At 59.1% G+C, this 230,686-nt stretch carries 187 protein-coding genes, 2 tRNA genes, 3 rRNA genes and 4 pseudogenes (2 of these 196 cut by a window edge); 109 read left to right on the top strand and 87 right to left on the bottom strand.

What is annotated here, in order from left to right; genetic code table 11:
• The 25 genes from hisC to ACA068_RS20725 all read left to right on the top strand — a co-directional run.
• Nucleotides 1-32, top strand: partial view of a histidinol-phosphate transaminase gene (gene hisC / locus ACA068_RS20845; protein ID WP_497304445.1) — the 3' end only. 1,081 nt of this gene lie to the left of the window's left edge; 32 of the gene's 1,113 nt are visible here — the last part of the coding sequence; its start codon lies beyond the left edge, outside the window; its stop codon occupies nucleotides 30-32.
• A 28-nt stretch (nucleotides 33-60) separates the two neighbouring features.
• A complete protein-coding gene (locus ACA068_RS20840) occupies nucleotides 61-2,268 on the top strand; it encodes a bifunctional prephenate dehydrogenase/3-phosphoshikimate 1-carboxyvinyltransferase (protein ID WP_497310640.1) in 2,208 nt (735 codons plus the stop codon).
• Nucleotides 2,265-2,954 carry a (d)CMP kinase gene (cmk, locus tag ACA068_RS20835; protein WP_059406801.1) on the top strand — a complete coding sequence of 230 codons (690 nt, stop codon included), beginning with the start codon at nucleotides 2,265-2,267 and terminating at the stop codon, nucleotides 2,952-2,954. Before ACA068_RS20840 ends, cmk begins: the two co-directional genes overlap by 4 nt.
• Nucleotides 2,955-3,074: 120 nt before the next feature.
• Entirely contained in the window at nucleotides 3,075-4,769 is a 1,695-nt protein-coding gene (gene rpsA / locus ACA068_RS20830) for a 30S ribosomal protein S1 (RefSeq protein WP_497304443.1), read from the top strand.
• 215 nt (nucleotides 4,770-4,984) lie between these two features.
• The gene (locus tag ACA068_RS20825) at nucleotides 4,985-5,263 is read left to right on the top strand and encodes a hypothetical protein (protein ID WP_497304442.1); all 279 of its coding nucleotides are present in this window, start codon (nucleotides 4,985-4,987) and stop codon (nucleotides 5,261-5,263) included.
• Between the two features lie 141 nt (nucleotides 5,264-5,404).
• Complete coding sequence (ihfB, locus tag ACA068_RS20820; protein WP_054051920.1) at nucleotides 5,405-5,713, top strand: integration host factor subunit beta; 309 nt, start codon at nucleotides 5,405-5,407, stop codon at nucleotides 5,711-5,713.
• An 11-nt stretch (nucleotides 5,714-5,724) separates the two neighbouring features.
• Nucleotides 5,725-5,964 carry a LapA family protein gene (locus ACA068_RS20815; protein ID WP_497304441.1) on the top strand — a complete coding sequence of 80 codons (240 nt, stop codon included), beginning with the start codon at nucleotides 5,725-5,727 and terminating at the stop codon, nucleotides 5,962-5,964.
• A 229-nt stretch (nucleotides 5,965-6,193) separates the two neighbouring features.
• Nucleotides 6,194-7,273 (top strand): dTDP-glucose 4,6-dehydratase, encoded by a 1,080-nt coding sequence (gene rfbB / locus ACA068_RS20810; protein WP_497304439.1) that lies wholly within the window; start codon nucleotides 6,194-6,196, stop codon nucleotides 7,271-7,273.
• Nucleotides 7,270-8,163 (top strand): dTDP-4-dehydrorhamnose reductase, encoded by an 894-nt coding sequence (rfbD, locus tag ACA068_RS20805; RefSeq protein WP_497304437.1) that lies wholly within the window; start codon nucleotides 7,270-7,272, stop codon nucleotides 8,161-8,163. Before rfbB ends, rfbD begins: the two co-directional genes overlap by 4 nt.
• Complete coding sequence (gene rfbA / locus ACA068_RS20800; protein WP_497304436.1) at nucleotides 8,160-9,050, top strand: glucose-1-phosphate thymidylyltransferase RfbA; 891 nt, start codon at nucleotides 8,160-8,162, stop codon at nucleotides 9,048-9,050. Before rfbD ends, rfbA begins: the two co-directional genes overlap by 4 nt.
• Nucleotides 9,051-9,143: 93 nt before the next feature.
• Nucleotides 9,144-10,199 (top strand): LPS O-antigen chain length determinant protein WzzB, encoded by a 1,056-nt coding sequence (locus tag ACA068_RS20795; RefSeq protein ID WP_497304434.1) that lies wholly within the window; start codon nucleotides 9,144-9,146, stop codon nucleotides 10,197-10,199.
• Nucleotides 10,200-10,318: 119 nt separating this feature from the next.
• A complete protein-coding gene (gene rfbC / locus ACA068_RS20790) occupies nucleotides 10,319-11,314 on the top strand; it encodes a dTDP-4-dehydrorhamnose 3,5-epimerase (RefSeq protein WP_497304432.1) in 996 nt (331 codons plus the stop codon).
• A 62-nt stretch (nucleotides 11,315-11,376) separates the two neighbouring features.
• Nucleotides 11,377-12,498 carry a DegT/DnrJ/EryC1/StrS family aminotransferase gene (locus ACA068_RS20785; RefSeq protein ID WP_497304430.1) on the top strand — a complete coding sequence of 374 codons (1,122 nt, stop codon included), beginning with the start codon at nucleotides 11,377-11,379 and terminating at the stop codon, nucleotides 12,496-12,498.
• Nucleotides 12,499-12,504: 6 nt separating this feature from the next.
• On the top strand, nucleotides 12,505-13,782 hold the full coding sequence (locus tag ACA068_RS20780) for an O-antigen translocase (RefSeq protein WP_497304428.1): 1,278 nt from the start codon (nucleotides 12,505-12,507) through the stop codon (nucleotides 13,780-13,782).
• Between the two features lie 64 nt (nucleotides 13,783-13,846).
• The gene (locus ACA068_RS20775; RefSeq protein WP_497310639.1) at nucleotides 13,847-14,785 is read left to right on the top strand and encodes a glycosyltransferase family 2 protein; all 939 of its coding nucleotides are present in this window, start codon (nucleotides 13,847-13,849) and stop codon (nucleotides 14,783-14,785) included.
• A 2-nt stretch (nucleotides 14,786-14,787) separates the two neighbouring features.
• Nucleotides 14,788-15,960, top strand: a complete 1,173-nt coding sequence (locus ACA068_RS20770) for an O-antigen polymerase (RefSeq protein WP_497304427.1) — start codon at nucleotides 14,788-14,790, stop codon at nucleotides 15,958-15,960.
• Nucleotides 15,961-16,025: 65 nt separating this feature from the next.
• Nucleotides 16,026-17,159, top strand: a complete 1,134-nt coding sequence (locus tag ACA068_RS20765) for an NAD-dependent epimerase/dehydratase family protein (RefSeq protein WP_497304425.1) — start codon at nucleotides 16,026-16,028, stop codon at nucleotides 17,157-17,159.
• Between the two features lie 11 nt (nucleotides 17,160-17,170).
• Nucleotides 17,171-17,731: a serine O-acetyltransferase gene (locus tag ACA068_RS20760; RefSeq protein WP_497304423.1), complete on the top strand. Its 561-nt coding sequence runs from the start codon at nucleotides 17,171-17,173 to the stop codon at nucleotides 17,729-17,731.
• A 2-nt stretch (nucleotides 17,732-17,733) separates the two neighbouring features.
• Nucleotides 17,734-18,732, top strand: coding sequence for a WaaS/CpsH family glycosyltransferase (locus ACA068_RS20755; RefSeq protein ID WP_497304421.1), 999 nt, complete (start codon nucleotides 17,734-17,736; stop codon nucleotides 18,730-18,732).
• On the top strand, nucleotides 18,729-19,709 hold the full coding sequence (locus ACA068_RS20750) for an NAD-dependent epimerase/dehydratase family protein (RefSeq protein WP_497304419.1): 981 nt from the start codon (nucleotides 18,729-18,731) through the stop codon (nucleotides 19,707-19,709). Before ACA068_RS20755 ends, ACA068_RS20750 begins: the two co-directional genes overlap by 4 nt.
• A gap of 12 nt (nucleotides 19,710-19,721) precedes the next feature.
• Entirely contained in the window at nucleotides 19,722-20,732 is a 1,011-nt protein-coding gene (locus ACA068_RS20745; protein ID WP_497304417.1) for an MraY family glycosyltransferase, read from the top strand.
• Nucleotides 20,733-20,917: 185 nt separating this feature from the next.
• The gene (locus tag ACA068_RS20740) at nucleotides 20,918-21,856 is read left to right on the top strand and encodes a glycosyltransferase family 2 protein (protein ID WP_497304416.1); all 939 of its coding nucleotides are present in this window, start codon (nucleotides 20,918-20,920) and stop codon (nucleotides 21,854-21,856) included.
• The gene (locus tag ACA068_RS20735) at nucleotides 21,849-22,301 is read left to right on the top strand and encodes a sugar 3,4-ketoisomerase (protein ID WP_497304414.1); all 453 of its coding nucleotides are present in this window, start codon (nucleotides 21,849-21,851) and stop codon (nucleotides 22,299-22,301) included. The genes ACA068_RS20740 and ACA068_RS20735 overlap by 8 nt, the downstream gene beginning before the upstream one ends.
• On the top strand, nucleotides 22,291-22,677 hold the full coding sequence (locus tag ACA068_RS20730; RefSeq protein WP_497304412.1) for a GtrA family protein: 387 nt from the start codon (nucleotides 22,291-22,293) through the stop codon (nucleotides 22,675-22,677). The genes ACA068_RS20735 and ACA068_RS20730 overlap by 11 nt, the downstream gene beginning before the upstream one ends.
• 18 nt (nucleotides 22,678-22,695) lie before the next feature.
• Complete coding sequence (locus tag ACA068_RS20725) at nucleotides 22,696-24,162, top strand: hypothetical protein (protein ID WP_497304411.1); 1,467 nt, start codon at nucleotides 22,696-22,698, stop codon at nucleotides 24,160-24,162.
• Nucleotides 24,163-24,212: 50 nt separating this feature from the next.
• Here the strand turns inward: ACA068_RS20725 and ACA068_RS20720 are convergent, their stop codons facing one another.
• Nucleotides 24,213-24,689 carry an acyltransferase gene (locus tag ACA068_RS20720; protein WP_497304410.1) on the bottom strand — a complete coding sequence of 159 codons (477 nt, stop codon included), beginning with the start codon at nucleotides 24,687-24,689 and terminating at the stop codon, nucleotides 24,213-24,215.
• A 339-nt stretch (nucleotides 24,690-25,028) separates the two neighbouring features.
• On the opposite strand from ACA068_RS20720, the gene ACA068_RS20715 reads away from it, so the two are divergent.
• The 4 genes from ACA068_RS20715 (at nucleotide 25,029) to fabF (ending at nucleotide 29,772) form a co-directional block, all read left to right on the top strand.
• A complete protein-coding gene (locus ACA068_RS20715; protein ID WP_497310638.1) occupies nucleotides 25,029-27,023 on the top strand; it encodes a polysaccharide biosynthesis protein in 1,995 nt (664 codons plus the stop codon).
• 112 nt (nucleotides 27,024-27,135) lie between these two features.
• Nucleotides 27,136-27,471: a ComEA family DNA-binding protein gene (locus ACA068_RS20710; RefSeq protein WP_497304408.1), complete on the top strand. Its 336-nt coding sequence runs from the start codon at nucleotides 27,136-27,138 to the stop codon at nucleotides 27,469-27,471.
• A 199-nt stretch (nucleotides 27,472-27,670) separates the two neighbouring features.
• Nucleotides 27,671-28,465, top strand: coding sequence for an SDR family NAD(P)-dependent oxidoreductase (locus ACA068_RS20705; RefSeq protein ID WP_497304406.1), 795 nt, complete (start codon nucleotides 27,671-27,673; stop codon nucleotides 28,463-28,465).
• 32 nt (nucleotides 28,466-28,497) lie between these two features.
• On the top strand, nucleotides 28,498-29,772 hold the full coding sequence (gene fabF, locus ACA068_RS20700) for a beta-ketoacyl-ACP synthase II (RefSeq protein WP_497304405.1): 1,275 nt from the start codon (nucleotides 28,498-28,500) through the stop codon (nucleotides 29,770-29,772).
• On the opposite strand, the gene ACA068_RS20695 is transcribed toward fabF, so the two are convergent.
• Nucleotides 29,769-30,326, bottom strand: coding sequence for a TetR/AcrR family transcriptional regulator (locus ACA068_RS20695; protein ID WP_497304403.1), 558 nt, complete (start codon nucleotides 30,324-30,326; stop codon nucleotides 29,769-29,771). The genes fabF and ACA068_RS20695 overlap by 4 nt on opposite strands.
• A 176-nt stretch (nucleotides 30,327-30,502) precedes the next feature.
• Between ACA068_RS20695 and ACA068_RS20690 the strand changes: the two genes are divergently transcribed.
• Together ACA068_RS20690 and ACA068_RS20685 are read left to right on the top strand one after the other, a co-directional pair.
• Nucleotides 30,503-31,156 (top strand): GntR family transcriptional regulator, encoded by a 654-nt coding sequence (locus ACA068_RS20690; protein WP_497304401.1) that lies wholly within the window; start codon nucleotides 30,503-30,505, stop codon nucleotides 31,154-31,156.
• Between the two features lie 15 nt (nucleotides 31,157-31,171).
• Nucleotides 31,172-32,023, top strand: coding sequence for an urea carboxylase-associated family protein (locus ACA068_RS20685; RefSeq protein WP_497304400.1), 852 nt, complete (start codon nucleotides 31,172-31,174; stop codon nucleotides 32,021-32,023).
• 45 nt (nucleotides 32,024-32,068) lie between these two features.
• Here the strand turns inward: ACA068_RS20685 and ACA068_RS20680 are convergent, their stop codons facing one another.
• Together ACA068_RS20680 and eat are read right to left on the bottom strand one after the other, a co-directional pair.
• Nucleotides 32,069-32,236 (bottom strand): DUF2897 family protein, encoded by a 168-nt coding sequence (locus ACA068_RS20680; RefSeq protein ID WP_010461642.1) that lies wholly within the window; start codon nucleotides 32,234-32,236, stop codon nucleotides 32,069-32,071.
• 125 nt (nucleotides 32,237-32,361) lie between these two features.
• Entirely contained in the window at nucleotides 32,362-33,726 is a 1,365-nt protein-coding gene (gene eat / locus ACA068_RS20675) for an ethanolamine permease (RefSeq protein WP_311098899.1), read from the bottom strand.
• Between the two features lie 396 nt (nucleotides 33,727-34,122).
• Here eat and kdpF point away from each other — a divergent pair, with 396 nt between their 5' ends.
• The 6 genes from kdpF to ACA068_RS20645 all read left to right on the top strand — a co-directional run bounded on the left by kdpF (nucleotide 34,123) and on the right by ACA068_RS20645 (nucleotide 42,275).
• Nucleotides 34,123-34,212: a K(+)-transporting ATPase subunit F gene (gene kdpF / locus ACA068_RS20670; protein ID WP_007899818.1), complete on the top strand. Its 90-nt coding sequence runs from the start codon at nucleotides 34,123-34,125 to the stop codon at nucleotides 34,210-34,212.
• Between the two features lie 8 nt (nucleotides 34,213-34,220).
• On the top strand, nucleotides 34,221-35,915 hold the full coding sequence (kdpA, locus tag ACA068_RS20665) for a potassium-transporting ATPase subunit KdpA (RefSeq protein WP_497304398.1): 1,695 nt from the start codon (nucleotides 34,221-34,223) through the stop codon (nucleotides 35,913-35,915).
• Between the two features lie 10 nt (nucleotides 35,916-35,925).
• Nucleotides 35,926-37,983, top strand: coding sequence for a potassium-transporting ATPase subunit KdpB (gene kdpB / locus ACA068_RS20660; protein WP_497304396.1), 2,058 nt, complete (start codon nucleotides 35,926-35,928; stop codon nucleotides 37,981-37,983).
• A gap of 209 nt (nucleotides 37,984-38,192) precedes the next feature.
• Complete coding sequence (gene kdpC, locus ACA068_RS20655) at nucleotides 38,193-38,738, top strand: potassium-transporting ATPase subunit KdpC (protein WP_497304394.1); 546 nt, start codon at nucleotides 38,193-38,195, stop codon at nucleotides 38,736-38,738.
• 138 nt (nucleotides 38,739-38,876) lie between these two features.
• A complete protein-coding gene (locus tag ACA068_RS20650; RefSeq protein WP_497304392.1) occupies nucleotides 38,877-41,528 on the top strand; it encodes a DUF4118 domain-containing protein in 2,652 nt (883 codons plus the stop codon).
• A gap of 48 nt (nucleotides 41,529-41,576) precedes the next feature.
• Nucleotides 41,577-42,275: a response regulator gene (locus ACA068_RS20645; protein WP_219095332.1), complete on the top strand. Its 699-nt coding sequence runs from the start codon at nucleotides 41,577-41,579 to the stop codon at nucleotides 42,273-42,275.
• Between the two features lie 141 nt (nucleotides 42,276-42,416).
• Here the strand turns inward: ACA068_RS20645 and ACA068_RS20640 are convergent, their stop codons facing one another.
• Nucleotides 42,417-43,457 carry a patatin-like phospholipase family protein gene (locus ACA068_RS20640; RefSeq protein ID WP_497304390.1) on the bottom strand — a complete coding sequence of 347 codons (1,041 nt, stop codon included), beginning with the start codon at nucleotides 43,455-43,457 and terminating at the stop codon, nucleotides 42,417-42,419.
• 223 nt (nucleotides 43,458-43,680) lie between these two features.
• Between ACA068_RS20640 and ACA068_RS20635 the strand changes: the two genes are divergently transcribed.
• The 3 genes from ACA068_RS20635 (at nucleotide 43,681) to ACA068_RS20625 (ending at nucleotide 45,800) form a co-directional block, all read left to right on the top strand.
• Nucleotides 43,681-43,959, top strand: coding sequence for a hypothetical protein (locus tag ACA068_RS20635; RefSeq protein ID WP_010461623.1), 279 nt, complete (start codon nucleotides 43,681-43,683; stop codon nucleotides 43,957-43,959).
• Nucleotides 43,960-44,002: 43 nt separating this feature from the next.
• Entirely contained in the window at nucleotides 44,003-44,770 is a 768-nt protein-coding gene (locus tag ACA068_RS20630; RefSeq protein ID WP_497304388.1) for a CHAD domain-containing protein, read from the top strand.
• Nucleotides 44,771-45,002: 232 nt separating this feature from the next.
• The gene (locus ACA068_RS20625; protein ID WP_497304386.1) at nucleotides 45,003-45,800 is read left to right on the top strand and encodes an acyl-CoA thioesterase; all 798 of its coding nucleotides are present in this window, start codon (nucleotides 45,003-45,005) and stop codon (nucleotides 45,798-45,800) included.
• Here ACA068_RS20625 and ACA068_RS20620 read toward each other — a convergent pair whose 3' ends face one another.
• From ACA068_RS20620 to ACA068_RS20610, 3 genes are all read right to left on the bottom strand, one after another.
• On the bottom strand, nucleotides 45,801-46,166 hold the full coding sequence (locus ACA068_RS20620; RefSeq protein ID WP_497295204.1) for a terminase: 366 nt from the start codon (nucleotides 46,164-46,166) through the stop codon (nucleotides 45,801-45,803). It abuts the gene before it with no gap.
• Between the two features lie 209 nt (nucleotides 46,167-46,375).
• On the bottom strand, nucleotides 46,376-47,857 hold the full coding sequence (locus tag ACA068_RS20615) for a methyl-accepting chemotaxis protein (RefSeq protein WP_497304384.1): 1,482 nt from the start codon (nucleotides 47,855-47,857) through the stop codon (nucleotides 46,376-46,378).
• Nucleotides 47,858-48,047: 190 nt separating this feature from the next.
• Entirely contained in the window at nucleotides 48,048-48,857 is an 810-nt protein-coding gene (locus ACA068_RS20610) for a TatD family hydrolase (protein WP_497304382.1), read from the bottom strand.
• 235 nt (nucleotides 48,858-49,092) lie between these two features.
• Between ACA068_RS20610 and ACA068_RS20605 the strand changes: the two genes are divergently transcribed.
• From ACA068_RS20605 to ACA068_RS20595, 3 genes are all read left to right on the top strand, one after another.
• Nucleotides 49,093-50,514 (top strand): MltF family protein, encoded by a 1,422-nt coding sequence (locus tag ACA068_RS20605; RefSeq protein WP_497304380.1) that lies wholly within the window; start codon nucleotides 49,093-49,095, stop codon nucleotides 50,512-50,514.
• A 103-nt stretch (nucleotides 50,515-50,617) separates the two neighbouring features.
• Nucleotides 50,618-51,052: a DoxX family protein gene (locus tag ACA068_RS20600; protein WP_094468404.1), complete on the top strand. Its 435-nt coding sequence runs from the start codon at nucleotides 50,618-50,620 to the stop codon at nucleotides 51,050-51,052.
• A gap of 247 nt (nucleotides 51,053-51,299) precedes the next feature.
• Nucleotides 51,300-51,608, top strand: coding sequence for a hypothetical protein (locus tag ACA068_RS20595; protein ID WP_010461613.1), 309 nt, complete (start codon nucleotides 51,300-51,302; stop codon nucleotides 51,606-51,608).
• A 4-nt stretch (nucleotides 51,609-51,612) separates the two neighbouring features.
• On the opposite strand, the gene greB is transcribed toward ACA068_RS20595, so the two are convergent.
• From greB to ACA068_RS20580, 3 genes are read right to left on the bottom strand one after another with little or no spacing between them, the layout of a single operon-like run.
• Complete coding sequence (greB, locus tag ACA068_RS20590) at nucleotides 51,613-52,110, bottom strand: transcription elongation factor GreB (RefSeq protein ID WP_497304377.1); 498 nt, start codon at nucleotides 52,108-52,110, stop codon at nucleotides 51,613-51,615.
• A 34-nt stretch (nucleotides 52,111-52,144) separates the two neighbouring features.
• On the bottom strand, nucleotides 52,145-54,649 hold the full coding sequence (locus ACA068_RS20585; RefSeq protein ID WP_497304375.1) for an ABC transporter permease: 2,505 nt from the start codon (nucleotides 54,647-54,649) through the stop codon (nucleotides 52,145-52,147).
• Nucleotides 54,649-55,332, bottom strand: a complete 684-nt coding sequence (locus tag ACA068_RS20580) for an ABC transporter ATP-binding protein (protein ID WP_497304373.1) — start codon at nucleotides 55,330-55,332, stop codon at nucleotides 54,649-54,651. The genes ACA068_RS20585 and ACA068_RS20580 overlap by 1 nt, the downstream gene beginning before the upstream one ends.
• A 10-nt stretch (nucleotides 55,333-55,342) precedes the next feature.
• On the opposite strand from ACA068_RS20580, the gene ACA068_RS20575 reads away from it, so the two are divergent.
• From ACA068_RS20575 to ACA068_RS20565, 3 genes are all read left to right on the top strand, one after another.
• On the top strand, nucleotides 55,343-55,948 hold the full coding sequence (locus ACA068_RS20575; protein ID WP_010461351.1) for an arylesterase: 606 nt from the start codon (nucleotides 55,343-55,345) through the stop codon (nucleotides 55,946-55,948).
• Nucleotides 55,949-56,003: 55 nt separating this feature from the next.
• Entirely contained in the window at nucleotides 56,004-56,297 is a 294-nt protein-coding gene (locus tag ACA068_RS20570) for a hypothetical protein (RefSeq protein ID WP_003226812.1), read from the top strand.
• A 103-nt stretch (nucleotides 56,298-56,400) separates the two neighbouring features.
• Nucleotides 56,401-57,372, top strand: a complete 972-nt coding sequence (locus tag ACA068_RS20565) for a L,D-transpeptidase family protein (protein ID WP_497304371.1) — start codon at nucleotides 56,401-56,403, stop codon at nucleotides 57,370-57,372.
• 123 nt (nucleotides 57,373-57,495) lie between these two features.
• On the opposite strand, the gene oprI is transcribed toward ACA068_RS20565, so the two are convergent.
• Nucleotides 57,496-57,747 carry an outer membrane lipoprotei OprI gene (oprI, locus tag ACA068_RS20560; RefSeq protein WP_002553018.1) on the bottom strand — a complete coding sequence of 84 codons (252 nt, stop codon included), beginning with the start codon at nucleotides 57,745-57,747 and terminating at the stop codon, nucleotides 57,496-57,498.
• A 641-nt stretch (nucleotides 57,748-58,388) separates the two neighbouring features.
• Here oprI and ACA068_RS20555 point away from each other — a divergent pair.
• On the top strand, nucleotides 58,389-58,676 hold the full coding sequence (locus ACA068_RS20555; protein WP_020800382.1) for a GNAT family N-acetyltransferase: 288 nt from the start codon (nucleotides 58,389-58,391) through the stop codon (nucleotides 58,674-58,676).
• A 66-nt stretch (nucleotides 58,677-58,742) separates the two neighbouring features.
• On the opposite strand, the gene ACA068_RS20550 is transcribed toward ACA068_RS20555, so the two are convergent.
• Together ACA068_RS20550 and ACA068_RS20545 are read right to left on the bottom strand one after the other, a co-directional pair.
• Nucleotides 58,743-59,819: a 3-deoxy-7-phosphoheptulonate synthase gene (locus tag ACA068_RS20550; protein WP_497304369.1), complete on the bottom strand. Its 1,077-nt coding sequence runs from the start codon at nucleotides 59,817-59,819 to the stop codon at nucleotides 58,743-58,745.
• A gap of 161 nt (nucleotides 59,820-59,980) precedes the next feature.
• A complete protein-coding gene (locus ACA068_RS20545) occupies nucleotides 59,981-60,424 on the bottom strand; it encodes a PilZ domain-containing protein (RefSeq protein WP_497304367.1) in 444 nt (147 codons plus the stop codon).
• On the opposite strand from ACA068_RS20545, the gene ACA068_RS20540 reads away from it, so the two are divergent.
• The 5 genes from ACA068_RS20540 (at nucleotide 60,423) to cysB (ending at nucleotide 64,381) form a co-directional block, all read left to right on the top strand.
• Nucleotides 60,423-60,809, top strand: coding sequence for a thioredoxin family protein (locus tag ACA068_RS20540; RefSeq protein ID WP_497304365.1), 387 nt, complete (start codon nucleotides 60,423-60,425; stop codon nucleotides 60,807-60,809). The two genes, ACA068_RS20545 and ACA068_RS20540, sit on opposite strands and share 2 nt — an antisense overlap.
• Nucleotides 60,806-61,762: a putative 2-dehydropantoate 2-reductase gene (locus tag ACA068_RS20535; protein ID WP_497304363.1), complete on the top strand. Its 957-nt coding sequence runs from the start codon at nucleotides 60,806-60,808 to the stop codon at nucleotides 61,760-61,762. Before ACA068_RS20540 ends, ACA068_RS20535 begins: the two co-directional genes overlap by 4 nt.
• Before the next feature lie 25 nt (nucleotides 61,763-61,787).
• Nucleotides 61,788-62,693: a 5'-nucleotidase gene (locus ACA068_RS20530; protein WP_461975464.1), complete on the top strand. Its 906-nt coding sequence runs from the start codon at nucleotides 61,788-61,790 to the stop codon at nucleotides 62,691-62,693.
• A 95-nt stretch (nucleotides 62,694-62,788) separates the two neighbouring features.
• Nucleotides 62,789-63,292, top strand: a complete 504-nt coding sequence (locus ACA068_RS20525) for a universal stress protein (protein ID WP_403103834.1) — start codon at nucleotides 62,789-62,791, stop codon at nucleotides 63,290-63,292.
• Between the two features lie 114 nt (nucleotides 63,293-63,406).
• On the top strand, nucleotides 63,407-64,381 hold the full coding sequence (gene cysB / locus ACA068_RS20520; RefSeq protein ID WP_008148549.1) for an HTH-type transcriptional regulator CysB: 975 nt from the start codon (nucleotides 63,407-63,409) through the stop codon (nucleotides 64,379-64,381).
• A 6-nt stretch (nucleotides 64,382-64,387) separates the two neighbouring features.
• On the opposite strand, the gene ACA068_RS20515 is transcribed toward cysB, so the two are convergent.
• Together ACA068_RS20515 and ACA068_RS20510 are read right to left on the bottom strand one after the other, a co-directional pair.
• Nucleotides 64,388-64,870 carry a GreA/GreB family elongation factor gene (locus ACA068_RS20515; RefSeq protein WP_497304361.1) on the bottom strand — a complete coding sequence of 161 codons (483 nt, stop codon included), beginning with the start codon at nucleotides 64,868-64,870 and terminating at the stop codon, nucleotides 64,388-64,390.
• A 14-nt stretch (nucleotides 64,871-64,884) separates the two neighbouring features.
• On the bottom strand, nucleotides 64,885-65,295 hold the full coding sequence (locus ACA068_RS20510; RefSeq protein ID WP_497304359.1) for a hypothetical protein: 411 nt from the start codon (nucleotides 65,293-65,295) through the stop codon (nucleotides 64,885-64,887).
• A gap of 124 nt (nucleotides 65,296-65,419) precedes the next feature.
• On the opposite strand from ACA068_RS20510, the gene earP reads away from it, so the two are divergent.
• Together earP and ACA068_RS20500 are read left to right on the top strand one after the other, a co-directional pair.
• Nucleotides 65,420-66,577 (top strand): elongation factor P maturation arginine rhamnosyltransferase EarP, encoded by a 1,158-nt coding sequence (earP, locus tag ACA068_RS20505; protein WP_497304357.1) that lies wholly within the window; start codon nucleotides 65,420-65,422, stop codon nucleotides 66,575-66,577.
• 48 nt (nucleotides 66,578-66,625) lie between these two features.
• On the top strand, nucleotides 66,626-67,195 hold the full coding sequence (locus ACA068_RS20500) for an elongation factor P (protein ID WP_032626910.1): 570 nt from the start codon (nucleotides 66,626-66,628) through the stop codon (nucleotides 67,193-67,195).
• A gap of 183 nt (nucleotides 67,196-67,378) precedes the next feature.
• On the opposite strand, the gene ACA068_RS20495 is transcribed toward ACA068_RS20500, so the two are convergent.
• The 4 genes from ACA068_RS20495 to ACA068_RS20480 form a co-directional block, all read right to left on the bottom strand.
• On the bottom strand, nucleotides 67,379-68,395 hold the full coding sequence (locus ACA068_RS20495; RefSeq protein ID WP_497304355.1) for an alpha/beta hydrolase: 1,017 nt from the start codon (nucleotides 68,393-68,395) through the stop codon (nucleotides 67,379-67,381).
• A gap of 33 nt (nucleotides 68,396-68,428) precedes the next feature.
• Nucleotides 68,429-68,848, bottom strand: coding sequence for an organic hydroperoxide resistance protein (locus ACA068_RS20490; protein ID WP_010461312.1), 420 nt, complete (start codon nucleotides 68,846-68,848; stop codon nucleotides 68,429-68,431).
• Nucleotides 68,849-69,223: 375 nt separating this feature from the next.
• Nucleotides 69,224-69,685 (bottom strand): MarR family winged helix-turn-helix transcriptional regulator, encoded by a 462-nt coding sequence (locus ACA068_RS20485; RefSeq protein ID WP_497310637.1) that lies wholly within the window; start codon nucleotides 69,683-69,685, stop codon nucleotides 69,224-69,226.
• Nucleotides 69,686-69,754: 69 nt separating this feature from the next.
• Nucleotides 69,755-70,711, bottom strand: coding sequence for a LysR family transcriptional regulator (locus tag ACA068_RS20480; protein WP_497304353.1), 957 nt, complete (start codon nucleotides 70,709-70,711; stop codon nucleotides 69,755-69,757).
• 124 nt (nucleotides 70,712-70,835) lie between these two features.
• Between ACA068_RS20480 and ACA068_RS20475 the strand changes: the two genes are divergently transcribed.
• Entirely contained in the window at nucleotides 70,836-71,570 is a 735-nt protein-coding gene (locus ACA068_RS20475; RefSeq protein ID WP_497310636.1) for a sulfite exporter TauE/SafE family protein, read from the top strand.
• Here the strand turns inward: ACA068_RS20475 and ACA068_RS20470 are convergent.
• On the bottom strand, nucleotides 71,560-72,414 hold the full coding sequence (locus ACA068_RS20470; RefSeq protein ID WP_497304351.1) for a LysR family transcriptional regulator: 855 nt from the start codon (nucleotides 72,412-72,414) through the stop codon (nucleotides 71,560-71,562). The genes ACA068_RS20475 and ACA068_RS20470 overlap by 11 nt on opposite strands.
• A 96-nt stretch (nucleotides 72,415-72,510) precedes the next feature.
• Here ACA068_RS20470 and ACA068_RS20465 point away from each other — a divergent pair, with 96 nt between their 5' ends.
• Nucleotides 72,511-72,726, top strand: a complete 216-nt coding sequence (locus ACA068_RS20465; RefSeq protein WP_497304349.1) for a DUF1127 domain-containing protein — start codon at nucleotides 72,511-72,513, stop codon at nucleotides 72,724-72,726.
• A gap of 64 nt (nucleotides 72,727-72,790) precedes the next feature.
• Nucleotides 72,791-74,020 carry a winged helix-turn-helix domain-containing protein gene (locus ACA068_RS20460; protein ID WP_497304347.1) on the top strand — a complete coding sequence of 410 codons (1,230 nt, stop codon included), beginning with the start codon at nucleotides 72,791-72,793 and terminating at the stop codon, nucleotides 74,018-74,020.
• An 88-nt stretch (nucleotides 74,021-74,108) separates the two neighbouring features.
• Here the strand turns inward: ACA068_RS20460 and ACA068_RS20455 are convergent, their stop codons facing one another.
• Nucleotides 74,109-75,455, bottom strand: coding sequence for a class II 3-deoxy-7-phosphoheptulonate synthase (locus ACA068_RS20455; RefSeq protein ID WP_010461297.1), 1,347 nt, complete (start codon nucleotides 75,453-75,455; stop codon nucleotides 74,109-74,111).
• A 149-nt stretch (nucleotides 75,456-75,604) separates the two neighbouring features.
• On the opposite strand from ACA068_RS20455, the gene ACA068_RS20450 reads away from it, so the two are divergent.
• Nucleotides 75,605-76,360: a spermidine synthase gene (locus tag ACA068_RS20450; protein WP_497304345.1), complete on the top strand. Its 756-nt coding sequence runs from the start codon at nucleotides 75,605-75,607 to the stop codon at nucleotides 76,358-76,360.
• Nucleotides 76,361-76,471: 111 nt separating this feature from the next.
• Here the strand turns inward: ACA068_RS20450 and ACA068_RS20445 are convergent, their stop codons facing one another.
• Nucleotides 76,472-77,263 carry a crotonase/enoyl-CoA hydratase family protein gene (locus ACA068_RS20445; RefSeq protein WP_497304343.1) on the bottom strand — a complete coding sequence of 264 codons (792 nt, stop codon included), beginning with the start codon at nucleotides 77,261-77,263 and terminating at the stop codon, nucleotides 76,472-76,474.
• A gap of 434 nt (nucleotides 77,264-77,697) precedes the next feature.
• On the opposite strand from ACA068_RS20445, the gene ACA068_RS20440 reads away from it, so the two are divergent.
• Nucleotides 77,698-79,371 (top strand): DEAD/DEAH box helicase, encoded by a 1,674-nt coding sequence (locus tag ACA068_RS20440; protein ID WP_497304341.1) that lies wholly within the window; start codon nucleotides 77,698-77,700, stop codon nucleotides 79,369-79,371.
• An 89-nt stretch (nucleotides 79,372-79,460) separates the two neighbouring features.
• Here the strand turns inward: ACA068_RS20440 and ACA068_RS20435 are convergent, their stop codons facing one another.
• Nucleotides 79,461-80,228, bottom strand: a complete 768-nt coding sequence (locus ACA068_RS20435) for a DODA-type extradiol aromatic ring-opening family dioxygenase (protein WP_497304340.1) — start codon at nucleotides 80,226-80,228, stop codon at nucleotides 79,461-79,463.
• 103 nt (nucleotides 80,229-80,331) lie between these two features.
• Here ACA068_RS20435 and ACA068_RS20430 point away from each other — a divergent pair, with 103 nt between their 5' ends.
• Nucleotides 80,332-80,988, top strand: a complete 657-nt coding sequence (locus ACA068_RS20430; protein WP_497304338.1) for a thiopurine S-methyltransferase — start codon at nucleotides 80,332-80,334, stop codon at nucleotides 80,986-80,988.
• Nucleotides 80,989-81,072: 84 nt separating this feature from the next.
• Here ACA068_RS20430 and htpX read toward each other — a convergent pair whose 3' ends face one another.
• Together htpX and ACA068_RS20420 are read right to left on the bottom strand one after the other, a co-directional pair.
• Nucleotides 81,073-81,960 (bottom strand): protease HtpX, encoded by an 888-nt coding sequence (htpX, locus tag ACA068_RS20425; protein WP_059403635.1) that lies wholly within the window; start codon nucleotides 81,958-81,960, stop codon nucleotides 81,073-81,075.
• Between the two features lie 316 nt (nucleotides 81,961-82,276).
• A complete protein-coding gene (locus ACA068_RS20420) occupies nucleotides 82,277-83,488 on the bottom strand; it encodes a pyridoxal phosphate-dependent aminotransferase (RefSeq protein WP_219095308.1) in 1,212 nt (403 codons plus the stop codon).
• A gap of 226 nt (nucleotides 83,489-83,714) precedes the next feature.
• Between ACA068_RS20420 and msrB the strand changes: the two genes are divergently transcribed.
• From msrB to ACA068_RS20405, 3 genes are all read left to right on the top strand, one after another.
• Nucleotides 83,715-84,110 (top strand): peptide-methionine (R)-S-oxide reductase MsrB, encoded by a 396-nt coding sequence (gene msrB, locus ACA068_RS20415; RefSeq protein WP_497304336.1) that lies wholly within the window; start codon nucleotides 83,715-83,717, stop codon nucleotides 84,108-84,110.
• A gap of 187 nt (nucleotides 84,111-84,297) precedes the next feature.
• Entirely contained in the window at nucleotides 84,298-84,783 is a 486-nt protein-coding gene (locus tag ACA068_RS20410) for a glutathione peroxidase (protein ID WP_438659299.1), read from the top strand.
• Nucleotides 84,780-85,241: a MarR family winged helix-turn-helix transcriptional regulator gene (locus ACA068_RS20405; RefSeq protein ID WP_497304334.1), complete on the top strand. Its 462-nt coding sequence runs from the start codon at nucleotides 84,780-84,782 to the stop codon at nucleotides 85,239-85,241. The genes ACA068_RS20410 and ACA068_RS20405 overlap by 4 nt, the downstream gene beginning before the upstream one ends.
• Here ACA068_RS20405 and ACA068_RS20400 read toward each other — a convergent pair.
• Entirely contained in the window at nucleotides 85,225-87,546 is a 2,322-nt protein-coding gene (locus ACA068_RS20400) for a hybrid sensor histidine kinase/response regulator (RefSeq protein WP_497304332.1), read from the bottom strand. The two genes, ACA068_RS20405 and ACA068_RS20400, sit on opposite strands and share 17 nt — an antisense overlap.
• 168 nt (nucleotides 87,547-87,714) lie before the next feature.
• Between ACA068_RS20400 and ACA068_RS20395 the strand changes: the two genes are divergently transcribed.
• Nucleotides 87,715-88,605 (top strand): ATP-binding protein, encoded by an 891-nt coding sequence (locus ACA068_RS20395; RefSeq protein ID WP_497304330.1) that lies wholly within the window; start codon nucleotides 87,715-87,717, stop codon nucleotides 88,603-88,605.
• Nucleotides 88,602-89,084: a GAF domain-containing protein gene (locus ACA068_RS20390; RefSeq protein WP_497304328.1), complete on the top strand. Its 483-nt coding sequence runs from the start codon at nucleotides 88,602-88,604 to the stop codon at nucleotides 89,082-89,084. Before ACA068_RS20395 ends, ACA068_RS20390 begins: the two co-directional genes overlap by 4 nt.
• Here the strand turns inward: ACA068_RS20390 and ACA068_RS20385 are convergent, their stop codons facing one another.
• The 9 genes from ACA068_RS20385 to ACA068_RS20345 form a co-directional block, all read right to left on the bottom strand.
• A complete protein-coding gene (locus tag ACA068_RS20385) occupies nucleotides 89,085-92,030 on the bottom strand; it encodes an HD domain-containing phosphohydrolase (protein WP_497304326.1) in 2,946 nt (981 codons plus the stop codon).
• Between the two features lie 49 nt (nucleotides 92,031-92,079).
• Nucleotides 92,080-95,724: a transporter substrate-binding domain-containing protein gene (locus ACA068_RS20380; protein ID WP_497304324.1), complete on the bottom strand. Its 3,645-nt coding sequence runs from the start codon at nucleotides 95,722-95,724 to the stop codon at nucleotides 92,080-92,082.
• 8 nt (nucleotides 95,725-95,732) lie between these two features.
• Nucleotides 95,733-96,359 (bottom strand): response regulator transcription factor, encoded by a 627-nt coding sequence (locus tag ACA068_RS20375; RefSeq protein ID WP_094468347.1) that lies wholly within the window; start codon nucleotides 96,357-96,359, stop codon nucleotides 95,733-95,735.
• Nucleotides 96,360-96,614: 255 nt separating this feature from the next.
• Nucleotides 96,615-97,007 (bottom strand): response regulator, encoded by a 393-nt coding sequence (locus ACA068_RS20370; protein ID WP_497304322.1) that lies wholly within the window; start codon nucleotides 97,005-97,007, stop codon nucleotides 96,615-96,617.
• A 186-nt stretch (nucleotides 97,008-97,193) separates the two neighbouring features.
• Nucleotides 97,194-98,525, bottom strand: coding sequence for a deoxyguanosinetriphosphate triphosphohydrolase (locus ACA068_RS20365; RefSeq protein ID WP_497304320.1), 1,332 nt, complete (start codon nucleotides 98,523-98,525; stop codon nucleotides 97,194-97,196).
• A gap of 67 nt (nucleotides 98,526-98,592) precedes the next feature.
• Entirely contained in the window at nucleotides 98,593-99,756 is a 1,164-nt protein-coding gene (locus tag ACA068_RS20360) for an EAL domain-containing protein (protein ID WP_497304319.1), read from the bottom strand.
• Between the two features lie 126 nt (nucleotides 99,757-99,882).
• Nucleotides 99,883-100,224 carry a hypothetical protein gene (locus ACA068_RS20355; RefSeq protein WP_497295149.1) on the bottom strand — a complete coding sequence of 114 codons (342 nt, stop codon included), beginning with the start codon at nucleotides 100,222-100,224 and terminating at the stop codon, nucleotides 99,883-99,885.
• A complete protein-coding gene (locus tag ACA068_RS20350) occupies nucleotides 100,221-100,610 on the bottom strand; it encodes a phage holin family protein (protein ID WP_094468343.1) in 390 nt (129 codons plus the stop codon). The genes ACA068_RS20355 and ACA068_RS20350 overlap by 4 nt, the downstream gene beginning before the upstream one ends.
• A 1-nt stretch (nucleotide 100,611) precedes the next feature.
• The gene (locus tag ACA068_RS20345) at nucleotides 100,612-100,926 is read right to left on the bottom strand and encodes an ElaB/YgaM/YqjD family protein (RefSeq protein WP_109633587.1); all 315 of its coding nucleotides are present in this window, start codon (nucleotides 100,924-100,926) and stop codon (nucleotides 100,612-100,614) included.
• Nucleotides 100,927-101,230: 304 nt separating this feature from the next.
• Here ACA068_RS20345 and ACA068_RS20340 point away from each other — a divergent pair, with 304 nt between their 5' ends.
• Nucleotides 101,231-102,439 (top strand): ammonium transporter, encoded by a 1,209-nt coding sequence (locus ACA068_RS20340; RefSeq protein WP_497304316.1) that lies wholly within the window; start codon nucleotides 101,231-101,233, stop codon nucleotides 102,437-102,439.
• Nucleotide 102,440: 1 nt separating this feature from the next.
• On the opposite strand, the gene ACA068_RS20335 is transcribed toward ACA068_RS20340, so the two are convergent.
• Nucleotides 102,441-104,153 (bottom strand): cation:proton antiporter, encoded by a 1,713-nt coding sequence (locus tag ACA068_RS20335; protein WP_497304314.1) that lies wholly within the window; start codon nucleotides 104,151-104,153, stop codon nucleotides 102,441-102,443.
• A 206-nt stretch (nucleotides 104,154-104,359) separates the two neighbouring features.
• Between ACA068_RS20335 and ACA068_RS20330 the strand changes: the two genes are divergently transcribed.
• The 3 genes from ACA068_RS20330 (at nucleotide 104,360) to ACA068_RS20320 (ending at nucleotide 106,042) form a co-directional block, all read left to right on the top strand.
• Nucleotides 104,360-104,596 carry a glutaredoxin family protein gene (locus ACA068_RS20330; protein ID WP_497295143.1) on the top strand — a complete coding sequence of 79 codons (237 nt, stop codon included), beginning with the start codon at nucleotides 104,360-104,362 and terminating at the stop codon, nucleotides 104,594-104,596.
• A gap of 166 nt (nucleotides 104,597-104,762) precedes the next feature.
• Nucleotides 104,763-105,080 carry a hypothetical protein gene (locus tag ACA068_RS20325; protein ID WP_046049178.1) on the top strand — a complete coding sequence of 106 codons (318 nt, stop codon included), beginning with the start codon at nucleotides 104,763-104,765 and terminating at the stop codon, nucleotides 105,078-105,080.
• Between the two features lie 71 nt (nucleotides 105,081-105,151).
• Nucleotides 105,152-106,042 carry a pseudouridine synthase gene (locus ACA068_RS20320; protein WP_497304312.1) on the top strand — a complete coding sequence of 297 codons (891 nt, stop codon included), beginning with the start codon at nucleotides 105,152-105,154 and terminating at the stop codon, nucleotides 106,040-106,042.
• A 70-nt stretch (nucleotides 106,043-106,112) separates the two neighbouring features.
• Here ACA068_RS20320 and ACA068_RS20315 read toward each other — a convergent pair whose 3' ends face one another.
• Both ACA068_RS20315 and mobA read right to left on the bottom strand, forming a co-directional pair.
• Nucleotides 106,113-106,334 carry a YgdI/YgdR family lipoprotein gene (locus ACA068_RS20315; protein ID WP_497304310.1) on the bottom strand — a complete coding sequence of 74 codons (222 nt, stop codon included), beginning with the start codon at nucleotides 106,332-106,334 and terminating at the stop codon, nucleotides 106,113-106,115.
• A gap of 76 nt (nucleotides 106,335-106,410) precedes the next feature.
• Nucleotides 106,411-107,013: a molybdenum cofactor guanylyltransferase MobA gene (gene mobA / locus ACA068_RS20310; RefSeq protein ID WP_497304308.1), complete on the bottom strand. Its 603-nt coding sequence runs from the start codon at nucleotides 107,011-107,013 to the stop codon at nucleotides 106,411-106,413.
• An 81-nt stretch (nucleotides 107,014-107,094) separates the two neighbouring features.
• Between mobA and moaB the strand changes: the two genes are divergently transcribed.
• A complete protein-coding gene (gene moaB / locus ACA068_RS20305; RefSeq protein ID WP_497304306.1) occupies nucleotides 107,095-107,634 on the top strand; it encodes a molybdenum cofactor biosynthesis protein B in 540 nt (179 codons plus the stop codon).
• Nucleotides 107,618-108,844: a molybdopterin molybdotransferase MoeA gene (locus ACA068_RS20300; protein ID WP_497304304.1), complete on the top strand. Its 1,227-nt coding sequence runs from the start codon at nucleotides 107,618-107,620 to the stop codon at nucleotides 108,842-108,844. The genes moaB and ACA068_RS20300 overlap by 17 nt, the downstream gene beginning before the upstream one ends.
• A 67-nt stretch (nucleotides 108,845-108,911) precedes the next feature.
• Here the strand turns inward: ACA068_RS20300 and ACA068_RS20295 are convergent, their stop codons facing one another.
• Nucleotides 108,912-109,220, bottom strand: coding sequence for a hypothetical protein (locus ACA068_RS20295; protein WP_497304302.1), 309 nt, complete (start codon nucleotides 109,218-109,220; stop codon nucleotides 108,912-108,914).
• Between the two features lie 322 nt (nucleotides 109,221-109,542).
• Between ACA068_RS20295 and yegS the strand changes: the two genes are divergently transcribed.
• Complete coding sequence (yegS, locus tag ACA068_RS20290; protein ID WP_497304300.1) at nucleotides 109,543-110,460, top strand: lipid kinase YegS; 918 nt, start codon at nucleotides 109,543-109,545, stop codon at nucleotides 110,458-110,460.
• Here yegS and ACA068_RS20285 read toward each other — a convergent pair.
• The 5 genes and pseudogenes from ACA068_RS20285 to ACA068_RS20265 all read right to left on the bottom strand — a co-directional run.
• Nucleotides 110,444-111,004 (bottom strand): annotated as a pseudogene (locus tag ACA068_RS20285) (response regulator); the annotation flags it as partial. The gene yegS and the pseudogene ACA068_RS20285 sit on opposite strands and share 17 nt — an antisense overlap.
• A gap of 55 nt (nucleotides 111,005-111,059) precedes the next feature.
• Nucleotides 111,060-112,256: an IS256 family transposase gene (locus ACA068_RS20280; protein ID WP_497303600.1), complete on the bottom strand. Its 1,197-nt coding sequence runs from the start codon at nucleotides 112,254-112,256 to the stop codon at nucleotides 111,060-111,062.
• A 122-nt stretch (nucleotides 112,257-112,378) separates the two neighbouring features.
• A pseudogene (locus tag ACA068_RS20275) lies at nucleotides 112,379-112,492 on the bottom strand (DNA-binding response regulator); the annotation flags it as partial.
• Nucleotides 112,489-113,382, bottom strand: coding sequence for a sensor histidine kinase (locus ACA068_RS20270; protein WP_497310635.1), 894 nt, complete (start codon nucleotides 113,380-113,382; stop codon nucleotides 112,489-112,491). The gene ACA068_RS20270 and the pseudogene ACA068_RS20275, both read right to left, overlap by 4 nt.
• A gap of 421 nt (nucleotides 113,383-113,803) precedes the next feature.
• On the bottom strand, nucleotides 113,804-114,274 hold the full coding sequence (locus ACA068_RS20265; protein WP_497304298.1) for a hypothetical protein: 471 nt from the start codon (nucleotides 114,272-114,274) through the stop codon (nucleotides 113,804-113,806).
• A 462-nt stretch (nucleotides 114,275-114,736) separates the two neighbouring features.
• On the opposite strand from ACA068_RS20265, the gene ACA068_RS20260 reads away from it, so the two are divergent.
• On the top strand, nucleotides 114,737-115,672 hold the full coding sequence (locus ACA068_RS20260; protein ID WP_090186330.1) for a chemotaxis protein CheV: 936 nt from the start codon (nucleotides 114,737-114,739) through the stop codon (nucleotides 115,670-115,672).
• A gap of 151 nt (nucleotides 115,673-115,823) precedes the next feature.
• Nucleotides 115,824-116,630 carry an MOSC domain-containing protein gene (locus ACA068_RS20255; RefSeq protein ID WP_497304296.1) on the top strand — a complete coding sequence of 269 codons (807 nt, stop codon included), beginning with the start codon at nucleotides 115,824-115,826 and terminating at the stop codon, nucleotides 116,628-116,630.
• Nucleotides 116,631-116,702: 72 nt separating this feature from the next.
• Here the strand turns inward: ACA068_RS20255 and ppnP are convergent, their stop codons facing one another.
• The 8 genes from ppnP to ACA068_RS20215 all read right to left on the bottom strand — a co-directional run bounded on the left by ppnP (nucleotide 116,703) and on the right by ACA068_RS20215 (nucleotide 126,035).
• Nucleotides 116,703-116,987: a pyrimidine/purine nucleoside phosphorylase gene (gene ppnP, locus ACA068_RS20250; protein ID WP_010461229.1), complete on the bottom strand. Its 285-nt coding sequence runs from the start codon at nucleotides 116,985-116,987 to the stop codon at nucleotides 116,703-116,705.
• Between the two features lie 61 nt (nucleotides 116,988-117,048).
• The gene (locus ACA068_RS20245) at nucleotides 117,049-117,597 is read right to left on the bottom strand and encodes a 3'-5' exonuclease (protein WP_497304294.1); all 549 of its coding nucleotides are present in this window, start codon (nucleotides 117,595-117,597) and stop codon (nucleotides 117,049-117,051) included.
• A 71-nt stretch (nucleotides 117,598-117,668) separates the two neighbouring features.
• The gene (locus ACA068_RS20240; protein WP_497304292.1) at nucleotides 117,669-119,630 is read right to left on the bottom strand and encodes an acetyl/propionyl/methylcrotonyl-CoA carboxylase subunit alpha; all 1,962 of its coding nucleotides are present in this window, start codon (nucleotides 119,628-119,630) and stop codon (nucleotides 117,669-117,671) included.
• A gap of 122 nt (nucleotides 119,631-119,752) precedes the next feature.
• Nucleotides 119,753-120,550 (bottom strand): enoyl-CoA hydratase/isomerase family protein, encoded by a 798-nt coding sequence (locus ACA068_RS20235; RefSeq protein WP_497304290.1) that lies wholly within the window; start codon nucleotides 120,548-120,550, stop codon nucleotides 119,753-119,755.
• Nucleotides 120,547-121,704, bottom strand: a complete 1,158-nt coding sequence (atuD, locus tag ACA068_RS20230; protein WP_497304288.1) for a citronellyl-CoA dehydrogenase — start codon at nucleotides 121,702-121,704, stop codon at nucleotides 120,547-120,549. The genes ACA068_RS20235 and atuD overlap by 4 nt, the downstream gene beginning before the upstream one ends.
• Before the next feature lie 26 nt (nucleotides 121,705-121,730).
• Nucleotides 121,731-123,347, bottom strand: a complete 1,617-nt coding sequence (atuC, locus tag ACA068_RS20225) for a geranyl-CoA carboxylase subunit beta (protein ID WP_497304286.1) — start codon at nucleotides 123,345-123,347, stop codon at nucleotides 121,731-121,733.
• Nucleotides 123,348-123,350: 3 nt separating this feature from the next.
• Nucleotides 123,351-124,220 carry an SDR family oxidoreductase gene (locus ACA068_RS20220; protein WP_497304284.1) on the bottom strand — a complete coding sequence of 290 codons (870 nt, stop codon included), beginning with the start codon at nucleotides 124,218-124,220 and terminating at the stop codon, nucleotides 123,351-123,353.
• A 12-nt stretch (nucleotides 124,221-124,232) separates the two neighbouring features.
• A complete protein-coding gene (locus tag ACA068_RS20215) occupies nucleotides 124,233-126,035 on the bottom strand; it encodes an acyclic terpene utilization AtuA family protein (protein ID WP_497304283.1) in 1,803 nt (600 codons plus the stop codon).
• Between the two features lie 178 nt (nucleotides 126,036-126,213).
• On the opposite strand from ACA068_RS20215, the gene ACA068_RS20210 reads away from it, so the two are divergent.
• The 3 genes from ACA068_RS20210 (at nucleotide 126,214) to ACA068_RS20200 (ending at nucleotide 128,840) form a co-directional block, all read left to right on the top strand.
• Nucleotides 126,214-126,837: a TetR/AcrR family transcriptional regulator gene (locus ACA068_RS20210; protein ID WP_497304282.1), complete on the top strand. Its 624-nt coding sequence runs from the start codon at nucleotides 126,214-126,216 to the stop codon at nucleotides 126,835-126,837.
• 95 nt (nucleotides 126,838-126,932) lie between these two features.
• Nucleotides 126,933-127,727 (top strand): substrate-binding periplasmic protein, encoded by a 795-nt coding sequence (locus ACA068_RS20205; protein ID WP_497304280.1) that lies wholly within the window; start codon nucleotides 126,933-126,935, stop codon nucleotides 127,725-127,727.
• Between the two features lie 99 nt (nucleotides 127,728-127,826).
• Entirely contained in the window at nucleotides 127,827-128,840 is a 1,014-nt protein-coding gene (locus ACA068_RS20200; protein ID WP_497304278.1) for a GNAT family N-acetyltransferase, read from the top strand.
• A gap of 154 nt (nucleotides 128,841-128,994) precedes the next feature.
• Here the strand turns inward: ACA068_RS20200 and ACA068_RS20195 are convergent, their stop codons facing one another.
• Nucleotides 128,995-129,543 (bottom strand): RNA polymerase factor sigma-70, encoded by a 549-nt coding sequence (locus tag ACA068_RS20195; RefSeq protein WP_010461205.1) that lies wholly within the window; start codon nucleotides 129,541-129,543, stop codon nucleotides 128,995-128,997.
• Nucleotides 129,544-129,921: 378 nt separating this feature from the next.
• Between ACA068_RS20195 and ACA068_RS20190 the strand changes: the two genes are divergently transcribed.
• Together ACA068_RS20190 and ACA068_RS20185 are read left to right on the top strand one after the other, a co-directional pair.
• A complete protein-coding gene (locus ACA068_RS20190; RefSeq protein ID WP_497304276.1) occupies nucleotides 129,922-142,914 on the top strand; it encodes a non-ribosomal peptide synthetase in 12,993 nt (4,330 codons plus the stop codon).
• Between the two features lie 195 nt (nucleotides 142,915-143,109).
• The gene (locus ACA068_RS20185) at nucleotides 143,110-143,922 is read left to right on the top strand and encodes an alpha/beta fold hydrolase (RefSeq protein WP_497304274.1); all 813 of its coding nucleotides are present in this window, start codon (nucleotides 143,110-143,112) and stop codon (nucleotides 143,920-143,922) included.
• 94 nt (nucleotides 143,923-144,016) lie between these two features.
• Here ACA068_RS20185 and dsbG read toward each other — a convergent pair whose 3' ends face one another.
• The 4 genes from dsbG to ACA068_RS20165 all read right to left on the bottom strand — a co-directional run bounded on the left by dsbG (nucleotide 144,017) and on the right by ACA068_RS20165 (nucleotide 148,140).
• On the bottom strand, nucleotides 144,017-144,787 hold the full coding sequence (gene dsbG, locus ACA068_RS20180; RefSeq protein ID WP_497304272.1) for a thiol:disulfide interchange protein DsbG: 771 nt from the start codon (nucleotides 144,785-144,787) through the stop codon (nucleotides 144,017-144,019).
• Nucleotides 144,763-145,629, bottom strand: a complete 867-nt coding sequence (locus tag ACA068_RS20175; protein WP_497304270.1) for a TlpA family protein disulfide reductase — start codon at nucleotides 145,627-145,629, stop codon at nucleotides 144,763-144,765. The genes dsbG and ACA068_RS20175 overlap by 25 nt, the downstream gene beginning before the upstream one ends.
• Complete coding sequence (dsbD, locus tag ACA068_RS20170; protein WP_497304268.1) at nucleotides 145,629-147,365, bottom strand: protein-disulfide reductase DsbD; 1,737 nt, start codon at nucleotides 147,363-147,365, stop codon at nucleotides 145,629-145,631. Before dsbD ends, ACA068_RS20175 begins: the two co-directional genes overlap by 1 nt.
• An 82-nt stretch (nucleotides 147,366-147,447) precedes the next feature.
• The gene (locus tag ACA068_RS20165; RefSeq protein WP_497304266.1) at nucleotides 147,448-148,140 is read right to left on the bottom strand and encodes a hypothetical protein; all 693 of its coding nucleotides are present in this window, start codon (nucleotides 148,138-148,140) and stop codon (nucleotides 147,448-147,450) included.
• Between the two features lie 293 nt (nucleotides 148,141-148,433).
• Between ACA068_RS20165 and ACA068_RS20160 the strand changes: the two genes are divergently transcribed.
• The 5 genes from ACA068_RS20160 to ACA068_RS20140 all read left to right on the top strand — a co-directional run bounded on the left by ACA068_RS20160 (nucleotide 148,434) and on the right by ACA068_RS20140 (nucleotide 152,941).
• Nucleotides 148,434-149,117 (top strand): response regulator, encoded by a 684-nt coding sequence (locus ACA068_RS20160; RefSeq protein WP_497304264.1) that lies wholly within the window; start codon nucleotides 148,434-148,436, stop codon nucleotides 149,115-149,117.
• The gene (locus ACA068_RS20155; RefSeq protein ID WP_497304262.1) at nucleotides 149,114-150,439 is read left to right on the top strand and encodes an ATP-binding protein; all 1,326 of its coding nucleotides are present in this window, start codon (nucleotides 149,114-149,116) and stop codon (nucleotides 150,437-150,439) included. Before ACA068_RS20160 ends, ACA068_RS20155 begins: the two co-directional genes overlap by 4 nt.
• A gap of 218 nt (nucleotides 150,440-150,657) precedes the next feature.
• Nucleotides 150,658-151,143 carry a GNAT family N-acetyltransferase gene (locus ACA068_RS20150; protein ID WP_497304260.1) on the top strand — a complete coding sequence of 162 codons (486 nt, stop codon included), beginning with the start codon at nucleotides 150,658-150,660 and terminating at the stop codon, nucleotides 151,141-151,143.
• A 76-nt stretch (nucleotides 151,144-151,219) separates the two neighbouring features.
• Nucleotides 151,220-152,632 (top strand): aspartate aminotransferase family protein, encoded by a 1,413-nt coding sequence (locus ACA068_RS20145; RefSeq protein WP_497304258.1) that lies wholly within the window; start codon nucleotides 151,220-151,222, stop codon nucleotides 152,630-152,632.
• Between the two features lie 81 nt (nucleotides 152,633-152,713).
• Nucleotides 152,714-152,941: an MbtH family protein gene (locus ACA068_RS20140; RefSeq protein WP_497304256.1), complete on the top strand. Its 228-nt coding sequence runs from the start codon at nucleotides 152,714-152,716 to the stop codon at nucleotides 152,939-152,941.
• A 206-nt stretch (nucleotides 152,942-153,147) separates the two neighbouring features.
• Here ACA068_RS20140 and ACA068_RS20135 read toward each other — a convergent pair whose 3' ends face one another.
• The 8 genes from ACA068_RS20135 to ACA068_RS20100 form a co-directional block, all read right to left on the bottom strand.
• Nucleotides 153,148-154,047 (bottom strand): metal ABC transporter substrate-binding protein, encoded by a 900-nt coding sequence (locus ACA068_RS20135; RefSeq protein ID WP_497304255.1) that lies wholly within the window; start codon nucleotides 154,045-154,047, stop codon nucleotides 153,148-153,150.
• Nucleotides 154,048-154,947 (bottom strand): metal ABC transporter permease, encoded by a 900-nt coding sequence (locus ACA068_RS20130; protein WP_010461179.1) that lies wholly within the window; start codon nucleotides 154,945-154,947, stop codon nucleotides 154,048-154,050.
• Nucleotides 154,947-155,705 (bottom strand): metal ABC transporter ATP-binding protein, encoded by a 759-nt coding sequence (locus ACA068_RS20125; RefSeq protein ID WP_497310634.1) that lies wholly within the window; start codon nucleotides 155,703-155,705, stop codon nucleotides 154,947-154,949. The genes ACA068_RS20130 and ACA068_RS20125 overlap by 1 nt, the downstream gene beginning before the upstream one ends.
• Nucleotides 155,706-155,821: 116 nt before the next feature.
• Nucleotides 155,822-156,748, bottom strand: coding sequence for a metal ABC transporter solute-binding protein, Zn/Mn family (locus ACA068_RS20120; protein WP_497304253.1), 927 nt, complete (start codon nucleotides 156,746-156,748; stop codon nucleotides 155,822-155,824).
• A gap of 35 nt (nucleotides 156,749-156,783) precedes the next feature.
• Nucleotides 156,784-157,356: a DUF6162 family protein gene (locus tag ACA068_RS20115; protein WP_497304251.1), complete on the bottom strand. Its 573-nt coding sequence runs from the start codon at nucleotides 157,354-157,356 to the stop codon at nucleotides 156,784-156,786.
• The gene (locus ACA068_RS20110; protein ID WP_497304249.1) at nucleotides 157,353-157,676 is read right to left on the bottom strand and encodes a hypothetical protein; all 324 of its coding nucleotides are present in this window, start codon (nucleotides 157,674-157,676) and stop codon (nucleotides 157,353-157,355) included. Before ACA068_RS20110 ends, ACA068_RS20115 begins: the two co-directional genes overlap by 4 nt.
• The gene (locus tag ACA068_RS20105; RefSeq protein ID WP_403108476.1) at nucleotides 157,673-158,215 is read right to left on the bottom strand and encodes a PA2404 family protein; all 543 of its coding nucleotides are present in this window, start codon (nucleotides 158,213-158,215) and stop codon (nucleotides 157,673-157,675) included. The genes ACA068_RS20110 and ACA068_RS20105 overlap by 4 nt, the downstream gene beginning before the upstream one ends.
• The gene (locus ACA068_RS20100; RefSeq protein ID WP_497304247.1) at nucleotides 158,212-159,405 is read right to left on the bottom strand and encodes a PepSY-associated TM helix domain-containing protein; all 1,194 of its coding nucleotides are present in this window, start codon (nucleotides 159,403-159,405) and stop codon (nucleotides 158,212-158,214) included. Before ACA068_RS20100 ends, ACA068_RS20105 begins: the two co-directional genes overlap by 4 nt.
• A 428-nt stretch (nucleotides 159,406-159,833) precedes the next feature.
• On the opposite strand from ACA068_RS20100, the pseudogene ACA068_RS20095 reads away from it, so the two are divergent.
• Nucleotides 159,834-160,085, top strand: a pseudogene (locus ACA068_RS20095) (aconitase family protein); the annotation flags it as partial.
• 6 nt (nucleotides 160,086-160,091) lie between these two features.
• On the opposite strand, the gene ACA068_RS20090 reads toward ACA068_RS20095, so the two are convergent.
• Nucleotides 160,092-160,967 (bottom strand): alpha/beta fold hydrolase, encoded by an 876-nt coding sequence (locus ACA068_RS20090; protein ID WP_497304245.1) that lies wholly within the window; start codon nucleotides 160,965-160,967, stop codon nucleotides 160,092-160,094.
• Between the two features lie 243 nt (nucleotides 160,968-161,210).
• Nucleotides 161,211-161,669 carry a VOC family protein gene (locus ACA068_RS20085; RefSeq protein WP_497304244.1) on the bottom strand — a complete coding sequence of 153 codons (459 nt, stop codon included), beginning with the start codon at nucleotides 161,667-161,669 and terminating at the stop codon, nucleotides 161,211-161,213.
• Nucleotides 161,670-161,786: 117 nt separating this feature from the next.
• On the opposite strand from ACA068_RS20085, the pseudogene ACA068_RS20080 reads away from it, so the two are divergent.
• Nucleotides 161,787-161,876 (top strand): annotated as a pseudogene (locus ACA068_RS20080) (MetQ/NlpA family ABC transporter substrate-binding protein); the annotation flags it as partial.
• A gap of 114 nt (nucleotides 161,877-161,990) precedes the next feature.
• Here ACA068_RS20080 and soxR read toward each other — a convergent pair.
• Entirely contained in the window at nucleotides 161,991-162,458 is a 468-nt protein-coding gene (gene soxR, locus ACA068_RS20075) for a redox-sensitive transcriptional activator SoxR (protein WP_497304242.1), read from the bottom strand.
• Nucleotides 162,459-162,553: 95 nt separating this feature from the next.
• On the opposite strand from soxR, the gene ACA068_RS20070 reads away from it, so the two are divergent.
• Complete coding sequence (locus ACA068_RS20070; protein ID WP_497304240.1) at nucleotides 162,554-162,925, top strand: antibiotic biosynthesis monooxygenase; 372 nt, start codon at nucleotides 162,554-162,556, stop codon at nucleotides 162,923-162,925.
• A 4-nt stretch (nucleotides 162,926-162,929) separates the two neighbouring features.
• Here the strand turns inward: ACA068_RS20070 and ACA068_RS20065 are convergent, their stop codons facing one another.
• Together ACA068_RS20065 and ACA068_RS20060 are read right to left on the bottom strand one after the other, a co-directional pair.
• Nucleotides 162,930-164,033, bottom strand: a complete 1,104-nt coding sequence (locus tag ACA068_RS20065) for a sigma-54 interaction domain-containing protein (RefSeq protein ID WP_497304238.1) — start codon at nucleotides 164,031-164,033, stop codon at nucleotides 162,930-162,932.
• Between the two features lie 24 nt (nucleotides 164,034-164,057).
• Nucleotides 164,058-165,209, bottom strand: a complete 1,152-nt coding sequence (locus tag ACA068_RS20060; RefSeq protein WP_497310633.1) for an acyl-CoA dehydrogenase family protein — start codon at nucleotides 165,207-165,209, stop codon at nucleotides 164,058-164,060.
• A 422-nt stretch (nucleotides 165,210-165,631) separates the two neighbouring features.
• On the opposite strand from ACA068_RS20060, the gene ACA068_RS20055 reads away from it, so the two are divergent.
• Nucleotides 165,632-166,627, top strand: a complete 996-nt coding sequence (locus tag ACA068_RS20055; RefSeq protein ID WP_497303007.1) for an IS110 family RNA-guided transposase — start codon at nucleotides 165,632-165,634, stop codon at nucleotides 166,625-166,627.
• Nucleotides 166,628-166,657: 30 nt separating this feature from the next.
• Here the strand turns inward: ACA068_RS20055 and ssuD are convergent, their stop codons facing one another.
• Both ssuD and msuE read right to left on the bottom strand, forming a co-directional pair.
• Entirely contained in the window at nucleotides 166,658-167,803 is a 1,146-nt protein-coding gene (gene ssuD, locus ACA068_RS20050) for an FMNH2-dependent alkanesulfonate monooxygenase (RefSeq protein ID WP_046054455.1), read from the bottom strand.
• Nucleotides 167,804-167,813: 10 nt separating this feature from the next.
• Nucleotides 167,814-168,377: an FMN reductase gene (gene msuE / locus ACA068_RS20045; RefSeq protein WP_497304235.1), complete on the bottom strand. Its 564-nt coding sequence runs from the start codon at nucleotides 168,375-168,377 to the stop codon at nucleotides 167,814-167,816.
• A gap of 399 nt (nucleotides 168,378-168,776) precedes the next feature.
• On the opposite strand from msuE, the gene ACA068_RS20040 reads away from it, so the two are divergent.
• From ACA068_RS20040 to ACA068_RS20025, 4 genes are all read left to right on the top strand, one after another.
• Nucleotides 168,777-169,046: a hypothetical protein gene (locus tag ACA068_RS20040; RefSeq protein ID WP_497304234.1), complete on the top strand. Its 270-nt coding sequence runs from the start codon at nucleotides 168,777-168,779 to the stop codon at nucleotides 169,044-169,046.
• Between the two features lie 102 nt (nucleotides 169,047-169,148).
• Complete coding sequence (locus ACA068_RS20035) at nucleotides 169,149-169,763, top strand: LysE family translocator (RefSeq protein ID WP_497304232.1); 615 nt, start codon at nucleotides 169,149-169,151, stop codon at nucleotides 169,761-169,763.
• A 204-nt stretch (nucleotides 169,764-169,967) separates the two neighbouring features.
• Nucleotides 169,968-171,125, top strand: coding sequence for a cysteine desulfurase family protein (locus tag ACA068_RS20030; protein WP_497304231.1), 1,158 nt, complete (start codon nucleotides 169,968-169,970; stop codon nucleotides 171,123-171,125).
• A gap of 65 nt (nucleotides 171,126-171,190) precedes the next feature.
• Nucleotides 171,191-172,999 (top strand): aminopeptidase P family protein, encoded by a 1,809-nt coding sequence (locus ACA068_RS20025; protein ID WP_497304229.1) that lies wholly within the window; start codon nucleotides 171,191-171,193, stop codon nucleotides 172,997-172,999.
• Here the strand turns inward: ACA068_RS20025 and ACA068_RS20020 are convergent.
• Nucleotides 172,992-173,900 (bottom strand): LysR family transcriptional regulator, encoded by a 909-nt coding sequence (locus ACA068_RS20020; RefSeq protein WP_497304227.1) that lies wholly within the window; start codon nucleotides 173,898-173,900, stop codon nucleotides 172,992-172,994. The two genes, ACA068_RS20025 and ACA068_RS20020, sit on opposite strands and share 8 nt — an antisense overlap.
• Nucleotides 173,901-174,016: 116 nt before the next feature.
• Here ACA068_RS20020 and ACA068_RS20015 point away from each other — a divergent pair, with 116 nt between their 5' ends.
• Nucleotides 174,017-175,015, top strand: a complete 999-nt coding sequence (locus ACA068_RS20015) for a zinc-dependent alcohol dehydrogenase family protein (RefSeq protein ID WP_497304226.1) — start codon at nucleotides 174,017-174,019, stop codon at nucleotides 175,013-175,015.
• On the opposite strand, the gene ACA068_RS20010 is transcribed toward ACA068_RS20015, so the two are convergent.
• Nucleotides 175,012-175,602: a 2-hydroxychromene-2-carboxylate isomerase gene (locus ACA068_RS20010; protein WP_497304224.1), complete on the bottom strand. Its 591-nt coding sequence runs from the start codon at nucleotides 175,600-175,602 to the stop codon at nucleotides 175,012-175,014. The two genes, ACA068_RS20015 and ACA068_RS20010, sit on opposite strands and share 4 nt — an antisense overlap.
• A 39-nt stretch (nucleotides 175,603-175,641) precedes the next feature.
• Complete coding sequence (locus ACA068_RS20005) at nucleotides 175,642-176,370, bottom strand: SDR family oxidoreductase (RefSeq protein WP_497304223.1); 729 nt, start codon at nucleotides 176,368-176,370, stop codon at nucleotides 175,642-175,644.
• A 92-nt stretch (nucleotides 176,371-176,462) separates the two neighbouring features.
• On the opposite strand from ACA068_RS20005, the gene ACA068_RS20000 reads away from it, so the two are divergent.
• Nucleotides 176,463-177,035, top strand: coding sequence for a TetR/AcrR family transcriptional regulator (locus tag ACA068_RS20000; protein WP_497295070.1), 573 nt, complete (start codon nucleotides 176,463-176,465; stop codon nucleotides 177,033-177,035).
• Here the strand turns inward: ACA068_RS20000 and ACA068_RS19995 are convergent.
• Nucleotides 177,022-177,303, bottom strand: a complete 282-nt coding sequence (locus ACA068_RS19995; RefSeq protein ID WP_094468281.1) for a hypothetical protein — start codon at nucleotides 177,301-177,303, stop codon at nucleotides 177,022-177,024. The two genes, ACA068_RS20000 and ACA068_RS19995, sit on opposite strands and share 14 nt — an antisense overlap.
• Nucleotides 177,304-177,471: 168 nt before the next feature.
• A complete protein-coding gene (gene rhtA, locus ACA068_RS19990) occupies nucleotides 177,472-178,359 on the bottom strand; it encodes a threonine/homoserine exporter RhtA (protein ID WP_497304222.1) in 888 nt (295 codons plus the stop codon).
• A gap of 198 nt (nucleotides 178,360-178,557) precedes the next feature.
• Between rhtA and ACA068_RS19985 the strand changes: the two genes are divergently transcribed.
• From ACA068_RS19985 to rrf, 6 genes are all read left to right on the top strand, one after another.
• Complete coding sequence (locus tag ACA068_RS19985) at nucleotides 178,558-178,737, top strand: hypothetical protein (protein ID WP_497304220.1); 180 nt, start codon at nucleotides 178,558-178,560, stop codon at nucleotides 178,735-178,737.
• 292 nt (nucleotides 178,738-179,029) lie between these two features.
• A 16S ribosomal RNA gene (locus tag ACA068_RS19980) occupies nucleotides 179,030-180,568 on the top strand.
• Nucleotides 180,569-180,650: 82 nt separating this feature from the next.
• Nucleotides 180,651-180,727 (top strand) — tRNA-Ile (locus ACA068_RS19975).
• Nucleotides 180,728-180,754: 27 nt separating this feature from the next.
• Nucleotides 180,755-180,830 (top strand) — tRNA-Ala (locus ACA068_RS19970).
• 249 nt (nucleotides 180,831-181,079) lie between these two features.
• Nucleotides 181,080-183,971, top strand: a 23S ribosomal RNA gene (locus tag ACA068_RS19965).
• Nucleotides 183,972-184,144: 173 nt separating this feature from the next.
• Nucleotides 184,145-184,260: ribosomal RNA gene (rrf, locus tag ACA068_RS19960) — 5S ribosomal RNA — on the top strand.
• Together the 16S, 23S and 5S rRNA genes with 2 tRNA genes alongside form the textbook arrangement of a ribosomal RNA operon.
• Before the next feature lie 119 nt (nucleotides 184,261-184,379).
• On the opposite strand, the gene ACA068_RS19955 is transcribed toward rrf, so the two are convergent.
• Nucleotides 184,380-185,303 carry a TIGR03571 family LLM class oxidoreductase gene (locus ACA068_RS19955; protein WP_497310632.1) on the bottom strand — a complete coding sequence of 308 codons (924 nt, stop codon included), beginning with the start codon at nucleotides 185,301-185,303 and terminating at the stop codon, nucleotides 184,380-184,382.
• Nucleotides 185,304-185,580: 277 nt separating this feature from the next.
• Here ACA068_RS19955 and mrdA point away from each other — a divergent pair, with 277 nt between their 5' ends.
• On the top strand, nucleotides 185,581-187,473 hold the full coding sequence (gene mrdA, locus ACA068_RS19950; RefSeq protein WP_497304218.1) for a penicillin-binding protein 2: 1,893 nt from the start codon (nucleotides 185,581-185,583) through the stop codon (nucleotides 187,471-187,473).
• A gap of 150 nt (nucleotides 187,474-187,623) precedes the next feature.
• On the opposite strand, the gene ACA068_RS19945 is transcribed toward mrdA, so the two are convergent.
• A complete protein-coding gene (locus tag ACA068_RS19945) occupies nucleotides 187,624-188,025 on the bottom strand; it encodes a lysozyme inhibitor LprI family protein (RefSeq protein ID WP_497304216.1) in 402 nt (133 codons plus the stop codon).
• Between the two features lie 272 nt (nucleotides 188,026-188,297).
• Here ACA068_RS19945 and ACA068_RS19940 point away from each other — a divergent pair, with 272 nt between their 5' ends.
• Both ACA068_RS19940 and ACA068_RS19935 read left to right on the top strand, forming a co-directional pair.
• Nucleotides 188,298-188,786 carry an SRPBCC family protein gene (locus tag ACA068_RS19940; RefSeq protein ID WP_497304214.1) on the top strand — a complete coding sequence of 163 codons (489 nt, stop codon included), beginning with the start codon at nucleotides 188,298-188,300 and terminating at the stop codon, nucleotides 188,784-188,786.
• A gap of 7 nt (nucleotides 188,787-188,793) precedes the next feature.
• Nucleotides 188,794-189,594 carry an aminoglycoside phosphotransferase family protein gene (locus ACA068_RS19935; protein WP_497304212.1) on the top strand — a complete coding sequence of 267 codons (801 nt, stop codon included), beginning with the start codon at nucleotides 188,794-188,796 and terminating at the stop codon, nucleotides 189,592-189,594.
• 494 nt (nucleotides 189,595-190,088) lie between these two features.
• Here ACA068_RS19935 and inhA read toward each other — a convergent pair whose 3' ends face one another.
• Nucleotides 190,089-190,766, bottom strand: coding sequence for an isonitrile hydratase (inhA, locus tag ACA068_RS19930; protein ID WP_497304210.1), 678 nt, complete (start codon nucleotides 190,764-190,766; stop codon nucleotides 190,089-190,091).
• 90 nt (nucleotides 190,767-190,856) lie between these two features.
• Between inhA and ACA068_RS19925 the strand changes: the two genes are divergently transcribed.
• Nucleotides 190,857-191,840 carry a GlxA family transcriptional regulator gene (locus tag ACA068_RS19925; protein WP_497304208.1) on the top strand — a complete coding sequence of 328 codons (984 nt, stop codon included), beginning with the start codon at nucleotides 190,857-190,859 and terminating at the stop codon, nucleotides 191,838-191,840.
• Here the strand turns inward: ACA068_RS19925 and ACA068_RS19920 are convergent.
• The 5 genes from ACA068_RS19920 to idi form a co-directional block, all read right to left on the bottom strand.
• Complete coding sequence (locus tag ACA068_RS19920; RefSeq protein WP_497304206.1) at nucleotides 191,809-192,711, bottom strand: alpha/beta fold hydrolase; 903 nt, start codon at nucleotides 192,709-192,711, stop codon at nucleotides 191,809-191,811. The two genes, ACA068_RS19925 and ACA068_RS19920, sit on opposite strands and share 32 nt — an antisense overlap.
• 59 nt (nucleotides 192,712-192,770) lie before the next feature.
• Nucleotides 192,771-193,160, bottom strand: a complete 390-nt coding sequence (locus ACA068_RS19915; protein WP_497304204.1) for a hypothetical protein — start codon at nucleotides 193,158-193,160, stop codon at nucleotides 192,771-192,773.
• Between the two features lie 444 nt (nucleotides 193,161-193,604).
• Nucleotides 193,605-195,431, bottom strand: a complete 1,827-nt coding sequence (locus tag ACA068_RS19910; protein ID WP_497304202.1) for a glycoside hydrolase family 15 protein — start codon at nucleotides 195,429-195,431, stop codon at nucleotides 193,605-193,607.
• Nucleotides 195,424-196,212, bottom strand: a complete 789-nt coding sequence (locus ACA068_RS19905) for a glucose 1-dehydrogenase (RefSeq protein WP_497304200.1) — start codon at nucleotides 196,210-196,212, stop codon at nucleotides 195,424-195,426. The genes ACA068_RS19910 and ACA068_RS19905 overlap by 8 nt, the downstream gene beginning before the upstream one ends.
• Before the next feature lie 285 nt (nucleotides 196,213-196,497).
• Nucleotides 196,498-197,052, bottom strand: coding sequence for an isopentenyl-diphosphate Delta-isomerase (gene idi / locus ACA068_RS19900; protein WP_497304198.1), 555 nt, complete (start codon nucleotides 197,050-197,052; stop codon nucleotides 196,498-196,500).
• A gap of 282 nt (nucleotides 197,053-197,334) precedes the next feature.
• Here idi and ACA068_RS19895 point away from each other — a divergent pair, with 282 nt between their 5' ends.
• The 5 genes from ACA068_RS19895 to ACA068_RS19875 all read left to right on the top strand — a co-directional run bounded on the left by ACA068_RS19895 (nucleotide 197,335) and on the right by ACA068_RS19875 (nucleotide 229,866).
• Nucleotides 197,335-198,507, top strand: a complete 1,173-nt coding sequence (locus ACA068_RS19895) for an MFS transporter (RefSeq protein WP_497304196.1) — start codon at nucleotides 197,335-197,337, stop codon at nucleotides 198,505-198,507.
• A gap of 172 nt (nucleotides 198,508-198,679) precedes the next feature.
• The gene (locus ACA068_RS19890; RefSeq protein WP_497304194.1) at nucleotides 198,680-199,414 is read left to right on the top strand and encodes a thioesterase II family protein; all 735 of its coding nucleotides are present in this window, start codon (nucleotides 198,680-198,682) and stop codon (nucleotides 199,412-199,414) included.
• A 208-nt stretch (nucleotides 199,415-199,622) separates the two neighbouring features.
• Nucleotides 199,623-215,198, top strand: a complete 15,576-nt coding sequence (locus tag ACA068_RS19885) for a non-ribosomal peptide synthetase (RefSeq protein WP_497304192.1) — start codon at nucleotides 199,623-199,625, stop codon at nucleotides 215,196-215,198.
• 13 nt (nucleotides 215,199-215,211) lie between these two features.
• The gene (locus ACA068_RS19880; RefSeq protein WP_497304190.1) at nucleotides 215,212-228,846 is read left to right on the top strand and encodes a non-ribosomal peptide synthase/polyketide synthase; all 13,635 of its coding nucleotides are present in this window, start codon (nucleotides 215,212-215,214) and stop codon (nucleotides 228,844-228,846) included.
• A gap of 66 nt (nucleotides 228,847-228,912) precedes the next feature.
• Nucleotides 228,913-229,866 carry an alpha/beta hydrolase gene (locus ACA068_RS19875; RefSeq protein ID WP_497304188.1) on the top strand — a complete coding sequence of 318 codons (954 nt, stop codon included), beginning with the start codon at nucleotides 228,913-228,915 and terminating at the stop codon, nucleotides 229,864-229,866.
• Nucleotides 229,867-230,004: 138 nt separating this feature from the next.
• Here ACA068_RS19875 and ACA068_RS19870 read toward each other — a convergent pair whose 3' ends face one another.
• A protein-coding gene (locus ACA068_RS19870; protein WP_497304186.1) for a TonB-dependent siderophore receptor crosses the window boundary here: on the bottom strand, nucleotides 230,005-230,686 show its final stretch. 1,739 nt of this gene lie beyond the right edge of the window; 682 of the gene's 2,421 nt are visible here — the last part of the coding sequence; the start codon falls outside the window, past its right edge; its stop codon occupies nucleotides 230,005-230,007.

The raw sequence follows: 230,686 nt of genomic DNA, 5'->3' as shown, positions 1-230,686 counted from the left end.
AGGCGCTGACCAAGGTTCTGGCTCGTGGTTGATGTCACTGCACTGCAATCTGCTGCCCCTATGATCGGTCGCCTGGTTGTGGTCGGCCTTGGGTTGATCGGCGGTTCGTTTGCCAAGGGGTTGCGTGAAAGTGGCCTGTGCCGCGAAGTGGTCGGGGTCGATCTCGACCCGCAGTCGCGCAAGCTCGCGGTTGAATTGGGCGTGGTGGATCGCTGCGAAGAAGACCTGGCAGTTGCTTGTCAGGGCGCGGATGTGATCCAGCTCGCCGTGCCGATCCTCGCCATGGAAAAAATGCTTGGCCGATTGGCCGGCATGGACCTGGGGCAGGCGATTCTGACCGACGTTGGCAGCGCCAAAGGCAATGTGGTGCGTGCCGCGACCGAAGCGTTTGGCGGCATGCCGTCGCGTTTTGTGCCGGGCCATCCGATTGCCGGTTCCGAGCAGAGCGGGGTGGAAGCCTCCAATGCCGAGCTGTTCCGTCGCCATAAAGTGATTTTGACGCCACTGGATCAAACCGATCCGGCTGCGCTGGCAGTGGTCGACCGTTTGTGGCGCGAATTGGGCGCCGATGTCGAGTACATGCAGGTCGAACGTCATGACGAGGTGTTGGCGGCGACCAGTCATCTACCGCACTTGTTGGCGTTCGGCCTGGTCGATTCGTTGGCCAAGCGCAATGAAAACCTTGAGATCTTCCGTTACGCTGCGGGCGGTTTCCGCGATTTCACAAGAATCGCGGGTAGCGACCCGGTTATGTGGCACGACATCTTCCTCGCCAACCGCGAAGCTGTCCTGCGCACACTTGATACATTTCGCAGCGACCTCGACGCCTTGCGCGACGCGGTCGATGCAGGGGATGGGCACCAATTGTTGGGCGTATTCACTCGCGCCCGGGTTGCCCGCGAACATTTCAGTAAAATCCTGGCCCGCCGGGCTTATGTGGACGCTATGAACTCCAACGACCTGATTTTCCTGGCACAACCTGGTGGCCGCCTGACTGGGCGGATTCGAGTACCAGGCGATAAATCGATTTCCCACCGTTCGATCATGCTCGGCTCCCTGGCCGAAGGCGTCACCGAAGTCGAAGGCTTCCTTGAGGGCGAAGACGCCCTGGCGACCTTGCAAGCCTTCCGCGACATGGGCGTGGTGATCGAAGGTCCGCACCACGGTCGCGTGACCATTCACGGCGTCGGCCTGCATGGCCTGAAACCTGCGCCGGGCCCGATCTACCTGGGTAACTCCGGCACTTCGATGCGTCTGCTGTCCGGCCTGCTGGCTGCGCAGAACTTCGATAGCACGCTGACGGGCGATGCTTCGCTGTCCAAGCGTCCGATGAATCGCGTGGCCAATCCGCTGCGTGAAATGGGCGCCGTGATCGAGACCGCCGCTGAAGGTCGTCCACCGATGACTATTCGTGGCGGCAACAAGCTCAAGGGCCTGACTTACACCATGCCGATGGCCAGTGCTCAGGTTAAATCCTGTCTGCTGCTGGCCGGCCTGTATGCCGAAGGCAAGACCACCGTTACCGAGCCGGCTCCGACTCGCGATCACACCGAGCGCATGCTGCGGGGCTTCGGCTACCCGGTTACCGTCAATGGGGCTACCGCGTCGGTCGAATCCGGCCACAAGCTGACCGCTACCCATATCGAAGTACCAGGCGATATCTCTTCGTCGGCGTTCTTCCTGGTGGCGGCATCGATCGCGGAAGGTTCGGAGCTGGTGCTTGAGCACGTTGGCATCAACCCGACCCGTACCGGCGTGATCGACATCCTGCGTCTGATGGGCGCTGACATCACCCTGGAAAACCAGCGTGAAGTCGGCGGCGAACCGGTGGCTGACCTGCGCGTAAAGGCAGCTAAACTCAAGGGTATCGAGATTCCCGAAGCGCTGGTTCCGCTGGCCATCGACGAATTCCCGGTGCTGTTCGTGGCCGCGGCCTGTGCCGAAGGGCGCACCATCCTGCGTGGCGCCGAAGAGCTGCGAGTCAAGGAGTCGGACCGTATCCAGGTCATGGCTGATGGCTTGCTGGCGCTGGGCGTCAAATGCGAACCGACCCCGGACGGCATTATCATCGACGGCGGCCAAATCGGCGGCGGCGAAGTGCACGGTCACGGCGATCACCGGATTGCCATGGCCTTCAGCGTGGCTTCGCTGCGCGCCACCGCACCGATCCGCATCCATGACTGTGCCAACGTCGCAACCTCGTTCCCGAACTTCCTGGCGCTGTGCGCGCAGGTCGGCATCCGTGTTGCACAAGAGGCTCAGTCGTGATTATCAAGCCACCGGTCATCACCATCGACGGGCCTAGCGGCTCGGGTAAGGGCACTATTGCCGGGATCCTGGCCAAGCGCCTGGGCTGGTGCCTGCTGGATTCCGGTGCGCTGTACCGTTTGCTGGCATTCGCTGCGCGCAATCATGGCGTCGACCTGACCAATGAAGAGTCGCTGAAGCTGCTGGCCGCTCATCTGGACGTGCAGTTCGTCGGCGCGACCGAAGGTCATCCGCAGCGAATCATCCTTGAAGGTGACGATGTCACTGATGATTTGCGCAACGAACAGGTGGGTGCCTGGGCTTCCCAAGTGGCGGCCTTGCCGGCCGTCCGCGACGCTCTGCTTCAGCGTCAACGGGCGTTTCAGGAGCCTCCAGGGTTGGTCGCCGATGGCCGCGACATGGGCACGGTGGTTTTCCCTGACGCGCCGCTGAAGATATTCCTCACTGCCAGTGCCGAGGAGCGTGCTCGCCGTCGATACTTGCAGTTGAAGGGCAAAGTCGATGGTGTTAGTCTGTCGAGTCTGCTAGATGAGATACGTGCACGCGATGAGCGTGACACCCAGCGAGCGGTAGCCCCGCTCAAACCGGCGGCTGACGCCATACAGCTGGATTCCACGGAATTATCCATCGATCAGGTGCTGGAACGCATCATGAGCGAGATCGCCATTCGCGATATCGCCGGGTGACCAAGAAGCTGCGCAGGGGACCAGTCATAGTCTTGCGGTGCTTCTTCTAATGAACATAACCCACGTCGTCTGGGACGTGGAGATGGGCGTATCCTTCGCCCTTATTCAACAGGAATTAAAATGAGCGAAAGCTTTGCGGAACTCTTTGAAGAAAGCCTAAAAACCCTGAACCTTCAGGCAGGCTCCATCATCACCGCTGTTATCGTTGATATCGATTACCAAGCTCGCTGGGTAACCGTTCACGCTGGCCTGAAGTCTGAAGCACTCATCCCGCTTGAGCAGTTCTACAACGATGCTGGCGAACTGACTATCAACGTCGGTGACGAAGTTCACGTTGCTCTGGACTCGGTTGAAGACGGCTTTGGTGAAACCAAGCTGTCCCGTGAAAAAGCCAAGCGCGCTGAATGCTGGATTGTTCTGGAAGCAGCCTTCGCAGCCGAAGAAGTGGTCAAGGGCGTTATCAACGGTAAGGTTAAAGGCGGCTTCACTGTCGACGTTAACGGCATCCGTGCGTTCCTGCCAGGTTCTCTGGTTGACGTTCGTCCAGTGCGCGACACCACGCACCTGGAAGGCAAAGAGCTGGAATTCAAGGTCATCAAACTCGACCAGAAACGCAACAACGTTGTCGTTTCCCGTCGTAGCGTGCTTGAAGCCGAGAACTCCGCTGAGCGTGAAGCTCTGCTGGAATCCCTGCAGGAAGGCCAACAAGTCAAAGGTATCGTCAAGAACCTCACCGATTACGGCGCATTCGTCGATCTGGGTGGCGTCGATGGCCTGCTGCACATTACCGACATGGCTTGGAAGCGTATTAAGCATCCTTCCGAAATCGTCAACGTTGGCGACGAGATCGATGTCAAGGTTCTGAAGTACGATCGCGAACGCAATCGTGTTTCCCTGGGCCTCAAGCAACTGGGCGAAGATCCATGGGTTGCTATCAAAGCCCGTTACCCAGAAAGCACTCGCGTTACCGCTCGTGTAACCAACCTGACCGACTACGGCTGCTTCGCTGAGCTGGAAGAAGGCGTTGAAGGCCTGGTACACGTTTCCGAAATGGACTGGACCAACAAAAACATCCACCCTTCGAAAGTCGTACAAGTCGGCGACGAAGTGGAAGTTATGGTTCTGGACATCGACGAAGAGCGTCGTCGTATCTCCCTCGGCATCAAGCAGTGCAAATCTAACCCATGGGAAGATTTCTCTGGCCAGTTCAACAAGGGCGATAAAATCTCCGGCACCATCAAGTCGATCACCGATTTCGGTATCTTCATTGGTCTGGACGGCGGCATCGACGGTCTGGTTCACCTGTCCGACATCTCCTGGAACGAAGTGGGCGAAGAAGCCGTTCGCCGCTTCAAGAAGGGCGACGAGCTGGACACCGTTATCCTGTCGGTTGACCCAGAGCGCGAGCGCATCTCCCTGGGTATCAAGCAACTGGAAAGCGATCCGTTCTCCGAGTACGTCCAAGAGAACGACAAAGGCGCAATCGTTAAAGGCATCGTGAAAGAAGTTGACGCTAAAGGCGCCATCATCACTCTGGCCGACGATATCGAAGCGACTCTGAAAGCCTCCGAAATCAGCCGTGACCGCGTTGAAGACGCGCGTAACGTTCTGAAAGAAGGCCAGGAAGTAGAAGCCAAGATCATCAGCGTTGACCGCAAGAGCCGCGTAATCCAGCTCTCCATCAAGTCGAAAGACGATGCTGAAGAGAAAGAAGCAATCCAAAGCCTGCGCGACAAGCCAGCTTCGGATGAAAAAGCTCCTGGTCCTACCACTCTGGGCGACCTGTTGCGTGCACAAATGGAAAAACAGAACTGAGTTCTGTCAGACCATAGAAAAAGGGCGACTTCGGTCGCCCTTTTTTGTGCCTGCGATTTGGTGAGCCTGGTGATGATTCGTGCTGATCCGGCAGCCCTTGCAACCAATGGCCCTGCTGCGTTGTCTCTTTCTTTAATCGGATCAATCGCTTATTTGCAGCTAGTCTTAACTCAAGCGAACGAAGGCTGGGCAGGGCTCCTGCCATAAGGAAGTGAATGAACAAGCTCATTGTCGCAGTGGCGGTGTTGACGCTGGCGGGTTGTGGTACGAATGCCAGGACCCATGCCGTGCGTGGTGTCAGTGGCGTAGAGATAGATTGTTCAGGATTGGGTTCAGGATGGGAGAAGTGTCGCAAGCGCGCGGACAAAGAGTGCAAGGCGGCCGGCTACAAGGTTGTAGCAAGGTCCGACGATGCAAAGGATGAGGATGAATTCCCTTTTGGCTTTAATCCTGCGGGGTATCTGACGCGCACCATGCTGGTGATTTGCCGCTGAGGCAGATCGGGTCTTAGCTCGTCGTAATTGGGCGATCATTGCTGCTAGAGATATGTGAAAACTCGGGCTGTTCAAATTCCTCCGGGCATGCTAAAACCTTTGAAGCGCTTTTCCTAGCTGCTTGAAAAAGAAGGGAAAAATATGACGAAGTCGGAGTTGATCGAACGAATTGTCACCCATCAAGGGCTGCTCTCATCCAAGGATGTGGAGCTGGCCATCAAGACCATGCTTGAGCAGATGTCACAGTGTCTGGCTACCGGAGATCGCATCGAGATCCGTGGTTTTGGCAGCTTCTCTCTGCACTATCGTGCGCCCCGCGTTGGTCGCAATCCGAAGACGGGTCAGTCGGTTAGTCTTGATGGCAAGTTTGTGCCGCATTTCAAGCCGGGCAAGGAGTTGCGAGATCGGGTCAACGAGGAAGAGGAGGAAGGCTTTGACCTCCATAACTAAAGGGACGACGCATGCGTAACCTTAGACGTGTGCTCCTCGGTATACTTGTCCTGTTGCTTATTCTGGCCGTACTGGTTTTTGTGCTTGAAAATCAACAATCGGTTTCACTGCTGTTCCTGGGCTGGTCAGGTCCACAATTACCAGTGTCGCTGGTGATGGTTCTTGCGCTGCTGTTCGGCATGCTGATTGGGCCGATTATAGGGTGGGTTTTAGGGCGGGCATCCAGATCTTCCCGCAAGCGTCTTCTCTGATCACGAAAAGAGTAAACATCACGAATTTTGCTTCACAGCTTGTCTATATCCATTAGTAAAAGCGTCATTAAGCTGTAAAATGCTGCGCTTGTCCGATAATGGCACGTTCCTGCGTCGGTTCAGACTGGTTTTGTCAGAAGCCTCAGCTTAGATGTGGCTTTTTGCATTCATGGATTAGACAGCGCTCGGTTTGGCAGCCCTGTCAGTAACTCAAAGGGTGTGGTTTCGCGTGAAAATTCTAGTAACCGGCGGCGCCGGGTTCATCGGCTCGGCAGTCATCCGTCATATCATCTCCAACACTGCCGACTCCGTCGTTAACGTCGATAAGCTGACTTACGCCGGTAACCTTGAGTCATTGGCCGAAGTTAGCCAGAGCTCACGCTATGTATTTGAGCGCGTTGATATTTGCGACCGTGATCAGATCGACCGCGTCCTGCGTGAACACCAACCGGATGCCATCATGCACCTGGCCGCAGAGTCCCACGTAGACCGCTCGATTTCCGGCCCATCTGAATTTATCCAGACGAACATCATCGGCACTTACACCCTGTTGGAAGCAGCACGCCACTATTGGGCTGCTCTGGAGGATGGGCGCAAAGCCAATTTCCGCTTCCACCATATTTCGACTGATGAAGTCTATGGGGATCTCGAAGGTCCGGAAGACCTCTTCACCGAAACCACCCCCTATCAGCCAAGCTCACCGTACTCGGCGAGCAAGGCCAGCTCCGATCATCTGGTTCGCGCCTGGAGCCGTACCTACGGCTTGCCGACCTTGGTGACCAACTGCTCAAACAACTACGGACCGTGCCACTTCCCCGAGAAGCTGATCCCGCTGATAATCCTCAATGCCCTGGAAGGCAAGCCGCTGCCCGTTTACGGTAAAGGTAACCAGGTTCGCGATTGGCTTTATGTTGAAGACCACGCCCGTGCTTTGTACAAAGTTGTGACCGAGGGGGTTATCGGCGAGACATACAACATCGGTGGCCATAACGAAAAGCAAAACATTGAAGTTGTGCACACACTTTGTGCACTGCTCGACGAATTGCGCCCGGACTCTGCCCATCGTCCGCACGCCAGCCTGATCACCTATGTCCAGGATCGCCCGGGCCACGACCAGCGTTACGCAATCGATGCCAGCAAAATTCAACGCGATCTGGGCTGGACGCCTGAAGAAACATTTGAAACCGGTATTCGCAAGACTGTCGAGTGGTATCTCCACAACACTGAATGGGTAGCCCATGTGAAAAGCGGTAGTTACCAGCAGTGGATCGACCAGAATTACGCGGATCGTTCTTCGAGCAAGGCATGAAGATCCTGCTTCTGGGAAAAAATGGCCAGGTAGGCTGGGAGTTGCAACGCTCTTTGGCACCGCTGGGCGATTTGATTGCGCTGGATCGTCATAGCGTTGGTGGTTTGTGCGGGGATTTATCTGACCCCGATGCACTTCGCGCAACGATTCACCAGGTCAAACCTGACATTATCGTCAATGCTGCGGCTTATACGGCTGTCGATAAGGCAGAGTCCGAGACCGAGCTGGCGGACCGTGTGAACAGTCTGGCCAGTCAAGTCTTGGCCGAAGAAGCCACTGTCCTGGACGCGTGGTTGATCCATTATTCGACCGACTACGTGTTCAACGGCCAGGGTTCGCTGCCTTGGCAAGAGTCAGATTCGGTCGCGCCAGTGAATCACTATGGCGCCAGCAAGCTGTCCGGTGAGCAGGCGATCATTGCGTCCAGATGTAAGCATTTGATATTTCGTACCAGTTGGGTCTATGGCGCTCGTGGCAACAACTTTGCCAAGACAATGCTGCGATTGGCTGCGGATCGCGAAACACTGAACGTCATTGATGATCAGGTTGGAGCACCGACGGGTGCGGATCTGATTGCCGACGTGACAGCTTTGGCGATCCAGCAAATCATGCAGCGTCATGAACTGGGCGGCTTGTATCATCTGGCGGCTGGTGGCGAAGTTTCGTGGCATGGCTATGCCAGTCATGTCATTGACTTTGCCAGGGCCAATGGCGAAACGTTGGCCGTTACCGCGATCAATCCCATTGCTACGACCGCTTATCCAACACCTGCACGTCGACCTCTGAATTCACGCTTGAATACTCAGAAGTTGCGTGACAATTTTTCTCTACACTTGCCGGATTGGCAAAGTGGTGTAACTCGAATGCTTATGGAAGTCCTGAATAAATGACCACGACAAATCGTAAAGGTATCATCCTCGCCGGCGGCTCGGGCACTCGTTTGCACCCGTTGACTCTCGGCGTGTCCAAACAGATGCTGCCCATCTACGATAAGCCGATGATCTTCTATCCGCTGTCAGTACTGATGCTGGCAGGGATGCGCGAAATCCTGATCATTTCCACACCTGAAGACTTGCCTTGTTTTCGCAAGCTGTTGGGTGATGGCAGCGTCTACGGGATCAAGTTGACCTACGCCGAGCAGCCAAGCCCTGACGGTCTGGCGCAAGCATTTATTATTGGTGAAGAGTTCATTGGCAAGGATCCGTGCTGCTTGATCCTGGGCGACAATATTTTCTACGGTCAGCACTTCTCGGATAACTTACGATCCGCTAGCTCTCAGCAAGTGGGGGCTACTGTTTTCGGCTATCACGTTTCTGATCCTGAGCGGTTCGGTGTGGTCGAGTTCGATGCAAGCGGTCGCGCGTTGAGTATTGAAGAGAAACCGTTGCAGCCAAAATCCAACTACGCGGTAACCGGCCTGTACTTTTACGACAATGATGTTGTCGAAATTGCCAAGGCTATCAAGCCGTCCGAGCGCGGTGAGCTGGAAATAACTGACGTAAACCGTGCTTACCTTGCGCGTAAAAGCCTGAATGTCGAAATGCTTGGTCGCGGTTTCGCCTGGCTGGACACCGGTACCCACGATTCGCTACTGGAAGCCAGTCACTTCGTTCATACCATTGAGCAACGTCAGGGGCTTAAAGTGGCTTGTCTTGAAGAGATTGCCTTTACCAGTGGCTGGATCGACAGGGCACAACTGGCAGATCAAGCCGATCGCCTTAAGAAGACGGGGTATGGCCAGTATTTAGCTAAATTGCTGAGTAATGGCATCGAGTGATTTCGAAGTGTCTGTGCTACAGAATTGGGAAAAAGACCGTCATGCTACGATCTCCTGATAGATCGAGACAGATTAAAACAAGGCTCAAAGACCATGCGAAGTGATGCAACAAATAGTCAATACTCTGATGATATTGACATTTTTTCTATAGCACGAGCGCTCTGGAGTCGCGTGTGGGTAATCATTTCCGTCACCTTGATCGCGGGTGTCTTGGGTTTGATGTATGCGTTCTTCAGTGAGCGTGTTTATGAAACCAGAGCCTATTTGGTCCCTCCTACTCAAAGTGATATTGCAGATCTGAATACTGGACGCACTAGTAGAAACGAACTCACCCCCTATTCGATTGAGGATGTGTATCGTTTATTTTTGCGAAACCTGCAGTCCGAGTCGTTACGCCAGGATTTTTTTGCTAAGGAATACCTGCCGTCGCTGAGCGATGATCAGAAGGCTCGGCCGCAAGATGCGTTATATGCGGAGTTCTCAAAAAAGCTCCAGGTTAATCCAGTCACTGCCGATGAAGCAGGCCGTTATTCTGTGATTGCCCAGACCGCTACCCCCCAACAAGCCGTTGAATGGGTGAAGAACTACGTTAAACAAGCGGCGGCCTTGGCCGCTGACGAAATTACAAAGAACGTATCTTATGAGGCTAAAGTTCGTTCCAGGAGCATCAGCCAGGAAATAGATACCAGACGTGAAACAGGTGAGTCTTCCCGTGGGGATGCTATTGTCAAATTACGCGCGGCACTCAATGTCGCTGCGGCGGCTGGCGTACAAAAGCCAACCGTGACGTTTGGCGCAACACCGACTGCCGTGGCTGGGAAAATGGACGGTGACGTGAGCTTTCTGAGAGGTGTTGAAGCAATTAATGCCGAGATAAAGAATCTTGAAAGCAGATCGTCCAACGACGCCTTTATCGAAGAGTTGCGTGAGCTGCAAGCCAAGAAGAGCTTCTACGACAAGTTGGCGGTCGTATCGAAGGATTTCAGTTTGTTTCGCTATGACGGTAATGTCGAAACACCGCAAAGTGCTGTCAAGCCAAAGAAAGCCTTAGTCATCTCTCTGGCGCTGGTGCTGGGACTGATGCTTGGCGTACTGTTTGCTTTTACTCTTTATCGTTTGGATGCATCACGAAAAAATATGCTTTCCTGATATAGGATCGCAGGAGCGCAACTTTTCATAAGCGTTGCAGAGGTATCCGGAACGGTGCCTTCAAGGTTTTTAAAGTCATTGTCGGCAGGAAATTTTACTGTCGTTTAAGGTGTAACTACATGAAATTGCTAAAAACCGATTTACAGGAAGTAGTTATAATAGAGCCAACGGTTTTTAGAGATGATCGCGGCTGGTTTGCTGAAAGTTTCAACGAGCCGCGTTTTCATGAAGCGCTGTCTCAATCGGGATTACCCGTGCCGAGAAGTTTTATTCAGGATAACCATTCCTGCTCACAAAAGGGCGTACTGCGAGGCTTGCACTATCAGTTGTCACCTCACGCCCAAGGGAAGCTTGTCAGAGTTGTTTCCGGCGCTGCCTACGACGTTGCAGTTGATATTCGAAAGGGATCCCCTACCTATGGTCAATGGGTAGGCGTTGAACTGAGTGCAGATAATCATAAAATGTTGTGGATTCCTGAGGGATTTGCTCACGGGTTCGTAGCGCTTGAAGATGACACTCACTTTCTTTACAAAACCACTGATATCTACTCCAAGGATCTCGAGCGCAGTATCCGGTGGGACGATCCTGATATCGGCATAACCTGGCCGGAAGGTATCGACTTCATTGTGAGTGAAAAAGACAAGCAGGCGACCTCTTTTAACAAAGCGGATTTGCCGACACTCTACGAAGCAGGCACCACGCAGTTGATCGAACTTGACGTGATTGGAGACAATCGTGGCAGCTTGATTGCTTTGGAGAAAGGCGGACAAGTCCCGTTCGAAATAAAGCGTGTCTATTATATTTTTGGAACACAGTCAGAAGTCAGCCGTGGATTTCATGCACATAAACAATTGCGACAGCTAGCCGTATGCGTAGCGGGGAAGTGCCGCATGTTGATGGATAACGGCATCTCTAAAGAAGAAATCTGGCTGGATTCGCCAACGAAAGGGGTTCTTATTAATAACCTCATTTGGCGAGAAATGCATGACTTTAGTGAGGACTGCGTATTGGTCGTATTCGCCAGTCAGGAATACGACGAGTCGGACTATATACGCGACTATGGTGATTTTTTAAGTGTAGTAGCCAACCACATGGCATCCGCCGGCGTGCATTGATCGGAATCCAGGCTATGGCAACATTGCCATGGGTTTAGTAAGACGAAATAACAGGTGACCTGATGATTGAGTTTTTAAGTTTGAAAGATGTGAACGCGGCCTACGGTGCTGAACTCAAGGCTGCCTGTGCGCGAGTCATTGATTCTGGTTGGTATATCCAAGGTAAAGAGTTGGAGCAGTTCGAAACAGACTTTGCTGCTGCGTGTGGTGCAGAGTTCTGCTTCGGGGTGGCGAATGGCCTTGATGCACTCACACTAACCTTAAGAGCTTGGAAAATCCTCGGTAAACTGAGTGTTGGCGATGAAGTGATCGTACCGGCCAACACCTACATAGCCAGCATTCTGGCTGTCACTGAAAATGGCCTGATACCCGTTTTGGTTGAGCCCGATGAGTCGTTGAATATTTCTCCAGCTCTCATTAAAGCCGCGATCGGACCTAAGACCAAAGTAATTATCCCAGTCCACTTATATGGACAATTGGCTGATATGCCAGCGATCATGAGTATCGCCAAAGAACATGATTTGTTGGTGCTAGAAGATTCCGCTCAGGCACATGGTGCCAGTATTGGCGGAAAAATTGCGGGTAGTTGGGGGGATGCTTCCGGATTCAGTTTTTATCCAGGGAAAAATCTTGGGGCGCTCGGAGATGCAGGCGCCATTACAACTAACGATCCGGAGTTGGCGCGAGTTGTAAAAGCGCTTAGAAATTATGGGTCGCACGAGAAATATAAAAATATCTTTCAGGGTGTGAATAGCCGACTGGATGAAATCCAGGCAGCGATGTTAAGTGTAAAACTGAAGTATCTGTCAGAAGATATTCAGAAGCGCAGAGCTATTGCAGAACTTTACATGACTGGCATTAGCAATGAGCTGATTCAGTTGCCTCTCAGCAAAGAAGTATCACCGCTGAGCCTGCAGAGTCACGTTTGGCACCTTTTTGTAGTTCGTTCGGAAAAGCGTGACCAGTTGCAGAAGCATTTGGCCGCACTCGGTATTCAAACACTTATCCATTACCCGATTCCGCCTCACAAGCAGCAAGCTTATAAAGATTGGAACGAAATGTCCTTTCCCGTTACTGAAGCGATCCATGACCAAGTGTTAAGTCTGCCAATCGGGCCAACGATGTCTCTGGTTGATGCAGCAAAAGTGATTAGTGCTTGTAATAGCTTCAACGGTAATGGTTGAAGGATAATGACACTGATAAAAACGAGCCTGCTGAACGGGATTGCTGTTCTCGTTAAAATGCTCACTTTGCTTGGCATCAACAAGGTACTGGCGATTTATGTTGGCCCTGTCGGTTACGCGGCGCTTGGTCAGTTTCAGAATGCCATTCAGATGATAACGACGTTTGCCAGTGGTGCGATCAATACAGGCGTTACCAAGTACACAGCAGAGTATCACTATAGTGAGGAAAAGCAGCAAGCCGTCTGGCGCAGTGCAGGTACTATTGCCATTGTCGGCTCGTTATTATCCAGTGTTGTTATATTAGTTTTCAGCGAAGACCTTGCGGGATGGATACTGAAGAGCAAGGACTTCGCAGGCGTTCTCAGGTGGTTTGCAGCCACGTTGGTGTTCTTCACCCTGAATACTCTTTTGCTCGCCATACTTAATGGTAAGAAGGACCTTATTCGCTACGTGGCTGCAAACATTGCTGGCAGTTTATTCGCGTTTGTAGTGACCACGGCGCTGTCAATATTTGCAGGGCTTTATGGCGCATTGATAGCATTGGCTATTTATCAGTCAATTAGCTTCTTTGTCACGTTGGTGATTTGTTGCAAGGCGCCTTGGTTTCGTTTGGGGTACCTGTGTGGCCGAGTGGATAAAGAAGTTGCAAAAAACTTTTTTAAATTTACAGCGATGGCCCTTACATCAGCGGTTTGCGTTCCAATCAGTCATATTTTGGTTCGCAATCATTTGGGAAACACCTTGGGCTGGGAGGCCGCTGGTTACTGGGAGGCGATGTGGCGATTAAGTGCAGCTTATCTAATGCTAGTGACAACCACGTTAAGTGTGTACTACCTGCCTAAACTGTCCGAATTGACTCATCAGTCGGAGATCAGGAAAGAAATACTTCAAGGCTACAAGTTTATACTGCCTTGCGCGGCCGTGTGCGGACTTCTGATGTATGTGCTGCGTGATTTTATTATTCAGGTGCTATTTACCGCCGACTTCCTGCCCATGAGGAGTCTGTTCGCTTGGCAAATTGTTGGCGATACGCTGAAGATCGGCAGCTGGATTCTGGCGTACGTGATGCTTGGTAAAGCGATGTTCAAGCTATTTATTGCCTCTGAAATTTTATCCGCAATCAGTTTTTATGTATTAACGGTGATATTGACGAAGTACATAGGGCTGGAGGGTGTATCGGTCGCCCATGCTTTAAATTATGCAATTTACTGGGTAATAATGATATTTTTTGTTACTGGCGCACTCAAACGGATGAAGCCCGAGACGTTAACTGGCTTGCAGTAATTGGATACTTGATTTTTTTGCTTATTGAGGCGCTGAGTTGAATATTTATAATCCCAAAGTTTCTGTGATGATCATAACCTACAATCAACGTCACTTGATTGCAGAAACTATTGAAAGCGTACTTTCACAAGACTATAAAAATCTTGAAGTTGTCGTTGCCGACGATGCATCGACCGATGGAACGCGGGACGTTATATTGGATTTTCAACGCAGATACCCTGATACAGTGGTACCTGTGCTGAATGAAAAAAATATCGGGATCACCGGTAACTCAAATGCTGCTTTTTTTGCCTGTACTGGTGATCTAGTGGCGATCCTTGGTGGCGATGATCTATTTCTGCCAGGAAAAATAACCGCTCAGGTGGCACAGTTTGAGGAGTCGAATGTAGTTCTTTCCTACCATCCCGTTGATATTTTCAATCATGCTGACGGAAAGATTATTTTCCGAACCAATACCACCGAAAAAGAAAAGATCCATAATGCTTACGATTTGATCGCCAAGGGCGGTATACCTGGTGCGTCGTCTGTAATGGTGAGACGTACCGCGTGTCCAGCACATGGTTTCGATCCAATCATTCCTATGGTCTCGGATTGGATCTTCAACATCGAAGTTGCGCTACGTGGTGAAGTTCGCGAACTTCCAGGCGTTTATGGAAAATACCGTAAACATGGCCTGGGTGCGAGTGACAGAACCTTTGAACTACTTGCCGAATCTTTGTTGACTTTGGATGTCATTTCGCAGCGCTACCCAGGTGATCCGCTTCTTCATGAAGCCTGTCAACAGGGAGGTTACCGTTATCTCTTGGGTGAACTCTTCCGACAAGTGGTCAAAAAAAATAAAGCAAATGTAGAGGCTCTGCATCCTTTGTTTTTGAAGTACTCGTCCGGTAAAAAGAGATTTCTGACCAGTGTCATGTTTAAAGTGCTGAACAATTCTCTGGTCTTTAAGTTGGTTTCCGAGCTTCTTCCAAAACTGAAGAATGCTATAAAGCGGAACGTATAATTATGCTAAATCCAGCATTTGTTTATATATCCATGTGGTCTTTGGTCCTGCTACTGTATTTTTTTGGGTTGACCAGTAATTTGGTCACCCCCTCAGTGGTGGGGTTAATGGTTATATTGATGAATATGGTAAGTATCTTTTTGCTGTATGTGTTATTGAAAAGCCGAAAAACAACAGAGCCGATAAGTTTAGAACGAGCAGAGTTCAATGTAAGAGTTGTCAGTCGCTTCTTTTATATGCTAATTGCTGTATGGGCAGCGGGAACCGCTTTTGAGATTTATTACTCGAGTGGTGTTCCTCTTTATTGGCGGCTTGTTGGTATCGATAAGTTGTATACGGAATTTGGCGTGCCATCACTCCATGGCGTGATGAATGCTTGTTATTTGCAAATGCTGTCCATGGCAACTTATCTGTCCATAAAAACCAAGTCAAAATGGTTGGCAGTTTTTATTGCGCTGTTGTTGATTTGGCCAGTACTCATGTTGGGGCGTGGCATTCTGCTAAGCGGATTGATCCAGATAGTCTGTGTATCCCTTTTGCTCACCAAAGTCTCTTATAAAAAGATATTAAGCCTGGTCGTGGTGGCTCTCTCAGTAGTCATCGTGTTCGGTTATCTGGGCGATATGCGGCAAACATCTAACCCGTTTTCATATCTGGTTTCTGGCAGATCGGCAGCGGTTTTCGACGCTCTACCCAGCGGCTTTCTTTGGTTTTATGTCTACTTGACTGCTGGCTTAAGTAATTTCTTTCATAATATCGACACTGTGACACCGGCCTGGTCGTTTTCGTACTCAATGTCCAATATGTTGCCGTCGATAGTAAAAGATTTTTTCGGACTGGATGCCAGAAACGATCTATTTACCTTCGTTGATCGGAACTTGAATACCTCAACTGTTTATGCCGGCTTCGTGTCGGACGTGGGTGCAATGGGAGGTTTCATCTTCGTTGCCGTTATCCAGTTGGTGTGTTGCTGCATTTACAATGCCTCGCTGAAGGGCAAACCTTGGGGGATATTCGCTTATTCGGTTGCTTTCCAGATTCTGGTTTTTTCAATATTCTATGACATGTTTTTCCTGCTTCCCACGCTGTTTCAGTTGTTCATTTGTTTTTCGCTTTATGTTTTCGCAAATCTGCGGCTCATCCATCAAACAAAGAGAGCGGCGCAAGGCGCATAATTCAGCCTGTAGATGGGATGCGAGCGTAGGAAACTGTTTCACTGTCGATTTCTAAAGGTACCATCATGAAAAAAATTCTCATCACTGGCGGCGCAGGATTCATAGGTTCACACCTTGTTCCAAAGTTGCTTAGCACCAACCACAGTGTCAGGATACTTGATCCGTTGACTGTTCAGGTGCATGGCCAAGTCCCCGCTGATCTCGATTGGCTCAGTGGGGAGGGTGTTGAATTTATCCGAGGAAGTGTCACGTCCAGAGAAGACTGGGTAAAGGCGCTGGACGGTATCGACGGTATCGTCCACCTGGCCGCCGAGACAGGCACTGGCCAATCGATGTATGAGATCGCCCGTTATAATGAGGTGAATTCGCAAGGCACTGCGTTGATGTTTGATGTGTTGGGTAAACTGCCGAACCATCACGTCGCGCGGATTGTGCTTTCCTCTAGCCGATCGGTTTACGGCGAGGGTGCCTATATCAATCCCGTAACCAACCAGCGAGTTTCACCTCTAGCGCGTTCGGCAGAGGCTTTGAGCCAGTCGATGTGGGAGCCATTGTGCCCTTCGACGGGCGCCCCGCTGCAATTAGTGCCTACATCGGAGACGGACCTGATTGCACCGTCCTCATTTTATGCGGCTACTAAATACGCGCAAGAGGATCTTGTTCGTATTGGCTGTCAGTCAATGGGCATTGATTACACGATTTTCCGTTTGCAGAATGTGTATGGTGAGCGTCAGTCGCTGAACAACCCCTACACCGGTATATTGTCCATTTTTTCCACGAAGATACGCCGTGATAGCGTCCTCCCACTCTTCGAGGATGGGCTGGAAAGTCGGGATTTTGTTCACGTTGATGATGTCACCGATGCGTTGCTGGCTGGCTTGCTTGTAGAAAAATCGCCAAATACTGTGGTTAACGTGGGCAGCGGAATTGCGACTTCTGTCAAGGAGGTCGCAGAAGAACTGACGCGGGCATTCGGCAAGGAGCCTAATGTCACTGTCACTGGTCAGTTCCGGGTGGGTGACATTCGTCATAACTACGCAGACGTTACCCGGCTCAATAATTTGCTGGGTATTTACCCGAAAGTGTCGTTGAAGGAAGGCCTGAAGCGATTTGCGGAGTGGGTTCTTGCGCAGCCGCTACCAGAAGATCAGCTCGAAAAAGCAAACCAAGAGCTGCGCGCCCGAAAATTGATGAATTAAGGATTATATCTATGGAGCAGCACGACGCCGGATTGAGAGCTTTACTGCGAGCGGATCTGGAGCGACAGAGAGCTTTGTTTAATGCGCCTCCCATCGCATCAAGATTGAAACTCGTCTTGAGTATGTTTTCGCCACGATTTGCGCCCGTGCTGCTTTATCGACTCGCCTATCAATTCAATATTAAAGGTTTTAGAGTTCTGGCTCGCTTTTTTTCATTGCTGAATTTCATGATATTCGGTATTGAGATCGCAGTTGTCTGCAAGATTGGTCCAGGGTTGTTTTTCCCCCATACACAGGGAACAGTCATCGGCGCGGTGAGCGTTGGCAGCAATGCAATCATCTATCAAGGCGTAACGCTCGGCGCCAAAGACCTGGATTTTTCCTATGATAGCGATCACAGGCCCGTCGTCGGTGATAACGTTGTTGTTGGCGCGGGAGCAAAAATACTGGGAGGACTGGTTTTGGGTGATAACGTGACAGTCGGCGCGAATTCCGTGTTGCTGATGAGTGTTCCTGCCAATGTCATTGTGGCCGGTATGCCTGCAAAAATTGTTAAAGAACGGACGATGTAGTCGTGAATGATCTGCTTGAAAACAAGAAAGTGTTATACGTTGCTCCGATTTTTTTTGGTTACGAGAATGAAATCAAAGGAGAACTGGAGCGACAGGGAGCGGAGGTTACTTTTCTTTTAGATCGCCCGTTTAATTCTGCGTTTCTCAAAGCGCTCACGCGTGCGCGACGTGAATGGGTGATCGGCGCGGCGGATCGTTATTACAAAAAAAAACTCGAATCAATTAACGCTGAGTTTGACTACGTGTTTGTCGTGAACGGCCAAACCCTTTCGAAAGAGACTCTCAGCGGTTGGCGTCAACAGTTTCCCTCTGCGAAGTTTATTCTTTATATGTGGGATTCGTTTTCAAATCGGCAGCAAACGTTAGAGAATCTCGAGTATTTTGATAGTGTGTTTTCTTTCGATAAAAATGATGCTCAGGAATTCGGCGTGCATTTTCGACCTCTTTTCTTTTCGAAGGGGTTTGAGGCGACTGAGCAAGTAGTTGCCGAATTTGATATAAGCTTTATTGGGACGGCGCATACTGATCGATTTTCTATAGTTAAGAAAATCGATCGTCAGTTGGGGGCGTCTGTAAAAAAATATTGGTATCTCTTTTTACAAGCTAATTGGGTTTACTGGTTGTATCGGTTGACGAACGCTTCGTTCCGTAATGCCAAGCGCAGCGATTTTCAGTTTGACTCGATTTCAAAGTCCGAAGTTCAGCGCGTATTCAATTTGTCTAAAGTCATACTCGATATTGAGCATCCTCATCAGACTGGTCTCACTATGCGGACTTTGGAAACGTTGGGCGCATGCAAGAAATTGGTGACAACTAATTCCAGCGTAAAGTTGTATGATTTTTATAGTGAAGAAAATATTTACGTTATTGATCGCGCTGCGCCGAGTATTCCACTAGCGTTTTTTGACAAGCCTTACAAGCAAGTTGAACCTCAGGTTTACCGTAAATATAGTCTGGTAGGCTGGGTCGAAGAGATTATCAATTTGGTGAACTCAAAATGAAGATACTGGTAACTGGGGCCAGCGGATTTATAGGCCGAGCTTTATGTCTGGATCTCCAAGCCAGTGGGTTTTCTGTACGCGCAGTAATGCGGCAGGCGTCTTCGGGTGTCGGCGAATACGAGTGCTGTTATGGGGCGTTGGATGACGAAACCTTTCTCCTTAAAATGCTGGAGGGGATTGATGTCGTCATTCATTTGGCTGGTCGTGCACATCAGTTTGGTCAAGCGTCCAATAACCTGGAAGCCATGCTCGATGTGAACAAGAGGCTCACGCTCGAACTGGCGTCATGCGCGGCGAAGGCCGGGGTCAAGCGATTTGTTTTTATCAGTTCTATCGGTGTGAATGGCGTCGAAACCGGATCAACTCCCGTGGACGAGTTTTCAGAAGTCAATCCGGTAAAGGATTACGCAATATCCAAATATCAAGCGGAACTCGGACTCAGCGAGCGTTACACAACCATTGAAAGCTCGATGGAGTTGGTCATAGTGCGTCCACCCTTGGTGTATGCAGGTAACGCACCTGGCAACTTTCAGCGACTGTTAAAGCTCGTCGAGCTTGGGGTGCCATTGCCCTTTTCGGGGGTGAACAATAAGAGAAGTATGATTTCGCTGAATAATCTTACTGATTTTTTGAAGACGTGTGCTGTTCATCCAAATGCTCGTGGGCAGTTGTTCCTGGTTTCGGATGGAGACGATCTGTCGCTTCCTGAGATAATTCGCGGGCTGGCTTCAGGGATGGGACGTAAACCACGGCTGTTTTATTTTCCAGTTTCGGTAATGTTCACGCTAAGTAAGATTCTGGGTAAGAGCGCGCTTATGACGCAGTTATGCGGTTCATTTGTATTGAACTCGACTAAAGCACGAGCCAGCCTGGATTGGACGCCGCCATTTTCGTCTTGTCAGGAGCTTGTTAAAGCGGCTCATGACTACAAAATGTCCAGTGAAGTACGTAGTTTAAAATCGGCGCAGTCCGAGTAGGGAGTAGTCTTCATGTTGTGGTTATTTTTGCTGGCCATTGCAATTTCTTCTTTTGGCCTGACGTGGGTATTTCGTTGGTACGCGTTGTCCCGCAGCTTGATCGATATTCCTAACGCCCGTAGTTCCCACACGATACCGACCCCACGAGGCGGCGGTGTTGCGATTGTGTTGAGCTTCATTGCATCTGTCGTGGTCATGAATGTCCTGGAGATGATTTCATTCAGCGATTCGTTGGCGTTGCTTGGGGCTGGTGCAGCGGTAGCGATCCTTGGCTTCCTGGATGATCATGGGCATATCGCCGCCAGATGGCGTCTCCTGGGACATTTTTTGGCTGCGTTTTGGGCTTTGTTCTGGATTGGTGGACTCGCGCCCATTTCTATTTTCGGAGCAACGATTGATTTAGGATTATTCGGCTACGTCGTGGCAGCCATGTTTCTTGTCTGGATGCTGAATCTTTATAACTTCATGGACGGCATCGATGGAATCGCCAGTGTTGAGGCCGTTACGGTTTGCGTGGGTGCCGCTGCCTTGTACTGGCTGCAGGACGGCATCTCCACAGCGGCGCCGTTACTGCTCGCATGCTCCGTGCTAGGTTTTCTTTGCTGGAATTTTCCGCCTGCGAAGATTTTTATGGGCGATGCAGGTAGCGGTTTTCTTGGAGTTACCCTAGGCATACTTGCACTTCAGTCGGCATGGGTATCGACGAATCTGTTCTGGGGCTGGTTGATCCTTCTGGGTGTTTTCATTGTCGACGCCACTGTTACGCTGATCCGTCGGCTGGTGAGAGGTGACAAAGTTTACGAAGCTCATCGCAGCCATGCCTACCAATTTGCTTCGCGCCAGTATAAAGGGCACCTGCCGGTAACGTTGGCGACAGTTGCGCTCAACATTGCCTGGCTGTTTCCAATTGCCTGGCTGGTCGTCGAAGGCAAGCTGGAAGGACTGATAGGACTGCTGATCGCGTATGTACCTTTGGTATTGCTGGCATTAAAATTTCGCGCCGGGGATTTAGAGGTTCGCTGATCCTCAGCACCATCGACAGTGCCGCCTGATTGCAGTCGAACCTTATCGCTTGGGCGTGAGACGGTCGATTTACAAGGCAATTGCACTGCCCATTGGTGCCTCAAAGGCACGAAAAAAAGTGTTAGTGTAGGTCTTATATCTTCGCCCCTTTTCAGGGCTTTCTGTCATTTTTAGGGGCGTCTGTTTTGCTGACCTTGGTTATCCCCGTTTATCGCAATGAAGGTTCAATTCCGCAGTTACTCTCGGCAGTTGATCAATTGAACGACCGTTTGAAAAATGACCTGGAGGTTGTTTTTGTCGTGGATGGCAGTCCAGATAACTGTTATGAGCTTTTAAGGCACGATCTGCCCAAGAGAGCTTTTCGCTCCCAGTTGATTCTACTGTCTAGAAATTTCGGATCGTTCATGGCGATCCGCACAGGGTTCCAGTTCGGCTCGGGCCAACGATTTGCGGTGATGGCAGCGGATCTGCAAGAACCACCCGAACTGGTGTTTGAGATGAATTCCGTTCTGATGACGCAGGACGTTGACGTCGTTGTGGGCGTTCGCGAAGGACGAGACGATCCGCTACTCAGTCGGATGGCATCAAAAACGTTCTGGGGACTATATCGTCGTTACGTGGTGCCTGAAATACCGCTTGGGGGCGTTGATATGTTCGCCTGCAACAAGCCTTTTCGCGACACGTTGCTGACGCTCGAGGAGCGGCACAGCTCGCTGATTGCGCAAATTTTCTGGCTTGGATTTCGACGGACTACGGTAAAGTACACGCGCCAAAAACGAGAGCATGGCGTGTCTGCATGGACGTTGCGCAAGAAAATAAATTACATGATGGACAGCGTATTCGCATTCACTGATTTGCCAATACGTCTGTTGATACGCGTCGGCGCAGCAGGGTCAATTTTGGCATTGTTGTTCGGGATGTTTGTTGTTCTGGCAAAACTTGAAGGTGATATTACCGTACCAGGTTATGCCGTAACCATGCTGATGATTACATTGCTTGGTAGCTTGAACCTGATGGGCTTGGGGGTTGTTGGGTCATATGCATGGCGTACTTACGAAAATACAAAAAACAGGCCGCTTGCGATCCCCATGCGAGTTGATAAATTTGGAGAAGGACATGAGTGACTTGGATGTACAGCAGACTACAGTAGCGGGTGTTACGCGGCATAAGTTGCCCGAGGTCAATGATGCGCGGGGTAGTTTGTCGGTGGGTGAATTTGGTCGTACCGTGCCCTTCATGGTTTCGCGCTATTTTCTTGTTTACGGTGTTCCTGAGGATGGCGTGCGCGGTGATCATGCTCACTTTCGATGCCATCAATTTCTCATCGCCGCGAAAGGCACCATCCATGTTACTGCCGATGATGGGGTAAACAAGGAAGAATTCATATTGGATAAAGCCAATATGGGGATTCATATCCCGCCCATGACCTGGGGCTGTCAATATAAGTATTCTTCAGATGCGGTACTGTTAGTACTGGCTTCTGATCATTACGATAACGAAGATTATGTGACAAGCTATGAAGAGTTTTTGGCGCACATAAAGTTTCGTATGGAAGGCGGTGGTGCATAAGTTGATAGTTGGCTCAGGTGTATTCGGGCGGTTTCTGCTATCCGGTGGTTTTAATACGCTAGTCACGTATTTGCTATATCTGTTGCTGTTGGGTTTTTTCTCTTATCAGATTAGTTATACGATTTCTTATTGTCTGGGCGTGGTTTTAGCGTATTACTTGAACAGGATGGTGGTTTTCAGAAGTCATCGTGGTTTACGATCGCTTTTGTTGTTTCCGCTTGTATATGTCGTCCAGTATCTGTTGACGAGTAGCGTGCTTTGGAGTCTGGTTGTCCAGCTTGGTGTGGACGAGCGATTAGCGTTGCTTGTAGCTATCGTATTGATGGTTCCTGTTAACTTTTTACTTTCGAGAAAGATTTTTACTCGAAAAATTTGAATTGCCTGGAGCGATAACTTGAACAGGGTTTCTATAATTAACGGATTGGCAGTTGCGGTTTTGCTTCTGCTGGTCCATCTAGTAGTTGGCTTTGTGCCAGTCGGCGATGGTGCAGGGTGGGATGGTGGGCTTTATGTTCAATATATCCAAACCTTGGGCCAAGGAAATCCTATTCTGGATGACCCTTACCGGTCTGTTCGTATGTCGGGATTCCTGCCTCTGATATTGGCATCCGCTTTGGGCGTGTCCAAGGCCGGCCTGATCTGGATTCAGCTTTTCCTTAACGTGATCATGCTGTCGGTAGGCGCTGCGTTGCTTCACGACACCATGTTAAGGCTCAACGTTAAAAAATCGGTTGCCACAATATCCGTAGCGATATTGACCTGCAGTTGGGTATTTTTGTGCATGCCGATGTTTTATCCGATCCTCAGCGATAACGTCGCGTTAGCCATGGTCTGCATCTGCTTGTGGTGCTGGGTTCGTTCATATCGTTGGGCTGTGTATGCATTTTGTGCCTATTTTACTTGGTTGATGCCTGGCCTGTTTCTGATTCCCTTGATACTGGCCACGTTCCCTCATGAACATTCTTTGACGGCAGAAAAAAGCAGGCTTGTCAGGTCTAAGCTGTCACTTTGGTTATTTGCATTGGTTGCCTTGCCAGCCTCTGCTGTGATGCTGTTCATGATTTATAAAGTGCCTCTATCCGCCGTGGTTGCGCATGCCGCCAGCGTGATCGGCAAAACCGCCAGCCTCGACATGATATTGTTGTCGGTCACCGCGATGCTGGTTTCGCTTTTGTTGATTATCTGGCTGGGTGTCAGGTTGTTGCTGGATCCCGTTACTTGGCGTTCGATAAGCTTCAGTGGCCTTCTTGCGGCAGGCTTGTCTTTTTTTGTGTCCGCAGTTTTGATCAAGACTTGTATTGATTGGAGCGGTGGTTTCAATGGGCCGCCGCTACTCGATTATCTGTTTTATCAGTCTCTTGCTGCTCCATTTAAACCGATCATTGCCCACTTCATCAGCTTCGGGCCGGTTACATTACTTGCCATATTTGCTTGCCTGGCTTGGGCGTTTGGGGGGCGACACTCGATCCCCAAGGCATTGATCGTTATCTGCTTTGCCTTCCTGCCGTTGCTGGCCTATGGGTCTGAAACCCGGCAGTGGATTGGTGTGCTGCCAATCGCGGTCCTTATTTTTGCCGTTTCAGACTTTGCCTGGTTGACACGAGTGTGGTGCCTGGTAATTTCGGCCGTAGTGTTCGCACCGTCTTTGTGGATCAAGGGCTACGTGGGAATGGCAGCGACAGCCGGATTGAGTTATCAAAGCTACCAGTGGCAGTTTTACTTCGGCCGACACGGGCCATGGATGTCCATGACCGTTTATCAAGTCGGTTTGATCCTGGCGCTGGGCTTTATCGCTGTGGCGGTATTGTTGCAGACGCGGGCGAAGGACCAGGTTGCAGCATCTGTCCCTCCACTGAAATAAGCACTGGGCGGCGATGCGCGATTTTCTGCGCATCGCCGTCCAAACTTATGTCATTTGTGGGATTTCAGAATTCTTGCCGGATTGCCTACAACGGTAACGTTGGCAGGTACAGAGCGAGTGACCACGGCGCCAGCACCGATCATTGCATTTTCACCGATGGTGATGCCGGGAAGGATAGTGCAGTTGGCGCCTAAAGACGCACCTTTGCCGATGACGGTTCTATCGAAACTGTCAGGATAGACCTTGCTTCTAGGAAATCTATCGTTGGTGAAGGTCGCGTTAGGGCCGATGAATACGTCATCCGCGATAGAAATTCCGTCCCAGATTTGAACGCCACATTTGATCGTTACCCGGTCGCCAATAACGACATCGTTCTCGATGAAAACGTGATCGCATACGTTGCAATCCTGACCAATTTTCGCCTGCGGCAACACGTGTGTAAAAGCCCAGATTCGAGAGCCTTTGCCTATGTTGGAAGATTCGCACAGGGCGTGGGAGTGCACGAAATAGTCTTTGGGCTCACTCATGTTTCGTTCGATCCATACAAGGTTGAGCGGCGTAGTTTCCTAGAAAACATGCAGCGCTTCCATTTTTTTTCCAGCATCGCGAACTCGTATGTTGTAAAAGCCGCGAACAGATTCACTCTGTCGTCCAATGGATTGGCACGGGAACCTGTCCCAACGTCACCTGCCCTAAGATTGATGCAGTGCAAGCCTGTGACGCCCAGGAATTGTTAGTAGCGGCTCAGAAATGCTGTCAGCGGCACCCGCAAAAGCAGATTTTTTCTGTTACGACGATGACTACCTACGTACAATGAACCCCAATGAGTTCAGGCAAGGGAGTAGGGTACTTTGGGGCAAGGCTATATGGATAGGCTGAGGATGTTTTTGCTGGGGCTTCCGCGTCGACAAAAGCGGTTGATCCAGGTGTTCACGGACGTGATTCTCGTTTGGATAGCACTGTGGATGGCATTCATCGTGCGCTTGGGGATTGATGAGATGATCAATCCTTTCAAAATTCACATATGGCTATTCGTCTGTGCTCCACTTATCGCGATTCCCTTGTTCATACGATTCGGCATGTACCGTGCCGTCATGCGTTATTTTGGTAATGATGCGCTCGTTGCCATTATCAAAGCTGTCAGCCTCTCCTCGCTCATCCTGGCTTTGGTGGTCTACTGGTATAGCAATCACGAGGCGGTCGTTCCGCGGTCCGTCATTTTCAACTACTGGTGGTTGAGTCTGGTGATCATAGGCGGCCTGCGCCTGTGCATGCGCCAATATTTCATGGGCGACTGGTTTACAGCGGCCCAGCACGTGCCTTTCACCAACCGTGATGATGGTTTGACCAAGGTCGCCATCTACGGGGCCGGTGTGGCGGGTAACCAATTGGTTGCAGCATTGCGCATGGGCCGTGTCATGCGACCAGTTGCGTTCATCGATGACGACTCCAGCATTGCCGATCGTTCTATCTCCGGCCTGCACGTCTACAAACCCAAGCATATCCAGCAGATGATCGATGTCACCGGCGCACAGGAAATCCTTCTCGCGCTGCCGTCCTCGACCCGTGCTCGTCGCCGGGAAATTCTTAACGTGCTGGAAGGGTTTCCGCTACACGTGCGTAGCGTACCCAACTTTACTGATTTGGCCAGCGGCCGCGTCAAGGTCGAGGATATTCGGGAAGTTGACATAGCCGACTTGCTTGGGCGCGACTCAGTGCCTGCGCAACCTGAGTTGCTGGAACGCTGTATCCGGGGCAAAACGGTAATGGTCACGGGCGCTGGCGGCTCAATCGGGTCTGAGCTGTGTCGGCAGATTTTTGCTCTGGAACCCACTACGCTGATTTTGTTCGAGCACAGCGAGTTCAATCTCTACAGCATTCTCTCCGAACTTGAGCAACGTAGCTGTCGGGAATCGGCAGCTGTTCAGCTGTTGCCGATTCTTGGGTCAATCCGTCACAAGGACAAACTCCTGGATGTGATGAAAACCTGGCGTGTCGACACGGTCTACCATGCAGCCGCTTACAAGCATGTGCCTATGGTCGAGCATAATATTGCTGAGGGCGTGCTGAACAACGTAATCGGTACGCTTAACACGGCTCAAGCGGCGTTACAGACGGGCGTAGCTAATTTCGTCCTGATCTCTACCGACAAGGCGGTCCGTCCAACCAATGTGATGGGTAGTACCAAGCGTCTCGCCGAGTTGACACTTCAAGCGCTCAGCCGCGAGATTGCACCGGTATTGTTCGGCGACAAGGCGAACGTCTCGCGTGTTAACAAAACTCGTTTCACGATGGTTCGTTTCGGCAATGTATTGGGTTCTTCGGGTTCTGTAATCCCGCTTTTCCACAACCAGATCAAATCGGGCGGCCCACTAACGGTCACCCATCCGAAGATCACCCGCTATTTCATGACTATTCCCGAAGCGGCGCAATTAGTTATCCAGGCGGGTTCCATGGGACAGGGCGGCGATGTGTTTGTCTTGGACATGGGCGAGCCGGTAAAAATCGTAGAGCTTGCGGAGAAAATGATTCACTTGTCCGGTTTGAGCATTCGTTCAGACAAGAATCCACACGGCGACATTTCCATCGAGTTCACTGGGCTGCGTCCAGGAGAAAAGCTCTATGAGGAGTTGCTGATCGGTGACAACGTGTCGGCTACCCAGCATCCGATGATCATGAGCGCAAAGGAAGATCACCTCGTTTGGGACGTTTTGAAGGGACGCTTGACTGAGTTGCTGGTCGCCGTAGATCAGGACGACTACTCGCGCGTCCGCCAACTCCTGCGCGAAACCGTCAGCGGTTACAGCCCCGATGGCGAAATCGTCGACTGGATCTACCAGCAAAGACGCCTCGAACCCTGATTGTTTCACATTCTGCAACAGACACACTTTTGACAGCTCCACGACATCGCCTAAGTTTGAAGAGCAGCTTCGGAAAAGCTGCTTTCTCAAACGATGTTATGGAGCTTCATCTATGCGTACTGGCTATTTCTACTCTCTGGTTTTTGCCCTGCTCACCAGCGCCTCTATCGCTGCAATCGCCGCGCCTGCGGCGAAGCCTGAGGCTGGCAACGCACCCTTGGTGCTGGAAGTCGCGTCAAAGGCGCAGCCTGGTAAAGTCGATCTCAATGGCGCTGATGCACCCACCCTGCAGCGTGAGCTGTCCGGTATAGGGGAAGCCAAGGCCAAGGCGATTGTTGCCTATCGTGACACTAATGGGCCATTTTCGTCCGTAGACGAGTTGCTGGAAGTGAAGGGGATAGGCAAGGCGATCCTGGATAAGAACCGCGAGAAGCTGGAAGTGAACTAAGCTTTTAGATCAACGCCAAGAGGCCGGTCATTGACCGGCCTTTTTGCATTTTGGCGTTAAGGGTGGTGTCGTGCCTTTCATCGAAATATGAAAAATTACGACTATCATATCGCCTTTAAATTATGCCTATAATAATTTCCGTATCCGCTGAAGCGCTCAGGCGCTCATCTTCCTAGCGCATCCTCCCAGGAGCACACTCATGAACTCTGTCCAGACCCAAGGAACAGCCCTCGTCACCGGTGCTTCTTCCGGTATCGGCGCCATTTATGCCGAGCGGTTGGCGGCCCGTGGTTTTGATTTGTTGCTGGTCGCTCGCGACGAGGAACGCTTGCAGGCAGCAGCGAGCAAGTTGCGCGCCGAACATGGTGTCCAGGTCGAAGTACTCAAGGCAGACCTCACACAAAAAGATGACGTTCTGAAGATTGAACAGCGTCTGCGCAGTGATTCGAGTATCGGCTTGCTGCTCAACAACGCCGGTGTCGCAGCAGAAGGTCTGTTGGCGAATTCCGACATGGACCAGATGGAAAAGCTGATTCAACTGAACGTCACCACTGTCACACGGCTGGCATCGGCAGCGGCCGCCAGTTTTGCCAAGGCGGGCCGGGGGTCGATCATCAACATCGCCTCGGTGGTGGCCTTGTTTCCTGAGCGATTCAACGCGACTTACAGCGCAAGCAAGGCTTATGTGTTAAGCCTGACCCAGTCGTTGAACGCGGAGCTGGACGGTACCGGGGTGAAGGTCCAGGCCGTGTTGCCAGGCGTAACACGCACCGAAATCTGGGAGCGCTCCGGTATCGACGCTTCCCAGATTCCCGCGGACATGGTCATGGAAGCAGGCGAGATGGTGGACGCTGCACTGTCCGGTCTGGACCAGGGTGAGCTGATCACCATTCCATCGCTGCCGAACGCCTCCGAGTGGGACGACTTTGTAAAAGCCCGCCTGGTTATGGCGCCGAATCTTTCCAAAAGTACGGCCGCCACTCGCTACAAGTGAGGCGCCTTCAATCGGCTTGAGGTAATTGCGGTATGAGTGATCGTCGAGTGGTTGTAACGGGCATGGGCCTGGTGTCCCCGCTGGGTAGCGGTGTTGAGGTGGTTTGGGAGCGTCTGTTGGCCGGGCGCTCCGGGCTGCGTAACCTGCCTGACGACGTGGTCGCCGATCTGCCGGCCAAGGTCGGTGGCGCAGTGCTCAGCGTGGCGGAAGATCCCGAGGCGGGTTTCGACCCGGATCGGGCGACGCCGCCCAAAGAGCAGAAGAAGATGGACCGCTTCATCATGTTTGCCATGGAGGCCGCGCGCCAGGCGCTGGAGCAGGCCGGCTGGCAAGCGCAAGACGCTAACGCTCAGGAGCGCACCGCGACGATTATCGGCTCGGGCGTTGGTGGTTTCGGCGCGATTGCCGATGCGGTCCGCACCACGGATACCCGCGGTCCGCGGCGTTTGTCGCCGTTCACCATTCCTTCCTTTCTGGTCAACCTCGCGACCGGTCATGTGTCGATCCAGCATGGTTTCAAAGGGCCGCTGGGTGCGCCGGTGACGGCGTGCGCGGCCGGGGTTCAGGCGATTGGTGACGCGGCGCGGCTGATTCGTTGTGGCGAGGCTGATATTGCTGTGTGCGGTGGCGCGGAGGCGGCGATCGATCGAGTCAGTCTCGCCGGGTTCGCGGCGGCGCGTGCCTTGTCCAGCGGATACAACGACACCCCGGAGCGCGCCTCACGGCCGTTCGACAGTGGCCGGGATGGCTTTGTGATGGGCGAGGGCGCGGGTCTTCTGGTGATCGAATCACTGGAACATGCCCTTGCCCGCGGCGCTCAACCCTTGGCCGAACTGGTCGGATACGGCACCAGCGCCGACGCCTATCACCTGACTGCCGGCCCCGAAGATGGCAGCGGTGCGCGTCGGGCAATGTCGCTGGCCTTGGCCCAGGCGGGCATTTCTGCCGCACAGGTGCAGCATCTCAACGCTCACGCCACCTCGACGCCGGTCGGGGACCTTGGTGAATTGGCCGCCATCAAGTCATTATTCGGTTCCGACAACAAGATTGCGGTGACGTCGACCAAATCCGCCACCGGGCATTTGCTGGGCGCGGCGGGCGGGATTGAGGCAATCTTCACGCTGTTGGCGATCCGCGATCAGATCGTGCCACCGACGCTCAATTTCGAAAACCCGGATCCGGCGGCGCAAGGTGTGGACATCGTCCACGGTCAGGCGCGGCCGATGGCCATCGAGTACGCGCTGTCCAATGGTTTCGGGTTCGGTGGGGTCAATGCCAGCGTATTGTTCAAGCGCTGGCAGGATTAGACCAGGGGTTGTTTGAGAAACTCGCGTGTCACGTCGAGAATCCGCTGCGCCAGCTCCGGGTTCTCGACACTGCGCGACAGCAACAACGCCCCGACCAGTGCGGACATGATGAAGATGCTGCGGTCGGCGGCATCTTCGCCTTCAAGCGTGCCTTGCACTTGTTCAAGCCTTGAATTGAGCACCACGTCTGAGGTCGGGCTGGGTTGTCCGCGCAAACCCAGCTCCGAGGACATCGTCGGAAGAGGGCAACCCTCATCAGGTGAAGTCTGGTGCCATTCGGACAGATAGGTATCGATGAACGTTTCCAGAGGGCGATCCTGAGCGAAAAGCTCGGCACAGGTAGCGTCGCACTGATCGGCGGCAGCCTGCAGGGCTTTTTCCACCAGTTCGTCCTTGGACTTGAAATGCGAGTAGAAACCGCCGTGGGTCAAGCCCAATGCTTTCATCAGAGGTTGCAAGCCGGTCGCGCCAATACCGTCACGGCGAAATCGCGCCGAGGCTTCCTTGATAATGCGTTGATGGGTTTGGGCTTTGTGGTCCTGCGAGTAACGCATCGGGTATCTCCGCAACAATGCGCCATATTAACCAATGAAAATGGGATGGTGACTGTACTTCTACTTCTAAAAAGCATGCAGATACGTCCAACTTCGTCCTGCCGCATCGATTCAGCTGGCACGAATAGTGATTACTTTTCAGCAGACGATTGTTGAACAATCACGAGGCGATGAGCATGAACAGTGGACTGTCCCTGGCCGATCACATCACATTGGAGTTGCGCGCCGACATCATTGGCGGTCGTTTGCTGCCAGGTATGGCGCTGGTGGAGAACGATCTGGTGTCTGCCTACAACGCTTCCCGCAACACCATTCGTGAAGCGTTGCACCGCCTGGGGCAGGATGGTCTGGCCCGTTATGTGCGCAACAAGGGCGTGATGGTGCGCAGACTGGGCGTTGATGATGTGCGGGACCTGTTCAATGTTCGGCGTACCCTGGAGCTGCAAGCCATCAGCGTGAGCCAGCCATTGCGCGATGACCAATCCGGCCGGATGCTCGAGGCGCTGGAGGCCACCGAGCTGGCCCGGGAGCGCGAGGACTGGCGCGCCGTCGGCACCCACAGCCTCGCGTTTCATCAGCACATCGTCGGGCTACTGCGCAGCCCATTGTTCGATGAGTTTTTCACCAACGTTGTTGCGCAACTGCGCCTGGCATTCTGCACCGCGCCCGATGAATCACGTTTTCAGGCGCCCTGGCTGGCTCGCGACCGACAGATCCATGAATTCCTCGCGGAGGGCGACAAGCGCGCCGCTGCAGACGCCATGAGCGCTTATCTCGATGACTCACAACACCTTCTGTTGCAAATGCTTGCCTCAACCCCCCATCACTGATCGAGGATTTGTGCCATGTACAAAGACTATCCCGCGGCCTATCAAGTCAGCAAAGGCTCGGCCTTGCAGGTGGACAAAGCCTTCTACGAACGGATCCGTGACACGAGGGACGGCCGCACGCTGATCGAGCAGTTCGAAGTGCCGATCCGCACCGGTCGGGCCTGGAACGTGCCAGCCGGGCACGTGTTTCGCGTGACCACGCCGGTTGGCCCGCAAGTCGGCGACTTCAATGTCTGGAACGCCAACGATCCGCGCGAGCGTTTGTGGGCGGCGCGGACCCGGCAGTTGCAAGGGGCCCATGTCAGCACCCATGACCGGCTCTGGTCTAACCTGCCTTTTTTACGGCCGCTGGTGACCATCACTGACGACAGCCTGGCCGGGTACGGCATCGACGAACATGGCGGTCGCTTGCACGATTTGCTCGGCACTCGCTGCGATCCTTATGTGAACAAAATGCTCACCGGCGAGGATTTCCATCATCACTGCCACTCCAACCTCACGCGCGCCGTGTTGCCCCATGGCCTGACCGAGTTCGACGTGCATGACGTGCTGAACATTTTCCAGTGCACGGGCCTGAACCACGACGACATGTACTTCATGAAAGCCTGTCCGGCGCAGAAGGGTGATTACCTGGAGTTCTTTGCCGAGATCGATCTGCTGTGTGCGCTGTCGACCTGTCCAGGAGGGGACCTGTCGCTGGCCATGTGGGGGCCGGATGCACAGGATCCGCTGAGCGTCTGTCGTCCGCTGGGAGTGGAAATTTATCGGTTGGAGGATTCGTTGCTCGAGGGCTGGAGCCAGCCGGAACGTGCCGCGTACAAAGGGCTGCATGGCCTGCACATTGCCAAGGCCGACTGGGAGAATTAGAAACGAAAAACCCTGTCATTCAATCAGAGTGACAGGGTTTTTCTGTTAGCGGTCCTGCGCATCCTTGGCGTCCGCTTCCGCGTTGCGTTCCGCGACGCGTTTACGTTGCTCTTCGGTCAGTTCGACCTTGTTGGCGGTGTCACGCAGCATCATCAGACCACCAACGATCGAGCCGATTGCAACGACCAGAATCAACCAGGCATACCAGGGCATAGGGCTCTCCTTGAGGGCAGGCCGATTGGCGGGTTTTGCCAATCGATCGTGCATACCACTTTGAGCGATTTCATTTCGCGGTGGTTCCATTCTATGCCTGATCTGTCGGTAACACCTGCGACCATTCAGAGTCCGGTCAACATCGCGTCCGCCGGCGCATCCGCGCGCAGCTGCGCGGTGAGCATGAAGTACACGAAACCGACCGCCATGAAGCCGAGGAAAATCAACCCGATCAACGTGTTGAACCAGGCCATGGCTACCAGGCACACCACCGCCAGGATCAGCGCAATCATCGGCACCAATGGGTAGCAGGGCGCGCGGAAGGTGCGCTCCAGGTTCGGTTCGGTTTTACGCAACTTGAACAGGCTGAGCATGCTCATGATGTACATCACGATTGCGCCGAACACCGCCATGGTGATCATCGCCGCGGTCAGCGTCATGCCACCGAGGTTGATCAGGCCGTCGCTATAAATTGCTGCGATACCGATCACGCCGCCAGCAATGATCGCCCGATGGGGTGTCTGGAAGCGCGACAGCTTGGCCAGTGATGCCGGTAGGTAACCCGCGCGGGCGAGGGCGAAGAACTGCCGCGAGTAGCCGAGAATGATCCCGTGGAAACTCGCCACCAGGCCGAACAAGCCGATCCATACCAGCATGTGCAACCAACCCGAGCTTTCGCCGACCACGGTCTTCATGGCTTGTGGCAACGGGTCGTTGATGTTCGACAGGGTGCGCCAGTCACCGACGCCGCCGGCAAAGAACATCACGCCCATGGCCAGCAACACCAGGGTCAGGATGCCGCTGATATAAGCCTTGGGAATCGTGCGTTTCGGGTCCTTGGCTTCTTCGGCGGCCATGGCGGCGCCTTCGATGGCGAGGAAGAACCAGATCGCAAATGGAATCGCCGCAAACATCCCGGCAATCGCCGGGGCACCGAACACATCGCTGCCGGCCCAGCCATTCAACGCGAAGTTGCTGAAGCTGAAGGCCGGCGCGACCACGCCCATGAACACCAGCAGTTCGGCCACGGCGAGTACGCAGACTACCAACTCGAATGTGGCCGCGAGTTTTACCCCGAGGATGTTCAGGCCCATGAACACAATGTAGGCGCCGACTGCCGCGTGTTTCGGGTCGAGTGCGGGAAACTGCACGTTGAGGTAGGCGCCGATTGCCAAAGCAATGGCCGGCGGGGCGAAGACGAACTCGATCAGCGTCGCCAATCCTGCGATCAATCCACCTTTTTCACCAAAGGCCCGGCGACTGTAGGCAAAGGGACCGCCGGCGTGGGGAATCGCCGTGGTCAATTCGGTGAAACTGAAGATGAAACAGGTGTACATCGTGGCGACCATGAACGAGGTCACCAGAAAGCCCAATGTGCCCGCGACGCCCCAGCCGTAACTCCAGCCAAAGTACTCACCGGAAATCACCAGCCCGACGGCAATGCCCCACAAGTGCAACGTGCCCAGCGTGGGTTTGAGTTGTGTGTTCATGCGTTTGCTCCCTGAACGGTTTGAAAAGCGTCGGGGGAGGGCGTTTGCAGTGGGCGTGCCAGTGTTGTGATAGCAGTCGTAAAGCGTAAAAAGGTGTCGTATCGGGGATGCTCGCTGCTGGACGGTTGATTTTTGTGCGCCAGTTGGGGGCGTAGTTGCCTGTGACGCCGTCTTCGCGGGCAAGCCTCGCTCCTACAGGATTCGCGGCGCTCGAGACCTTGTAGGAGCGAGGCTTGCCCGCGAAAGGGCCAGTCCAGACAACACTGTAACGCCGGCATAAACCCACTCTTTACGCATTCTTTATGCCCCGCCACACCCCTCGATCTCGTTCCTTTACAGCCTCCCTGCCGACAATGACTCCACACGCGGCAATACGCCGTAACACGGAGAACTTCCATGAGCGTTCTGGATGGGGTGTCACTGCTTTTGGCAGTGGGGCTGTTCATTTATCTGTTGGTTGCGCTGTTGCGCGCGGACCGGAACTAGGAGCGGCTATGCACAGTTATGACTATTGGCTGATCCTGGCCTTCTTTGCCTTGGTGCTGATCCCGGCACCGTTTCTTGGGCGGTTCTACTACAAGGTAATGGAAGGTCAACGCACCTGGCTTTCACCGATCCTGGGACCGGTCGAGCGTGGGTGTTATCGGGTGGCGGGCGTTGATCCGCAGGCCGAACAGAGCTGGCAGAAATACACCCTGGCCTTGCTCGCCTTCAACCTCGCGGGTTTCTTGCTGTTGTTCGCGATCCTGTTGTTCCAGGATCACCTGCCGCTTAACCCGCAAAACCTGCCGGGCCAGGAGTGGACGCTGGCGTTCAACACCGCCATCAGTTTCATGACCAACACCAACTGGCAGGCCTACAGCGGTGAAGCCTCGCTGAGCTACCTGAGTCAGATGGTCGGCCTCACTGTGCAGAACTTCGTCAGCGCCGCTACCGGCCTCGCCGTGCTGGTTGCCCTGTGTCGCGGTATTGGTCGCAAGTCGAGCAAGACCCTCGGCAACTTCTGGGTCGACATGACTCGCGCCACCCTCTACGGCCTGTTGCCGCTGTGCCTGCTGCTGGCGCTGTACCTGGTCTGGCAGGGCGTGCCGCAAACTTTCGCGCAGTACGTGAATGCCGTGACGATGCAAGGCGTCGATCAGGTGATTCCACTGGGCCCGGCTGCCAGCCAGATTGCGATCAAGCAACTGGGCACCAACGGCGGTGGCTTCTTCGGCGTCAACTCGGCGCATCCGTTCGAGAACCCGACAGCGTGGAGCAACCTGTTCGAAGTCGGCTCGATCATCCTGATCCCGGTGGCGCTGGTGTTCACCTTCGGCCACTACGTGAAAGACCTGCGTCAGAGCCGCGCGATCATCGCCTGCATGCTGGCGCTGTTCCTGATCGGTGGCGCGACCTCGTTGTGGGCCGAGTACCAACCGAACCCGACGCTGAACAACGTCGCCGTCGAGCAGACCGCGCCGCTGGAAGGCAAGGAAGCACGCTTCGGCACCACCGCCACCGTGCTGTGGTCGGTGACCACTACTGCGGCATCCAACGGTTCGGTCAACGGCATGCACGACAGCCTTAACCCGCTCAGTGGCATGGTCGCGCTGGTCAACATGATGGTCGGCGAAGTGATCTTCGGCGGCGTCGGCGCCGGGCTCTACGGCATGTTGCTCAACGTGTTGATCGCGGTGTTCCTTGCCGGCCTGATGATCGGCCGCACACCGGAATACCTCGGCAAAAAACTGCAAGCGAAAGAAGTGCAACTGTTGGTGGTGACCTTGCTGGTGATGCCGGTCGGCGTGCTGGTACTTGGCGCGATTGCCGCGAGCCTGCCCGGCCCGGTAGCGGCGGTGAGTAACCCAGGAGCCCACGGTTTCAGCCAGTTGCTATACGCCTACACCTCGGCCAGTGCCAACAACGGTTCGGCGTTCGGCGGCTTCGGCGCCAACACAGCGTTCCACAACCTGATGCTGGGTCTCGGCATGTTGATCGGTCGCTTCGGTTACATCCTCCCGGTACTGGCGTTGGCCGGCAGCCTGGCGATGAAGAAAACCGCACCGATCGGCCAGAACAGCTTCCCGACCCATGGCGCGCTGTTCGTGACCTTGCTGACCGTGACCATTTTGCTGGTGGGTGGCCTGACCTTTCTGCCGACCCTGGCGCTGGGCCCAATCGCTGAACACCTGAGCATGGGCTTCTAAGGAGTCAATGATGAATATGCCCGTAACTAAAACCGCCACCGTCAAGGCGCCGGAACAACCGAAAACCGCGATCTCGGCCCTATGGCGCCCGGCGCTGGTGCAAGCCTTCGTCAAGCTCGACCCACGGCAATTGCAACGCGCGCCGGTGATGCTGGTGGTCGAACTGACCGCGATCCTGACCACCGTGTTGTGCTTCATTCCCGACAGCGCCGTGCCGACCTTTGTCGCAGCGCAAATCGCCCTGTGGTTGTGGTTTACCGTGCTCTTCGCCAACTTCGCCGAAGCCCTGGCCGAAGGTCGCGGCAAGGCTCGCGCCGACAGCCTCAAGGCCGGCAGCGAAGGGCTGAGTGCTCGTCGCAAAACTTCCAATGGCACCTTTCAAGTGGTGCCGGCCACCAGCCTGCGCAAGGACGATGTGGTGCGCGTCGAAGCCGGGGAAATGATTCCCGGTGACGGCGAGGTGATCGAAGGTATCGCCGCGGTCAACGAAGCAGCGATTACCGGTGAATCCGCGCCGGTGATTCGCGAATCCGGGGGCGACCGTTCGGCCGTCACCGGCAACACCCGCCTGGTGTCCGACTGGCTGTTGGTGCGCATCACCGCCAACCCGGGCGAGTCGACACTGGACCGCATGATCGCCCTGGTCGAAGGCGCCAAACGCCAGAAAACCCCGAACGAAGTGGCGCTCGACATCCTGCTGATCGGCCTGACCCTGATCTTCCTGCTGGTGGTCGTCACCCTGCAACCGTTCGCCCACTTCGCCAACGGCAGCCTGCCGCTGGTGTTCCTGGTGGCGTTGTTGGTCACGCTGATTCCGACCACCATCGGCGGCTTGCTGTCCGCCATCGGTATCGCCGGGATGGACCGTCTGGTGCGTCTGAACGTCATTGCCAAATCCGGTCGCGCCGTGGAAGCGGCGGGGGACGTACACGTCCTGCTGCTGGACAAGACCGGCACCATCACCTTCGGTAACCGTCGTTGCACCGCGGTTTACGCGGCACCTGGCGTCACCGCCAAGGAGCTGGCCGAGGGGGCATTGTTCGCCTCGCTGGCCGATGATACGGCCGAAGGCAAATCCATCGTTGAGTACCTGCGTGGTCTGCATCCGCAGCCTGAGCCAAGCGCCGAGCTGCTGACTGCCGTACCGTTCAGTGCTGAAACTCGTCTGTCCGGTGTCGACTATCAGGGCCGCGTGTATCGCAAGGGCGCAGTGGATTCGCTGCTGGCCTTCGTTGGTATGAAGCGCGCCGATCTGGCTGCATCTTTGTCCCGTGAAATCGACAAGATCGCCCAGAGCGGCGGCACCCCGTTGCTGGTCTGTGCCGACGGTAAATTGCTCGGCGCGATTCACCTCAAGGACGTGGTCAAGCCCGGCATTCGCGAGCGTTTCGCCGAACTGCGCAAACTGGGCATCCGCACGGTCATGGTGACCGGCGACAACCCGCTGACCGCCGCTGCCATTGCCGCCGAAGCGGGCGTCGATGACGTGCTGGCCGAGGCCACGCCAGAGAAAAAACTGGCGCGCATTCGCCACGAACAGAACGACGGTCGACTGGTTGCCATGTGCGGCGACGGCGCCAACGATGCTCCGGCCCTGGCCCAGGCTGACGTCGGCATGGCGATGAACGACGGCACGCAAGCCGCGCGCGAGGCGGCGAACATGGTCGACCTCGACAGCGACCCGACCAAACTGCTGGACGTGGTGCAAATCGGTAAGGAATTGCTGGTCACCCGTGGTGCGCTGACGACGTTTTCCATCGCCAACGACGTGGCCAAATACTTCGCGATCCTGCCGGCGCTGTTTGCCTCGATCTACCCGCAATTGGGCGTGCTGAACGTCATGCATCTGGCCAGTCCGCAGAGCGCGATTCTGTCGGCGATTGTGTTCAACGCCTTGATCATTGTGGTGCTGATTCCACTGGCATTGCGCGGCGTGCGCGTGCAGGCGGCGAGTGCGGCGGCGTTGCTGCGACGCAATTTGCTGATCTACGGATTGGGCGGGATTCTGGTGCCGTTCGTGGGGATCAAGGCGATCGACATGCTGTTGACGGCGTTGCATTTGGTTTAACGGTTGATGGGTAGGTGGGAGCCGCTTTTTGTGGCGAGGGAGCTTGCTCCCGCTGGGCTGCGAAGCAGCCCAATCCCCGCCACCGTATTTGTTCAGGCACACCGCGTTCGCCGGGTTGACGGCTGTTTCGCAGCCCAGCGGGAGCAAGCTCCCTCGCCACAGGTGATGTGTGTGTCTTCACAGTGATGTCCGAATTCGAGGATTTTGAAATGTCCACAATGATACGTCCGGCCTTGAGCCTGCTCGTGCTGATGACCCTGATTACTGGCGTCGCTTACCCTTTGGTCGTCACCGGCGTTGCCCAGGTCGCGTTCCCCGATCAAGCTAATGGCAGTCTGGTCCACGATGCCGATGGCAAGGTCCGCGGCTCGTCGCTGATCGCCCAGGATTTCGTCGGCGATGCCTGGTTCCACCCACGGCCATCGGCGGGTGCGTTTGCCACCGTGGCGAGCGGTGCCAGCAACCTCTCACCGAGCAACCCGGCGCTCGCGACTCGCGTGATTGACGATGCCAACAAACTGCTGGTGCCCGGTCAGGGGCCAGTGCCCTTGGCGATGGTGACCACCTCCGGCAGCGGTCTCGATCCACACTTGCCACCGGCAGCGATTGCCTATCAACTGGGGCGTGTTGCGGCGGCGCGCAATCTGCCGGTGTCTACGCTTCAGCAATTGATGAATGCGCACATTGAGCAGCCATTGGTGGGGCCGCCGGTGGTGAATGTGCTGGCGCTAAACATCGCGCTGGAAAACCTGTAGAAGATGATCGTTCCCACGCTCTGCGTGGGAATGCATCAACGGACGCTCCGCGTTCGGCTCTGAAGGGGACGCGGAGCGTCCCGAGCTGTATTCCCACGCGGAGCGTGGGAACGATCAATCAAGATAAGGCAATGACAAATGAGTGACTCCGGCCGCGCCGACGCGCTGTTAGCAGACCTGCCCCGCGATGGCCGTGGCCGGCTCAAGGTATTCCTCGGCGCCGCGCCTGGTGTCGGCAAGACCTACGCCATGCTGCAAGCGGCCCACACCCAATTGCGCCAGGGCGTGAAAGTCATCGCTGGCGTGGTCGAAACCCACGGCCGTGCCGAAACCGAAGCACTGCTCGGCGGCTTGCCGCAACAGCCCTTGGTGCGCTCGGAATACCGTGGCGTGATGCTTGAAGAAATGGACCTCGACGGCCTGCTCGCGGCCAAGCCGAAGCTGGTGCTGGTGGACGAACTGGCCCACACCAATGCCCCCGGCAGCCGTCACGCCAAACGTTGGCAAGACATCCAGGAACTGCTCGCCGCTGGCATCGACGTGTTCACCACGGTCAACGTCCAGCACCTCGAAAGCCTCAATGATCAAGTGCGCGGGATCACCGGCGTGCAGGTTCGCGAAACCCTGCCGGACTGGGTGCTGCAAGAAGCCTATGAACTGCTGTTGATCGACCTGCCGCCACGCGAGCTGCTTGAGCGTCTGCGCGACGGCAAGGTCTACGTGCCGGAGCAGGCGCGGGCGGCCATCGACGCCTTCTTCACCCAGACCAACCTCACCGCCCTGCGCGAACTGGCGATGCAAACCGCCGCTGCGCAGGTTGACGATGACCTGGCTCAGGGTTATCGACAGCTTGGTCAAGCCGCGCCAGCGGTGCGCGGTCGATTGTTGGTGGGCGTCGATGGCGATGCTCAGGCCGAGCGCCTGGTGCGCCACGCCAGCCGCGTCGCCCAGCGTCGGCACCTGCCATGGAGCCTGGTGCACGTGGACAACGGCAGCGTGCGCGACGAGCAATCGCGCCTGCGCCTGCAAAGTGCCCAGCAACTGGCCGAGCGTCTGGGCGGCGAAGTGGTGTTGCTGCGCGCCGGCGAAGTCGCCAAAACCCTGATCCAGCACGCCGCCGAACGCCGCGCCAGCCTGGTGCTGGTGGGTCAATCCCGGCAGCGTTTGCGTCGTCGACTATTCGGTGGCGGTCTGGCGTCACGCTTGCTGCGCGATGCGCGCGGGCTGGAAATCAACGTGCTCGACAGCGATCATGAACAGCATCAGCCGCGTCAGCGTTCGGCGCATTCACTGGTGTGGTTCGACTACGCGCTGGCGGTAGTGGCGACGGTGTTGGCCACTGCTTTGGCCTGGGCCGTGGCAAGTGTCTTACCGCTGCCGAATATCTCGCTGGTGTTCCTTGCCGCCGTGTTGCTGGTGGCGGTGCGCAGCAGCCTCGGCCCGGCGCTGGCCTGCGCGGCGCTGTCGTTTCTGACCTATGACTTTCTGTTCATCCCGCCGAATTTCTCCTTCCGTATCCAGCGCGAAGAAGACGTGCTGACCTTGCTGTTCTTCCTGCTGATGGCGGCCCTCACCGGTAACCTCGCGGCGCGGCAACGGCGGCAATTGCAGGCGTTGCGTGACACCCAGGAAGAGACCACCGAATTGCTCGACCTGTCGCGCAAGCTCACTGCCGCCACTGACCGCCAGGCCGTCGTCAGCGCGGCGGCCCAGCACCTCAATGGCTGGAGCGATCTGCAACTGTGCTTGCTCAACCGCGACGGCCAGGGTGGCTGGAAGGTCGAGACCGGTGGCCCGCTGGAGTTTTCCGAAGCCGAGCGTGCCGCTGCCGATTGGGCCTGGCAACACGACCAGCCGGCGGGCGCGGGCACCGGCACGCTGCCGTTCGGGCGTTGGTGGTGGTGGCCATTGTCGGTGGAGGACGGACCCTTGGCGTTGCTGGGCGTATGTGCCAAAGAAGGCCAGACTTTGAGCGGCCAGCGTCGGCGTTTGTTGACGGCGTTGAGTCAGCCGCTGGCCCAGGCCTTGGCCCGTGCGCAACTGGCCGAAGACCTGGAGGCGGCGCGCCTGCATGGCGAAACCGAGCAATTGCGCAGCGCCTTGCTGGCGTCCGTGTCCCATGATTTGCGCACGCCGCTGACCTCCATGCGTGGCAGCATCGACAGCCTGTTGGCCCTCGGTGAAGCCATCCCGCTGGAGGATCGCCGCGAACTGCTCGAAGGCACCCGCGATGAAGCCGAGCGGCTCGACCGTTACATTCAAAACCTGCTGGACATGACCCGCCTCGGTCACGGCGCATTGAAGCTGGCGCGGGACTGGGTGTCGCCGGCCGACATTGTCGGCAGCTCACTCAATCGCCTGCGCGCGGTACTGGCGCCGTTGCAGGTCAGCACCGAAGTGCCGGCCGAATTGCCGCTGCTGTACGTGCATGCCGCGCTGATCGAGCAGGCGCTGGTCAACGTGCTGGAAAACGCCGCGCGTTTTTCTCCGCCTCACGGTCGTCTGCAATTACGCGCCGGCGCCGATGACAGCGAGCTGTTTTTCTCGGTCAGCGACGAGGGGCCAGGGATTCCGGAGGAGGAGCGGGCGAAGATTTTCGACATGTTTTATACCGCTGCGCGTGGTGATCGGGGCGGGCAGGGCACTGGACTGGGGCTGGCTATCTGTCAGGGAATGGTCGGTGCGCATGGCGGTCGGATAAGCGTCGCCGATGGTATTGAGGGGCGCGGCACCTGCATCACGCTTCACTTGCCTTTGCAGGAACAACCGGGATACGAAAGTGAAGCCTGAACGCGCTTGCGCTACTCTCTTGCTACTTCTTTTTTTTGATGTGAATTCATGAGCCAGACCGCGACCATTTTGGTCATCGACGACGAACCGCAAATCCGCAAATTCCTGCGCATCAGCCTCGCCTCCCAAGGCTACAAAGTACTGGAAGCTGGCACTGGCACCGAAGGCCTGGCGCAGGCGGCGCTGAACAAACCTGACCTGCTGGTGCTCGACCTCGGTTTACCGGACATGGACGGCCAGCAAGTGCTGCGCGAGTTTCGCGAATGGTCGACAGTGCCGGTTCTGGTGCTCTCGGTGCGTGCCGGCGAAGGGCAGAAGGTGGAAGCACTCGATGGCGGTGCCAACGATTACGTGACCAAGCCGTTCGGTATTCAGGAGTTCCTGGCCCGGGTGCGCGCCTTGTTGCGCCAGGCGCCCGCTGGCGAGGCTCAGCAAGCGGCGCTGACGTTCGGCCCGTTGACCGTGGACCTGGCCTATCGCCGGGTGCTGCTCGATAGCACCGAAGTCGCCCTGACCCGCAAAGAGTATGCGGTCCTGGCGCAACTGGCCCGGCACCCCGGGCGGGTGATCACCCAGCAGCAGCTGCTGAAAGATATCTGGGGGCCGACCCATACCGAAGACAGCCATTATTTGCGGATTGTGGTGGGGCATTTGCGCCAGAAACTGGCGGATGACCCGACTCAGCCTCGGTTCATCGTGACTGAGGCGGGGGTTGGGTATCGGTTGTTGAGTGAGGGCAGCCTTTAGCTTTTTGGTGTCCGGTCTGTTGTCTTCGCGGGCAAGCCTCGCTCCTACAGGATTTGAGTTGTTCACAACGCTCGCGAACGACTCAAATCCTGTAGGAGCGAGGCTTGCCCGCGAAGAGGCCGGATCATTCACCCGAAAACGTCAGGAATCCCGCTCGTTCTCATAGCTGTCCAGCGTATCCCGCGCAATCTCCCGCCCCAATGCGATCAACTCCGGCGCCTTGTAAAACTCGAAAAAGCGGCACACCCGTTTCGGCACGTTGATCAAGATATCTGGCGGATACCCGGCGATCTTGTACTGCGCCAACGAAGTCTGCATCACCTCGAAGCTCTGGTTGATCAAGTCCAGCAAAGACGCCGGCCCCACGTTGTCGATGATAAAGGAACCGGTCGCGGACTTCGGGGCGCCTTCGCGCTCAGGGGCGGCTGCCGGTTGCTGGGCTTCGGGTTCGGCGGATTCGATCCAGGGATTGATCTCGGCCGCTTCGGCCATCAACGCTTCCTTTTCCAGTAGCAGCAATTGTTCTGCCTGTTTGCGGCGGAACGGCAATTTTGAACCCAGTGAATTGATCAGGCTGTCGAACCGGGTCTTGAACGCGGGCGGACGCTGAATCACCGGCAGTTTATAGTGGCGCTGGTTGGTGGAGTTGAGATTGACCGCAATGATCAGGTCGCAATGGCTCGACACCACGGGCACGATTGGTAAAGGGTTGAGAATGCCACCGTCCACCAGCATGCGATTGCCCTGCATCACAGGCGTGAACAAGCTCGGAATCGCTGCCGAGGCCCGCATGGCCTGGTGCAGGCAACCTTCCTGGAACCAGATTTCCTGCTGGTTGGTCAGGTCGGTGGCCACCGCCGTGTAAGGGATGCGCAGGTCTTCGATGTTGATCTCGCCGACAATCTTGCGGATCTGCCCGAACACCTTCTCCCCGCGAATCGCGCCCAGACGAAAACTGACGTCCACCAGACGCAACACATCGAGGTAGTCCAGGCTCTCGATCCAGTCGCGATAATCGTCAAGTTTGCCGGCGGCGTAGATCCCGCCGACCACGGCGCCCATCGAGCATCCCGCGATGCAGGCGATGTCGTAGCCGCGCCGTTCGATTTCTTCAATGACACCGATATGGGCATAGCCCCGGGCCCCGCCTGAGCCCAGCACCAGTGCGACACGCTTTTTCATGAATCGCCCTCGTCTGACAAGGTTCAACAATGCACCCATCACGGGGCGCGCTTCAATCGCTAAGGTCGCTCGGTGGGCCGAGGGCGTCGTTTTTTCGACACTCCATGGCGGCGCGTGGGTATTCTCGCGGGCGCTTGAAGTTTGCGTGGCGGGGCCAAGGCACTTTTCACGTGCCAGACCGTCTTACCAGCACGACTGTTTACCTAATGTTGAGGTGTGAGTGATGAAAGCCTGGATCTGTGTGCCTTTGATTGCCCTGGCACTCGCCGGTTGTGCCGGTAAAACCGCTTATCGTGACAGCTGCGGTAGCGGGCTCGACGCGGCGTGGCATGAACTGGACCTGGCCAAGGCCGAGGGTTTCGCCGGCACCGTCAGCTATTCCAAGGCCTTGTCGCTGTTGACGGCGGCCAAGACTCAGCAGCAGTTCGAAGGCTTCGAGGGCTGCACCAAAAAAGCCGAGAAGGCGCGCTTCTATATTCGTGAGTCACGCGCTGGTCGTTGAGGCATGATCTAGGCTTAAGGAAATTCGCTTCAGGGAGCAAACGATGTCTGCCTTGGTTGATCGGTTGGTGGCTCAAGTACTGAGCCTGGAAGTTCGTCTGCTGGCTTGCCAGGCGCGCCTGAGTGCGCGCACCGACCCGGAAGCGTTGCACGACCTGCGCACGACGGTTCGCCGTTTGCGCAGCCTGTTGCGGCCGTTGCGTGGGCTTCCCGGCGTCGAGCAGCTGGAAGCGGCGGCGTCCCGGGTGGGTGAGCTGACCACACCGTTGCGTGATCGCGAAGTGCTGGCGGCTTACTTGCTCAAGCACGATCAACCCGAAGCAGCGCAACGACGCATGGCGCAGATGGCCACGGCTTATCCGGCGGTGGCGACAAGCCCCGAGGTCACGCAGCTACTGATGATCCTCGATGCCTTTCCGCGTTTTCTCCGCGCCTGCGAGCGTCAGGGCTTGCTCAAGGGCCTGCGCAAACGCATCGAAAAACGCCTCGCCAAACAGTGGAAGAAACTCGATCAGGCCCTGCACGATCCTGCCCATGATCGCCATCGCTTGCGCCTGTTGATCAAGCGCGTGCGCTATGGCATCGACGCCTATCCCGAACTTGACCGATTGCCTGACGCGGCGATGCCACGTTTGAGGTCGGCGCAAGGTGCCCTGGGCGACTGGCATGACTGTTTTCAATGGCTGGCCAAGGCTGAACAGGAACCCGATCTGCAACCTTGTGTCGCCGTCTGGAAAGCCACCATGGCCAAGGCCGAAAGCCGCGCCGACCGCGTCCTCGACAAACTCAGCGACGCCTGCTTCAAATCCTGAACCCCCCCGATCAAATGTGGGAGCGAACCTGCTCGCGAAAGCGGTGTATCAGTCGGCATCAGGGCTGGCTGACAGACCGCTATCGCGAGCAGGCTCGCTCCCACAGTGGTTTTGTGTTGAGCACTGAGCCCCGTGCGGCTCATCTGTCAGTGCTTTTGGCCGGAATAAGCGCTGTGCCGTCTCCGCGGGCTGGTTAAGATCCCTCCATCCTTTTTCGCTCTCCGAGGTCTCCATGCGCTTTTCCGATCTGCTCGACGCCGTCCGCAGCCAGCCGCTGGCGCTGTCTATCCCGGCCGAATGGGCTCAGGGGCGTGCCAGTTTCGGTGGCCTGGTGGCCGCGTTGCAATACGAAGCCATGCGCGCAAAAGTCCCGGCGGATCGGCCGGTGCGTTCGCTGGCGATCACCTTTGTCGGGCCAGTCGAACCCGAAGTGCCGGTCAGTTTTGAGGTCGATGTTCTGCGCGAAGGTAAAGCCGTCAGCCAGGTGCTGGGCCGGGCGATGCAGAAGGGGCAAGTGGTGACGTTGATCCAGGGCAGCTTCGGTGCCTCGCGACCTTCCGAAGTGGCGGTCGCGGCCGAGCCGGCACCTGAAATGAAACACTGGGACGATTGCCAGGAACTGCCGTATATCAAAGGCGTACTCCCGGAATTCATGCAGCATCTGGCGATGCGCTGGAGTGTCGGCGGTCTGCCGTTCACCGGCAACAAATCCCGCGAGATGGGTGGCTGGGTGCGTTTGCGTGGGGATGTGAAGGAAGAGGCGCTCGGCGAGTCGCATATTCTGGCGCTGGTGGACGCCTGGCCACCGGCCCTGTTGCCACACCTGAGCAAACCCGCGATGGGCAGCACGCTGACCTGGACCATCGAATTCGTCCAGCCTTTGCTCGAGTTGAGCACGCTGGACTGGTGCAAATACCTGGTGGAAATCGAGCATGGTGCCGATGGCTACGGTCACGCGGCCGCGAAATTGTGGAGCGCGGACGGTCAGTTGATCGCCATGAGTCGGCAGACGGTGACGATTTTCGCCTGATCAGTGACGACGGTGGCGCTCACGCCAGGCGCGCCACCAGCCGCCGCTGAGGAAAAACCGTGGAAAGGTCAGGAACTGCTCGACCAGCAATCGCGACAGCGCATCCTTACGATCACTGAACGGCTCGGAGGCTTGCGCCTCCAGGCTGTGGCCGTGGCGCTGCAAGCCCAGCGCGGCGATCACGCCAATGACACCGATGGCGAAGTTCACGAAGTTCAGGCCGAACACCCCGGAAACAATCAGCAAAAACGCCACGATGAACAGCGGCACGGCAATCAGGTGCAACACCAGATTGGTCGGGTGCTGGTGATTGCCCGGGTAGGCTCGCCATTGCCAGGCGGGTAGGTTGGGGTGACGTTTGCCCATGATGCTAATCCTCGATCCATGTTGAACACATGATTGAAGAATAGGCGTGGTCACTGCGAGCAGCGAATCAAGGTTGGCTATCGAAGTGATAGCGGTCATGGTCAGGATTGATGTTGACCGGGCTGACGCCTTCGCGGGCAAGCCTCGCTCCTACAACATCAAGAGCGCGCAATTCCCTGTAGGAGCGAGGCTTGCCCGCGAAGGGGCCTTCAAAGTTTGAGCTGCCCTATAGCCTTGTTCAATTCCCCGGCCAACGCCGCCAGCTCATTACTGGTAGTCGCCGAATCCACCGTCTGCTGCACCGTGTTCTCGGTCACATCCCTAATACTCACCACCGCCCGATTCATTTCTTCCGCGACCTGACTCTGCTGCTCGGCCGCCACTGCAATCTGCGTATTGCTTTCGCGCATCTGCGCCACCGCACTGGTGATTTGCGCCAGTGCGACGCCAGCCTCTTGGGCCTGTTGCACGCAGTCATCGGCCTTGAACGAGCTCTCCTGCATGAAGTCCACCGCGTCCCGAGTCCCGGCCTGCAACGCGGAAACCATGATCGTGATCTCGTCGGTCGAGGTTTGCACGCGCTTGGCCAGGTTGCGCACCTCATCGGCGACCACCGCAAAGCCGCGGCCCATTTCGCCGGCCCGGGCCGCTTCAATCGCAGCATTCAGGGCCAGCAAATTGGTCTGCTCGGCAATGCTGTGAATCACGCCGACCACGCCGTTGATTTTCTGACTGTCCTCGGCCAGGCGCTGGATCATCTTGGCCGTCTGCTGCACGCCGCCGGACAACCCGGCGATGGATTTCTGCACCCGACTGACCACTTCCTGCCCGCTGCCGGCCAAGGTGTCAGCAGTTTGCGAGAGGTCGCGGGTTGCGCCAGCGTGCTGGGCGATGTGATAGACGGTGGCGGTCATTTCGTTGATCGCCGTGGCGGCCTGATCAGTTTCGCTTTGCTGGCCAAGCATGCCGTGACGCACCTCGTTCATGCTCGAGGCCAGTCTTGCCGCGCCGACATCCAGTTGCCGGGCGGTGCTGGCGACGGTGTTGACCACTCGCTGGTAACCGGCCTGCATCGCGTTGAAGGCATTGGCCATCTGCCCGACTTCGTCCTTGCAGGCCAGCGGCACACGGGCTGACAGGTCGCCGGTTTTCTCGACGTGGAGCATCACATCTTTCAAGGTGTTGAGTTGGCTCAGCAGGAACCGGATCAACAACTGCGAAGCGCCAAGCATCGCCAGCATCAGAATGAACACCGCCACTGCGTAGTGGGCGAAGCGTTCGCCGAACACCTGGCTCAGGCTCGGGCCATGGGCGACCACCGCGACCTGCTGACCATCGGGGCGGGGGAACACCTCGGCACCCATCAGCGGGTTGTCGCCGAACAGCGGCATGACGTTGATTTCGACCCAGCCATGGGCATCGGCCAGTTCCAGCACCGGCTGCTCGTTCAGCAGCGGGGCCTGCCCGCGACTGAAGGTCAGCAGGTTATCGGTCTTGGGCAGCGGTTGTCCGGCAGGCCAGGCATTGAGCAAGCGCGCCTGAGCCTGAGCCGACACTTGAGAGGCGTGGCTGCGGGCCTGTTGTTCGAGCTGCACGGCGTACAACACCAGCAAGAGCGTGGTGAAGAAGGCGACCGCATTGACCGCCCAGAATTTGTATTTCAGCGAGATGTTGCTAAGCCAGGCACCCATGGAGGTCTTCTCTGATAGCGGAAACAGCATTGGCAAGGTGCCATCATTGTGCCGCTATGCAGCGATTCTGAACTTGATGTGGATCAATTGTGGGAGCGAGCCTGCTCGCGATAGCGGTGGAACATTCAACATTGAGGTGACTTTCAGACCGCAATCGCGAGCAGGCTCACTCCCACAAGGGGATTTGTGGTTACTGGGGGATTGAGGGCAGGCCGTAGAACGCGCGGGCACAGGCGGTTGTGTGGGCCGCCAGATCCTCTTCCGTTTCCCCCCGATGCAACGCCACCTCCCGCAACACCTCCGTCAAGTACGCCGGTTCATTGCGACCGTTCTTCGGCTTTGGTCGCAAGCTGCGTGGCAACAGATACGGCGCATCGCTCTCCAGCATCAAACGCCCGCGCTTGATCTCTTTCACCAACGGATGCAAATGCGTGCCCCGGCGCTCGTCGCAGATCCAGCCGGTGATGCCGATGTGCAAATCCAGATCGAGGTAGCTGAACAGCGCCTTCTTTTCCCCGGTGAAGCAATGCACCACCGCGGCCGGCAGTTGGTCACGGTAATCACGAAGGATTTCCAGCAGCCGCTGACTGGCATCGCGCTCATGGAGGAACACCGGCAATTGCAATTCGACCGCCATCGCCAGGTGCTCTTCGAGGACTTTTTCCTGCTGGGGGCGCGGCGAGAAATCGCGATTGAAATCCAGCCCGCATTCACCCACGGCCACTACGTTGGGTTCCTTGAGCAAAGCGCGCAGGCGCTGAGCGCTGTCGGCGTTCCAGTCGCTGGCCGAATGAGGGTGAATGCCTGCAGTGGCGAACAGCCGCTGAGCCGTTTCGTCCAGTTGCCGGCACAGTTCCAGGGCCTGTTCGCTGCCATCGACACTGGTGCCGGTCAGCACCAATTGGCAGACCCCCGCGGCATATGCGCGATCAAGTACGGCCTGGTGTTTATCCGCAAAACTGGGGTTGGTCAGGTTGACGCCGATATCGATGAGTTGCATGGTGCTACCTCGGACCAAAGGCCGGAAAGCATATCAGAGCTGTAGATTTATAAGAAAAGCCAAGAACTACAACGAGTTAAAGCTGTCTCTTGATGCCGCGAGACAGGCTGGGGTGGCCAAGATGCCATCACTGTGCCAGTCTTTCGCACTTTGTCAGCGCTCAAGGCGCTCTGTTTCTGTCGTTCGATTTCATGAAAACTCGTGAGGTCGGCCCAGTAATCTTTCCGGAGAGTGGATGACACGTCCCTCGATGTTGCTACTGCTGTGCTGTTCGTTGCTGCTGCCGATGCCGGCGGTCGCGCGTCTGGCCGGCCCGCTGCAAGCCGTGCCGGCGGCCAAGGTCCGTGACCTGGCGGAAATTCGCAGCAGTCGTGTGTTGCGGGTGCTGGTCAACCAAAGCCGCAACAGTTCCGGCGAAGTCCAGGGCCAGTCTATCGGCGTCGAATACCACCGCCTGCGCGCCTTCGAGCAATACCTCAACGGTCACGCCCGTGACGGTCAGGAAATCACCCTCAAGATCATTCCCAAAGGCAAGGACCAACTGCTCGGTGCCTTGCAGCGCGGGGAAGGCGACCTGGTGGCGCCGGGGGAACTGCTCGATTTGCAACCGGGCCATGCGGTCAGCAGCAGTGAACCGATTGCCAGCAACATCCCGTTGGTGCTGGTGGGCATCAAGGGTGAACGTCGTTACACCCGCGTCGAACAACTCTCGGGTAAAACCCTGGCGCTGCCCACCGGCAGTGCGGCCGGGGATGCGGTCAGTCAGATCAATTCAAAGCTTGCATTGCACAAACTGGCACCGGTGAAAATCGAATGGGTCGATCCCAGTCTGGCGGTCGAAGACGTTCTGGAAATGGTCCAGGGCGGGATCTTTCATCTGACCATCGTCGAGCAACCGATTGCCGAGCGCTGGGGCAAGATCCTGCCCAAGTTGCGCTTCGATAAGCAGGTGCTGATCAGCGAGCCGGGCGAGGAGTTCTGGTTTGTGCGCCGCGACGCTTCGATGCTGCGCGCGAGCATTGATCGTTTCCTGACGACCTACAAGAAACCGTCGGACCAGGATGCGGCGTTCCTGCGCATCTATCGACGTCTGTATCAAGTGCACTATCCATTGGCCAAGGCTGATCGGCAGCGTCTGGAAAAACTTCGCCCTGTGCTGCAAAAGCACGCGGATGCCCAAGGCATGGACTGGTTGAACCTGGCGGCACTGGCCTTCAAGGAATCCGCCCTGCAACCCAATGCCCATAGTGGCAGCGGCCCCACCGGCCTGATGCAGATCACTCCGTCCGCCGCCCAGCGCGTCGGGGTCAATAACATTCAGAACCTCGATGCCAATGTGCAGGCCGGTGCCAAGTACCTGGCGATGATCCGACGCAAGTTCTTCGCAAGCCCCAAACTCAACGAGCGCGAGCGCATGGCGTTTGTGCTGGCGGCTTACAACATGGGGCCGGAACGGGTGCAGGGCATGCGCGCCGAAGCCCGGCGCCGTGGCCTGAATCCCAATCAGTGGTTCTTCCAGGTCGAGCGCATTGCCATGGAGCAGGTGGGAATGGGCGCCGTCAGCTATGTTAATAGCGTGAACAAGTATTACTTGGCGTTCGATCGTGAGAGGGAATCGTTGGAGCCCCAGGGGCAGAAAGTTGTCTCACGGAAATGATCGACTAAACTGATTGTTATGTCGCAAAAATTGCGCTTTTAGCATCGCGTTTATCGATTAATATAGCGGCCAACCAACACACAATCACAATGGATGACATAGCATGAGCACACTGATCAACAAGGTACTGTTTACCCGCGCAGGCTACGGCTTGACCGTTCTGCGGATCTTCGTCGGTATCATCTTTGCCGCTCACGGCGCCCAGAAGCTCTTCGGCATGTTCGGTGGTTACGGCATTGCCGGCACCGCGCAGTACATGGAAAGCCTGGGTCTGGCACCGGGTCACCTGATGGCGATCCTGTCCGGTGGTACCGAGTTCTTCGGCGGTCTGGCCTTGATCATCGGTCTGCTGGTACGCCCGGCAGCGCTGGGGCTGACCTTCCTTTCGCTGGTTGCCATTTTCACCGTGCACATCAGCCACGGTCTGTTCATGTCCAACAACGGTTATGAATTCGCCCTGGCCTTGCTCGGCGGCAGCATCGCTGTACTGATTGAGGGTGCCGGCAAACTGTCGGTAGACCGCGCGATCGCTGACTGACCGCTCTGGCTCAACGAAAAGGCCCGCATTGCGCGGGCCTTTTTGTTGCGCGTCATTCTTGACACTGTCCGGTCAGCTTCTCTAGGATGCTGCTCATGCGCCGATTTAAACAGCTACTTGCGGGGCGCCAGGTGACTCATTCAGTTGCCGATAGAAGCTTGAAACAGGCTTCGAAATACCGCTAAAGCGCTGGTTCGGTGTTGCCTCTCACCTGCCATGCAGACTTTTGAGGCAGAGACACGACCCAATGAATGCACTAAGCCCTGTTGTACGCCCCGCGCCGATCACGGCACACCTCACCCAGCGCAATCCAAAAATCCTGCTTGGCGGAAAACATCAGCCGACGCTCCTGCGTTATCTCGATGGCTGGCCACGTCGTACCGGCGGCCCCGCAGCGTTCCTGATCCAGTTTGTCGAAGACGGTGAATCACTGGCGCGATTTGCCAGCGACAGTTTTGATCTGGCGGTGATTCAATCGCCCAGCGTCGAAGAGGCGCCAGAGGTGATCAGGCAGCTGACCCGGGTTGCCCGGCAAGGTTTGATCACGCGCCGCTGAAGTTTTAGACATACTCGATCGCCACGATGTACACGCATTGCTCTCCCGTGGGTGTCTGGACCCGAACCTCGGCGTCCAGCGCCTTGCCGATCAACGCGCGGGCGAGCGGCGAGTCGATGCTGATAAGGCCCAGTTTCAAGTCCAGTTCATCCGGCCCGACAATGCGGTAGCGTGACTCTTTGCCGTCTTCATCTTCGATGGTGACCCAGGCGCCGAAGTAGACTTTGTTCGGGTCGCTGGGCTTCTCGCTGACAACCTTCAGTGCTTCGAGACGCTTGGTGAGAAAGCGCACGCGACTGTCGATTTCGCGCAGCATCTTTTTGCCGTAGGTGTACTCGGCGTTTTCCGAACGATCCCCCTGGGCCGCCGCCTCGCTGACCGATTGCGTCACCTGAGGCCGACGGACATGCCAGAGCTCATGAAACTCGGCCCGCATCCGCGCTTCACCTTCGGGGGTGATCAGCGCGGTGCCAGCGGTGCGGGGAGGGCGATAACGGCTCATGGCAACTTCTTGTGATGGAAAGGCCTTGAGTCTATCAACCCTCGCGCAACACTGTCAGGGGGCTGGCATTCAACGCACGGCGGGTACCGAATACACCGGCGCCGCCGATCAGCACCGCGCCAATCAATGGCAACACCAGCAGCCACGGATGCGGATGCCATGGCAGGTCGAAGGCATAGCGGTAAAGCACCAGGCTCACCAGTTCCGAACCCAACGCCGCCAAAAGCCCGCTGACCGCGCCGAGCAAACCGAACTCGATCCGCCGCGCCTTGACCAGCAACTGCCGTTCGGCACCCAGTGCTCGTAACAGGGCGCCTTGGCGAATGCGCTCATCGAGGGTCGCCTGCAAGCCCGAGAACAACACTGCCATCCCCGCCGCCAATACAAACAGCAGCACGTATTCCACGGCCAGGGTGACCTGGGCGAGGATGCTGCGCAGTTGCTCCAGCAAGGCTTCGACTTGCAGAATGGTCACCGCCGGGAAGGCCCTGGACAGGTCGACAATCTGCTGATCGTGACCCGCCGCCAGATAGAAACTGGTCAGGTAGGTCGCGGGCAAATCCTTCAGCGTGCCAGGCTGGAAGATCATGAAGAAGTTTGGCTGGAAGTTGTCCCAGTTGATCTCCCGCAAGCTGGTGACCTTCGCTTCGCGATTGACCCCGCCGACGGTAAAGACCATGTGATCGCCGAGCTTGAGCTTCAGGCTTTCGGCAACCTTGCCTTCCACCGACACGCCAGGAACGTCATCGGCTGGCTGTTCGCTCCACCAGTTGCCCGCCGTGAGTTTGTTGCCCGCCGGCAGGTCTGCAGCCCAGGTCAGGCTCAGGTCACGCTGGATAGCCCGGTCACCCGCCGAATCCTTGCTGACGATTTCCTGCACCGGCTCGCCGTTGACGCTGATTAGTCGTCCCGGCACCACCGGGTACAGCGGCGCCGATTGGGCTGACAGTTCGATCAGTCGATCAGTGAAAGCCTGTTTGTCGGCGGGCAGAATGTTCAGGGCGAAATAGTTCGGCGCGTTTTTCGGCAACTGGTTCTGCCAGGTGTCCAGCAACTCGCCGCGCAACAACGCGATCAACGCCATGGACAACAGGATCAGACCGAACGCCAGGGATTGTCCCGCTGCCGCTAGAGGATGACGCAGCAGTTGGCCCAGCCCAAGGCGCCAGGGCAAAGAGGCGCGTGCCAGCATCCGACGCAGGCTTTTGAGCAGCAGCAACAGCAGGCCGCCCAGTATAACCGCCGCGATCACGCCGCCGCCGAGCAAGGCGAAGGTCAGCACCAGATCGAGGCTCAGACGCCACATGATCAGGCCTAGGGCGCCCAGCGCGGCGCCATAGACCATCCACGTGCTGGAAGGAATCGGCAGCATGTCCCGACGCAGCACCCGCAGCGGCGGCACTCGACCGAGTGCCGCCAGGGGCGGCAGGGCAAAACCGGCCAAGGCCACCAGCCCGGTGCCGATCCCGGCGATGGCGGGAAACAGACCGCCCGGTGGTACGTCGGTTGGCAACAAATCATGCAGCAACGCGAACAATCCAAGCTGTGCAAGCCAGCCTAGCAGTGCGCCGCTGAGGCTGGCGAGCAGGCCAAGTACCGTCAGCTGCAAACTGAACAGCACCATGGTTTCCCGACGCGACAGACCCAGGCAACGCAGCAACGCACTGGCGTCGAATCGGCGAGTGGCGAAGCGTGTTGCCGACAGCGCCACGGCCACGCCGGACAACAGAACTGCGACCAGGCTGGCCATGTTCAAGTAGCGTTCGGCCTTGCCCAACGCACCGCCGATCTGCCGGTTGCCGTCGCGGGCATCCTGAATGCGCTGGTTGGCGGCCAGGCCGGGTTTGATCAGTTGACGATAGGTTTCCAGTGCCTCGGCTTTTCCGCGCCAGAGTTCGCGGTAACTGACCCGGCTGCCGGGCTGCACCACCCCGGTCGCAGCGAGGTCGCTGAGGTTGATCAATACCCGCGGCGTGAGGCTGTAGAAATTGCCGGCACGATCCGGTTCATAGGTCAGCACTCGCGCCAGCTTCAGCGTACGCATTCCGACGTCTATGCTGTCGCCGATCTTCAGGTCGAGCGCAGTCAGCAGCCGCGCTTCGACCCAGGCCTCGCCGGGTTTCGGTCCGCCACCGGCTTCTTCCGGGGCGAAGGGCGCCGGGGCGCTTTTCAGTTCGCCGCGCAGCGGATAAACGTCGTCGGCGGCCTTGATGCTGGACAGCTGAATGCCGTTGTCGGTGGCGATGACACTGGAGAATTCCACCACTTGAGCGTGTTCGAGCCCCAGTTCCGTGCCACTTTTGATCTGTTCCGGACGCGCGGGAGAGCTGCCTTCAAGCAACAGGTCGGCGCCAAGAAACTCGGTAGCGCGCAACATCATGGCGCCGTTCAGGCGAGCACCGAAATAACCAATGGCGGTACTCGCCGCCACGGCAACCACCAGGGCGAAGAACAACACACGCAGCTCACCGGCGCGGGCATCGCGCAGGAGTTGGCGGATGGCAAGGCTGAACAGGCGCAACAGCGGCAGGCGTGCCATCAAGGCTCCAGAGGGGCGACCAGCAGGCCGGCTTCAAGGCGGATCAGGCGCCGGCAGCGATGTGCCAGGCGTTCGTCGTGGGTCACCAGCACCAGGGTCGTGCCGCGTTCCTGGTTGAGTTCGAACAACAGGTCACTGATGCGCTCGCCGGTGTGGCTGTCGAGGTTGCCGGTGGGTTCGTCGGCGAACAGCACATCGGGTTCGGCGGCAAACGCACGTGCAATCGCTACGCGCTGCTGTTCGCCACCGGAGAGCTGGCGTGGCGAGTGGGTCAGGCGCTGGCCCAGGCCAACGCGCTGGAGCAACTGAGTAGCACGTTCGCGGGCATCTTTGCGGCCGTCGAGCTCCAGCGGCAGCATGACGTTTTCCAGCGCGTTGAGGCTGTCCAGCAGTTGAAACGACTGAAACACAAACCCGACATGCTCGGCCCGAATGCGCGCGCGCTGGTCTTCATCGAGACTGCTCAGGCCCTGGCCGGCGAGGGTGACTTCACCGCTGCTCGGCAAATCGAGGCCGGCGAGCAGGCCGAGGAGGGTGGATTTGCCGGAACCGGAGGCGCCGACGATGGCCAGGCTGTCGCCCTTGTTCAGTTCCAGGCTGAGTTCGTGCAGGATAGTCAGTTCACCTTCCGCGCTGGGGACCACTTTGCTGAGGTTCTTCGCGGTGAGAATGCTTGCGCCCATGGAGAATCCGATGCGTGTGTGGTTTTTGAGTGCTGGCCTGGCCTTGATGTGCATGGCCCAGAACGCAGCGGCGGGTACTGTCCTGATCGTTGGCGATAGTATCAGCGCTGGTTTCGGACTGGATACCCGCTTGGGGTGGGTGTCGCTGCTTGAGCAACGGCTCAAGCGCGAAGGTTTCGACGATAAGGTGGTCAATGCCTCCATCAGCGGCGACACCAGTGCCGGAGGCCAGGCGCGCCTGCCTGCGCTGCTTGCAGAGCATAAGCCTGAGCTGGTGATCCTCGAGTTGGGCGGGAACGATGGCCTGCGTGGAATGCCCCCAGCTAATTTGCAACAAAACCTTGCGTCGATGATCGACAGCTCCAGGGACAGTGGCGCCAAGGTGCTTTTGCTCGGCATGCAGTTGCCACCCAACTACGGCGTTCGTTATACCGAGGCTTTTGCGAAGGTCTACAGCGCGCTGGCCGAGGAGAAAAACATCCCGCTGGTACCGTTTTTTCTCGACGGCGTGGGCGGTCATCCTGACTTGATGCAAGCCGACGGATTGCACCCGGCTGCGGGCGCTCAGGACAAGTTGCTGGAAAATGTCTGGCCGACACTGAAACCGCTGCTTTGACGCTTTTCTAGCGGCGGTGTTTCGGCTAAGGTGGCGCCCCGATTTGGAGCCCCCGATGCCGCGTCCTGCCTGGTCCCTATTTGCCTACCAACTGATCGAGCCTGACGAACAGCTGGATCTGTTCGCCTGCCAGGAAGTGCGGGTGCATCTGGTGACCCGTCAGCTGGAACTGGGCGGCTCGGCCGATCGAACCTTGTGCGGCAGTCTGCTGCCCGCGCAACCGCGCTGGTCGAGTGTCGACCGCCGGGTGTTCCAGGATCAGCGCTTGTGCTCGCTGTGCCGGGCCATTCTGGAATCGCAAAAACGTGGCACCTCGCCGATCTGGCCGGAACTGCGGTTCGAACTGTAAAGGCTCAAAGATAGCTTGCTATCGGCCAACTCCCCGAAATTCCAGATGCCAGTGTACAATCGCGTTTTTATACCCTTGTCTGATCATGCGAAGGATTTTCCGGATGTTGCCGCGTTTTCCTGCCGTCACCCGCTGCTTGTCTCTTGCCGCCCTTTGTGTGGCGGGCCCCGTAGCCGCATTGGAGCTGCCCCTGCCACCGCCCGGTGAAGATATCATCGGTCAGGTGCAAGTGATCAAGGCCAAGTACGAAGACACCTTCGCCGACCTTGGCACCACCTACGATCTGGGCTATTCGGAAATGGTCGCGGCCAACCCTGGCGTTGATGCATGGTTGCCAGGTGCTGGCACCGAAGTGGTGCTGCCGACACGTTTCATCCTGCCGCCGGGCCCGCGTGAAGGCATCGTCATCAACCTGGCTGAATACCGCCTCTACTACTACCCGAAAGGCCGGAACGTGGTGTACACCTTCCCGCTGGGTATCGGCCGTGAAGGCTGGGGCTCGCCGATTGCCCACACCAGCATCATCGCGAAGACGCCGAATCCGACCTGGACCCCTCCAGCGTCGATCAAGGCCGAGCACGCCGCTGACGGCGATCCGTTGCCGAACGTGGTGCCGGCCGGCCCGGACAATCCACTGGGGCCGTTCAAATTCACCCTGGGCACGCCGGGCTACCTGATCCACGGCTCGAACAAGAAGTTCGGCATCGGCATGCGCACCAGCCACGGCTGCTTCCGCATGTTCAACAACAACGTGCTGGAAATGGCGGGCATGGTGCCGGTCGGGACGTCGGTGCGCATCATCAACGACCCTTACAAGTTTGGCATCAGTGGGGGCAAGGTGTATCTGGAAGCGCACACCCCGGTGGACGACAAGGGCAACCCGTCGGTGGTCGACAAGCACACTGCGGTGATCAACGCGATGCTCAAGCGCGAGGACATCACCAACAACCTGCGCATGAATTGGGATGTGGTGCGTGATGTGGTCGCTGCTGAAGATGGCCTGCCGGTGGAAATCGCAGTGCCGAACACTTCCGCGCCGATGGTGACGAGTGCGCCGATCGACCCGCTGCAGTAATGCATGAAAAGAACCCGCCGAGGCAGGCTGCGTCGGCGGGTTTTTTATGGCCAGCAGGAAACACCGGGCAAAAAAAAAGCCGACCCATAAATGGGTCGGCTTGATAACAACCCCGAAGGATTATTACTTGCGGCTAGCTTTGTCCAGCATGCGCAGAGCACGCTCGTTAGCTTCGTCAGCAGTCTGTTGTGCTTTTTGAGCAGCAGCCAGAGCTTCATCAGCTTTACGGTAAGCTTCGTCTGCACGAGCCTGGGAGCGAGCTGCTGCGTCTTCAGTAGCAGTCAGACGTGCTTCGGTTTCTTTCGATACGCTGCTGCAACCGGTAGCCAGAACTGCGGCCAGAGCCAGAGCAGAGAATTTCAGAACGTTGTTCATCGTGTTCCCCTTCAAGGACTTTCTATTAAGTAGCTGTCTCCTCAGGGTGAGGAAATAGCCGGCGTACATACTACCCATTACTTCTAGTAAGTAAACTGACGTGTAGCAAGAAGCAAAAAAAATTGTAGGCGTTGATTCTTTTTCGAGCAACTTTTAACTGCATTGTTTAAAAAATATCCAGCTAGGAGGCCCGAGATGAGCGAGCCGCCGAAAAAAGCTCCGTGCACTCACCGCTGTTTTTCTCATTCTTGGCTAAAGTCTGTCTATATGGATTCGTCCATACTTTTGTTCGGATTTTGCGCCGTGGCTCTCATAATCTTTATCCATCTTGATGGTGACTTTAAGAGCGCGCGTTCGTCTTAAGTCTCAACATCCGGCAATGATCAGGCTATCGACCCGAGGATATCTCCGGTCGAGCCGTCCCTGCGTCACCCGGAGCAGCACCCGCCCACTGAGCGCGATGACGAGCGTACCTTGAGCATTTCTGCCAATGGCGCCTACTATTTGATACGTGCTCGGTTGCGCGAGATCGGTGCAGCTCTTCTCGGTGTCCATTCAGGCACGGGGTGGCGTAGATGTTCCTTCGCCGGAAAAACATCGGTAAGGTAGGGGTCAGAATTCAAGACCCGCGAGGAGTAGTGATGAGCGAGGCGTTGTCCATCCACCATGACCAGGCTGGTCATCAGTTCGAGACCAATGTGGACGGTCATCGTGCCTACCTGACCTATATGGATCTGGGGAAACAGACCCTGGATATCTATCGCACCTTCGTGCCCAACGCATTGCGGGGGCGCGGCATCGCGGCCGCATTGACCGAACAGGCGCTGCAGTACGCTGAAGAAATGGGTTACACCGTCATTCCATCGTGCTCTTACGTCGAGCGCTACATGGAGCGCCACCAACGGCATGCCGCGAAGCTGAGCCAGTAACCTCAAAATACGAACACAAAAAAACGCCGGGTTTAGCCCGGCGTTTTTGTGTGCAGCGAAACGTGATCAGGTGCGAGCGCGTTTGGGCAGCACATCCTTGAGCTTGGCGTGCATGCTGCGCAAGGTGGTTTCTGTAGCGGACCAATCGATGCAGGCATCGGTGATCGACACGCCGTATTGCAAGTCGGCGAGGTCTTTCGGGATGGCCTGGCAGCCCCAGTTCAGGTGACTTTCGACCATCAGGCCGATGATCGACTGGTTGCCTTCGAGGATCTGGTTGGCGACGTTCTCCATCACCAGCGGTTGCAGGGCCGGATCCTTGTTGGAGTTGGCGTGGCTGCAATCGACCATGATGTTCGGCTTGATCTTCGCCTTGTTCAGCGCTTGCTCGCAGAGCGCGACGCTGACCGAATCATAGTTCGGCTTGCCGTTGCCACCGCGCAGGACCACGTGACCGTAGGCGTTGCCCTTGGTGGTGACGATCGACACGCCACCTTCCTGGTTGATGCCCAGGAAACGGTGCGGGCTGGAAACCGACTGCAGGGCGTTGATCGCCACGGTCAAGCCGCCATCGGTGCCATTCTTGAAGCCGACAGCCGAAGACAGGCCGGAAGCCATCTCACGGTGAGTCTGGGATTCGGTGGTGCGCGCGCCGATGGCCGACCAGCTGATCAGGTCCTGCAAGTATTGCGGGGAGATCGGGTCGAGGGCTTCAGTGGCGGTCGGCAGGCCCATCTCGGCCAGGTCCAGCAGCAACCGACGACCGATGTGCAGACCGTCCTGAATCTTGAAGGAGTCATCCAGGTACGGGTCGTTGATCAGACCTTTCCAGCCGACAGTGGTACGTGGCTTCTCGAAATACACGCGCATGACCAGATACAAGGTATCGGACACTTCTGCGGCAAGCACTTTCAGGCGCTCGGCGTATTCGTGGGCCGCCTTGATGTCGTGGATCGAGCAAGGGCCGATCACGACGAACAATCGGTGGTCGGTGCCATCAAGAATGTTGCGAATGACTTCGCGGCCCTTGGTGACGGTGCGCAGGGCCGCGTCGCTCAGAGGGATATCACGCTTGAGCTGATCGGGAGTGATCAGGGTCTCGTTGGAGGCGACGTTTAGGTCGTTGATCGGTAAATCAGCCATCGTTTACTCGTCAGGTCACGGGTGCCGGCCGCCAGCGAACCCGCGCGGCGGAGCACAGCAAATTAAGCGCGTCGGGGAGCCGAACCTTAGCGCGTTAGGCGCCTGCTCGACAATGGGCAGACACCGGTTTTAGGGGCATTCTCACTAATTGAGAGCGTCGCCTAACCCAGCGCAGGCTGTGCAAATGCCTTGCGAACCGTGTCGTGAGAGAACTCGTCGGCATGCTGCTGGACCCAGTCGAGGGCCAGGGCCTGAATATCCTGCAGGTCTTCGTGTGCGTCACGCAGGCGGCAATAACGTTCGATCTGGCAAACCTGCTCGCCCATTCGCGCACTGAACAGCATCTGTTCGTCGACGAAGGCAATGCCCACCAGGTAGCCGCGCTTGCGTCGCAGGCACCAGGCCACATAGCCCAGATAGCGCAAATCGGGATTCAAGGTTGGCATGCGTACTTCCAGCGCCGTACCGTGGCGCCAGGCGCGGTGGTAATTGCAAGCCATGCCGCCGAGGCTGATAGTGTGCAGCCGTTGCCGCGAAATGCACTCATGCTTGAGCAACGTTAACTCGACGGGCACATCGTCAGGGTGAGGTAGAAAACGTCCCATGAACACAAACTCCATGTGTCGGCCATTTGACATTGTTTCCCCCAGTATAGTGGTCGAATTGGAACTGACTGATTTCGACGCCGACCAACGGCTGCTAGCGATGAGCGGTGTGTCGCTGGTGATTTTCACCAGCGTCGGCTGCGCCAGTTGCCGTTTTGCCCGTGAGCAATTGCCAAGACTCGATCTGGCGATCGACCGGCTGTGCTGGATCGATGCCGGGGACAATGGCGGGCTGGTCGAGCGTTATCAGGTTTTTCATTTGCCGGCGCTGTTTGTGGTGCGCGACGGCGAGTTCTTCGGGGCAGTACAGTCGCGCCTGACCAGCACCGGGCTCAATGAAACCGTGCGCCAGGTGCTCAGTCGACATGCAGAGGAGTTGCCATGATGGGGGCAGTTGCCAAACCGACAATCGGTATTATCGGAACCGGCGCGATCGGCGGGTTCTACGGGGTGATGCTGGCGCGTGCCGGGTTCGATGTGCACTTCTTGTTGCGCAGTGAATTTGCAGCAGTCGCTGAACGCGGGCTGCAAGTCGACAGTGCGGTGCATGGCGCATTGACGCTGAACCCGGTCCAGGCCTATTCGTCCGCTGAGGACATGCCCGCCTGTGACTGGGTGCTGGTCGGCGCAAAAGCCACCAGCAACGCGGATTTGGCGCCTGCCATCATCCAGGCCGCCGCCCCGAATGCCAACGTCCTGCTGTTGCAAAATGGCCTGGACGTCGAAGACAGCTTGCGTGAGTTACTTCCCGATTCCCTGCACCTGCTCGGCGGGCTGTGTTTTATCTGCGTCCATCGCGAAGGGCCTGGCGTCATAACCCATCAAGCGCTCGGCGCGGTAAACGTCGGCTACCACAGCGGTCCCGCAGCCGATGAGCAGGCGCGAATGACGATTGTCGAGGAGGGCGCCGGACTATTCCGCGCAGCCGGTATCGACTCTCAGGCCATGCCGAACCTCCACCAGGCACGCTGGCAAAAACTGGTCTGGAATATCCCTTACAACGGTCTGTCGGTGCTGCTCGGGGCCAGCACCACGCCGTTGATGGCTGATGCCGACAGCCGGGAACTGATCCAGTCGCTGATGGCCGAAGTGGTTCGGGGAGCAATCGCCTGCGGTCACGATATTCCGGTCGGGTATGCCGAGCATTTGTTCAAGGTGACCGAGAAAATGCCCGACTATTGGCCAAGCATGTACCACGATTTTCTGCACAAACGACCGCTGGAGCTGCAGGCGATCTACGCGCAACCGCTGGCAACGGCCAAGGCGGCGGGGTGCGAATTGCCACGAATCGAAGCCTTGTATCGCAGCTTGAGTTTTATCGATCGACGCAACACGTGAGTCGATCAACCTGAGGGGGAAGGGCATGGCAAAGACTATCGACGACAAACTGGTGCTGGCGATTTCATCGCGAGCGCTGTTCGACCTGAGCGAAAGCCATAAGGTCTATCTGTCGAGCGGCGTCGAAGCTTACCGGCAATATCAGATTGAACATGAAGACGAAATCCTCGAGCCCGGGGATGCGTTTCCGTTGGTGGAAAAACTGCTCAATCTGAACGCCAGCCTCGGTCGGGCCCGGGTCGAGGTGATCCTGGTGTCGCGCAACAGCGCCGACACCGGCCTGCGCGTATTCAACTCGATTGATCATTATGGCCTGGCGATTTCCCGCGCGGCGTTCGTGGGCGGGCGCAGCCCTTATCCGTACCTCAAGGCCTTTGGTTGCGACCTGTTTCTCTCCACCCATGCCGAAGATGTGCGCAGCGCGCTGGACGCAGGGTTCGCTGCGGCGACCATTTTGTCGGGGGGGGCCAGCCGTGCGGCCAGCGATGAGTTGCGCATCGCCTTCGACGGTGATGCCGTGCTGTTTTCCGATGAGTCCGAGCGGATCTATCAGTCCGGTGGCCTGGAAGCGTTTCAGGCCAGCGAGCGCGAATCGGCCCGCGAGCCCTTGCGCGGAGGGCCGTTCAAAGGCTTCCTCGCCGCCCTCAATCTGTTGCAGCGCGAGTTTCCCGATGACGCCTGTCCGATCCGCACCGCCCTGGTGACGGCGCGGTCGGCGCCAGCCCATGAGCGGGTGATCCGTACCTTGCGCGAGTGGGACATTCGTCTGGACGAGTCGCTGTTTCTTGGCGGCTTGACCAAATCGGCGTTTCTCGAAGCGTTCGCCGCTGATGTGTTTTTCGACGACCAGGCCGGCCATTGCGAGCTGGCCCGCGAAGTGGTCGCCACCGGTCACGTGCCCCATGGCATCAGCAACGAGCAAAAAGTTTAAGCCCGCCGTTCAACGCGTTACGCCGAACGTCGTACTCGTCAAGGCACTGCTAAGCTGAATCAAATCTCCGCCATGTTGGCACGCGAGGAGGTCATATGATTCATTCGATGCTGTATGCCACGGATCTCGGGCTGTACGCACCGTTGGTGATGCAGCATGCCTTGGCGCTGGCGCGGACATTCAATGCCGACTTGTATGTGGTGCACGCCGTTGAGCCCATGGGGTTGTTTGCCGAATCAGTGCTGCAGAGTTACCTCGATGAGCAGGCCTTGAACGAGTTTCACAGTCAGGGCCTGAGCACGGTGATTGCCAATATCGAGCAGCGGGTGCTCGACAGTTTTCGTGAAGAATTGGGGGATGAAGGGGAGCAGGATCTGGAGCGGATCAAAGCGGTGCGGGTGCTGCAGGGGGACCCGTCGCAGGTGATTCTCGACCAGGCGCAGAAACTCTCCGTGGATTTGTTGATCGTAGGTAGTCACAGCCATGGCGCAGGGGCGGAAACACCCTTGGGCCGCACCGCTGCGCGGGTGTTGCAACTGGCGCGTGTGCCGGTTTATCTGGTGCCGCTGGTTGAGCGACGTCGCCAGGGGGATCGCTAGAGCAAGAATAGTGGCAATTTGACAAAAAAGTTCTAGATTTATTCTTCAGACCATTAATATAGTTATATACCGTCGCTGATGCCCGTGGCGTCTACCTTGCTTTGAGGGATTCATATGAAGCTTCAACAACTGCGCTACATCTGGGAAGTGGCGCACCACGACCTCAACGTTTCCGCTACAGCCCAAAGCCTTTACACCTCGCAACCGGGTATCAGCAAGCAGATCCGTCTGCTGGAGGACGAATTGGGCGTCGAGGTTTTTGCTCGCAGCGGCAAGCACCTGACCCGCGTCACCCCGGCCGGCGAGCGCATCATCACCACCGCCGGCGAGATCCTGCGCAAGGTTGAAAGCATCAAGCAGATCGCCCAGGAGTTCTCCAACGAGAAAAAAGGCACCCTATCGATCGCCACCACGCACACTCAGGCACGTTATGCCTTGCCGCCGGTGATCAGCAATTTCATCAAGCAGTACCCGGACGTTGCCCTGCACATGCACCAGGGTTCGCCGATGCAAATCGCCGAAATGGCCGCTGACGGCACCGTGGATTTCGCCATCGCCACCGAAGCGCTGGAACTGTTCGGCGACCTGGTGATGATGCCGTGCTACCGCTGGAACCGCTGCGTGGTCGTGCCTCAGGGCCACCCGCTGACCAAGCTGTCGAAGCTGACCCTGGAAGCACTGGCCGAATACCCGATTGTGACTTACGTGTTTGGCTTCACCGGCCGTTCGAAACTCGACGAAGCCTTCAGCCATCGCGGCCTGACGCCGAAAGTGGTGTTCACCGCGGCCGACGCCGACGTGATCAAGACATATGTTCGTCTGGGCCTGGGCGTGGGCATCGTGGCGAAAATGGCGGTCGATGCCAAACTCGACAGTGACCTGGTCATGCTCGATGCCAGCGACTTGTTCGAATCCAGCATCACCAAAATCGGTTTCCGTCGTGGCACCTTCCTGCGTGGTTTCATGTGCGACTTCATCGAGAAGTTCGCGCCGCACCTGACCCGCGAAGTGATGGCCAAGGCCATTCAGTGCCACAACAAGCAGGAACTGGAAGAGCTGTTCGACGGCGTCGAACTGCCGGTCCACTGATCCCTTTTAAATGACCTCGGTAACAGCAAACTGTTGCCGGGCGCCCGCCACCAGAATCTCTACCTCGTCCCCTTCGAACTTGCCCAGCAGGCTTTTGCCCAGCGGTGAACGAGGGGTGATGACGGTGATCATCTGTCCGACCATATCGACTTTCAGACCCGCCGCGTCAGGCGCCAGAAACAGCCACTGCTCATGACCCTTTTCGTCTTCCAGTCCGAGCAGGGCGCCCACTTCGATCCCGCGTTGTTCGTCATAAGGACGCAAGGTCAGGTTCTGGCACAGCGTGAGTGACTGCCTGATCTCTTCCACACGTTTGGCCTGTCCGGCCGCTAGATAAGACGCCTCCAGACCCAACGTGTCGTACTTGTTTTCGGCGATATTTTCTTCGTGGGTTGCGGTTTCGTAAGCGGTTTGCGCGGCACGCTCGGCGATGTCGAGATCGATTCGAAGCTTGTCGAGAATCAACTGGTGGACGGTCGGCTTATGCATAGAGAGCTTCATGATCAGTCGCAGAATTGCAGGACATTGGCACGGCTTTTTTCGCTCGGCGCGGTCTGGTCCTGTTGCAGCCAGAACTGGCATTTCGGGTTGGACAGGTTGCGGCGGGTGCTGCGGGCCTGATCCATCCGTTGCTGTTGTTCATTCTTGCGCAGGTTATCTTCGTACTGTTCGAACAGCGGGCTTTGCGGCGGGATGTCCGGCACCGGTTGCACCACCACCGGCGGCTTGGCCAGTTGCTCTACAGCGGCTGCGACCGGCGCGAGTTGCTCGCTGAACAGCAGGCGCGAGGCGAGCCAGCAGGTCAGCGCGATCGCGAGGAATCCAAGCCACAGACCGAGGGCAATGCTGCCGGTCAATTGCAGCGCATTGAGCTGAATCGGCAACGGGCGGCGTGGAGAGGGACGGTAGGGCATGGCTGCCTCCTGGCGGGTGGGCGCGGGCGAATGGCGATTGTCGCACGAAGATTAATCGCCGTCGGCTCTTCTGCGCGAGGTAATTTATGCGGACAATCGGCGCCTTTGCCAACGGGAGCCTGGAATGCCTGAAATGCCTCAAGTGAAAAACCGCTGGCGCTGGGATATTTTTTGCACCGTGGTCGACAACTTTGGCGACATCGGCGTGACCTGGCGCCTGGCCCGACAGTTGGTGGCCGAGCATGCGGTGGAGGTGCGTTTGTGGGTCGATGACCTGCGGGCCTTTGAGCGCATCTGTCCGGACATCGACATACGCGCTTCGCAACAATGGCAGCAGGGTGTCGAGGTGCGTCAGTGGCCTACCGAATGGCAACCCGCTGAAGCCGCCGATGTCGTGATCGCCGCGTTCGCCTGCCAGTTGCCGAGCCCCTACATGGACGCCATGGCTTCGCGGGAAAAGCCGCCGCTGTGGATGAACCTCGACTATCTGAGCGCCGAAGACTGGGTGATCGGCTGTCACGGTTTGCCGTCGGTGAAGTACAAGAGCGTGCAGAAGTACTTCTTCTTTCCTGGGTTTCAGAAAGGCACGGGGGGCTTGCTGCGAGAAAGCGGATTGCTTGAACGTCGCAGGCAGTTTCAGCAAAGCCCCGAGGCACAGCGAGCATTCCTGCAAGGCCTGGGGATTAATCGCGCACCGAGCGCCCAACTGATCTCACTGTTCGCGTATGAAAACAGTGGCTTGGCCAGTTGGCTGGACACGATGGCCGCCGATTCGATACCCACGCATCTGCTGGTGCCCGAAGGCCGGATTCTAGGGGATGTAGAACGCTGGCTGGGTGTCGATCAGCTGGCGGCCGGCGCGTTGCATGTGCGCGGTGAGGTGACCGTGCAAGTCTTGCCGTTCGTCCGACAGGATCAATACGACCACCTGCTCTGGTGCTGCGACTTCAACGCCGTGCGCGGCGAAGATTCCTTTGTCCGAGCGCAATGGGCAGGGCGGCCGCTGCTCTGGCACATCTATCAGCAGGACGAAGACATCCACCTGGACAAGCTCGATGCCTTCCTCGCGCTGTACACCCAAGGCCTGTCCGAGCCTGCCCGCGAGGCGATCAGCGGTCTTTGGCGTGCGTGGAATGCAGGCCTTAATATGTCCGACCACTGGCTGACCACCCGTAAACACTGGCCGGAGCTGCAAAAACACGCCGAGGCGTGGTGTCTGGAACAGGCCTTGCAGGCCGATCTTGCCGCAGCGCTGGTACAGTTTTACCTAAATTGGATATGATACGCGGCCTAGATTTTTGTAAATCCCATCCAAATTCGGATATTCGCAATGAAAACTGGTAAAGAACTGAAACCCGGTACCGTGATCCGTCTCGAAAACGATCCTTGGCTGGTTCAGAAAGCTGAATTCACCAAATCCGGTCGTAACAGCGCGATCATGAAGACCAAGCTGAAAAACCTGCTGACCGGTTACAAGACCGAGATCGTTTACAGCGCTGACGACAAACTGGACGACGTAATCCTCGACCGCAAAGAAGCGACCCTGTCGTTCATCAGCGGCGACACCTACACGTTCATGGACACCACCGACTACACCATGTACGAGCTGAACGCTGAAGACATCGAAGCCGTTCTGCCTTTCGTTGAAGAAGGCATGACCGATGTTTGCGAAGCGATCTTCTTCGAAGAGCGTCTGGTTTCCGTAGAACTGCCGACCACCATCGTGCGCGTAGTTGACTACACCGAAGGTTCGGCTCGCGGCGACACTTCCGGCAAGGTGATGAAGCCTGCCAAGCTGAGCAACGGCACCGAGTTGCAAGTTGCTGACTTCATCGAAATCGGTGACCGCATCGAGATCGACACCCGCGAAGGCGGTTCCTACAAAGGCCGTGCTAAATAAGCACAGCCTCAGGAATGAAAAAGCCCGACCATTGAGTCGGGCTTTTTTGTGTGCGCAATTTCGAATTCAACGTTGCAACCCTTGTAGGAGTGAACCTTGTCCCAATGACTGAGTGTCAGTCGAAATCAATGTCGACTGACACTCCGTCATCGCGAGCAGGCTCACTCCTACATTAGAGCTGTGTTATTTCTTCAGATGTTGTTTCAGTTCTTCGGACGCTTGCAGCATCGCCGAACGTACTGCCGGCACCTGGCTCACTACGTTAAGCAAACCGTAGTCGTGAATCATCCCGTTGTAACGAACCGCGGTGACCGGCACCCCAGCCTCGTCCAGTTTGCGGGCATAGGCTTCACCTTCATCGCGCAACACGTCGGCACCGGCTGTTTGCACCAGCGCAGGCGGCAAGCCCTTCAGTTGCGCAGTGGTGGCCCGCAGCGGCGAGGCGTAGATCTCGTTACGTTGTTTGGCGTCGGTGGTGTAGTTGTCCCAGAACCACTTCATCATGTTTTTGGTGAGGAAGTGCCCCTCGGCAAACTGGTTGTAGGACGCGGTTTCGAAGCTGGCATCGGTCACCGGCCACAGCAGCACCTGGAACTTGATCGCCGGCGTGCCCTTGTCTTTGGCCATCAGTGCAACCACGGCCGCCATGTTGCCGCCGACGCTGTTGCCGGCCACTGCCAGGCGCTTGCCGTCGACGTTGATTTCTTTGCCGTGCTCAGCCACCCATTTCGTCGCGGCGTAAGCCTGATTGATCGCCACCGGATAATGCGCTTCCGGTGACGGGGTGTAATTGACGAACACCGCCGCTGCACCCGAACCCGTCACCAGGTCACGAACCAGACGTTCGTGGGTCGGGAAATCCCCCAGCACCCAGCCGCCGCCGTGGAAGAACATGAACACCGGCAGCTCGCCCTTGACCCCGGCCGGCCGGACGATAGTCAGGCTGAGCGGTTTGCCGTCGACTTGTATGGTCTTCTCGCTGACATCGGCTTTTGGCAGTGTCAACTTCACCGAGGCTTGCGCACCCACCAGCACCGCGCGGGCTTCTTTGGGGGTGAGTTGTTCCATCGGTTTGCCGGTGCCGGCATTCAGGACATCGAGGAACGCCTGGGTGTTGTGTTCAACCCCATCGCCCGCGAATGCGTTGTTGATGGACAAAGCGAGAAGGGTGCCGGTCAAGACTTTGCTGAAAGTGTTCATGTTCATTTCCTGTTCGGGCCTGGAAGTCAGTGGTTAGACGGTAACGTGCAGACGCACATCGACGTTGCCACGGGTCGCGTTCGAGTACGGGCAGACCTGGTGGGCCGCCTCGACCAGGCTTTGCGCGTCGGCCTGTTCAAGACCCGGCAGGCTGATGTGCAGGTCGATGTCCAGGCCGAAGCCACCAGGGATCTGGCCGATTCCGACATGGGCGGTGATCGAGGCGTCATTCGGGATGCTGCGTTTGGTCTGGCTGGCGACGAATTTCAGCGCGCCGATGAAGCAGGCGGAGTAGCCGGCTGCGAACAGTTGCTCAGGGTTGGTCGCTGCGCCGCCGGCACCACCGAGTTCTTTCGGGGTGGCGAGTTTGACGTCGAGGATGTTGTCACTGGAAACCGCACGACCGTCACGGCCGCCAGTGGAGGTTGCGATTGCGGTGTAGAGAGTTTGCATGGTGTGAGCCTCGTTCGGGTTTGTTTGGTTTGCGCTAAATGTTTGCGCGCCAAGTAAGTGCGAGGTGAATGTATCGCGCTAATATCTTGCGCGCAAGATAAAATCTTGAAAAAGTTTTGGATTAGAGGAGGGCGCGGATTGGAGGTGTTGAGTTAGAGCGGTTGCGGAAGGGTTTTTTAACGGAATATTTTTTCGAAGGGGCCAGCGAGGTCGGCAGGGATACAACAAAGCAAATGTAGGAGTGAGCCGGCTCCGGGCGGCGTTCCGACGATGACGGAGTGTCAGTCAGTATCAATGCTGAATGACACTCCGTCATCGTCGGAACGCCGCCCGGAGCCGGCTCACTCCTACAGGGGATCCGGGGTGGTTTGGAGATTAGAGGCTGTCTTGGAGATTGCTGCGCAGTTCTTGCAGCTCCGCTTGAAGTTTTTGCAGTCTCTCAAGCGTCATTCCGCTTGCACCGAGGATGCACTGGGGAATGCTGCGTGCCTTATCGCGCAACGCACGCCCCTGTTCGGTCAGCTCGACGATCACCACCCGCTCATCCTCACGGCTGCGTGTGCGACTGAGCAGTCCTTCGACTTCCAGGCGTTTGAGCAAAGGCGTCAACGAGCCGGGATCTGTCAGCAGTCGTGTGCTGATTTCTCCAACAGTCAAACCATCCCGCTCCCACAACACCATCATTGCCAGGTACTGCGGATAGGTCAGGCCCAGCGCTTGCAGCAGCGGCTTGTAGACCTTGGTCATTAGCAGCGACGTGGAATGCAGGGCGAAGCAAGCCTGATTGTCCAGCAGCAGGTCGTCGCAGTTATCCCGGGTATTGCGCTCGGTGGTCATTTCAAAGCCTTGATCAGTGATCGTCATGAATCTAGCGGACGAATCTTTAATGCACCAGACAATTCTAGACTAGTGCCGGTCCAGGGTGTTTTGCAGAGCCAGGTCCCACGGTGGAATAGGGCTGAAACGGGTTTTCAGGTATTCCAGAAGCAGGCGGCTGCGCGAATTGGGTTGTTGCGACAGTCGCAATGCATAGATGCCGGTGGAGTCCGTGGGTGGCAGGCCGTTTTCACAAAACAGCGGCAATAACTCGCCGCGCAACAGATATTCGCTGGCAAGCCAGGTCGGCAAATGCGCGATGCCCAACCCGGCCAGCGCACCGCAGACCAACGCCTCGGCATTGTTGGCACTCATGCGGATGCGCGCCGGGCGATGCAGGTGCATGTGCCCGTCGCGTTCAAAGCGCCAGGCGAAGGGTGGGGCCAGGCCGTCCCAGTCGAGGCCGTCATGTTCGATCAACTGCGCCGGCTCGGTCGGGACGCCGCGACGTTTCAGGTACTCGGGGCTGGCGCAGGCAATACGCACCATACTCGCCAGCGGCGTGGCCACCAGCCGGGTGTCGGCCATTTGCCCTGCGCGCAGCACCAGATCCACCTTGCCCAGATTCAGCCCCTGCATGTCGACAAAACTGTCGATCAAATGCAATTGCACGTCGAGGCCCGGATAGAGCATCAGGAAGTCGGCAATCACCGGCGCCAAGTGCCGTCGGCCGAACGCCGCTGGCGCATCAATCCGGATCAAGCCTTCCGGCGAACTGCTCAGGGACACCGCTTCGGCGCGGGCCAGGCGCAGTTCTGCCACAATCCGTCGCGCCCGTTCGGCGAACGCCAGGCCTGCAGGAGTGGCGCGCACCGCGTGGGTGCTGCGAATGAACAGCTGGCTGCCGACTGCATTTTCCAGGCTGTCGATACGTCGCGCCACCGCCGAAGGCGTCAGAGGATGTCGGCGGGACGCCGCGGAAAAGCTCCCGGTTTCCAGTACATCTAGGAAAAGGCCTAGCTGTTCGGTCAATTGATTTGGGTTCATGGTGTGTCAGTGCTTGTGCGAAGTTGGCACAGCCATTGTGCGTTGCTGTGCGTTTCCCCGCCAGCGTCGACTGCGTAGGATGAATGCTCTGACAAAAGGAAAATCGCCTGTGATTGAGTTCGTGATGTATCTGGCCTTCGGCGCAGCCCTGGGAACCCTCGGCGGAATATTCGGAATTGGCGGTGGCTTGATCGCGATTCCGTTGCTGGGCGTGCTGTTCGGTCTCGATCAGCAAATTGCCCAGGGCACGGCATTGGTCATGGTGGTGCCCAACGTGATGCTGGCGCTGTGGCGTTATCACCAGCGCAACCGCATCGAAATGCGCCACGCGCTGCCATTGGCCGCAATGGGGTTCTGCTTCGCCTGGATCGGGTCGATCTGGGCGGTAGGCATTGACGCGGAGACCATGCGCCTGGGCTTTGTCGCGTTTCTGATTGCCCTGTCGGCCTACAACGTGGTGCGCATGTTCACCGCCAACGCGCCGGCCTCTGCCCATATGCGTTATTCCTGGCCATGGTTGGGCGTGCTTGGCGCGGCATCCGGCGCCATGGGCGGGTTGTTCGGAGTTGGCGGTGCGGTGGTGGCGACGCCGGTGCTGACCAGCCTGTTCGGCACCACCCAGGTGGTGGCTCAAGGCTTGTCGCTGGCCCTGGCGCTGCCCAGCACCGGCGTCACACTGGTGACTTACGCGGTGCATCATCAAGTGGACTGGCTGATCGGGTTGCCGTTGGCTGTCGGCGGATTGATGAGCATCAGCTGGGGCGTGAAGATCGCCCACGCCATGCCGGAGCGGCTATTGCGCGGGTTGTTCTGCGGTTTCCTGGTGCTGTGCGCGGTGATGCTCGCGTTTAAAGTTTGAAGCCTTCGACGATATGTTCGGCCAGGCACTCGGTGATCGGTGAAGGGTTGTTCAGGTTGCGTATCAGCATGATGCTGGCTTCCGGCAACAGCGGCAGGTCTTCGGCGGCTCCCAGGATGCGCATGTCCGGCGTGATCAGGCTTTCCAGTTGCGCGGTCACCGCGAGGCCCGCACTGACCACGGCCATCAACGCCGACAGGCTCGAACTGTTGTAGGCGATGCGGTAATCGCGCCCCATGGCGTCCAGTGCATTGCACGCCCACAGCCTGCAGAAACAATCACTGTTGAACATCGCCAACGGTAACGGCGTCTGCTCGTGGGCGCTGAAACATTGTGCTTCAGCCCAGACGAAACGCTCCTTGCGCAGCAACTGGCCGATCTCGCTGCCCGGCTCGCGGGTGACGATGGACAAGTCCAAGTCCTGGCGTTGCAGCAATTGTTTTGATGATTCGCAGTGAACCTCGATCTGGATCAGCGGGTAGAACTTGGCGAAGCGCGACAGGATCCCCGGCAGGAAACGCATGACGTAATCGTCGGGCGTGCCGATGCGCACGGTGCCGACCATGTGCGGCTCGCGCAGGGTATTGAAGACTTCGCTGTGAAGTTTGAGGATGCGCCTCGCGTAACCCAGCAATACCTGGCCTTCGGCGGTCAGCTTGACCTGGCGTCCATCACGCTCGAACAACTGACGCTGCAACACGTCTTCTTCCAGACGCTTCATCTGCATGCTCACCGCTGACTGCGTGCGGTTGACCATTTCACCGGCACGGGTAAAACCGCCTTGGTCGGCAATGGCGACAAAGGTACGCAGCACATCCGTATCGATACTTGGGTACGCCGACATCCATCAATCTCCGAGATGGTTACCATCAGAAACATTCGTTGGATTGATCTTAGCGCTGAGGCGAGACTTGAGCCATCCCTAAAGGAGGGCAACAAGATGAAAGGTCATAACGAGCAAGTAACGGAAGAAAAATTCTCAATCCACGCGGTATCCGATCTGCTGCACAAGTTTAGTCGCTGGTACGAACTTCACCGTGAACGTGACCTGCTGGCAAGCCTGAGCGACGAAGCACTGAAAGACATTGGCGTGAGTCGTGCGGATGTAGAGCATGAGTCGGTCAGGCCGTTCTGGGATGATCCGATGCATAAATGATGAGGCCATCGCTACACAAACCCCTCTCTGGTGAGGTAGGTTGCGAGCAGACACGGAGGTATTCATGCCCGCAACGCTGTCCTTTTCCAACAAACAGGCTCGACGTCTGGCGCTGGCCGCGCAAGGGTTCAACGGGCGGCAACCGCCAGCGGCGATCAAACCGGTTCAGCTCAACCGGCTGATCGAACGACTGGGCATTTTGCAGATCGATTCGGTCAATGCGTTGGTGCGTTCGCACTACCTTCCCTTGTTTTCCCGCCTCGGAAATTATTCCCCCGATTTGCTCGATCAGGCTGCCTGGAGTAAGGGCCGACGTCGCACGTTGTTCGAATATTGGGGCCATGAAGCTTCGTTGCTGCCCATGTCGATGTACCCCTTGATGCGTTGGCGCATGCAGCGTGCGACGCGCGGCGAAGACATCTATCAGCAACTGGCACGTTTCGGTCGCGAGCAGCAGGACACGATTCGCCGGGTGCTGGCCTCGGTGCAGGAACTCGGCGCACTGGGGGCCGGAAGCTTGTCGACCCGCCAGGAGCGGGCGGGGCCATGGTGGGACTGGAGCGCTGAAAAACATGCGCTGGAATGGTTGTTCGCCGCCGGTGAAGTGACCGTTGCCGGCCGCCGTGGATTCGAGCGGCTTTATGACCTGCCGGAACGGGTGATTCCTTCGGCGGTTCTGCAACAGCCTTTGCTGAGTGAAACCGAGGCCCTGCGGGGGCTGTTGCTGCATGCTGCGACGGCATTGGGGGTTGGCACGGAAAAGGACCTGCGTGATTATTTTCGCCTGAACCCGGCAGACAGCCGGCCGCGTCTGGCGGAACTGATAGAGGCGGGTGAGTTGCTGGCTTGCGAGGTTCAGGGCTGGCGGCAACCGGCTTATTGCCTGCCCGAGTCGAAAGTGCCGCGCAAGGTCGAGTCCAGTGCCTTGCTATCACCCTTTGATTCGTTGATCTGGGAACGCAGCCGCACCGAGCGGTTGTTCGATTTCCGTTATCGACTGGAGATTTACACGCCGCAGGACAAGCGGGTCTACGGCTATTACGTACTGCCGTTTTTGCACAATGAACGGATTGCCGCACGGGTTGATCTGCGAGCCGAACGAGCGTTGAGCCGGCTGGCGGTGCATGCCGTGCATGAAGAGGAACCAGGGCTGGACGAGGCGGGGATGCTGGCGTTGGCGCTCAATCTGCGGCAGATGGCGGATTGGCTGGGGCTTGAGCGGGTTCAGCTGAATTGTCCGCGGGCGAGTGCGGCGCGGTTGCGGGTAGCGTTGGTGACGATTGGCGGTGACTGAACGGGCGCCTTCGCGGGCAAGCCTCGCTCCTACAGATACAACGCAATTTTGTAGGAGCGAGGCTTGCCCGCGAATGGCGCGACGCGGTTTAGCGCCGGACTTGTTTCAAGGTCTCGGCAATCAAAAAAGCCAACTCCAACGACTGATCAGCATTCATCCGCGGATCGCAATGGGTGTGGTAACGGTCCGACAACCCGTCTTCAGTGATCGGCCGCGCGCCGCCAATGCACTCGGTCACGTTCTGCCCGGTCATCTCGATGTGGATACCGCCGGCGTAACTGCCTTCTGCCTCGTGAACCTGGAAGAACTGCTTCACTTCACCGAGGATCTGCGCGAAGTCGCGGGTCTTGTAGCCGCTGCTGGCCTTGATGGTGTTGCCATGCATCGGGTCCGAACTCCAGAGCACCTGCTTGCCTTCACGCTGCACCGCGCGGATCAACGCTGGCAAGTGATCGCCAACCTTGTTCGCGCCCATGCGTGCGATCAGGTTCAAGCGGCCCGGATCGTTGTCCGGGTTAAGCACGTCGATCAGGCGAATCAGGTCTTCAGGGTTCATGCTTGGGCCGACCTTGACCCCAATCGGGTTATTCACGCCTCGCAGGAATTCGACGTGGGCGCCGTCGAGCTGACGGGTGCGGTCGCCGATCCACAGCATGTGCGCCGAGCAATCGTAGTAGTCGTTAGTCAGACTGTCGCGGCGCACGAAAGCTTCTTCGTAATTCAGCAACAGCGCTTCGTGGGCCGTGAAGAAGCTGGTTTCGCGCAGTTGTGGCGAGCTGTCCATGCCGCAAGCGCGCATGAAGGCCAGGGTTTCATCGATGCGATCGGCCAGGTGGCTGTATTTTTCAGCCAGCGCCGAGTTGGCGATGAAGTCCAGGTTCCATTTGTGCACCTGATGCAGGTCGGCAAAACCGCCCTGGGCGAAAGCACGCAGCAGGTTCAGGGTCGCGGTGGACTGGTGATAGGACTGGAGCAAGCGCTCCGGGTCCGGCACGCGGCTTTTTTCGTCGAAACCGATACCGTTGACGATGTCGCCACGGTAGGCGGGGAGGGTCACGCCGTCGATGGTTTCATCGTTGGCTGAGCGAGGCTTGGCGAACTGGCCGGCCATGCGCCCGACCTTGACCACCGGGCAGCCCGCGGCGAAGGTCATGACGATCGCCATCTGCAGCAAGACTTTAAAGGTGTCGCGGATTTTCGCCGCGGAGAACTCGGCGAAGCTTTCGGCGCAGTCGCCGCCCTGCAACAGAAACGCACGGCCCTGGGTGACTTCTGCGAACTGACGGCGCAACTCCCGGGCCTCACCGGCAAACACCAGCGGCGGGTAGCTGGCCAGGGTTTGCTCGACTTGACGCAAATGCGCGGCGTCGGGGTAAAGGGGTTGTTGCTGGATCGGCAGGGCGCGCCAGCTGTCAGGGCTCCAGGGTTGGCTCATCACGGTCTCGGTTGTTTTACGCTCGGACACTCATGTTATCAGCAAATTAGTGCGTGACCTGTTCCCGTCGCTTCGCGGACAATCGCGCCTTTGCCGCTTCATGTTGCGGTTTATCGAGTTGCCGGGCCTGGCGACGATCAGGAGACGAAATGACTGAGGAGCGCGTCGAGCATCTGCTCGCCGAGGTACAGGATGAGTTCGGCGTGATTCGCGTGCTGGAAGTGGCCGATTACCGTTTTCTCGAGTTCGGTGATGCCATTGAGCAGAGCTGCGTGTTCACGGCTGACCCGAGCTGGCTCGAGTACGATTACACCCGGGCGATGCTGATTGGCGCGCTGTGCCACGAACAGCCGGAAAGCGCGCTGTTTCTTGGTCTGGGCGCCGGCACGCTGACCCAGGCGTGCCTGAGGTTTTTGCCCCTTGAAGATGTCGAAGCCATCGAGTTGCGCCCCGACGTACCGCGTTTGGCCATCGAATACCTGGGGCTCGATGACGATCCGCGGTTGTATATCCGAGTCGGCGATGCGCTGGAATTGCTCGATACCGCTGAACCGGCGGACCTGATCTTCGTCGACCTTTATACCGATGTCGGTCCGGGAGTCGGGCATCTGGCCTGGAGCTTCCTGGAAAACTGTCAGAAACGCTTGAATCCGGGCGGCTGGCTGGTGATCAATCAATGGGCCACCGACGACGGCAAGCCCTTGGGCGCTGCGTTGTTGCGTGGGCTCTATCACCGGCATTACTGGGAGCTGCCGGTGAAGGAGGGCAACGTGATTCTGATCGTGCCTTCGGAACTGGATCAGGAACTGGACATGGACGGATTGATCGCCCGGGCCGAAGAGCTTGCACCGCGATTGGGGTATTCGTTGCAGTCGTTGATCAAGGCGATTCGCCCGGCGACTTGATGTGGTGTTCTTTAGGGCCTCTTCGCGGGCAAGCCTCGCTCCTACGGGATCCTGCAAACCCTGTAGGAGCGAGGCTTGCCCGCGAAGAGGCCCCTACAGTCAATACATCCTTCAAACCCCTTTGAAGATGCCCGGCCGCTTCTCGACCATTGATCGCACCCCCTCTTTGGCATCCTCACTCGCCAGCAACTTCTTCACCAGCGGCGGCAATCCCTGCGCCGCCGCGGTTTCTCCCTCATAACGCGCCTGCCGCGCAGACATCAACGTCGCCTGAACCCCCAGCGGGGCCTGCCGGGCAATTCGCTCAGCCAGCTCAATCGCGCGCGGCAGCAAATCCTCGCTGGCCATGACTTCCTGCACCAACCCCAGATGCAACGCATCGTGAGCATCGAATTCATCGCCGGTCAGCAGCCAGCGCATGGCATTGCCCCAGCCGGCGACTTGATGCAGACGCAACGTGGCGCCACCGAAGGGAAAGATCCCGCGCTGCACTTCCTTCTGGGCAAAACGGGTGTTGCTGGCGCAGAGGTTGATGTCCGCGGCCAGCATCAACTCGATGCCAATGGTCAGGCAGTAGCCTTGCGCGGCGACAATCACCGGTTTGCTCACCCGGGGCCCGGCAAACACGCCCCACGGATCGCAACCGCCGGGCGGTGTCTGCCAGCCTTCGGCCAGGGCAGCGCTGGCATTGATCAGGTCGAGCCCGGCGGTGAAGTGCTCGCCGTGACCGAACACCACCGCCACGCGCGCCTCGCTGTCGGCCTCGAACTCGCCGTAAGCCAGGCTCAGAGCGTTGAGCAAATCGAGGTCGAAGGCATTGCGCTTGGCGACCCGATCCAGGCCGATCATCAGGACATGGCCGTGTTTTTCACGGGTGACACGACTGGAGCCGGGCTGATTCATGGAGCATTTCCTCGGGCGGGAAGGGTGTGCCAGACCGAAGTTCAAGACCGCGGGTCTGCGTCACAAGGATGAACCGTTTTAGCGCCATCGCCAGCAGGGCCGGGCCTTTGAAAAATAGACTGTTGCACGATTATCCGCAAAGCCTGTGACAGAACGGTATATACGTCAGTTTTCCGACAAATAATGCTCCCTTTTTGGGCGATTTCCGGTATAGTGCGCGCCGGCCTTTAACCGGGCCGCGTTTAGGTAGCGCAATTTCCCGAAGTCAGCTTCGGCTGCACGTCCGCACAGCGGACTCTCCCTTGACGAATCTTTTTCATTCATTCGTTTTCGCAAATCCCCGCCGACAAAGCAGCCAGGGCGACTCTTGAGTCTTACACGGCATGCGCAGCTTTGGAGCATGGGTCTTTGCGGATGCACTTAGAGGCAGACCCATGACCCAGGAAACCGGCGGCTTCGCCGCTTTTAATCTTAATCCGAATATCCTTGCAGCCGTCATCGCGACTGGCTACGAAGAGCCTTCGGCTATTCAGCAGCAATCGATCCCGATCATCATGGCCGGTCACGACATGATTGGTCAGGCGCAAACCGGTACGGGTAAAACCGCTGCGTTCGCCCTGCCGATCCTGCACTGCATCGATCCTGCAAAGCGCGAGCCGCAAGCCCTGATCCTGGCGCCAACCCGTGAGTTGGCGCTGCAAGTAGCAACCGCTTTCGAAACCTACGCCAAGCAAATGCCGGGCGTTACCGTTGTGGCCGTTTACGGCGGCGCCCCTATGGGTCCACAACTGAAAGCAATCCGTAATGGCGCACAGATCGTTGTCGCCACGCCGGGCCGTCTGTGCGACCACCTGCGTCGTGACGAAAAAGTACTGTCGACCGTGAACCACCTGGTTCTGGACGAAGCGGACGAAATGCTCAAACTGGGTTTCATGGACGACCTCGAAGTTATCTTCAAGGCTCTGCCGCCAACCCGTCAGACCGTATTGTTCTCGGCCACCCTGCCGCAGTCGATCCGTGCCATTGCCGAACGCCATCTGCGCGATCCGCAACACGTGAAGATCCAGACCAAGACTCAGACCGTTACCGCGATCGAACAGGCTCACCTGTTGGTTCACGCTGACCAGAAGACCTCGGCTGTATTGAGCCTGCTGGAAGTGGAAGATTTCGACGCCCTGATCATGTTCGTGCGCACCAAGCAAGCGACCCTGGACCTGGCCAGTGCCCTGGAAGCCAAAGGCTACAAAGCCGCTGCGCTGAACGGTGACATTGCTCAGAACCAGCGTGAGCGCGTGATCGAATCACTCAAGGATGGCCGTCTGGACATCGTTGTAGCGACCGACGTTGCTGCTCGTGGTCTGGACGTTCCGCGCATCACTCACGTGTTCAACGTTGACATGCCATACGATCCAGAGTCCTACGTTCACCGTATCGGCCGTACTGGCCGTGCCGGTCGCGAAGGTCGTGCGCTGTTGCTGGTGACTCCGCGTGAGCGTCGCATGCTGCAAGTGATCGAGCGTGTAACCGGTCAGAAAGTTGCCGAAGTCCGCCTGCCGGATGCTCAGGCCGTTCTCGATGCCCGCATCAAGAAACTGACCAACAGCCTGTCGCCACTGGTTGCTGATGCCGAATCGACTCACGGTGATCTGCTGGATCGCCTGACTGCCGACATCGGTTGCACCCCGCGTGCATTGGCCGCTGCTCTGCTGCGCAAGGCAACCAACGCTCAGGCGCTGACCCTGGCCGCGATCGAGAAAGAACGTCCACTGGTGCCGAACAACGCACCGCGTGGCGATCGTCCAGAGCGCACCGGTGATCGTCCGGACCGTGGTGATCGTGAGCGTCGTGCTCCGGTTGCATTGGCCGAAGGCCGTGCTCGTTGCCGTACCGCGCTGGGTGCGCGTGATGGTATCGCTGCCAAGAACCTGCTGGGCGCTATCCTCAACGAAGGTGGCCTGGCTCGCGAAGCAATCGGTCGCATCCAGGTGCGTGACAGCTTCAGCCTCGTCGAGCTGCCGGAAGATGGTCTGGAGAAACTGCTGACCAAGCTGAAGGACACTCGCGTTGCCGGTAAGCAGTTGAAGCTGCGTCGCTATCGCGAAGATTGATCCGCTCTTGAGCTGATTGATCGAACATAAAAAATCCCCGACTGGTTCGGGGATTTTTTTTGCCAGCTGTTTTATGTACGGCCTATCTGTCAGCCAAAACGGTAAATGTCCATGCCCAGCGCGCCCATGGTGAACCCTTGATGAGCAATACTGAACTCACCCCCAGCCCCGCGAGCAAAGTACAACGGCAGCAAATGCTCATCACTGGGATGGTTGCGCACTGCGTTCGGTGCCTGTTGACGATAATCGTGCAGCGCGGCTTCATCGTTGGCAGCGAGTTTTTCAATCATCCAGTCACGGAACGTCTGGGCCCACGGTTCGACGCTTTCCGGGCCGGCGTGCCAGTCCAGTTCGCGCAGGTTATGGGTGATGCTGCCGGAGCCGATCAACAACACGCCGTGTTCGCGCAGGCTGGCCAAGGCATGGCCGACCCTGGTTTGCAAAGCCGGGCCGCCACGGGTGGGCAGCGAGACTTGCACCACCGGGATGTCGGCCTGCGGATACATCAACGACAAAGGCACCCAGACGCCGTGGTCGAAGGGTCGTTTGGTATCGATCCGTGCCGGCAGGTTGTCGGCCTGTAGTAACTCGACCACCTCGCCAGCCAGTTGAGGGTTGCCGGGCGCCGGGTATTGCACTTCGAACAGTGCTTTCGGGAAGCCGCCGAAATCATGCCAGGTTTCAGGCCGGGGATTGCCGCTGACCAGTAGCTCGTTGCTTTCCCAGTGCGCAGACACAATCACGATGGCTTTCGGTTTCGGCAATTCGGCGGCCAGGCGAGCGAGGGCGGGCCCGCTGGCGCCTGGTTCGAGCGCCAACATGGGTGAGCCATGGGATATGTACAGGCTGGGGAACATGAAAGAGCTCCTGAGGGGTAAGATGGCAGCATCTTCAGTCAGATCATTGATCTAAATCTAATATAAGTTTTAGCGTCTTTTGATCGAATTTTCGGGATTAATTATGCAGCCGGAGTTTTGGCACAAGCGGTGGACGTCGAATCAGATCGGCTTTCACCTGCCGGAAGTGAATCCATATCTGCAACGGTACTGGCCGCAACTGGACGTGGAGGAGGGAGCGCGCGTATTGGTGCCGTTATGTGGCAAAAGCCTGGATCTGTTGTGGCTGGCGAAATGCGGTCACGAGGTGTTGGGCATCGAATTATCGGAAAAGGCGGTGGAAGACTTTTTTCACGAGCATCAATTCGATCCAGACGTCAGTGACCAGGGACCCTTCACGGTCTATCGGGCGGGTTCGATCGAGGTCTGGTGCGGCGACTTCTTCGCGTTGACGGCCGGTGATGTCGCCGATTGCAGCGCACTATACGACCGCGCGGCGTTGATCGCGTTGCCGCCGACGATGCGTGAACAGTACGCTGAGCATTTGAAGCGAATTCTGCCGAAGGATTCACTGGGGCTTTTGATTACCCTGGATTATGACCAGGCGCAGAAGGAAGGCCCGCCGTTTGCCGTGCTGGATGACGAAGTGCAACGGTTGTTCGGGGCCACCTGGGAGCTGAAGATTCTGGAAGACCAGGACGTGCTGGGCGAGAGCTGGAAATTTGTCGAGAGCGGTGTCACTCGGCTTGAGGAACGGGTTTATCGGGTTTCCAGCCATTAAGGTGTAAACCTTATTCAGGATGAGACACAGCAGACAAAAAAAGGCCCGCATTCACTGCGGGCCTTTTCTTTAGTGCGGAGCCTCTCAGCCCCGACGACGCAACGCGTCAATACGCTCTTCCAGTGGCGGGTGGCTCATGAACATACGAGCGAACCCTTGTTTGATGCCACCGTTGATGCCAAAGGCATTCAGTGTATCCGGCATGTGCACCGGCAGGCCCTGTTCCGCACGAAGGCGTTGCAAGGCACCAATCATTGCACTGGTGCCGGCCAGGCGTGCACCGGCTTCGTCGGCACGGAACTCACGTTTGCGCGAGAACCACATGACGATGGAGCTGGCCAGAATACCCAGGACCAGTTCAGCAAAGATGGTCGCCACATAGTAGGCGATGCCCTGGCCTTCTTCGTTCTTGAAGATCACCTTGTCGACAAAGTTGCCGATGATCCGTGCAAAGAACATCACAAAGGTGTTCACCACGCCCTGGATCAACGCCAGGGTGACCATGTCGCCATTGGCCACGTGGCCGATTTCGTGGGCCAGGACGGCCTTCACTTCATCCGGCGAAAAACGCTCGAGCAGGCCCTGGCTTACCGCAACCAGTGCGTCGTTCTTGTTCCAGCCCGTGGCGAACGCATTGGCCTCGTAGGCAGGGAAAATCCCGACTTCGGGCATCTTGATCCCGGCTTCGCGGGACAGTTGCTCGACGGTTTGCAGCAGCCATTGCTCGTGACGTGTGCGCGGCTGGCTGATGATTTGGGTGCTGGTGCTCATCTTCGCCATCCACTTGGAGATGAACAGCGAGAACAGGGAACCGGCGAAACCAAAGACCGCACAGAAAATCAGCAGCTGATTGAGGTTGAGATCAACCCCGTTGGCCGCCATGAACCCGTTGAAGCCGAAAAGGCTCAGGGTGATGCTGGCAATCAGCACGACCGCCAGGTTAGTGGCCAAAAACAGCAGGATGCGCATCATGGTTGTAGAAATCTCCTCATGCTAAAGATGTAGCGTACTGCGGGGTATATAAGGTGCTGCACCGGGCTATTCAACCGAGTGACTATTTCAAACTGTGTCCTACGGCAACAGTCTAGCTGTTTGCAGGGCAATTCCGACGGCGATGCCGGACGTCTTTGACAGCGAATTCGCGTCTCAGGCCCCGTCTTTGTTGGACGCGGCCACGAAACCTGGCATCAGTCAGCGATAAGGGCAGTGATGTCTGGTGGGGCGCAAAGATATGTTGCTGAATTGATCACCGCGCGACCGATGCCCGGGTCGCACGGTGAAGTCCAGGTTACTGGCGGTAGGATTTGAGGAAGTTGCCGATCCGGCCGATGGCCATGTCCAGCTCGTCCACTCGTGGCAAGGTCACGACTCGGAAGTGATCCGGCCAAGGCCAGTTGAAGGCCGTGCCTTGCACCACCAGCAGCTTCTCGGAGAGCAGCAGGTCGAGTACGAACTTCTCGTCGTTGTGGATCGGGCAGACTTTCGGGTCGATCCGCGGGAACGCATACAACGCCCCCATCGGCTTGACGCAGCTCACGCCCGGAATATCGTTGAGCAGTTCCCAGGTGCGATTGCGCTGTTCCAGCAGGCGACCTTGGGGCAATACCAGATCGTTGATGCTCTGATAGCCACCGAGCGCGGTCTGGATCGCATGCTGGCTCGGCACGTTGGCACACAGGCGCATATTGGCCAGCATGTCGATGCCTTCGATGTAGCTCTGGGCGTGGTGTTTCGGACCGGAAATGGCAATCCAGCCGGAACGGAAACCGGCCACGCGATACGACTTGGACAGACCGTTGAAGGTCAGGCACAGCAGGTCCGGTGCGAGGGACGCGGTGCAAATGTGCACGGCATCGTCGTACAGGATCTTGTCGTAGATCTCGTCGGAGAACACCACCAGGTTGTGCTGGCGAGCCAGTTCCAGCATACCCAGTAGCACTTCTTTGGAGTACACGGCGCCGGTCGGGTTGTTCGGGTTGATGATCACCAGGGCCTTGGTGTTCGGGGTGATCTTGGCCTTGATGTCGGCCAGGTCCGGCCACCAGTTGGCTTGCTCGTCGCACAGGTAATGCACCGGGTTGCCGCCGGACAGGCTCACGGCAGCCGTCCACAGCGGATAGTCAGGCGCTGGCACCAGCACTTCGTCGCCATTGTTCAGCAAAGCCTGCATCGACATCACAATCAGCTCGGAAACGCCGTTGCCCAGGTAGATGTCTTCAATGCCGACGCCTTCCACCTGCTTTTGCTGGTAGTACTGCATGACGGCCTTGCGCGCGCTGAACAGGCCTTTGGAGTCGCTGTAGCCCTGAGCGGTCGGCAGGTTGCGGATCACGTCCTGGAGGATTTCGTCCGGCGCTTCGAAACCAAAGGGCGCCGGGTTGCCGATGTTCAGCTTGAGGATGCGATGACCTTCCTCTTCCAGGCGTTTGGCGTGCTTGAGCACTGGGCCGCGAATGTCGTAGCAGACGTTGGCGAGCTTGTTCGATTTGCTGACCTGCATGGCGATGTGTTCCCGAAAATGAACGATCCAGGCGGCGTATGAACAACCGTACTGGGAATCCTGCGTATTCACACAGGCCTGACGCCTTGAGATGCGGCACCCATAAATCCGTTTGAATGCGCGTGGTATGGCTGCCAGACTGGCGTTTGACGAGGCGCAATCATACGTGCCGCCCGATCCGTGGAAAAGGTACAGATCGGGCTTTTTCAGCTGCTGAGGTGTGACGATGGAAAAGTTGGATAAAACCCTGGAAGAATGGAAGGCGATGCTCGATCCGGAGCAGTACAACGTTTGCCGTCTCAAGGGCACGGAACGGCCGTTCTCCGGCAAGTACAACGACACCAAGACTGACGGCGTCTACCACTGCATCTGCTGTAAAGAGCCGCTGTTCGACTCCAAGACCAAATTCGACTCCGGCTGCGGTTGGCCGAGCTTCTACGCGCCGATTGGCGACAGCGCCATGGTCGAGAACCGTGATGTCAGCCACGGCATGGTCCGCACCGAAGTGGTCTGCGCCAAATGCGAGGCCCACCTGGGGCACGTGTTCCCGGATGGCCCGCCGCCGACCGGCCTGCGCTATTGCATCAACTCGGTGTGCCTGGACCTGGTGCCGCGCTCGTAATGCGAGCCCTGTGGGAGCGAAGCTTGCTCGCGAAGGCGTCTTAACATTCAACACAGATGTTGACTGACCTGACGCCTTCGCGAGCAAGCTTCGCTCCCACAGATATCCGGCGCCCTACAATTTAAATTGCACACAATTCAATTGCTCGCTATGTTCATGGCTTGTTCCTTCAATTCGAGCCAAACCCATGAGCGACAACCTGCTGACCATCCCGGTGACCACCATCAAAGGTGAACAAAAAACCCTGGCCGATTTCGCCGGCAAAGCCGTTCTGGTGGTCAACACCGCCAGCAAGTGCGGTTTCACTCCGCAGTACAAAGGCCTCGAAGAATTGTGGCAGACCTACAAGGATCAAGGCCTGGTGGTGCTCGGCTTTCCCTGCAATCAGTTCGGCAAGCAGGAACCGGGTAACGAAGGGGCGATTTCCGAGTTCTGCGAGTTGAACTTCGGTGTCAGCTTCCCCCTGTTCAAGAAGATTGACGTCAATGGTGCCGGCGCTCATCCGCTGTTTGTGCAGTTGAAAAAACGCGCACCGGGCGTGCTCGGCTCCCAGGGCATCAAATGGAACTTCACCAAGTTCCTGATCGGCAAGGACGGCCAGTTGGTCAAACGCTTCGCTCCGGCGACCAAGCCGCAGGACCTGAGCCGCGAGATCGAAGCCCTGCTCAAATGAACACCCTGTCTGTCGATTCGCTGCAGCTCGACAACCAGCTCTGCTTCAAGCTGTACGCCGCTTCTCGCGCGGTGATCCGCGCCTACAAGCCAATGCTCGATCAACTGGGCCTGACCTATCCGCAATACCTGGCGATGCTGGTGTTGTGGGAATGGCAGGAGGCGGCGCCGGAGCAGCCGACGGTCAAGGCGCTGGGCGAACGCCTGGCGCTGGACTCCGGCACCCTGACGCCGTTGCTCAAGCGCCTTGAGCAGCTGCAACTGGTGCAGCGCCAGCGTTCGGCGCGCGATGAGCGAGAAGTGCACCTGAGTCTTTCGCCGACCGGCAAGGCCTTGCGTGATCAGGTCGGGCCGCTCAAGGCCCGGCTGCTGTGCGACAGCGGCGTCGATCTGGATCGCCTGAACGATCTGCGCGACGGTCTCGATCACCTGCTGGGGCAAATCAAAGCGCTGTCGTAGTCGGTATCCACAGGTCGAGCAGGGCGGCCAGTTCTTCTCGGCGAAAGGGCTTGGCCAGGTAATCGCTCATGCCAGCCACACGGCAGCGTTCGCGTTCCTCGGACATGGCGTTGGCGGTCAAGGCCACGATCGGCAATTGTGGCCAGCGTCCGCTGCGACGGATTTGTCGGCTGGCTTCATAGCCATCCATCACCGGCATGTTGCAGTCCATCAGCACCAGATCGAATTCGCTGTGCTCAAGCTGATCCAGGGCTTCGGCACCGTGAGCGGCGACAATCACCTCGCAACCGAGTTTGCCGAGCATGCCCTTGGCCACCAATTGATTGACCGGGTTGTCCTCGACCAGCAGGACACGTCCGCGCCGTTGGGGGGTAAGGGTTTCGATCCGGGCACCGTTGATCAGGTTGCTTTCAGGCAGCAGCACCCGGCGCAATGTCTGGTAAAGCGCATTGCGCGCCAAAGGACGTGCCTGTTGTTGCAGGGGCGCCAGGGCGCTCGCTTCTTCGCTGGGCATGAAGCTGCCATAGGCGGTCACCAGCAAGATAGGCGCGTCGAGGGTCGGGCGCAGGCCAAACAGGCATTCGGGGCAGTCGGTGATCAGCACGTCCGGGTCGAGGCCGATGAACGAGTCATCGATGGACCGTTGCTGATAGTCGAGCCCCCAGCCGGGCAACAGGTTTTTCAACAGTTCCGCCAGGCCGCTGTTGGCCGCGGTGATGGCAATGACCTTGCCCGGTAACGGCTGCGGGGGGATGGCCCGGGTGTGGCAGGGCAACGGCAGGTCGGCGCAGAACTGGCTGCCGAAACCCGCTTCCGAGCTGATGGTCAGCCGCCCCTGCATGGCTTCGCAGAGGTTATAGGTCAGCGCCAGGCCCAGCCCGGTGCCGCCAAATTGGCGGGTAATGCCGGCGCCGGCCTGCGTGAAAGGCTGGAAGATTTTGACCTGCGCATCCTGGGCAATCCCGATACCGGTGTCGCAGACTTCGATTCTGACGCCATCTTCAAAGGTTGAAAGACGCACATCGACCCGACCGAAACGGGTGAACTTGAGGGCGTTGGACAACAGGTTGCTGACGATCTGCCGGACGCGGGTCGGATCCCCCAGCACCAACGCCGGAAAGTGCGGATCGATCAGGCAGGTCAACTCGACGCTGGGCGCGGCGTTCTGTGACAGCAGGTTGGCGGTGTCTTCGATCAGCGACCCGAGGTCGAACGGAATGTGTTCGAGTTCGAGCTGGCCGGCATCGAATTTCGATAGGTCGAGAATATCGTTGAGCAGTTCCACCAGCACTTTGCCCGAGTCATGGGCGATGGACAGTTGTTGCTGTTGTTCGGCATTGAGCGGGCCGTCCAGCGAGAGCGCGATCATGCCCAGCAGGCCGTTGAGCGGCGTGCGTATTTCATGGCTCATATTGGCGAGGAACACCGAACGTGCTTCGGCCATATCCAGAGCGGTACTTCGCGCGACTTCCAGCTCCTGGTTGGATTGGCTGAGCCGGGCATTGATCGCCTTGAGCTCCGCGGTGCGGGCCGAGACGATGTTTTCCAGTTGCCCGAGGTAGTCGGTCAGGCGGTTTTCGGCGTTGCGTCGCTGCTGGATTTCGGTGGCGATGTTTTCAAACTGCTGGTTGGCCACTTTGACCAATACACCGATTTCATCGTTTTTATGCCCGCTCGGATATTCCAGCCAGGTCGGTTCCGCGCTGCGCGGATCGCGCCCGCTGAGTTCGCGGATGACCCGCACCAGCGGTTTCGTCAGCATCACGTAGAACAGCGCCAACAGGATGCCGGTCAGGATCAGGCTGCGAGCGAAGCCGTTGAGCAGCGTTACCTCGGCCCGGCGCAGGAATCGGCTGCCGAAGGCATAGGTATCGACTTCCAGTCGCAAGGTGCCGAGGGATTCGTTCGGCAAGTGGTCGAGGTAGAGGCGGTCTTCAAACTGGCGGTTGGCGCCGAACAGGAAGTCGCTGATCATCCGATAGTTGCTTTGCAGGGTCGGGCGTTTGACGCTGGCCAGGACGGTGCCGTTGTTGTCAGTCAGTTGCGCACCGACGATCGCCGGTGAGCGCAACAGGCCCATGGTCAGTTCCTGGGAGAGTTCGGCGTCGATGTTGTAGGCGATGCGGGACGCGGGGTTATGGCTGATTTCCAGCAAAGACAGTATTTCGCGGTTGATGGAGGCGTCTTCGCTGGCATAATCGATGCCTATTTGCAGCAAACTGAGCAGCGTGCCCAGAATGAAACCGACAAGCACGGTCAGCCTGGCTTGCTTGTATGACAGCCGGTGGGTGAACTTGATATCCATGGGGTGTTGAACCACTTCCGTTTCCCTTCGCTGCTCAAGCATAGTCGATCATGCATGGATACCGATGTTCTCGCGAGCCCTTGTGCAACAAGGGATGAACCGGGCGCCGAATGCTGTGTTGCGTCGCTGTAATGCCATCATCACTGTGAACGTGCCCGAGGAGAAGACGTGGATTCCCGATTGAATGCTTTTCTTGAACGCGCCGATGCGGTCCTGGCCCGTATCGAACCGCTTTTGCCTGCACCTCGGCAAGCCATCGACTGGACGCAATGCCTGGCCGCGCGCTGGCAACGCGAGGGCCGCAGCGGTTTTCTGCTGCCGCTGCATGTCAGCCTCGACACACGGTTGTCCGACCTGATCGGTGTCGATCGACAAGTGGAGCAACTGGGGCGAAATACCCAGCAGTTCCTCGATGGCATGCCCGCCAACCACGCACTGCTCTGGGGCTCGCGCGGCACCGGCAAATCGTCGCTGGTTCGCGCGTTGCTGGCCGAGCACGCCAAGGCCGGCCTGCGGTTGATCGAGATCGAGCGCGATCACCTTGCGGACCTGCCGCGCGTGGTCGAACAAATCGCCAGGCTGCCTCAGCGTTTCGTGCTGTTCTGCGATGACCTGTCGTTTGAGTCGGGCGAAGGCGACTACCGCGTGCTCAAGAGCGTGCTCGACGGCTCGCTCGAACAGGCGCCGGATAACGTCTTGCTGTACGCCACCTCCAACCGTCGCCACCTGGTGCCGGAGAAGGAAAGCGATAACGAAAACTGGAAACGGGTCGATGGCGAACTGCATCCCAGCGAGGCGGTAGAAGACAAGATCGCGCTGTCGGACCGTTTTGGATTGTGGCTGTCGTTCTATCCGTTTACTCAAGAGCACTTCCTTGACGTCGTCGAGCACTGGATTGGGCAATTGGCCGGAAAATCCGGCCTTGAGTGGCAGCGTAACGAACAGCTGGACATCCTCGCCGTGCGCTGGGCTACGGGCCGGGGCAACCGCAATGGACGCTGCGCGTATCAATTTGCCCGCTATTGGGTGGGGCTGAAGCTGTTGGAGCACAAAGCATGATCGATTTACAGAAGAGCGGCCAAGGCCTGGACGGTTACGGCATGTTATGGGCGCAGTTGGAGTCGTTACTGGCGGACGAGCGTGACTTTATCGCCAATGCCGCGCAGTTTTCGGCGTTCCTGTATAGCCAGCTCGACGACTTGAACTGGGCCGGTTTCTACCTCAATCGCAACGAAGAACTGGTGCTTGGCCCGTTTCAGGGGCAGATCGCCTGTGTGCGGATTCCGTTCGGTCGCGGCGTGTGCGGTACGGCGGCGGCGACCTTGCAGACCCAGCGGGTCGAAGACGTTCACGCGTTCCCCGGGCACATTGCCTGCGACAGCGCCTCGAACAGCGAGCTGGTCGTGCCGCTGGTCAAGGACGGTCGCCTGATCGGCGTGCTGGACCTCGACAGCCCGAGTCTGGCGCGGTTTACCGCTGACGATCAGGCCGGTATCGAGCAACTGGCGGCGATTTTCCTGCGTCTGACCGATTGCTGATCACACCCTCAAGCCGGCCTTGAGCAACAGGCTTGACGTGTCGACCGCATCGATCTGGCGTGGATCGAGAAATCGATCGGCGTACTGCATATAGATGCCGGCGTTGATGAACAAGCTGAACAACTCCGGATCGATATGGGCGTCACGGCACATGGTGGCCATGATGCCCAGCGCCTCGCTCAAGGTTTTGGCCTTTTTGTAAGGGCGATCGGCGGCGGTCAGCGCCTCGAAAATATCGGCAATCGCCATCATCCGTGCCGGCAGGCTCATTTCTTCGCGCTTCAACTGTTTGGGGTAGCCGGTGCCATCCATTTTCTCGTGGTGGCCGCCGGCGATTTCCGCGACGTTGTTGAGGTGGCCGGGGAAGGGCAAGTGGCTGAGCATCAGGATCGTCTGCACCATGTGGTGATTGATGATGTAACGCTCCTCGCGGGTCAGCGTGCCTCGGGAGATGCTCAGGTTGTAGAGCTCGCCCCGGTTGTATTTGTAGCGCGGCACATCGAGCTTGAAACCCCAGGGATTATCTTCCGGAATCAGCTCGCTTTCGGCGCGCTCGAACACGTGCTCGGGTTTATCCGCCAACAGCGGCTCGCTGACCGGCAAGGTCGGTGCCGGGGTTCGTGCCTGACGGCGATTTTCTTCCCAGGACACGCCGATTCGATCGTCCAGGGTTCGGGTCCAGTTGCGCTGGGCAATGCTGCGCAGCCGTTGCAGATCGGCCTCGGCCATGGCCTCTGCGCCCAGATTGCAGCGGGCAACGAAGGCGAAATCATCATCCAGCCCGGCCAGGTTTGCATTGCGTAATTGGGCCAGGTGCTGCTCGTCACCGCCCAGTGCGATGGCCTGCCAATAATTGATCCAGGCATCGCGCTTGAGGACTTCGAAACGGGTGCGGATTTCATGAATGCGGTCGTTCAGGGTCTCCAGCTTGGTGGCTTTGTCGACCACGTATTCAGGCGTAGTGACCTTTCCGCAGTCGTGCAGCCAGGCTGCAATGTGCAGGGCTTCCCACTCATCTTCGGTGGGTTGGTAGTCGCTGAAGGCCGGGGCCTGACTGGCGGCAGCCGCCTGGGCAAGCATCAGGGTCAGCTCCGGCACTCGCTGGCAGTGACCTCCGGTATAAGGGCTCTTGGCATCGATCGCGCCGGCCAGCAGTTGAATGAAGGCGTCCAGCAGTTGTTTCTGTTTGGCTTGCAGGCGTTGGCTCTCAATGCTCACGGCAGCGGCGCCGGATACGGCCTGGAGAAACGCTATGCGGTCCGGGCGCAGTTTTTCCAGGTCGCTTTGCGTGCCGCTGTCGGTCAAAAGCAGGATCAGCAGGCCCACGGTTTCGTCGTGCCGATTGTGCAAGCGGATGCCGATCAGGTGCACCCGGGGACATTCCAGCGCGAGCATCACCTTCTGTAAATCCCCCGCCTGTTCGAAACCCAGATTGGTCACGATATTGTCGGCACTCGACAACTGCTGCAACCACTTGGGGCTCATTGGATCCTGGAGTTCATGTCCTTGAACATCAAACGTAGGTAATGCCTGTGACGTGCCATTGATGACCAGACCCTGGGGCTCCACGCGATCGCTGTCACGTTCGCGCAGGTAAATCAGACCGGCGTGGGCTTGCCCGATTTTCACGGTTTCAAACAGCACCCGCTGCAGCAACGGCGCAAAACGGGTCTCGGCGCTCAGGCTATCGGTGATCTGGAAAAAACTGCCGAGGGTGTCCTTCATCCGCGCCATCGACACGCTCAGTTGGTCAATTTCAAGCACCGGCGAACTGCGGCCGATCGGAAAGTTGAAATTGAAACTGCGCACTGCATCGGCTTCCTGCACCAGCGCGCGCAGGGGCTTGACCAAGACTCTGGAGGTCAACCATCCCACGGGCAGGCATAGCAGCAATGTCGCCAGGGTAATCAGCGCGCCTTGCCAACGCATGCGGTAAGCATCGGCGAGCAATTCGTCCTCCGGCACCAGCAACGCCAGTTGCAGTCCCTGGGGGCCGCCCTCCGTCATGCTGCTGCGTGCCACGATCCATTGACGACCGGCGGCGTCCAGCCGATTGCCGGCAGGAGGATTGGAGAGCAGGGCATCGAGGCCGGGGCTGAGGTCGGCAGCCTTGTTCAGGCGAGCGGTCTGGTCGTCGATTATCAGTTTGCTGCTGTCGGGGTAGGCGACTGCATTGCCCTGGGCATCGAACAGCACGATTTCGGTATGGGGTGTCACCACATGTTTGGCCAGGGTGGCCGACAATTCGGCCAGGGTCAGGTCGGCGCCCATCACCGCGTTTTCACCACTGCGCCGGGCCAGGGTGGTGCCGACGTTGTGGGTGGAGAAAAAAACGTAGGGTTCGGTGGTGATCTGATCCATATCGCCGCGCGCGCTGGAGAACCAGGCGCGGGCGCGGGGATCGTAGGTTTCGTCGGGATTGTCCTGACGATTGATGAGTGTCAGGGATTGATCAAAAAACAGGAAGTGAGAGCGGATCTGACCACTGCTGCTGTGCTCGATGCTCCAGACTTGAAATGCCGCGGTGTCAGGGGCTTTCAGCACGGTTCTCAGGGCAGTGGTCCGCAGGGGGCGAACCATGAAGAAGTCACCGTTGTCGTAGCCCAGATACAACGATGCCAGGTTGGGATTGTCCTTGAGCGATTGGCTGAAGGGCTGAAGCAACGCCAGTCGCTGTTCCAGGTTCGGTGCGCGGGTCGCTGGGTAGTCCGCCAGCAGGCTCAGCAGATGGCGAATCGGTTCATAGGTGCCTTGCAGGTCCAGGCGGACATCCTGCTCGATGCGATTGAAGAGCTTTTCACTGCTCGAAAGAATGATCTGCGTGGTTTGTCCATAGTTGAAAATGCCCAGCACCACGCCGGTCAGCAATAACAGGAAGGTGAACATCACACTGATATGGATGTGCAGGGGAAACCGGCGTTGATCCGGGCGCAGTGGGCTGGGCATTGCTGTTCTCTCCATGATGGTTAACACACTGCTCAGCGTCCAAGCATAGTTAAGGCTCCATCATTCTGCTTTTCTCGTTGTGACCTATCTGTTGCTTTAATGCGTGCTCCAGTTCGACCATCGCGCGGTCCATGGCCTTGGTGCAATTGACGACTACGTCAGGGTGGAACACGTCATGACAAGCGTTTTCCAGTGCCTCGCAGCTGTCGATCAATCGGCAAGCCTGGACGATTCGCGCAGCACCCTTGATTTTGTGGGCCACCTCGATGAAAGCCTGCCGATCTTCTGTGGGGGACAACGCCAGCAACTCTTGCCGATCCAGACGGTTGCTGTTCAGCAGTTCGGACAACAGGCGCTGGTCCAGTGTCGGGCTGCCACCCGTTAACAGATGCAGCCCTTCAAGGCTGAAGGCCGGGGCGCGGACCGCCGGCGCAACGCCTTCAACCCATTGACTCAAGGCTGTCAGGCTGAGGGGTTTGAACAGGCAGTCGTCCATTCCGGCTTGTTTGCAGCGTTGTATTTCTTCCGGTTGGGCGTTGGCGGTGAAGCCCAGCACGGTACAAGCCCGGCACTGCGTTTGCTGTTCATGTTGGCGAATGGTGCGAGCCAGTTCGTATCCATCCATGATCGGCATGTTGCAATCGACGATCACCAGATCGAACACCTCTTCCTTCCAGGCCTTCAACCCCGCTTCGCCATCCGGTGCGGCGCTGGAGCGATGTCCCAGGAACTCTAGTTGCTGGCACATGAGCAAACGATTGGCGGGATGGTCGTCGACCACCAGGACGTTCAGTACAGCCAAGGTCGTGTGGAGGGATGGTTCAGCGGTTTTCGACACCCGCTCGGCTGGCAGTGTTGCAAGGTTCATTGAGATCCGGACCTGAGTGCCGATGCCGGCCTGGCTGCTCAACTGCAGGTTGCCACCCATCATCTCGCACAGATTGCGGCTGATCACCAGACCAAGCCCCGCGCCGCCTCTGGTCGCCTGCCCGGAATGATCGGCCTGGGCGAAAGGCTCGAACAAACGCCGTTGATCCTGTTCGCTGATCCCGACCCCGCTGTCCTCAACCTGCAACTGCAACAGCACCCGGTCGGGTTCGTCGGTCGGATGCAGCTCGACCACGATCCGGACCTGACCCTGTTCGGTAAACTTGATGGCGTTGCTGACGAGGTTGGACAGCACCTGCTTGAAGCGCATCGGGTCCAGCAGGACATCGGAGGGGGGCGTTGCCGGGTTGAAGTCCAGCCGCAGGCGCAGATTTTTCTGGCGGGCCAGACCGTCGAAGATCCGTACCACCGACGCCACGGTTTCTTTCAGGTTGACGCGCTCCGGGCTCAGGCTCAGTCGTCCTGATTCAATTCGCGCAATATCAAGAATGTCCCCGATCAGGTTCAGCAGGTCTTTCGCCGAGTGGTAGGCCACGTCAATGGCCGGGCGATCCGGGTGGCTGTGATCGATACGCTTGAGGGTCAGCTCGAGCATGCCGATGATGGCGTTCATCGGCGTGCGGATCTCATGGCTCATGGTCGCCAGAAAGGTGCTTTTGGCACGGTTGGCTTCATCCGCACGCTCTTTCGCGGCACGCAGGTCATCGAACAGTTGTCGCCGCTCGCTGATGTCGATCCAGCCGCCAATGATGCCTTGTACTTCACCACTGGAGTCCCGGTAGGGAAGTATCCAGTGATAAATCGTCAGCGTGCGGCCACCGATATGCAAAGGCCGGTCGAGAATCAACGGGGTCCCTTCGGCCACGACGCGTTGGTAATCCGCCTGGTATTCCTGCGCTTCAAATGAGTTGCTCATGCTGCCCTGCGTGACGTTTTTACCAATCACGTCTTCGCGTTTGGCGCAGAAGACCTCCAGATAACTGTCGTTACAGCTTTGCAGCAAGCCCTGGCGATCACGCACGTAGATGGGATGAGGCGTGCCGTTGACCAGCGATCCCATGAATTCGAGTTGGTCGTTCAGGGCGAGCTCGGCGGCCAGGCGCTGATTGATCTGGCGACGCATGTAAGCGTTCCAGGTCATGGACATCAGCAGCAGCACGCCGACACCCAGAACGATTTGATAGAACAACCGGTGAAAGTTGCGCCAGGTACTTTGAGAGGCCGATGAGTAGCCTCGCCAGCGGCTGTTGATTATGCCCAGCTCTTCCGGCGCGATGCTCAGCAGTGCCTTGTCGAGGATCGAACCCAGCTCTTTGGCGTCGCGCCCGGTCGCCAGGGAGAACGCGGCTTGCCGGGTGCCGATGGTGGTGCTGATTTGAAGTGTGTGCTCGAAGATTCGCGATGAGATGAAATAGTTGGCAATCACCAATGAGCTCACCGTCCCTTCAGCCTGACCCTCGGCGAGCAATTCCACGGCACTGAAGGTGTCCGGCGTTTCGATCAGATGGATTCGCGGGAACTCGCGGCGCAGGTAAGCCACCATTGGATTGCCTTGGGCGATGGCCAGGCGCTTGTCCGTGAGTTGCGTCAGGTTCGACGGGCTGTCGGCCGCTTTGCGAGTGAGCAGGACAACGGAGTTTTCCAGATAAGGACGGCTGAAGTTCAGCATCGTTTCACGTTGGGCACTGGGGAGCAGAGCGGCAATCAGGTCGGCCTGATGGTTGTTGACCTGCTCGATCATCTCGTCATCGTTACGGCTGCGATGGATCTCGAAGCGCAAACCGGTGCGCAATCTGATCAGCTCGAGCAAATCGGCGGATACGCCCCGAAAGTTGCCGTCGCTGTCGAAAAAAGTCAGCGGCGCCAACGCTTCGTTGACCACGACGCGCACGACAGGATGTTGCGCCAGCCAGCGTTGTTCACGGTCGGTGAGTTGCAGTTTCTGATCGGTGAGAAGAATGTCACTGCCCGCACTCCAGCGTTTGGCGATGTTTTCTCGCTCGCTGCCAGGGGTCGCTTTGAGGATGGCGTTGATGATCCCGAGCAGAGCCGGGTTGCCCTTATGCACGGCAAAGCTGAAACCGTGGGCCTCGTGTTTACCGAAGTTGGCCATGCGGATGTTGTTCAGATACCCCTTGTTGATTATGTAATGGGTTGAAATGGTATCGCCCAGAAAAACATCGGCCTGGTCGAAAGCCACCGCATTGATTGCATTCTGGTAGGAGGGGTAGGAAGTGATGATCGCTTTCGGGTACAGGGCTTTGACTTCGTCCAGCGGCAAGTAGTGATACACCATGCTCAGGCGCAGCCCGGCGAGGCCGTCGCTCAGGGATCTGGTTTCGCCTTCCCGTGTCACCAGAACCGGTTGATCCACGGCATAGGGCAAGGACAGCACGATGTCGGCATTGCGGGCTTCAAAACCATTGGCGCTGCCGAGCATGTCGACCTCGCCTTTTTCCAGGGCCTCGATCGCGTCTCCCCGGGAAACGTAGCGCTGGACCTTGACTGGCAGTCCGGTGGCCTTGCCCAGGATGCCCGCATAATCAGCAGTGAAACCTTCGTAGTCGCGGCCGCTGAGGGTCAGGTCGAAAGGAGGGTAGTCGGGGGCAGAGGTGCCCAGAATCAAATCGCGTTTATTGTTAAGCCATTGTTGTTGCGATTTATCCAGTTGGACTTCCATGTGTCCGTTCATTGAACGACTGAGCAGGGTGTAATGCTCGCTCGCCATCTGTGCCGCGTGCGCTGAGGTGCTCAGGCATAAACCCGCGGCCAGCGGTATTAGATAATCCATTAAACGACTGGGCATCCTGTTTCTCACACTAGCGCGTTGCGTTTTGCCATATCAATGAGTTCAACGAGCGATTTGGCCTTGAGTTTTTGCATGAGGCGTTTTTTGTAGGTGCTGACAGTCTTGTTGCTCAGGAACATGCCCTTGGCAATTTCCTTGTTAGTGCGGCCTTGGGCAAAAAGTTGCAATACCATCAACTCTCGGTCGTTGACTGACTTGAACAGTTCGAGGTCGGCGTATCGCTCATCGTCAGCACGGACAGGATTCAAGGCCTGGCTGGGGAAATAGTTGTAACCTGATAGTACCGCTTTAATTGCGCTCACCAGTTCACTAAGGTCTTCCTGTTTGCATACATACCCGGACGCGCCGGATTGCATGCAGCGAATACCGAAAAGTGTCGGGCACTGGGCCGTTAACACCAGGGTTTTTAGGGGGGTACTCATTGCGTTGAAACGGGAGAGAACTTCCAGCCCATCCAGTTTGGGGATGCTGATGTCAAGAATGACCAGGTCGGGCATGCATTCACGAACCATCTGCATGGCATCGACCCCATTATCAGTTTCGCCGACGACTTTGTAACCCTCATGTTCGAGCAACATTCGGACGGCAAGACGGATGACGGGGTGATCGTCGACAATAAAAACGGAGTTCATAATCAAGTCCCATACGCGCTCAAATAAAGCGCGCACCTTAGCTCAGATAGTTGAGGGGGGCATGAACTGACAGGCCTGTAGTAGCAATATAAGATAATTCCTACAGTGGAAGAAGAATCGGACTACGGATCAACTAGGTTTTGCATGAGGATCAGTGAGGGTGTTGTATGTGTGTTTGGCGAGTTGGGGAGGTTGATTTGAAATGTATTAGATAGGTGTTTAAATGTGTTTTAGTGTGTCTTTGTTGGAGTGTTTTTATAGTGAGGCCAAGGTCAATAAGTTTCTAAAGTCTGATTGTTTCAGGGGCTTGATCAAATAACCCAACAAAGGCAGCCCGTGCTCTTCGGCCATTCTTTCAAGACCGTCCAGTTCAATGGATGTCAGACTACTCAGCAAAATGGCTTGTCTGATCATTCCTCGCTGGCTGGCGTATTCGATCAGATCCAGACCGGGAAGGTCGGGCAGGCATTGATCGCACAGAAGGATGTCGAAGGGTTGCGACGCCTTGAGCATTTGCTGCAAGGCGGCTTCGGCGCTGTCAGTGGCGGTCAGTTGAGTGAAGCCGTAACTCTCCAGCAGGCATTGGGTTGCCTTGAGCTGGAAAGGATGGTCCTCCACCAGCAAGATGCGCCAATCGTGTTCAGACATAGGATTTTTCATGTTTCATCTGTCGAGCAGAGGGCGCGTGATTATTTCGCGATCAGACCGTTCATTCGATCAGTCCGCTCTGCACTGGGTGTAGGGCGATTCTGTTGACGCGCGGATTGGAACGAGAAATGCGCAGGACGACGATCAGCCTGTCAGGAGGCCCTGACGCGGCTGATCGATGCATTGTCATCCGTGGCTTGAGCGACCGGTCATTTCCAGCGCCATTTGACTGGCATAGCTGTCAGTCATACCGGCGATGAAGTCGATCATTCTCAGGAACGAAGTGTGTAAAGGACCATGAGGATCGGGCGCATTGTTGCCTAGCAGGTCGAGGATGCGCCGGCTCTTGAAGGACGGTGTTCGACCGTTGTGTTGTTCCAGTGCCGCGCCGCAGAACGCGTTGAGGAGGATTTCGAGGGTGGTGTAAGCGCCGATTTCGTGCAGCGTCTTGCGCTTGTCCTGGAAGATCTTTTTGCGTGCCATGTCTTTGGCATTCAAGACGCAGCGCTTGGCCGGACCATGCATGTGCTCCACCAGATCACCGGGCAGCGTGCCGGCCAGCAGCGAGTCCTGTTGCTCGACGAAGGCCCGGGCGGCGGCATTGGTCAGGTGTTCGATGGCCTTGCCTCGCAGGATTGCCAGTTTGCGCCGACGCGAATCCATTGGGCCCAGTTGGCGATAGGTTTCCGGGAGATCATCACCCACCAGGTTGAGCAGCAAAGACTCGACTTCGGCGTACTCCAACAGGTCCATTTCCAGGCCATCTTCCAGATCGATCAGCGCGTAACAGATGTCGTCGGCGGCCTCCATCAGATACACCAGCGGATGACGCGCCCAGCGCTGTTCTTCCAGTTGTGGCAGGCCGAGTTTGTTGGCGATCTGCTCCAACAGCGGCAGTTCGCTCTGATAGCAGCCGAACTTGTGCTTCTTGTAGCCCAATGAATCGGCGTGCTTTGCCGTCCACGGGTATTTCAGATAGGTGCCCAGCGTTGCGTAGGTCAGCCGGGTGCCGCCGTCGAATTGATGGTACTCAAGCTGGGTGAGCACCCGGAAGCCTTGGGCGTTGCCTTCGAAATTCAGGAAGTCGTTGCGTTCGACTTCGCTCATGGCGTCCAGCCAGCCACGGCCGGCGGCCTGCTGGAACCAGTGACGGATCGCGTCTTCGCCGGAATGCCCGAAGGGCGGATTGCCGATGTCATGGGCCAGGCAGGCCGATTGCACCACCATCCCCAGGTCGCTCGGTTCGCACCAGTCGGGCAGGGCGCTTCGAATGGTTTCACCGACGCGCATGCCCAGCGATCGACCGACGCAACTGACTTCCAGCGAATGGGTCAGGCGCGTGTGGATGTGATCGTTGCTGGTGACCGGATGAACCTGAGTCTTGCGCCCGAGGCGGCGAAAAGCACCCGAGAAAATGATGCGGTCGTGGTCTTTGTGGAAAGGGCTGCGGCCGAGTTCTTCCGGGCTGTGCAGAGGCTTTCCGAGGCGTTCGCGGGTAAGCAGGGTTTGCCAATCCAAGGCTGGACTCTCCGTCAGGTGACTGAGCCTCTAGCTTCCGGGTTCGTGCCTGCGCCTGCAAGCGGAACTAGAGACCCGCGGCGTCGATGTCGATGAGCAGCAGTCGCTCGCCGTTGTCGAAAAATTGCCCGGCTGTAAGGCAGTATTGATTGCTGGTGGCATCGCGGTAGGTCGTGGACAGCGTCAGGCGCCGCTCTTCCCAGCCTTCGGCCAGCAAGTGATAGAAATAGGGCCGCCACGACCAGTTATGACCCAGGTAGCGGTTGTCGGCCTCCCAGCCGTCATTGCGCCATTCCAGATTGGGCGTCAACTGGGTGCCGTGACGGTCGCATTGATAGAAGCGCAACAGCCAGGGAAACGCCTGCAGTTGTGGTAAGGCGTTCAGTGGCGCACGGGCGAGGGCCCAGGCTTGCAAGATGGCCATCAACTCGCAGAGTTGCTGGCGCATGATCATCAGTCGACCGCGTTCGCCCAGTTTATGCTGAACATAACGCTGGCGTAGTTGCGCGAAACGTTCGACAAAGGCGTCGGTGGCGAAGTAGTCCTCCTGCGCCCGGGCGAACAGAAACCCCTGTACGTAGCGCGAGCCGCACTCCAGGGCGAAATTCAGCTGATCTTCGGTTTCCACCCCTTCGGCAATGATCCAGCACCCGGTTTTCTCGGCCATTTGCGCCAGGGCTTTCACCACGTCGCTACTGGGGCCGCCCAATGCCGCAGCCTGGAACAGTCGCATATCGAGCTTGAGAATGTCCGGTTGCAGGGCCAGCACCCGATCAAGTTGCGAGTAACCGGCACCGAAATCATCGATGGCGATCCGTGCCCCGGCGTGTCGATAGCGTGCCACGACGTCGGCCAGGCGCTGGATGTCGCCCCCCAGTTCGGTGATCTCGAAGACGATGCGTTGCGGGTCGACAGTGTGACGGCTCAATTGCTTGAGGCTCGGTAGAGCCTGGTCCGGCCGTAACCGGTTGATCCATCGCGGTGATATGTTCAGGCTCAGAAACCAGTCCGATGGCGCTTCATGCAAACGGCTCAGAGCGTTATCGCGGATCTGCCGGTCAAGACGACGAAGGGCGATGGCGGGCGTTCGCGGGTCGGCGAACAACGGCCCCACCGAAGCCAGTTGACCGTTGGCCTGTCGCAGTCGACCCAGCGCTTCCACACCCGCAATACGGCCCGTGGCGGTATCGATAAATGGCTGAAAGCAGGCGAGCGGTTGCCCGTCGATCACGAGGCCTCCTTAGTAAGGTCTTGTTTTTGGATTGACCTGTTCACCGGGTAGGCACACAGGATTGAACCCCTCGATAAAGAGGTTAATCCCGGTGGTGTTGCAAGAATGCAGCCAGATAGTGGCTATTCAGTCTTTGCGCGAAGAACCCTGCATGACCAGTTTGATCAAGGGCCCCAGCGTTGTACCCAGGCGAACCAGCCGGGTCAGGCTGCTGGTACCGCCGCTCTTGGCGCCTTTACCGGTCAGGAAACCGAGCAGCGTCACGGCCGCCATGCCCCAGAGCGGGGCGTGCTTGATGCCGAAGCCGTCATGCAGGTTTTGCGTCATTCCGCGTACCCGCTGCAAGGGTTGCAGCAGTTGCGCGGATTCGTGACGGATTTCCTGGCGATGCATTTCCATGCGCAGGCGTATCAACGCCTTGCGCATTTCGGTGCGCGAGCTGTTATGGGGCAGTTCAGGCAGGCTCATGGCAGCAGACGCTCCCTATCATTGGCCAATTCTTCCAGAGTGCCGTGGAACGGCGAGGACTCATCGAAAATCGCCGCTTTCAGGCGCATGGCACAGAAAATTGCAGCCAAGGTGTAGAACACGCAAAGCCCGATGATTGCTGGCAGACGGTAGGTGTCCCAAAACAGGATCAGCACCAGCGTCGACAATCCCACCAGCAACAGCAGCGCAAAGACCAGCGCCAGGCCTGCAAACAGCAGCAGGCTTACAGTGCGCGCTTTTTGTTCCTGCAACTCGATGCCGAACAGTTCGACATGGCTGTGCAACAGTCCAAGAAAAGCGGCACCCAGGCGCCGCGATGAGGAGCTTGTGCCCGTCGCGGACGAGCTGGATTCACCGATAGACATATCAGCGCCGAGTGGCCAGCAGGCCAATCAGAAAACCGACGCCTGCCGCGATCCCGACCGATTGCCATGGATTGGTCTGCACGTAATCTTCGGCAGCGGTAACGGCTGCCTGGCCGCGTTCGCGCAAGGAATCCTCGGTCAGCTTCAGGGTTTCGCGGGCACGCAGCAGACTGTCGTGGATCTGGCTGCGCAGCTCATCGGCCTGATCGCCGGCCAGGGTTGCGGTGTGTTCCAGCAACCGTTCGGTGTCGCTGACCAGAGTCTGAAAGTCGTTCATCAGGATTTCTTGAGCAGTCTTTGCTTTGATGCTGGCCATTGGTGATCTCCGTAAGTGGCTTCTGAAGCGTTCGAGTATGAGCCTTGTGTGAAGGTTCAGTACAAATGACTGGTACAACTTTTGCTATGCCATGGTGCATCAGCCCGCGCCGTTGCGCTGTTGCCGGGCATGATTTCAGGAAAACCCTGATTCAAACAATCGAAACTCGCGTCAGGGTTTCAGCCTTGTGCGCCAAAGCGGTTCATCGGGATCAATGCCTTGATCCTGCGGGCCGCAACTTGGTGCACAAGCTCTCTGCGTGAACCGCTTTGGTGCTTTTTTAGCCTTCAGGTCTGCCAACCCCATGGAAAATCTGCAAAGCGCTGTGGACAGTCTGGTCCATAGCTCCAACACGTTGTTCATCCTTATCGGTGCGGTCATGGTTCTGGCCATGCACGCCGGTTTTGCCTTTCTTGAAGTCGGCACGGTTCGACAGAAGAATCAGGTCAACGCCTTGTCGAAGATCCTCAGCGACTTCGCCATTTCGACTCTGGCCTACTTCTTTATAGGCTATTGGATTTCCTACGGGGTCACCTTTATGCAACCGGCGGCGGTGATCAACGCGGATCATGGCTACGGGCTGGTGAAGTTTTTCTTTCTGTTGACCTTTGCGGCGGCGATTCCGGCGATCATTTCCGGAGGCATTGCCGAGCGCGCCAGATTCGTCCCTCAGTTGTGTGCGACGGCGCTGATCGTGGCGTTCATCTATCCCTTCTTTGAAGGCATGATCTGGAACGGCAACTTCGGGTTGCAGGCCTGGTTGCTGGAGCAGTTTGGCGCCAGCTTCCATGACTTCGCGGGCTCGGTCGTGGTCCACGCCATGGGCGGATGGCTGGCGCTCGCGGCGGTGTTGTTGCTCGGACCAAGGCAGGGGCGTTATCGCGAAGGGCGGCTGGTGGCGTTCGCACCGTCGAGCATTCCCTTTCTGGCATTGGGTTCGTGGATCCTGATCGTCGGCTGGTTCGGCTTCAACGTCATGAGCGCACAAACGCTGCAAGGCGTCAGCGGATTGGTCGCGGTGAACTCGCTGATGGCCATGGTCGGCGGCACCGTGGCGGCACTGATCGTCGGACGCAATGACCCGGGGTTTCTGCATAACGGCCCACTGGCCGGGTTGGTGGCGATCTGCGCCGGTTCCGACCTGATGCACCCGGTGGGCGCGCTGGTCACGGGTGTGATCGCCGGGGCCCTGTTCGTCTGGTGCTTCACCGCGGCTCAAGTCAAATGGCGCATCGACGATGTGCTGGGTGTCTGGCCGTTGCATGGTTTGTGCGGTGTCTGGGGTGGAATTGCCTGCGGCATTTTCGGCCAGAGCGCATTGGGTGGTCTGGGTGGGGTGAGCCTGATCAGTCAGGTGATCGGCACTTCGCTGGGTGTGATCGTGGCGCTGTTGGGTGGTTTTGTGGTGTATGGCGTGATCAAAGCGTTGCATGGTCTGCGCCTGAGCCAGGAAGAGGAGTATTACGGCGCGGACTTGTCGGTGCACAAGATCGGCGCAGTAAGCCAGGACTGACTCACTTTTCTTCATCGTCGCTCCCGGGATAAAAACCGTGCAGCAGACGATAGCGGTCATGACGTATCTGGTCGGCCCGCTCCTGTACCTGATGCGCGGGTAAACCCAACATGATCAGGGCGTGGGAGGCGAGCATCAGGCTCGACTCCAGCAGCTCGGGCACTACTTCGCTGGCGCCGGCTGCTTTCAACTCGGCCAGTTGGCTGTCGTCCCGGGTGCGTACCAGGATCGGAATCTTCGAGTTCAATCGGCGCGCCTCTTGGAGAATCAGTAGCGCAATGTCGGTCTGGTCCACGGCAATCACCAGCAGCCTGGCGCGCGCCAGACCCACTGCCAGCAGCAGCTCACCACGCCGCGAGTCACCGTAGTGCACACAGGTTTCACTTACGGCGGCTTCCTGGACACGCACCGGATCGGTGTCTAGCGCAAGGTAAGGTTGCAGCGCATTGCGCAGCGCGCGGCCGATTGACTGACCCACGCGACCGTAGCCACAGATCACGACGTGGTTGTGCAAGTCGGCGTTGAGCGCGCTGATTTCTGCCAGTTTTACTTCTTCGTTGGGCTTGCGATGCAGGCGTGTCGCAACGTGGGGAGCGGCGCGCAGCAGCAACGGTGTCACCAGCATCGAGCAGAATGTCGCGGCCAGTAGAAGACCTCCGAAGTCGGCGGGCATCAGTTTGTTTTGCTGCATCTGCGCCATCAAGGCAAAGCAGAACTCGCCACCCTGAGCCAATGCCAGACCACTGCGCCAGGCGGTTTCGCTGTCGCTGCCACGCCATTTGACCAGCAGCGCGACCACGGTGCCTTTGATGAGCAGTAACCCAAGCGTCAGGCCGAGAAGCAGCAGGCCGTGGCTGGCAAACAGCTGCAAGTCGATCAGCATGCCGATGCTGACGAAAAACAACCCGAGCAAGATGTCGCGGAACGGGCGGATGTCCGCCTCGATCTGATGCCGGTAGTGGCTTTCCCCCAGCAGCATGCCGGCGAGAAATGCACCCAGGGCAGGGGAGAGGCCGAGCAGGTGAGTCAGCCACGCGGTCAGTAAAACGATGACCAGCGCCAGCAGCACGAACAGCTCCGGGGAATGGGCGGCGGCGACTTCATGGAACAGGCGGGGCAGCAACCATCGACTGGCCAGCAGCAAGCCACCGAACAGCACCAGGGTCTTGCCCAGCGTCAACGGCAATGCCCAATACCAGACTTGATCGCTGTTGCCGGCGAACACCGGCACCAGGGTCAGCAACAGCACCGCCACCACATCCTGGAACAGCAACACGGCGATGGCATTCTGGCCGTGGCTGCTGAAAATTTCGCCGAGGCTGCTCAGCTCCTTGCTGACAATGGCGGTGGAAGACAGCGACAGTCCGGCGCCGAGTAAAAGGGCAGGTGTCGTGGGCATGCCGAACAGCATCAGCAATGCCCCCATCAAAATCCCCGACACCAACACTTGCAGGCTGCCAAGGCCGAACACCACCCGACGCAATGCGATCATCTTCGACAGGGAAAACTCCAGTCCAAGGGAGAACAGCAGAAACACCACCCCCAGCTCGGCCAGGTCTGGCAACTCTTCGCTTTCATTCACCCAGCCGAACGCCGTCGGCCCGATCATCAGCCCCACGCACAGATAGCCCAGCACTGGTGGTAAACGCAGGCGCTGGAACAGTGCAATCACCACCAGGGAGGAGGCGAGAATGATCAAGAGGTTGGCGAACACGAAAAACTCCGGTGATGGGTGTTGGCTACTCAAGCGTAGAGGTAAAAAAACCTGAGCATTGCGTAATTGCCATCTGGAGCGACTGATATGCATCAGGGTTTTGACGCTGCCATCGCGGTTTTTGTTTCAGGACAGAAAATTCAACGGCTCGACGGCTTTTCGGGGCAGGCCTAGAATAGGTTCTTAATTTTTTAGGTTGAGCGCTCATGCTTCCTGAATGTCAGTTGTTCGGCACCAGTGGGTGCCACCTCTGTGACGTGGCCGAAGCCATGCTGATGGAGTTTGTCGAACGCGGTTTGCTGGTGGAACTGGTTGATATCGCTAAGGATGAAACGTGGTTTGAAGCTTATAGCTTGCGTATCCCGGTGCTGCGGCGGGTTGATACTGGCGCTGAACTGGGCTGGCCATTCAGTGCCGACGAGGTGGTAGCGTTTCTGCGTTAAGTGGTTTTACTGGTAGCGACGTCCCGTCTGTCGAACTTTGCGATTGATCCCCTTGGCTTAACCGACGCTCTTCGGATACTGTATGCGCATACAGTTATTCGTAATACTGCCTGCGTCCCTGGTTTTCGGGGGCGAGCAGGCAGTTCCGGGCGTGAGAGGCGAAATCGTGGTCAATGTCGAACAATTGAAGAACAGCGTGAACCGGATGTCGGCAGACGTGGTACGCGAGGCGGTCCTCGAATTGCGTCTGGATGGTCTTGTCACCGAAGGAAAAACGCCCTTCAATAAATTGCACTTCAACACCTGTTTTGCCGAAATCGAAGCATTGTTCCAGCGCGCGGGTTATCACCGCCAGCTCGATGTCGTGGGTTATCAGGGCTTGTTGTATGCGCTTTATGATCCAGGCCGCTGGGAAGCGGTCGATGTGCTGCGCTGGCTCAAGGAGTTCACCGAGGCGGCGGCGCGCGCGCAGATACCGGCGTGAGGATTCTCTACTAGGTTCGTTCCGGCCGCTGTTGGATAATGCTGCCCTGCATTGAGGGTCAGAGCGTTCGTATGTCCACTTCATCTTTTTCTGCTGCACACAACCAGGCCAGCACGCTCTACTTGCCGCCGGGACCGTGGCAGACCGTGCTCGATTGTTTGTGTGAACATTTCAGCGCTATCGGTCGAGAACAATGGCTGGACCGAATTGCTCGCGGTCGCGTGCTAGACGGGCACGGTCAACCGATTGCTCTTGATCTGCGTTACAAGGAAGGCCTGCGGATTCATTACTTCCGTGAGGTGCCGGACGAAAAACCGATCCCAGTGGTCGAATCGATCCTGTACGCCGACGAACACCTGGTGGTGGCGGACAAGCCGCATTTTCTGCCCGTGACGCCGGCTGGCGAATACGTGGAACAGACGTTGTTGCGCCGGTTGATCCGTCGACTGGATAACCCGCATCTTGTGCCTTTGCATCGTATCGATCGGCATACGGCAGGACTGGTGTTGTTTTCGGCGAACCCTGAGAGTCGCTCGGCATACCAGTCATTATTTCCTACACGGAATATCGAAAAACGCTACGAAGCAATCGCCCGTGCATTGCCTGAACTCACCTTTCCACTGGTTCATAAAAGTCGGCTGGTCGATGGCGAGCCATTCTTTCGCATGCAGGAAGGTCCGGGTGCCAGCAACACCGAGACGGCAGTCGAGGTTCGTGAGAGGAATGGCGATCTCTGGCGTTATGGACTTTATCCAGTGACCGGCAAGAAACATCAGTTACGAGTGCATATGACCGCTTTGGGCGCCAGTATCTGCAACGACCCGTTCTACCCTCAGGTGCTCAAGGATGTCGAGGACGACTATGCCAATCCCTTGAAGTTGCTGGCTCAGGGTTTGCGGTTTGTCGACCCGGTCACAGGCCAGCAACGTGAATTTGAGAGCACTATCACCCTGCAATGGTGATCACAGCGCTTCAGGCACGAAAAAGCCCGCATCAAGCGGGCTTTTCTGTATCCGGTGGGTGCCGAAAAGATTACAACTCTTTAACGGTACGAACCTGATCCTTGTTGATGCGGGTTTGTTTGCCATCGAGCTGTTCGAATTCGTAGAAACCCGAATCCTGGTCGTATTTTGGCGCGTCGACGGCCTGGATTTCGCGACCGTCATTCAAGGTGATCACTGTAGGCGATGCGCAACCGGCGAGGGTCGCGAGGCCCAGTGCGAGCATGAAAGTGGCGAGGGTCCGTTGAGTCATGAGTGTGTCTCCGAATATGAATTCTTTTGATTACTGAGCTTGAGACGTGTGCAACGCGCGCAAGTTCCTTCTCGTGTCAGTCTGACACAGTGTTGTGTTCACTTAACAGCTCTAGCGTGTTGAGGTTGGCCAGTCGAGGATCGTTATCGGGGCATTGCAGGGCGGTAGCGCTCAATTTGCGCATGAGGCGCCCCGGACTGCGTTCGCCGTCATTCCAGGCACTTTCGAACTCAGCCGAGAGCGCCACCGGGATAATGCACAGCAACGGCTCCCAGTGTTCGTTATGGCGCAGCATCAGCGGTTTGTCCGGATGCTGACGAGCGGCTTCACGCATGCTGTGAAGTAGGGCTGCATCGATACGCGGCACATCGCACGGCAATACCAGCAGGAAGGGGTGGCGGGCGGCCTTCAGGCCTGCGCGGATACCGGCCATGGGGCCCGGGAAGTCGCCTTCGTCGTCATGGACCAACTGGTCGGCATAAGGCGCGTATTTTTCCAGGTTCCTGTTGCAGGAGATGATCAGGTCATCGCTCAGCTCGCGGGTCTTGCGATGCAGATGCCCAATCAGCGGCTCGCCATGCCATTCCAGCAAACCCTTATCCTGGCCACCCATGCGTTGGCCTCGGCCACCTGCCAGGAGCAGAATGGAGCAGGGTGGCAAATGTGTATTCGAGGTCATGGCACGTCTCCATGGGGGCGGCGAAAAAATGAGGCGCTGTGATATAACACCGGGCTGTTTATCCTACAACTGGACGAGCCTATGAAAGCCAAGGCTGATGTACCTTTCGCGCCGCTCAACATCGCGGTGTTGACTGTCAGCGATACCCGCACCCTGGAAACCGATACGTCAGGACAACTTTTCGTCGACCGCTTGAGCGCTGCCGGCCATAACCTGGCCGCTCGGGTTTTGCTTAAAGATGATCTCTACAAAATTCGCGCGCAAGTCGCCAACTGGATTGCCGATGACGTCGTGCAAGTGGTGTTGATCACCGGCGGTACCGGGTTCACGGGCCGCGACAGCACGCCGGAAGCGGTGAGTTGCCTGCTGGACAAGCAGGTCGATGGTTTCGGCGAGTTGTTCCGGCAAATTTCGGTCGCAGACATCGGCACTTCAACTGTTCAATCCCGGGCCCTCGCGGGTTTGGCCAATGGCACGCTGGTCTGCTGCTTGCCGGGTTCGACCAACGCTGTGCGCACTGGCTGGGATGGCATCCTCGCTGAACAGCTGGATTCGCGGCACCGTCCCTGCAATTTCGTGGCTCACCTGAAGCTGGCGGCACCCTGTGAATCCCGTGGGTAAGCCTGGCAAAACCGGCAGCTTGATGGCTGTCGAAGTGGCGCTGGCGCGTTTGCTGGAAATGGCTGATGCATCAACGATAGGTGAGCGTGAGCGCTTGCCGTTGGCGCAGGTTCAGGGTCGCATACTGGCCGATGATCTGGTCTCGACGCTTGATCTTCCGCCCTGGCCGAACAGTGCCATGGACGGGTATGCCTTGCGCAACGCTGACTGGATGGGCGAACCCTTGGTGGTCAGTCAGAAGATTTTTGCCGGCCAGGCACCCGAACCGTTGAAGCCAGGTACCTGCGCCCGGATCTTTACCGGCGCGCCTGTACCGGCAGGTGCCGATTGCGTCGAGATGCAGGAGAACGCCGAGGTCCAGGCTGACGAGCGCGTCCGTTTTATCGAGACGATGACCCCAGGTCAAAATATTCGTCCGCAAGGCCAGGAAACCACCGTCGGCGAACTTGTTTTGCCGGCGGGCACCCGCCTGGGACCTATTGAGCAGGGGCTGGCGGCGTCGCTGGGATGTGCTGAGCTGAACGTGGTTCGCAAGGTTCGTGTTGCAGTCCTGTCAACCGGAGATGAGTTGATAGAGCCGGGCCAGCCCCTCGGGCCGGGTCAGATTTACAACAGTAATCGTGTGTTGCTGTGCAGTTGGTTGCAACGCTTGGGCTGTGAAGTGATCGATGCCGGTATTCTTCCCGATGATTTAGCAACCACTCGTGCCCGCCTTGGCGAGTTGAAGGATGTCGACTTGATCCTTTCTACCGGCGGCGTGTCGGTGGGAGAGGCCGATTTTCTGGGCATTGCCTTGCGCGAAGAGGGCGAATTGACCCTGTGGAAACTCGCCATCAAGCCCGGCAAGCCGCTGACGTTCGGTCATTTTCGCGGCGTCCCCGTGATCGGTTTGCCCGGCAACCCTGCGTCGACGCTGGTTACATTTGCCTTACTGGCCAGACCCTATCTTTTGCGCCGCCAGGGTGTGAAGGAGGTCGAGCCATTAAAGTTTCAGGTGCCTGCAGGGTTCGACTGGCCGAAGGCTGGGAATCGCCGAGAGTATTTGCGTGGACGCCTGGAGAATGGTCGGGCAATCATCTACAAGAATCAGAGCTCCGGGGTGCTTCGCAGTGCGGCCTGGGCCGATGGTCTGGTTGAAGTACTGGAAGACCGCACGTTGATCGAAGGCGATGATGTGAACTTCATTCCGCTGAGCGAAGTCCTGAGCTGATTCTGGTGAAAGTTCTTGCCACGCAAGCCCGGTCGATCGTGCCGGAGCTTGCGTTCATGGCTAGCGTTTAACGAACCAGAAGTGACACGACCTGATCAAAGCGGCTGTTGGCGACCCAGCCCAGCAGCCCCAGGACCACGGCTGTTCCACCCGCAGAATAGGCCAGTCTGTGTTTGATGGATTTAACATCGCCACGGACCTCTTCCATGTCTCTTCGGATGTATTTGAGGTGTGTCTCGAGTTCAATGACGCGAGGTTCCATATCAATTCCTCCGGCGGGCTTTGCGCTGTTATTGAATTCAGTCTGATTATTGGCGCGATTTTCTGCCAATGGCGCGACCTGACTGATCGGCAACCTGATGTCATGACTTTGCATGGACTAGACGCTCCTTGCCTTAAAGCCCTTTGGTTGGCCGACACTCTTGTTGATAGCGCTTCGTGGGGCCCTTGAAGAAGGTCTACTCATGGTTTGCACATCCCTGTGTATTTAATGTTGATGACTGATGCCGCGGACACCAAGGTGTACCAATCGCCAAGGTTGGTCAATTGAGCCGATTCCGCACATCTTGTAAGAAAATTCCCCGCGCTGTAGGACCACAAGGCTGCACGGGTCAAAAAAATTCAAATCCTTGCGACTTTTATAGGCGGTGGTGAGGTCCACATCTCCCATACAGAGTCCAGACATGGGAGCGACAATAATGAGTGAGCGCAAAGCGCTGTTGATTCTGCATGGCAAGCAGGCGCTCAACGAGGAGGTCCGCGCGGCCGTCGACGTTAAACGCAAGCAGGGCTGGGAGTTGGCCGTCCGACTGACCTGGGAGGCGGGTGACGCGCAGCGGCTGGTGGAAGAAGCGTTGAGCGCGGGCTATACGCAACTGATTGCCGGTGGTGGTGATGGCACCTTGCGTGATATCGCCGAGGCCATGGCTGCGCATTCGACGCAGGCCAGCCTGGTGCTGATGCCGCTGGGCACCGCCAACGACTTTGCGCGCGCTGCCGGCGTGCCGCTTGAACCCGCTCTGGCGCTGGACCTTCTGGAGGCCGCGCCGCACGCGATCGATCTGGGCGAGGTGGGCGGTCAAATCTTTCTGAACATGGCCACCGGCGGTTTTGGCAGTCAGGTCACGGCAAATACCTCGGAAGACTTGAAGAAGGTCCTCGGGGGCGCGGCTTATCTGTTCACCGGGTTATCGCGCTTCAGCGAACTGCATGCCGCCTACGGCGAGTTGCAGGGGCCGGACTTTCAATGGAGTGGTGAGCTTTTGGCATTGGGTATCGGCAATGGCCGGCAGGCTGGCGGTGGTCATGTACTGTGCCCGGAGGCGCTGGCTGACGATGGGCTGCTGGATATCAGCATTTTGCCGGCGCCGCAGGAAGTGGTCGGTACGTTGAAAACGCTGCTGGCCGATGGCTTCGGCATCGACAACATGTTTGTGCGAGCTCGCCTGCCATGGGTCGAGATCAAGGTTGCGGAAGGCCTCTACATCAATCTGGATGGCGAACCTATCGAGAGCGAGAACCTGCGATTCTCGGCGCGTCCAGCGGCATTGCGCGTGCATTTGCCGCAGAACTCGCCACTGCTGAGCGCTTCGAAAACGGTCAGTCGTCCAGACTGATGATTTGCTCACGCACGGCAAACAACACCAGACCGGCGACGTCGAAGATCTGCAGTCGCTTCATGATCTGCGAGCGGTGGGTTTCAACGGTTTTGATGCTGAGGCCCAGGCCATTGGCGATTTCCCTGGTGGATTTGCCGCGAACAATCAGCCGCAGGATTTCCAGCTGACGAGCCGTCAGGTTGTGCGAGTCCGCAGGCTCGGGCTGATGCTTCTGGTTGCGGATCAGTGCCTGGTTGATGACCGTGTGGGCAATGGCCGGGCTCAGGTAGCGTTCGTTATTGCGCAAGGCTTCCAGGGCATGTTCCAGCTCGGTGGCCGTGGTGTCTTTGAGCAAATAGCCATGAGCACCGGACTCAAGCGCCTGCATGATCAGTGCCGGGTCGGTGTGCATCGACAGGATCAGCACCTTGCTTTGCGGGCGGACCCGCTTGAGTCGCTGCAAGGCTTCAAGGCCGCCGGTCTCCTTCATGGAGATATCCAGCAGTACGATGTCAGGGGACAGCTTCTCGACCATCTCGAGTAGCTGCGATCCGTCATTGGATCGTGTCCCTGGACGTGGTGTAACTCCCGTGTTCTTGGCTGTTGAGTTTGATGCCTCAGTTAATTATGGCTGATAGTTTAGCCGTGGGGTTGTCACTCACCGCCTGGAAGCCTTCCAGCTGCATGTAGCGCTTCTGCAGGCTCCATTCGTCGTTCTGCTCCAGTAGCATGGCGCCGACCAGGCGCACGATGGCGGCGTCGTTGGGGAAGATGCCCACCACGTCGGTTCGCCGCTTGACCTCGGCGTTTAAGCGTTCCAGTGGATTGGTGCTGTGGATCTGTTGCCGGTGGGCCTTGGGAAATGTCATGTGCGCCAGGACTTCGTCCTCGCTGGCATCCATCAGCTGGCTGATTTTCGGGTACTTTTCGCGTAATTGATCCGCCACGACACGCCATTGCCGGCGTGATTCGGCCTCATTGTCCTGGGCAAAGACCGTGCGCAGCAGGGCCGCCACCATGGTGCGCTGGCCTTTGCCCACATGGGCCATGGCATTGCGCATGAAATGGACCCGGCAACGTTGCCAGGTCGCGTTGAGTACCTTAAAGATCGCGGCCTTCAGGCCTTCATGAGCGTCGGAGATCACCAGCTTTACGCCCCGCAGTCCTCGCCGCATCAGGCTGCGCAAAAAATCCGTCCAGAACGGTTCAGCCTCCGAGGGGCCTACGCGCATGCCCAGCACTTCACGACCTCCGTCAGTGTTGACGGCCACGGCGATTATGACGGCGACCGAGACGATCCGTCCGGCCTCCCGCACTTTGACGTACGTCGCATCGATCCACAGATAAGGCCAATCTCCTTCGATGGGGCGATCCAGGAAGGCGTGCACACGCTCATCGATTTCGCCCGCGAGTCGTGAAACCTGGCTTTTGGAAATCCCGGTCATGCCCATGGCCTTGACCAACTCGTCGACCGATCGCGTTGAGACGCCTTGGATGTAGGCCTCCTGAATGACCGCGGCCAAGGCCTTTTCAGCGGTGCGGCGCGGCTCCAGGAAGCCAGGGAAGTAGCTGCCACTGCGCAGCTTGGGGATGCGCAGATCCACGTCACCGGTGCGCGTCTGCCACAAACGGTCCCGATAGCCGTTGCGGCTGTTGGTGCGCTCCATGCTCTTGATGTCGTAGCCGGCGCCGCACAGGCCTTCAACATCGAGTTCCATCATGCGCTGGGCGACAAATTGAATCATTTGCCTGAGCAAATCGACGTCAGCCCCTTTCTCCAGCAGCTCGTTCAGTGAGACAGTAGGTTTGGTCATCGTGGTTCTCCCGGTTCAGGTTAGGTCTTTGCAAACTCAACCTTAGCCAAGAACCACGGTGACCCACTTCTTTCGCCGCAAGGCGCCTTCAGCTGGTTTCAGTTACACCACTTCCAGGGACACGATCCGTCATTGGCCTCACCAATGACCGCGTAGCCGGGAATATCCAGCACCAGAGCGCGCACGCCTGCCCTGATAAGCGAGTGGTCATCCACCAGAAGTAAGTTACAAGTCAATGCATAACCTTATTCGTACTGGCCCGTTCGAGCGCACGGGGCGCCCAGGGAAAGAGTGCTTCGATTTGAGTGCCTTTGCCCGGCTCGCTGGTCACGACCAGGGTACCGCCCAGTTGATCGATCCGTTCCACCATCCCGGCCATCCCGCGTTGTCCCTCTCGACCGGGGTCTGCGGATGGCGCGAATCCCAGGCCGTCGTCGCTGATCAACAGCGCCAAACCCTGGGGCGTGCGTTGCAGGCGGATCAACAGGTTGTTCGCTTCGGCGTGGCGCAGAATATTGGTCACCGCTTCCTGGGTGATTCGAAAGGCGGCCACCGCCATTTCTTCCGGTATGCCGGTCAAGCGTTGATGGCATTCCAGGCTCCAGTGCATCGATGTATTGACCAGAGTCTTGAGCAGATGCGCACGCAAACTGGCTTCCAGCCCGAGACTGGCCAACTGCCTGGGATTAAGAATGGCCGAGACATCACGAACCTTGGCCAGGGTTTCGTCCAGTGTGTCGCAGAGCACCGAGCACTGGCTTTGCATGTCTTCAGGCATCCGGCGTTTGAGCCATTCACTTTGAAGTTTTGCAGCGGTCAGCAGCTGGCCGATGTCGTCATGCAATTCACGACTGAGCCGGTGACGTTCGTTTTCCTGTACTTCCAGCAGACGATCGGCCAGCTCTTGCGGCTGAAATTTTATCGACTTGCGCGAGAGGCAATGTTGCACCCAGACGCAGGCGAGTGCCGCCAAATTGAGTATCAGCACGCTGACCGGCAGTGGGACAGACAGGCTGAAGGCCAGCAAGCTGCCAAGTGCCGAGCTGGTACACAGTAAAAGCGTGAACCGTCGCGCGTTTGTTTGGGAGGGTGGCCATAGGGTGATTGACTTGAGACTGGCGTACATAGCGGATGGAGCCAATGGATGTTCGCTGCGGGCAGACCGGCCATCGTGGTTGACGGGTCTCTGTCTGAAAATCTGTAGTGACTCGTCTTTAGCCGTGCTGTCCAGGGTTGGAACTACAGCCTCCAACTTATCGGACGGCTGTCATCTGGAATCACTTTGCCATTAATTAGCGTCAACTAAAGGTCGGCATAATACCACTTAAGATACCGTCGGTCGCGTTCGCTATATATGTCTGTTTGGTCAGGAATTGAAGTTCTGGACGATAGTTCCACAATGGAAAAAGTTTTATGGGTGGGATAATTATTTGTATCGAACTGTCGTTGACAGGTATGAAATATTCAATTGCGACATGAGCGCACTCAAGTTAATGAGCGGCATCATGGCAATAAGAATAGGCAACACGACCTAGTAATCGGAAGAGTTAAGCCTGCCGCTCAGAATAGGAAACGAGCGTGAACGGTTTGGAATTAACCGCTAACTGAAAATGACTTTGTCCGAGCTGAGACGCAAAGGCTTCAATCAGGGAAGTCTGTTCACTGTCATCCAGACTGAGTTGGCCGGTGGTCTGATCGATGAGTTCGAGTTGCCTGGCCATCAACGTAAAGCAGTCCTTCAGCGCACCCAGGGCCTGGTCGTGCAGTTCCATGTGGCTTTGGGCGTGGTTCAGCAAGCCGTGGATGTGCAGCGAAAATTCGGACACCGCTTCCAGCGCCAGAGCGTCGGCTCTGCTGGCCAGTTTCAGCAGACTGCTGAGCATGCAATCGATTGCGTCCTTGTCATTGCTGATGAGCTGCAGATGGCTCAGGCACTCCTCCGATTTGGCCAGGAGTGTTTCAGCTTCGACAAGAAATTCCGGTAAACGCTGAGCCCACTGTTTAGGGGTGTTCGGCATGCTTATCTCCACAACGTCATGTCAAATGAGGGGATGTCGTGTGTGTCGACGAAGACGTCCAGCGTCCCGACGCTGCCGTGCCGGCATGAGATCGCGCTCCGGCTGGCCTGGGCGCAGGCTGGGGAACTCGAGAGGGTGGATGGCCACTTACCTGCGATCGCACACAAAAGCCTGACTCCGTTCATGCAATGAGAATGGCGTCACATTAATGGCTATTGGATATTGCGAATATCAGGTTGGGCCTGATTGTTACTAGGGGAATCCCTTACACAGGGGAACCTAACGTGCAAACCGAGGTCGCGCCGCAGGGGATGAAGCAGATGAAGTAACTGCGCCAGTAAAGCATGATGTTAATGTGACATCAATGCCCGATCGTGGCATTTTGTCTCAGGGTCAAGGTCTGGCAAAAACAGCCGATAACCCTCTTTAGTGAATTCATCAGTACAAGCCCAGGAGACATTAATGGCCGGCATTCTCGACACGGTAGACCAACGCACGCAACTGGTGGGTGAGAATCGCCTGGAAATTCTCATGTTCCGCCTGGCCGGTCGGCAATTGTTCGCGATCAACGTCTTCAAAGTGCAGGAAGTGTTGCAACTGCCAAAGCTGACCCTGATGCCCCAGCGCCATCCGTTTGTGTGCGGCGTGGTCAACTTGCGCGGGCAGACGTTGCCGGTGATTGACCTGTCCCAGGCCATCGGTATGCGTCCGCTGGTGCCTAGCCCTACCAGTACGATCATCGTCACTGAGTACAACCGCTCGGTGCAGGCGTTCCTGGTTGGCGGCGTAGACCGCATCGTCAACATGAACTGGGAAGCCATTCTGCCGCCGCCCACCAGCGCCGGTCGCCAGCATTACCTGACCGCCATCAGCAAGGTCGACGACCAGTTGGTGGAAATCATCGACGTCGAAAAAGTCCTGGCCGAAATCGTGCCGTACAACGCCAAGGTGTCGCGCGAGAAACTCGACGACCCGGTGCTGGAGCGCGCCCGTGGTCGTGAAGTGCTGCTGGTGGACGACTCCAACGTCGCCCTGTCGCAACTGCGCGATACCCTGGGCCAGTTGGGCGTGAAAATGCACATCGCCAGAGACGGCTTGAAGGCGCTGAACATGCTCAAGGCCTGGGCCGATACGGGCGTGTCGATGACCGACAAGCTGCTGATGGTCTTTACCGACGCGGAAATGCCGGAAATGGACGGCTATCGCCTGACCACCGAAATCCGCAACGACCCGCGCCTGCGCGGCCTTTACGTGGTGCTGCACACGTCGCTGTCGGGCAGCTTCAACGACTCGATGGTCAAGAAGGTCGGCTGCGACAACTTCCTCTCCAAGTTCCAGCCGGACAAACTCGTCGACGTGGTGCGCCAGCGTCTGATGCTCGATGAAGTGCCAGCCTGATCATGACCTGAGCAACCAACCGGCCTGAGGTTGCAGGGGCTGCCCTGCAACATAGAATTTCCCACAGGGTAGGCAGAGATTGGTTTTCAGCCTTTGATTCGGCGACCAAGCTCGTATAGGGTGGCATTTTTTGCCTACCAGGGAGCTGGCCATGTTGCGTCTGAGCGCGCTTTACCGTTATCCGTTGAAATCCGGCAAGGCCGAGTCCCTGCAACAGGTCAGCCTCGACAAACTCGGTCTGGACGGTGATCGACGCTGGATGCTCGTGGACGAGGCCAGCGGGCGCTTCCTGACCCAGCGCGCGGTGGGGCAGATGAGCCAGTTGTCGGCGCTGTGGAATGCCGACGGTGGCTTGACCCTCAGTGCTCCTGGCCGCTCCCCCATCGACATTGCATTACCCGCCAGCGACGCTGAACTGCGCGGCGTGACGATCTTCAAAGACAGTCTGCGCGTACCCGATGCCGGTGATAAGGCCGGTGCCTGGGTCAGCGAGTTCATTGGAAAGCCGACGCGCCTGGTGCAAATTCCTCTGGATCGCGCACGCACCACGCAGGCGGGTTACGGCAGGGACGACGATCAAGTGGCGTTCGCCGACGGCTTCCCGCTGTTGCTGATCGGCCAAGCGTCTCTGGAAGACCTCTCGCAAAAGGTCGGGCGCCCGCTGGAAATGCTGCGCTTTCGCCCGAATCTGGTGATCGAGGGCAGCGAGGCGTTCGCCGAAGACAGCTGGAAGCGTATCCGCATCGGCGATGTCGAGTTCCGCGTGGTCAAGTCCTGTTCGCGCTGCATCCTGACCACCATCGACCCGCAAACTGGCGAGCGCAGCGATGATCGCGAACCTCTGGCGACGTTGCAGAAATACCGCTCGGAAGCCGACGGCGCGATGTTCGGGCAGAACCTGGTCAACGACAGCAATGGCCAACTTGAAGTCGGCATGCCAGTGACGATCCTGGAATAAACACACGGAATGAAAAATGCCCGGGTCCCAAAGGCCCCGGGCATTTTTTTGTCGCTGTGAAAACCCGGGGGTTTAGCCGCGGTATTCGCACAGGTAAGCGGTGTCGACGGCCACTTTCAGCTGGAACTTGCTGTTGGCAGGCACATTGAACTGGCTGCCGGCGGCGAAGGTTTCCCAATCGGTGCTGTCAGGCAGCTTGACGGTCAGGGCGCCGGTCACCACGTGCATGATTTCACGCTGGCTGGTGCCGAATTCGTATTCGCCCGGAGCCATGACGCCGATGGTCGCAGGACCTTCAGCGGTGCCAAAGGCGATCGACTTAACGGTGCCGTCGAAGTACTCGTTGACTTTAAACATGGGCGATTCCTCGAAAAGGGCTAAAAAGGGCCGGCCAGTATGCACAAGGCCTCGAACGCCGTCACCTATCCTGGGGGAGAACCTGTGGCAACAGGCGCGCCGTATTGCGCGCATCTTCCAGTGCCCGATGCTGTTGGCCATTGAACTGCATGCCCGCCAGTTGCAGCGCACCGTTGAGCCCCAGCGGGCGCTCCAGGCGCCGGGCCTTGGCAAAGCGCTGCTTGAGGTTCATGTGCGGTACTCTGGCAAGAACGCTGTCCAGTCGCAGTCGCTGCCATTCCTGAAGCAGTTGCTTGCGATCGTAATCGCCCCAACTGGCCCAGCCCTCCAGCTCCGCTTGATGGTGCACGAGCCATTGCTCGAATGACGGCCAGACCTCGCTCAGCGTCTGCGCTGTGTCAACGTTGGCCTGAGTGATGTGCGTCAGCTCCCGGCAAAACGGCGTCAGCAGCGGGCGTCGCAATGGCTGTACAAAACACTGGAAATAATCCACTTCGCGCCCTTTTCGGTCCACCAGGGTGGCACCGATTTCGATGATTTCCATTTCCGTAACTGGCCAGCCACCGTCATCGGTGGTGGCTTCCAGATCGATCACCAGCCAGTGAGGCATCGCAGGGTTCCTGGTATCCGCGTCCTGATAGGGCTTGAGCGTAGCCAAAGCCGGCGGATCCGCCTAGCGGCTTATTCGACCTCCAACAAAATCTGACGATTCTTGACCTGATCGCCGACCCGCACCTGCAAGCGTTTAAGCACCCCGTCGATCCCTGATTTGAGCGGGTGCTCCATTTTCATCGCTTCGAGCACCACCAGCAGTTGACCTTTGCTGACCGGGCTGCCCTCGCTGACCAGTACGTCGACGATCGCCCCGTCCATGGGCGCCTTGAGGGTGCCGGAGCTGACGCTGGCCTGGCTGCTGACCAACGCTTGGGTCCGATCGACCAGACGCAGGCTGCCGGGTCGGGTGAACAACCAGAGTTGCCCGGCCGCGAGGCGGTAGGCATGGCGTTGGCGGATGCCGTCGATCATCAGTGTTGCCCAGTGCCCGTCGCACTGAATGACCTTCAATTCCAGGGTTCGGCTGCCGACTTGCAAGCGGTACGGTGAGTCAGGCGCTGCGTTCAGTTCCACCGGCCAGTCCTGATCCTCCAGGCCGATTCGGAAATGCAGGGGCACGCTGGCGTTGTTCCGCCAACCGGCCAGCGGGGCGCGGTGAGCCTGCGCCGAGTCGTGATAGAACAACGCCGCCGCAATGGCCAGTTCTTCCGCGCTCGGAACCCTCGGATGCAGACAAGGATGGTCGGCGAAACAGCTCGGGATAAACCCGGTGCTGAATTCGCCGCTGATGAACTGCGGGTGTTGCAGCAGGCTGGCGAGCAAGCGCTGATTGCTTTGCACGCCCAGTAACACGCTGTCCTGCACCGCCCGCAGCAGTTTGCGCCGGGCTTCTTCACGGGTCGCGCCATGGGCGATGATCTTGCCCAGCAGCGGATCGTAGAACGGGCTGATGTGCTGACCCTCGATCAAGCCGTGATCGATCCGCACGCCGTCTTGCAACGCAAGCTCCCACGCCTCGATTCGCCCGGTTTGCGGCAAAAAGTCCTGGGCCGGATCTTCGGCGTACAAGCGCACTTCCATGGCATGCCCGTTGAGCTGCACGTCTTCCTGTCTCAGCGGCAGCGGCAGGCCCTCGGCGACGTGCAGCTGCCAGGCCACCAGATCGAGGCCGGTGATCAATTCGGTCACCGGGTGTTCCACTTGCAGCCGGGTGTTCATCTCCAGAAAGTAGAACTGCCCGCGCGCGTCCAGCAAAAATTCCACGGTGCCGGCGCCCACGTAATTCACCGCGCGCCCAGCCTTCAACGCGGCTTCGCCCATGGCCTGACGCAACTCGGTGGTCATCACCGGGCACGGCGCTTCTTCAATGACTTTCTGGTGACGACGCTGGATCGAACAGTCGCGCTCCCCGAGATAGATCAGGTTGCCGTGCTGGTCGCCGAACACCTGAACCTCGACATGACGCGGATCGATCAGCGCTTGTTCGAGGATCAGTTCGTCGCTGCCAAACCCGTGCAGCGCTTCGGAGCGCGCGGTTCGCAGCTGTTCCAGCAAATCGTCGGCGCTGTGCACCAGGCGCATGCCTCGTCCGCCGCCGCCGGCGCTGGCCTTGATCATCAGCGGATAGCCGATGCGTTCGGCTTCGCGGCTCAGGGTCGCATCGTCCTGTTCGGCGCCCTGATAGCCTTTGATGCAGGGCACGCCGGCTTCGAGCATGGCGAGTTTCGACAGGCGCTTGCTGCCCATCAACTCGATCGCTTCAGGACTCGGGCCGATGAAGGTGATGCCGGCGTGTTGGCAGGCGAGGGCGAATTCGGCGTTTTCCGAGAGGAAGCCGTAGCCGGGGTGGATCGCGTCGGCACCGCTGCGCCGGGCGGCGTCGATAATCGCCGGGATGTTCAGGTAGGACTGCTGCACCTGGGGCGGGCCGATGTTGACCGCTTCGTCGGCCATTTGGACGTGCAGGGCGTCGGCGTCGGCATCGCTGAATACGGCGACGGTGCGGTAGCCCAGGGCGTGGGCGGTGCGCTGGATGCGGCAGGCGATTTCACCGCGGTTGGCGATGAGGATTTTGCTGAGTCCGGGCATGGGTCGTTCCCTTTGTTTTTGCGGTGAATGTGATGGCCTCTTCGCGAGCAAGCCCGCTCCCACATTGGAATGCATTTCAATGTGGGAGCGGGCTTGCTCCGGGCGACGTTCCGACGAAGCTTTTAAGAGGCCCACCCCGGTTTTCGTTTTTGCACAAAGGCCATCGTCCCCTCGACCCCTTCAGATCCGGTCACCGCTTCGCTGAACCACCCAGCCGCTTCATCCAGCAAAGCGTCCGAAGGCTGCCCCGCACTCGCCAGCAGCAGTTTTTTGGTCGTGGCATTCGCCCCCGGCGCGCAGCACAACACATGGGCGAGGATTTCATCGAGGCGTTCGGCCAAGGCTTGTGCGTCATGCTCGACGAAATGCACCAAGCCCATGCGCCGCGCCTGGGTGCCATCGAAACGCGCGGCTGTCAGTGCCAGTCGACGTGCCTGGGTCAGGCCGATGCGCTGGACCACGAACGGCGCGATCTGCGCTGGCAACAGACCGAGGCTGGTTTCCGGCAGGCCGAACTGCGCCAGGTGATCGGCCAGGGCGACGTCGCTGACGCACGCCAGCCCCAATCCACCGCCGAGCACTGCGCCTTGCAGCACCGTGATGACTACTTGCGGCGCGTGTTGCACCTCTTGCAGCAGCGCGCCGAACGCTCGGTTCAAATCGCGATAGGCGTCCGGGCCTTGAACGCGGGCACTGGCCATGTCCTTGATGTCGCCGCCGGCACAAAAATGCCCGCCGGCGCCGCCGATCACCAGCGCACGAACGGCTCGATCGTCACGCACCGCGGCCAGTACCGCACGCAGTTCGGCGACCATCTGCAAGCTCATGGCGTTGCGGCTTTCCGGGCGGTTGAGGGTGATGTGCAGCACGCCGTTATGGGATTCGAGCAGCAACGTCTGGCAAACCGGCAGGGCGCTCATTTCTTTTTCCCCGGCAGGATGCCCATGAGTTTGCAGATGATGCCCAGCATGATTTCGTCGGCCCCGCCGCCGATCGACACCAGCCGCACGTCTCGGTACGCGCGGGCCACCGGGTTGTCCCACATGAAGCCCATGCCGCCCCAATATTGCAGGCAGCTGTCGCTGACTTCGCGGCCCAGTCGCCCGGCCTTGAGTTTGGCCATCGACGCCAGGCGTGTGACGTCCTGACCTTTGATGTACTGCTCGGTGGCCTGATAGACCAGCGCTCGCAAGCATTCGATTTCCGTCTGCAGTTCGGCCAGGCGGAAGTGAATGACCTGATTGTCGATCAGCGCGCTGCCGAAGGTTTTGCGCTCCTTGCAGTACTCGATGGTGCTGTCGACGCAGTATTCCAGGCCCTTGATCATGTTCGCCGCGCCGAACAGACGTTCTTCCTGAAATTGCAGCATTTGCATCATGAAGCCCGCGCCTTCATGGCCGATGCGGTTGCGCTGCGGCACGCGCACGTTGTCGAAAAACACTTGGGCGGTTTCCGAACTGCGCATGCCGAGCTTGTCCAGATGCGAACTGAGACTGATGCCCGAGGTGTTCATCGGCACCATGATCAGCGATTTGTTGACGTGCGGTTTGTCGTCGGAGGTGTTGGCCAGCAGGCAGATGAAGTCGGCGCTCGGCGAGTTGGTGATCCACATTTTGCTGCCGTTGATCACGTAGTCGTCGCCGTCCTTGCGGGCGGTGGTTTTCAAGCCGGCCACGTCGGACCCGGCACCGACTTCGGAGACGCCAATGCAACCGACCTGTTCACCGGTAATCGCGGGACGGAGGAATTCTTCGCGCAGTTCATCGGAGCCGAAACGGGCGAGGGCAGGCGTGCACATGTCGGTCTGCACGCCGATGGACATCGGGATCCCGCCACAGTGAATCGTGCCGAACTCTTCGGCCGCCACGATCGAATAGCTGTAGTCGAGGCCCATCCCACCGAATTTTTCCGGTTTGGAAATCCCCAGCAAGCCGAGGTCGCCGGCCTTGCGGAAAATCTCGTGGATCGGGAAGCGTCCGGCCTTCTCCCATTCTTCGACATGGGGATTGATCTCGTGATCGACGAATTGGCGGACCGTGCGACGCAGTGCTTCGTGTTCCTGGGTGAAGATCATTTTTATTGTTCTCCTGTGATCCGCGATCAGAATCTCGCGACGCCAAAACTGTTGGTTTGCAGCGGCCGCACTTCGGCCTCGTGACAGATGTCCAGCAAGTAACCGAGCAAGGTCCGGGTATCCCGCGGGTCGATCAGTCCGTCGTCCCACAGGCTGGCGCTGCCATACAGCGCGGTGGACTGGCTGTCGAGTTTCTGCGCGGTGACCTGTTCCAGCATGTCGAGCATTTTCGGGTCGGGTACCAGACCGTCCTTGAGCTGTTTGGCCTCAGTGACGATGCGCAACACCTTGCCCGCCTGGGCGCCGCCCATGACGGCGGTGCGGCTGTTGGGCCAGGCGAAGATGAAACGCGGGTCGAGGCCTCGGCCGCACATCGCGTAGTTGCCGGCGCCATAGGAGCCGCCGACCACGATGGTGAGCTTGGGCACCCGGGCGTTGGCCACCGCTTGAATCATCTTCGCGCCGTGCTTGATTACGCCTTGCTGTTCCGACTCGGTGCCGACCATGAACCCGGTGGTGTTATGGAAAAACAGCAGCGGCGTCCGGCTCTGGTCACACAGCTGAATGAACTGCGCCGCCTTGCTCGCCCCCCTGGGCGTGATCGGGCCGTTGTTGCCAATAAATCCGCAGGCGCGGCCCTGAATGTGCAAATGCCCGCAGATGGTCTGCTGATCGAACTCACCCTTGAACTCGAGGAAGCTCGAACCGTCGGCAATCCGCGCGATGATTTCGCGCACGTCATAGGGCTTTTTCGGGTCGTCGGGAATCAGCCCGAGCAGCTCGTCGATCGGGTAGAGCGGGTCTTCCCAGTAGCGGGCGGGGGCTACCGGCAGCCGTGCATTCCACGACAGCAGGCTGATGATCTCGCGCACTTGGCGCACGCCATCGGCATCATTCTCGGCCAGGTATTCGGCGGTGCCGGCGGTTTGCGCGTGCATCTCGGCGCCGCCCAGTTCTTCATCGGTGGCGACTTCTCCGGTCGCGGCCTTGAGCAGCGGCGGGCCGGCCAGAAACAGCTTCGCCTTGCCACGCACCACCACTACATAATCCGAGAGCCCCGGCTGATAAGCCCCGCCCGCTGTGGCTGAGCCGTGGACCACGGTGATCTGCGGCAGCCCCATGGCCGACATCCGCGCCTGATTGGCAAAGCTGCGCGCGCCTTCGACGAAAATCTCGGCTGCGTAATTGAGATTGGCGCCGCCGCTCTCGGCGAGGGTGATCACCGGCAGTTTGTTCTCCATGGCGATCTGTTGCAGGCGCAGGGACTTTTTCAGGCCGCTGGGGGAAATGGTCCCGCCCTTGATTGCGCTGTTGTTCGCCACCACCAGCACCCGCACGCCGGACACGTAGCCGATCCCGGCGATCAAGCCGCCACCGGCCGAGCTGCCGTCCTTGTCGTCGTGCAGTTTGTAGCCGGCCAGGCTCGCCAGTTCGAGGAACGGCGCGCCGGGGTCAAGCAGCAGATTGAGGCGTTCACGGGGCAGCAACTGGCCGCGCTTGTCGAACTTGGGTTTGGCTTCCGCGGCCTTGTTCAGCAGGTTTTGTTCGAGCTGACGAATCTGCTCGATGCCGACCAGCAGGGCCGAGCGGTTCTGGGCGAACTGTTCGCTGAACGGGTCTACTTGGGACTGGATGACCGGCATGACTTATTCCTTGTCCTTGAGCACATCGGGCAAGTAGGCGCGATGAAAACCGTTGTACGACTCACTGTTCGTCGCCTTGTGAATCGGCCACGCCCGACCGCCGAGGCTCGCCGCGCCGTCGATGCGCAGCGTGCTACCGCTGATGAATGCCGCCGCTGGGCTGAGCAGGAAAACGATCGCCGCGCTGACTTCGGATTCCGTGCCGATGCGCTTGAGCGGCACGTGCTCGCGCAAGGTCGGAATCACCGCTTTGAACGCACCTTCGTAGGTGTCCATGCCGCTCGAGGCCACCCAACCCGGCGCCACCGCGTTGACCCGCACCCCGGCATAACCCCATTCGAAGGCAGCGGTCTTGGTGAGGTTGTCCATGCCCGAGCGCGCTGCGCCCGAGTGGCCCATGCCGGGCATGCCGCCCCACATGTCGGCGAGCATGTTGACGATGGCGCCGCCGTGTTTACTCATCGATTGATTGAATACTTCCCGGGCCATAAGAAAACCGCCCACCAGGTTGGTGCGCATCACGGTTTCGAAACCTTTCTGATTGATCGAGGCCAGCGGCGACGGGTATTGGCCACCAGCATTGTTGACCAGCCCATGAATCGGGCCGTGTTTGCGAATCAGCTCGCTGACCAGATGCTTGACCGCTTCCTCTTCACGAATATCGCAGGTGGCCCAATCCGCCTTGCCACCGTCTTCGGTAATCTCGGCGGCGACGCTTTTCAACTTGTCGGCCTTGCGCCCGACCAGCAGCACATGAGCGCCGAGTGCCGCCAGCTCATGGGCGGTGCACCGGCCGATGCCGCTGCCGCCACCGGTGACGATGAAGGTTTGGCCTGCAAAAACATCGGCTTTGAAAATCGAATCGTAGGCCATGGCGACAGTCCTCTAGTTGACCTGGTCGGCGATGCCCTGGGGCACCGGAATCTGGATGTCCAGCAACTGCTGGGCGAAGGCTTTGCCTTGCGGATCGATTCGCAGGCTGGCCACGCCACCGCCGCCTAGGGCGTTCTCCAGGAGAAAATTGAAACTGTGGGTGCCGGGTAAATACCAACGCTCGACACGTCCGTGGATCGGATCAAGGACATGGCTCATCCAGTCGACCATCACCTCGGGCGTCAGGGCCTCGGCGATCCATGGCAGGTACTCGGCCTCACGGGCCATGACGCCGATGTTGCTGTGATTGCCCTTGTCGCCGGAGCGCGCGACGGCGAGTTTGATCAGGGCCACGCTGGCATCGGCGCGGCCTGTGGGTTGCGGCGGGTCGAACGTAACGGGCAAGTCATCCGGGTCGAGCACATCGACGGCGGGCAGGGCGCACGGGTGGCGCTGGCCCTGTAGATCAATTTCCAGCGTGCAGGCGGTTTTGTCGATGAGGAACGAGAACAGCCGGATCAGCGGATACACCGTCGGCCGTCCACCGACAATCCCGGTCAGCCCCGGCGCCATGCCGGTGGCGGCCTGGGCGATTTCCCGGGAGAACACAATCAGTGCCTGTTTGTTCGGATGACGCACCGCGAGTTTGATCACCACTTCGCGGCTGTCCTGGCGTTGGCCGTGGGGGCCGTAAGTGGCCTCGCTGCCCAGGAGTTCGATGTTCACTTCGCTGTAGGGCGCCCAGCCGCGCTGGCTGAAGATGTCCGAGGTCTTGTTGATGATCGCCTGGCTGACCCGTTCCGCCTTGGCCACTGCATCGATCCCGGCGATCAGGCAACTGGCGGTGCAGCGGAAACCGTCCGGGTAGGTCGCGCTGACCTTGTACTGATCGGTGGGCGGCAAGCCTTTCGCGCCGTGCACCTGAACCGCGTTCTTACCTTGTTGCACGAGTTTGACCTGGGTGAAATCGCAGACCACGTCAGGCAGCAGATAAGCCTGGGGGTTGCCGATTTCATAGAGCATCTGTTCGCCGACGGTCAGCGGCGTGACAAGGCCGCCAGAACCCTCGGGTTTGCTGACGATGAACTGGCTGTCGGCGCTGACTTCGACGATGGGGAAACCGATGTGTTCGTAATCGGGCACGTCGCGCCAATCAGTGAAATTACCGCCGGTGCACTGGGCGCCACATTCGATGATGTGCCCGGCCAATGCGGCCTGGGCCAGTTTGTCGTAGTCATGCCAGGACCAGCCGAATTCATGCACCAGCGCGGCACTGACCACGGCGCTGTCGACGACGCGCCCGGTAATGACGATGTCGGCACCCAATCGAAGGGCTTCGACAATGCCCGGGGCGCCGAGGTAGGCGTTGGTCGAGACGCACATCGGCGGCAAGGGCGCGCCGCTGAACATTTCATGCAGGCCGCTGTTGCTCAGCAGTTTGAACTGCGGTTGCAGGTCGTCGCCCAGCAACACGGCGATTTTCAGTGCCACCCCGGCCTTGTCACAGGCCGCTTGCAAGGCCGCGGCGCAGGCCTGTGGATTGACCCCGCCGGCATTGCTGATGACGCGTATTTTTTGTTCGGCGAGTTGCCCCAGCAATGGGCTGAGGACTTCGATGAAGTCGCCCGCATAGCCTGCCTGCGGATCTTTCATCCGTGCGCCGGCCATGATCGACATCGTGATCTCGGCCAAATAGTCGAAGACCAGATAGTCCAGACGCCCACCGTGCACCAGTTGCGCGGCGGCGGTCGAAGTGTCGCCCCAGAACGCGCTGGCGCATCCGATGCGAATCGTTTCTGGCGCAGTCGTTTCCATAACCACCTCCGATAGAAGTGCGTCGAGACTACCAAGCAAGCGCTTGGTTTGTAAATCGCTGAAATATCTTCTGCCCGAGCGCTTGCTTGGTTGCCGTCGCCAGCTTAAATTGCCCGCGCAACCCCGCTGTTTTAGCGGCGGGTGGCGCATTTGATTGATCGACTGTAGGAGAGAATGGGTGGACGAGCAAAAAGCCCTGGGGGTCATGCGCGAATTGGTCGACAACGGCCAATTGACCGACCCCGACAGCGCCCGCGGCAAACTGCTGCAAGTGGCGGCCCACCTGTTCCGCAACAAAGGTTATGAACGCACCACGGTACGCGATCTGGCCGGCGCCGTGGGCATTCAGTCGGGCAGCATTTTTCATCACTTCAAAAGCAAGGACGAAATCCTGCGGGCGGTGATGGAAGAGACCATTCGCTACAACACGGCTTTAATGCACGCCGCCCTGGCCGAAGCCGGCAATGTGCGCGAGCGGGTGCTGGCGCTGATTCGCTGCGAATTGCAGTCGATCATGGGCGGCAGCGGCGAGGCAATGGCGGTGTTGGTGTACGAATGGCGTTCGCTGTCCGAAGACGGGCAGGTGCAGGTGCTGGCGCTGCGCGATATTTATGAAGCGCTTTGGCTACAAGTGTTGGGTGAAGCCAAGGACGCCGGTTTTATCCGTGGGGATGTGTTCATCACGCGTCGTTTTCTAACGGGTGCGTTGTCCTGGACCACCACCTGGTTTCGTGCCGGCGGCAGCATGAGCCTCGATCAATTGGCCGATGAAGCATTGATTCTTGTCCTCGAAGAAAAGTAACAAGTTGTCATGAATCAGCATGAAACTGGCTAAGTGGCCGAAACCGCCTAGCTTGAATGCATTGATGGGTATTTTTTGGGGAGTGGGTTGTATTGATGTCTTCGCCAATTAGAACGGCCACGCGGCTTTTGCTGGCGTCGCTCGTGGCAGTCTGGGTATTGCCGTCCCAGGCAGCACAACTGGTGCGGGTCGGTGCCGCACATTTCCCGCCGTATACCGTGCGCCCGGAATCCGGGGCCGACACTGGCCTGCTGCCGCAATTGGTGGAAGCCTTGAATCAATTGCAGAGCACCTATCAGTTTGTTTTGGTACCCACCTCGATTCCCCGGCGTTTCGGTGATTTCAAGCAAGGTCGAGTCGACATGGCCATTTTCGAGAACCCGGATTGGGGCTGGAAGGACATTCCCCACACCAGCGTCGACATGGGCCTTGAAGACGCCGAGATTTTCGTCGCACAACGCGAGCCCGATCGTCAGCAAAGCTATTTTGCCGACCTCACCGGCAAGCGTCTGGCGCTGTTCAGCGGTTATCACTACGAGTTCGCCAACTTCAATGCCGACCCGAAATTCCTCGCGCAGAACTACGACGCCACGCTGACCTATTCCCATGACAGCAACCTGCTGATGGTGCTGCGTGGGCGGGCAGACATTGCCTTGGTGACGCGTTCCTACCTGAGCGATTACCTGCTACGCAACGAGCAGGTGGCCGATCAGCTGCTGGTGTCTCAACGCATCGATCAGGTGTATCACCACTACGCGATCCTGCGTCCGGCCGCGCCCATCAGCGGCGAGGTGTTCGGCAAGTTGCTGCAAGGGTTGCGGGACAATGGGCAGATGCTGAAGATTTTCGATCCGTACAAGATTGCGGTGGTGCCGGTGCCCAAACCCTGAATGACGCCGCAGGTCGCGTCATTCGTGACTTCACTTAAATTTCCTGCCCCGGCTCACGTCACATGGTTGAACTGTCGACGATTATCGTGAGCCCGACCCATGCCCAATCTGAATGACCTGACTGCCCTGGCCTTGCCCAACGGAAGCCGTCTTGTAGCTGATGAAACCCAGAGTCGCCTGCACCTCAGCCTGGAAGGGCAGCCGCTGATCGAGCTGCACCTGACCCGCGAACCCGATGTGCAGGCGCAGGTCGAAAAGCGCTTCGACACGCCTGAAGGTCAGGCGCTCTGGGCCGCCTGTTATTGGCTGTTTGCCCGTGATCCGGCGTGCCAACACCTGACTTTTCAACTGCAGCAATCGCCCCTCGACGCCTTGGCGAGCGGTTTGCTGATTCCCACCGACACCGCCGGCCAATACCGTTGCGAACGCACCCTGTTCTGGCAGTTGCCCCAGCCATGGCTCAGCCAGGCGCTGACCGACACTTATCCGCAGCAAATGGTCATCAGTGGCGGCAAGCGTCATCCGCTGCGCCCGCTAAAATCACGCGGTGAGGTCTATCGGCGCTTCGATGCGCGGCTCGGTGCCTGGATTTCCCTGCGCACGCTGGATATCGACCGGGACCTGGCACGCTTCAATCGCTGGCAGAACAGCCCGCGGGTCGCGAGTTTCTGGCAGGAAGAGGGCAGCCTCGAGCAGCACCGCGAGTACCTGAACAAACTCGAAGCCGATCCTCACACCCTGACCCTGATCGGTTGTTTCGATGATCAGCCGTTTGCCTATTTCGAAGCCTATTGGGCCAAGGAAGATCGCATCGCGCCGTTCTATGACGCTGGCGATTACGACCGCGGTATCCACATGCTGGTGGGCGAAGAAAATCACCGTGGCCCGCACAAGGTGGCGAGTTGGTTATCGGCGTTGACGCATTACCTGTTTCTAGACGATCCGCGCACCCAGCGAGTGGTCGCCGAGCCTCGTGCCGACAACGCGAAGATGATCGGGTACATGCAGAACCAGGGTTACCACTGCGAGAAAGAGTTCGACTTCCCGCACAAGCGCGCGGCGTTGATGATGCTGGGGCGGGAGCGGTTTTTTGATCGGTGCAAGTTGGCTTGAGGCGCATGACTCAAGGTCTGCACCGACCTTGAGTCAGCCTTCGCGAGCAAGCCCGCTCCCACATGGATCTCCTGTGAACACAAAATCTGTGAACACCCGAGATCCAATGTGGGAGCGGGCTTGCTCGCGAAGGGGGCGACGCAAATTTCAGATCTTAGCGGCGGGCAAAGGTATCCACACGATTGCCCGACACCTTGCGGCAGTGCACCAGCGCATCGCGAATCATGAAGTTCACCAAGGTCGGCGAGACGCCGAGTTCCTTGGCAATGTCCTTTTGCGGCACGCCGTGCAGGCGGTACATCTCGAAGGCGTAGCGGGTGCGGCTGGGCAGCTCCGTCAACGCATCGGCGATGTTTTCCAGGGTCGAAAAATTGATGTGTGAGGTTTCCGGTGAAGCGCCCTGAATCACCACGTTCAGACCTTCCTCTTCCGGCCCGGAGTATTTTTGCTCCAGCGCCTGTTTTCGATAGTGATCGATCGCCAGGTTGCGCACGATCTGGAACAGATAACTGAGCTGAGCCTTGAAGGAGGACGTGATTTGCGGCGCCGATTGCAGCCGGAAAAACGCATCCTGGACGACATCTTCAGCACGCGATCGGCAGCCGGTAATCCGGGCTGCAATTTTGACCAGAATCAGTCGGTTGTCGACGAAGGCCTGAAGTAGCGGTGAATCGCACCTGCTTGTGGATACTTGTTCCGTCATGGAAATCACCCTGCTGCCAATAGGTTGGTGGGGCGGCGGGGGGTGGCCGCCCTACACATCGAGCGACAAATTAGGCTGAATGATAATGATTGTCAATTGAGAAAGAGAACTAATGCTCCTCTAAGGAGCAGAGTGAGAACTGCGACACGCTGTCGCGCTCGCTTGCGACATGCAGCCCCGTTGGCGATCAAGCCGGCCGACTAATTATTTCAAGACGCCATCCGTTCTCATTGGTGAAAGGTGCAGGGTCAAACCCGGCCAAAACAGCATTCCCAATGCCTTGCGCAGTCGGCGAAGACCGCGTCCTGCATGCCCTTTAGTGGGCGTGACGTAAGAAAACCGATTCCATTTGCAAGCCGAATTCAGGCAGGAAACCTCATGACCGACGCGTTCGAACTCCCAAGCAATCTGGTCCAAGCCCTCCAGCGCCGCGCGGCCCTGACGCCGGATCGGGTGGCCTTGCGTTTTCTCGCCGACACCCCGGAAGAGGCCGTGGTGCTCAGTTATCGCGAGCTGGATCAGCGGGCGCGAACCATTGCCGGTGCGTTGCAGGCCGAGGCTGAATTCGGTGATCGCGCCGTGCTGCTGTTCCCTAGCGGCCCGGATTACGTCGCGGCATTTTTTGGCTGCCTGTACGCCGGGGTGATCGCCGTGCCGGCTTATCCACCGGAGTCGGCTAAACGTCATCACCAGGAACGCCTGTTGTCGATCATCGGCGATGCCGAGCCGCGCCTGCTGCTGACCAGCGCCGGATTGCGCGACGCCTTGCTGCAGATTGAAGGTGCGCCGCCGCTGTTGTGCGTCGACACCCTCGACGGTGCCTTGGCCGACAGCTGGGTCGAGCCGAGCCTGGCTGACGACCACATCGCCTTCCTGCAATACACCTCCGGTTCCACCGCGTTGCCCAAAGGGGTGCAAGTCAGTCACGGCAACCTGGTGGCCAATGAACTGCTGATCCGTCATGGTTTCGGCATCGATCTGAACCCGGACGACGTGATCGTCAGCTGGCTGCCGCTGTACCACGACATGGGCCTGATCGGCGGTCTGTTGCAGCCGATTTTCAGCGGCGTGCCGTGCGTGTTGATGTCGCCGGCGTACTTCCTCGGTCGACCGTTGCGCTGGCTGGAAGCGATCAGCGAATACGGCGGCACCATCAGCGGCGGCCCGGATTTCGCCTATCGCCTGTGCAGTGAACGCGTCAGCGAATCGGCGCTGGAGCGCCTCGATCTGAGCGGCTGGCGCGTCGCGTATTCCGGCTCCGAACCGATTCGTCTCGACACCCTGGATCGCTTCGGCGAAAAGTTCGCGGCGTGCGGTTTCACCACCGACAGCTTCATGGCGTCTTACGGGTTGGCCGAAGCCACCTTGTTCGTTGCCGGAACCCCGCGCGGTCAGGGCATCGGCAAACTGCGCGTAGACGACCAAGCCTTGGCCCGGAACCGAGCGGAGATTGGCGAAGGCAGCGCGATCATGAGTTGTGGCATCAGTCAGCCGGATCACGCGGTGTTGATTGTCGACCCGGTCGCGCTCAATGAGCTCGCCGACAACGCGGTCGGCGAAGTCTGGGCTGCCGGGCCGAGCATCGCCCATGGCTACTGGCGCAACCCCGAGGCCAGCGCCAAGACCTTCGTCCAGCACAACGACCGGACCTGGCTGCGCACGGGCGATCTGGGTTTCATGCGTGACGGTGAACTGTTCATCACCGGGCGCCTGAAAGACATGCTGATCGTTCGCGGTCACAACCTGTACCCGCAGGACATCGAACAGACCGTCGAGCGCGAAGTGGAAGTGGTGCGCAAAGGTCGCGTAGCCGCTTTCGCCGTCAACATCGACGGTCAGGAGGGCATAGGCATCGCCGCGGAAATCAGCCGCAGCGTGCAAAAAATTCTCCCGCCCGACGCGTTGATCAAAGCCATCCGCCAAGCGGTGGCCGAAGCGTATCAGGAAGCGCCGAGCGTGGTGGTGCTGCTCAATCCCGGCGCATTGCCCAAGACCTCCAGCGGCAAGCTGCAACGTTCGGCCTGCCGCAATCGTCTGGCGGACGGCAGCCTCGACAGCTATGCGCTGTTCCCTTCGGCAGACGTACAGGGCGAATCCAAAGCCGAATCAAGTTCCGAGCTGGAAGCCTTGATCGGCCAGATCTGGAGCGAGCAACTGCAGGTCAAACAGGTCAACGCTGACGAACACTTCTTCCTGCTCGGTGGCAATTCCATCGCCGCCACTCAAGTGGTCGCGCGCCTGCGTGAAGCACTGGGTCTGGAGCTGAACCTGCGCCTGCTCTTCGAAGCGCCAACCCTCGGCGCCTTCACCGCCGCGGTCGCTCAGTTGCAACAGGACGGCGGGCTGGCCCAGGGCGCGATCACCCCGCTGTCGCGCAACGAACCGATGCCGCAATCCCTAGCGCAAAACCGTCTTTGGATCACTTGGCAACTCGACCCGCACAGCAGCGCCTACAACATTCCCGGGGCCTTGCGGCTGCGTGGCGAGCTGGACGAAGACGCCTTGCGCGCCAGTTTCCAGCAGTTGATCGAGCGTCATGAATCCCTGCGCACGCGCTTCTTCGAGCGGGACGGCGTGGCGCTGCAACAGGTCGATGCGGCGGGCGAATTCAACCTGCAATTGATCGACATCAGCGACCTGCCCGCCACCGAGCGTGAAGCCCGCGCGCTGCAAATCCGTGAGGACGAAGCTCGCACCCAATTCGATCTGGAGAAAGGCCCGCTGCTGTGGGTGACGCTGGTGCGCCTCGACGACGAGGACCATCAACTGCTGGTGACGATGCATCACATCATCGCCGATGGCTGGTCGCTGAATGTGCTGATCGACGAGTTCTCGCGCCTGTACGCCGCGGCCTCCCAAGGACAAAAGGCCACGCTTTGCGCCTTGCCGACGCAATACGCCGACTACGGCAGCTGGCAGCGTCAATGGCTGGCGCAAGGGGAGGGCGAGCGTCAACTCGCCTACTGGAAAGCGCAGCTGGGCGAAGAACATCCAACGCTGAACCTGGCCACCGATCATCCTCGCTCGGCGCAGCACATTCACAGCGCCGACCGCCACTCGATAAAGCTCGCCGCGACCTTGAGCGATGCCATTCGCCAGACCGCCCAGGCGCATGAATCGACGACGTTCATGCTGTTGCTTGCCGCGTTCCAGAGCCTGTTGCACCGCTACAGCGGCCAGCGCGACATCCGCATCGGCGTGCCGAATGCCAACCGCCCGCGCCTGGAAACCCAAGGGCTGATCGGCTTCTTCATCAACACCCAGGTGCTGCGTGCCGAGGTGGATTCGCGCCTGTCATTCGTGGAACTGTTGGCGCAAACCCGCCAAGCCGCGCTGGGTGCACAAACGCATCAGGATCTGCCGTTCGAGCAACTGCTCGAAGCCTTCCCGAAAGCTCGCGAACAAGGCCTGTTCCAGGTGATGTTCAACCACCAGCAACGGGACTTGAGCACACTGCGCCGTCTGCCTGGATTGCTCTCCGAAGAACTGCCGTGGCACAGCCGCGAAGCCAAGTTCGACCTGCAACTGCACAGCGAAGAAGACCAGAAGGGTCGCCTGAGCCTGTCCTTCGACTACGCCAGCGAGCTGTTCGACGCGACGACCATCGAGCGTCTGGCCGAGCATTTCAGCAACCTGCTGCGGGCCATTTGCGAGCAACCGTCCACCGCCATCGGCGACCTGCCACTGCTGAGCGCAAGCGAACACGGACAACAAACTGCCTGGAGCGCCGCACCGTGCACACCGGCCAGCCAATGGCTGCCGGAGTTGCTCAATGAACAGGCGCGCCAGACCCCGGAACGCACCGCGCTGGTGTGGGACGGCGGCAGCCTCGATTTCGCCGAGCTGCATACTCAGGCCAACCGTCTGGCGCATTACCTGCGCGACAAAGGCGTCGGCCCGGACGTTTGCGTGGCCATCGCCGCCGAGCGTTCGCCGCAGTTGCTGATCGGTCTGCTGGCGATCATCAAGGCCGGTGGCGCCTATGTGCCGCTGGACCCGGATTACCCGGCCGAACGTCTGGCCTACATGCTCAGCGACAGCGGCGTCGAGTTGTTGCTGACCCAGACCCAATTGCTCGAACGCCTGCCGGCCACCGACGGCGTCAGCGTGATCGCCATGGACGCCTTGCATCTTGAGAGCTGGCCAAGCCAGGCGCCAGGCCTGCACCTGCACGGGGACAACCTCGCCTACGTGATTTACACCTCCGGTTCCACCGGCCAACCGAAGGGCGTCGGCAACACCCACGCAGCGCTCGCCGAGCGGCTGCAATGGATGCAGAACACCTACGGTTTGAACGACACCGACGTGCTGATGCAAAAAGCCCCGATCAGTTTCGACGTGTCGGTGTGGGAGTGCTTCTGGCCGCTGATCACCGGGGCGCGCTTGCTGATTGCCGGCCCCGGCGAGCACCGCGACCCGCATCGCATCGCGCAGCTGGTCCAGCAATACGGCGTGACCACGCTGCACTTCGTACCGCCGCTGCTTTCGTTGTTCATCGATGAGCCGCTGACCGCCGAATGCGCCAGCCTGCGCCGGGTGTTCTCCGGTGGCGAAGCCTTGCCCGCCGAACTGCGCAACCGCGTGCTGGAACAGCTGCCGGCCGTGCAATTGCACAACCGCTACGGCCCGACCGAAACCGCGATCAATGTTACCCATTGGCGCTGCACAACCGCCGATGGCGAACGCTCGCCGATAGGCCGTCCGTTGGGCAACGTGCTGTGCCGCGTGCTCGACAGCGACCTCAACCCGGTGCCGGCCGGCGTGCCGGGTGAGCTGTGCATCAGCGGTATTGGTCTGGCTCGCGGTTACTTGGGCCGTCCGGGCCTGACCGCCGAACGGTTTATTGTCGATCCATTGGGCGAGTTGGGCGCACGTCTGTACCGCACCGGTGACCGTGCGCGCTGGACGGCGGAGGGCGTGATCGAATACCTCGGTCGTCTCGATCAGCAAGTCAAACTGCGCGGCTTCCGTGTCGAGCCTGAAGAAATCGAAGCCCGTTTGCTGGCCCAGGCGGGCGTTGCCCAAGCCGTGGTGCTGGTGCGCGAAACCGCCGCCGGTGGCCAGTTGATCGGTTACTACACTGCCACCGAAACCAGCGAAACCAGCGAAACCGAAGACACGCAAACCGCACGCCTGAAAACCGCGCTGGCGGCCGAACTGCCGGACTACATGGTCCCGGCACAGCTGATGCGTCTGGACGAAATGCCCCTGAGCCCGAGCGGCAAACTCGACCGGCGTGCCCTGCCCGAACCGCAATGGCAAGTGCGCGAACACGTCGAGCCGGTCACTGCGCTGGAGCAGCAAATCGCCGGCATTTGGCGCGAAGTGCTGGGCCTTGCGCAGATCGGCCTGCGCGACGATTTCTTCGCCCTCGGCGGTCATTCGTTGTTGGCCACGCAAATCATTTCCCGTACCCGTCAGGCCTGCGACGTCGAGTTGCCGCTGCGGGCGCTGTTCGAAAACAGTGAGCTGGGCGCGTTTGCCGAACAGGTTCAACGGATCCAGGCCAGCGGCAACACCAACCAGCAACCGCCGATCGAGAAAGTCGACCGCCGCCAACCGGTGCCGCTGTCTTACTCCCAGCAGCGCATGTGGTTCCTCTGGCAGATGGAGCCGGACAGCCCGGCCTACAACGTCGGTGGTATGGCGCGCTTGCGTGGCGTGTTGGATGTCGGGCGTTTCGAAGCGGCGTTGCAAGCGCTGATCATGCGTCACGAAACCCTGCGCACCACGTTCCCGAGCATCGACGGCGTGGCCCGGCAACAGGTGCATGCGCAAACCGGTCTGCGCATGGACTGGAAGGACTTCTCGGCGCTGGAGGCTGACAGCCGTGAGCAACGGGTGCAGCAACTGGCTGACGACGAGGCGCATAAACCATTCGATCTGGAAACCGGTCCGCTGCTGCGCGCCTGCCTGGTCAAGACCGCCGAGCACGAACATTACCTGGTGCTGACCCTGCACCACATCGTCACCGAAGGCTGGGCGATGGACATCTTTGCCCGGGAACTGAGCGCGCTGTACGAAGCGTTCGTCGATGACCGCGAATCGCCGTTGGCACCGCTGCCGGTGCAGTACCTGGATTACAGCGTCTGGCAGCGCCAGTGGCTGGAGTCCGGCGAGCGCCAGCGCCAGCTCGACTACTGGACCGCGCAACTGGGCCGCGAACATCCGCTGCTGGAACTGCCCGCCGACCGTCCACGTCCGCCGGTGCAAAGTCATCAGGGCGAACTGTTCCGTTTCGACCTGAGCGATGACCTCGCCGCGCGGGTGCGCGCCTTCAACGCGCAAAACGGCCTGACCCTGTTCATGACCATGACCGCCGCGCTGGCCGTGCTGCTTTACCGCTACAGCGGCCAGACCGACCTGCGCATCGGCGCGCCGGTGGCCAACCGGATTCGCCCGGAAAGCGAAGGGCTGATCGGGGCGTTCCTCAACACCCAAGTGTTGCGTTGCCAGCTAGACGGACAAATGTCCGTGGCTGAATTGTTCGAGCAGGTCCGCCACACCGTGATCGAAGGCCAGTCCCATCAGGACTTGCCATTCGATCACTTGGTAGAAGCCTTGCAGCCACCGCGCAGCGCCGCTTATAACCCGCTGTTCCAGGTGATGTGCAACGTGCAGCGCTGGGAGTTCCAGCAAAGCCGCACCCTGGCCGGCATGACCGTCGAGTACTTGGCCAACGATGCCCGGGCGACCAAGTTCGACCTCAACCTGGAAGTCACCGACCTCGATCATCGACTGGGTTGCTGCCTGACTTACAGCACCGATTTGTTCGATGAACCGCGCATTGCGCGCATGGCCGGGCACTGGAGCAATCTGCTGGAAGCGTTGCTGACCGATCCGCAGCAGCGCCTCAGCGAGCTGCCATTGCTCGAAGCCGGCGAACAGCAAAAGCTGTTGGACAGCCTTGGCGTCGAACCGGGCGAGCATCGCCTCGATCAATGCATCCATCACCTGTTCAGCGAGCAGGCGCTGGCCCGCAAGGATGCTCCGGCGCTGACTTTTGCAGGTGAAACCCTGAGCTACGCCGAACTCGACAGCCGCGCCAATCGCCTGGCCTGGATGCTTCGCGAGCGCGGTGTTGGCCCGCAGGTTCGCGTTGGTCTGGCGCTTGAGCGTTCACTGGAAATGGTCGTCGGCCTGCTGGCGATCCTCAAGGCCGGCGGTGCTTATGTGCCGCTGGACCCGGAATACCCGCTCGATCGCCTGCACTACATGATCGAGGACAGCGGCATCGGTTTGCTGCTCAGCGATGCGGCAATGTTCGACGCGCTTGGCGAATTGCCGGCCCCCGTCGGCCGTTGGTGCCTCGAAGAAGACGCCGCCGGGTTGGCCGATTACCCGGCCACCGAACTGCCGTTTATCAGCCTGCCGCAACATCAGGCGTACCTGATTTACACCTCAGGATCGACCGGCAAGCCAAAAGGCGTGGTGGTGTCCCACGGTGAAATCGCCATGCATTGCCGCGCCGTGATCGAGCGTTTCGGCATGCGTCCGGACGATTGCGAGCTGCATTTCTATTCGATCAACTTCGACGCTGCGACCGAGCGTTTGCTGGTGCCATTGTTGAGTGGCGCGCACGTTGTCCTGCGCGCCCAAGGCCAATGGGACGCGGAAGAGATCTGTGGCCTGATCCGTCGCCACCACATCAACATCCTCGGTTTCACCCCCAGCTACGGCAGCCAGTTGGCGCAATGGCTGGCGACCCAGGGCGAAACCCTGCCGGTGCGCATGTGCATCACCGGCGGTGAAGCCCTGACCGGTGAACACCTGACGCGAATTCGCGCGGCGTTCAACCCGAGCCTGTTTTTCAACGCTTATGGTCCGACCGAAACCGTGGTCATGCCGCTGGCAAGTCTGGCACCCGAACATCTGGAAGAAGGCTTAGGCAGCGTGCCGATCGGCAGCGTGATCGGCGCGCGGGTGGCCTACATCCTCGACGCGGACCTGGCCTTGGTGCCGCAAGGCGCGACCGGCGAGTTGTACGTCGGCGGTGCCGGCCTGGCGCAGGGTTATCACGAGCGTCCGGGCATGACCGCCGAGCGATTCGTGGCGGATCCGTTCGCCGCCGATGGCGGACGTCTGTACCGCACTGGCGACCTGGTGCGCCAGCGTGCCGATGGCTTGGTGGAGTACCTGGGGCGCATCGACCATCAAGTGAAGATTCGCGGTTTCCGCATCGAACTGGGGGAGATCGAAACCCGTCTGCTCGAACATGAGTCGATTCGCGAAGCCGTGGTCCTGGCCCTCGACGCACCGAGCGGCAAACAACTGGTCGGCTATCTGGTCACTGAAGTCGCCGACCAGGACGAAGCGCAACAAGCAGTACTGCGCGAAGCCCTGAAGCATCATCTCAAGTCGCAACTGCCGGATTACATGGTGCCGACGCACCTGATCCTGCTGGCCAGTATGCCGCTGACCGCCAACGGCAAACTCGACCGTCGCGCCTTGCCTGCGCCGGACCCGGAGCTGAACCGTCAGCACTACGTGGCGCCAAGTAACGAGCTGGAACTGACCTTGGCCGGCATCTGGTGCGAAGTGCTGAACGTCGAGCAAGTGGGCCTCAACGACAACTTCTTCGAACTGGGCGGCGACTCAATTCTGTCGATCCAGGTGGTCAGCCGTGCGCGGCAACAGGGCATTCATTTCAGTCCGCGTGATCTGTTCCAGCACCAGACCGTGCAGACCCTGGCTGCCGTGGCGACCCGCACCGAGCAGGTCACCGCCGAGCAAGGCCTGCTCACTGGCGAATCGCGTCTGACGCCGATTCAGCACTGGTTCTTCGACACTGACATTCCCGAGCGTCAGCACTGGAACCAGGCGTTGCTGCTGGAGCCGACCGTCGCGCTGGAGCCCCATCGCCTGGAGCAAGCGCTGCTGGCAGTGATCGAACAGCACGATGCATTGCGTCTGCGCTTCACCCAGACCGACGCGCAATGGCACGCCGAGCATCAAGCGATTTCCGACGTGCCGGTGCTGTGGCAAGTGCAAGTTTCGGCCATGGACAAATGCGCCGCGCTGTTCGCCGACGCGCAGCGCAGCCTCGACCTCGAGCACGGGCCACTGATGCGTGTGCTGCTGGTTGATGGTCCCGAGGGCCAACAACGGCTGTTCATCGCCATTCACCACCTGGTGGTGGACGGTGTTTCGTGGCGGGTGTTGCTGGACGATCTGCAAACCGTCTACCGTCAACTGGACGCCGGGCAGTCGGTCAAACTGCCGGCGAAAACCAGTGCGTTCAAGGATTGGTCGGCACGCTTGCAGGCGTACGCCGGCAGCGAATCCCTGCGTGAAGAACTGAGCTGGTGGCAGTCGCAACTGGCCGGGCCGAACGCCCAATTGCCCTGTGATCGTCCTGAGGGCGGTCGGCAAAACCGGCATGCGCAAACGGTCAGCGTGCGTCTCGATGCCGAGCGTACTCGCCAGTTGCTGCAACAGGCGCCGAGTGCCTATCGCACGCAAGTCAACGACCTGCTGCTGACCGCGTTGGCCCGTGTGCTGTGCAAATGGAGCGGAGAGGAATCGGCGCTGATTCAACTCGAAGGCCACGGCCGCGAAACCCTGTTCGACGAGATCGACCTGACCCGCACCGTCGGCTGGTTCACCAGCGCTTATCCATTACGTCTCGTGCCGGCGAACGGGCAGGGCGCCTCGATCAAGGCGATCAAGGAACAACTGCGTGGCGTGCCGCATAAAGGCCTGGGGTATGGCGTGCTGCGTTACCTGGCCGATGATCTGAGTCGTCAGACCCTGGCCGCGTTGCCGGTGGCGCCGATCACCTTCAACTACCTCGGTCAGTTCGACCAGAGCTTCGGCGCGGACGCCTTGTTTCGTCCGCTGGATGAACCGGTCGGCGCGGCCCACGATCCGCAGGCGCCGCTGCCCAATGAACTGAGCGTCGACAGTCAGGTGTACGGCGGTGAGCTGGTGCTGCGCTGGACCTTCAGCGCCGAACGCCACGATCCGCAAGCCATCACCGACCTGGCCAACGCTTATCTTGGCGAACTGCAAAGCCTGATCGAGCATTGCCTGCAGGACGATGCCGGTGGCCTGACGCCATCGGATTTCCCGCTGGCCAGACTGACGCAACCACAACTCGATGCGCTGCCGATCCCGGCCGCCGTCATCGAAGACGTCTACCCGCTGACCCCGATGCAGGAAGGCATGCTGTTGCACACCTTGCTGGAACCGGGCACTGGCCTCTACTACATGCAGGACCGCTACCGCATCAACAGCGAACTCGATCCGCAGCGTTTCGCAGAAGCCTGGCAAGCGGTGATCGCCCGTCACGAAGCCTTGCGTGCATCGTTCTGCTGGAACGTCGGCGAAGAGATGCTGCAAGTGATCCACAAACCCGGCAGCACGCCGATCGAGGTCCTCGACTGGACGGAAATTGCCGAAGCCGAGCAAGAGCCGAAACTGCAAGCGCTGCTCAAAAGCGAGCGAGAAGCCGGGTTCGATCTGCTCAACCAGGCGCCGTTCCACCTGCGCCTGATCAAGGTCGGCGCAGCGCGCTACTGGTTCATGATGAGCAATCACCACATCCTGATTGATGCCTGGTGCCGTTCGCTGCTGATGAACGATTTCTTCGAGATCTACACCGCCCTCGGTGAAGGCCGGGAAGCACAGCTGGCCGTGCCGCCGCGTTATCGCGACTACATTGGCTGGCTGCAACGCCAGAGCCTGGCCGAAGCACGGCAGTGGTGGAAAACCAACCTGCAAGGTTTCGAGCGGACCACGCCGATCCCGAGCGACCGACCGTTCCTGCGTGAACATGCCGGTGCAAGCGGCGGCATGATCGTCGGTGACCGCTATACGCGTCTCGATGCTCGCGACGGTGCGCGACTGCGCGAACTGGCGCAGGCGCATCAACTGACCATCAACACCTTCGCCCAAGCGGCGTGGGCGCTGGTGCTACGACGCTTGAGCGGTGATCGCGACGTGCTGTTCGGCGTCACGGTGGCCGGGCGTCCGGTGGACATGCCGCAGATGCAGCGTACCGTCGGGCTGTTCATCAACAGCATCGCGCTACGGGTGAAGATGCCCGAAGACGATCAGCGTTGCAGCGTGCGGAAGTGGTTGAGCGGCTTGCTCGACAGCAACATGCAACTGCGCGAGTACGAATACCTGCCGCTGGTGACCATCCAGGAAAACAGCGAACTGCCCAAGGGCCAACCGCTGTTCGACAGCCTGTTCGTGTTCGAAAACGCCCCGGTGGAAGTCTCGGTGCTGGACCGTGCGCAGAGCCTCAATGCCACGTCGGATTCGGGCCGCACCCACACCAACTTCCCGCTGACGGCGGTCTGCTATCCGGGCGATGACCTGGGACTGCACCTGTCTTACGACCAGCGTTATTTCGACGAATCGACCGTCGAGCGCATGCTCGGCGAGTTCAAGCGTCTGCTGCTGGCGCTGGTCGACGGTTTCCATGGCGACATGGCTGATTTGCCGTTATTGGGTGCCGAGGAACAGGACTTCCTGATCCATGGCTGCAACCAGAGCGAGCACGACTACCCGCTGGAGCAAAGCTATGTCGCGTTGTTCGAAGCGCAGGTCGCCCAGCATCCCCAGCGGATTGCCGCGAGTTGCCTGGATCAGCAGCACAGTTATGTCGAGCTGAACCAGCGCAGCAACCGCCTCGGTCATGCGTTGATCTCGGCCGGGGTAGGGCTGGATCAACCGGTGGCGTTGCTGGCCGAACGTCACCTCGATCTGCTCGGCATGATCATCGGCAGCTTCAAGGCCGGCGCCGGTTATCTGCCGCTGGACCCGGGGCTGCCGAGTCAGCGTCTGAGCCGGATCATCGACCTGAGCCGCACGCCGTTGCTGATCTGCACGCAGGCCTGTCGTGAACAGGCGGTCGCGCTATTGGATGAGTTCAGTTGCGCCCATCGGCCGAAGTTACTGGTCTGGGAAGAGGTGCAGGCGAGCGGTGTGTCGGTGGCGAATCCTGGCATCTATAGCGGCCCGGACAACCTCGCTTATGTGATCTACACCTCGGGTTCTACCGGTTTGCCGAAAGGCGTGATGGTCGAGCAGCGCGGCATGCTCAACAACCAATTGAGCAAGGTGCCGTACCTGAATCTCAGCGATGTCGACGTGATCGCCCAGACCGCTTCGCAAAGCTTCGACATTTCGGTCTGGCAGTTCCTCGCCGCGCCGCTGTTCGGGGCGCGGGTGGACATTGTGCCGAACACCATCGCCCATGATCCGCAAGGGTTGCTGGCGCATGTCTCGGCCCAGGGCATCACGGTGCTGGAAAGCGTGCCGTCGCTGATTCAGGGCATGCTCGCCCAGGAACGCATGTGCCTCGAAGGCCTGCGTTGGATGTTGCCGACGGGTGAAGCGATGCCGCCGGAGCTGGCGCACCAGTGGCTGCTGCGTTACCCGGATATCGGGCTGGTGAATGCCTATGGCCCGGCGGAATGCTCGGACGACGTGGCGTTCTTCCGCGTTGACATGGCCTCGACCCGTGGCAGTTATCTGCCCATCGGTACGCCGACCGACAACAACCGTTTGTACCTGCTCGATGGCGCGCTGGACCTGGTGCCGTTGGGTGCGGTGGGCGAGTTGTGCGTCGCCGGCACCGGGGTCGGGCGCGGTTATGTCAGCGATCCATTGCGCACCGCGCAGGTGTTTGTGCCGAACCCGTTTGGCGCGCCGGGGGATCGTCTGTATCGCACCGGCGACCTGGCCCGTCGTCGCAGTGACGGCGTGCTGGAATACGTCGGGCGTATCGACCATCAAGTGAAAATCCGCGGTTACCGCATCGAGCTGGGTGAAATCGAAGCGCGTCTGCATGAGCAACCGGAAGTGCGCGAAGCGGCGGTCGGTGTGCAGGAAGGCGTGAATGGCAAGCACCTGGTCGGCTATTTGGTAGCGGCTGATTCATTGATCAATCCAACCGAGCGACTGGAACGCATCAAGCAACGTCTGCGCGCCGAACTGCCGGAGTACATGGTGCCGCTGCACTGGTTGTGGCTGGAGCGGATGCCGCTCAATGCCAACGGCAAACTCGACCGCAAGGCGCTGCCGGCGCTGGAGATCGGCCAGTTGCAGAGCCAGGATTACCAGGCGCCGCGCACCGAGCTGGAGCAGACATTGGTGGCTATCTGGGCCGAGGTGCTGAAGGTCGAGAAGGTCGGCGTGCAGGACAACTTCTTCGAACTGGGCGGGCATTCGTTGCTGGCGACGCAGATTGCTTCACGGGTGCAGAAAGCCTTGCAACGCGATGTGCCGTTGCGGGCGATGTTCGAGTGCAGCACGGTGGCGGAGTTGGCCGAGTACATCGACGGGTTGGTGGCGAGTGACATCACCGAAGAGAAGGTGGATCGCCTCAATGACCTGATGGCGGAGCTGGAAGGGTTTTGATTCTCTAAGGTCTGTGCGGGCCCCTTCGCGGGCAAGCCTCGCTCCTACAGGTGGTTGCATATCCCTGTAGGAGCGAGGCTTGCCCGCGAAGGCGACATTGAAATTTGCGCGAATTTGCGCGTTGACTGCCGCTTCGGACCGGCTCAGGCTGCCTCTGCTTTTTTTGTTGAATTCCCTTCACAAAGGAGACAGCTAATGCCCTTCGTAACAGTTGACGGACAAGCCCTTCACTACATCGATCAAGGCACCGGCCCGGCCGTATTGCTGGCCGGCAGCTACCTGTGGGACCAGGCCATGTGGGCGCCGCAGATGGCTGCGTTGTCGCAACACTATCGGGTCATTGCGCTGGACCTGTGGGGCCACGGCGAATCCGGTCCCCTTCCCGAAGGCACGCAATCGCTGGATGACATCGCACGCCAGGCCTTGGCGCTGCTCGATCATCTGGACGTTGATCGTGTCACGCTGGTCGGGCTGTCGGTCGGTGGCATGTGGGGCGCTCGACTGGCGTTGTCGGCACCGCAGCGGATCAACGGTCTGGTGCTGATGGACACTTACGTTGGCGTCGAGCCGGAACCGACTCGCCAGTACTATTTCTCGCTGTTCAAGCAGATCGAAGACACCGGCGTGATCGCGCCACAGCTGCTCGACATCGTTGTGCCGATCTTCTTCCGTCCGGGGATCGATCCGCAGTCGGCGCTGTATCGGGACTTCCGCGCGAAACTGGCGACGTTGCCGTCCGAACGTCTGCGCGAAAGCGTTGTACCGATGGGGCGGATTACGTTTGGTCGGGATGATCTGTTGCCGCGTCTGGGCGAGCTGAATCCTGACACCACGCTGGTGATGTGCGGCGATCAAGACAAACCGCGACCGCCGTCGGAAACGACGGAAATGGCCGAGTTGATCGGTTGCCCGTCTGTGCTGGTGCCGGAGGCGGGGCATATCTCCAATCTGGAGAATCCGCAGTTTGTGACGGAGGTGTTGTTGGGGTTTTTAGCCGAGAGAAAGTAGTCGATCTTGCTGGCCCCTTCGCGAGCAAGCCCGCTCCCACATTGGAATGCAATCTCCTGTGGGAGCGGGCTTGCTCGCGAAGAGGCCAGTGAATTCACTTAGGCCCGAGAATCTTCACCAACTTGTCCGGCGAAGGCGCGCCTTGCTGTTGTTGCAGCTCGCCCTTGTCGTCCATGTAGAAAATCGCCGGGGTGGCCTGCAGTTCCAGGTCTTCCATCAGCTGCATGTTCGCCGCCAGTTTCGCCTGAATCGCCGGCGGCACGTCCTTCAGGGCTTTCAGTGAACTGCCCTTGCCGGATTTTTCGTGAACTTCCAGGGCCTTGCTCGGGTCCTTGGCGGCCAGCAGCGCGGCGGATTTGCCCGGGCTGTCTTCGCGAATGATGCCGACCATGATGTGCCGCAGCTGCACTTTGCCGGCATTGACCCACGGCCGTGCCTGTTCCCAGAACATGTTGCAGTAGGGGCAGTTCGGATCGCTGAACAGGTACACGATGCGAGGCGCATCTTTTTTGCCGTCGGCGATCCAGTTGCTGGCTTCCATCTTGCCCCAGACTTCCTTGGACATCGGCGCGTAGACCAGTTTCTGCAACGGCGCACTGCTCAGGTCATTGCCCTCGGCGTCGTACAGATTACCCAGCAGCACGTGCTTGCCATCCGGCGTCAGGTACAGCGCGATGCCGCGGTTCTGGTACTGGGCGGCGTAACCGCGCAGTCCGTCGGGTGCGTCGAACTGACCGACGATTTTCGCGCCCTTGGCTTCGATCTTCTTGATCGCTTCGGGCAATTCTTCGGCGGCCTGCACCGACGGCAGGTGCAGCAGCGCTGCGCCCAGGGTCAGCGTCAGCAGGTGGCGGAGGCGGGGCATGGCAGTTTCCTTGAAGAGGTGGCCGGTACGGCAGGAGAAGGGGTGTCGAAGTTTTCCAGGGCGCGGGCCAGGCTGGCATCCGAGAGTTCACCCAAATGGCTGCCCAGCAATCGACCGTCGGGGCTATAGAACAGCGTAGTCGGCAATGCCATGGAACCCACGGCCTGACCCAATCGACCGCTGCCGTCGAACAGCACGTTGGTCAGGCTCAGTCCCTGGGTCTCGAGGAAGGTGCTGACGCTTTGCATGCTTTCGGCCTGATTGACGAACAGGAAGGTCAGGTCCGGGCGCTGTTGCTGGGCGTTTTCCAGCACCGGCATTTCCCGGCGGCACGGCGGGCACCAGGTGGCCCAGAGATTGATGACCAGCGGCCCACCCTTGTAGTCCGCCAGTTGCACGGTTTCGCCGGCGGCATTGCGCAGGGCAATCTCCGGCAGGCGCGTGCCTTGTTCGTAAATACTCAGGGAGAAAGTCGCCAGCAGCCAGAACGCCAGACCGCTGGCCACGCCAAACCCCAGCGGGCGGCGCAAGCCCGGTCGACGCCAGCCGCGATACAGCGCGGCGAGCAGCAGCACGATCACCCCGGGCCAGGCGAGGAAACCGCCATCGCGCAGGTCGATGATCTGCCACGGATCGTTGCGATACTGTGCCCAGTAGGCGATCACGAAACCGACCCGTGCCGCCAGCATGCCCAGCAAAAACAGGCTGAACAGCGCCGACTCGGGGTTTTCGCCACCGCGTTTGGCCACCCGCCAGCCGACAAACGTCGCCAGCGCCAGGGCACTGATCAGCAGTAAATGGTTAAGCGCGATGGCAAAGGTGCCGAGGGTAAAGGTCAGCATTAACGGGCGTCTCGGGTGGTTGTCCAGCGTTGCAGGAAGGTGTCGGCATCGACCTCGCCGGTAATGCGCTGGCTGCGGCGCTCCTGGCCGTCTGCGCCGATCCACAGAAAACTCGGTGGCCCCGGCACTTTATAACGGCCGAGCAGTTCGCGGCTGGCGGCATTGTCGGCGGTGACGTCCAGCCGTAGCAAGCGCACATCGCTCAACGCGTCCATCACATGGGCTTTGCCGAAGACCTGTTTTTCCATGACCTTGCACGACACACACCAGTCGGCGTAGTAGTCCAGCAGCACCCATTGGCCCTGGGCCTGGGCGGCGTCCAGTTCCTGTTGCAGCGCTTGCGGACTGTTGATCGTGGTGAAGGCCTCATGGCCGGTCGGGCGAGCGGTATTACCGGAAGAGGCTGAGGCGCTGTAGACCTGCAACGGTTTGAGCAAATCATCACTGCCCCCGGCGGCGCCGATCATCAGCAGACCGCCCCACATCCCGAGCAACAGCGCACTGGCACCGAACAGATGGGCAACGCGACCGAAACCTTCCGACTGTTTCCAGGCACTGTAGGCGGCAATCAGCAGCAAGGCGCCGCACAAACCGATCCACAGCGATTGATCCAGCACCGGGCGCAGCATCAGCAGGGCGGTGGCGAGGAACAGGAAACCGAACACGCCTTTGAGCAGGTTCATCCAGGCGCCGGGTTTGGGCAGGAAGCGATTGCCCACGGTCACCAGCAACAGCAGCGGCACGCCGATGCCGATGCCCATGGCGAACAGAATCAGCCCGCCATGCAGCGCATTGCCGCTTTGCGCGATGTAGAGCAGGGCGCCGGCCAATGGCGCGGTCATGCACGGTCCGACCAGCAGCCCCGACAAGGCTCCGAGTACACCGGCACCGATCAAACTGCCGCCACGCTGATTGCGCGACACATTTTCCAGCCGATCACGTACCGCCACCGGCAGTTGCAGCTCGAAGAAACCGAACATCGGCAACGCCAGCAGGACAAATATCGCCGCGAAGCTGCCCAGCAACCACGGATTCTGCAACAGTGCCTGAAGGTTCGCACCAAGCAGCGCGGCCAGCACACCCATCGCCGCATACACCAGCGCCATGCTCACCACATAACTGGTCGCCAGGGCGAAGCCGCGTTTGGGCGTGGCCCCGCTGCCGACAATCAACCCGGCCAGAATCGGCAGCATCGGCAACGAGCAAGGCGTGAAGGCCAGCAACAGGCCCAGACCGAAGAACACCAGCAAACTCCAGCCCAGCGCCCGTTGTTGCAGGCCGCTGGCCAGGGCTTGATCCGGTGCCTCATTGGTTGCGCCCGCAACGTTGCCGCCCAGGTCCACGACCTGAGTCTGCGGCGGATAACACAGACCGGCATCGGCACAGCCCTGGAAGCCCACCTTGATCTGACCGGTAGCGCCCGCTGGAATCTTCAGCTCCAGGCCCTGGCGATAGACCTGTTGTTCGCCAAAGAACTCATCGCTGTGAGCTTCTCCGTCTGGTAATGCGGGCTTGTGTTCGGGGGGCAAGCCATCGAATTTCAGGCGTTGCTGGTACAAGTAATAACCATCGGCGATCTGCCAATAGAGTTGGGTTTCGCCGGATTCAAGGCGTTCGGATGTAAAGACGAACGCCTTTTCCACAGGGAGAAATTCGGGTTTGGTTTCGAACGGATTGTTCCCTGCCTGGGCCATACCCGAGATCAAGAGAACAAAAAACAAAAACAGTCGACGCATGGGTAAGCCTTATCCCTGTGCAAGTGAGGTGCACAATGGGAGGCGGCGATTAACCGATGATTAACCGCGCCTCCACGGGGACTCAGTCTCGGAACAGACCTGGCCAAGCCTCGTCATTCATACCGTGTGGCCCGGAATGCAGATAGTTTTGCTGGATGTTGTAGATGAGAAACTGGCCTCTGTTCAGAAAAATATAATAGAAACTGTCGGCAAACGTTCTATCGTTTTGTGCGGCTGTAACGATGCGGTGTTTAAAAGGCTCTAATCCCGGCATAGAGGTGGCGGTAATTTCTTCGTGGATCAATCGGTTTTTTAGATAGTCAAAAGAGAGGTAGTGTCCGTCGTTGAGAAGGAAACGAAACAGGTACTTTTTGCCGGCAAGTTGCCACCAGGTTCCCGCTACAATGCGGTCGAAGTAAGGGAGTATTGGTGCCCATATCGAATATTCAACGCGATAGTGGGCGACTGCCTTATCCTGATCCTGGTCGTATTTACAGACCATCGGGGTCTCGCCGTGGTAATAAAACAACCAGGTGAAGTCGTCGGAGCCGTCACTGTTGTCCAAGTCTGTGGTGGTGAAGCCGAATCGCAGGTGCTTGGCGTATTGGTGAAAGCCGGGCCATGAGGTTTGTGTGATTTCTTTAGGGTAGTAGTCGGGGACTCGATGATCCCCCAGATCAAAGTTGGTGAAGGTGTTCGTGTCTTTAAAGAAAAAGTAAATGCGGTCTCTGCCGGCGCGCCAGTCGGTGGCGATGAAGTTGTTAAAGTTTGGCATGGGCTGATTCCTTTCAGTTGAGTGAGGACTCTTTATTATCGGATGGAGTCTTCATGGGTTTATCTGGTTAGTTGTTGTATTGCATGTTTTCTGCGGGGGTAAGATTATCGTGGTAAGCCTTTTTATAATCAGTTTTTTTTAGAGTTGTTTGTTTCGCGATGCAACTAAGTTGTTCGGGCTGGCTCGTTTAATCAAAATGACAGAAAGCTGCACTGTTCGTCAGGCGCCGCGGTTGCCATAATTGCGCCTTAATCCTCAACTGCTTGAATCGCGTTTTTACTCATGGAGCGCCCATGCACGTACTGGTTTGTGAAGACGATGAGCTGATCGCCAGCGGCATAGTCGCCGGCCTTACGGCCCAAGGCCTGACGGTGGAGCACGTCGCCACGGCGTCGGCTGCCCGGGCGATGCTCAAGGTGGCTGAGTTCGACGTGATGGTGCTCGACCTCGGCCTCCCCGATGAAGACGGCCTGAAGTTGTTGCAGCAGTTGCGTCACAGTGGCCTGGAGATTCCGGTGCTGATCCTCACCGCCCGGGATTCGGTCACCGACCGCGTCGACGGCTTGCAGGCCGGCGCCGACGACTACCTGCTCAAGCCGTTCGACCTGCGTGAACTCGCCGCGCGCCTGCACACCTTGTTGCGACGCGTGGCGGGGCGCAGTATCAACCTGATCGAACATGGCCGTCTGACCTACGACCCGAGCAGTCGCGAAACCATGCTCGGCGGTCAGTCCGTCGACCTTTCGCGGCGTGAACAGTCGCTGTTGCAGGCCTTGTTGCATAACCGGGGTAGGGTGCTGTCCACCGAGCAGTTGAAGGACAGCGTTTATGGTTTTAACGATGAGCTGGAAAGCAACGCGCTCAATGTGCATATCCATCACCTGCGGCGCAAACTCGGCAATGGCATTGTCGAGACCGTGCGCGGCCTGGGTTATCGCCTGGGGCCGGCCGATGGTGGAGAGGAAATGAAAAAGTGATGAGCCTGCGTTTGCGCCTGAGCCTGACGCTCGGCGCCGCTTTTGCGCTGATCTGGGCCCTGGCGGCGGCCTGGATGCTCAGCGACCTGCGCAACCAAATGATGTTTTCCCTCGACCAGCGGCTGGTGGCGTCGGCGCGCATGGTCGCCGGCCTGATGGAACAATTGCCCGCGTTGCCGAGCAAGGGCGAGGGCACCCATTTCAGCGCTGAACAGCTTAATATTCCTGGTGGCATGGCCTGCCAGGTCAGCTCGTTGCGCGGCGAAATCCTCGCCCGCAGTCACACCGACCCGCAACAAACCCTCGAAGCCGAGAAAATGGGCTTCCACGATCAGATGATCGACGGCGCGCCGTGGCGCAGCTTCACCCTGGCTCGCGGTGATCTGCGCATTACCACGGCGGATCGGCAGATCGAGCGCGAGGCGCTGAACATGTCGATCCTGCTGGCGGCTTCGGTGCCGGTGGGCGTGGCGTTGCTTGGCTGCCTGTGCCTGTTGTGGCTGGGGATTGGCCAAGGGCTCGCGCCGCTGAACCGGATGCGTGATGCCTTGATGCGCCGCAGCGCCGATTCGCTCGAACCCTTGCAGATCCAGCCGTTACCCAGCGAACTGCAACCCTTGCTGGATACCCAGAATCAGCTGTTCCAGCGCATCGGCAAGACCATCGAGCGCGAACGCCGCCTGACCGGCGATGCGGCCCACGAATTACGCAGCCCCCTGACGGCGATCAAAACTCATCTGCAAGTGGCGCGCATGACTGACGGCGCGGCCCGGGATCAATCCCTGGCCCGGGCCGAAGAGGGCGCCGACCGCATGCACCGCACGCTGGAGCAATTGCTGTTGTTGGCGCGGGTCGAGGGCAGTCTGTCGTTCGATGACGGGGTGCAATGCAGCGCCGAGCAGGTGGCGAAACTGGCGATTCAGGATGCGGCCAGCGGTGATCGTCGGCGGATCAAGCTGCACATGCCGGCGAAGTTCTCCGATGCCCCGGTGCAGATGCCCGCGGTGCTATCGATCGCCGCATTGCGCAACCTGCTGGACAACGCCCTGCGCCATACACCGGGCGACGGATCGGTGGAACTGAGCCTGGAAACCACCGGCAGTCGTGCGCGCTTTCTGGTCCGCGACCACGGACCGGGCATTGCCGAAGACGATCTGCAACATCTGACCCAACGCTTCTGGCGCAACGGCCAGAGCACCGGCTGCGGATTGGGCCTGGCGATTGTCCAGGCGATTGTCCAACGATGCGGCTGCACCCTGCAGTTCGACAGTCGGCCGGATGGGTTGCGGGTTGAACTGACCATGCCGCTCCAATCCCTCTAACCAACACCGCAACTTCTCCTGTGGGAGCGTGCCTGCTCGCGATGAGGTCATAACATCCAACATCCATGTTGATTGTTACACCGCCATCGTGAGCAGGCTCACTCCCATAGGGGAGGCTGTGTTGCACATCAAATGTAACTTCTCTCCATTAGTCACCGACTCGCCACCGGCGCTATCGTCCCCGGCAGCTTTTCTCAATGGATTGAGGTCACAGCGCCATGGATGCATCGATTCACATCTGCAAGGCAACCCCCGCCGACGCCGGCATCATCAGCCGGATTGTCGAGCGCTCCATCCGCTTCGGCTGCGCGCTCGACCACCGCAACGACCCGCGAACCGTCGCCACCTGGACCCACAACAAAACCATCGAACACGTGCAACCCTGGCTGACCGACCAACGGTTGTACCTGAACATTGCCCTGTTGCAGGACAAACCGGTCGGTGTCGCCATGGCGGCGATCAGTGGCAAGGTCGCGTTCTGCTACGTGCAGCCGGAATGGTTTCGTCGCGGTGCCGGAGAGGCGCTGGTTCACGACCTCGAAGGCTGGTTGATCGACCAGGGGCTGGCTCAGGCACGACTCAACAGCACCCGCACCAGCGAGGCTTTTTACCGTCACTTGGGGTACCGGCCCTGCGCCGAAATCTTCACCGTGGCCGGGCTCCACGCCATTCCCATGCACAAGGCACTGACACCGCCGTCATAGAAAGCTGATCGAGGTCTAAATCCTCGGCGCCCTGATGCGTTTCCAGAACAGGAAAACCTTATTGAGGGGTCGAGAGATGTCAGTCGCTACCAGCCTTATGGAAGATCAGTCGGCCCGGATCACTCCGGCGCCGGCCGAGACGCTGTATCAGTTCAACGAGTCGCCGCTGCTGGCCCGTCAAAACCAGCAGGAATCGAATGCCCGCAGCTACCCGCGGCGCATTCCCCTGGCGCTCAAACGCGCCAAGGGCATTTATGTCGAAGACGTCGAAGGCCGCCGTTTCATCGACTGCCTGGCCGGTGCCGGGACATTGGCCCTGGGGCATAACCATGCGGTGGTGATCGAAGCGATCCAGCAAGTGCTGACCGATGAGTTGCCGCTGCACACCCTCGACCTGACCACTCCGGTCAAGGATCAGTACGTCCAGGACCTGTTCGGGTTGTTGCCGCCGGCTTTGGCTGCTGAAGCCAAGATCCAGTTCTGCGGCCCGACCGGCACCGACGCGGTGGAAGCCGCGCTGAAACTGGTGCGCACCGCCACCGGACGCAGCACCGTGTTGTCGTTCCAGGGCGGCTATCACGGCATGAGCCAGGGCGCGTTGAGCCTAATGGGCAGCCTGGGGCCGAAAAAGCCGCTGGGCGCATTGCTTAGCAATGGCGTGCAGTTCATGCCGTATCCCTACGACTACCGCTGCCCGTTCGGCCTCGGCGGTGCGCAAGGGGTGAAGGTCAACCTGAGCTACCTGGAAAACCTGCTCAATGATCCGGAGGCCGGCGTGCAATTGCCGGCGGCGGTGATCGTCGAAGCGGTGCAAGGCGAGGGCGGGGTGATCCCGGCCGATCTCGATTGGTTGCGCGGCCTGCGACGCATCACCGAACAGGCCGGCGTGGCGCTGATCGTCGATGAAATCCAGAGCGGTTTCGCCCGCACCGGCAAAATGTTCGCCTTCGAGCATGCCGGGATCATTCCGGACGTGGTGGTGATGTCCAAAGCCATCGGCGGCAGCCTGCCGCTGGCGGTGGTGGTCTACCGCGACTGGCTCGACACCTGGCTGCCGGGCGCCCATGCCGGGACCTTCCGCGGTAATCAGATGGCCATGGCGGCGGGTTCCGCGGTGATGCGTTACCTGACCGAACACAAGGTCTGCGAGCACGCTGCCGCGATGGGCGAACGCCTGAGCGAACACCTGCGCATCCTGCAGCGGGACTTCCCGCAACTGGGTGACATTCGCGGGCGCGGCTTGATGCTCGGCGTTGAACTGGTCGATCCGACGGGCACGCCCGATGCACTGGGTCATCCGCCGATCTTCGGTCGCCTGGCGCCCTTGGTGCAGCGTGAATGCCTCAAGCGCGGACTGATTCTTGAGCTGGGCGGGCGTCACGGCGGCGTGGTGCGTTTCCTGCCGCCGCTGGTGATTACTGCCGCGGAAATCGATCGGGTGGCCGAGATTTTCGGCCGGGCCATGGCCGCGGCCACCGCCAGCCTCTAAATTTTTCGCGCCGCGCAACGTTCCTTCTACATACCGGCTGCGCACGCAGTGCAGCCCACCCAACAGCGATGGAGACACAGCATGACGTCAGTATTCGACCGCGAGGACATCCTCTTTCAGGTCGTGGTCAACCACGAAGAGCAATACTCGATCTGGCCCGACTACAAAACCGTGCCTGCCGGCTGGCGCACCGTGGGCAAGAGCGGCCTGAAAAAGGAATGCCTGGCCTACATCGAAGAAACCTGGACTGACATGCGTCCGTTGAGCTTGCGTCAGAAGATGGACGAGCAGGCGGCTGTGGCTAATTAAGGCACGACGCAAAAAGAAGCCCGCTGGACTGGTGACAGTCAGCGGGCTTTTTCATGTCTGGAATGTGTGTCGCCTGTCAGGCCGCTTTCGCGAGCAGGCTCGCTCCCACACTTGACCGAGTTGTCCGGGCGGACACGGTCAAATGTGGGAGCCAGCCGGCTCCGGGCGGCGTTCCGACGATGAACGATAACGCGGTCCAACTGACGTTAAGCCCCGCTCAACCCCTTGATCAGCAAATCCACATTCCCTTCCAGCTCAGCCACCGGATCCGCCGCGTCCACGCTCAACACCACCAACCGACTGCCTGCCTCTGCGATCACCGCTTTCACCGCCTCCGACGGCTGGCGATGATGCAACACCACCGCCACGTCATTGTCCTTCAGCGTCGCGCCCAATTGCTTGAGTGCTTCAGGTGTCCACTCTGCGTCCGGGCGTGCATCGAGGCCGATCAGTTCCAGATTCAGCCCGCCGATCAAATAGCCAAAGTGATCGCTCAGGCTCATCACGCTGAGGTTGTCGGTACTGGCCAACCGCGCTTCGCTGTCCGCGCTGAGCTTGAGCAAGCGCTGTTTCAACGCCGCCAGGTTAGCCTCGATCGCAGGCTTCGCCTCGGGCGCCAGACGCACCAGGTCTGCTGCCATCACATCCGCCATCCGCCCCATGTTGTTACTGGAAAACCACGGCTGGCTGTTCAACCCGTCGACCTTGTTGCCAGGCTGCACGGCGATGCCGGGCAGGGCGCCGTCCACCGGACGGGCGGCATCGACTTCGATGATACGGATGTTGCTGCGCCGGGCAATCGGGTACAGCGGATCGTCCGCCCACAATGAGCGCAGACCAATCACCGCATCGGCGTCGGTCGCCAGTTTGGCCAGCGCCGGAGCGCCACGACCAGTGAAGTACGCAGTCTGCCGGCTGCCCGGCAGGTTCGCCGGCGCTGCCCGCTCAAGGGTGACGTCGGTGCCCTTGAGCAGGACTTCGCCCAGCCCGTAAGTGATCGGCAAGGACGCCAGCACGCGCAGGGTTTTTGGGTCCGCCGCAAAGCTTGTGTTGACCAGCCCGCAAAGGGCGACAGCCAGGGTCAATTGACGCAGAGAAAAAGACATTTATCCGATATTCCCTTTCAGGCTTGGAACAACGCCACGCGCGATGGCGGCGAGAGCGAAGGCGATACCGGCGACCAGAATGATCGCGGCACCGGACGGAATGGGCAGGTCAAAGACGATTGGCGCGAGAATCCCGCACAGCGTGCTGACCGTGGCGATCAGCACCGAGCACCAGAAGAAGCCCTTCAGCGACTGGCTGAGCAAGCGTGCCGCCGCGGCCGGAATCACCAGCAGAGCACCGACCAGAATCGCGCCGATGACTTTTACTGCGGCCACGGTGATCAGGGTCACCAGAATCACAAACAGATAGTCCAGCGTCTTCACTGCCACGCCACGGACCGCCGCCAGTTGCGGATTGAAACTGGCCAACATGATGCGGTTGTACAGGGGCAAGGCCAGCGCCATAACCAGCGAGCCGACGATGGCCAGCACCAGCAGATCGTTACCGTTGACCGTCAGCACCGAACCGAACAGCACGTTTTCGAGGATGTGCACGTTGATCTTGCCCGCCAGAATCAGCAGCAGGCTCGCACCCAGGGCCAACGACACCGAGAGAAACACGCCGATCAATGTATCCGGTGCCAGGCCCGTGCGGTTGCGCAGGTAGTTGAGCAGAATGCCGAACAGCAGGCAGTAACCGAACAGGCTGCCGTAAGGCCCGGTGTAAGGTTCACCGAGCAGGATGCCGACGGCCACGCCGGTCAATGCCGCGTGACCCACCGCTTCGGAGAAAAACGCGAAGCGCTTGACCACCACCAGCGTGCCCAGACCGCCCAGCACCGGGCCGATCAGCAAGCCGGCGAGCAGGGCGTTGACCACAAAGCCGTAGGCCAGCGCTTCAGGCAGGTAACCCGAAGACGCCCAGCCCTGGACCATCAAGCGAAAGGCTTCATAACTCATCAGGCAGCGCTCCGTGGATGGGTCGAGAACAGGGTCAGCAAGCGTTCCGGGGTCAGCGCCTGTTTCGGCGCGGCATCGAACAGCACCCGGCGATTGAGCCCGGTGACGCGGTCGGCCAGACGCCCGACGGCTTCCAGATCATGCTCGATCCACAACACGGTGATGCCGCTCTGGCGCCAGTCGCCGAGCAGTCGTTCGAACACCTGGATACCGGCCTCATCGAGGGCCGACATCGGCTCGTCGAGCACCAGCAACTGCGGCGCCGGGATCAACCCCTGAGCGAGCAACACGCGCTGACGCTCACCACCGGACAACGCGCCCATGCGCCGCTTGCGCTTGTCCTGCATGCCGACCCGTTCCAGTGCTTCACCAATCGCGGCGGCGTAATGCTTGCTCAAACCGAGGAACGCCGGACGGCGCTGACACATCGCGGCCATGAAATCGTCGACGGTCATGGGCAAGCCGCGATCGAACTCCAGCGCCTGAGGCACATAACCGATGGTCCCGGGTGTGCCCGGCCATTGCAGACTCAAACGGCCCTGATGTGGCATTTGCCCGAGCAGGGTCTTGATCAACGAACTCTTGCCGCCACCGTTCGGGCCCACCAGCGCATGTATGCTGCCGGGCTGGACCTGGAAGGTCACGTTGTCGAGGATCGTCGTGCGCCCCAGCGTCAAACAGACCTGCGCAAAATCCAAGGTTGGACCCGAAACCTGTGGGAGCGAGCCTGCTCGCGATTGCGGTGGGTCAGTCAACATTGATGTCGACTGACTGGACGCCTTCGCGAGCAGGTCGGAACGCCGCACCGTCGCTCCCACAGGGGATTCGGTTTCAGTTGGGCCTGGGACTTGTGCACTGATGGTTTCTTTAGCCGTCATTTCCCCGACTCCTGAATAGCCCGAACCACGGTGTTGAGGTTGCCGGTCATTTCCTTTTCGTACTTCTCGGCGGTGTATTCGCCATAGGAAATGTGCGACAGCGGGTACAGCTTCACCCCGGATTCACGCTGAATGGTGTCGACGTAGCTGGACGGGAAATCCATCTCCGAGAAGATCACCTTCACGTCCAGTTCCCGCAGTTGATCGATGGTCTTTTTCAACTGGCTCGGACTCGGCTCGATGCCGTGGGCCGGTTCGACCACGGCGGTCACTTCCAGGCCGAATTCACGCAGCAGATAGTCATACGCCGCATGCACCGTCGCCACCCGCAGTTCGGCGTTCGGCGCCTGAGTCAGTTTCGCCAGGGCATCGGCGCGCATCTGCCGCAGGCGCTTGCCGTAAGCGCGGGCGTTCTGGGTGTAGGTCTTGGCATTGGCCGGGTCGAGCTTGCCCAGTTCCCGGGCGATGTTGTTGACCTGGGCAATGGAGGCGCTGATCGACAGGAACGTGTGCGGATTGACGACCTTGCCGGCTCCGCGGGCGGCGGTGCCGGTAGCCGCCAGCAGCGGCACGTTTTCGTTGGCTTCGATCACCGGGACGTTCGGCGTTTCGCTGGCGGCGATCATGCGGTCGGCGAAGTCGTCATGACCGACGCCATTGAGCACGACCACGTCGAGCCCGCTGATGCGCTTGATGTCTTCGGCGCGCGGCTCGTAGGCATGCGGGTTGAACCCGGCCGGAATCAGCGGCACCACCTCGGCCTTGTCACCGACGATGTTGGCCACGTAGCTGTAATAAGGGTGCAGGGTGATGCCGATGCGCAGGCGTTTGGCGTCTTCGGCGCTGGCCAGTGGCGTCAGCAATAAGGCAAGCAGGCCGGCCAGCAGCGGGCGCAGGAAGGAGCGTTGAGATGAAATAGGCATGGGAAAGCGGTCTTCTCTCGGGTGAAGGCGAGGGTTCAGTGCCGGTGCTGGCGGGTCACGCCGGCATCGAATTGCGCGACGATCTGCTGCCAGCCGGCGCTTTCGAGCGCGGCGTCAGTGAGATCGGTCGGGGCCGCGAGGGCGTTGCCGCGGTTGAGCCAGACGTCAGGCGCATCATCGTCAGCGGTCAAACGCATCAGAAACGACCCAGCCACGGCGGGCGTCTGGCTCTGACCGAAGTAAGCCTTGGCGTCGAGCAACTGCCAGGCATGGCCGCCCCGACTGACGGAACTGGCGTCCTGGGCAAACGGTGCAAAGCCTTCATCGGCAAGCGTTGCGGGAGTCGGCAGCGCTTGTTGTTCCTGGCGCAGCAGGTGGATCTCGTCCAGAGTCACCCGCAGGTCGGCGTAGATGCCTTGCTCGGACGCGCTCAGGTCGCGGCGGGCATCCAGTTGATGGCTGCCTACGCTGCTGACTTCCTGAGACTCATGGCGCCAGGCGACCACCGAGCCGGCCACCGCCAGGATCATCAGGCACAACAGCAACACGTACAGGGTTTCATGGCCGGCACCGGCCGGGCGGACGACGTGCGTGGTTGGCGTACTCATGGGGCTTCGATGTCCGCTTGGTCGATCTCGACGACGTGGCCGGGGCCTGCGTCGAACAGCACGTAGAATTCGGCGCCGGGCTTCTTGAAAGTCAGGGTCGAATCGGCGCCGAGCTTGCCCGGCACGAGGATGGTTTCGTCGTAGCCGATCACATCCAGCGTCACGCCCGGTGCGCCACTGCCGTCGGAGAAACCGCCCGTGCACTGGATGTGTTCGGTATCGATGGCTTTGCATTCGCACATCGGGTTGTGGGCCAGGGCGCTGGCGCTGAAACCGGCGCAGAGCACCAGTAAAGCCGCGTTTAGAGAACGTAGCGTCATGGTTTGCCTCCTTGTTTGTTCAGCCACGCGAGGGTGGCGGGGGATGCCTGGCTCAGGGGGATCGACGCTTGGTGCATCGCGCCGTCCCAGCCTTCCATGGTGATCCACAGTTCGGCGTCGGCTTTGGTCTTGTCGGGGATCGGCAGCATGGCGCCCATGCGGTACGGCGTGCCGAAGAAAATCACCCCGGCGGCGCGCAGGCTGCGGGGTTTGCCGATGCGCAGGTACGTCGCCTTGACCTGATCGCGGCAGCTGTCGCACAGCGCCGCATTGAAGCTCTTCATGTGGCCGGCCGGGCCATCGAGGGTCGGGGCTTCGTTGCGCAACTCGGCGAGGCGCAGGCTCCAGGGCCCGACCTGCACTTCACCGATTTCCCGCTCACCCAGGCCGGTGTCGCCACGAAACAGCGCCGCATCGGCAAAATATTTGGGCATGAACCCCAGCGGCACCAGCAACAGCAGAACGTTGATGTGGAAACGCCATTTGTGCCAGAAGCGGCTGAGTTTCGAAGCGGGTTTTTCAGCGGCGAACAGGCTCATTGGCTGACCCCCGCGGTTTCGCGGCTTTCGACGGCAATGGTGCGCGGACGCTTGTCTTTGCGCTTGAGGGCGTTGGCCGTGGCCAGGGCGGTGCGCTTGGTCCAGATCAGCAGGCCGCTGAGCACCATCATGCTCAGGATCAAACCGAAGAAGAACCAGATCAGCTTGATCCAGATGCCGCCGAAATCACCGGTGTGCAGCGGCCGCATGGATTCGGTCACCAGCTCCAGGCCGGAACGGTCCGACAGCAGGCGGGTGGCGGCGATATCGCCGGTGTACGGGTTGATCTCGGCGGTCTGGAACATCAACGGATACCAACTGCGACCGCCCACCGTGAGGTAGCTGTAGGCATTGGCGGGCATACTGACGAAGCTGTCTTCCAGACCCGGAATGCGTTCCTTGGCCTGGGCAATCGCGGCTTCCAGGCTGATCATCGGCGCTGGCGAACCATCGCTGCTCACCGGCACGCTCTCACGCGGGACCACAAGTGCCACGGGGGCGGTGGAAATCGACACCTGGTTATCGAACATGAATGCCTGAATCAGGAACCAGGTGCTAGTGATGGAAATCACCGCGATGAACCAGATCGACCATATGCCGCTGAGGCGGTGAAAGTCGCCCCAGAAAATTCGTGCGCCATGACGGATGCGCAATGTCGGTCGGAAAAAGCCTTTCCAGAAACGCTTGTAGACCACCAGCCCGGTCACCAGGGACGCCAGCAAAGGCAGACTCAGGAACGACACCAGGTACCAGCCCCAGCTGTAACCGTTGGTGAACGGCACCAGCCACCAGCCGTGCAATGCACGGGTGAAGGCCTGGAAATTGAATTGCGGGGCAGTGCCCTGAATCACGCCGCTGTACGGGTTGACGTAAACCTTCACCGAGCGCCCGTCGGGGTAGCTGACATCGACATCGAGCGCGAAGTGCGACTCGTCGGGCCGGCTGATGCCCTCGACCAGGGTGTTCGGTTCCGCCTTCTTGATGGCGGCGATGATCTGGTCATAACTGAGCAGCGGTGCATCGTCCGCAGGCTGACTGGCGCGCATCTGCGGGTTGGCCAGCCAGACGATTTCCTGACTGACCACCGCCAGCGTGCCGGTGACACAGACGATCAGCACGAAAAACCAGATCGGCAAGGCCAGCCAGCTATGGACCAGAAACCAGAGTTTGGAGCGGGATTTCTTCGACATGATTAAAGGTCTTGTATCGATGGGAGGGCCTCTGCTGCGGGCTTCCCAGCGATGAGGTCCATGAAAGGCCGGCCCGTGGCTTTTGCCTACGCGGACTGACTGCATCTCTATAGGACGGATGAGGAACGGAAATCCCGAACAGTGATGTGAAAGTAAATGTTTCGCGTTCCAGCCAACACGCATAACCCCTGTGGGAGTGAGGCTGCTCGCGATAGCGATGTGTCAGTCACGTTGATGTTGGCTGAACCACCGCTATCGCGAGCAGGCTCACTCCTACAAGCGGATTTGTGTTCACTTGAGGTAGCGGGTGAATAGATCCAACACGAACCATGGCTCACGGGATCACTGTCCGGCCATTGATGGCGATGGCCTACTCCCTAAGATGGAGCCCAGACGCCTTTCACCCGCGAGCCTGAGCGAGCACCTCCATGACTCCAGCAAGAATCCTCTACGACAAACACATCGATTCACACACGGTGTGTCGCCTCAATGACCAGGGCCACGTCCTGTTGTACATCGATCGCCAGGTCATCAACGAATACACCAGCCCCCAGGCGTTCAGCGGGTTGCGCGAGGCCAAACGCGGAGTCTGGCGTGCCGGCACCGCACTGGCGGTGGTCGATCACGTCAACCCCGCCGCCCCGGTGCGCATCGCCGCGATGCCGGACCCCGGTGGTGCGCCGTGATCAGCGCAGGAAACCCAGCACTTCGGCGAGCAGCAATTCGGGGACTTCTTCGGCGATGTAATGGCCGGCGGGCAGGGCCATGCCGCGCACGTCGGTGGCCACGTGTTGCCATTCCTTGAGCGGCTCGAAACAACGCCCGACTGTGCCTTCGGCGCCCCACAGCACCAGCAAGGGCAGGTGCAGAGAATGACCGCCCTGGATATCGGCACGGTCATGCTCCAGGTCGATGCCTGCGCTGGCGCGGTAGTCCTCGCAGATGCCGCGCGCGGTGCCCGGCAGTTTGAGGCAGCGCAGGTATTCGCCGAAGGCCTCGGCGGCGAACGGTTTTAGCCCGGCGCTGCGACTGCCCATCACGCTGCGCAGATAGGCGTCGGGGTCGGCTTCGATCAGGGTTCCCGGCAGCGGGGCCGGGCGGATCAGGAAAAACCAGTGCCAGTAGGCGCGGGCAAAGGCTTCGTTGGTTTGCGCGTACATCGACAGGGTCGGTGCGATGTCCAGCAGCACCATGCGTTGCACGGTGTCGGGGTGATCCAGCGCCAGGCGATGGGCCACGCGGGCGCCACGGTCGTGGGCCAGCACCGAAAACTGTTCGAAGCCCAGGGACTGCATCAGCTCGACGCTGTCCTTGGCCATTTCTCGTTTGGAGTAATTTGAGTGGTGGTCGTTGGCCGGTGGTTTACCGCTGTCACCGTAACCACGCAGGTCGGCGGCGATCACGGTGAAGTACTCGGCCAATTGCTCGGCGACCTTGTGCCAGATGACGTGGGTCTGCGGGTGACCGTGCAGCAACAGCAGGCCTGGCCCGCTGCCGCCGATGCGGTAGGCAATGTCCACACCGTTGACGTGGCGCTGGTTTTTCAGGAATCCGGCGAACATGGGGCGAGTCCTTGTTGTAGTTGCCTGCATCCTGAAAGTGTTGCGCGCCGTGGGCAAGGCGCAAAGCGTGGTGCGCTTGTTCATGAAGTGTGTTCAAGGGATCTGTGGTATCAGGGATGACGCCTTCGCGGGCAAGCCTCGCTCCTACGGGGAATTGTTTCGTTCGCAAATATCAGGAACCACACAAACCCCCTGTCGGAGCGAGGCTTGCCCGCGAAGAGGCCCGCTCAGACACCGAAGAATTCAACCCTGCTGAAACATCTCCTTGGCCCGCTGCTCGATCTGCTCCTGCGTCAAATCCTCCTTGCGCGTAGCCAGGAACCAAAGATGCCCATAGGGATCTTTCAGCGTCCCCGAACGGTCGCCATAAAACTGATCCTTGACCTCGGACACCACCGTGCCACCCGCCGCAATTGCCTGTTTATAAGACTTGTCCACATCGTTCACATACAAATGCAGCCCCACGGACGGCGATTTGTCGGGATTGCTCAATGGTCCCTGATCGCACGGGGTGCCGAGCATGATCGGGCAATCACCGATGCGCAGTTCGGCGTGGCCAATCCCGCCATCAGGCATGGCCAGGCGCATGACTTCGGTGGCGCCAAAAGCCTTCTTGTAGAACTCGATGGCTTCGGCCGCTTTCTGAATGCCCAGATAAGGCGTAATGCTGTGATAACCCTCTGGAATGGGTTTGACGCTCATGATGGTTCTCCCTGGTTGTTGTGAATTGAAGGTGTTCCTTCGCCGATTTCCGGTCGAACAACTATAGGTCAGCCCCTTTTGCGCCACCGAGTGCCCGACGAGCAGCAGCGCCACTGTTTGCAGAAACTGGCCAAGGCGTTGAACTACGATGAGGTTTGGCAGTTCATCCTGACCCGCTACAAAGGGCAGTTTGCGCCGGGGTTCTAAGCTTTCGGTCTACCTTGAGGACGCCTTCGCGGGCAAGCCTCGCTCAGGTTTTGTGTCGTTCGCCAGTAACACGCAATCCTGTAGGAGCGAGGCTTGCCCGCGAAGGCCACGCCGCTATTTCGGATCTGTCCCCGATTCCAACAGCTGCGCCCCCGGCCCCTGTTCCCCCAGCACATCGCCAAAGTTACGCAATGGACACGCCTCCATCGACAAACACCCACAGCCGATACAGCCATTGAGCTTGTCCCGCAGCAAGGTCAATTGACTGATCCGCTCATCCAGGTCCCGACTCCACTGCACCGACATCACCTTCCAGTCCGCCGCCGTCGGCGCGCGGTTATCCGGCAAGGCTTTCAGTGCCTCGCCAATCTCCGCCAGCGGAATCCCCAGCCGCTGTGCGACTTTGATCAATGCCACCCGCCGCAACACTTCCCGTGGATAGCGTCGCTGGTTGCCCTGGTTGCGATTGCTTTTGATCAAACCTTTGGACTCGTAAAAGTGCAGCGCCGTGACGGCCACGCCACTGCGCGCGGCCAATTGGCCGACGGTGAGTTCCGTGTGCAGACTTTCCGAGGTGATCATTTAAAAAATGCCTCTTGACCTCTAGTTAACTCGAGGTTTTACCCTGCAGGCCTTCGGATCGCAAGGTCCGGCTTACACGTCAGTGGGGACTCTTCATGCAAGCGCCAGAGAAAAATCGCAGCTTCACCCAGTTGATCGAATTCGAGATCGAACCCCATCAGCAACCCGCGTTAGTGTCGGCACTGTCAAAGCAGACCGAGCGCCTGGCCCAAGGCTACAGCGGGTTTTTAAGTGCGAGTATCCAGGCCAGCGACGATGGCCGGCGGGTGCTCAATTACCTGCAATGGCAATCTCGTGAGGCGGGGGAAGCCGCGTTTCAGAGCTTTGAAAGCGGCGAACAGGATTTCTGGCAGCTGATTCGCGCGCATCAGGCGAAAACCGTGACCTTCGGCTCGTTCCAGGTGCTGCACAGTCTGGAACGTAGCCATGACAACGCGCTGCACTGCAATCTGGTGCATCAGGGGTAAGCGCTTAGATCGACAACTGCATCAAGCGCTCACCCTGAACGTTTTCCGTGGGCCGGCGCTTGTTCACCGCCAGTTCGCCGATCTTGATCAGTCGTGTGCGCGTGACGTTTCGGCTCAAGCCCAGCAGGGCCGCGGTGTGCACCTGGTTGTAATGGCTGAAGCGATACGCCGCGCGCAACAACGCGTCTTCGACTTTTTCATGCAGCGCACCGGCCTGTTCTTCGAAGAGTTTTTGAAAGGCCCGGTCGAGCAAGGCTTCCGGTGAATCATCGACGTTGGCGTGGTGATCGTCCTGACGCTCGATGCGCATGTTCGACAGGCGCAGGTCATCGCGTTCAATCACGCCGTTACGGCAGATCAGCAGGGTGTGGTGAATCACGTTTTCCAGTTCTCGGATGTTGCCCGGCCAGCTGTAGCTGCGCAGTTTCAGTTCGGCTTCTTTGCTGATGGTGATGGTGCCGTAACCGAGGCGCTGGCTGTAGGCTTCGACGAAATGTCGGGTCAGCGGCAGGATGTCGCCGGGACGGTCGCGCAACGGGCTCAGTTCCAGGCTGACCACGTCGAGGCGGTAGTACAAATCCTCGCGAAAATGCCCGGCGTTGATGGCTTTTTCCAGCTGCACGTTGGTCGCCGCCAGCACGCGCACGTCGATGGGAATGCTCTTGCGCGAACCGAGGCGCACCACTTCGCGCTCTTGCAATACGCGCAGCAACTTGACCTGAATCGCCATCGGCAGATCGCCGATTTCGTCGAGGAACAAGGTGCCGCCATCGGCCTCTTCGAACCAGCCGGCCTTGGCGCTCAAGGCACCGGTAAACGCGCCTTTTTCGTGGCCGAACAATTCGGCCTCGACCAGGGACTCGGAGAACGCACCGCAGTTCACCGCCACGAACGGCCGGTTGCGCCGGGCGCTGAGGTTGTGGATATGCCGCGCCACCAGCTCCTTGCCGGTGCCGGTCTCGCCGATGATCAGCACGCTGGCTTCACTCGGTGCGACTTGTTGGATGTGCGCGAGCAAGGCCTGGGATTTCGGGTCTTCGAACACCTGCGCGGTGGCGCGGATCGACGTGGCCAGAGCGGGCGAGGGCGGTAGGGTCAGAAGTTGCATCAGGCAGGCTCCCTGAATAGAAGGCTATGAATAGAAAGTCGGGATCGGCAGGGACTGGTTCAGCGCCCAATCACCCAGTTCATGGAGTTTGTAATCCACCGGGTCGTGCAGGGTCTGCGTGCGCAGGTTGCGCCAGTGGCGGTCCAGACGCAGCGAGGCATGGGTCGAACGCGCACCGGTGACTTCGAACAACCGGCTACAGATGTCCAGGCCATTGCGCGTGGCCGCGACTTTCGCCGTGGCGATGGCGGTGGCGAGATGTCCGCGTTCTTCGGCGCTGAGATTCGGGCCTTTGGCCCAAGCCTTGTCGAGTAACTCGGCAGCGCGTTCCACCAGCAACCGAACGCCTTCGAGAGCGACCCAGAATTCACCGTAATGGCCGAGCACATAAGGATCCTGACGCACGTCCTGCGCGCTGGATTTGTGCCACGGCCGGGTTTCGGTGAGCGTGTATTGCCGCGCTTCTTCGAAGGCACCTTCGGCAATGCCGAGGAACATGTGGGTGAAGGTCAGTTGGGCAATCAACGGTCGCAGGCAGGCAAACGGTGTGCTCAGCGGACCCGGGTCGAGCAGCAGTTCCGATTCCTCGACCCGCACCCGTTCGAACGTCGCGCTGCCGCTGTCGGTCTGGCGCTGGCCCATGTTGTTCCAGTCGTTGTGCAGGGTGATGCCGCTGCGACCGCTGGGGATGGCGGCGATCAGCAGCTTGCCACCGGCGCTTTCATCAACGGCCGAGGCAATCAGCATCTCCGAGTCGCTTGCACCGGAGCAGAAGCTTTTCTTGCCGTAAAATTCCCGCCAGCCACCGAGGTTTTTCACCACGGTGCGGGTGTCCAGCGGATTGAGGGCGTTGCCCCAGAACCAGTTTTTGCGTGCGGTTTGTTCGAACCACGGCTGCCATTGCTCGGGCCGGGCGAACAGGCGCACGGTGGCGAGCATCAGGTGATGGAAGCCGAAGACATGGGCGATCGAACTGTCGACCTTGGCGAACTCGCGCACGATGCCCAGAGTCTCACTCCAGCTGGCGCCGAGGCCGCCGTACTGCACGGGAATGCTTAACGCGAGCAGACCGCTGTGGCGCAACGCGTCGCGTTCGGCCTTGGGCGTGCCGCCACGCTCGTCGCGCTCGACGGCGGTCAGGGCAAAACCGGCGGCCAACTGGCGGGCGGTCTGCATGGGAGACAACAGGGCGCTTTGCGGCTTGGCAGTCACGCGGGGTTCCTCATATGAACGATGCCGTACTTGTAGGAGCGAGGCTTGCCCGCGAAGAGGCCATCACATTCAACAGAAATGTCGACTGACAGATCGCCTTCGCGGGCAAGCCTCGCTCCTTGTATGTTGACCTTGATTCCAACGAAAGAGGTTACGCTCAAGGATTCATACAAAAGCAAGTGCGTTTCTGGGGGAGGCCGATCGCTCCTGAAGGCAGGATTTGCTCCTGACCTTGTCTGTAGAGAGGCCCCCCCGCCTCATTGCCCACCACGAAGAGTATCGAGAAGCCGACAAGTCGGACTTCGCATTACAAGGTTGCAGTGGCATGAAGTTCGAGGTCGGGGGAACCAGGGGCAATCTTACCGAAAGTCAGGGAAGTGAAAAGCATGAATATTCATATCGGCATAGACATTGGTGCGCGCACGTCTGTCATGGGATGGCGGCAGAGCGGTAAAACATCAGGCCAGTGGGACATTCAGCACACGCCCAAAGGACGTAAGGCTGCCGTGACAAAGATGTTAGGTCTCAAACCGCTGAGCGTGGTCATGGAGGCCACTGGCATTTACTACCTGGATCTTGCATTGGAGTTGCACGCTGCCGGCCTGCCGGTCTCGGTGATCAACCCCAAAAGCTTCCACAATTTTGCAAAAGTGATGCTGCAAAACAGCAAAACTGACCAGATAGACGCTCAATTGCTGGCTGAATATGGCGAGCGCATGACTCCCAGGCTTTGGGTTCCGCCTACTACCGATCAAATGACGTTGCGTGCGATTGGCCGCCATATCAATCGGCTGATTGGTCATCGAACACGAGCCAAAAACGAATTACACGCGCTACAAGCGACAGAAACGAGTGTGGAGCTGCTGATCGAGGATGAGAAAGAGGCGATTGCAGGGCTGGACACACGGATTGATCGCTTGAAGAAAGCCGCACGTGATGCCATCGCCAAATGCCCGGATCTGAGTTTGCAGTTTCGCTGCATGCTGGCGGCCCCCGGCGTTGGAGAGGCCTCAGCCATCGCCGCACTGGCTGAGCTGACGACCCTTCCGGTAACGCTTAAATCGGCGCAGGTAAGCCGCTATGCAGGCCTGGATGTCAGGTTGACCCAGTCAGGCACCAGCGTGAACCGGCCAGGGCGAATGTCCAAATGCGGTAATGCTTACTTGCGCGCAGCGATGTTCATGCCGGCGATGACGGCAATCCGTTGTGATGAGAATGTGAAGGCCTTCTACGAGGCTCTGGTAGCGCGCGGCAAGAAGAAAATGCAGGCCATCGGTGCGGTCATGCGCAAATACCTAACCGGGTTATGGGCATGCATGCGTTCCGGAGAAGAATTTAATACGGCCAAGCTTTTTAGCGAAAAACATCTCGCGAAAGCTTGACCGTGAACAGAGTATCTACAGGATCGTGGGTCAGGCTTTGGCGTGAGCCGGGAGTACGTCATTGGCGATCATTTCGCCAAACGGCCCGGTGAGGTTGGTGACACCTCGCCCCGCGAGGCTCGCATACGGCTCGGGCAGCAGCGGGAACACCAGCTCGGCAAAGCGATAAGCCTCTTCGAGGTGTGGATAGCCGGAGAAGATGAAACTCTCGATGCCCAGGTCCGCGTACTCCTTGATCCGCGCCGCCACTTGCTGCGGATCACCGACCAGCGCCGTCCCGGCACCGCCGCGCACCAGGCCGACACCGGCCCACAGGTTGGGGGAGATTTCCAGGTTGTCGCGGCGCCCGTCATGCAGCGCGGCCATGCGTCGCTGGCCTTCGGAGTCGAAACGCGAGAACGACTTCTGCGCGGCGGCGATGGTCTCGTCGCTGATGTGCTCGATCAGTTTGTCCGCCGCTTTCCAGGCTTCTTCGGCCGTCTCGCGGACAATCACATGCAAGCGAATCCCGAACTTCACCGTGCGCCCGTTTCGCGCTGCACGCTCACGCACATCGGCGAGTTTTTCCGCGACCGCGGCCGGTGGCTCGCCCCAGGTCAGGTAAACATCAACCTGTTCGGCGGCAAGTTCGTGGGCAGCTTCGGATGAACCGCCGAAGTACAGCGGCGGATATGGTTTCTGCACCGGCGGATACAACGCCTTGGCGTTCTGCACTTGCAGGTGTTTGCCCTCGAAATCCACCGATTCGCCTTGCAACACGCGGCGCCAGATCTTCAGGAATTCGTCGGTGACTTCATAGCGCTCGCTGTGATCGAGGAAGATCCCGTCACCGCGGTTTTCATCTGGGTCACCGCCGGTCACCACGTTGATCAGCAAGCGGCCATTGGACAGTCGATCCAGCGTGGCGGCCATGCGTGCCGAAACCGTTGGCGAGATGATCCCGGGGCGGATCGCCACCAGGTAACGCAGGCGCTCGGTCAGCGGCACCAGCGCCGAGGCAATTACCCACGAATCTTCGCAGGAGCGCCCGGTAGGGATCAGCACGCCGTGGTAGCCGAGGCTGTCAGCGGCCTGTGCCACTTGTTTGAGGTAGTTGAGGGTCACTGGGCGAGCGCCCTGAGTGGTGCCCAGGTAATGGCCGTCGCCGTGGGTCGGCAGGAACCAGAAAACATCCATGAAGAAATCCTTAGGCGATTTTCAGCAGATTTTTGGGGTGCGCGCCAAACAACGGCGCAGCGCGTTCTGCAGCAAGACGAATGCGGGCCTTCAAGGGCTCACTGGTTATTTGGTAATGGGCGAAATCGGCTTCGGTGGCGTAGACGCCAATGGGCAAGGTCAGGGCCTGGAAGAAACTGAACAGCGGCCGCAACTGATGATCGAGTACCAACGCGTGCCGTTCGCTGCCACCGGTGGCGGCCAGCAGAACCGGGGTGTCGATCAGCGCATTGAGGTCGATGAGGTCGAACAGGTGCTTGAGCAGGCCAGGGTAGGAACCGCGATAAACCGGTGCGGCGACGATCAGCAGGTCGGCGTTCTCGATCGCTTGCAACTCGGCCTCGATCTCGGCGCTCAATTCCTGGCGCGACAGTGCGGCGCCCAGTGGCCGGGCGATGTCGCCCAACTCGATCAGCTTGCTCTCGATCGGCAATTGCTCGGCCAACTCGGCCAATAGCGCTTGGGTCAGCACCAGCGTGCGGGACGGACGCCAGGTACCGCCGGAGAGGGCAACGACTTTCAATGGACGCGACATGACCAGTTCCTTTTTAAACAGTTGCTCAGCGAGCAGTGGGAAGTCACTGACTTGAGCAAGAGCTGTACCACTCCTCGAAAGCCCAGGTTTACGGGGCTTGCGGCGTATCGGTCAGTGGGCACTGTGCGATTTCGAGGGCTGTTTGTTGAATGACTGTTGCTTGGGAAACAGTTGCGTGGGCAACAGTACGTGAGGCGATGGAGTTGTTATAAAGGCAGGTTGTTATTCCGTAAAATATCTTAAATTAATATTTATAGATCATTTGGAGATATAAAACGGACTGGCTGAGCGTCATTGGCCAAATTCGATAGCCACTATCGAGAGCGTTGATTTCTGCCCGTCGAAGGGGGCGGGTAGCCTGTGTTCATTGCCCCGAACCCAGATGCCAGGACGCCACCCATGAAACCTCTAATCGCCACTTTCCTGCTGCTCGCGGTCTCCGTTCTCGCCGGATGTGCCAGCCATGTGTCACCGGAATTGCGGCCATACACCGCCGAAGAAAGTAGGGAACTGGCGTTGGAAGACTTGAATCGTCGTGGTTTATCCTTCGATGAGTACCATGCGAAAAAAGCCGAATTGCTCGGCCAGCCGCAAAAACCGTTCAGTTTCGACAAACAAGGCGAAATGAACGCCGAACGTGCTGTACAGCTTCACGGTCGTCCGAGCTGATCTGAAACTGTACCGTTCGAAGTTTCACGTAACTGTCCATGGGTTTCCCCCGGGGCGTGCGATAGGGTCAACACCTGACTGACCCTGATTGGACTGCCGCTCATGACGCTCTCGCTCGATCTGCTGCTGGGCTTCGCCCTGTTTGCCCTCGTCACCTCGATTACCCCCGGCCCCAACAACACCATGTTGCTGGCATCGGGCGTCAACTTCGGCTTTCACCGCACCATTCCGCACATGTTGGGCATCACTTGCGGCTTCTTTGTGCTTGTCCTCGCCGTCGGTTTCGGCCTGGGTGCCGTGTTTCAAACCTATCCATTGCTCTACACAGTGCTGCGTTACGTCGGCGCGGCGTACTTGCTGTACCTGGCGTGGAAAATCGCCCATTCCGGACCGGTCTCCGAGAGTGAAAAGGGCGACAGCAAACCCATCAGCTACCTGGGTGCGGCAGCGTTTCAGTGGGTCAATCCCAAGGCATGGATCATGGCCATCGGCGCCATCAGCACCTACACGCCGATGCAGGGCTACTTCACCAATGTGATCGTGATTGCTGCGGTCTTTGCCTTGATCAACCTGCCGAGCGTCGGCGTCTGGGCCGGTTGCGGCACATTGTTGCGCAATGTGTTGAAGGATCGTCGCTGGTTGCGGCTGTTCAACTGGGGCATGGCCTTGCTGTTGGTGGCTTCGCTGTATCCGTTGTTGATCGAGAGCTTTAGCTGACACATCGCTTCAACCGGTTGGCCGATGCCTGTTAAGCTCGACTTCAGGAGCGTTCCTACGCACTTTTAAATGAAGTTGTTCTTCTTTAACGGCCTCCGATCAGGTATTTCTAACGCTCCGAACGGTCGGCGCAACTCACAAGGTTGCGCTTTGAGCGTTCAGTGACGAGCCTCCTGATCCCGGAACATGCTCTGCGAGTTTTCTATGAATAAACGTCCTCTGTATTTTGACTACGCCGCCACCACGCCGGTGGATGAGCGGGTCATCAAGGTCATGGTCGAGTGTCTGGGTTTCAACGGAAATTTTGGCAACCCGGCGTCCAGCTCCCATGCCTTCGGCCAGCAGGCCCGGCAAACGGTCGAGCAGGCGCGGCGCCAGGTCGCCGAACTGGTCGGCGCTCAGGCGGACCAGATCGTCTGGACCTCCGGCGCGACCGAATCGAACAACCTTGCCCTCAAGGGCGTGGCACAGGCCCGCGGGGTGTCCGGCGGCCATATCCTCACCAGCCAGATCGAACACAAGGCAATCCTCGACACGGCGAAGCAGTTGCAGGACGCCGGCGTTGCCGTGACTTATCTGGTGCCTGACGCCGAGGGCCTGATTACCCCGCAAGCGGTCAGCGAGGCAATGCGCGAAGACACATTCCTGGTGTCGCTGATGCTGGTCAACAATGAACTAGGCACGGTCAATGACATCTCGGCCATCGGCCAGGTGGTGCGTGATCGTGATGCGCTGTTCCATGTCGACGCCGCCCAGGGCGCGGGCAAAGTGGCGATCGATCTTGCCCGCTTACCGGTGGACCTGATGTCGTTTTCGGCGCACAAGATCTACGGCCCTAAAGGCATCGGCGCCCTGTACGTCGGCCCGCGCGCGCAGCAGCGTTTGCTGGCGCAGATTCACGGTGGCGGTCACGAGGGCGGTTTGCGTTCCGGGACTCTGGCGACACACCAGATCGCTGCGATGGGCGTGGCCTTCGCCTTGGCGGCCGCCGGATTCGACGAAGAAAAAGCCACCATCGTGCGGCTGCGCGAACGCTTGCTCGAGCAACTGCTGGGCATCCCCGGCGTGCGGCTCAATGGCAGCCCGACGCAACGCATTCCTCATACCCTGAGCCTGACCTTCAACGAAGGCGAGTTCAATTCTGCGGCGCTGAGCAGCTCGATCGCGTTTTCTGCGACCTCGGCCTGTAACTCCGCCAGCAATGCACCGTCCCATGTGCTGCTGGCCCTGGGACATGACGCCCGCTCGGCGGGTCGCACGATTCGCTTGAGCCTCGGCCGGTTCACCACCGAACAGGATGTCGACCAAGCGGCACAACTGATTAAAGCGGCCTGCGCCAATGCTCCGGCATTCTGGCAATAAGGCCTGAAAGTGTCGGCATTGATCGGCACTCAACAATAATGATGAAGTGATTAGCAGGAGACATGATGAGTACGCAGCCTTCGATCAATGGATCGGTGCCCCAACGTTTGGCGCAAACCCGCGAGCTGATGAGCCGGGAGGGCATTCATGCCCTGCTGGTGCCGTCGGCCGATCCGCACTTGTCGGAATACCTGCCAGGCTATTGGCAAGGACGGCAGTGGTTGTCGGGCTTTCACGGTTCGGTCGGAACACTGATCGTGACCCCGGACTTTGCCGGCGTCTGGGCCGACAGCCGTTACTGGGAACAAGCGAGCAAGGAACTCAATGGCAGTGGCATTGAGCTGGTCAAGCTGCAACCGGGCCAGCCTGGCCCGCTGGACTGGTTGGCCGAGCAAACCCCTGAAGGCGGCGTCGTCGCGGTGGATGGCGCGGTGATGGCCGTGGCATCGGCGCGGACGCTGGGCGGCAAACTCGAAGAACGCGGCGCACGTCTGCGCACTGACATCGACCTGTTGAGCGAAGTCTGGAGCGACCGTCCGACGCTGCCGAACGAGTCGATCTACCAGCACTTGCCACCACAGGCGACGGTCAGCCGGGGTGAAAAACTCGCGAAGTTGCGTGAGGTGTTGAAAGATCGTGGTGCTGACTGGCACTTCATTGCGACCCTTGATGACATCGCCTGGCTGTTCAACCTGCGTGGCGGCGACGTGTCGTTCAACCCGGTATTCGTGTCCTTCGCCCTGATCAGTCAAGAACAGGCCACCCTGTTCGTGGCCCTGAGCAAGGTCGATGCCGAACTGCGTGCGGTCCTCGAAAAAGACGGCGTAACGTTGCGCGATTACAGCGAAGTGGCCGCCGCCTTGAGCGCTGTGCCAAGCGGTGCGAGCCTGCAAGTCGATCCGGCGCGCGTGACGGCCGGTTTACTGGATAACCTGAACAGCGGCGTGAAACTGGTCGAAGGTCTGAACCCGACCACTTTGGCCAAATCACAGAAGAGCCTGGCCGATGCCGAGCACATCCGTCAGGCCATGGAGCAGGACGGCGCGGCGCTGTGCGAGTTCTTCACCTGGCTGGACACGGCGTTGGGTCGTGAGCGCATCACCGAACTGACCATTGACGAACACCTGACGGCTGCGCGTACCCGGCGTCCGGGTTATGTGTCGCTGAGCTTCAACACCATTGCCGCGTTCAACGCCAATGGCGCGATGCCGCACTACCACGCTACCGAAGAAGAGCACGCGGTGATCGAAGGTGACGGTCTGTTGCTGATCGACTCCGGTGGTCAATACCTGGGCGGTACCACTGACATTACACGGATGGTGCCGGTCGGTACGCCGACGGATGAGCAGAAACGCGATTGCACGCGGGTGCTCAAAGGCGTCATCGCGCTGTCCCGGGCGCAATTCCCTCGCGGCATTCTCTCGCCGTTGCTCGACTCGATTGCCCGCGCGCCGATCTGGGCTGAAAGCGTTGATTACGGACACGGCACCGGTCATGGCGTCGGCTACTTCCTCAACGTTCACGAAGGCCCACAGGTCATCGCCTATCAGGCCGCCGCTGCCCCGCAAACCGCGATGCAGCCGGGCATGATTACGTCGATCGAGCCGGGCACTTATCGCCCGGGCCGTTGGGGTGTGCGCATCGAGAACCTGGTGTTGAACACCGAAGCGGGCAAGAGCGAGTTCGGCGAATTCCTGAAATTCGAAACCCTGACCCTGTGCCCGATCGACACCCGCTGCCTCGAACCGTCGCTGCTGACCCTGGACGAGAAGCAATGGTTCAACGCCTACCACGCCGAGGTGCGCGAGCGCTTGAGCCCGTTGCTGGATGGCGCGGCACTTGAGTGGTTGAACACTCGCACCGCGGCTATTTGACCGGTTGGAGTTCAGGCGCTGTTTCGAGCGCCTGCCTCATGTAGTCGACAAAGGTTTTGACCCTGGCGGATTGGCGACGATTCGCCGGGGACATGGCATGAATGGGCAGCGACTGCGCGGTGTAGTCCTGCAAAATCGCAGTCACTCGCCCGGCGTTCAGATCCTCGCTGAACAACCACACCGGCGACAACGCAATCCCCAGTCCTCCCAGCACCATCTCGCGAATCGCCTCGGAGTTGTTGCTTTGCGCATTGCCCTTGATTCGCACTTCGTGACGTTGGGCTCCGCTCTTGTAAACCCATAGGTTCTGACTGTTCAGCAGGTTGAATTGCAGGCAATTGTGTCCGCGCAGTTCTTCTGGTGTTTGCGGCTGGCCGTGTTGCTTGAGGTAGTCCGGCGCTGCGACGGTCACCCGGTGGGTGGTGCCGATACGGCGGGCGATGAGGCCGCTGTCGGTCAATTCACCGATCCTGAACGTGACGTCGAGGCCTTCGCTGACCAGGTCCTGATTCTGGTCACTGAGCTGCAGGTCTATCTGCACCTGGGGGTGTTGTTTCAGAAACTCAGGAAGACGCGGTGCAATCTGCAAACGCCCGAAACTGACCGAGGAACCGATCTTCAGGTTGCCGGCAACGGTTTCGCGTCCTGAATGAAAACTGTGTTCCGCCGCGTCCACGGCCGCCAGGATTTGTCGGCATTCGCTGTAGTACCGCTGACCTTCGTCAGTCAGCGAGAGTTGGCGTGTGCTGCGGGAAATCAGCTTACCGCCCAGTTCAGTTTCCAGCGCCCTCAACACTTTGCTGATGGTAGGCTGGCTGGTCTGCATCTCCCGGGCTACGGCAGAAAAGCAGCCACGTTCGACGACCCGGACGAAGATGGCCATTGCATTGAGTTTGTCCATGGGGTTTCTCATTGATGCCAAATGGGCATGGTCACTATAGCGATACAGCGTCTTATCGGCATGAGTGAGGGGGAGGAGGATCGGTCCTACAGCCACCTCTGACGAGAATTTACGAAATGACTGACTCACTTGAAATGCGTGCTCTGATTGTTGATGTGGCCAACGGGCCGTTACGCTTGGTTTCCATCCCTCGACCTGTGCCAGGGTCGGGCCAGGTGTTGGTCAGAATCAAAGCCAGCGGGGTGAACCCGTTGGATGGAAAGATTCGTTCGGGTCAGGCGGCTCATGCGCGTCAGCCATTGCCGGCGGTGCTGGGCATGGATCTGGCCGGGACGATTGAGGCGTTGGGAGAGGGCGTCAGCGGATGGCTGCCGGGTGATGAGGTCTACGCGATGGCGACCGGAGTCGGCGGTGCGCAAGGTTCGCTTGCGCAGTTCGCGGTGGTCGATGCGCGTCTGCTGGCACGCAAGCCGGACAATCTGAGTATGCGTGAGGCCGCCGGGTTGCCCTTGGTACTCATCACGGCGTGGGAGGGATTGGTGGACCGGGCTCGGGTGCGTGCAGGTCAGAAGGTGCTGATTCATGGCGGTGCAGGTGGTGTCGGGCACGTGGCTGTGCAAATAGCCCGGGCTTTCGGTGCTGAGGTGTTCGCCACTGGCTCTGCGGGTCAGCAGGCAATCATCGAAAGCTTCGGTGCGACGTTTATCGACTACTGCAAATCTTCAGTCGAAGAGTATGTGACGGAGCACACGGGGGGAGAGGGGTTCGATATTGTCTATGACACGGTGGGCGGTGAAACGCTGGACGCTTCCTTCAAGGCCGCGCGGGTCTACGAGGGGCATGTGGTGAGCTGCCTCGCATGGGGGCAGCACAGTCTGGCGCCGTTGTCGTTTCGGGCCGCGACCTACTCCGGGGTGTTTACCTTGTTACCTTTGTTGACTGGCAAGGGGCGAGAGCATCACGGGCAGATCCTTCGGGAAGCCGCGCAGTTGATTGAGGCCGGCAAGTTGAAGCCGTTGCTCGACCCGCGGCAGTTCACACTGCAAACCGCCGAGGCCGCTCATGAACTGCTCGCTGCTGGAGCGGCTCAAGGTCGTTTGGTCATCGAGATTTAACGCAGGGCCTCAAGGACGAAGTCCAGCCGATCCTGACCGAAGAACATCTGATCGCCGATAAACATGCTCGGTGCGCCGAACACACCGCGTTGGACCGCTTGCTCGGTATTGTCCTTGAGAGCGGCTTTGACTTCCTCATCGGCGGTGAGGGCCAGTACTTCGCTCGGATCGAAACCGTTTTGCGTCAGCACGGCGGCAACGGTCGCCGGGTCATCGAGGCTGCGACCCTCGACCCAGAGTGCGTTGAACAGGCAATCGATAAACGCGTGGAAGCGTCCGGGATGACGCAATTGCATGCCGGTGACGGCGCGCATCAGCATCAGGGTATTGATAGGGAAGTGGGGGTTGAACGTCAGTGGCACGCCGTATCGTTTGGCGTAGCGGTCCAGGTCCTGAAACATGTAGCGACCTTTGGCCGGGATGGTTGCCGGTGAAGCGTTGCCGGTGGCCTTGAAGACCCCACCCAGTAGCATCGGTTTGTAGACCAGTTGGCTGTCGGTCTGCTCACAGATCTTCGGCAATTGGGTATATGCCAGGTAGGTGGCGGGGCTGCCAAGATCGAAAAAGAATTCCACGGTTTTGTTCATGGTCGGTGCGCTCTGCTTATTGTTGTCGGGGAGGAGGGCTTACCAGCGTTCGTTCCAGGGGCGCAGATCCAGCTCGAAAGTCCACGCGTCTCGGGGCTGGCTGTGCAAGTACCAATAGTTCTCGGCGATGTGCTCGGGATTGAGGATGCCGTCCTCGTCCTTGGTCGCGTACTTTTCCGGAAAACTGTTGCGGATGAAATCAGTATCGATGGCGCCGTCGACGACGACATGGGCAACGTGAATATTCATCGGCCCCAGCTCGCGGGCCATGCTTTGAGCCAGTGCGCGAATCCCGTGCTTGGCGCCGGCGAAGGCTGCAAATCCTGCCGCACCGCGCAAGCCAGCGGTGGCACCGGTGAACAGAATCGTGCCGCGTTGGCGCTTGGCCATCCGCTTGGCCACTTCACGGGCATTGAGAAAACCCGAGAAACAGGCCATTTCCCAGATCTTGAAATACTTGCGGGCAGTTTCTTCGAGAATGCTGCACGGCACATTGGCGCCGATGTTGAAAACAAACGCTTCGATGGGGCCGATCTCGGTCTCAATCTGCTCGACCAGCGCAATCACGTCCTCTTCCTTGCGTGCATCACAGGCAAATCCGTGGGCGTCATCGCCATTGGCCTTGATTGCATCAACCAAGGGTTGAAGTTTGTCCGCGCTGCGGCGAGTGACGCAGGCAATGAAACCTTCCTGTGCAAAACGCTTGGCAATCGCGCCGCCGGTTGCATCACCGGCGCCGACAACCAGTACGACCTTTTTATTATTCATGGGTGGATCCCTTTGATGAACGATCGTTAACTGAACGAACGTTATGCTAGGATTTGGCATGCGTCAAGTCGGTCAATCCTGAGGGCAAGGCAATGCGTTACTCGGCTAATCACAAGCTGGAAACAAGAGAGAAACTGCTGACAAGCAGCGCGGTGTCGGCCAAAAGGTCCGGTTTTTCCACGGTAGGCGTCGACGGGCTGATGAAGGCGATCGGATTGAGTGGCGCTGCTTTCTACAGTCACTTTTCGTCGAAGGACGAACTGTTCGCTTCGATCGTCGAACGCGAGTTGTGCCAGAGCCTGGAGCGATTGGGTGCTGATCAGGATTGCGACAGGCTCGAGCGTTGCCTGAAGCATTATCTGAGCATGGCCCATGTCGAGCACCCGGAGTCCGGTTGTGCATTACCGGTATTGGGGGCCGAAATTGCTCGTTCAGATATCGCTATTCGCCAAGAGGCCGAAGTCTGGATTTGCCGGCTGCAGGAGAGTTGGGCGAGGATTCTGGAAAGCGACAGCCTGGCCTGGGCGATTCTGTCGCAATGCATCGGTGCTTTGGTAGTGGCGCGTATGCTGGCCACTCCCGACATTCAACGCACCGTGCTGAAGTCCAGTTACGATGAGATTGGCCGCCAGATTGCCGGGCGGCATCAATCTATTTGCAGATGACGATCATGCTTCGGCTGGTATAACCGGCAGGGTTGAGACCAAATGGATAATCACCTGGCTCTTCCACGGTATCCCCCGATTTGGCGATGACCTTGTAACCCTTGGGCGCGCACGAGTTGGCGGCGCTGGTGTAGCACTTGTCCCAGGACGACGAAAGCCCTGAACAGTTGATATGCAGCCCTTTCTTGCCATGTTTGACTTGTGTTTTCGATGTCGCCGCGCAGCCCGCAATTGCGAGTACGGCGATCAGTAGCAAAATTCGTTTCATTACTGTCCTTATAGCGTTCCCGGATCTCGTGCCCGGGTGTGGCTGCATTCGCTTTCGCTTGAAGCGTTCTGATATCCCTATCTTGAAAAATCCATGGTTGTCACTGGGTTGCGGGCCTAAACATGGCCTAATTGAGCGGTAAATACCAGACTTGCGTCAAATCCTCTATCAATCCGCCGCGACCGCAGGCTTGGCAGCACTTCCCATGGTCATGGTCGCCCCCACGGAAGCCAGAATGATGCACATGATCGCCATCCACTGTGACAGCGTGAGGTACTCGTGGAGAAACAGCAGGCCAGACAGCGCACCAATAGCCGGTTCAATGCTCATCAATGTGCCGAAGGTCCGGGCTGGCATTCGGGTGAGCGCGACCATCTCCAGCGTGTAGGGCAGGGCGGTGGAAAGAAGAGCGACTCCGATGGCTACGGGGATCAGTGATGGAGTCAGCAGGGCGGCACCGGCATGGACGATGCCGATAGGGGCGACGAACAGTGCGGCAATCATCACTCCCAGTGCTGCAGTCTGCACACCATTGTCGGCGCCGGCCTTCTGGCCGAACAGGATGTACAGCGCCCAGCACACACCCGCACCCAAGGCATAACCGGCACCTTCCAGGTCTATTCCCGTAGTCGCTGCTCCCGTCGGTATCAATAGAAGCAAGCCGATAGCTGCCAGGGCTATCCACAAAAAGTCGATCGCGCGGCGTGAGGCATAGATAGCCACCGCCAGTGGTCCGGTGAACTCCAAGGCTACGGCAATACCCAGGGGAACGGTGCGCAAAGACATATAGAAGAGGAAGTTCATACCGCCCAGAGCCATCCCGTAGACGATGACGGTACGCAGGGACTTTGCGGTGAGCTTCGCTCGCCACGGGCGTAACAGGATCAGCATGATCACGCTGGCGAAGAGCAGCCGCAGGGTAGTGGTCCCCTGGGCGCCAATAATCGGGAACATGCTTTTGGCCAATGAGGCTCCGGACTGGATCGACGCCATGGCTATTAATAGCAGGCCCACCGAGAACAGGGTCGAGGCGAGGCTGCGGGGATGGTCATTCATAACGTGGCATCGTCCGAAGTGGGAAGCGAGAGTGTTGTTCTGTGTATTGGGCAATATACTGCGCATTCGTGAGGGTTGCGTCTATATATAAGCAACGATTTTGGACATCCTGATAGAAAAGCCGAATTAGGTGTTGACGGCAGATTCTGGAAGTCTATAATTCGCCCCACTTCCGGCGCAGTCGAAACGGAAAACTCCTTGGAAAACAAAGAGTTACGCAGTTTTCGGCAGCGAGTTGCTTCAGGTCATCGAAGCCCAGAAGGAGTTGGTCAGGCAGGGTTGTTTAGCTTGATTGACGATTCGATCTTCTCGGTCGAAAGCGGAGAAAAAGAGGTGTTGACAGCAGCGAGTAACGCTGTAGAATTCGCCTCCCGCTAACGAGAGATCGGAAGCGCAAGTGGTTGAAGTTGCAAAGGAAACTTTGAAAACTTCTGAAAATAACCGCTTGACAGCAACAGAGGCTGCTGTAGAATGCGCGCCTCGGTTGAGACGAAAGATCTTAACCAACCGCTCTTTAACAACTGAATCAAGCAATTCGTGTGGGTGCTTGTGGAGTCAGACTGATAGTCAGCAAGATTATCAGCATCACAAGTTACTCCGCGAGAAATCAAAGATGTAACCAACGATTGCTGAGCCAAGTTTAGGGTTTCTTAAAAACCCAAAGATGTTTGAACTGAAGAGTTTGATCATGGCTCAGATTGAACGCTGGTGGCAGGCCTAACACATGCAAGTCGAGCGGCAGCACGGGTACTTGTACCTGGTGGCGAGCGGCGGACGGGTGAGTAATGCCTAGGAATCTGCCTGGTAGTGGGGGATAACGCTCGGAAACGGACGCTAATACCGCATACGTCCTACGGGAGAAAGCAGGGGACCTTCGGGCCTTGCGCTATCAGATGAGCCTAGGTCGGATTAGCTAGTTGGTGAGGTAATGGCTCACCAAGGCGACGATCCGTAACTGGTCTGAGAGGATGATCAGTCACACTGGAACTGAGACACGGTCCAGACTCCTACGGGAGGCAGCAGTGGGGAATATTGGACAATGGGCGAAAGCCTGATCCAGCCATGCCGCGTGTGTGAAGAAGGTCTTCGGATTGTAAAGCACTTTAAGTTGGGAGGAAGGGCATTTACCTAATACGTAAGTGTTTTGACGTTACCGACAGAATAAGCACCGGCTAACTCTGTGCCAGCAGCCGCGGTAATACAGAGGGTGCAAGCGTTAATCGGAATTACTGGGCGTAAAGCGCGCGTAGGTGGTTTGTTAAGTTGGATGTGAAATCCCCGGGCTCAACCTGGGAACTGCATTCAAAACTGACAAGCTAGAGTATGGTAGAGGGTGGTGGAATTTCCTGTGTAGCGGTGAAATGCGTAGATATAGGAAGGAACACCAGTGGCGAAGGCGACCACCTGGACTGATACTGACACTGAGGTGCGAAAGCGTGGGGAGCAAACAGGATTAGATACCCTGGTAGTCCACGCCGTAAACGATGTCAACTAGCCGTTGGGAGCCTTGAGCTCTTAGTGGCGCAGCTAACGCATTAAGTTGACCGCCTGGGGAGTACGGCCGCAAGGTTAAAACTCAAATGAATTGACGGGGGCCCGCACAAGCGGTGGAGCATGTGGTTTAATTCGAAGCAACGCGAAGAACCTTACCAGGCCTTGACATCCAATGAACTTTCCAGAGATGGATTGGTGCCTTCGGGAACATTGAGACAGGTGCTGCATGGCTGTCGTCAGCTCGTGTCGTGAGATGTTGGGTTAAGTCCCGTAACGAGCGCAACCCTTGTCCTTAGTTACCAGCACGTAATGGTGGGCACTCTAAGGAGACTGCCGGTGACAAACCGGAGGAAGGTGGGGATGACGTCAAGTCATCATGGCCCTTACGGCCTGGGCTACACACGTGCTACAATGGTCGGTACAGAGGGTTGCCAAGCCGCGAGGTGGAGCTAATCCCAGAAAACCGATCGTAGTCCGGATCGCAGTCTGCAACTCGACTGCGTGAAGTCGGAATCGCTAGTAATCGCGAATCAGAATGTCGCGGTGAATACGTTCCCGGGCCTTGTACACACCGCCCGTCACACCATGGGAGTGGGTTGCACCAGAAGTAGCTAGTCTAACCTTCGGGAGGACGGTTACCACGGTGTGATTCATGACTGGGGTGAAGTCGTAACAAGGTAGCCGTAGGGGAACCTGCGGCTGGATCACCTCCTTAATCGACGACATCAGCTGCTCCATAAGTTCCCACACGAATTGCTTGATTCATTGAAGAAGACGATAAGAAGCAGCCCGAAATTGGGTCTGTAGCTCAGTTGGTTAGAGCGCACCCCTGATAAGGGTGAGGTCGGCAGTTCGAATCTGCCCAGACCCACCAATTTTGTGTGGGAACCTGTAGAAATACGGGGCCATAGCTCAGCTGGGAGAGCGCCTGCCTTGCACGCAGGAGGTCAACGGTTCGATCCCGTTTGGCTCCACCACTACTGCTTCTGTTTGTTGAAAGCTTAGAAATGAGCATTCCATTGTGATGATGGTGAATGTTGATTTCTAGTCTTTGGCTAGATCGTTCTTTAAAAATTTGGGTATGTGATAGAAAGATAGACTGAACGTTACTTTCACTGGTAACGGATCAGGCTAAGGTAAAATTTGTGAGTTGCTCTTAACTGAGTATTATCGAATTTTCGGCGAATGTCGTCTTCACAGTATAACCAGATTGCTTGGGGTTATATGGTCAAGTGAAGAAGCGCATACGGTGGATGCCTTGGCAGTCAGAGGCGATGAAAGACGTGGTAGCCTGCGAAAAGCTTCGGGGAGTCGGCAAACAGACTTTGATCCGGAGATGTCTGAATGGGGGAACCCAGCCATCATAAGATGGTTATCTTAAGCTGAATACATAGGCTTAAGAGGCGAACCAGGGGAACTGAAACATCTAAGTACCCTGAGGAAAAGAAATCAACCGAGATTCCCTTAGTAGTGGCGAGCGAACGGGGACTAGCCCTTAAGTGGCTTTGAGATTAGCGGAACGCTCTGGAAAGTGCGGCCATAGTGGGTGATAGCCCTGTACGCGAAAATCTCTTAGTCATGAAATCGAGTAGGACGGAGCACGAGAAACTTTGTCTGAATATGGGGGGACCATCCTCCAAGGCTAAATACTACTGACTGACCGATAGTGAACTAGTACCGTGAGGGAAAGGCGAAAAGAACCCCGGAGAGGGGAGTGAAATAGATCCTGAAACCGTATGCGTACAAGCAGTGGGAGCCCACTTTGTTGGGTGACTGCGTACCTTTTGTATAATGGGTCAGCGACTTATTTTCAGTGGCGAGCTTAACCGAATAGGGGAGGCGTAGCGAAAGCGAGTCTTAATAGGGCGTCTAGTCGCTGGGAATAGACCCGAAACCGGGCGATCTATCCATGGGCAGGTTGAAGGTTGGGTAACACTAACTGGAGGACCGAACCGACTACCGTTGAAAAGTTAGCGGATGACCTGTGGATCGGAGTGAAAGGCTAATCAAGCTCGGAGATAGCTGGTTCTCCTCGAAAGCTATTTAGGTAGCGCCTCATGTATCACTGTAGGGGGTAGAGCACTGTTTCGGCTAGGGGGTCATCCCGACTTACCAAACCGATGCAAACTCCGAATACCTACAAGTGCCGAGCATGGGAGACACACGGCGGGTGCTAACGTCCGTCGTGAAAAGGGAAACAACCCAGACCGTCAGCTAAGGTCCCAAAGTTATGGTTAAGTGGGAAACGATGTGGGAAGGCTTAGACAGCTAGGAGGTTGGCTTAGAAGCAGCCACCCTTTAAAGAAAGCGTAATAGCTCACTAGTCGAGTCGGCCTGCGCGGAAGATGTAACGGGGCTCAAACCATACACCGAAGCTACGGGTATCACTTAGGTGATGCGGTAGAGGAGCGTTCTGTAAGCCTGTGAAGGTGAGTTGAGAAGCTTGCTGGAGGTATCAGAAGTGCGAATGCTGACATGAGTAACGACAATGGGTGTGAAAAACACCCACGCCGAAAGACCAAGGTTTCCTGCGCAACGTTAATCGACGCAGGGTTAGTCGGTCCCTAAGGCGAGGCTGAAAAGCGTAGTCGATGGAAAACAGGTTAATATTCCTGTACTTCTGGTTATTGCGATGGAGGGACGGAGAAGGCTAGGCCAGCTTGGCGTTGGTTGTCCAAGTTTAAGGTGGTAGGCTGGAATCTTAGGTAAATCCGGGATTCTAAGGCCGAGAGCTGATGACGAGTGTTCTTTTAGAACACGAAGTGGTTGATGCCATGCTTCCAAGAAAAGCTTCTAAGCTTCAGGTAACCAGGAACCGTACCCCAAACCGACACAGGTGGTTGGGTAGAGAATACCAAGGCGCTTGAGAGAACTCGGGTGAAGGAACTAGGCAAAATGGCACCGTAACTTCGGGAGAAGGTGCGCCGGTGAGGGTGAAGGACTTGCTCCGTAAGCTCATGCCGGTCGAAGATACCAGGCCGCTGCGACTGTTTATTAAAAACACAGCACTCTGCAAACACGAAAGTGGACGTATAGGGTGTGACGCCTGCCCGGTGCCGGAAGGTTAATTGATGGGGTTAGCTAACGCGAAGCTCTTGATCGAAGCCCCGGTAAACGGCGGCCGTAACTATAACGGTCCTAAGGTAGCGAAATTCCTTGTCGGGTAAGTTCCGACCTGCACGAATGGCGTAACGATGGCGGCGCTGTCTCCACCCGAGACTCAGTGAAATTGAAATCGCTGTGAAGATGCAGTGTATCCGCGGCTAGACGGAAAGACCCCGTGAACCTTTACTATAGCTTTGCACTGGACTTTGAATTTGCTTGTGTAGGATAGGTGGGAGGCTTTGAAGCGTGGACGCCAGTTCGCGTGGAGCCAACCTTGAAATACCACCCTGGCAACTTTGAGGTTCTAACTCAGGTCCGTTATCCGGATCGAGGACAGTGTATGGTGGGTAGTTTGACTGGGGCGGTCTCCTCCTAAAGAGTAACGGAGGAGTACGAAGGTGCGCTCAGACCGGTCGGAAATCGGTCGTAGAGTATAAAGGCAAAAGCGCGCTTGACTGCGAGACAGACACGTCGAGCAGGTACGAAAGTAGGTCTTAGTGATCCGGTGGTTCTGTATGGAAGGGCCATCGCTCAACGGATAAAAGGTACTCCGGGGATAACAGGCTGATACCGCCCAAGAGTTCATATCGACGGCGGTGTTTGGCACCTCGATGTCGGCTCATCACATCCTGGGGCTGAAGCCGGTCCCAAGGGTATGGCTGTTCGCCATTTAAAGTGGTACGCGAGCTGGGTTTAGAACGTCGTGAGACAGTTCGGTCCCTATCTGCCGTGGACGTTTGAGATTTGAGAGGGGCTGCTCCTAGTACGAGAGGACCGGAGTGGACGAACCTCTGGTGTTCCGGTTGTCACGCCAGTGGCATTGCCGGGTAGCTATGTTCGGAATAGATAACCGCTGAAAGCATCTAAGCGGGAAACTAGCCTCAAGATGAGATCTCACTGGGACCTTGAGTCCCCTGAAGGGCCGTCGAAGACTACGACGTTGATAGGTTGGGTGTGTAAGCGCTGTGAGGCGTTGAGCTAACCAATACTAATTGCCCGTGAGGCTTGACCATATAACACCCAAGCAATTTGCAAGCTTTGAGCTGAAAAGCGAAAGAGCACCAGATTGCGGTGTGTGAAGACGAAACGAACCGAAAGTTCGAAAAACTCACAAAACACCGAGATCTATCACATACCCATTCGCTGGAGCGTAATCCGTAAGGAGAACGACCTGGCTACCGAATTTCTTGACGACCATAGAGCATTGGAACCACCTGATCCCATCCCGAACTCAGCAGTGAAACGATGCATCGCCGATGGTAGTGTGGGGTTTCCCCATGTGAGAGTAGGTCATCGTCAAGATTAAATTCCGAAACCCCTATCTGCGTATGCAGGTAGGGGTTTTGTTTTGCCCGCAGGAAAGTGGTGTGACAAAAAAAGGATAGCCCGACGGCTGGCTATCCCAGGTTTCAGCAGCATCGTTAGTGAAACTTCGGCAGAACGTACTCAGCGATCTCTTCAATAACCTCTGCCACAGGGCGTTCGCTACGACGCATGTGCAAGCCGACATGCTGAACACCCGCGTCGCGCAGCGCTTGAAGCTCATCAATCAATGCCAACCGTCCACAGCTTCCACCGAAGCGCACACGTCGCATAGGGGCATGAGGATTAGCGGCCAAGTCTAGGTGTACGAAGCTGATATAGGGCTTTTCGCCTCCAACTTCCCGCCACAATCCCACTCGGCGCCGATGCTCGTCCGGCGTACCAGGGTAGGCGAGCCATCCATCCATGTGCTCACCAATCCAGGCCGGTGATTGTTGACCAAGACCTGCAACCAGCAGTGGCATAGGCTGATCTCGCTCCGGCAACAGGCGAGCGCCTTCAGGCAAATGACCTTCACCCTGGCTGCGGATCAACTCAACCGTATCGCGGAAGATCTCCCCGCGCTGATCGTAATCCACCCCAAACAACGGATACTCCATCGGCCGGTCACCACTGGCCACTCCAAGGAGCAGACGCCCGTCACTCAGTTCATCAACACTGTTGGCGGCCTTGAGCGTTAGCCAAGGCTGACGCAATGGCAGCACAACCGCCGCCGTACCGAGCATGATGTTCTCAGTAATCCCGGCCAAATACCCAAGGTAAGAAAAGGCCTCGAAGACCTGTGCGGTATCGCCAAAGTTGGGGTCATAAACCGGCACATCACGCACCCAAAGTGCACGAAAACCGGCGTTGTCAGCCAGGCGCGCCAACGCCGCGTGCTGCTTCAAATCGGGGACACCAAAAGGCCGATCCTGAGCAATCCGCAGGCGCTGTCCATCACTGGACCAATCGTTATCCAGCGGCAGTTCCAGTCCGATGGAAAATCCATTCGAGTCGAGTAATCGTTGAAATCGTGGATGCATGAAAAGACTCCCAAACAATAAGATGGAATGACATGCACCTAGTATCAACAGGCCCATCTGCAAGAAAAATGCTTGAACCGGAATAACAATCTTGAACAAAACGCACGAGTCAAAGAAAAAGCCGACTGTCGTTTTGGCCCTCAAGGACAACCATCCGAGAAAATCCCTCTAAATTGACCGCACAGTATTTTGGTATGGTGCAGCTCGTTTTTTTAACGGATTGATTTTCAGGCCTACGGATCGGCACCCCTTTTATAGTCATAGAGCTGCTACAGAAATGCCCGAACCGATACCCATCAAGGACCACGAAAAAGAGACGCGCTTGGTCAACAAGCGGCTGATCGCCTGCGCCTTGTTCGTCGCCGCTATTTCCTGCGCACTTGTGGTGCGCATGTATGTCCTGCAAGTGGTCGAGTACAACTATCACTCGACAATCTCCGAAAACAACCGCGTCCATGTCTTGCCGATCACCCCGACACGCGGGCTGATCTACGACCGCAACGGCGTAGTTCTCGCGGATAACCGTCCCAGCTTCAACCTCACCATCACCCGCGAACGCGCCTCCGATGTCAAAGAAGAACTGGATGAGGTGGTGAGCCTCCTGCACTTGCCAGCCGAAGACCGGACACTGTTCGACAAGGCCATGAAGCAGGCGCGCCACCCGTTTGTGCCGGTTACGCTGTTCTACGAGCTCAGTGAACAGCAAATCGCGGTTCTGGCGGTCAACGAGTTCCGTCTGCCGGGGATCGATGTCGAACCCCAATTCGTTCGTCACTACCCGTTGGGCGCACACTTCGCGCATTCGATCGGCTACGTCGGCCGTATCAACGAAAAGGAATCCAAAGCCCTAGACACGGCGGAGTACCGCGGCACCCAATCCATCGGCAAGACCGGCATCGAAAAATTCTACGAGTCGCAGTTGCATGGCCAGGTGGGTTACGAAGAAGTCGAAACCAATGCCCAAGGCCGCGTACTGCGAGTGGTCAAACACACCGATCCGATCCCCGGTAAAAACATTGTCCTGAGCCTGGACGTCAAACTTCAGGAAGCGGCCGAGCAAGCCTTGGGCGATCGTCGTGGTTCGGTGGTAGCTCTCGACCCGTCGACCGGTGAAGTGCTGGCAATGGTCAGCAAGCCTAGCTTCGACCCGAACCTGTTCGTCACCGGCATCAGCTTCAAGGAATACGCGGCGCTGCACGACTCCATCGATCGGCCGCTGTTCAACCGCGTCCTGCGCGGCCTTTACGCGCCGGGTTCGACCATCAAGCCCGAGGTGGCCATTGCCGGCCTCGATGCCGGCGTCGTCACCCCTCAGACGCGCGTCTTCGACCCGGGCTATTACCAACTCCCGGACTTCGATCACAAATACCGCAACTGGAACCACAGCGGCGACGGCTGGGTCGACATGGACGCGGCGATCATGCGTTCCAACGACACCTATTTCTATGACCTGGCCCACAAGCTGGGCATCGATCGCCTGCACGACTACATGGCCATGTTCGGCCTCGGCGAGAAAGTCTCGCTGGACATGTTCGAAGAGTCTGCCGGCCTGATGCCATCGCAAGCGTGGAAGCGCGCCACGCGCCGTCAGGCATGGTTCCCTGGCGAGACGGTCATCCTCGGCATCGGCCAGGGTTACATGCAGGTCACGCCGCTGCAGCTGGCCCAGGCCACTGCGCTGATCGCCAATAAAGGTGTGTGGAACCGACCGCGCCTGGCCAAGACCGTGGATGGCGTAGCACCGGTGGACGAGCACCCAATGCCGAACATCCTGCTCAAGGATCCGCGTGACTGGGAACAGGTCAACCATGGCATGCAGATGGTGATGCACGACGCCCGCGGGATTGCCCGAGCCGCCGCACAAGGCGCTCAGTACCGCATTGCCGGCAAGAGTGGTACCGCGCAAGTCGTCGCGATCAAGCAAGGCGAGCGCTACAACCGGGCGAAAACCCTGGAACGCAACCGCGACAATGCCTTGTTCGTCGGTTTCGCCCCGGCCGAGCACCCGAAGATCGTCATCTCGGTGATGATTGAAAATGGCGAGGCTGGTGGTCGCGTCGCCGGCCCTGTCGTGCGGCAGATCATGGACGCCTGGTTACTCGATCAAGACGGCCATCTCAAGCCGCAATACGCCACGCCGAGCAAAGCACCGGGCGACCCTCACGTCTAAACGTTCAAGGCTTCACAGCACAGGCTCATGAATACTTGGTTGTGCTGGAAGCTTTCGAGTGGCCTCCATCTAGGGCAAACCCGTATTTCGATGTATTCCACCGCAGGAGCGAGGCTTGCCCGCGAAGAGGCCCTCAGCATCACCGAAGTATCACGCCCCAGGCACCGGGCAACCCATATCCCCTTCCTGACACTTCAAATAATTCTTGAAAGTCTCCACCCGCGCCTTGGTCAATTCAGTCACGCAGTTGCTGTAGATCAGCGGATACACACTCCCGCCTTCCACCCCGGCGCTCGAAAACTTGCACTCGGCATCCCGAAACGCAATCCACGAACGCTGCGCCCCGACCAGCAGCTTTTTGCTGTCCGGGTTGCTCTTCAAACGCTGGGTGATCTGCTGGTAAAGCGCATTCAACTCCTTGTCCGCCGCCTTGTTCTGTTGCGCCGCACACTGGTTCATCGTGGCCTGGTCGGTGGCGTTATCGCAGTCCGCCGCGTGGGCAACGGTGGTGAACAGCAAAGGCGTCAGGGCCAGGAGGACGCGTGGGTGCATAGTGATGCTCGCTGTGAGGGTTAAAAGTTGAGATGCAGTGTAGCGAAGAGGGTGGTTAACCAATAACAAAGTCGGGCGCAACCTCCTTTGCCAAGTGGATTGCTTGCGTCAATAGTCTGCTTGCATTGCCAGGCTTTCGTCTGCGAACCAGAGCTTACCGCTGCAAATGCAGCCGAATATTTCAGGCGGGTTGATCGCGAAGCCCGATTGATACAACTTTAAGGTTGGTCTTGTGGTCTTACAGGCCTACTGTTCAGTACAGGAGGTGACTTATGAACCCAGCATCAGATCACATCGAAAGGAAAATCCTGCTCAAAGTACCGCGCTCGCACGTGTGGCGCGTGCTGGCCAATGCCGAAGCCTTCGGGCAGTGGTTTGGCGTGGCGCTGGAGGGCAAGCGCTTTGTCGCCGGTGAATGGACGCAAGGGCAGATTACTTACCCGGGTTATGAGCACCTGCTGTGGAATGTGCTGGTGGAGCGGGTCGAGCCGGAGCGGGTGTTTTCGTTTCGCTGGCACCCGTATGCGATCGAGCCCGATATCGATTACTCGCAGGAGCCCACCACGCTGGTGAAGTTCGAACTCGAAGACATGGATGAAGGCACTTTGCTGAAGGTCACCGAGTCCGGTTTTGATCACATTCCGCAGACGCGCAGGCTCAAGGCATTCCGCATGGACAGCCGTGGCTGGGATGAGCAGATGAGCAATATCGAAGAGTTTCTGAAATCCAGCGCCACGACTCGCGAGCGTCAGGGAGAGTAAAGGCTGCATGTTTGAAAACTGGTTGAAACGCTGGGCCCTGGTGCCGGACGGCGAACCGATCATCACGCCCGGCAGTCGTTTGCTGCCGGTACGAATGGGTGATTTGCCGGCCATGTTGAAGGTCGCTGTCGATGCCGAGGAAAAGTTTGGCAATCTGCTGATGACCTGGTGGGACGGCGAGGGCGCCGCGCGGGTTTACGCTCATCATGGCGATGCGTTGGTGCTGGAACGTGCCGAGGGTGAGCGTTCGCTGATGCACATGGCGCTCAACGGCCAGGATGACGAGGCCAGTCGGATCCTGTGCGCGGCGCTGGCTCGTTTACACGCACCGCGTCCATCATCGCCACCGCCGCTGGTACCGTTGTCGTCATGGTTCGCTTCCTTGCGCATGGCCGCCGAAAAGGAGGGCGGCGCTTACTTGCTCAGTCTGAAAACCGCCGAAGCGTTGCTCGCCGAGCCGCAGGATGTGGTGGTTTTGCACGGCGATATGCATCACGACAATGTGCTGGATTTCGGCCCGCGAGACTGGCTCGCTATCGATCCCAAGCGGGTGATTGGCGAGCGCGGGTTCGACTACGCCAACCTGATCTGCAATCCCGAATTGCCGACGGCGACTGATCCGCAGCGCTTCAAAAAACAAATCGAGGTAGTGGCCCAGGCAGCGGGGCTGGAACGTCAACGGCTGGTGCAATGGGTGTTGGCGTTTGCCGGGTTGTCGGCGGCCTGGTTTCTCGAGGATAACGATGAACTTGCGGCGCAAGGTCAGCTGCAGGCCGCTGAACTCGCGGCTTCCATGCTGGTTGCCTGACGCGTCTAAGGGTTTTCGGAAGGGCGGGTATGGCGAATGTCTTACACGCTATGGTAGCTATGTCGTCTATTGCACATTGGATCCGAAGCGTAATCTAGCTTCATCAACTGAAGCACAGGGAGTGCTTCAGGATCACGGATGATCGACCATTAGCAAGGATTCGCTGCCGACAGGGAGTCGATATGGTCTTGGGAAAACCCGCTTCGGCGGGTTTTTTTTCGCCTTTTGAAAACTGTAGGATCGCCGCAGCGCTCGCTCCTACATTGTCCGCATACAATTTGATTCTTATGGTCAATGGCTTACACCGGCTAACGGGTATGTCGTCTTTTGATGCTTCGCCGTTGCGCTTATTCTGGATTCATCAACTGAAGCACAGGGAGTGCTCAGGATCACGGATGATCGACCATTGGCCAGGATGGCTGCCGACAGGATGTCGAAAATGGTCTTGAGAAACCCGCCTAGGCGGGTTTTTTTTCGCCTGTCGAAAAGTACGGCTACAGTCTGGCCGCCGCCCGCTCAGTGATCTGCGCCCTTTGCTGCAGGGATGGCGCCGCACGCCGATGCGCGTCTGCCAATACGCTCGGCGGCGCTGTTTCAGGGCTGCCTGCCTGGAACGGCGGTGCCGGGGCGTATTCCAGCTGCAACTGCACCAGCTCGGCCGTGTCCTTATCGAACAACTCAGCCGCCAGGGTCAGGGCAAAATCGATCCCTGCGGTAATCCCGCCACCGGTCAGCAGATTGCCGTCGCGCACCACCCGATCCTTCACAGGGATTGCTCCCAAAGGTGCCAACAATTCGTGATAAGCCCAGTGCGTGGTCGCGCGTTTGCCCTTCAGCAGACCGGCCGCGCCGAGCACCAGCGCGCCGGTGCACACCGACGTGACGTAACGTGCGTTAGCCGCTTGGGCCTTGATGAAAGCCAATGTCTGCTCATCCTCCATCAACGGCCCGACACCGCTGCCCCCGGGAATGCAGATCACGTCCAGCGCCGGGCAATCGTCGAAGGTGGTCGTCGGCTTCAGCACCAGCCCCGTACTTGCGGTGACCGGCACCAGGTCCTTCCAGATCAAATGCACCTTCACGTCCGGCAGCGAGGCCAGCACGTCGTAAGGGCCGGTGAGGTCCAGTTGTTGAACCTGTGGAAACAACAGAAAGCCGATCTGCAACGTCATGGTGTTTTTCTCATGAAGTGGGTGGACGGCTTCACTCTAGGCTCGTAGGATCTGGCGCATACGCCAATCACCCCACGAATTACGCCAATCATGCCTAAAACCATTCATGTGCTCGCGTTCGCCAAGGTGCAGCTGCTTGATGTCACCGGGCCGTTACAGGTGTTTGCCTCGGCCAACGACATCGCCCGTCAACAAGGTTTGCCGCCACCCTATGCGCCGACGGTGATTGCCAGCGGTGGTGGGGTGGTGATGTCGTCGGCGGGGCTGGCGCTGTTGGCCGAGCCGTTGCCCGAGCAAGGTAGCGACACCTTGATCATCGCCGGCGGCTGGGGTGTCTACGCGGCGGCGGAAGATGAGTCGCTGGTGGCCTGGGTGCGTGAACATGCGATGGCGTGTCGGCGGGTGTCATCGGTGTGCACCGGGGCGTTTTTACTGGCGGCCAGTGGTTGGCTCGATGGTCGGCGGGTGGTGACTCACTGGACCCGTTGCGAGCAACTGGCGCAGAAGCATCCCCTGTTGCGGGTCGAACCCAACCCGATCTTTATCAACGACGGACCGGTCTGGACCTCGGCCGGCGTCACGGCCGGTATCGACCTCTCATTGGCGATGGTCGAAGAGGATCTCGGTCGCACCATGGCCCTGGACGTCGCTCGGCAACTGGTGGTGTTCCTCAAGCGCCCGGGCGGTCAGTCGCAGTTCAGCGTGACGTTGTCCCTGCAAAAGGAAGGCAACCGGTTCGACGAACTTCATGCCTGGATCAGCGAAAATCTCACCATGGACCTTGGTATCCCGACACTCGCCTTGCAGGCCGGCATGAGCGAGCGCAGCTTCGTTCGCCATTATCGCGCCGACACCGGCCAGACTCCGGCGCGGGCTATCGAGCTGATCCGGGTCGAAACGGCGCGACGCTTGCTCAGTGATACCGGTCTGCCGATCAAACGGGTGGCGGTGCAGTGCGGGTTCGGCAGCGAAGAAACGCTTCGACGCAGTTTCCTGCGGGCCATGGGCGTGACGCCGCAAGCGTATCGCGAGCGGTTTTCTGTCAGCGCTGAAGCAGATCGAGTATGGCCTTGAGTGTCGCTTCGGGCGCTTCTTCGGGAATGTTGTGGCCAATGCCCGCCAGCACTCGCCGCTCATAAAATCCAGTGAAGTGCTCGATGTCCTCGTCGATCTCCGGCGCCGGTCCGACGCCATCGTCGGCACCACACAGGGAAATCGTCGGGACGCTGATCGGCGGTTGCCGGGTCAGCGCTTCTTCCATCCACTCCAGTGCTGGATCGCCTGGCGTGTACATGAAGCGGTGACGGTACGAGTGAATCACCACCTCGACGAAATCCGGGTTATCAAAGACCGGTGCGCTCAGCGGGAAGCGCTCAGGGCCTTTGGCCCAGGTCGGTGACCATAGTTTCCAGAGCAATTCGCACAAGTCCCGACGATTTTTCGTCAGACCCTCGACCCCGCGTGGGGTATGGAAGTAATACTGATACCAGAGGCGATGCTCGGTTTCCGGGGCCTGTGGCTGCGTGGAGCCGGGGATATTCTGCAGGTTGTAGCCGTCGCCCGTCACCAGACAGCGAACCCGTTCCGGCCAAAGCGCCGCCACAATGCACGCCGCCCGACCGCCCCAGTCGTAGCCGCAGAGCGTGGCCTTCGAGATGGCCAGCGCGTCAATCAAGTCCAGCAGATCCTGGGCGAGGGCGGCTTGCTGGCCGGAGCGCAGGGTGTTGGGGCTATTGAAACGGGTCGGGCCGTAGCCGCGCAGGTACGGGACGATAACGCGGTAGCCCCGAACAGCGAGGGCCGGGGCGATTTCGTCGTAACCGCGTGGGGAGTAAGGGAAGCCGTGGAGGAGGATAATCGGATCGCCGGTGGCAGGGCCGTGTTCTTCGTAGGCAACCGTCAACGTTGGGGTCTTGATGCTCTGGATCAACGCTTCATTGTTCATCGGACACTCCAGAGGTGTTTGTGAAACGGATGATGCAAAGAGACCAGGGTAGCGCCGCCTCAGACTTCCACTTCCGCCACCTGATTAAAGTACTTCGACCGGTCCGGCGTAAACGTCACCACCATCCTGGTCCGCGAACACGTCAGGGCTCGCTCTTCTTCCAGATCAACATCCAGATCTTCCCCACGCAAACCCTGCCACTGGGCCAGGTATTTAAGGGATCCGTATTTTTCGAGTTTCTTCAGGCTGCGACTCACGCCACCTTTCCAGCCCAGCACCGGCAGTTCGCCGGCAAGGCAGCGTTGGGCGAGTTCGGGGAAACGGACGGCGCGTTGGCGGCCGATTTCCCAGCATTTGATCAGGCCCTTGTCGTGGGCTTCCCACAGTTCATCGCGGTTCAGGCCTGAACGGAGTGGGGAATCGATGTGGCGGTGGATGCGGTGGCTCATTCTGGTTCCTTGAATTCGGGTTTTATCGGGCAGCTCCGCTGCACCCGTTGACTGTGGATGGTAGGGGGGGATGTAACGGCTGGCAACAAGGTATTTCCGTGCGTAGGAGCCCAGTGTTGCGTCGGTAAACAGTAAGTTCTGTTTAGATTTTGTAGGAGTTTGGCCTGAAAAAGCCTGTGGCGAGGTGTGTTTCCCAAGGTGACTGTGTTGAAGTTCTTCAAGGGCTAGCTTTGATCCTACAAGCAGCGTCGTGAAAAGCGACGTTTCTGGCGTGTTTTGGCGGACAGAGGTGTTCAGTTGGTTTTGTGTTGAGGCTGGTGGCCTCTTCGCGGGAAAGTCGGATCGCCGCCCGCACGCTCCCACAGGGTATGCGTCGTTCACAAATAGCGTGTTTGACACAAATCCTGTGGGAGCGAGCCTGCTCGCGATTGGGGCAACGCGGTCTCAAGGCTGCCAGTAATTCTTCTCCCCACTCAATTTCCGATCCAGAAAACTCGCCGCGCTGATCAGCGCCAGGTGGGTCAGCGCTTGCGGCGTGTTGCCCAGATGCCGCCCATGGCTGTCGAACTCTTCGGCGTACAACCCCAGCGGATTGGCGTACCTGAGCAACTGTTCAAACTCCAGGTGCGCCTTTTCCACCTGGCCCGCCCGGGCCAGGCATTCGACGTACCAGAACGAACATGCGGCAAAGGCGCCTTCGGTGCCAGTGAGGCCGTCGATCTGGCTGTCTTCGTTGCGGTAGCGGTAGACCATGCCGTCGCGTACCAGGGTTTTCTGGATGGCTTCGAGGGTCGATAGCCAGCGCGGGTCCTTGGCGCTGACGAAACGCACCAGTGGCATCAGCAACATCGAGCCGTCCAGCGCGGTACCGCCGATGTGCTGCACGAAATGCCCGCGTTCTTCGTTCCAGAAGTTGTCCCAGATGTCGGCGTAAATCGCCTGGCGGGTCTGGTCCCAGCGGGCGAACGGCGCGGGCAGGGAGCGTTTTGAGGCGAGGCGAATGGCCCGGTCCAAGGCCACCCAGCACATCAGCCGCGAGTGCAGGAAGTGATGCTGTTCGCCGCGCATCTCCCAGATGCCCACGTCCTTTTGCTGCCAGGTTTCACAGACTTGATCCACTACTTTCACCGCGTGTTGCCAGCCCTCGTGGGAGATGGCATCGCCGTATTTGTTGACTAGGTACACCGCGTCCATCAGCTCGCCGAAGATGTCGAGCTGGACCTGATCGTAAGCCTGATTGCCGATGCGCACCGGCGTCGCGCCGCCGTGGCCGGACAGGTGCGAGAGCTCGGTTTCCGGCAGTTCCTGGCGACCGTCGATGGCATAGAGGATGTTGAGTTTCATCGGTTTGCCCTGGCAATCGCTGACCCGCCCCCGCAGCCAGCCCATGTAATCGTTGGCCTCTTGAACGAAACCCAGACGCATGAAGGCGTAGACGGTGAACGAGGCATCGCGGATCCAGGTGTAGCGGTAGTCCCAGTTGCGTTCGCCGCCGGGCGTTTCCGGCAGGCCGAACGTGGCAGCTGCGAGGATCGCGCCGTGTTTGCGCGAGGTCAGCAGCTTCAGGGCCAGGGCAGAACGGTTGACCATTTCCCGCCAGCGACCGCGGTAGTTGGACTGGCCCGTCCAGTCGCGCCAGAACTTCAGCGTGCGTTCCAGGCACAAACCCGCGGCGCCTTCCTTGAAACGCGGATCGTCGATGCCGCCGAGCAGGAATTCGGCGCTCTGGTCTTGCTTGAGGGTGAATTCGGCGACTGCCGCATTGCCATCAACACGCAGAACCTGATCTGAAGAAAGTCGCATGGACGGTTGGTCGGCTGCCTCGAAAGCCACGTCTTTGTTATCCATGCGCGCGCGGGTCTTGGCGCGAGCGTAGTCATGACTCACCGCGCAACGCATGTGAAACGTCGCGTGGCCGCTGACCACCCGAACACGACGCATCAGCACCGGAAAATCATCTTCACTGTCGCCAATCGGCAACAGGTCGGTGACTTCAACCACGGCGCGATCGCTGAGCCAGCGGGTTTGCAGCACGTTGGTGTCGGGCAGGTAAATCTGTTCGCGACGGGCATCGGGCAGGTCCGGCGACAATTGGAAAATACCGGCCTCGGGCGTGTCCAGCAGCGAGCAGAAGATCGATGGGCTGTCGAACTCCGGCCAGCAGAAAAAGTCGACGCTGCCCTTGTCGTTGACCAGCGCCGCGCTGCGCATGTCGCCGATGATGCCGTGGGCATCGATGTTGCTTTGTCGCTCGGGATGATGATCAGCCATTGCCGCGAAACTCCGGATAGAGGCTCATGCCGCCGTCGATGAACAGGGTGGTGCCGACGATGTAGTCGGAAGCATCGGAAGCGAGGAAGACCACCGCGTTGGCGATGTCCTCGACTTCACCGACCCGGCCGTAAGGGATGAGTTTGAGCAGTTGCTCCTCGTTGGCGGCACGATTGATATCCGTGCGAATGGCCCCCGGCGCAATGCCGTTGATGCGAATGCGCCGGTGGCTGACTTCCTGGGCGAGGGTTTGCATCAGCATGTCTACGCCGCCCTTGGACGCGGCGTAATTGACGTGGCCGGCCCAGGGAATGCGCTGGTGCACCGAGCTCATATGAATAATCTTGCCGGCGGCCCGGGACACGCCTTCGCGAATACCTTGCCGGTTGAAAATACGCAGGGCGGCGCGGGCGCAGAGGAATTGACCAGTGAGGTTGACGCCGATCACCTGGTTCCAGTCGGCGAGTGTCATGTCCACCGCCTTGGCGTCTTTTTGCATACCCGAATTGGCCACCAGAATGTCCAGCGAACCGAACGCCTCGAGGGTTTTCGCGAAAAGCCGTTCGACGTCTTCTTCCTTGGAAACGTCGGCACCGATGGCGATAGCCCGACCGCCTTCAGCGTTGATCTGCCGGGCCAGTTCTTCGGCGGGTTCAGCCTGCGAGTGGTAGTTGATCACCACCGCGGCTCCGGCGGCGGCCAATGCCTTGGCGGCGCCTGCGCCGATGCCGGAGCTGGCACCGGTGATGAGGGCGACTTGTTGGTCGAGAGCAATCAGCATGAACGTTTGCGCCTTAAAGTGAGCACCTAATTAGCTGACCGGTTTGCAGGACGCAGAGTTCACTTTGGGATCCGGGACCGCTGAGCCGGCGTGCGGGCCGGTCGAATGAGCCCAAGCTTGCTTAGCCAGGCATTGGTTTGCTGTTCAATACTGGCCGCAATGGGAGAGCAGTGACCCGGCCATGGGTATTCGAAGGCCGGGATGTGCAACTCATCAAGCTCTTCGAGGGCGGTAGTGGTCGACATGATCGTCTCGAGGGCGACTGTTCATGAAAGGGCTCTCTATTCAGGAGCCGCCTGGACTCGCTTCTGCGAGATCTTTCCAGGCGCTTAGCCCGGTGGGGCCAATGGTTTCGAGCAGCCGGCGAAACCAGATAGTGAAGGTCTCGGGTTCGGCGGCAATACGCAGGGTAAGCTCGGACAGTGTTTGCCATTGCCAGTCATTGGCTTCTTCGGGATTGGCGACGGGCGCGCAATCGCTGGTGCCGACGAATATGTGGCCGTATTCGTGCTCGATGAGCTGGTTTGAAACCGGCTCACGGTAGAGGAGGGTGAAGACTTTACGCAATTGACAGGTGATGCCCATTTCTTCAAACAAGCGGCGTTTCGCGGCGGCTGCGGTCCGTTCGCCCGGGCGGGGATGACCGCAGCAGGTATTGCTCCACAACCCCTGGGAATGGTATTTGCCGAACGCGCGCTGTTGCAGTAGCAGGCGGCCTTCGCTGTTAAAAATGAAGATTGAGAACGCGCGGTGCAAGAGGCCCTGTTGATGGGCCTGCAACTTCTCGGCGATGCCTTTTTTGCGATCCTGGCGGTCGACCAGAATAAGAAACTCGTCCATAGCCAGACTCCATGGTGTCTTCGCTACCGGACCTTTACTGCTGACCAGACGACGTAGGGAAATTCAGACGTGTACCTGTATTAATCGAAATCTAGTCAAGGCTTTTACCCCCTGCAAATTTTTATTAGACCGTTTTCAACGTCTCGTTAAAGTGCCTGAGGGCATGCCGACCTAAGTGTTTTGTACAAGGGTTGAGCAACGTTCACATTCAACCAACAAATACTCACTTTGCCCTCGATCAGTCTTATGGCAACTTGCACGCCCCAGCTGAGACCTGACCTCATGGCCAACCCCTACCGCGATCTATTCAAGGCCCCAGGCAGCAGAGCCTTTGTACTGGCTGGCATGATCGCGCGCATGCCGATTTCCATGACCGGTATCGGCCTGATCACCATGCTCTCGCAACTGCAAGGCGGCTACGGTCTGGCCGGTGCGGTGGCGGCGACGTTTGCCTTGGCCACGGCGTTTTGTGCGCCGCAAGTCTCGCGGCTGGTGGATCGCTTTGGCCAGGGCCGGGTTCTGCCGATCTCGGCGCTGATTGGTGGTGGGGCATTGTTGCTGGTGTTGCTGTGCACTCGCTTGCAGGCGCCGCAGTGGACATTGTTTGTGTTCGCCGCGCTGGCCGGTTGCATGCCGAGCATGTCGGCGATGGTCCGGGCGCGCTGGACCGAGGTGTATCGCGGCCAGCCGGAGCTACGAACCGCTTACGCGCTGGAATCAGTGCTGGACGAAGTCTGCTTTATTGTCGGGCCGCCGCTGTCGGTGGGACTGTGCGTGGTGGCGTTCCCCGAGGCGGGGCCATTGGCGGCGTTGTTGATGCTGGCGATCGGGGTGACGGCGTTTGTGTTGCAGCGCGACACCGAGCCGGCGATTCATCCCCATGAAGAACTCCATCAGGGCTCGATCATCCGTTCGCTCGACATTCAATTGCTGATGCTGTTGATGGTCGCCATGGGCACCATCGTTGGCGTGGTGGATGTGGTCAGCGTCGCCTTCGCTCAACAACAGGGCCAACCGGCGGCGGCGAGCATTGTGTTGTCGGTGTATGCCATTGGTTCCTGCCTGTCGGGATTGGCATTCGGAGCGTTGCGCTCGAAAGTGCCGCTGCCACGATTGTTCCTGTATGGCGGGGTGGCGACGGCGGTGACCACGCTGCCGTTGCTGCTGGCGACGAACATTCTCGGGCTGTCGCTGGCGGTGTTTGTCGCCGGGCTGTTTTTTGCGCCGACGCTGATTGTGGCGATGGCGTTGGTGGAGCAAATTGTGCCGCCGGCCAAACTGACGGAAGGCCTGACATGGCTGGTCACCGGGTTGAGCATTGGCGTGGCGATTGGCGCGGCAAGTTCGGGTTGGCTGATCGATGCATATGGGGCCCGTAGCGGGTTTTGGGTGGCGATTGCTGCTGACGCCGTGGTCCTCGGTTCCGCAGTCCAAAGCTTCCGCCATTTGAAATAAAGAACCCCTGTAGGAGTGAGCCTGCTCGCGATAGCGGTGTAACAGTCACCATCAAGTTGACTGACACACCGCTATCGCGAGCAGGCTCACTCCTACAGGGGGTATGTGTACGACTAATTCCCCGCGGCGCTCATCCGTTCTCTAATACAGACAACTTTTCGAGGTAAGCCCGGTGACCCAGCTGACATTGCTGTGCCTGCCCTATTCAGGCGCGAGCGCCATGGTCTACAGCCGCTGGCGGCGCAAATTGCCGGAGTGGCTGAAGTTGCAACCGGTTGAGCTGCCAGGGCGCGGCGCACGGTTTGGCGAAGCACTGCAGACCGATATGCGCGCGTTGGCCCGTCAATTGGCGGCAGAGTTGCAAACGTCCTTGCGCGCGCCTTACGCATTGTTCGGCCATAGCCTGGGTGCGTTGCTGGCTTGTGAACTGGCCCACGCCTTGCGCGCGCTGGGCTGCCCGGAACCGGTGGCACTGTTCGCCTCGGGTACCGCCGCGCCGACGATGCGCAGTGATTACGACCGGGGCTTTGGCGAGCCCAAGAGCGACGCAGAACTGATCGATCAGTTGCGCATGCTCAATGGCACCAGTGAAGAGATTCTGTCTAACGAAGAGTTGATGAGCCTGACGTTGCCGGTCCTGCGTGCCGACTTTTTGCTGTGCGGACGTTTTGAGCCGTTGCCGCGTCCATTGCTCAAATGTCCCGTGCACGTGCTCGGCGGCACCACCGACCGTGCCACCACCGAACAGTTGATCGGCTGGAGTAAGGAAACCCACGGCAGCTTTTCCGTGGACATGCTGGCGGGTGGACACTTCTTTATCCATGAGCACGAGGCCAAGGTGTTGCGGGTGATCAAGGATCAACTCGACGTTCACCATCGCCGACATGGCTTGATGGCCGTCAGCTAACAGATCTCAAACTTCACTCAATACCTGTGGGGGTGGGCAAGTCGAATCGTCGCACCGCCGCTCCCACAGGTTTTTCCATCGCCCTGTATTTCCTCATTCCATTCTCCTTTCTGACACTTGTTCTCATTCGCTAATTTTTCCGGTCTGCATTCGTTTTATAGGAACGACGTGCCTTTGTGCTTCCTGCCAACGATCCGGATGCTTAGAAATGAATGCTGAAGACTCCTTGAAACTTGCTCGCCGGTTTATCGGGCTGCCCCTGGAAAAGCGGCACATGTTCCTTGCGGCCTTGCAAAAGGAAGGCGTTGATTTCGCCCGGTTCCCCATTCCTGCCGGTGTAGCCGCCGAGGATCGCCAGGCACTGTCGTACGCCCAGCAACGCATGTGGTTTCTCTGGCAACTGGACCCGCACAGCGGTGCCTATAACCTGCCCGGCGCGGTGCGTCTGACCGGGCGTCTGAACCTGCCGGCGCTGGAGCAAGCCTTCGCCAGCCTGGTGGCGCGTCACGAAACCCTGCGCACGGTATTCCAGCGCCAGGCCGACGACACCTTGCTACAAGTGCCGGTCAGTGCGCCGCTGGTCATCGATCAGGTGGATTTCAGCGCGTTACCAGCCTCGGAGCGCGAAGTGGCAGTCGCCCACGCAGCCGAGCAGCAATCAGTGCTGCCATTTGATCTGTCGGTTGGCCCACTGCTGCGCGTTACCTTGCTCAAGCTCGCCGACGAAGAACACGTCTTGCTGTTGACCCTGCACCACATCGTTTCCGACGGCTGGTCGATGAACGTGCTGATCGACGAATTCATCCGCTGCTACGACGCCTTTGAGGCGGGCACGCAACCGCAACTCGCAGCCTTGCCGATCCAGTACAGCGACTACGCCTTGTGGCAACGCCGCTGGCTCGAGGCGGGCGAACAGGCGCGCCAGCTCGATTACTGGCAGGAGCAACTGGGTGACGAGCACCCGGTGCTGGAACTGCCCACCGATCACCCGCGCCCGGCGATGCCGAGCTATCGCGGCACCCGCTATGAATTCGCGGTCGACAACCATCTGGCCGAGCAACTGCGCAGCACTGCACAGAAACACAACATCACGCTGTTCATGCTCTTGCTTGGCGCATTCAACGTGCTGCTGCATCGCTACACCGGGCAGACCGATATCCGCGTCGGCGTGCCGATCGCCAACCGCAACCGCGCCGAGATCGAAGGCCTGATCGGTTTCTTCGTCAACACCCAGGTGCTGCGCACGAAGCTTGACGGCCAGACCCGCGTCGACGAATTGCTGCGCGCCATCAAGGAAACCGCCCTTGGCGCCCAGGCTCATCAGGACTTGCCATTCGAGCGCCTGGTGGATGCGCTGAAACTGGAGCGCAGCCTCAGCCACACGCCGCTGTTCCAGGTGATGTACAACCACCAGCCGCATGTTGCGGACATGTCTTCGATCAGCACCGACTCGGGCCTGAAGCTGGGCAGCATCGACTGGCAAAGCCGCACCACCCAGTTCGACCTGACCCTGGATACCTGGGAGAAGGGCGGCAGGCTGCACGCTGCGCTGACCTATGCGGACGACCTTTTCGACGCCGCCACCATCGAGCGGATGGCGCGCCACTGGAGCAATCTGCTGACGGCGCTGGTCGCTGATCAGCGCCAGCGGATCGGTGAAATGCCGTTGCTGGAGGCGGGTGAACAGCAGGTGCTGGTGCATGACTGGAACCGCACTCAGGCTGCTTACCCGACCGATGTCTGCATTCACGCGTTGATCGAAGCTCAGGTTCAGCGAACCCCGGATGCACCTGCCCTGATGTTCGGTGCACGGACGTTGACCTATGGACAGCTCGATGCCCGCGCCAATCAACTGGCTCATCGGCTTCGGGAGCAGGGCGTGGGGCCGGATGGGCTAGTGGGCATTTGCGTTGAACGTTCGCTGGAGATGGTGATCGGTTTGCTGGCCATTCTGAAAGCCGGTGGCGCCTACGTTCCGCTAGACCCGGAATATCCGCAAGAACGCTTGGCCTACATGATCGAAGACAGCGGCATTGCCCTGTTGCTCACTCAATCTTCACTGTTGCCAGCCTTGCCGACCGTTGCGATCGATGTCATTACCCTCGATCAGGACACTGGCTGGCTGGATGCCTACAGCGAGCAGCGTCCTGAGGTGGCGGTGGTTCCTTTGAGCCTCGCGTATGTGATTTACACCTCCGGTTCCACGGGTAAACCCAAAGGCGCCGGCAACAGTCATGCGGCGCTGGTCAACCGTTTGTGCTGGATGCAGGAAGCCTATGGGTTGGGCTCCAGTGACGCGGTGCTGCAAAAAACCCCGTTCAGTTTTGACGTATCGGTGTGGGAATTTTTCTGGCCGCTGATGACCGGTGCCCGTCTGGTGGTGGCCGCGCCTGGCGCGCACCGTGAACCGGCGCGGCTGATCGAGACCATCGGCGAGTACGGCATCAGCACGTTGCACTTCGTGCCGTCGATGTTGCAGGCGTTTATCCACGAGCCGGGTGTCGAGGCCTGTGTCGGTCTCAAACGGATTGTTTGCAGTGGTGAAGCCTTGCCACTCGACGCCCAGCAACAGGTCTTCGCCAAACTGCCCCAGGCTGGATTGTTCAACCTGTATGGCCCGACCGAAGCGGCCATCGACGTCACCCACTGGACTTGTGTCGATGAAGGTGTCGACAGCGTGCCCATCGGTCGGCCGATTGCCAACCTGCGCACCCATGTACTCGATGCCGAACTGTTGCCGGTGCCCAGCGGCGTGGCGGGTGAGTTGTACCTCGGCGGTGCCGGGCTTGCGCGTAGTTACCACCGACGTCCGGGCCTGACCGCCGAGCGTTTTGTGCCGTGCCCGTTCCATGACGGTGCCCGTTTGTACCGCACGGGTGACCGGGTACGCCAACGCGCCGACGGAGTGATCGAATACCTCGGCCGTCTCGATCATCAAGTCAAGTTGCGTGGCCTGCGGATCGAACTGGGGGAAATCGAAACCCGGTTGATGCAGCATCCGCTGGTGCGTGAAGCTGTGGTTCTGGTGCAGGGCGGCAAACACCTGGTGGCGTATCTGGTGCTTGAGAGTGCCGAGCCAGCCGAACAATGGCAGCAGGACGTCAAGGCCTGGCTGCTGGGCAGCCTGCCGGAATACATGGTCCCGACCTACCTGATGACGCTGGCGAAATTGCCGGTCACCGCCAACGGCAAGCTTGACCGCAAAGCCTTGCCGCAGCCGGATGCGGTGCCGCAACAAGCCTTCGTCGAACCTCAAGACGTCATGCAGAAGACGCTCGCCGCCATTTGGCAGGAGGTGCTGGGCCTTGCGCGTGTCGGCCTCGAAGACAACTTTTTCGAACTCGGCGGCGACTCGATCATTTCCATTCAAGTGGTCAGCCGGGCTCGGCAGGCCGGCATCCGCCTGAGCCCACGGGACTTGTTCCAGTACCAGAGTGTGCGCAGTCTGGCGCTGGTGGCCACGCTCGACAGCCACAGCGCTGTCGATCAGGGGCCGGTCAGTGGTGAAGCACGGCTGTCGCCGGTGCAGGCGCTGTTTTTCGAACAACCGGTGGTCGCGCGTGAACACTGGAACCAATCACTGCTGTTGACGCCCCGTGAGCCGTTGAACGGGGGATGGCTCGAGGCGGCGTTGACCCACGTATTGAATCACCATGATGCCCTGCGCCTGCGGTTCAGCCACAGCGCGGATGGCTGGCAACAGGTGCACGGACCGCTGGTCGAGCGCGCAGAGCTGTGGCAGCGCGCCGTCACGTCTACCGAGCAGTTGACCGCCGCCTGCGACGAAGCGCAACGCAGCCTGAACCTGGAAAACGGCCCGCTGCTGCGTGCATTGCTGGTCAGCATGGCCGATGGCAGCCAGCGCTTGTCGCTGATCATTCATCACCTGGTCGTAGACGGTGTTTCCTGGCGCGTGTTGCTTGAAGACCTGCAGCAAGCCTACGAACAACTGGCCAGTGCCGGCCGCGTGTCGTTGCCGGCCAAAACCAGTGCTTATCAGGCCTGGACAGAACGGCTCGTCGAGCAGACGCAGCGGTTTGATGGGCAACTGGCGTACTGGAAACACCAGCAAAGCCGCGCTGCAGAACTGCCGTGCGATCGCCCCGACGGCGGTTTGCAGAATGTACATGGGCAGAAAATCGAATGGCGCCTCGGTGCCGAGCTTACGCGGCAACTGTTGCAGCAGGCGCCAATGGCCTATCGGACTCAGGTCAACGACCTGTTGCTGACGGCGCTGGCGCGCACCATCAGCCGCTGGACCGGCCAGCCGGACACGTTGATCCAACTGGAAGGCCATGGCCGCGAAGACCTGTTCGACGATGTCGATCTGACGCGTACGGTGGGCTGGTTCACCAGTCTGTTCCCGGTCAATCTGACCAGCACCGACGACCTCGATGGTTCTATCAAGACGGTCAAGGAGCAGCTGCGTGCCGTCCCTGACAAAGGCCTGGGTTATGGCGTGTTGCGCTACCTGGCGGACCCGGCGGTCGGCGCGCAATTGTCGGCCCTGACGCAACCGCGCATCACGTTCAACTACCTGGGGCAGTTCGACCGACAGTTCGACGAGAAGGCCTTGCTGGTGCCTGCGACCGAACCGGGCGGTTCGGCTCAGGATGAGCAGGCGCCGTTGGCCAACTGGCTGACCGTTGAAGGTCAGGTATATGGCGGTGAGCTGGGCCTGAGCTGGGGCTTCAGCCACGAGATGTTTGATGACGCGACGATCCAGCGCCTGGCGGAAGATTACGCCGTTCAGTTGCAAGACTTGATTGAACACTGCTGTGCCTTGAAGGCGCCGCTGGCCACCCCGTCCGACTTCCCGTTGGCGCGCATCACCCAGGCACAACTGGATGCCTTGCCGATGGCGGCCTCGACCATCGAGGATGTGTACCCGCTGTCTCCGATGCAGCAGGGCATGTTGTTCCATACCCTCTATGAGCCGGAAGTCGGCGCCTATATCAGTCAGTTGCGCCTGGACGTCCAGGGCCTGGATCCGCAGCGATTCGCCAAGGCCTGGCAAGCGGCCCTTGATCGTCACGATATTTTGCGCAGTAGCTTCCACTGGCAGGGCCTCGATACCGCGCACCAGGTGATTGCCCGTCAGGTGACATTGCCCCTTGAGGTGCTTGAAACGGCCGATCTGGATACGTTGGCCGATACCGAGCGTGCCCTCGGTTTCGCGCTGGATACGGCGCCGCTGTTGCGCCTGAAACTGGTGCGTACCGGCGCCGATGCATGGCACCTGATTTACACCAGCCACCACATCTTGATGGACGGTTGGAGCAACGCGCAGTTGCTGGGCGAAGTGATTGAACATTATGCCGCCGGGCAGGCGTTGCCGACGCCATTGGGGCAGTACCGCGATTACCTTGGCTGGTTGCAACAGCAATCGGCCGCCGCTGGCGAGCAATTCTGGAAAGCTGCATTGGCACCGCTGCAAGCGCCAACGCTGTTGGCCGACGCCTTGCGCCCACCGGTGGGCGGGCAGGGCAGTGAAGTCCATCGCGTTGCCCTGGACCCGCAGGCAACCCAGCGTCTGTCCGAGTTCGCGCGGCAACAGAAAGTCACGCTCAATACCCTGTTGCAAGCGGCCTGGAGCCTGTTGTTGCAACGTTACACCGGTCAGGATTGCGTGGCTTTTGGCGCCACGGTTGCCGGCCGTTCGGCGCCGCTGCCGGGAATCGAGCAACAGCTGGGCCTGTTCATCAACACTCTGCCGCTGGTGTGTGCGATGAGCCCGGATCAGACCGTCAGTCAGTGGCTGAGCGAGCTGCAAGGGCTGAACCTGGCTCTGCGCGAGTACGAGCATGTGCCGTTGTACGATATTCAGGGCTGGGCAGGGCAACAGGGTTCGGCGCTGTTCGACAGCCTGCTGGTGTTCGAAAACTTCCCGGTGGCTGAAGCGCTGAAACAAGGTGCTCCGGCCGGTCTGTCGTTCGCTAACCTGCACAACCACGAACGCACGCACTATCCCCTGACGCTAGGCATCGAACTGGGTGAAGGTTTGAGCCTGGAGTTCAGCTACGACGCGGCGCGCTTCAGTGCTTCGCAAGTCATTGAGCTGAGCGCCAACCTGCAGCACGTGCTCACCCAGTTGAGCACTCAGCCAAACGCCCGACTGGGCGCGATGGAGCTGCTTGACGACGCGGGCGCCCAGGCCATGCTGACGCTCTGCCAGCCGCCAGCGGTGTGCCTGCATGACGACGCGCTGGTGCACCAGCGCATTGCCGCTCAAGCGCACGCAACTCCGGATGCGCTGGCTGTGCAGGCAGGAGAACTGACCCTAAGCTACGGCCAGTTGAACGCTCAGGCCAACCGTCTTGCACACCGCCTGCTCGCCAGTGGCGTTGGCCCCGGCCAGCGTGTCGGCCTGGCAATGCTTCGCGGCCCGCAGCTGATTGTCAGCCTGCTCGCGGTCCTCAAAAGCGGCGCGGCCTATGTACCACTCGACCCGAAATACCCGGCCCAGCGACTGGCCTACATGATCGAAGACAGCCGCCTGGACCTGTTGTTGTGTGAATCCGGTCTGCTGAGCGAAGTGCCGCTGCCATCACACATCACTCGCCTGAGCCTGGATGCGCAGGCCGACGAACTGTCCGGCTACCCCGAGACTGATCCGTTGAACCGCGCGGTGGCCGAGGACCTGGCCTACGTGATCTACACCTCGGGTTCGACCGGGCTACCCAAGGGGGTTGCCATTGCCCACGGTGCCTTGCGCGAGTTCTGCCAGAGCGCTGCCGAGTATTCGGTGCTTGACGCCAGCGATCGCGTGCTGCAGTTCGCGACGTTCAGCTTCGACGGCTTTGTCGAGCAGTGTTACCCGCCGTTGTGTATGGGTGCAGCGCTGGTCATGCGCGGTGACGATCTGTGGGATGCCACGCAACTGGCCGACGAAATCGTCCGCCGTGGTGTGACGCTTGCCGACTTGCCGGCCGCTTACTGGTATCTGCTGGCGCGCGAGTGTGCCAATGGTGTCATCAAAACCCTCGGCGATTTGCGTCAGGTACACGTCGGTGGCGAAGCCATGTCGGTGGAAGGGCTGCGCCTTTGGCACGAGGCCGGCCTGAATCATGTGCGTTTGCTCAACACCTACGGGCCAACCGAGGCAACGGTCGTGTCCAGCGTGCATGAGTGCCGCCTGACGGATGCCAACGACAGTTTCGGTATCCCGATCGGTCGGGCTATTCCCGGTCGCGCGTTGTACGTGCTCGACAGTGCCGGGCAATTGTTGCCTGCCGGTGGCGTCGGCGAGTTGTGCATCGGTGCACCGGCCAGCCTCGCCCAGCGTTACTTCGACCGCCCGGCACTCACCGCCGAACGCTTCCTTCCCGATCCATTTGCCCTTGAGCCGGGCGCGCGGCTTTACCGCAGCGGTGACCTGGCGCGCTACAACAGCGGCGGTGATCTGGAATATGTCGGGCGCATCGACCACCAGGTGAAAATTCGCGGTTTGCGCATCGAAATGGGCGAAATCGAGGCCTGCCTGCAAGCCCGCGATCACGTCCGCGAAGCTGCCGTTATCGCCCAGGACGGTCCGACCGGTGCGCAACTGGTGGCGTACGTGGTGCCGAGTGATGCCGGGTTGCCTGATGCCGAAGAGTCCGTGCAAGCGCAATGGATCGATCAACTCAAATCGGCGTTGCGCCAGGCATTGCCCGAATACATGGTGCCGGCACACCTGGTGTTGCTGGCCGCGTTGCCGCTCAACAACAACGGCAAACTCGACCGCAATGCGCTGCCCAAGGTTGACCTCACTCAGGGGCCGCACACCTGCGTGGCGCCGCAAAGCGACCTTGAAATTCAGCTTGGAAGAATCTGGGAAGCGGTGTTGCAGACCCCCTCGATTGGCCTGACCGACCACTTCTTCGAACGTGGCGGACACTCCTTGCTGGCCACCCAGGTGATTTCCCGGGTGCGTCACGAACTGACCCTTGATGTGCCGATGCGCACCCTGTTCGAACATCCGACGCTAGGGGACTTTGCCGCGTGTTGTGCGACGTTCCAGCACAACGTAACGCTGCCGATGGTTGCGCTTGAGCGCGGCCAGCCCATGCCGTTGTCCTATGCCCAGGAACGCCAGTGGTTCCTTTGGCAACTGGAGCCGGACAGCGCCGCCTACCACGTACCGAGCGCCTTGCGCCTGCATGGTCCGCTGGATGTCGGGGCGCTGCAACGCAGTGTCGACCGGTTGGTGGCGCGTCACGAACCGTTGCGCACCACGTTCCGCCAGGATGACGAACGCACCGTCCAGATCATTCACCCGCAGGGCTCGGTGGACATCCACCCGCAAATCCTTGAAGCCGACGAAGACACAATCCCGAGCTGGGTGCAGACGCAGATCCGTCAGCCATTCGATCTGACGAGCGGGCCGCTGCTGCGAATCAATCTGCTGCAGGTGGCGGCGGATGATCATGTCTTGGTGATCACTCAGCACCACATCGTTTCCGATGGCTGGTCGATGCAGGTCATGGTGCAGGAACTGGTTGAACTGTACGCCAGCGAACACGCTGGCCAGCCGCACCCCCTGACGCCATTGACCCTGCAATACGCCGATTTTGCCCAGTGGCAAAGGCAGTGGATGGACGCGGGCGAGCGCGAGCGACAACTGGCGTACTGGGTTGCGCAGTTGGGCGGTGAACAGCCGGTACTGGAGTTGCCACTGGATCACGCGCGGCCAGCGGTGCAAACCTATCGCGGCGCACGCCTGGACCTGGCGCTGGACTCGAACCTGAGCACGCAGCTGCATGACGTTGCACGACGCGAAGGTGTGACCTTGTTCATGCTGTTGCTGGCCTCGTTCCAGATCCTGTTGCACCGTTACAGCGGTCAAAACGATGTCCGCGTCGGCGTGCCGATTGCCAACCGCAACCGCGCTGAAACCGAGGGACTGATCGGCTTCTTCGTCAATACCCAGGTAATGCGTGGGCAGATCGACGGCGAGCTGAGTGTGCGCGATTTGCTGGAGCAAACCCGACAAGCCGCGCTGGGTGCGCAATCCCATCAAGACCTGCCGTTCGAGCAATTGGTAGACGCCTTGGCGCCGGAGCGTAGCCTGAGCCGCAGCCCGTTGTTCCAGGTGTTGTTCAACCACCAGAGCGCCGACACACCGAGGGCCGGCCTGGATGATTTGCGTATCGAAAGCCTGGCGTGGGACAGCGCCACGGCGCAGTTCGACCTGACCCTGGATTCGACCGAAACCGCTACCGGTCTGAGGGTCTCGCTGACCTACGCCACCGACTTGTTCGAAGCGTCCTCCATTGCGCGCATGGCCGGGCATTGGCAGGCATTGCTGACCGGTATCGTGGCCGAGCCAGGCCAGCGGATCAGCGATTTGTCGATGCTGGCGCCGGCCGAGCGCCAAGTCATCCTGCACGACTGGAACAACACGGCCACCGATTACCCGCTGACCTCAAGCGTGCAGCAGTTGATCGAGGCCCAGGTCTTGAACACCCCACACGCTCCGGCGCTGGTCTTCGCTGACCAAACCCTCAGCTACGCGCAACTTAATACCCGCGCCAACCAGTTGGCCCACAAGCTGATCGGCTTGGGTGTTGGTGCCGAAAGCCTGGTGGGCGTCGCCGCCGAGCGTTCGCTGGAAATGGTCATCGGCCTGCTGGCGGTGCTCAAGGCCGGCGGTGCTTACGTGCCGCTGGACCCGGAATACCCGCAGGATCGCTTGCGCTACATGATCGAAGACAGCGGCGTGCAATTGCTGCTGACCCAGAGCCATTTGCGCGATGCGCTGCCGCTGTCCGCCAGCGTGCAGACGCTGCTGCTGGATGAACCGTTGGGCGGTTATGCTGAGAGCAACCCGAACGTGGCGGTCGATGGCGAAAACCTCGCCTACGTGATCTATACCTCGGGCTCCACCGGCCAGCCAAAAGGCGCGGGCAACCGGCATTCGGCGCTGACCAATCGCTTGTGCTGGATGCAGCAGGCTTATGGTCTGGACGCTGGTGACAGCGTGCTGCAAAAAACCCCGTTCAGTTTCGACGTCTCGGTGTGGGAGTTCTTCTGGCCGTTGATGACCGGCGCAAGACTGGTCGTCGCCGCGCCGGGGGATCATCGCGATCCGGCGAAACTGGTGGCGTTGATCAACCGTGAACAGATCAGCACGCTGCACTTTGTGCCGTCGATGTTGCAGGCCTTTGTGCAGGATATCGACGTGGCGAGCTGCACCAGCCTCCAACGCATCGTTTGCAGCGGCGAAGCCCTGCCGGCGGATGCGCAGCAGCAAGTGTTTGCCAAGTTGCCGAACGCCGCGCTGTACAACCTGTACGGCCCGACTGAGGCGGCCATCGACGTCACCCACTGGACCTGTGTGGAAGAGGGCCGCGACAGCGTGCCGATCGGCCAACCGATCGCCAACCTCGGTTGCTACATCCTCGACGACAACCTGGAGCCGGTGCCAAGCGGTGTGCTGGGCGAGTTGTATCTCGCCGGTGAAGGTCTGGCCCGGGGTTACCACCAGCGGCCGGCACTGACCGCCGAGCGGTTCGCAGTCAGCCCGTTTGGTGACGGCGAGCGGATCTACCGCACCGGCGACCTGGCCCGTTACCGCGCCGATGGCGTGATCGAATACGCCGGGCGGATCGACCATCAGGTCAAGCTGCGTGGCTTGCGCATCGAGTTGGGTGAAATCGAAGCACGGCTGCTGGAGCACGCCACTGTGCGTGAAGCCGCGGTGTCAGTGGTCGATGGCAAGCAACTGGTGGCCTACGTGGTGCTGGTCGACGACAGCGCCGATTGGCGCCCGGACCTGGTCGCGCACTTGCAGCGTGGACTGCCGGACTACATGGTGCCAAATCACTGGCTGAGCCTGGCGCAGATGCCGCTGAGCCCCAACGGCAAACTGGATCGTAAAGCCTTGCCCAAACCTGAACTCAGCACCGGCAAAGCCGACTATGTTGCGCCGCGCAGCGAACTGGAACAGCGCATCGCCGCGGTCTGGGCCGATGTGTTGAAGCTTGAGCGGGTCGGGCTGACGGATAACTTCTTCGAACTGGGCGGCGATTCGATCATCTCGATTCAGGTGGTCGGGCGTGCGCGCCAGGCCGGGATCCAGTTCACCCCAAAAGACCTGTTCCAGCACCAGAACGTCCAGGCACTGGCCACCGTCGCCCGCTTGGGTGTCAGCGGCCCCACCGTTGCTCAAGGGCCGGTCAGTGGCAGTACGCCGTTGTTGCCATTCCAGCAATTGTTCTTCGGTACCGAGATTGCCGAGCGTCATCACTGGAACCAGTCGGTGTTGCTCAAACCGGCCGTAGCCTTGAACTCACAACATCTGGAACAAGCCCTGCAAAGCCTGGTCGCGCATCACGACGCGTTACGCCTGTCGTTCAATCAAACCAGCGAAGGCTGGACGGCTACCCATCGCCCGCTCGACAGCGCACATGCGTTGCTGTGGCAAGGCGCTGTATCCGACGACGCACAACTGCACGAGGCCTGCCTGCAAGCCCAGCGTAGTTTCAATCTGGCCGATGGCCCGCTGGTGCGCGGCTTGTTGCTGGACCTGGCCGATGGTTCTCAGCGCTTGCTGCTAGTGGTGCATCACTTGGTGGTGGACGGCGTGTCATGGCGGATTTTGCTGGAGGATCTGCAAAGTGCCTATCAGCAACTCTGCAACTCACAGGTGACGAAGCTGCCGGCCAAAACCAACGCGTTCAAACACTGGGCCGAACGCTTGCAGCACCATGCGCCAAACCTTGAAGGCGAACTGGACCTGTGGCGCGGGCAATTGCAAGGTGCGCCGACTGACCTGCCATGCGACAACCCGCACGGCAGCGTGCAGAACCGCCATGCCCTGACGGTGCAGACGCGCCTTGGCCAGGACCTGACCCGGCAACTGCTGCAACAGGCCCCGGCGGCCTATCGTACGCAGGTCAATGACCTGTTGATGACGGCACTGGCGCGGGTGATTTGTCGCTGGACCGGCCACGACTCGACGCTGATCCAGCTTGAGGGCCACGGTCGCGAAGACCTGTTCGACGACATCGACGTAACCCGCACGGTCGGTTGGTTCACCAGTGTGTTCCCGGTGCGCCTCACACCGGCCGCAAGCCTCGATGCCTCGATCAAGCAGATCAAGGAACAGCTGCGAGCGATCCCCAACAAAGGGCTCGGTTTCGGTTTGCTGCGTTACATGGGCGATGAGGCCGCGCGTCGAGTGCTCGGCGAGTTGCCGTCACCGCGCATCACCTTCAACTACCTGGGACAGTTCGACAGTCAGTTCGATGACGCCGCGTTGTTCGTGCCGGCCAGCGAAAGTGCCGGCGAAGAGCAGAGCCCACTGGCGCCGCTGGGCAACTGGCTGGAGGTCAATGGCCGTGTGTATGGCGGTGAGCTGAGCCTGGGCTGGACCTTCAGCCGCGAGATGTTCGATGAAGCCACCGTCCAGCGCCTGGCCGATGAGTATGCCGTGGAACTGGGGGCGCTGATCGAGCATTGCAGCCAGGGTCGTCACGCCGGTATCACGCCGTCCGACGTTCCGCTGGCGGCACTGACCCAGGCGCAACTCGATGCCTTGCCGAATGCCGGAGCGGACGTCGAAGACATCTATCCGCTGTCGCCGATGCAGCAGGGCATGTTGTTCCACAGCCTTTACGAGCAAGGGTCGGGCAACTACATCAATCAGATGCGCGTCAGCGTCCAGGGCCTGGACGCCGAGCGTCTGCGCCAGGCCTGGCAGGCCGCGCTGGATAATCATTCGATCCTGCGCACCCGTTTCGTCTGGACCACCGAGCAGGAACAGCCGTTGCAGATCGTGCAGCGTCGGGCTGACCTGCCGTTTGCCTTGCATGACTGGCGTGATCGCATCGACCTGACGCCCGCGCTGGACGCGCTGGCAGAAGAACAACTGCGTGAAGGGTTCGATCTGCTCCAGGCGCCACTGTTGCGCCTGGTGCTGGTGCGTACCGGCAATGACAGCCACGAGATGATCTACACCAGTCATCATATTTTGATGGATGGCTGGAGCAACTCGCAGTTGCTCGGCGAGGTGTTGCAGCGTTATGCCGGGCAGACGCCGGCCGCCACGGTGGGACGTTACGCGGATTACATCGGCTGGTTGCAGCGCCAGGACGCACAGGCCAGCGAGCAGTTCTGGAAAGGGCAGTTAGCGACGCTCGATGAGCCGACGCGACTGGCCCAGGGCCGGATTGATAGCACACCGGCACTGGATGCCAGCGGCCATGATCAGCACACCCGTCTGATGGATCGTGACCAGACGCAACGGCTGAGTGAGTTTGCCCGTCAGCAGAAAGTCACCCTCAACACCCTGGTGCAAGCAGCGTGGCTGCTCTTGCTGCAACGCTATACCGGACAGGCAACGGTCGCTTTCGGCGCCACGGTTGCCGGGCGTCCGGCTGATTTGCCAGGCGTCGAACATCAGGTCGGGTTGTTCATCAACACCTTGCCGGTGATTGCCAGCCCAAGTGCCGAGCAAACGATCGGTGCCTGGTTGCAGCAGGTACAGGCGCAGAACCTGGCCTTGCGCGAGTTCGAATACACGCCGTTGGCAGACATTCAGCGCTGGTCGGGCCAGCGGGGTGATGGCTTGTTCGACAGCCTGCTGGTGTTCGAGAACTACCCGGTGGCCGAGGCGCTGGACAAGGGCGCGCCGCAAGGCATGCGCTTTGGCCAGGTGTCCAGCCACGAACAAACCAACCTGCCGCTGACCGTGCTGGTGGATCTGGGTGACACGCTGTCGTTGCAGTTCGCCTATGCGCGCCGACATTTCAGCGCCGAGATCATCGAGCAGATCGCCAGCCAGATGCAGCACCTGTTGCGGCAAATGGCCGGATCGACGGCGGATCATCTGCTGGGCGAGTTGCGCCTGGTGGATGAGGCGCAGCAGCAATTGATTGTGCGCGACTGGAACCGCAACAGCGCCAGCTATCCGCAAACCGGGAGCCTGCATCAGCTAATCGCGGCCCAGGCGTACAAAACGCCTGACGCGATTGCCGTGAGTCTGGACGATCAGCAACTCAGCTACCGCGAGTTGAATCGCCGGGCCAACCGGCTCGCGCATTTGCTCATCGAGCGCGGCGTAGGTGCCGACGTACTGGTAGGGTTGGCGGCGGAACGTTCGATCGAGATGATCGTCGGCCTGCTGGCGATCCTCAAGGCGGGCGGTGCCTACCTGCCGCTGGACCCGCAATACCCCGCCGAGCGCTTGCAGTACATGGTCGAGGACAGCGGCATCGACTTGCTGCTGATGCAGCCTGGCGTGCTCGCCCACCTGACGCTGCCGACACAGGTTCAGACCTTGCTGCTGGGCAGCGACGGCGAAGTGCAGCCGGATCAACCGGACACCGACCCGCAAGTGACGGTGGACAGCGACAACCTGGCGTATGTGATCTACACCTCCGGTTCTACCGGCAAGCCCAAGGGCACGCTGCTCGCCCATCAGCATGTGTTGCGTTTGTTCGAGGCCACCGACCACTGGTTCAACTTCGGCGCCGAGGATCGCTGGACGTTGTTCCACTCCTACGCGTTCGACTTCTCGGTCTGGGAAATCTTTGGCGCGTTGCTGCACGGTGGCCGACTGGTGATCGTGCCGCACAGCGTCAGCCGTTCGCCGCAAGAGTTTTACGCGCTGTTGTGTCGCGAGCAGATCACGGTGCTGAACCAGACGCCATCTGCCTTCAAGCAATTGATGCAGGTGGCCACCGATGCTCAGGAGCGCGGGCGACCATCACTGCGCTATGTGGTGTTCGGTGGCGAGGCGCTGGAGGTCAAGAGTCTGCGGCCATGGTTCGAGCGCTTCGGCGACAGTGCGCCTCAACTGGTCAACATGTACGGCATCACCGAAACCACGGTGCACGTCACCTATCGACCGCTGACCCTGGCCGACCTGCACAACGACGCTGGCAGTCCGTTGGGCGAGCCGATTCCGGATTTGTCCTGGTACGTGCTGGATGCCGATCTCCACCCGGTGCCCAAGGGTTGCATCGGTGAGTTGCACGTCAGCGGCGCCGGACTCGCCCGCGGTTACCTGAACCGCGCCGATTTCAGTGCCTCGCGCTTCGTACCCAACCCGTTCAGCGACAGCGGTGCGCGGCTGTATCGCACCGGCGACCTGGCGCGCTACTGCGCCAACGGGCGGATTGAGTACTGCGGACGGATAGACCATCAAGTGAAAATTCGCGGCTTCCGCATCGAGCTCGCAGAAATCGAAGCACAACTGCTGGCCTTGCCCGAAATCCGCCAGGCCGTGGTGCTCGATCAGCCGGGTGCCGGTGGCGCGCAACTTGTGGCTTACCTCGTCGCTGCGCAGTCTGTCGCCGCGACAGAGCAGGGCGCATGGCGCGAACAGGTACGCCAGGTACTTAAGGGCAATCTGCCGGATTACATGGTGCCGGCGCATTTGCTGTTGCTCGATCAACTGCCGCTGACCACCAACGGCAAACTCGACCGCAGGGCGCTGCCACAACCGGATGCGAATCTGTTGCAGAACGCCTACGTGGCACCGGTCAGCCCGTTGCAAGAGCAAATCGCCGAGGTCTGGGCTGACGTGTTGAAAGTGGAGCGAGTGGGCCTGGCGGATAACTTCTTCGAACTTGGCGGTCATTCGTTGCTGGCAACCCAGGTGGTGCTGCGCTTGCGCGAGCTGCTGGGCTTCGAAATCCCCCTTGCCAGCCTGTTCGGCAGTGCCGATCTGGCGGCATTCAGCGACGCCGTTCAAGCCCTACAACCCGATTTGCAGCCCGTTCATGATGTTTTGGCTAAATCCTTGGAGGCCCTCAATCGTTTATCAGCAGATGAACTTGAAAAACTGATTTCCTAACGAGGACCACGGCATGCAGCAGTTGATTGAATCGGTAGGCGCACTCTCCCCCGAGAAACGCAAGGCGCTGGCGATTCTACTGGGCAAACAGGGCATTAACCTCTATGGCATTGCTCCGATTTTTCGGCGCACTGTCGGTGAGCCCCTGTTGCTTTCCTATGCTCAGGAGCGGCAGTGGTTTCTTTGGCAAATGGAGCCGGACAGCGCGGCGTACCACATTCCGACGGCTCTGCGATTGCGCGGAGCGTTGGACATGGCGGTGCTGCAACGCAGCTTCGATACGCTGATCGAGCGTCACGAAAGCCTGCGCACCGGTTTTGCCCGTGGGGATCAGGACCGAGCCATTCAGCTGATCAACCCACCGTTTGCGCTGCAGCTTGAGGTGCGCGCGGTGGACTCGGCAATCGATGAGGCCGCACTGCGCGGTCTGATCGAGGCTGAAATCGCCCGGCCGTTCGACCTGGAACAGGACCCGCTGTTGCGAGTCCGCTTGCTGCGTCTGGCCGAGGACGATCATGTGTTGGTGATGGTCCAGCATCACATCGTTTCCGATGGCTGGTCGATGCAGGTGATGGTCGGCGAGCTGATTGAACTGTACGCCGGTTTCGCCCGCGGCACGCCTGCGGTGCTGGCGCCGTTGCCGATTCAGTACGCCGACTTCGCACAGTGGCAGCGCAGTTGGATGGACGCGGGGGAGCGCGAGCGTCAATTGGCCTATTGGGTCGAGCACCTGGGTCGCGATCCGGGTGTGCTGGAATTGCCCACCGATCATCCGCGTCCGCTGGTGCAAAGTTACCGTGGCGCACGACTCGACTTGCCGCTTGAAGGCGCACTGGGCAAAGGCTTGCAGGAGGTTGCACGGCGCGAAGGCGTGACGCTGTTCATGTTGCTGCTGGCCTCGTTCCAGACCTTGTTGCATCGTTACAGCGGTCAGGACGATATCCGTATCGGCGTGCCGATTGCCAACCGCAATCGCGCTGAAACCGAAGGGTTGATCGGCTTCTTCGTCAACACCCAGGTCTTGCGCGCGACGATCGACAGCAGCATGACCTTCAGCGCGCTGCTGGCCCAGGCCAAGCAGTCGGCCCTGGGGGCGCAGGCGCATCAGGACCTGCCGTTCGAGCAATTGGTCGAAGCCTTGGCACCGGAGCGTAGCCTGAGTCGCAGCCCGTTGTTTCAGGTGATGTTCAACCATCAGAGCGGTGCCCGACAGACCGGTCAGGCCATGCAGTTGCCGGGCCTGGCGGTCGAGAGCGTGAACTGGGACAGCCTGACGGCGCAGTTTGACCTGACCCTGGAAACCCATGAGTCACCGGACGGCGTCTGGGCGTCGCTGATTTATGCCACGGACTTGTTCGAGGCCGCCACCATCGAGCGCATGGGCCGGCACTGGCAGTCGTTGCTCAAGGGCATCGTGGCCAGTTCGCAGCAACGGGTCGGTGAATTGCCGATGCTCGACGGGGCCGAGCAGCAATTGATGTTGCGCGTCTGGAACCGGGCGGACGAACCGTTCGCCAGCGACCTGTGCATTCACCAGCTCATTGCCCGGCAAGCCGCTGCCACGCCTGACGCCCGGGCGGTGACGTTCGCCGAGCGTCACCTGACGTACGCCGCCCTCGAAGGCCGGGCCAATCAGTTGGCGCATGCCTTGATCGAGCGCGGGGTCGGCCCGGAAGTGCGGGTCGGCGTCGCTATGCAGCGTTCGGAAAACCTGCTGATTGCGTTGCTCGCCGTGCTCAAGGCCGGCGGTGTGTATGTGCCGCTGGACCCGGACTATCCGAGCGAGCGCGTGGCCTACATGCTCGAAGACAGCCGCGCCTTGTGCTTGCTGACTGAGCAAGAGGTGGCGGCGAGTCTGTCGGTCGTCAGCGGCACCGATGTGCTGTTGATGGACAATGCCGAGGCCGACTTTGCTGGTTTTGCGCAGACGGCGCCGGTCACTCGGGTGCAGGCGGACAACCTCGCCTATGTGATTTACACCTCCGGCTCCACTGGCAAACCCAAAGGCGTGGCGATTGCCCATCGCAACGTACTGGCGCTGATCGACTGGTCGAAATCGGTCTACAGCCGCGACGACATCCAGGGTGTTCTGGCCTCCACGTCGGTGTGTTTCGACCTGTCCGTGTGGGAGCTGTTTGTCACCCTGGCCAATGGCGGGTCGCTGATCATTGCCCGCAATGCCCTCGAGCTGGCGCAGTTGCCGGCCCGCGATCAGGTACGCCTGATCAACACCGTGCCCTCGGCCATTGCCGCATTGCAGCGCAACGGCGACATTCCACCCGGTGTGCGCATCATCAATCTGGCCGGTGAGCCGCTCAAACAAAGCCTGGTCGACACGTTGTATGGGCAAGCGACGGTCGAGCACGTCTACGACCTGTACGGCCCTTCGGAAGACACCACCTATTCCACCTGGACCCGCCGCACCGCCGGTGGCCAGCCGAGCATTGGCCGGCCGCTCAAGCACACCGCCAGTTATGTCCTCGATGGCGAGTTGCAACCCGTGCCGCTGGGCGTCGCGGCCGAGTTGTACCTGGCCGGTGCCGGGATCACCCGGGGTTACCTGGCGCGTCCCGGGCTGACGGCAGAAAAATACCTGCCCAACCCGTTTGGCGCACCGGGCGAGCGGTTCTATCGCACCGGCGACCTGACCCGTTATCAAGCGGACGGCAGCCTGCAATATGTCGGGCGTATCGACCATCAGGTCAAGGTTCGCGGCTTCCGTATTGAACTGGGCGAGATCGAAGCGCGGCTGTTGCAGCAAGACGCCGTGCGTGAGCTGGCAGTCCTGGCGCAGGACGGCGCGAGCGGTCAGCAACTGGTGGCGTACATTGTGCCGACGGTCATCACCCATGACGTCGAGGCACAAGCGCGGTTGAGCGAAGTGCTCAAAGCGGCGCTGCGCGAACATCTGCCGGAATACATGGTGCCGGCGCACCTGCTGTTCCTCGATGCGTTGCCGTTGACTCCCAACGGGAAACTGGATCGCAAGGCCCTGCCGAAACCGGATGCGGCGTTGGTGCAGCAAACCTATTTGGCCCCGGTCAACCAGATCGAGCAGCAGTTGTGCGAGATCTGGCAAGGCGTGCTGGGCCTGGACCGCGTCGGTGTGACTGACAACTTCTTCGCCCTGGGCGGCGATTCGATCATTTCCATTCAGGTGGTCAGTCGCGCCCGTCAGGCCGGTTTGCGCCTGACGCCCAAAGACCTGTTCCAGTATCAGACTATTCAGGGGTTGGCCCGTGTCGTCGAGGTCGGCGATTCGACCTTGAGCATCGAACAAGGCCCGATCACCGGGACCACTCCGCTGCTGCCGTTCCAGCAACGCTTTTTTGAAACCGAAATTGCCGAGCGTCAGCGCTGGAACCAGTCGTTGTTGCTCAAGCCGGCCAACGCGGTGGACGCCGCCATTCTTGAGCGGGCGTTGCAGGCGTTGGTGTTGCACCACGATGCCCTGCGCTTGAGCTTCACCCAAACCGAGGACGGCTGGGCCGCGACTCACCGTCCGGCCGATGCCCAGGCATTGTTGCAATGCGTGGCGCTGCAAGACGCCAACGAAATCGAAGCCGTGTGCGATGTGGCCCAAGGCAGTCTGCATTTGAAGGCTGGGCCACTGCTGCGCGCCGTGTTGATGAACCTGGCCGATGGCAGTCAGCGCCTGTTCCTGGCGATCCATCACCTGGTGGTCGATGGCGTTTCATGGCGGGTGCTGCTGGAAGATTTGCAGCGCGCCTGTGAGCAATTGCAAAGCGGTCAACCGATCAAACTCGCGGCCAAGACCAGCCCGTTCAAGGACTGGGCCGAGCACCTGCAAACGTATGCCCGCGAGGCCTTGAAACCAGAGCTGCATTGGTGGACCGAGCAACTGGCTGACGTCGCTGCCGACTTGCCGTGCGACCACCCCGACGGCGGTTTGCAAAACGCCCAGGCCCTGAGCGTCGAAACCCGACTCGACGCCGACCTGACGCGGCAACTGCTGCAACAGGCCCCGGCGGCGTATCGCACGCAAATCAACGACCTGTTGCTGACGGCGCTGGCGCGGGTCATTTGCCACTGGACCGGTCAGGCCTCGGCCCTGATTCAACTCGAAGGCCATGGCCGCGAAGAGTTGTTTGACGACATCGACTTGAGCCGCACCGTGGGCTGGTTCACCAGCCTGTTCCCGATCAAGTTGACCCCGGCCACCGCGTTGGCCGACTCGCTCAAGGCGGTCAAGGAACAACTGCGCGCGGTGCCGAACAAAGGCATCGGCTTCGGCGCCTTGCGCTATCTGGGCGATGCCCAGGCCCGTGAGACCCTGGCGGCGCAGCCTGCACCGCGCATCACCTTCAACTACCTGGGGCAGTTCGACAGCCAGTTCGACGAAGCGGCGCTGTTTGTTCCGGCCAGTGAAAGCACCGGTCGCGAGCAGAGCCCGTTGGCACCGCTGGCCAACTGGCTGGACGTCAACGGCAAGGTGTATGGCGGCGAACTCAACCTGAGCTGGACCTTCAGCCGCGAAATGTTCGATCAAGCCACGGTCCAGCATCTGGCCGACGACTATGCCCGGGAACTGAGCGCCTTGATCGCTCACTGCTGCGACGCCCGCCATCGCGGTGTCACGCCTTCGGACTTCCCGCTGGCGGGGCTTGACCAACAACAACTGGACGCGCTGGCCAACGAGCCGGAGCGGATCGACAACATCTATCCGCTGTCGCCAATGCAGCAGGGCATGTTGTTTCACAGCTTGTATGAGCAGGATTCGGGCGAGTACATCAACCAGATGCGCGTCGCGGTGCAAGGGCTGGATGTCGAGCGTTTCCGCCAGGCCTGGCAAGCGGCGCTGGAGGCGCACGACATCTTGCGCACACGGTTTGTCTGGGGCGGTGATCTGGATCGTCCACTGCAAATCGTCGAGCGCCATGCCGAATTGCCGTTCACGGTTCACGACTGGCGCGGGCAATCATCCGAGGCGCTGGACGCCCTGGCCGAGGCCGAGCGTAATCAGCCCTTCGACCTGACCCAAGTGCCGTTGTTGCGCCTGGTCGTGGTCCGTACCGCTGACGATCAACATGAATTGCTCTATACCAGCCACCACATTCTCATGGATGGCTGGAGCAACTCACAGCTGTTGGGCGAGGTGCTGCAACGCTATGCCGGCCAGACACCGGCGGCGACTGTCGGGCGCTACAGCGATTACATCGCCTGGCTGCAACGTCAGGACAGTCAGGCCAGCGAACAGTTCTGGATGGCCCAACTGGCCCCGCTCGATGAGCCGACACGCCTGGCCCAAGGCCTGGCGGACGGCTCGGCTCAGGGCGTCGGCGCGGGTCACGACCAGCATCAGCACTTGATCGATGTGACTGCCACGCTACGCCTGGGCGAGTTTGCGCGGGAGCAGAAAGTCACCCTCAACACCCTGGTGCAAGCGGCCTGGCTGTTGCTATTGCAACGCTACACCGGTCAGTCGACGGTTGCGTTCGGCGCCACGGTGTCGGGTCGTCCGGCCGACTTGCCAGGCGTTGAGCAACAGGTTGGGCTGTTCATCAACACTTTGCCGGTGATCGCCCGTCCCGAACCGCAACTGAGCGTCAGCGAATGGCTGCAAGCGGTGCAGGCGTTGAACCTGTCGCTGCGCGACTTCGAGCACACGCCGCTGGCCGACATTCAGCGCTGGTCGGGGCAGGGCAGCGATGGTCTGTTCGACAACTTGCTGGTGTTCGAAAATTATCCGATTTCCGAAGCATTGGAGCAGGGCGCACCCCTGGGCTTGAGTTTCGGCCCGGTGGACACGTCGGAGCAGACCAACTACCCGCTGACCGTGGGTGTCAACCTGGGTCAGACGCTGTCGCTGCATTACAGCTTTACCCGGGAACATTTCAGCCTGGACGCGATTGTCCGGTTGAACGCGCAACTGGTCTCGTTGCTTGAGCAATTCTGCCAATCCGCCAACGCGCGGGTCGGAGCCTTGACGCTGCTCAGCGCCACCGAACAGACGCGTCTGCACGCCAGCAATATCCCGCAACCGTGCACTGACCCGCTGCCGGTGCATCAACGCATTGGCGTGATCGCGGCGCAACAGCCCGAGCGTGAAGCGGTTCGGTGCGGCGCTCAGGTGCTCAGCTTTGGCGAGCTGGACACCCAGGCCAACCGACTGGCGCACCTGCTGATCGCCGAAGGCGTAGGGCCGGAAGTTCGCGTCGGTGTGGCGTTGCCCCGCAGCCCTTCGATGCTGGTGGCGTTGCTTGCCGTTTTGAAGGCCGGCGGCGCCTATGTGCCGCTGGATGCCAGCTATCCCCGTGAACGTCTGGCTTACCTGATCGAAGACTCGGGCATCGCGCTGTTGTTGACCGACTCGGTGTTAAGCCAGCAATTGCCCCTGAGCAATGGTTTGCGTGCACTGGAACTGGATCGACTGTCGACCGAAGATTTTCCCGGCACTGCCGCACAGACTAGCGTTCACGACGAAAACCTCGCGTACGTGATTTATACCTCCGGCTCCACCGGTCAACCCAAAGGTGTGTGTGTCGCCCATGGCCCACTGGCGATGCATTGCCAAGCCATCGGCCAACGCTACGAAATGACCCCGGACGATTGCGAGCTGCATTTCATGTCGTTCGCTTTCGACGGTGCCCACGAGCGTTGGTTGACGCCGTTGACACATGGGTCGCGCCTGCTGATGCGCGACGACAGCCTTTGGAGCCCGGAACAGACCTACAGCGCCATGCAGCAGCACGGCGTGACCGTGGCGGCATTTCCGCCGGTGTATTTGCAGCAATTGGCCGAACACGCCGAGCACGTCGGCAACCCGCCAGCAGTGCGCATCTACTGCTTCGGCGGCGACGCCGTGCCCAACGACAGCTTCGAGCGGGCACGGGCAGCGCTGGCGCCGCAGTACATCATCAATGGCTATGGGCCGACCGAAACCGTGGTCACGCCGCTGATCTGGAAGGCCGGCCGCAATGACGTTTGCGGCGCGGCTTATGCGCCCATCGGCACGCGCATCGGTGACCGCAGTACCTGTGTGCTCAGCGACGATTTGAATGCACTGCCGCAAGGCGTCATGGGCGAGTTATACCTGGGCGGCACGGGCCTGGCCCGGGGTTACCTGGACCGTCCGGCGATGACCGCCGAACGCTTTGTCCCGGACCCGTTCGGTGCGCCGGGGGCGCGGCTGTACCGCAGCGGCGACCTGGTGCGCGAGCGTAAGGACGGCGTGTTCGATTATCAAGGTCGTGTGGATAACCAGGTGAAAATCCGTGGTTTCCGCATCGAATTGGGTGAGATCGAAGCACGCTTGCTGGAGCTTGCCGCCGTCCGCGAAGCGGTGGTGCTGGCGCATGTCGGGCCGAGCGGCAAACATCTGGCAGCCTATCTGGTGCCGACGCAACCGCTTGAAGAGCATCTGCAAGTCGCTTGGCGTGACGACATCAGGAGCCGGCTCAAGGACAGCCTGCCGGCACACATGGTGCCGGCGCATCTGATGCTGCTGGCGCAGTTGCCGTTGACGCCGAATGGCAAGCTGGATCGCAAGGCATTGCCAAAGCCGGATGCTAACCTGACGCAACACAGCTACGTGGCGCCACGCACCGACATGGAACAGCGCATCGCCGCGATCTGGGCCGATGTGCTGCGCCTGGAGCGCGTCAGTTCGACGGATAACTTCTTTGAATTGGGCGGTGATTCGATCATCTCGATTCAAGTGGTCGGTCGTGCCCGTCAAGCGGGTATCCAATTCACGCCCAAGGATCTTTTCCAGCACCAGACCGTGCAGGCCCTGGCCGCTGTAGCGCAACTGGGCAGTACCGCGCTGATGATTGATCAAGGTCCGGTCAGCGGCGAAGCCCTGTTGTTGCCTCTACAGCAGCTGTTCTTTGCCGGCGACATCCCCGAGCGTCATCACTGGAACCAGTCGCTGCTGCTCAAAACGTCCATTCAGTTGCACGCCGATACCGTCGAGCAAGTGCTGCAGGCCTTGGTGCAGCATCACGATGCACTGCGTCTTTGCTTCAACGAGTCGGCGTCGGGCTGGACCGCCCGTCACCGGCCGCTGGAGGCCGGTCAACGATTGTTGTGGCAAACGGCGCTGGCCGATGCCGACGAGCTCGAAACCACCTGCCAGCAAGCCCAGCGCAGCCTGAACCTGCAAAACGGTCCACTACTGCGCGGTGTGTTGCTCGATTTGCCCGACAACAGCCAGCGCATTTTGCTGGTGGTGCATCATTTGGTGGTCGATGGCGTGTCCTGGCGCGTGTTGCTCGAAGACCTGCAAACCGCGTTCACCCAAGTCCAGGCCGGCCGTTCGATTGCCCTGCCGGCCAAGACCAGCGCGTTCAAAACCTGGGGCGAGCACCTGCAGCAATACGCTGGCACCCTGGACGCTGAACTGGCGCTTTGGTCTGAACAACTGCAAGGCGCCGCACCGGCGTTGCCTTGCGAACGTCCTGACGCCAGCCTGCAAAACCGCTACGCGCACAGTGTGCAGACCCGACTCGACAAGGCCCTGACCGGCCAGTTGCTGCAACAGGCGCCAGCGGCTTATCGCACCCAGGTCAACGACCTGTTGTTGACCGCGTTGGCGCGGGTCATCTGCCGCTGGACCGGTGATGCCTCGGCCCTGATCCAGCTCGAAGGTCACGGTCGCGAAGACCTGTTCGACGCGGTGGATCTGAGCCGCACCCTGGGCTGGTTCACCAGCCTGTTCCCGGTGCGCTTGACGCCGTCAGCGACGGTCGATGACTCGATCAAGCAGATCAAGGAACAACTGCGGGCCATCCCCAACAAAGGCATTGGCTTCGGCGCCTTGCGTTACCTGGGCAACGAGTCGGTGCGTCAGCAACTGGCCGCGCTGCCCATGCCACGGATCACCTTCAACTACCTGGGCCAGTTCGACAGCCAGTTCGACGAGGCCGCGTTGTTCGTTCCAGCCAGTGAAAGTGCCGGCGACGAACTCAGTGACCTCGCCCCGCTGGGCAACTGGCTGACCCTCAACGGTCAGGTGTATGGCGGTGAGTTGAGCCTGTCCTGGACGTTCAGCCAACAGATGTTCGACACCGCCACCGTGCAGGCGCTGGCCGACGATTACGCTCGGGAACTGGCGCTGCTGATCGAGCATTGCCTGGCGCCGGAAAGCCTTGGCCTGACCCCGTCGGACTTCCCGTTGGCGGCGTTGAGCCAGGCCCGTCTGGACGGTTTGCCGGTGCCGGTGCGAGAGATCGAAGACATTTACCCGTTGTCGCCGATGCAACAGGGGATGCTGTTCCACACCCTGTCCGACGATGGCAACGACCTGTATGTCAATCAGCTGAACTTGTCGGTGGAAGGCCTCGACATCGAGCGCTTTCGCGCGGCGTGGGAATGCGTGGTGCAGCGTCACGAGATTCTGCGCACCTCGTTCCATTGGCAGGATGGCCAAGCCTCGCCGGTGCAGGTGGTGCATCGTCAGGGGGTGGTTGATCTGCAAGCGGTCGACGGCCCGATGGATGAAGCACAACTGGCCGAGTTCGCGCGTCTGGAGCGGGTCAAGGGTTTCGATCTGAACCGCATGCCGCTGCAACGCACGCGGCTGGTGCGCACCGGGGCCGATCAGTATCAATTGATCTGGACCAGCCACCACATCCTCATGGACGGCTGGAGCAGTTCGCAGCTGTTCGGTGAAGTGCTGCAGCATTACGCCACCGGGCAGGTGGAAGGCGAGAGCGGACGCTATCGTGATTTCATTGCGTGGTTGCAGGATCAGGATCAGGGGCGCCTGGAGCAATTCTGGAAAGGCCACCTCAAGGCCCTGGCCGAACCGACGGCGCTCAGTCAGGCCATGCACCCGCGTCATGACTCCACGGAGTACGGGCATCAAGCCCTGTACACCCAATGGAATGCGCAACAGACCGCGACGCTGCAACAGCATTGCCGCGCCCAGGGCATCACTGCCAACACGCTGATTCAAGGCGCGTGGCTGCTGGTGTTGCAGCGCTACACCGGTCAGCACAGCGTGGCGTTTGGCGCCACGGTGGCCGGGCGTCCGGAAGGTTTGCCGAATGCCGGCAGCATGCTCGGGCTGTTTATCAACACCTTGCCGGTGATCCAGAACCTGGAACCGGCCCAACGCCTGAACGACTGGCTGAGCGACTTGCAAGCCTACAACCTTGACCTGCGCGAACACGCTCACGCGCCGCTGGCGGATATCCAGCGTTGGTCGGGGCAGGGCGGCCAGCCGTTGTTCGACAGCATCATCGTGTTCGAAAACTACCCGATTGACCAACGACTGGAACAGGCTCAAGGCGGGCTGCGTTTCGGCGCCTCGGCCAGCCACGACGTGACCAACTTCCCGATGGACCTGGCGGTTCACCTCGGCGAAGAACTGTCGATCGAGTACCTGTTCCTGCGGGATCGTTTCAGTGTCGAAGCGGTCGAGCGGATTCGCCAGACCATGGAGATGACCCTGCAAGCGATGCTCGATGCGCCGCTTGAACGGCTCGGTAACCTGCAACGCCTGGCGCCGCAGCAATGGCAGGCGCTGCAACAGTGGGGAGGGGAACCGCAAGCGGTCCATCGTCGCGAGCTGCTGCCGGCATTGATTGCAGCGCACGTGGTCCCGCGTCCGCACGCAGTGGCGGCAGAGTGTGCCGGGCAGGTCTTGAGCTATGCCGAACTGGAGCGCCGTTCCAATCAATTGGCCCATCACCTGATGGCCACCGGTGCCGGTCCTGAAGTGTTGATCGGTGTGGCGCTGGAGCGTTCGCTCGACATGTTGGTGGCGTTGCTTGCGGTACTCAAAAGCGGTGCGGCCTATGTGCCGTTGGACATCGATTATCCGAGCGAACGTCTGGCTTTCATGATCGAAGATTCGGGCATGAACCAGATGATCAGCCGTGGGGCGGCGGCCCGGCGCCTGCCGTTGCCGGCCGAGCTAGCGCTGCTGGATCTTGATCATTTCGACGGTCATCAGTATCCCGACAGCGCCCCGGCGGTGCAGGTCTGGGAAGAAAGCCTGGCGTATCTGATTTACACCTCCGGCTCCACCGGTGTGCCCAAGGGCGTGGCCGTTACCCATGGCCCGCTGAGCATGCATTGCCAGGCGATCCGCGAGCTGTATGAGATGGATCACACCACCCGCGAATTGCATTTCATGTCGTTCGCCTTTGATGGGGCCCACGAGCGTTGGCTTACCACGCTGGCGTTCGGTGGCACGCTGGTGCTGCGCGATAATGAATTGTGGACGCCGGAGCAGACCAGTCAGGCGTTGCAGAATCTGTCGATCGACATCGCCTGCTTCCCGCCGGCGTATCTCAAACAGGTGGCCGAATACGTAGAAGGCAGCGGCATGAGCGCGCCAAAGGTGCGTATCTATTGCCTGGGCGGGGACGCCGTGCCGGAGCAGACGCTGGCGCAAGTACGCCGGGTACTGAGTCCGCAATACATCACCAACGGTTACGGCCCGACAGAAACGGTGGTCACGCCGATGCTCTGGAAGGCGGCCAACGATGAAGCGTGTGCGGCGGCTTATGCGCCCATCGGACGGGTGGTCGGTCAGCGTTCGTTGTGGGTCCTGGACGATGATCTCAATCCGTTGCCGGAAGGCTTGTCCGGGCAATTACACATTGGTGGTTACGGGGTTGCCCGGGGTTATCACGGTCGCCCGTCGATCACCGCTGAGCGCTTCGTGCCGGACCCGTTCGGCGAGCCGGGTAGCCGCTTGTATCGCAGCGGCGACCTGGTGCGTTTGCGCGCCAATGGCATCCTCGATTACGTCGGTCGTGTCGATCATCAGGTCAAGGTCCGTGGCTTTCGTATCGAACTGGGTGAAATCGAGGCCTGCTTGCGGGCCCAGGACGGCGTCAGCGATGCCGTGGTGATTGCCCGTGACGGTGTGTCCGGCAAGCAACTGATCGGCTACGTGGTCTGTGCGCAAGACGAAGCCGGTGATCGCCTCAAGTCCGCGCTGCGGGCGCAGTTGCCGGAGTACATGGTGCCGCTGCAGGTGATCTGTCTGGCGCGGATGCCGATTTCACCGAACGGCAAACTCGATCGCAAAGCCCTGCCGGAACCTGAGTTGCAGGCCGGGCATTACGTAGCGCCGCGCACCGCTGAAGAGGCGTTGCTGGCGCAGATCTGGGCCGACGTCCTGCAAGTGGAGCAAGTGGGGATCAGCGACAACTTCTTCGAGTTGGGCGGTGATTCGATTCTCAGCCTGCAGGTGATCTCCAAGGCGCGTAACCACCCTGAGTTGAAACTGGACATCAAGCTGCGTGACCTGATGCGCTTTCAGACTATCGGCAACCTGTTCGATCAGCAGGTGGTCGTCCAGGCAGCCCTGGCGCCGGATACCACCCATGTGGCCCAGGCCGGCGCCTTTGGTTTGATTCCGATTCAGGCATGGTTCTTCGACGAGAAGATGAGCGAACCGCACCACTTCAATCAGGCCATGATGTTACGCGCCCGCCAAGGACTCGACGCCCGGGCGCTGGAGCGCACGCTGCAGCGGATGCTGGAGCAGCACGACTCCCTGCGCTTGCGCTTCTTCCAGGACGGCGGTCGCTGGTTCCAGCACTACCAATCGGTGCAGGACAGCTTGCGTCTGGCTGCGCAGAACCCGTTGCTGTGGCAACGTGAAGTCAGTGACGTCGCGCAACTGGAGGCGCTGACCAATGAGGCGCAACGCAGTTTGAACCTGGCTGAAGGTCCGTTGTTGCGAGCGATGCTGGTGAGCCTGCCGGACGGCGAGGTGCGCTTGCTGATGGTGGTTCATCACCTGGTTATCGATGCGGTGTCCTGGCGTGTGCTGTTGCAGGACTTGCAACTCAGTTACGAAGCCTTCAGCCAGACCCGTGAGCCGGTGCTGGATGTGCGCACCAGCAGCTATCGTGCCTGGGCCGATGGCCTGGCGGCGCAGGTGCCGATGCTGGTCGACAGCGAGCTGGACTATTGGCTGGAACAGCTCGATCAACCGGGTCAGGACTTGCCGTGCGACAACCCGCGGGGCAAAAACCAGGTGCGTTACCGCGAAGAGACCTTCATGGGCCTGGACGCAACACGCACCGGGCAACTGCTCAAACAGGCACCTGCGGTCTACGGCACGCAAATCAACGACCTGTTGCTGACGGCCCTGAGCCGCGTGTTGTGCCGCTGGAGTGAAGCGTCTTCGGTGCTGGTGCAACTCGAAGGGCACGGTCGTGAGGATCTGGTCGAAGGCCTGGACTTGAGTCGTACCCTGGGCTGGTTCACCAGCATGTACCCGGTGCGTCTGGCGCCCCTGGCGGAACAGGGTTTCGGAGCGTCCATCGCCGCCGTTCGGGATCAACTGGCGGGTGTGCCGCAAAAAGGTGTCGGCTACGGCGCTTTGCGCTACATGGCCGAGAATCCCGTGCAGGCGCAACTGGCGGCATTGCCTCAGGCGCGGCTGACCTTCAACTACCTGGGGCAATTCGACCAGACCTTCGATGAGCAGGCGATGCTGATGCCGGCCGAAGAGGGAATCGGCGATACCTACAGCCTCGAAGCCGGGCTGGGCAACTGGCTGGAAGTGGTCGGCCAGGTGTTTGACGGCAAGTTGTCGATGCGCTGCATCTACAGCACCCGACGTTATCGCCCGAGCACCATCGAAACCTTGATGCAGCACTATCAGGCGGAGCTGGAAGCGCTGGTCGAACATTGTCTGCAACAGGCGGCGGTCTAGTCGACCTCTCAACCTTTACTCAAAGGGTCGATCGCTCTTGAGGAGCATCGACCCGGGATGTTATTCATGTCATTGAATTCTGAAGTGGCCGCGTTTCTCGATCTGATCGAAGACAATCAGGACGGCGCCATGGCTTTCCACCGCTCGACGCCCGAGCAGGCGCGACAGGCGTTCGAAGAGTCCTCGCAACAGATGCGCTGGGCGGCACCGGACGTCGAAGTGAGCGAGATGCAGCACATCGCCCGTGACGGCAGTGTCCTGGCCTTGCGCCTGTACCGTCCGTTGCAACGCACCACCGCGCTACCCGTGCTGTTGTTCTTGCACGGCGGTGGCTTTGTGGTCGGCAGCCTCGACTCCCACGACGGCATCTGCCGTGAGTTTTGCGCGCGTACCCCGTGTGCGGTGTTGTCGGTGGGCTACCGCTGCGCACCCGAGCATAAATTCCCCACGGCGCTGCACGACTGCGCCGACGCGCTGGACTGGTTGCGCAGCCAGGCCGGCGAGTTTGGTCTCGACCTGACGCGTCTGGTGTTTGGCGGTGACAGCGTCGGCGCCACCCTGGCGACAGTGTTGGCACTCGAGGCGCGCGAACCGGATGCGTTGAAACCGTGCCTGCAACTGTTGTGCTATCCGGTGACCGATGCTTCGCAGCGACGCGAATCCATGGACCTGCTGGGCGAGGGTTACCTGCTGGAAAGCGATACCCTGGAATGGTTTTACCAGCACTACGCGCGCAGCATCGAGGATCGCAGCGACTGGCGCTTCTCACCACTGTTGTGTCCCGACCTCAAGGACGTGGCGCCTGCCTATGTGGCACTGGCGGGCTTCGATCCGCTGGTGGACGAGGGACGGGCTTACGCCGAGCGTCTGGCGGGTGTGAATGGTCTGTTGGCGTGTCGTGAGTTTGCGGGGCATGTGCATGACTTTTTGCGTATGCGCATGGTGACCGAGGAAGTTGAGGAAATTTATCAGGTGTTGGTTGGCGTGTTGCGAGGTGGGATGTATCCGGTAGTTGCCTGAAAAAAAGGATTGCAGGTCACCAAGCTGCAGGAGTGTGGCTTGGTGACTTTTTTATTAGCCGTACGGCCTTACAAAACCATCACCCATAAAAAAAGCGCACCGGTTTCGCCGGTGCGCTTTTTTGTTACGCCTGTTGAATCAGAAGTTGTACTTGAAGCCCGTCATGATGTTGCGCGGTGCGCCGTACATGCCGTGGTCGCCGGCGTAGCTCAGGTACTCGCGGTCGAACACGTTGTTCAGGTTGACCGAGGCACTCAGGTTTTTGCTGATGTCATAGCGGGCCAGCAGGTTGGTAACAGCGTAGCTGCCCTGGGTGAAGGTGTGCAGGTCGTTGCCCGTCTTGCTCTGCCAGTTCACGCCACCACCGAGGGTGACCTTGTCCAGCACGCCAGGCAGGCGATAGCTGGTGAACGTCTTGAGGCTGTGACGGGGCAGGGTCGTGACGATGCGCTGGTCATCGGAGTCGGTGCTGACGGCGTAGGCATAGCCGGCAGACGCCTGCCAGCCTTCGGCCAGTTCACCGTCAAGCGTGAACTCGACACCTTTGGTGGTGGTGCCTTGCTCGGACTTGTAGGTGTTGCCGCCAGGGGTATCGATCCAGATGGCCAGGTTGTCCTGTTCAAGCTTGAACAGCGCGACGCTGGAGTTCAACTTGCCGTCGAAGTGACTGCCCTTGATACCGACCTCGTAGCCGGTGCCCTCCATCGGGTCCAGGGGTTTGTTGTTGACGTCGCGAACCCAGGACGATTGCGGGTTGAAGATTTTGGTGTAGCTGGCGTACAGCGACCAAGTGTCGTTCAGGTCATAAACCACGCCGGTG

This window comes from Pseudomonas sp. LBUM1660, from assembly GCF_059695935.1.
Note: the sequence above shows the minus strand (reverse complement) of the source record. Positions and strands in the feature narration are given on the sequence as shown.

Coding starts and splice junctions, on each gene's coding strand:
- ACA068_RS20705 (WP_497304406.1), top strand. CDS start 27,671: ATGAACTCTGTCCAGACCCAAGGAACAGCCCTCGTCACCGGTGCTTCT.
- ACA068_RS20130 (WP_010461179.1), bottom strand. CDS start 154,947: ATGAGTTATGAAGCCTTTCGCTTGATGGTCCAGGGCTGGGCGTCTTCG.
- ACA068_RS20765 (WP_497304425.1), top strand. CDS start 16,026: ATGAAAAAAATTCTCATCACTGGCGGCGCAGGATTCATAGGTTCACAC.
- ACA068_RS20200 (WP_497304278.1), top strand. CDS start 127,827: ATGCCCAATCTGAATGACCTGACTGCCCTGGCCTTGCCCAACGGAAGC.
- ACA068_RS20475 (WP_497310636.1), top strand. CDS start 70,836: ATGTATCTGGCCTTCGGCGCAGCCCTGGGAACCCTCGGCGGAATATTC.
- ACA068_RS20525 (WP_403103834.1), top strand. CDS start 62,789: ATGATTCATTCGATGCTGTATGCCACGGATCTCGGGCTGTACGCACCG.
- ACA068_RS20375 (WP_094468347.1), bottom strand. CDS start 96,359: ATGAACTCCGTTTTTATTGTCGACGATCACCCCGTCATCCGTCTTGCC.
- ACA068_RS20625 (WP_497304386.1), top strand. CDS start 45,003: ATGCGCTTTTCCGATCTGCTCGACGCCGTCCGCAGCCAGCCGCTGGCG.
- ACA068_RS20645 (WP_219095332.1), top strand. CDS start 41,577: ATGAGCCAGACCGCGACCATTTTGGTCATCGACGACGAACCGCAAATC.
- moaB (WP_497304306.1), top strand. CDS start 107,095: ATGAAAGCCAAGGCTGATGTACCTTTCGCGCCGCTCAACATCGCGGTG.
- ACA068_RS20815 (WP_497304441.1), top strand. CDS start 5,725: ATGCGTAACCTTAGACGTGTGCTCCTCGGTATACTTGTCCTGTTGCTT.
- ACA068_RS20220 (WP_497304284.1), bottom strand. CDS start 124,220: ATGGCCTACGATTCGATTTTCAAAGCCGATGTTTTTGCAGGCCAAACC.
- cysB (WP_008148549.1), top strand. CDS start 63,407: ATGAAGCTTCAACAACTGCGCTACATCTGGGAAGTGGCGCACCACGAC.
- soxR (WP_497304242.1), bottom strand. CDS start 162,458: ATGATCACCTCGGAAAGTCTGCACACGGAACTCACCGTCGGCCAATTG.
- ACA068_RS20235 (WP_497304290.1), bottom strand. CDS start 120,550: ATGAGCGCCCTGCCGGTTTGCCAGACGTTGCTGCTCGAATCCCATAAC.
- ACA068_RS19925 (WP_497304208.1), top strand. CDS start 190,857: ATGCCTAAAACCATTCATGTGCTCGCGTTCGCCAAGGTGCAGCTGCTT.
- ACA068_RS20480 (WP_497304353.1), bottom strand. CDS start 70,711: ATGAACCCAAATCAATTGACCGAACAGCTAGGCCTTTTCCTAGATGTA.
- ACA068_RS20460 (WP_497304347.1), top strand. CDS start 72,791: ATGCCCGCAACGCTGTCCTTTTCCAACAAACAGGCTCGACGTCTGGCG.
- ACA068_RS20040 (WP_497304234.1), top strand. CDS start 168,777: ATGAAACCTCTAATCGCCACTTTCCTGCTGCTCGCGGTCTCCGTTCTC.
- ACA068_RS20090 (WP_497304245.1), bottom strand. CDS start 160,967: ATGTTCGCCGGATTCCTGAAAAACCAGCGCCACGTCAACGGTGTGGAC.
- ACA068_RS20840 (WP_497310640.1), top strand. CDS start 61: ATGATCGGTCGCCTGGTTGTGGTCGGCCTTGGGTTGATCGGCGGTTCG.
- msuE (WP_497304235.1), bottom strand. CDS start 168,377: ATGTCGCGTCCATTGAAAGTCGTTGCCCTCTCCGGCGGTACCTGGCGT.
- ACA068_RS19940 (WP_497304214.1), top strand. CDS start 188,298: ATGAACCCAGCATCAGATCACATCGAAAGGAAAATCCTGCTCAAAGTA.
- ACA068_RS20020 (WP_497304227.1), bottom strand. CDS start 173,900: ATGGACAAACTCAATGCAATGGCCATCTTCGTCCGGGTCGTCGAACGT.
- ACA068_RS20205 (WP_497304280.1), top strand. CDS start 126,933: ATGTCTTCGCCAATTAGAACGGCCACGCGGCTTTTGCTGGCGTCGCTC.
- ACA068_RS20025 (WP_497304229.1), top strand. CDS start 171,191: ATGAGTACGCAGCCTTCGATCAATGGATCGGTGCCCCAACGTTTGGCG.
- ACA068_RS19915 (WP_497304204.1), bottom strand. CDS start 193,160: ATGAGCCACCGCATCCACCGCCACATCGATTCCCCACTCCGTTCAGGC.
- ACA068_RS20630 (WP_497304388.1), top strand. CDS start 44,003: ATGTCTGCCTTGGTTGATCGGTTGGTGGCTCAAGTACTGAGCCTGGAA.
- ACA068_RS20535 (WP_497304363.1), top strand. CDS start 60,806: ATGATGGGGGCAGTTGCCAAACCGACAATCGGTATTATCGGAACCGGC.
- ACA068_RS20540 (WP_497304365.1), top strand. CDS start 60,423: ATGAACACAAACTCCATGTGTCGGCCATTTGACATTGTTTCCCCCAGT.
- ACA068_RS20550 (WP_497304369.1), bottom strand. CDS start 59,819: ATGGCTGATTTACCGATCAACGACCTAAACGTCGCCTCCAACGAGACC.
- ACA068_RS20400 (WP_497304332.1), bottom strand. CDS start 87,546: ATGGATATCAAGTTCACCCACCGGCTGTCATACAAGCAAGCCAGGCTG.
- rfbA (WP_497304436.1), top strand. CDS start 8,160: ATGACCACGACAAATCGTAAAGGTATCATCCTCGCCGGCGGCTCGGGC.
- ACA068_RS20615 (WP_497304384.1), bottom strand. CDS start 47,857: ATGGGTGCCTGGCTTAGCAACATCTCGCTGAAATACAAATTCTGGGCG.
- eat (WP_311098899.1), bottom strand. CDS start 33,726: ATGAACACACAACTCAAACCCACGCTGGGCACGTTGCACTTGTGGGGC.
- ACA068_RS20270 (WP_497310635.1), bottom strand. CDS start 113,382: ATGTACGCCAGTCTCAAGTCAATCACCCTATGGCCACCCTCCCAAACA.
- ACA068_RS20600 (WP_094468404.1), top strand. CDS start 50,618: ATGAGCACACTGATCAACAAGGTACTGTTTACCCGCGCAGGCTACGGC.
- ACA068_RS20750 (WP_497304419.1), top strand. CDS start 18,729: ATGAAGATACTGGTAACTGGGGCCAGCGGATTTATAGGCCGAGCTTTA.
- ACA068_RS20720 (WP_497304410.1), bottom strand. CDS start 24,689: ATGAGTGAGCCCAAAGACTATTTCGTGCACTCCCACGCCCTGTGCGAA.
- ACA068_RS20430 (WP_497304338.1), top strand. CDS start 80,332: ATGCAGCCGGAGTTTTGGCACAAGCGGTGGACGTCGAATCAGATCGGC.
- ACA068_RS20060 (WP_497310633.1), bottom strand. CDS start 165,209: ATGCAGACCGCCCGCCAGTTGGCCGCCGGTTTTGCCCTGACCGCCGTC.
- rhtA (WP_497304222.1), bottom strand. CDS start 178,359: ATGAATGACCATCCCCGCAGCCTCGCCTCGACCCTGTTCTCGGTGGGC.
- ppnP (WP_010461229.1), bottom strand. CDS start 116,987: ATGTTTAAAGTCAACGAGTACTTCGACGGCACCGTTAAGTCGATCGCC.
- inhA (WP_497304210.1), bottom strand. CDS start 190,766: ATGACGTTGCAGATCGGCTTTCTGTTGTTTCCACAGGTTCAACAACTG.
- ACA068_RS20640 (WP_497304390.1), bottom strand. CDS start 43,457: ATGAAAAAGCGTGTCGCACTGGTGCTGGGCTCAGGCGGGGCCCGGGGC.
- rpsA (WP_497304443.1), top strand. CDS start 3,075: ATGAGCGAAAGCTTTGCGGAACTCTTTGAAGAAAGCCTAAAAACCCTG.
- ACA068_RS20440 (WP_497304341.1), top strand. CDS start 77,698: ATGACCCAGGAAACCGGCGGCTTCGCCGCTTTTAATCTTAATCCGAAT.
- ACA068_RS20735 (WP_497304414.1), top strand. CDS start 21,849: ATGAGTGACTTGGATGTACAGCAGACTACAGTAGCGGGTGTTACGCGG.
- ACA068_RS20320 (WP_497304312.1), top strand. CDS start 105,152: ATGTCCACTTCATCTTTTTCTGCTGCACACAACCAGGCCAGCACGCTC.
- kdpB (WP_497304396.1), top strand. CDS start 35,926: ATGAATATGCCCGTAACTAAAACCGCCACCGTCAAGGCGCCGGAACAA.
- ACA068_RS20000 (WP_497295070.1), top strand. CDS start 176,463: ATGCGTTACTCGGCTAATCACAAGCTGGAAACAAGAGAGAAACTGCTG.
- ACA068_RS20745 (WP_497304417.1), top strand. CDS start 19,722: ATGTTGTGGTTATTTTTGCTGGCCATTGCAATTTCTTCTTTTGGCCTG.
- ACA068_RS20510 (WP_497304359.1), bottom strand. CDS start 65,295: ATGCCCTACCGTCCCTCTCCACGCCGCCCGTTGCCGATTCAGCTCAAT.
- ACA068_RS20195 (WP_010461205.1), bottom strand. CDS start 129,543: ATGACGGAACAAGTATCCACAAGCAGGTGCGATTCACCGCTACTTCAG.
- msrB (WP_497304336.1), top strand. CDS start 83,715: ATGGAAAAGTTGGATAAAACCCTGGAAGAATGGAAGGCGATGCTCGAT.
- ACA068_RS20065 (WP_497304238.1), bottom strand. CDS start 164,033: ATGCAACTTCTGACCCTACCGCCCTCGCCCGCTCTGGCCACGTCGATC.
- oprI (WP_002553018.1), bottom strand. CDS start 57,747: ATGAACAACGTTCTGAAATTCTCTGCTCTGGCTCTGGCCGCAGTTCTG.
- ACA068_RS20770 (WP_497304427.1), top strand. CDS start 14,788: ATGCTAAATCCAGCATTTGTTTATATATCCATGTGGTCTTTGGTCCTG.
- ACA068_RS20585 (WP_497304375.1), bottom strand. CDS start 54,649: ATGGCACGCCTGCCGCTGTTGCGCCTGTTCAGCCTTGCCATCCGCCAA.
- ACA068_RS20245 (WP_497304294.1), bottom strand. CDS start 117,597: ATGCCTCACTGGCTGGTGATCGATCTGGAAGCCACCACCGATGACGGT.
- ACA068_RS20355 (WP_497295149.1), bottom strand. CDS start 100,224: ATGAGCCTGCCTGAACTGCCCCATAACAGCTCGCGCACCGAAATGCGC.
- ACA068_RS20795 (WP_497304434.1), top strand. CDS start 9,144: ATGCGAAGTGATGCAACAAATAGTCAATACTCTGATGATATTGACATT.
- kdpA (WP_497304398.1), top strand. CDS start 34,221: ATGCACAGTTATGACTATTGGCTGATCCTGGCCTTCTTTGCCTTGGTG.
- ACA068_RS20125 (WP_497310634.1), bottom strand. CDS start 155,705: ATGTTGACTGACCCACCGCAATCGCGAGCAGGCTCGCTCCCACAGGTT.
- dsbG (WP_497304272.1), bottom strand. CDS start 144,787: ATGCCCCGCCTCCGCCACCTGCTGACGCTGACCCTGGGCGCAGCGCTG.
- ACA068_RS20215 (WP_497304283.1), bottom strand. CDS start 126,035: ATGGAAACGACTGCGCCAGAAACGATTCGCATCGGATGCGCCAGCGCG.
- ACA068_RS20370 (WP_497304322.1), bottom strand. CDS start 97,007: ATGTCTGAACACGATTGGCGCATCTTGCTGGTGGAGGACCATCCTTTC.
- mrdA (WP_497304218.1), top strand. CDS start 185,581: ATGCCCGAACCGATACCCATCAAGGACCACGAAAAAGAGACGCGCTTG.
- kdpF (WP_007899818.1), top strand. CDS start 34,123: ATGAGCGTTCTGGATGGGGTGTCACTGCTTTTGGCAGTGGGGCTGTTC.
- ACA068_RS19995 (WP_094468281.1), bottom strand. CDS start 177,303: ATGAAACGAATTTTGCTACTGATCGCCGTACTCGCAATTGCGGGCTGC.
- kdpC (WP_497304394.1), top strand. CDS start 38,193: ATGTCCACAATGATACGTCCGGCCTTGAGCCTGCTCGTGCTGATGACC.
- ACA068_RS20495 (WP_497304355.1), bottom strand. CDS start 68,395: ATGAACACTTTCAGCAAAGTCTTGACCGGCACCCTTCTCGCTTTGTCC.
- ACA068_RS20085 (WP_497304244.1), bottom strand. CDS start 161,669: ATGAGCGTCAAACCCATTCCAGAGGGTTATCACAGCATTACGCCTTAT.
- ssuD (WP_046054455.1), bottom strand. CDS start 167,803: ATGGATGTTTTCTGGTTCCTGCCGACCCACGGCGACGGCCATTACCTG.
- ACA068_RS20580 (WP_497304373.1), bottom strand. CDS start 55,332: ATGGGCGCAAGCATTCTCACCGCGAAGAACCTCAGCAAAGTGGTCCCC.
- greB (WP_497304377.1), bottom strand. CDS start 52,110: ATGAGCCGTTATCGCCCTCCCCGCACCGCTGGCACCGCGCTGATCACC.
- ACA068_RS20595 (WP_010461613.1), top strand. CDS start 51,300: ATGAATGCACTAAGCCCTGTTGTACGCCCCGCGCCGATCACGGCACAC.
- ACA068_RS20115 (WP_497304251.1), bottom strand. CDS start 157,356: ATGAGTACGCCAACCACGCACGTCGTCCGCCCGGCCGGTGCCGGCCAT.
- ACA068_RS20450 (WP_497304345.1), top strand. CDS start 75,605: ATGACTGAGGAGCGCGTCGAGCATCTGCTCGCCGAGGTACAGGATGAG.
- fabF (WP_497304405.1), top strand. CDS start 28,498: ATGAGTGATCGTCGAGTGGTTGTAACGGGCATGGGCCTGGTGTCCCCG.
- ACA068_RS20005 (WP_497304223.1), bottom strand. CDS start 176,370: ATGAATAATAAAAAGGTCGTACTGGTTGTCGGCGCCGGTGATGCAACC.
- ACA068_RS20635 (WP_010461623.1), top strand. CDS start 43,681: ATGAAAGCCTGGATCTGTGTGCCTTTGATTGCCCTGGCACTCGCCGGT.
- ACA068_RS19895 (WP_497304196.1), top strand. CDS start 197,335: ATGGCCAACCCCTACCGCGATCTATTCAAGGCCCCAGGCAGCAGAGCC.
- ACA068_RS20710 (WP_497304408.1), top strand. CDS start 27,136: ATGCGTACTGGCTATTTCTACTCTCTGGTTTTTGCCCTGCTCACCAGC.
- ACA068_RS20165 (WP_497304266.1), bottom strand. CDS start 148,140: ATGCCAAACTTTAACAACTTCATCGCCACCGACTGGCGCGCCGGCAGA.
- ACA068_RS20160 (WP_497304264.1), top strand. CDS start 148,434: ATGCACGTACTGGTTTGTGAAGACGATGAGCTGATCGCCAGCGGCATA.
- ACA068_RS20610 (WP_497304382.1), bottom strand. CDS start 48,857: ATGCAACTCATCGATATCGGCGTCAACCTGACCAACCCCAGTTTTGCG.
- ACA068_RS20385 (WP_497304326.1), bottom strand. CDS start 92,030: ATGCCCAGCCCACTGCGCCCGGATCAACGCCGGTTTCCCCTGCACATC.
- ACA068_RS20485 (WP_497310637.1), bottom strand. CDS start 69,685: ATGACCACCGAGCGCAATACCCGGGATAACTGCGACGACCTGCTGCTG.
- ACA068_RS20565 (WP_497304371.1), top strand. CDS start 56,401: ATGTTGCCGCGTTTTCCTGCCGTCACCCGCTGCTTGTCTCTTGCCGCC.
- ACA068_RS20690 (WP_497304401.1), top strand. CDS start 30,503: ATGAACAGTGGACTGTCCCTGGCCGATCACATCACATTGGAGTTGCGC.
- ACA068_RS20650 (WP_497304392.1), top strand. CDS start 38,877: ATGAGTGACTCCGGCCGCGCCGACGCGCTGTTAGCAGACCTGCCCCGC.
- ACA068_RS20340 (WP_497304316.1), top strand. CDS start 101,231: ATGGAAAATCTGCAAAGCGCTGTGGACAGTCTGGTCCATAGCTCCAAC.
- ACA068_RS20255 (WP_497304296.1), top strand. CDS start 115,824: ATGTTGCGTCTGAGCGCGCTTTACCGTTATCCGTTGAAATCCGGCAAG.
- ACA068_RS20015 (WP_497304226.1), top strand. CDS start 174,017: ATGACTGACTCACTTGAAATGCGTGCTCTGATTGTTGATGTGGCCAAC.
- ACA068_RS19905 (WP_497304200.1), bottom strand. CDS start 196,212: ATGCTGATTGCTCTCGACCAACAAGTCGCCCTCATCACCGGTGCCAGC.
- yegS (WP_497304300.1), top strand. CDS start 109,543: ATGAGTGAGCGCAAAGCGCTGTTGATTCTGCATGGCAAGCAGGCGCTC.
- ACA068_RS20760 (WP_497304423.1), top strand. CDS start 17,171: ATGGAGCAGCACGACGCCGGATTGAGAGCTTTACTGCGAGCGGATCTG.
- ACA068_RS20140 (WP_497304256.1), top strand. CDS start 152,714: ATGACGTCAGTATTCGACCGCGAGGACATCCTCTTTCAGGTCGTGGTC.
- ACA068_RS20070 (WP_497304240.1), top strand. CDS start 162,554: ATGCAAGCGCCAGAGAAAAATCGCAGCTTCACCCAGTTGATCGAATTC.
- ACA068_RS20345 (WP_109633587.1), bottom strand. CDS start 100,926: ATGGCCAGCATCAAAGCAAAGACTGCTCAAGAAATCCTGATGAACGAC.
- idi (WP_497304198.1), bottom strand. CDS start 197,052: ATGGACGAGTTTCTTATTCTGGTCGACCGCCAGGATCGCAAAAAAGGC.
- ACA068_RS20315 (WP_497304310.1), bottom strand. CDS start 106,334: ATGACTCAACGGACCCTCGCCACTTTCATGCTCGCACTGGGCCTCGCG.
- ACA068_RS20175 (WP_497304270.1), bottom strand. CDS start 145,629: ATGCTGACCTTTACCCTCGGCACCTTTGCCATCGCGCTTAACCATTTA.
- ACA068_RS20575 (WP_010461351.1), top strand. CDS start 55,343: ATGCGTGTGTGGTTTTTGAGTGCTGGCCTGGCCTTGATGTGCATGGCC.
- ACA068_RS20105 (WP_403108476.1), bottom strand. CDS start 158,215: ATGAGCCTGTTCGCCGCTGAAAAACCCGCTTCGAAACTCAGCCGCTTC.
- ACA068_RS20490 (WP_010461312.1), bottom strand. CDS start 68,848: ATGCAAACTCTCTACACCGCAATCGCAACCTCCACTGGCGGCCGTGAC.
- dsbD (WP_497304268.1), bottom strand. CDS start 147,365: ATGCGTCGACTGTTTTTGTTTTTTGTTCTCTTGATCTCGGGTATGGCC.
- ACA068_RS20390 (WP_497304328.1), top strand. CDS start 88,602: ATGATCGATTTACAGAAGAGCGGCCAAGGCCTGGACGGTTACGGCATG.
- ACA068_RS20010 (WP_497304224.1), bottom strand. CDS start 175,602: ATGAACAAAACCGTGGAATTCTTTTTCGATCTTGGCAGCCCCGCCACC.
- mobA (WP_497304308.1), bottom strand. CDS start 107,013: ATGACCTCGAATACACATTTGCCACCCTGCTCCATTCTGCTCCTGGCA.
- atuC (WP_497304286.1), bottom strand. CDS start 123,347: ATGCCGGTCATCCAGTCCCAAGTAGACCCGTTCAGCGAACAGTTCGCC.
- ACA068_RS20030 (WP_497304231.1), top strand. CDS start 169,968: ATGAATAAACGTCCTCTGTATTTTGACTACGCCGCCACCACGCCGGTG.
- ACA068_RS20145 (WP_497304258.1), top strand. CDS start 151,220: ATGTCAGTCGCTACCAGCCTTATGGAAGATCAGTCGGCCCGGATCACT.
- ACA068_RS20825 (WP_497304442.1), top strand. CDS start 4,985: ATGAACAAGCTCATTGTCGCAGTGGCGGTGTTGACGCTGGCGGGTTGT.
- ACA068_RS20190 (WP_497304276.1), top strand. CDS start 129,922: ATGACCGACGCGTTCGAACTCCCAAGCAATCTGGTCCAAGCCCTCCAG.
- ACA068_RS20785 (WP_497304430.1), top strand. CDS start 11,377: ATGATTGAGTTTTTAAGTTTGAAAGATGTGAACGCGGCCTACGGTGCT.
- ACA068_RS19955 (WP_497310632.1), bottom strand. CDS start 185,303: ATGCATCCACGATTTCAACGATTACTCGACTCGAATGGATTTTCCATC.
- rfbD (WP_497304437.1), top strand. CDS start 7,270: ATGAAGATCCTGCTTCTGGGAAAAAATGGCCAGGTAGGCTGGGAGTTG.
- ACA068_RS20410 (WP_438659299.1), top strand. CDS start 84,298: ATGAGCGACAACCTGCTGACCATCCCGGTGACCACCATCAAAGGTGAA.
- ACA068_RS19875 (WP_497304188.1), top strand. CDS start 228,913: ATGTCATTGAATTCTGAAGTGGCCGCGTTTCTCGATCTGATCGAAGAC.
- ACA068_RS20500 (WP_032626910.1), top strand. CDS start 66,626: ATGAAAACTGGTAAAGAACTGAAACCCGGTACCGTGATCCGTCTCGAA.
- ACA068_RS19935 (WP_497304212.1), top strand. CDS start 188,794: ATGTTTGAAAACTGGTTGAAACGCTGGGCCCTGGTGCCGGACGGCGAA.
- ACA068_RS19880 (WP_497304190.1), top strand. CDS start 215,212: ATGCAGCAGTTGATTGAATCGGTAGGCGCACTCTCCCCCGAGAAACGC.
- ACA068_RS20435 (WP_497304340.1), bottom strand. CDS start 80,228: ATGTTCCCCAGCCTGTACATATCCCATGGCTCACCCATGTTGGCGCTC.
- ACA068_RS20055 (WP_497303007.1), top strand. CDS start 165,632: ATGAATATTCATATCGGCATAGACATTGGTGCGCGCACGTCTGTCATG.
- ACA068_RS20405 (WP_497304334.1), top strand. CDS start 84,780: ATGAACACCCTGTCTGTCGATTCGCTGCAGCTCGACAACCAGCTCTGC.
- ACA068_RS20280 (WP_497303600.1), bottom strand. CDS start 112,256: ATGACCAAACCTACTGTCTCACTGAACGAGCTGCTGGAGAAAGGGGCT.
- ACA068_RS19910 (WP_497304202.1), bottom strand. CDS start 195,431: ATGGCTGATCATCATCCCGAGCGACAAAGCAACATCGATGCCCACGGC.
- ACA068_RS20780 (WP_497304428.1), top strand. CDS start 12,505: ATGACACTGATAAAAACGAGCCTGCTGAACGGGATTGCTGTTCTCGTT.
- ACA068_RS20530 (WP_461975464.1), top strand. CDS start 61,788: ATGGCAAAGACTATCGACGACAAACTGGTGCTGGCGATTTCATCGCGA.
- ACA068_RS20350 (WP_094468343.1), bottom strand. CDS start 100,610: ATGTCTATCGGTGAATCCAGCTCGTCCGCGACGGGCACAAGCTCCTCA.
- ACA068_RS20685 (WP_497304400.1), top strand. CDS start 31,172: ATGTACAAAGACTATCCCGCGGCCTATCAAGTCAGCAAAGGCTCGGCC.
- ACA068_RS20445 (WP_497304343.1), bottom strand. CDS start 77,263: ATGAATCAGCCCGGCTCCAGTCGTGTCACCCGTGAAAAACACGGCCAT.
- ACA068_RS20715 (WP_497310638.1), top strand. CDS start 25,029: ATGGATAGGCTGAGGATGTTTTTGCTGGGGCTTCCGCGTCGACAAAAG.
- earP (WP_497304357.1), top strand. CDS start 65,420: ATGCCTGAAATGCCTCAAGTGAAAAACCGCTGGCGCTGGGATATTTTT.
- ACA068_RS20295 (WP_497304302.1), bottom strand. CDS start 109,220: ATGCAAAGTCATGACATCAGGTTGCCGATCAGTCAGGTCGCGCCATTG.
- ACA068_RS19885 (WP_497304192.1), top strand. CDS start 199,623: ATGAATGCTGAAGACTCCTTGAAACTTGCTCGCCGGTTTATCGGGCTG.
- ACA068_RS20265 (WP_497304298.1), bottom strand. CDS start 114,274: ATGCCGAACACCCCTAAACAGTGGGCTCAGCGTTTACCGGAATTTCTT.
- htpX (WP_059403635.1), bottom strand. CDS start 81,960: ATGATGCGCATCCTGCTGTTTTTGGCCACTAACCTGGCGGTCGTGCTG.
- ACA068_RS20515 (WP_497304361.1), bottom strand. CDS start 64,870: ATGCATAAGCCGACCGTCCACCAGTTGATTCTCGACAAGCTTCGAATC.
- ACA068_RS20420 (WP_219095308.1), bottom strand. CDS start 83,488: ATGCAGGTCAGCAAATCGAACAAGCTCGCCAACGTCTGCTACGACATT.
- ACA068_RS20260 (WP_090186330.1), top strand. CDS start 114,737: ATGGCCGGCATTCTCGACACGGTAGACCAACGCACGCAACTGGTGGGT.
- ACA068_RS20555 (WP_020800382.1), top strand. CDS start 58,389: ATGAGCGAGGCGTTGTCCATCCACCATGACCAGGCTGGTCATCAGTTC.
- ACA068_RS20150 (WP_497304260.1), top strand. CDS start 150,658: ATGGATGCATCGATTCACATCTGCAAGGCAACCCCCGCCGACGCCGGC.
- ACA068_RS20545 (WP_497304367.1), bottom strand. CDS start 60,424: ATGGGACGTTTTCTACCTCACCCTGACGATGTGCCCGTCGAGTTAACG.
- ACA068_RS20605 (WP_497304380.1), top strand. CDS start 49,093: ATGACACGTCCCTCGATGTTGCTACTGCTGTGCTGTTCGTTGCTGCTG.
- ACA068_RS20240 (WP_497304292.1), bottom strand. CDS start 119,630: ATGCCCGGACTCAGCAAAATCCTCATCGCCAACCGCGGTGAAATCGCC.
- ACA068_RS20035 (WP_497304232.1), top strand. CDS start 169,149: ATGACGCTCTCGCTCGATCTGCTGCTGGGCTTCGCCCTGTTTGCCCTC.
- ACA068_RS20135 (WP_497304255.1), bottom strand. CDS start 154,047: ATGTCTTTTTCTCTGCGTCAATTGACCCTGGCTGTCGCCCTTTGCGGG.
- ACA068_RS20185 (WP_497304274.1), top strand. CDS start 143,110: ATGCCCTTCGTAACAGTTGACGGACAAGCCCTTCACTACATCGATCAA.
- ACA068_RS20330 (WP_497295143.1), top strand. CDS start 104,360: ATGCTTCCTGAATGTCAGTTGTTCGGCACCAGTGGGTGCCACCTCTGT.
- ACA068_RS19945 (WP_497304216.1), bottom strand. CDS start 188,025: ATGCACCCACGCGTCCTCCTGGCCCTGACGCCTTTGCTGTTCACCACC.
- ACA068_RS20680 (WP_010461642.1), bottom strand. CDS start 32,236: ATGCCCTGGTATGCCTGGTTGATTCTGGTCGTTGCAATCGGCTCGATC.
- ACA068_RS20120 (WP_497304253.1), bottom strand. CDS start 156,748: ATGCCTATTTCATCTCAACGCTCCTTCCTGCGCCCGCTGCTGGCCGGC.
- rfbC (WP_497304432.1), top strand. CDS start 10,319: ATGAAATTGCTAAAAACCGATTTACAGGAAGTAGTTATAATAGAGCCA.
- ACA068_RS20470 (WP_497304351.1), bottom strand. CDS start 72,414: ATGTCGGCGTACCCAAGTATCGATACGGATGTGCTGCGTACCTTTGTC.
- ihfB (WP_054051920.1), top strand. CDS start 5,405: ATGACGAAGTCGGAGTTGATCGAACGAATTGTCACCCATCAAGGGCTG.
- ACA068_RS20695 (WP_497304403.1), bottom strand. CDS start 30,326: ATGCGTTACTCGCAGGACCACAAAGCCCAAACCCATCAACGCATTATC.
- ACA068_RS20455 (WP_010461297.1), bottom strand. CDS start 75,455: ATGAGCCAACCCTGGAGCCCTGACAGCTGGCGCGCCCTGCCGATCCAG.
- atuD (WP_497304288.1), bottom strand. CDS start 121,704: ATGATCTTCACCCAGGAACACGAAGCACTGCGTCGCACGGTCCGCCAA.
- ACA068_RS20620 (WP_497295204.1), bottom strand. CDS start 46,166: ATGGGCAAACGTCACCCCAACCTACCCGCCTGGCAATGGCGAGCCTAC.
- ACA068_RS19920 (WP_497304206.1), bottom strand. CDS start 192,711: ATGAACAATGAAGCGTTGATCCAGAGCATCAAGACCCCAACGTTGACG.
- ACA068_RS20380 (WP_497304324.1), bottom strand. CDS start 95,724: ATGCCCAGTCGTTTAATGGATTATCTAATACCGCTGGCCGCGGGTTTA.
- ACA068_RS20465 (WP_497304349.1), top strand. CDS start 72,511: ATGAAAGGTCATAACGAGCAAGTAACGGAAGAAAAATTCTCAATCCAC.
- ACA068_RS20110 (WP_497304249.1), bottom strand. CDS start 157,676: ATGACGCTACGTTCTCTAAACGCGGCTTTACTGGTGCTCTGCGCCGGT.
- ACA068_RS20100 (WP_497304247.1), bottom strand. CDS start 159,405: ATGTCGAAGAAATCCCGCTCCAAACTCTGGTTTCTGGTCCATAGCTGG.
- ACA068_RS20570 (WP_003226812.1), top strand. CDS start 56,004: ATGCCGCGTCCTGCCTGGTCCCTATTTGCCTACCAACTGATCGAGCCT.